Here is a 230686-nt window from a genome sequence, read left to right as displayed (position 1 = left end):
ATGGACAAAGACGGTTGGCCTGCCGAGCGAAAAATTGAACTGGCTACCGAAGCTTCAACCATTCTCTTCCATTTCAGGCGAAACGAGGTAGAAACCCGCTATTTCCCTACCATTAAATATCAAGGGATGCGCATTGATTTTATGTTTAAGGATGCGCAAGTCATTTGTAACCAACCCGCTTGGTTATTACTCAATGACGTGCTATACTTTTTTGAGCAGGATTTTGAAGGCAAAAAATTGACTCCTTTCCTCAACAAACGATACATTACCATTCCCAAGGCTACCGAGGAAACCTATTTTGAAAAATTTGTAGCGCCGCTCATTGAAAAATACCACGTGTATGCAGAGGGTTTTGAAATTAAAACCGAAAAGCACGAGGCAAAAGCAACCATTAAGGTGATTTATGTAGAGAACGGCGTTTCCCAAATACAGCTTTATTTCAAATACGGCAGTTATTCTTTTGCCATGGGCAATGAGCATAAAGTGACCGTTAGGCTGCAAAAGGACGGCGACAATTATACTTTCATCCGCATTAAGCGAAATATTGAGTGGGAAAAAGAGCAGTTCCATTTTTTAACCAATTTGGGCCTCAAAAAAGTGAGTGCGCTTTTCCACCATTTGGAGTTGCCCAATCTTAACGAAAACCATAATGCCTCATATGCCATCATTAGCTGGGTAAATGAGCATATCGACACTTTAAAGGAAAAAGGGTTTGAAATAGAACAGGCCAGCAGCGCCAAACGATTTGTATTGGGCAGTAACAAAATTGATTTCGAAATTAAAGAAGATAATGACTGGTTTGACATTAATGCCATTGTTTACTTTGGCATCCATCCTATTCCTTTCATTTCTTTAAAACAACATATCCTACATAAAAAAAGGGAGTTCATTTTGCCAGATGGCGATATAGCGATTATTCCAGAAAAGTGGTTTACGCAGTATAGCAGTTTGTTTAGCTTGGCTGATGGAAGTAAGCACCTAAAGCTTAAAAAATTCCATATTGGCCTGATCAACGATTTGGCTGAAGATAGCATTGCCAATGTAACGCTTGACCGCAAGCTGCAAAAACTGAACGATTTTGAGCAAATCGACGATTTTTCGATGCCTGAAAATTTCAAAGGCGATTTGCGTCATTACCAAAAAGCAGGCTACAATTGGTTCAGTTTTCTACGTGAATACAACTTTGGAGGCTGCTTGGCCGACGATATGGGTTTAGGTAAAACCATTCAAACCCTAGCCATGCTCCAAAAAATTAAAGAAGAAGATTTATTGGCAGAAAAGCATAGCACTTCGCTGATCATTATGCCCACTTCCTTAATTTATAACTGGCTTAATGAGGCAAAAAAATTTACGCCTTCGTTAAAGATATTGTCGCATACGGGCACTAATCGCAACAAGGACCTTGCCCATTTAGATAAATATGATGTGGTAGTCACCACTTACGGCGTTACCCGTGTGGATGTAGATTTATTACAGGGGTTTTATTTCAACTATATTATTTTAGATGAAAGCCAGAACATCAAAAACCCTTCTTCAAAGTCATTTAAAGCGGTGAGAATGTTGAAATCTAGGCATAAGTTGGTACTGAGCGGTACGCCAATAGAAAATTCGGTTAGCGATCTTTGGACACAACTTACGTTCTTGAACCCAGGTTTATTGGGCACGCAGTCTTTTTTTAATGAGGAGTATGTGCAGGCTATCGAAAAACGTAAGGATGAGGATAAAGCCAAGAAATTACAGGCCATTATCAAGCCTTTTGTTTTGCGCCGTACCAAGGAACAGGTAGCGGCAGAATTGCCTCCAAAAACGGAGCATATTTTCTATTGCGACATGAGTGAGGACCAGGCCACTTACTACGAAAAGACCAAGTCAGCCTACCGTAATGACTTGCTGAGCAACATGGACAATGGCACTTATGCCAAAAAGCAAATCCAAATTTTACAGGGCTTAACCGCATTACGCCAATTGGCCAATCACCCGGTGATGATTGATGATGCTTATACTTCTGACTCGGGCAAATTTGAAAATGTAATGCATACTTTAGATAATGTGCTTGTGGGTGGCCATAAAGTGCTTATTTTTTCTCAGTTTGTAAAACATCTGGAAATTTTCAGGAAACATCTGGACAAACAACAGATCAATTATAGCTATTTGGATGGAGGCACTAAAAACCGCGGGGAGATTGTAGCCGATTTCCAACAGAACGAAGACATAAGAGTATTCCTGATTTCCATTAAAGCAGGTGGTGTAGGGTTAAATCTTACTCAAGCTGATTATGTGTTTATTTTAGACCCTTGGTGGAATCCTGCTATTGAACAGCAAGCCATTGACCGTACGCACCGTATTGGGCAGGACAAAAAAGTGTTCATTTACAAGTTCATTTCTAAAGATACCGTGGAAGAAAAAATATTGGCCTTGCAGCAACGCAAAAAGTCATTGGCCAGTTCGTTAATCACTACAGAAGAGAGCTTCTTTAAATCGCTAAGCAAAGAAGATATTCAAGAACTTTTGGCCTAGCGGTAGCACTTAACTTATTTGTTTTTTACTTTTGACTTTAAACTTTTTATTTAAAAATGCAGCCTTTTGATTTAACATTCAACAATACCGATTACGCAGTTTTTCCAGAAGGAGATGAAACCTATACCATCTACAAAGACGGCAAAGAATACCTTCAAATCCAGAAAGATGATGGCGAGCAGTGGATCAAATTCGATAAAGAGACGGGCACTCCTGTATTTGAACCCGATGAAGAAGTGAATGCTTTGGGCAAACTTATCGCAATTTACAAAGAGAACCCCGAAGAGGAAGAAGATGAGGATAATGAAGAGGAATTTTAACGATGGAAGAATCTTTTCATTTTAAGCTCCGTGGTGCCATTTACGAGGTGATTCCAGAGGAAGAAAACACTTACACCATTTTTAAAATGGGCAGTGAGCATCTCCAGATTTTGAAGAATAGCAATCATAAATGGATGCGTATTGACTACAAAACAGACCTTCCTGTAGTTGAGGAAAATGATGAGGTAGAAGATATTGGCGCGGTAATAGATAGATATTTTTTGAAGTAATGGAGACGAGACCTTCCCTCAAGCTAACACATCATTTCAACTTGTGGAATTACCATTCCTGTCCCGTCATTTCGACGACCAAAGGAGGAGAAATCTAGCTCATTACTTTAAAAGAGATTCTTCGCTATGCTCAGAATGACAAGAAAGAAAACGACATTTTTTTAGAATAACGGAGCTATTATTCGTTAGATTTCTCCCACATATCCCAATTGCATATCCAAAGATTTCTCCACAAGGTCGAAATGACGACTGGGGCCTACCTGAGGATGGAAAAACTTATCCTGCCCAGCTTTCCCTATCCAAACTGCGGTAATGGATAGCTTCGGCCAGATGTTCTATTTCAATATGCTCACTGTCGGCCAGATCGGCAATGGTACGAGCCACCTTTAAAATCCGGTCATATGCCCTGGCAGATAAACCTAATTTCTCCATGGCCTGTTTGATTAACAAACGTCCTTGCTCGTCTATTGCACAAATTTGTCTCACCATATTGGCACTCATCTGCGCATTGGCATGCATTCCGTCCACTTCCGCGAAGCGAGCATCTTGTATGGACCTTGCTTTCATTACCCGCTCCCTAATCAAGTCGCTTTTTTCTGCTGTACGAGAGGATGATAGTTCCGAAAAATTTACTGGCGTAACTTCTACATGTAAGTCAATCCGGTCTAATAAGGGCCCCGATATTTTGCTTAGATATTTCTGCACTGCTCCTGGAGCACAAACACATTCCTTTTCTGGGTGATTATAAAAGCCACAAGGACATGGATTCATAGAAGCAACCAACATAAAACTAGCAGGATATTCTACTGAAAATTTTGCTCTGGAAATACCGACCTTCCTATCTTCCAAAGGTTGGCGCATCACTTCCAGTACCGTCCTTTTAAACTCGGGTAGTTCATCCAAAAACAACACGCCATTATGTGCCAACGAAATCTCCCCTGGCTGCGGATTAATCCCGCCACCAACCAAAGCGACATCTGAAATAGTATGATGGGGCGAACGAAAGGGCCTTTCTGTCATTAAAGCATTATTACTTAACAAACGGCCAGCCACCGAATAAATTTTAGTGCTTTCTAACGCTTCGTTTAAGTTTAAAGGAGGTAATATGGTAGGCAAGCGCTTAGCCAGCATGGTTTTTCCAGCTCCCGGTGGCCCAATCAAAATCACATTATGACCTCCTGCAGCAGCAATTTCCAAAGCCCTTTTAATGTTTTCCTGTCCTTTTACGTCAGCAAAGTCCTGTTCATAATTGTTGATTTGCTTAAAAAATTCTTTTCTGGTATCGATGAATACAGGTTTTGGCCTTTCTTTTCCGCTAAAGAAATGAATTACCTCCAACAAATTTGCCATCCCATACACTTCCATATCATTCACAATGGCAGCTTCGTTAGCATTCGCCGCGGGCAATATCAGACCTTTAAATCCTTCCTTTCTAGCTTGTATGGCAATGGGCAATGCTCCCTTAATGCTTTGTACTCCACCGTCAAGGGATAACTCGCCCATTACCACATATTGTTCCAATAAAGCAGTATCAATTTGCCCCGAAGCAGCCAAAATCCCAATGGCTATAGGTAAATCATAAGCTGAGCCTTCTTTTCTAATATCAGCTGGGGCTAAATTAACCAGTATTTTTTGACGCGGCATATGATAGCCTGCAACGCGAATGGCACTTTCGACCCTAAAAAGACTTTCTTTTACAGCATTATCAGGTAAGCCAACCATGTAGTATTTGCTTCCCGCACCTACATTTACTTCAATTGTGATGGTAATGGCATCTACGCCATATACAGCGCTTCCATAGGTTTTTATAAGCATAGATAAATGTTTTTCAAATGTAAGTTATAAAACCAAGTTCGTTTTTACAAATACCTATACGCTAAGACGTTACTCAAACGAAACAAAAAAGCCAGCTTTCGCTGGCTTTAAAATATTTCTTTAAAAGAACTATAGAGATAGAATTTCTGCCAATCGTAACCAGCCTGGTGTAATTTGAGCAGCATCAATATGCTTAATAGCTTTAGCAAATGGCGTAAATACAATTTCTTTATTGATCTGTCCTACCATTACTTTTGATTTGCCTTCAAGCAATCCTTCTACAGCAGCTACACCTAAACGACTTGCCAATACCCTATCCATACAACTAGGCTTACCGCCACGTTGAATATGGCCCAATACCGACACACGGATATCGTGGTGTGGGAATTTTTTCTTCAACGTTTCTCCAACATTATAAGCTCCACCAGCTTCATCGCCTTCGGCCACTACAATAATTTTAGAAGCTTTATCCTTACGCCCATGCTCTATACGATAAATCAAATCTGAAACCGTTGTTTTAGCTTCTGGAATTAAAATAGCTTCAGCACCTACACCAATACCGCTTCTTAATGCAATCAATCCAGAGTCACGGCCCATGACCTCAACAATAAACAATCTGTCGTGAGATTCGGCAGTATCTCTAATTTTATCTACCGCATTCACTACCGTATTAATGGCAGTATCATAACCAATGGTTAAATCTGTACCTTCTAAATCGTTGTCTATTGTTCCGGGTAAACCAATGATTGGAAAATCAAACTCCTGTGAGAAAACGTCTGCACCGGTAAAAGTACCATCACCTCCGATCACTACCAAGGCGTCGATCCCATTATCAACCAGGTTTTGGTGGGCCTTTGCCCTTCCTTCTACTGTTCTAAACTCATCGCAACGAGCAGTCTTTAAAATAGTACCACCTCGTTGTATAATATTGGCTACGGATTTACCATCCATCGGCATAAAATCGGCATTGATCAAACCATCATAACCTCTTAAAATACCGGTAACCTTTAACTTATAATATAAACTACCTCTAACTACGGCTCTAATTGCGGCATTCATTCCGGGAGCATCGCCACCAGAAGTCAGCACGCCTATATTTTGTATCTTGCTCATTTATTTTTTGTTAGCAAATTCCGACAATCCTTTATCAAGATAGCCCAAATAAGCATCTATTTTAAATTCTACCCCTATTGGTGGAGAAACCAATTCCTTTTCATTTGTATCTAATAGTACATAGTAAGGCTGGGCAACAGTACCAAATCTCTCCGCTTGCAAATGTTGGAATTTTTTTCCAACAGTGTTCACCTGAGTTTTCAAGATTTTCGAATAAAATTGTTCATTTTCTGGCAAAGCAGTTTTATCATCAGTATATAATGATACTACAATATAATCTTCTTTCAATCTTTTAAGCACCTGTTTATCAGACCAAACACGGGCCTCCATCTCTCTACAATTTACACATCCATGTCCGGTAAAATCTAAAAATAACGGTTTATTCACTTCTTTCGCATAAGCTAAAGCTTCTTCGTAATCGAAATAGCCATCTATCCCGTGAGGAATGTGAAGAAAATCTGCATATTTTTTCTTTTTGCCAGTAGTGTCAGCATGCGAAGCTGTTCCAGTCCCGCTACCTTCACCGATTACAAAATCTTGCGTTGATAATGGTGGAACCAATCCGCTTACCGCTTTTAATGGCGCACCCCATAAGCCCGGGATAAGGTAAACTGCAAAAGCAAAAGATACAACCGCCAAAAACAACCGTGGAATAGAAACGTAAGGTAAATCACTATCATGAGAAAACTTGATTTTCCCTAATAAGTAAAAACCTAATATAAAAGCCAAAACAATCCAAATGGCTAGGAAAACTTCCCTATCTAAAATACCCCAATGGTATGCTAAGTCTGCCGTAGATAAAAATTTCATAGCAAACCCGATTTCCAAAATACCTAGCACTACTTTTACTGCATTTAACCAACCTCCTGATTTTGGAAGAGAGGTCATCCAACCTGGGAAAATAGCAAAAACAGTAAATATCAAAGCCAAAGAAAGAGAGAATCCAAACATTGCTACTACTGGAGCCAACAAGCCTTTATCAATTGAAACTAGCACACTACCAATAATTGGACCTGTGCAAGAAAAGGAAACCACAGTTAAAGTAGCAGCCATAAAGAAAATTCCCATCAGTCCTTTTGAATCTGATTTAGCATCCAACTTATTTACAAACCTGCTAGGTAAAGTAATTTCAAAAGCACCTAAAAATGAGATACCAAAAATCAACAAGATTAGGAAAATAGCCACATTAAATACTCCACTTGTTGAAAGCTGGTTCATGGCACTTGCTCCCCAAATTAAAGTAATAATTACGCCAATAAGTACATAAATTGTGATGATTGATAATCCATAAAGAATTGCCCCTTGTATCCCTTTACCTTTGGTTTCTGCTCTTTTGGTAAAAAAACTTACCGTTAGCGGCACCATCGGATAAATACAAGGCATTATAAATGCGGCAAAACCTCCAAAGAAGCCTATCACAAAAATTATCCATAATGATTTTTCGCCAGTTTGCGCAGTTTTTACATCAACTTTAACCGAGTCGATTTTTTTGTCAACAGAGTCAGGCTTGATGTTGTTAGCTACACTATCTTCTTTCGAGCCGATAGTGGTAAATTCAAGATCGCCAATATCTGCACTGGCTGAAGTGGTGTCTTCCTGGGCTTGCAAAGCATAGCCATCATTGGCATAAAAGACTGAGAAAAGCGCTATAAAAAGCACCAATAATAAGTTAAGTTTTTTCATTTGTGTGTTTGTGTTACGAGCGTGAAGTTAGCGATAATTTTCTATTTATCAGATCTAGAACCAACTAGAAAGGGCCTAGCGAGAAACAACAATTTGAAAAGGAACTTCCTCGGCCGGGAGACAGCTTTTATCGCTACAAGCCATAAATTCCAAAATGCCCTTAACGGACACTTTAGGTTTAAGTAGTTTTATTTTTTGAGCAAAAACCACTTCCTTTTCAAAATAATAAAGGTTTTTTTTGAAAGTCTTATCGTATTTAGCTACAGATTTAGGTTCTTTAACTTTGCCAATTAAAGCGTAAGATGGCGATGGCGTAAAACGAAAACTTGTTCGCATTGGCGCTTCATTAAACTGCATGGCGTAGATATGCCATCCCGTCGAAATACTAGCCTTAAGATATATTTCGGCTTCATTGTTATTAAGCTTTTTTGACAGATAAGACCATTTAACCGGCTTGTGTAATTGCGCTTGGGCAAAAAAGCTGCTTAATAAAAGAAAGAATATTAACCTTACTTTCATAATAACGCTTAGATAAAAAATAAGGAACGCCGCTGGCGCTCCTTATTTCATTATTTTACAGGGATGCTGAAACTCACTTCGCTGGGTGGTAAACATTGCTTGTCGTCGCACACCATAAACTCTACCTTACCCTTTACAGTAGTTGTTCCTTTATTCAGTTTTATTTTTTGCTGAAAAACAACTTCATCCTCAAAGTAGCTCACATTCATTTTAAATACTTTTTCGTATTTGGTGATGGGCTTAGGTTCTGTTGTTTTCCCAACTAAAGTAAAATCTTTAGATGGAGTAAAAGTAAATTCAGTTTTGTTAGGCCCTCCAGGCTTAAGATTTTGAGAGTAAAGATGCCAATTTGGATCAATGGTGGCTTTAATATAAAGCACAGCTTCGCTTTTGTTAATCTTTTTCGCTGCATATTGCCAATTTACAGGATTCTCCAATTGAGCAAATGCACTAACGGTTGCCATTACAACCATCGCTAAAATTAAGGTGATTTTTTTCATTTGTTTTTTATAAGTTAGTTCGTTAAACTTTCAATATTACAATGTTTCTCTAGGATTTCTAAATAAAAGCAACCTCTTTAAATCCAAATTCAAGTATTTCTCCATTCATAGGCTTAATTCGTAGCAAACCCATTTCACTTACCCCTTCTATAACGCCTTCAAATTCCTTTCCATTTTGGCTATATCTTGCTACTTTATGGAGACGATAAAGTTTATTAACGTACAATTCCCTAAGGTTTGTACTTTTGCCAAACTTCAGTTTCAGGTAAAGTTGTTCAATCTGAGCACAAATCTCACTCAAAAGTACCATTAGATTCACATTTTGATGTAAAATTTGTGACAAAGACACTGGACGTCCTGCTAATTCTTCTTCAAATTCTCCCTGATTTACGTTTAAACCTATGCCAATAATGCTTTGTTTCAAATTACTGCCAGCAATAACATTCTCAATTAATACGCCACCTATTTTCCGATTATCTACATAAACATCATTTGGCCATTTAATGCTAAGATGATCACTTACATATTTCGATAAAACGTTATTAATGGCCACTGAAACCAACATATTCAATTCAAACTGCCGCTCGGCAGCAACAAAAGTTGGCCTTAACAACAAACTAAATGTAAGGCTTTTGCCAGCTTGTGCTAACCAAACGTTCCCCTGCATGCCCCTCCCGGCAAATTGATGGTCTGCCATTATTACAGTACCTTCCGGCAATGGCTCGGAATTTGAAGCTAATTTTTTTAAATAATTATTAGTAGAATCAACCGCTGATAATTTGATAAGATTTTGACCAACAAATAATGTTGAAAAAGTGTTATTTTGCAAGTGTTGATTTTATATTTTGTTGAAGACCAAAATTAATTTTTTTTAATGGTAAAAAAGAAAAATGCAAACCTTTCTACATACCTGTCTGAAATAGCCGTGCAAGGCATTCAAGAAAAAAAAGGGAGCGATATTGTGCGATTGGATTTAAGGGAGCTGAACAGTTCAGTTTCCGACTATTTTGTCATCTGTAATGCAGATTCTTCTACCCAAGTTAAAGCAATAGCCGATAGTGTGGAAGATGAAATCTATAAACTAACGCAATCCCACCCGTGGAGAAAAGAAGGATTAGACAATGCCGAATGGATTATTTTAGACTATCTCGACATTGTTGTTCATATATTTAGAACCGAAAAACGTGATTTTTACGGAATAGAAGATTTATGGGGCGATGCTGAAACAACCACATACAAAAGTGCATAACCCTAAAAAACATTTTGACTAGCATGAAACAAGAAAATAATTCAAACGATAAGCCTAACAAACCTGGAAAGCGAATGCCCAATATCCCTAAACGTCCTCAAAAAGCTCCAAAATTCAATATTTTTTGGGTTTATGCGGCTATTATCATTGGTCTTTTAGCTATTCAGTTTTTGTTTAGTTCAGACAATGCTCAACAGATTTCTTACAAGACTTTCGAGCAAGAAATGCTGATACCCGGAGATGTACAAAAGATTGTAACCTATAAAGCTGATGACATTGTAAAAGCTGAAGTTTATATCAAGGAGAGTAAAAAAGACGACCCTAAGTATAAAAAATACAAAAGCAGAAGCAGCTTTGGTCGTGATACAGGACCTATGGTGGTGTTCAATGCACCATCTGCCGAGATTTTAAGCAAGCAATTGGAAAAATCACAGGCAAACGTCCCTGCGGAAAATCAAATTCCGGTAGAAACGGTTTCTAAATCAAGTGCTTGGACCGGCATTTTTGTTCAGGTAATCCTCCCGTTACTATTGTTCGCTGGTTTATGGATTTTCATGATGCGCCGTATGAGCGGTGGTGGAGGTGGCGGAGGTGGCCAAATCTTCAATATTGGCAAATCAAAAGCAACTTTATTCGACAAGGAAAGCCAAGTAAATATCACTTTCAATGACGTTGCGGGATTAGAAGAAGCAAAAACAGAGGTGATGGAAATTGTTGATTTCCTTAAAAATCCTAAGAAATACACCAATTTGGGAGGTAAAATCCCCAAAGGAGCTTTACTGGTAGGTTCGCCAGGAACCGGAAAAACTTTATTAGCTAAAGCTGTAGCTGGTGAAGCACAAGTGCCGTTCTTCTCCCTGTCAGGTTCGGATTTTGTAGAAATGTTTGTTGGTGTGGGTGCTTCCCGTGTGCGTGATTTGTTTAAGCAGGCTAAAGATAAAGCTCCATGTATCATTTTCATCGATGAGATTGATGCCATCGGACGTGCCCGCGGTAAAGGAAGTGTGATGGGCGGTAACGACGAGCGTGAAAATACCCTTAACCAATTATTGGTAGAGATGGATGGTTTCGGTACCGATTCGGGAATCATCATCCTAGCTGCAACCAACCGTCCTGATGTATTAGACTCTGCTTTAATGCGTCCAGGTCGTTTTGACAGACAAATTTCTATCGACAAACCTGATTTGGTAGGTCGTGAGCAAATTTTCAAGGTACACTTAAAACCTATCAAAATTGCTGCTGACGTAGAAGCCAAGAAATTATCGGCACAAACTCCTGGTTTTGCTGGTGCAGAAATTGCCAACGTATGTAACGAAGCCGCATTAATTGCCGCTCGTCGTAATAAAGAGATGGTAGATATGCAAGATTTCCAAGACGCCATTGACCGTGTAATTGGAGGTCTAGAAAAGAAAAATAAAATCATATCTCCAGAGGAGAAAAAGATTGTTGCCTACCACGAAGCTGGCCACGCCATTGCAGGCTGGTTTTTGGAGCACGCCAATCCATTGGTAAAAGTTTCTATCGTTCCCCGTGGTGTTGCAGCTTTAGGCTATGCTCAATACCTGCCAAAAGAGCAGTTCTTATATACTACCGAACAGTTAATGGACGATATGTGCATGACCATGGGCGGTAGAGTTGCTGAAGATATTATCTTCAATAAAATCTCTACTGGTGCGTTAAGCGATTTGGAGCATATTACCCGTATTGCTTACGGCATGGTGAAAATTTACGGCATGAACAAAAATGTAGGTAACGTATCCTTCTACGATCCGCATAACGAATACAATTTTGACAAACCTTATTCTGATAGAACTGCAGAAATGATTGACATTGAAGTGCGTAACTTGACCAATGAAGTTTACGACCGCACTAAACAATTGTTAATTGCTAATCAGGAAGGTTTAGAGAAATTGGCTCAGAAACTATTGGAAAAAGAGATCTTATTCCAAACAGATTTAGAGGAGCTTTTAGGCAAACGTCCGTTTGACACTCGTACTACTTATGACGAATTTGTAAACGGTGCTACCGTGATTGAGCCTAAACCAGAGGAAATTGTAGTAAACCATACGGAGCAAGCCGATGAAAGCGCTACAAGCATTAATCCAACTGAAGAAAGTAAATAAGATTTATTTTTTAATAGGAAATAGGCAGGCTTTTATCATAAGCTTGCCTATTTTTGTTTTTAAATCAGCCCGTTGATGAAAGATAATATTACCCCAAAGGAACTCATGCTAAAAAAGATCAGGAAGGCATTGCTCGAGAAACGAGATAACCCCTATCCTCATCTAGAAGAGACTCCATTATACCAACAAAATGAAGAGGAACTGGAAATCTTGTTCGCTGAACAACTGGGGGCAGTTTCTGGCAATTTTATCTTTTGTGAAAATGGTGTTGATTTTATTGAAAACATCCTTGGTCTTGCCGACCAATACAAATGGCGAAAAATTTATTGCTGGGAACCTGAGCTACAGGCATTATTGAGCACTTATGAATTTCCGTTTTACCAAACCGATAAGGATTTTGGGCAAGCTGAAGTTGGCATTACCATGTGTGAAGCGCTTATTGCCAGAAACGGTTCGGTAATGGTAAGCAATCAAAATGCTGCAGGGCGTAGACTAAGCATTTTCCCACATCATCATATTGTAATTGCCAGAACAGGGCAATTGGTTTTAGATTTAAAAGATGCATTTCAGCTTTTGAAAACAAAATATGGGAATCAAATCCCATCTATGGTAAGCACTATTACAGGTCCTAGCCGTACAGCAGATATTGAAAAAACCTTAGTGCTTGGCGCACATGGTCCAAAAGAGCTTTTTGTATTCCTAATTGACGATTTCAATTAAAACAATTTTGTTAAATCGCTCAATAATATTAAATTTATACTAAATACCAAATCGGTTTAAAGTGTAAATTAATAACTATGAACAAAATTCGATCGGTGATTACCGGTACGGGCAGCTATATTCCTGAAAATACTATCTCTGGCAAACATTTCCTTGAGCATACCTTTTTTGATGGCGGAGTAAAAATTGACAAAGACAACGAGGAAATTATCCAAAAATTTAGTGACATCACCGAAATTAACGAACGACGTTACATTAATGATGACCAACTAAATCATGATATTGGCCTTATTGCCGCACAGCGAGCCATTGAAGACGCCAAAATTGATAAAGAAAGCTTAGACTACATCATATTCTGTCACAACTTTGGTGACGTAAAACATAATAGCAATCGAGTAGATATGTTGCCAGCATTGGCGGCAAAAGTGAAACTACAATTGGGCATTATCAATCCTGATTGTGTTGCCTTTGACTTGATTTTTGGTTGTCCAGGTTGGGTACAAGGTATGATACAGGCTGATTACCTTATCCGCTCCGGAGATGCCAAACATGTATTGGTAATTGGTTCTGAAACCTTATCCAGAATTGTAGACCCCCATGATAGAGACAGCATGATATTTGCAGATGGTGCAGGAGCTACCATTTTAAGTGCAGTAACAAATGATGATACTAAGGGCATTTTAGCCCATAAGGCCCAAACACACGCCAGCCATGCCGATATGCTGATCATGGGCGCTAGCAATGATCCGTCAGAACAAAATGGCAATGCTTATATTAAAATGAAAGGCCGTAAACTTTACGAATTTGCGGTAATTACCGTTCCACAATTAGTGAAGCAAGCGATAGACAAATCCGGTGTAGATGTTAAACAAATCAAAATGGTATTCATTCACCAAGCCAATGGTAAAATGGATCATGCCATCATGAAGCGTTTGTTTAAACTTTATGGAGAAGATACCATCCCTGAAAAATTGGTTCCCATGACCATTTCTTGGCTAGGTAATAGCTCGGTAGCCACTGTTCCTACTTTGATTGACCTCGTCTTAAAAAATAAAGTAGATGGCTATGAAATCAAAGAAGGTGATCATGCCGTTTTTGCTTCTGTAGGTGCAGGCATGCACATCAATGCCATAGTTTACAAATTTTAAGAGCAAGAAATGAGGAGCAAAGAATAAAGATTTTATACAGAGTTTGGAACTCTGACGAATCCTTGTTCTTTGCTCCTTTATCTTCAATCCTTATCCATCTATTCTTTTCAAAGCCTGTTTCGCTTCATTCTCAATGCTGTTTTCGTACTCATGGCCTTTCATATCTATCGCTAAACGAAAGCATGCCTTCGCTTTCGCGAAATTCTTTTTCCTTTCGTAGATATTTCCAGCAAGCACTGCAGATTTCGCGGCATAATAGTACTTCAACCCCTTACCCAAATTGATAGCGTTTTGGTATTGAACAAGCGCTACATCATCTTTTCCTAAATCATCATTTACACGGGCCAATCTATAGGCGTATTCTGTCCTATCCTTATTGCTGGTAAAGTCATCCGCCTTAGTCGCATTTAAAACGTCCAATGCCTTGTTTAAATAACCTCCATCATACAACAAACGAGCTTTTAACAAAACCATTTGAGGTTTAGGGGAGTTGGCTTCGTTAAGGGCCTGCTTATCCTTCTCAGCATAAGTATTTCCCTTACTCTTTACCTGAGTGATATAATTGTTAAAACCAGCCGTATCTTCTTTTAACAAAGAAATCCAAGCCATATGCAAATAGGTATCCTTAATATAATTAACACCTTGATTACGTTGCAAAAACTGGCTAAAATTCGACGCTGCTCCAAGATCTAATTTATTTAGGCGAGCCACTCCAAGTAAATAATCCAAATAAGCAAAAGGCTGATAAGCATTTCCTTTAGGTCTGCTTTCTAGTATTTCGATGGCCTGTTCGCTTTTCCCATTGCGGGCACACACATAAGCCTGCATGTAGCTTTTCAACAGGCTACTATCAGCAATACGAGCCGTATATTTCATGGTTTTAGCATAAGCTTGCGGGCTCTTGGCTACATCAGACAATAAATAGGCATAGTAAAAAATCACCTCCTCATAAAAAGGCTCATAGGTTGATTTTGGAAGGTTTTCCGCTAAACGATCTAATTGCGCCAATCCAGTTTGCACATCACCTTTCACACCAAAAGTAGACAAAGCAGATTTCATAAAGCCGTCGGGCAAGGCACCTATCACCACGTTGATTAACCCCAAACCTTTATCATTTAAATGGAAATTAGGAAATTTCTTTTGGTTATCCTTCAGCAAACCATTGGCTCGGTTAATTTCACGTGAGGCCGCGAAATAAGCGCCATATCGGCTTCTAATTAACGCCCACTGCAGATTGATCTCCGCTTGCGCATATAAGTAGTAGGGCGAATTCTTATCATCTCTACTAATTTGGTCCAAGCGGCTGGCTTTATTTGATTCCAGCTTTTCAAACTCCGCCTTGCTCTCGGTAGTAAGCAGATAAAAATAATCTACATAATTTTCTAACAGAGGAATAATGGAATTATTGGGTCTGGCTTTCTTTTCCGAAGCAATCAACTGCTTCGCCGTAGCAAGTTTCAGTTCAAAAATATTTTGGTAGGCTTTTACACAATTTGCATTGAAATCGAAATTGGCTGATGCCGCAAACGGTGATAACAGAAGGAAGAGAATCGAAAGACGGGAAATCAGTTTCAAGGGTGTTATGGTTATAGATGACAATTTAGTTAAACAAAGGTATATAACGTATTTATTTATTGGTTGTTTTTAAAAAACCACCAAATTTCATTAATACATTATTTTTCAAAACAATAAATTTTACTTGAATAATGTTTTTATCCAAGCAAAAGCACCTCTGTAATATCGAACCATTAGAAGCATTCTTTATAAAGTAGTCTTCGACAGGCTCAGACTGACAATTAAATGTTTAATAACATTCAGATTGTTTCAATATGGCTTTAAACAAAAAGCCCCGCAATTGCGGGGCTAATTTTATATTTGGTTGGTTGGATACTAAATTAAGCTTCTGCCAATTCGTGCGTTAAAGCCTCATCAACCAAGATACGACCACAGTGCTCGCAAACAATTACTTTTTTGCGCTGACGGATATCTAATTGACGTTGAGGTGGAATTTTGTTGAAGCAACCCGAGCAAGAATCCCTATCGATAGTTACTACAGCTAAACCATTTACCGCATTTTTTCTCAATCTGTTGTAAGCGAATAACAAACGTTCCTCGATATTTTCTTGAGCTTTCTCTGCTTTTTTCAATAAAGCTTGTTCTTCTTTTTCAGTCTCAGCAGTAATGGTGTCAAGCTCCGTTTTCTTTGCTTCTAAATCACCTTTTCTTAAATCAAGATTAGCTTTAGCTTTCTCGTAAATTTCAGTTTTATTGTTAATCTCGAAACCAAACTCTCTAATCTTTTTCTCGCTTACCTGAATATCTAAGTTTTGGATTTCAACCTCTTTAGTCAAGGCATCGTACTCACGGTTGTTTTTTACATCCTTAAGTTGTGCATCATATTTTTTAATCAAGTTTTGAGCTTCCTTGATCATATTTTTACGATTTACAATAGCATCTTCCGTATCATCCAACTCTGCTTTGATTTTTTGGATACGGGTTTCCAAACCAGCTACCTCATCTTCCAAATCGGCAACCTCAATTGGCAATTCACCTCTAATTTGGCGTATCTTATCAATCTTGGTATGTATGTTTTGTAATTCGTATAAAGCCTTTAGCTTCTGCTCTACTGTTTGTTCCATTAAATGAAATAATTTATGGGGTTTGTGTTATGCTCCGTTAAACGGATTGCAAAGTTAGGAAATTTTTCTTGAATATTATCTATCAACAAATTAGATGTAAATTGTTCACTTTCAAAATGTCCGATATCTACAATCACAATTTTATCTTCCGCATCGAAAAATTCATGGTATTTAAAATCAGCTGTTACAAAAGCATCGGCACCTGCAGCAATGGCATTTTTTAACAGAAAACTTCCAGAACCACCACACACGGCAACTTTTTTTATTTTTTTGGGCAACAGGTCGGTATGTCTCAGAACGCTTGCATCCATTTGCGTTTTTACCAAACGTAGAAAATCTGCACCGTCCATTTCTTCTGGTAATGTGCCTACCATGCCCGAGCCTACACTTTGCAGTTTATTTTCCAAAGCATAAATATCGTAAGCAACTTCTTCATAAGGATGATTTTCAAACAGAGTCGACAATAACCTACGTTCATCCTGTATTTTAAAAATGACCTCGATACGGGTTTCATTCGCATATTCCCTAACACCAGCTTTACCCAAAGTTGGGTTCGACTGCTCATCGCCCTTGAAAGTGCCCACGCCTTCTAGGTTAAAACTACAATCGCTGTAGTGACTAATATTCCCTGCGCCTGCAGCAAACAGTGCATTACGCAATTGTTCTGCATCTTTATGTTCGCAAAAAGTAACCAGTTTTTTTAAAATACCTGATTTGGGCACTAAAATCTGGGTGTTTTCGACTCCCAAACGCTCACAGATTTTCGCATTTACACCAGTCGCCACACTGTCTAAATTGGTATGGATGGCGTATAACGCAATGTTATTTTTGATGGCTTTCATTACCACCCGTTCTACGTAGTTTTTCCCGTTCAGCTTCTTGAGCCCCTTAAATACGATCGGATGATGAGAAATAATCAGATTGCAATGCTTTTCAATGGCTTCGTCAACAATCTGCTCCGTACAATCCAGCGAAACCAAAGCGGCATGGATTTCATCATCTGGGCTTCCCACAATCAGGCCAGCGTTGTCATAATCTTCCTGGTAATTGAGCGGTGCCCATTGTTCTAAACTTTCAATTAGCTTCTTTAATTTCATTGGTTAAAGTTAACCATAAGCTTTCAATTAAAATATATCGCAAAAAAATGTTTCGACAAGCTCAACATGACATCGCTATCATTTCAAAGTTTCCTGGCCTATTTCTTTTGTACAGGCAAATTGTATCTTTGACACTAAGGAGATAAGTTTTCACATGTTCCGCATGGTCACACTTATGCTCCCAAACCAAATTAATGAGAAATTCAATCTTGTTTCACTTCAAACTGTTTCTTTTACAAGCAGCCTTTTTCACTGCTTTTGGAAATGCTTTTGCCCAAAAAACAGTATGGATTACAGAGAACACGAAACAGCATATTTTCTCTTTTGAAGAAATTGAACAGCTCGAAGACCCTACTGGAAAGCTGACTTTCGAAGAAGTTTTATCACCGAAACGTTCCCCCTATTTTAAGCCAAGCATCTCCAGCACGCCTAAAAAACCCAACAAAGCAGCGGTACATTGGTACAGAATTTCCGTCAATCAGGCGAAGTCGCTTAACAAAAGTTTTTTATTAGAATTTTTCGACCAAACCATTGACGATATCGTTGCTTACGTCCCCAATCAGCATGGTGGCTATGACAGTTTGTTATTAGGCGACCGATATGTATTTGACCAACGTGAACTACAACATAAGAACTTTGAAATCCTTCTTGAAAATATCCCCAATCAAAATAGAGTATTTTACTTTAGGATACAATCACAACAAACTGCCGATGTGATACTCGTTTTACGTTCGGTCCATTGGTTTATACAATATGCTACCACTGAATATTTTTCATTTGGTGTGTTTTATGGGATGATTGCGATTTTCAGCTTTTACAACCTGTTGATGTTCATTTACATTAGGCAACGACAGTATTTGTATTACGTTTTCTACAACATCAGCATTGCCATTTATGAGATGAGCACCGACGGCATTGCCTATCAATACCTTTGGCCCAACAGCCCACAATGGAACCAAATTGCCTATGCCATTGCCTTATGTTCGGCCAGTGTTTTTGCGTTACTATTTTCGCAACGACTTCTGCAAGTAAAGGAGAAGGCACCTTCCTTATATCGTGTCATTAATCTGCTGATTATCCTAAGGATTGCCTTGTTTGTATTTTCATTCTTCTTTAACCAAGATTTGTTCAAATACAAGGTGCTTGAAATTATCCCTTTAACACTTGCCTACGCTACTGGAATTTACATCTATTCAAAAGGATATAAGCCCGCAAGGTACTTTGTATTGGGCTACAGTTTTCTTTTCTTGGGCTTCTTGCTCAAATTCCTGATTTCAATTGGTTTTGACTGGCTCAATGTAAGTGCAGTAAGTTATTATGGCCTAAGCATCAGTTTTGTGCTGGAAATGATATTTCTTTCTTTAGCTATTGGCGATAAGGTACGATGGCTGAAACAGCAAAAGGATTTTGCCCAGCAGGAAACCATTAAACAAATGACCATTAATGCCGAGCTCAAGGATACTCTCAACAGAGAACTGGAAGCCAAAGTAAAAGAGCGAACGAAAGAGGTATTTGAAAAATCAGCGGTAATTGAAGCTCAAAATATACAGCTTACGGAATCGAATCGTCGCTTGGCACAACAGGCAGAAGAAATCAGTAAGATGAATGCACTGCTTACCAACGACAACCAGGAGCTTAAAGTAGATATTGAAAAAGTGACCAGGGCAAGGGTCATGTCAACTGAAGTAGATTTTGAGGAGTTCAGTAAGATATATCCAGACAAAGAAAGCTGCTTTGAGTTTTTAGCCAACTTAAAATGGAGCAAGGGCTATCAATGCAAAAAATGTGGCACCAGCGATTATATTCCAGGGCATACCTCACATAGCCGACGTTGTAAAAAATGTAGCTACGAAGAATCGGTACTCATTGATACCATCTTCCAAAATAGCCGCATTTCCATTACCAAATCCTTCTACATGGTTTTCCTTATCTACTCTTCTCAAGGAAAAATCTCTTCGCACAAGCTTTCCGAGATTTTGGGCATTAGGCAAAACACTTGCCTAAACTATGGCAACAAAATCAAAAAAGTGATGGAAAGCAGGAAAAAAGAATTAAAAAATGCTGGAGATATGGGCTGGAGCAAGCTCGTCCTTAGCTAAAATTCGAAAAATTTCACGTTGGTACCAAAACGTATCAACCTCTTTGATCATTTCTGCTAAAAAACAGGCTTTTCGCTAGGTTTGGCAAGGAATTTCATCTTCTTGGCTTTCGGCATCAAAACGTATCAAATTCAACACAACAACCTGTATTACAGATATTTAATTAAAAATTTCAAACTAAAACGCTTGTTTTTTAGCAATAGTTTAATCTACTTTGCATACCGCAACGGCAAAAAAATTGCGCTCAAAAGCACTATTAATCTAACCAAATATAAACCCTAAACACGTCCTTGTGCGTAAAACTTAAATCATGACTTACGGGCACGGAGCAAAATCCGAAAACACCAAATATTCCCTTATTAATCATAATATGTATCAAACCAACCTATTTACCTTAGTGCTCGCTTTTCTATTGGTATCCACAGATAAGCCAAAAAATAGCACCAAACAAGCGGAGAAGTTCACCACCGCCGAGAATACCAATCTGCGTATCAGCAATGAGGGAAAACTCAATTTCACTCCTTACAGCCAGCCTTTAGAAACCGAGCCTACGGTTTTCATCAATACCCATAAAACCTTTCAAACCATGGTAGGTATAGGCGGAGCCATTACCGATGCATCCGCTGAAGTTTTTGCCAAACTGCCGGCAGAGCAACAAAAAGAATTTTTAACAGCTTACTATGACAAAGAAAAAGGCATTGGCTACAATTTACTACGTACCAATATCAATAGCTGCGATTTTTCTTCAGGCAGTTATACTTACGTAAAGGAAAACGATAAAGATTTGAAAACCTTCAACGTTGCTCCCGATGAGCAGTTCAAAATTCCTTTGATTAAAAAGGCAATTGCAGCAGCAGGTGGAAAACTAACCACCTATGTGAGCCCTTGGTCGCCACCAGCTTTTATGAAAACCAACAACAGCATGTTACAAGGAGGCAAGTTAAAAGCCGAATACCAACAAGCTTGGGCCAATTATTACATCAAATTCATCCAAGAATACGAGAAAAGAAATATTCCTATTTGGGGCTTAACCATGCAAAATGAACCCATGGCCAAGCAAAGATGGGAATCGTGCATTTATACTGCCGAAGAGGAGAGAGATTTCATTAAAAACTATTTAGGTCCAACTTTGCATAAATCTGGCATGGCCAATAAAAAGCTAATTGCTTGGGACCACAACCGCGATTTAATCTACCACAGAGCCAGCACCATTTTGAACGACCCACAGGCGGCAAAATATGTTTGGGGCATTGGTTTTCACTGGTATGAAACATGGACAGGTAGCAAAATGCAGTTCGACAACCTGAAAAAAGTGAACGAAAGCTTTCCAGACAAGCAATTGATTTTCACCGAAGGTTGTAAAGAAAAATTCAGCCTAGACAGCATCAATAATTGGTCTTTAGGGGAACGATACGGTCATTCGATGATCAATGATTTTAACAACGGAACCGCTGCATGGACAGACTGGAACATTCTTTTAGATGAAAAAGGAGGCCCTAACCATGTGCAGAATTATTGCTTTGCCCCCATCCATGCCGACACCCGCACAGGAAAGTTGATTTACACCAATGCTTATTACTACTTGGGGCATTTCTCTAAATTCATTAAGCCAGGTGCTAAACGTATCATCACTTCCTCTACAAGGGATATTTTACAAACTTCTGGCTTTCTTAATCCCGATGGTAAAATTGTGGTTGTGGTAATGAATACGAGCGATAAAAAACTCGACTATCAACTGTGGTTAAATGGAGAAGCAGCTAAAACACAAAGCCAGCCGCATTCTATCAGCACCTTTATTGTCAATTAATTAACGCACTATTTGAACACCCAGATGAAGAAGTACTTTATCTTGACCTTGAGCTGCCTTTGCTGGGGCAGCTTACAGGCTCAAAAGCAACCCCAAGTTTGGCTTACCGATGTAAAACAAAACATCCTGTTTGTACAGCAAAACAACAAATCTGAAAACCTAGCTACTGGCGAAAATACCATTAGCATAGACCCTAGCAAAAGCTACCAAAGCATTGATGGATTTGGTTATACGCTTACTGGCGGAAGTGCCCAGCATTTGCTTGCCATGGAAAAATCTGCCCGAAAAGCAATTTTAACTGAACTATTTGCTACCGATAAAAACAATATTGGCACCAGCTACCTTCGTTTGAGCATTGGCGCATCTGACCTTAATGACCACGTATTTTCGTATAATGATTTACCAGAAGGTGAAACCGATTTGTCAATGAGCAAGTTTGATTTGGGCCCCGATAAAAAGGAGATCATTCCGGTATTGAAAGAAATCCTTGCCATTAATCCAAAGGTTAAATTGATGGGTTCACCTTGGTCTCCACCAGCATGGATGAAAACCAACAACGCCACCAAAGGCGGCAGCATAAAACCCGAATTTTATGATGCCTACGCCTTGTATTTTGTCAAATACATTCAAACCATGAAAGCAAATGGCATTACCATTGATGCCATCACGGTACAAAACGAGCCTTTGCATCCCGGAAACAATCCAAGTTTGTTGATGCTTGCTGCAGACCAAGCCATTTTCGTTAAAAAACATTTAGGACCAATCTTCAAGCAGCATAAAATCAATACCAAAATCATCATTTATGATCACAATGCCGATAGACCCGACTATCCTATCAGTATTTTGGATGATAAAGAAGCAAAACCTTACATCGATGGTTCGGCATTTCACTTATACGGAGGTAGAATTGAGGCCTTAAGCAAAGTCCATGAAGCTCATCCCGATAAGAATATTTATTTCACCGAACAATGGGTAGGCGCCCCTGGAAACATGGCAGGCGATTTTCCATTTCATGTGAAGCACCTCATTATTGGCGCCACCAGAAATTGGGCGAGAACAGTATTGGAATGGAACTTGGCCGCAGATGGAAACTATAACCCACATACGCCTGGCGGCTGCGACAGATGCTTGGGAGCTATCACCATTGAGGGAAATAAAGTAACAAGAAACCCTGCCTATTATATTATTGCCCAAGCCGCAAAATTTGTAAGGCCTGGCTCGGTTAGAATTGCTTCGAACGAAGTTGATGGATTAGCCAATGTAGCTTTTAAAACTCCGGAAGGAAAAACAGTACTGATTGTGCTCAACACTGGAAAAGAGCAAAAGGCTTTTGCTATTGCACTTCAAAACAAAAACACTTCTTATTCTCTAGCACCTAATGCAACAGCTACCTTTGTTTGGTAGTGCCTAGAAAATAAAACTGCCCTGTATGTTGGAGAACATGCAGGGCAGTTTTTTACATTTGAGTATGTTTAAAAGTTGCTCATTCTAACCATTTGCATGCTTTCAAAAACCATACGTTGGTTGTGTTCAAAAGCTAAAGTTTTATGGTTAACAATATCGATGATTGAACCGATCAAACAAAGACCAGCAGTAAATAAGTAAAGAATACCCATCCCAATTTGGCCAATGATAAAACGCTGTAAACCTGGCACCAAAAACAAACCAATGATACAGAATAACAGCATATCGCTTGGATTTTTACGCTTTCCAGAGTAAATCATCAAGAAAGTACGTAGTTGTTGTTCATTTAAACCTTGGGTGGCAGATTGTAAATATGAATATTCTTGTGGGGTAATGCCTGGTAATGACATGAAATTTTGATCGAACATGGCTAGATCTCCTTATATTTTAATTGTTTGCTTTGTTTAATAATTAATTGTTTTCCTAACTGATAAATGCGGTAGAGGATAATTAGCAAAGCTGGAATACCGAACCAATGATGCCTAAAACTCGCTTCAAAATCAGCGTTAAAAATGGCCGTGATAGATCTTCCTAAACCACATCCCGGACACCACTCGAAACCTAGATTAGCCAAGGGGCATAAGGTGAAATGATGCTCGTGGGGATCAGCAGTGGCCAGTAACGTTAGTGCTAAAACCCAAAACACAAATTCTACATATTTTCCTTTATCGCCTATCATTTGTTTCGCGTTTTGTAATATTAAGAAACAATAATAAGCTTTATGTTACTTGTTATGAAACCAATTTCGACAAACTGGAAATAAATCCCGACCAAACATTTATTTACTCCTAACAAAAGTATACGCCCTTAAAGTTAAATTTGAAATTTAACCCTGTCACAACATTTCATTCCGTATCTTTGAATAGTGAACGTTAGAGATTTAATTAATAGATTTAAAACCGACCAACGAGTTCTTGCCATCGCGAAATCGCTGAACAACAGCAAGAGCAAAACCCAAATCAAGGGATTGGTGGGTTCTTCCGATGCCGTAATTGCGTTAACCACCTATTTTTTACAGCACAAACCACAACTTTTTGTATTACCCAATCGGGAAGAAGCCGCTTATTTTTCTGCTGATCTTGAAAGTATTTTGGGCAAGGAAGTTTTGCTGTTTCCCTCTTCGTTCCGCAAACCTTTTGAGTTTACACAGGTAGATACAGCCAACGTATTGGCCCGTGCCGAAGTGCTCAACGAGCTTAATCATCAGTCTGAATATGGGCAAATTGTGGTTACCTACCCCGAGGCTTTGGCCGAAAAGGTAATTGACCGCAGCGTTTTGGAGAAAAACACCTTGGAAATTACCGTAGGTGCAACACTTGGCATAGATTTCATTAACGAGTTTTTATTCGAGTATGATTTTGAGCGTGCGGAATTTGTTTATGAGCCCGGTCAATTTTCTATCCGTGGTGGTATTGTCGATATTTTCTCTTTTTCTCATGACCTTCCCTACCGTATTGAGTTTTTTGGTGATACCGTAGAAAGCATCAGAACTTTTGAGATCGAAAGCCAATTATCGGTAGACGATGTAAAAACCTTGACCATTGTACCTAATGTGCAGGCCAAGTTTCTTACCGAAAACAACATCAGCCTACTAGATTATATTGAAAAAGATACCCAGCTTTGGTTCAAAGATGTAGCTTTTGCACTTGACGTGGTAAAAACAGGCTACAAAAAAGCCAATGAACTTTGGAAAGCATTGCCTGCAACGGAGAAACAGCAAAATCCGAATTGGCTAGATCCTAAGTTTGCCTTTTCTGACGAAAAAATGCTGGCTGACCTCCTGCATGATTTCACCCTTGTGGAATTTGGAAAGCAGTTTTTCTACCAAACAGATAATGTCTTTAACTTCGACACCAAACCGCAGCCTTCTTTCAACAAAGATTTCAACCTGCTTATCCACAACTTTAAGGAAAACGAAAAGCAGGGCGTTAATAATTTCATTTTTGCAAGTTCAGCTAAACAGATAGAACGTTTATATGCCATTTTAGATGATATTGACAAAAGCGTAAAATTTATCCCTATTCATATTCCTTTACGTGAGGGTTTTGTTGACTTTATACAAAAGGTTGCTTTTTATACCGACCATCAGATTTTCGACCGTTTCTACAAGTACCAATTAAAGAAAGGTTATCAACGTAGCCAGGCCATTACCTTAAAAGAACTGAGGGATTTAAAACCTGGCGATTTTGTAACGCATATAGACCATGGTATCGGAAAATATGCCGGTTTAGAAAAAGTAGAAACCAATGGCAAAATGCAGGAAATGATTCGTTTGGTATATGCAGACAATGACCTGCTATATGTGAACATCAACTCTCTAAACCGTATTGCTAAATACAGTGGTAAGGATGGCACACCGCCAAAAATGAACAAACTAGGCACCGAAGCCTGGGATAAGCTAAAAAAAAGCACTAAAAAAAAAGTTAAGGACATAGCCCGCGACCTCATTAAGCTATATGCCATGCGTAAAGCTCAAGTGGGTACTGCTTTTGCTCCCGATAGTTATTTAGACACCGAGCTGGAGGCTTCTTTCATTTACGAAGACACTCCCGACCAAATGAAAGCTACTGCCGATGTAAAAAAGGACATGGAGGCCCCACACCCTATGGACCGCTTGGTTTGTGGCGATGTGGGCTTTGGTAAAACCGAAGTAGCGCTACGAGCAGCTTTCAAAGCGGTTGCCAATGGCAAACAAGTAGCAGTTTTGGTGCCTACCACCATTTTAGCTTTACAGCATTTCAAGACATTTTCTTCGAGGTTGAAAGATTTTCCTTGTACGGTAGATTACATCAATCGCTTTAAAACGAGCAAACAGATTAAAGAAAGTCTGGAAAAATTAGCTCAGGGCAAAATAGATATCATTATAGGTACACACCGCTTGTTGAGCAAAGACGTAAAGTTTAAAGACCTTGGCTTAATGGTGATTGATGAGGAGCAGAAATTCGGCGTAGCAGCTAAGGAAAAATTACGTGCCCTGCGTGTAAGCGTAGATACTTTGACCTTGACAGCAACACCAATTCCACGTACTCTTCACTTCTCATTAATGGGTGCCCGAGATTTGTCTATTATCAATACACCGCCGCCAAATAGACAGCCTGTAACTACCGAATTGCACGTTTTTAACGATAAACTATTACAAGAAGCCATACAGTTTGAACTTGACCGCGGTGGGCAGGTTTTCTTTGTACACAACCGGGTGCAGGATTTGCAGCAACTAGCTGGGCTTATTCAAACTTTAGTACCTACAGCGCGAATTGGTATTGCCCATGGCCAGTTGGATGGCGATGCTTTGGAAGACGTGATGCTTGATTTCATTAACGGGGAGAAAGATGTTTTAGTGGCGACTACCATTATCGAAACCGGATTGGATGTACCAAATGCCAACACGATCATCATTAACCATGCACACATGTTTGGACTAAGCGATTTGCACCAAATGCGTGGTCGCGTGGGCCGTTCCAACAAAAAAGCATTCTGTTATTTACTGAGTTTGCCTTTATCAACCTTAACCGATGAAGCCCGCAAACGCCTAAGTGCTATTGAAGAGTTTTCGGACCTAGGAAGCGGTTTCAACATCGCTATGCGTGATTTGGACATTCGCGGTAGCGGAAACTTGTTAGGTGGTGAGCAAAGTGGTTTTATTGCCGAAATAGGTTTTGAGATGTATAATAAAATTTTGGACGAGGCCATCCAAGAGTTAAAGGACGATGAGTTTAAGGAGTTGTTTAAAGACCAGCCAGAGCGCCCTTATGTAAGCTTCACCCAGGTAGATACCGATGTGGAAATGCATATCCCTGATAGCTACGTCACTAACATTACCGAACGTTATAACCTATATACAGAAATATCGAAACTGGAAACTGAGCAACAAATCAGCAATTTCGAAAAACGTTTACGGGATAGATTTGGCCCTGTGCCTTCACAGGTTTTGGCCATGCTAAAAGTAGTACGTTTGCAATGGATTGCCAAAACGTTAGGTTTTGAAAAAGTGAGCTATAAGAAAAACATCCTGCGTGGCTATTTTATAAGCGATAAGCAATCGAAGTTCTTCGATTCGGAAACCTTTAACCGCGTTCTGGCTTTCGCACAACTACATCCTCGTTTATGCAACCTCAAGGAAGTAAAAGACAGCTTACGTATTTCGTTTGACAACATTAACAATATTGATGAGGCCGTAGAGATGTTGGAATTGATTTAATTCTTACGTTCGAATTAAGAAAATATTCTCTACAAATTACCATTGTAGATGTGGTTTCCTATGTGGCTATATGTCTTTTTTATAAATACAAACACATAGATACATCGTGAGTCTCCTCTCCTTCTCAAGGAGCACTTTTTTTAATACATTGGGAAGGAATCTATTAGTCTAAAAATGGATTCTTCACTACGTTCAGAATGACAAAACCATCATAACTGCTGTCTTGCCTTGATGGCCAAATACCTATTTACCACACTTACCGTGAGGTTTTGTGGTGCTGTAAGCAAACTCAAAATACCATGCTTGGTCAACTCCTTTACCATTAATCTTTTTTCGTAAGCAAATTTTTCGGCAATGGTTTTAATATAAATACCTTCAACATCTTTGGCCTGTCCATCCCCCAAAGCTTTAAGCGTGGTATTTTCAAAAAACACCACTAATAAAAGATGGTATTTCGCGATCCTTTTGAGGTAAGGCAACTGTCTTTCCAATCCCGACATGCTTTCAAAGTTGGTGAAGAAAACCACCAAGCTACGTTGTTTCAATGCCGAACGTAAACTTACAAAAAGCGCTTCCATATCTGTTTCCAGATAACGGGTTTTCTCTTTGTACAGCACCTCCATTATTTTATTCAACTGTGTGGGGCGTCTATCTGCCAATACCACATTTTTGGTTTTCTCGGCAATGGTAATCAACCCCGCCTTATCTTGCTTTATTAAGGCTACACTTGATAAAATCAAACTAGCATTAATGGCATAGTCCAGTAAACTCATCCCCTCAAAAGGCATTTTCATTGCCCTTGATTTGTCGATTACACAATAGATGTGCTGGGAACGTTCTTCGGTGTAGGTGTTCACCATAAAATCAGACCTACGAGCAGTCGCTTTCCAGTTAATGGTCCTAAAGTCATCGCCTGCCACGTAATTTTTCACTTGGTCAAATTCCATACTATGCCCAACTCTTCTAATTTTCTTAATCCCCACATCAGTTAAACGGTTGGAAATTGCCATCAGTTCGTATTCTCTCAGTTTCAGGAAGGAAGGGTATACGGGCACCATCCCCGCTCCAGCGACATTAAATCTTCTACTTACCAAACCCAATGGCGATTTTACAAACAAGCGGGTAAAACCGAAATCGTATTGGCCACGTTTAGTTGGACGTAAAAAGTAGTTAATAATTTTTTGCTCCCGCGATTTCAAACTTGTGTTAAACCATAAATCGCGCTTCTGAAATTGGAAAGGAATTTCATCAATAATGCCTACAGAAACCTGAAAAGGATAAAAATTTTCGAGGTAGATTTTAAGTTCATTATCGTCACCATTACTTAATCTTTCTGGTACATCTCTTCTTAAAAACACTGCTTTTTTTGACGAGTGCAATAAATAAATATCAATGAAGACCAACAATAACAATACCCCAAAAGCGATGTAAGGCAAATCACCTAGGATAGGTAAAAAAAAGGCAAATAGAAACATGGCCGAGCAAATGCCCAGCGCAATGAAAAGCCTGTTTGCCAGAAACAGGTTGGTATAGAATTTTCTAAATAGTTTTTTCATTATTTACTGTCGCCGTCACTACAAGGAGCTATCTTGGTACTTCTATTTTTTTTATAATTTGTGCAATGATATCTGCCGTCGTTAAGCCTTCCATTTCTTTCTCGGGGCTTAACATCACCCTGTGTGCCAATACCGGGCTTGCTACCCTTACAATATCATCTGGGGTTACAAAATCTCTACCAGCCATTGCTGCCATTGCCTTGGCACTATTGATCAATGCCAACGAAGCTCTTGGTGACGCTCCCAAATACAAAGCCTTGTTCTCTCGGGTTTCGTGTACAATTTGTGCTGCGTAAGCCAACAACTTAGGCTCCACAAACAATGATTTGATTACTGCCCGTAAAGCAATGATCTGCTTTACATCTAGCACTGGTTTAACATCCTCTAGCTGATGCTGTGTATCTTGCTGATGCTGTTGGGTTAAAATCTCAATTTCCTCTTCTAATGTAGGATATTTGATTTCTATCTTAAATAAAAAGCGGTCTAGTTGCGCCTCCGGCAAACGGTAAGTTCCTTCTTGTTCCACTGGATTTTGCGTGGCCAGCACCATAAATGGTTCCGTTAGTTTATAGGTATGTCCATCTACCGTAACCTGACGCTCTTCCATCGCTTCGAACAATGCCGATTGAGTTTTTGCCGGCGCCCGATTGATTTCGTCTACCAAAATAATATTGCCAAATATTGGGCCTTGCCTGAACTGAAATTCTGCCGTTTTTGGACTAAACACTGCGGTGCCCAATACATCCGAAGGCATTAAATCTGGCGTAAACTGTATACGGGAAAAGGTAGCATCTATACTTTTTGCAACCAGTTTTGCACTTAAAGTTTTTGCCACTCCGGGTACCCCTTCCAGTAGCAAGTGTCCATTAGCTAGCAAACCAGCAATGAGCAAGTCAATGGTATTTTGCTGGCCTACAATTATTTTCGACAGTTGCTGCCTAATTTGTTCTACCGCTTGGCTCAATTGGCTTAAATCGGTACGATGGTTAAACATCTCTTGTTCCATGTATATTTATTTAATAAACCTCACTTCCAAACGAAATTAGTGGCAAGGCTTTATTTATCTAGTTTATAAAATTGTTCTATCAGTTGATTAAGCTCTATCAAGTACTGGTCATTAATCTTAGCCTTTTTATCTATTTCATTGAAAGCTAAAATGTAATCTACCAATTGCGACACTAAGGTTGAATCAACTCCTGTAATATGTGTTAAAGTTTCTACGAATTCTCGGTCCAGTTCAGTGGTTTTTATCCTATATTTATTCCTTAGGTACTCCAAGAAATAACTTATTTTCTTTTCGATAATGTCGTGATGATTTCGTTGTTGATAATATACCCTTCCTATGGTTTGGGCAAACTCCACTGAACTATTTTTAAGCGGTTCTAAAATTGGAATAATTCGCTGTCTGCGTTTCATCTCGTACAACACAAATATCACCAAACCAACTAGTGCCAAATAGTAGGACCAGCGAAGTTCATCATAGCTAAATAGTACGCGCAATACAGATTGACTATTGGCTGATGGTCTGGTATAGTGCTCATCCCAAATTAACATTTTAGGTTGTGGCAAATAAGAAAATACCTTAGCTACATAATTTGCCCCACTTTCGTTCAGCAGGCCATAATTGGTAAACAATTGTGGATTTGGACAAAGCAACAAAGTTCCTTTACCAAATCGATATTGTATCAAGTTAGGATGTTGGTCGTATTTTCTACCGAGCACCAAAGCCCCTGCAGTATCCATTCTACTGAAATACCGTGCTGCAATTCCCTTTTCAAAATAATAATCTACCTCACGTTTTAAATATGGTGATGTAAAGTTTACCGGGTATTTGGTCCTATTTTGCAAATTGAAATCGGAACTAATTTCAAGATTAAGGCTGTCGGCCAAGGCGCCCTCCATTTGAAAAGCTGCAATTAATATATGATTACCGGCCTCCATGTATTTTCGCATGGCCGTAAAATCTATTTCGGCAACGTCCAAATTTGATGCAATGATTAAGTAATTCGAGCCCTTTTGAGGGAGAGCTTTTAGGGTATTGTAAATATCCGTTCTATAAATCTTCTGCTCGGCCTTGGGGAATATCTCAACTGCATGTTGACGTAAAATATAGGTCCCAAATGGATTTTTGTCTTCGGGCAAATAGGAAGTGGCCCAATTAATCTCCGCGGGCTTAGTATATTGGGCAATGAGGTATAACACCAACAAAAGACCTCCAAAAATCATATATCTTTTCAAGCCATTCATCTTATACGCTCATTAAATTGTTGAAAAGATTGTTGGATATGGGCAAAAGTTGTTTTGTCTACACCAAAATCGCCATACCAGATGTATTCAAATTGATTAGTTAAACTGGCGAACTCTTCGTAACCTTTATCTTCTCTCTGTACTTCCCTTACATAGGCTAGGTTTGTTTTGTTTGGCAACCAATCAATGATTCCTTTATCGCTCAAGTGCTTTAATGTTTGCAAATAAAGTAAGCGAACCGCAAGTCGATAATTTCCACTTTGCACGGTATTCCCAATTTCATCATCAAAGCTAATTTCGTGGATATTTTCTAAGCTTTCATCGTATGGCACTTCAATAGCCTTAGCTTTACCAGCTAACCATTTAAAATCAACGCCAGCGAGTTTAAATATCACAAATATGATGACACCTATACAAACACCTATAGTCACATATTTTAAAACCGTAGGCCAAACAGTTGCCTTTGAACCTGTAATCTGTCTTTCTCCAAAAAGGCTATCTATCCAATCCCAAAAATTTCGCCATAACCTTTCCCACCAGTTCAGGTCTTTTGACGCTTCTTCATCATATTGGAACTCTTTTTCTGCCTTATATTTTTGAATGGTCTCATTGTCAAACTCCCGAATTTGAGTTTTACTACTGTCCAATTTCAAGGCAATAGTATCTTTCGTTGGCTTCCCAATTACAAATCTTGGGTTCTTTTGTGCGAACAAACCCATCGAAAAAAACAATAAAACAGCCAACAGCAATATGCGCATACTAATAATCCTCGTCGGGGTGTGACACTGGTGCTGCGGTATTTCCAAACTCTTCAATTCTACCCAATAAGCCTTGACTTTCTTTTCGTTCGGCCAAATTAGCGTAAATAAGTGCCATTGAAACCAATGGAATAATCATAAAAACTTGTGCCAGGCATTGTGAAATAGACGTAAAAATCTGATACCCTTTTAAAACCTGTAAATCGCCTCCAGAAAAAGCGCTGATCATCATTAAAATATAGGCTGGGGCGTAAACAACCGTCATAAATATAGAAGTGATGATCCCTATTACCAAAAGTGTTGCAAAAGTGATCCACCAGTTTTGTTTCACCAATGAAAAAGCTCGTCCAAATGTTGTCCCAAAATCTGCATTCTCTAAAACCATGATTGCAAAAAAGATAGAAAATGCTGGCGCTACAAAGATTCCTGGAATAAGACACGCCATCGCACAGATGATCCAAAGGATATAAATTAAAACGCCGCTCCACATTACCCTAAAGAAATAATACTTAAAGTAACTCCATACCTCTTCTACTGTTGGAGCTACATTGCCTTTGGCAATATATAATGCAATAAAACTGAGCACAGCGGTATACATGGCAGTATAGTTAAGTATCGAAAATACAATGACCATGAGGTAACGCCAACTTAGCATATAACTCCAAACCCCAAATCCATCGTAATTTCCAGCTTGGATATTTTCTCTTACATCTGTCATATGCAGTTGCATAAAAATGTTGGAAATCATTCCTCCCAAAATGAAAATCCCACAGAGAGAGAAGAATGTTTTTAATAAGGGCTTTATATTTTGTTTGATAAATAAGAGCGTTCCAGAAATTATTCCTTCAAACTCTCTTACTTTTCTAAATTCTATATTTTCTTTCATTATAAATTATTTGAATTTGCTTGAGTTTGTATCGTTAATTTTCTAACTAATTGATGTGGATAAATGATGATATACCAGACCATAAATGCTAATGAGGTTGCCAGTATCGAAACACTTAACCAAATGGGCATTCCTGTATGTCGTGTAACAAAACCTTCTACAAAGGCCGCCAATAAAATAATGGGGACAATACCTATGGCGATTTTAGTTGCATCTTTTCCACTTCTTTTAAAAGCTTCTAAACGGGTGTAAGTTTTAGGAAAAAGCAGTCCGTGCCCTAGCACCAAGCCCGCTCCGCCAACCACAACAATCGAAAGAATTTCCAAGGTACCGTGTATCCAAATGACCAAAATAGATTCTGCACCCAATCCCTTGCTGAAAAAGTAGTATTGAAAAGCGCCCAACATTACACCGTTACGCAATAAGTAAAACACTGGCCCAATAGAAAATAACACACCACTAACAAACATAACGAAGGACACAAAAATGTTATTCACCGCGATTTCAAAAAACATCCTGAATTCATTTGTTTGCTTATATACACCAAAAGGGTCTCCTTTCGCAATATTCTCATTGGTCATATCCACATAACTATCGCTGGTTACCAACCTTATCATCCTGTCATCATATTTAGCAGACAGTACGCCAATGCTTACCGCCAACACAAAAAAAATAAATGAGTAGAGAATTTGCTTACGATAGGTGTGAAAAAGCAAGGGCAATTCGAATTTCCAATAACTGAAAAACCTTCCTTTTTCTTCTTTTTTATTCTTGTAAATTGCCTGATGCAGCACAGATGCCAAACCGTTCAGGTATGCAGTAGTTTTAGACTTCGGATAAAAAGTCTTCGCATAGGCCAAATCGTTGGTAATATCAACAAAACGCTGGGCAAGTTCATCAGGGCTATCTGTAATCAGCGCCTCGTAATTTTTCCATTTTTCAGCATTTTGCTTAACAAAGAGCGCTTCTTTCATAGCTAATTTCTGGTCAGATAGATATTTGCTGTTAAAATAAAACAAAAAATATTGATAACCATATAGGCAATCGTTTTTTTACAACTTTAGCTTCCTTTCGCCACTTACAAAAGTGAGTATAATTTATTTTTACAGATTTTTTGGTTAAAAATTTATATTTGAGGCAATGGAAACCATCAAAATTAACACTAGCCAACACATCGAAATAGATTATCCCGTAGCAGGTTTAGGGGAACGGGTGGCAGCCTACCTCATAGATTTCGGAATGTTCCTAATCATCTATTTTTTTGCATTGATTGCCCTTGCCATTACAGGCTTAGAGGATAGCCTCAATAACAGCACTACAGTAGTCCTAATTATTATATTCGGAATTTGCTATGTGTTTTACGATTTGCTATGCGAAGTAGCATTTAACGGCCAAAGCTTAGGCAAAAAACTGCTAAAAATAAAGGTGGTGAGTTTAGATGGTGGCCAAGCCAGCATTGGGCAATATTTTATACGTTGGGTATTTAGAATTGTTGATTTTTCATTAACGGCTAATTTATTGGGCTTCATCAGCGTAGCTGTTTCCGACAAAAAGCAACGTGTTGGTGATATTGTAGCCGGAACAACGCTTATCAAAACAACTCCAGCAACAAAAATGCAGCATATCGCATTTCATCCGGTAGGAAATGAGGAATACGCCGTTACCTTTGAAAATGCTGCGATACTAAGCGATAGAGATATTGAGCTTATCCACGAAGTAGTTCAAACTTATTATACCACTCGCAACACGCAGTTAATTTATCAAATGGCGGCAAAAGCTTCTGGACATTTAGGAGTAAACATCCCAGAAGGAATGAATGAGCTCCAGTTCCTAAAAACCATTTCTGCTGATTATATTTACCTAACTTCTAGAGCCGTTTAAGTTAAAGGCAACCCCTTACAAAATGGAGGGTCTTATGTCTTACTGCTTCTCCAAAAGCTTTTCGGCAATTTGTTGCGCCCATTCGGCATACATTTTACCTGAGGGATGCAAACCATCAGATGCGATCAACGTTTGCTTTTTCAAGGCTTGTCTAGAGCCGGGCGTAATATCCACATAGACAATCTGCTGAGCTTCGGTTTCTTGCCTGTTGATTTCGTTAAAGGTATCTATTTCATTGCTAATACTTTTTAAGTCCCGACCACTTTGTTTAGCAAACTCCGTTACGCCCCAATCTGGGATGGAAACCACATACACGTTAGCTTTATTGCCTTCAGCAAAACCAATGGCCATTTCTAAGAGTTCAGCAAACTCCTTGCGATAAACATCCTGTGAGTAACCCCTATACTGATTATTCACCCCAACTAATAGCGTTACCAAATCAAAAGTATCGGTAATTTGCTCCTGCTGTATGGCATGGCGTAGTTCATCGGTAGTCCACCCTGTTTTCGCAACAATTTTGGGTGCTGAAAAATCAAGATATTTCGCTTTTAGAATTTCCACCAGTTGATAGGGAAAAGACTCATTTAACTCTACAGCTTCGCCTATGGTATATGAATCGCCAAGTGCCAAATAAGAAAGTGTTGCCATATTAATTGTTTAGTGAATATGCTGAAACAGCATCTTGTAAAGATAATTGAAGAAGATGAAAAAGCCCGTAACAAAATATATTACCTTAAGTGCCATCGCATTTTGGTTAAGCTTAAACAACCAAGTATAGGCTGCCGCCAAAAAACAAATCAATAAAGGTACTGTTGGCGGATAAAGTTTAAAGCTTAATTGGAAATCACCCCTTAACAACGCCAGCACAGAGCGTTGGAAGCCACAGCCAGGGCAATCAACACCAAACAGATACTTAAAAGGACATGGCAATAAAAAAAAGTCCGCCCTGCCTAAAAATAGCAACGCGGACTGATATAATTTTAAAGAAAACAAATTTCCTAAGGTTGGTTAAATGGAGGATTGTTTGGATTACCAAATTGATTATTGCCAAAGCCTCCCTGTTGTGCTTCAGCCGCCGAAGGACCAATGTATTTAGCGCTTCCAAATCCTAATATTGGCCAGAAGATGAAACTTAGTAAAATCAGGCCTACGGTAAATCCTTCATCTTTACCAAAGCTTTTGCTCATCAGGTTTGTTAACCAAATTAAGAAAATGATATTCACACAAGGAAGAATGCACCACAGTAACCAAATTGTTGGCTTACCCACAATTTCAATCATAATGTAGGTATTATAAATTGGGATAATGGCAGCCCAGCCTGGCTTGCCAGCTTTTTCAAAGGTCTTCCACATGCCTGCTATTATTATAACATGAATAATCAGAGCAATAAAAATAAAAGTAACACCAATACCTGCCAAGATACCAATGCCTTCTGACGAGTAATCAGATGAGTAGTCCATATTGTTAGTTTTTTAGTTTTAGTTAAGATAAAGATAGAACTTCAGCCTATAAATCAAAATCTTAACTAACATTTTTTTCTAACGCTATTTTATCTGCATTTCAAAAAGCTCGGCTATATGACCTTTTAGTTTATCTTTAACCTCATCCATATCTAACGCTCTTCCCAATTCACGTTGCATAGAAGTAACGTCCTTATCGTCGATTCCACAAGGCACAATATTTTTGAAATAATCCAGATTGGCATTCACATTAAAGGCAAAGCCGTGCATGGTTACCCAACGACTACAGCGAACACCCATTGCACATATCTTACGAGCCTTTTCATTATCTGCATCCAACCAAACACCAGTATAGCCTTCATAGCGGCCAGCAGTAATGCCATAATCTGCCAAAGTCAAAATAACAGCCTCTTCCAGGGTACGAAGGTAAAGGTGTATGTCTGTGAAGAAATTATCTAAATCTAATATGGGATAGCCCACTATTTGCCCCGGACCATGATACGTAATATCGCCTCCGCGGTTAATTTTATAATAAGTAGCCTGTTTTTCCTTTAAGCCCTGCTCATCAAGCAGTAAGTTTTCTGGGTGCCCGCTTTTTCCTAGCGTATATACATGCGGGTGTTCACAAAAAACGAGAAAATTTGGTGTAGCTTCCTGTGTGTTTTCGGTACGGTTCTTAACCTTTAGGGCTACTGTCTGCTCAAAAATCTGCTCCTGTTTATCCCATGCCTCCTGATAATCAATCAGCCCCAAATCAATAAATTTTACTTCCTTATTCATGTATCCTACCCAATCACATAGCCCAGCATATAGCCGTCATCTGTTTTAAAATAATTCACACTTAGCTCCCTTGGCCCTTTTGGCAAATCAACTACTGCGGTGAGTTCTCCCTCATCTCTTAATTTAAATGGTTTAATATGAATATCCCTTTTAAATTCCAGTTCTTTCCGCCCATGCCATTTATAGATAGCTTCCTTGGCACACCAGCACACATATAGCCCATTGATATTGTCGCCAATTTGCTTTTGTGCCAATTCTACGTCCGATAAGAATTTATGTCTTACCAGTTTTATTTTATGTTTGATAATTTCCATATCCAAGCCCACTTTCTTTTCACTATCCCTGCTGATCATTACTGCTGCGTAATCATAAGAATGGCTTAACGAGATATGATAATCGTAGTTAACCAAGTATGGTTTACCCTGGTCATCCATTTGACAATCGATATATTCTTTGGTATCCAACATGGTCCTGAGCAGCAAACGTGTACTCAGCCATTGTAGCGCCCTCTTGTCACTCTTAAACGAATCGATAATATCAAGTTCGTGCTGTTTAAGCTGTAAACCTGCCATCAACTGATCGTGGCTCTCCTCAATTTTCCATACTGCAAGTTCGGTATGGGCATCAATTTTTAAATCAAAAACTACGGGCATCCTCTATTTAGAAAATCAATACAAAAGTATCTTAAATTAATCATAATTTAGACCAAAAAACTTTAAAAATGATATTATCAGACAAACGGATACTTGAGGAGATAGACAAAGGAACCATTATTATAGAACCCTTTAAGCCAGAATGTTTGGGCACCAATTCGTACGACGTGCACTTGGGAAAGTATTTGGCAACTTACAAGGACCGTGTATTAGATGCAAAGGCTCACAATAAAATAGAACATTTTGAAATTCCAAAGGAAGGATTTGTGCTTCAACCGGGCACCCTGTACCTAGGCGTAACAGTAGAATATACGGAAACTTATGGTCATGTCCCCTTTTTAGAGGGTAAAAGCAGCACTGGCCGCTTGGGCATTGACATACATGCTACCGCCGGCAAGGGAGATGTTGGCTTTTGTAATACTTGGACGCTAGAAATTTCGTGTGTACAGCCCGTAAGAGTTTATGCAGGCATGCCTATTGGCCAATTAATATACTTTGTTGTTGAAGGACAAATAGAAAACATGTACAACACAAAAAACAATGCCAAATACAATAATAAAACCACTCGCCCAGTGGAAAGCATGATGTGGAAAAATAATTTCTAATAGCCTTTTGAACCTTATAACTAAAATAATAGTCTATAGTTTGTTATAAGGTTAGCTTTTTTGTATCTTGAGTTACGATAAACGCCAATAAATCAACCCAAAAGAAGAAGCCTTAACACAAATGAACCACGATATAGCGTAAAGATTCCCTTAAAGTTTCTTTACCATTAAAATGAAAACACTTCAATGAAAACTAAACTCATAACGCTAGGTGTGATACTTTTATGTATCATTAGCTCTTCTTCTCTTTGGGCTCAAGATGCCAATTTGAGCAACTTTCTTAAAAAATTAGACGAAACGACAAGCAAGCAAGCGCAAGAAAAAGTATACCTACATTTAGACAAACCTTACTATGCTGTAGGTGATGACATTTGGTTTAAGGCTTACACTATAAATGCCAAAACCGGAATACCTTCAACAATTAGTGGGCTGTTATACGTAGAATTGGTTAATGAAAAAGATTCGGTGACCAAGCAACTGAAACTTCCAATGAAAAGTGGCATCACTTGGGGCGATTTTAAACTCACTGATTCTTTAAGTGAAGGCAACTATCGCATAAGAGCATATACACAATGGATGAGAAATGCTGGGCCAGAATTCTTTTTCGACAAAACCATTAAAATTGGAAATTCATGGGCCAATAAGGTTTTTACCAAATCTAGCAATGTGCTCAGTACGGAAAACAACCAACAGAAAATAACGACCACCATTCAATTTACCGATAAACAAAATCTGCCTTATGCCAATTGCCAAGTAAATTACGAAGTAAAGCTTGGACAAAAAACAATTGAAAGAGGTAAAGGTGTAACTAGCGGTCAAGGAGAAATTACCATTGTGGCTACCAACAAGCAGCCAGATGTTTTAAAAAGTGGTTTTATAGTAGCCACCATTACATTACCGAACAAACAGGTCATCAGCAAGGACATCCCACTGAAAACCACTTCGAAGGATATTGATGTTCAATTTTTTCCGGAAGGTGGTAAGCTAGTAGAGAATTTACCTAATAAAATCGGTATCAAAGCCATTAATAGCAATGGTTTGGGAGAGCTTACAAAAGGAGTGATTATTTCCAATGATGGCACCGAAATATCTCAATTTGAAACCAATAAACTGGGCATGGGGTCTTTCTTCCTTAACCCCGTTGCCGGACAAGCTTATAAAGCAAACCTCATTTTCACAGACGGCACCAAAAAGACCGTTAATTTACCTACCGCAGAAAAAAGCGGCCTAGTGCTTTCTGTTTCAAATATCGACAGCACTAAAATGTCTATCAAAGTTTATATCTCAGAAGATTTAATCAACAAGGAAGAATACAATCTTATCGCTCAGCACAATGGCATTGCTTACTTTTCTACTAAAATAGCCTCAACTAAGCAAGTGGTTTCACTTACCGTGCCTAAGGATAGTCTTCCTTCTGGAATTATACAAATCTCGTTACTATCTTCTAATTATACTCCGCTAAACGAACGAATTGTTTTCGTTAATAACTTAAAAGATAAAATTGAGATAGCTCCAGAGAATTTAAAACCTAATTATGATAAACGAGCAAAAGTAGATTTATCTTTAGCAGCCACCAACAACAACCAACCAGTACAAGGGAGCTTTTCGGTTGCGGTTACGAATACTTCTGCCGTTAAGCCTGACCCGGAAAATGAGACCAATATTCTTACCAAACTTTTGCTTACTTCTGATTTAGCAGGTTATGTTGAGAAACCTAATCATTATTTCCTCAACAACGATAGAAATACCAGGTACGACTTGGACAATCTTTTACTTACCCAAGGCTGGAGAAAAATCAACTGGAAACAAGTCGCTGATGGCACAGTACTTCCTGCGAAATTCCCCGCAGAAAAAAGACTACAAATTAGTGGAACTGTTACCAAAGGTGGAAAACCAGTAGTTAAGGGCAAAGTTTCCCTGGTATCTTTCTCTGGTGGTTTCTTCATGACCGATACCCTTACTGACGAAAAAGGTCGCTTTAATTTTGACAAGATAGAATTTTTAGATAGCACTAAATTTGTAGTACAAGCTAGGACTGAAAAAGACAAAAAGTTTGTTGACATTGTAATGGATGTTGTACCTGGTCAGGTAACTACTAAAAACCCAAATACAGGAGATATTGAAGTAAACGTTAACCAATCACTAGCAGCTTATTTGCAGGAGAGCGGCAAATATTTCGACGACCAAACAAAAAGGGGCTTGTTAAACAGAACCATTCTACTGGATGAAGTAACTATCGTAGAAAAACGTAAACCAACCTACAACTCTTCTAATTTAGGTGGAGTGGGCAATGCCGACGCCGTGATTACCGCAAAAGAACTAGAAACTGCTATTTCGCTTTCCCAATATCTGCAAGGTAGAATTGCTGGTGTGCAAATCAGAAATGGGCAGGCATTTGCTCGAGGCAATCAATCGCCAATGGCAATCATTATTGATGGGATGAACTTAGGCGGAGAAGACTTTAATCTAGACGATGTTGTAGTACAAGATATTGAAACCGTAGAAATTTTAAAAAGCATTGCTACTACCGCAATTTATGGTATGCAAGGAGGGGCCGGAGTAATTATCATCAATACCAAACGTGGAGATGGTTTAAGGTCAGTAAATACCTATACACCCGGTCTAATTAACTACACCCCGAAAGGCTACGCCGTGGTTAGAGAATTCTACTCGCCGAAATATGACGTAAAACCAGATAGCAGACCGGATTTTAGAACTACCGTTTTCTGGGAACCACAAATGGTAAGCGATGCTAATGGAAAAGCCAAAATCTCCTATTTCAACACTGATGTGCCCGGTGTTTATCGTATTGTGATTGAAGGTATTGATGTAAATGGAAGTCTCGCTAGAAAAGTTCTTACATATGAGGTAAAATAATATTTAATTATGCTCAAAAAAGTCTTCTTCGCTTTCATGCTAATTGGCCTATGTAAGTCCGCCATTGCCCAGGACATTCCATTGACCAATTTTCTGCAGAAGCTTGATCAACAAAGCACTAAAGATGCCCAGGAGAAAATCTATTTACACCTAGACAAACCCTACTATGTGGCAGGAGAAGACATTTGGTTTAAAGCTTACGTCGTTAATACCAGAACGGGACAACTATCCACAATTAGCGGCCTATTATATGTAGAACTGATCGACCAGCAGGGCTCAACAACCCAACAATTAAAGCTACCCGTTAAGAACGGAATTACCTGGGGCGACTTCAAGCTCCCCTATTCGCTCCGGGAAGGTAGCTATAAAATAAGATCATATACCCAATGGATGCGCAACGCAGGAGAGGATTTCTTTTTTAACCAGAGAATTGAAATCATCAATCCCCAAGAAAATGTAATGCTCGGTAGCATTGAAAAGATTTCTATTTCTCCAGAGAACCCCTTAAAAACGCGTATCAAAATAAAATTTGCAGACTTAAAGAATAGCCCCTGCTCAGGCTGCGCAGTAGAATATGAGGTCAAACAAGGGGAGTCACAAATCCTCCGAGGAAAGGGCGTTACCGACTCGGAAGCGATATTGACTATTGATGTACCAACAAAATCACGTCAAGGGTTAACTAATGGGTTAATTTTAGCAAGTGTTACCCTTTCCGGCAAACAAGTTGCAAATGCCAAGATTCCTTTCCGATTCTCTGATGAAAAATTAGATATACAGTTTTTCCCTGAAGGGGGAACCTCGATGATAAACGTTCCCAACAGGATTGCGGTAAAGGCAATTGCAAACAACGGAAAAGGGCTATTTATTAGCGGCATTATAGAGAATGGTTTGGGCACCCAGGTTGCCGATTTCAAAACCAACCACCTGGGCATGGGGTCATTTTATATCACTCCAGCTAAGGGAGCAAGCTATAGGGCCATTATTAATCATGGGAATAGTACCGACACCCTATCCTTACCGGTAGCCTCTGAAAGCGGAACTACCCTAGCAGTAGATAATCTGGACAGCCTTAAGATGAGGATCAGGATTTACAGTTCAGCTGACCTCAGAGATGAAAACAAATACCTCTTGGTTCATCAAAATGGCCTAGTATACTATCAAATAAAAGTTCCTCCCCTTAATGGGACCCCGGCGATGTTGACTATTGCAAAAGATTCTCTCCCTAACGGTATTGTACAGGTTTCCTTGTTATCCCATCACTTCATTCCGCTAAATGAGCGCATTGTTTTTATTGACAACACGAAAGGGAAAAAAGTAGCGTTAAGCATAACGAACATAAACAACATTTATCATAAAAGGGAAAATGTAGATCTCTCGGTTTTAGCGACGAATCAGGAAAAACCTACGAATGGAAGCTTTTCAGTTTCTGTGGTTAACCTTTCAGCATCGAATGATCAAAATTTCGGAACCAGTATCCTGACAGACCTACTTCTCACTTCCGAGGTCGTTGGAAACGTGGAAACGCCAGGTTACTATTTTCAGAAAAACGACTCGAATACCAGATATGACCTCGACAATCTGCTCTTGTCACAAGGTTGGCGTAAAATAAATTGGAAAAAAATACAAACCGACACAAGCTCCCTAACCTACCTTCCCGAGAAAACACTACAGATTATCGGAAAAGCTACTAAATCAGGGAAACCATTAGCAAACTACAGGATTAATCTCATCTCGATCAATAATGGATTTTTTGCCACAGACACCTTGACTGACGCAAATGGAAAATTCACCTTTGACAATCTTGATTTTTGGGGCACTCAAAAATTTATGATACAGACCAGCGAGGAAAAAGACAGGGCATCTGTAGATATTATCATCGATCCTATCTTCGGTCAGGATAGAAAAATGGAAGCAGCATCTCATACAAACAATGTCCTACCATATGGGGACAGCGCTCTGGAAGATGCAGACCTCCAGAGAAACATTATAAAAAGGGACCTACGACCCGATGTTATTCAATTAAAGGAAGTAAAGATCGAAAAGAAACGCCAGCCCATTCCAAAATCCTCCAGAGCAACCTATGCCTCCTCTAACATCATTGGTCCCGGAAATGCCGATGCCGTATTTACCTCAGAAGACCTTAAACACTCTTCTTCTCTGATTCAGTTCTTACAAGGAAAAGTTGCAAGTGTCCATTTTAAGGAAGGCAAAGCTTATGCTAGAGGTAGCAAAGACCCAATGACCGTCATGCTGGACAATGTAGTTTTTAATGATAGTGAGCGTTTGCAAACCAGTTTAGACGATATCTTTATTGACAATATAGAAACCGTAGAAATCCTAAAAAGTATGGCCAATAGTTCGGTGTACGGCGCCTTAGGTGGAAATGGGGTCATAGTACTTACTTCAAAAAAGGGAGGCCCCGTCCATCGGGAAAGCCCACCCCTTCCTGGACTGGTTAACCATAGTACAGAGGGATATGCTATGAGCAGAGAATTCTACGTTCCAAAGTACGACGTGAAATCGGATAGCAGACCAGATGACAGAACCACCGTTTTCTGGGAACCAAACCTAGTTACCGATAAGGACGGAAAAGCAAAGATCAGCTATTTAAATACCGATATGCCGGGCACTTACCGCATCGTAATCGAGGGAATTGACGCTAACGGCAGTCTCGCTAGAAAAGTTCTTACATATGAGGTAAAATAATTTTATGCTTGCATAATAAATTCCAACCCCTTAGCTTTATGAAAATAAAAATATAGAGCTAAGAATGAATACGATCACAACCACCATAAAAGACAGACTTGCTATTATTACGCTAAACCGTGGCAAGTCCAATTCTTTAAACCGAGAAATGGTTACCGAATTGCAGGACATGTTACACAACATTGAAAATGATGATAACATTGGCGGTGTAATGATTACCGGTAGAGAGAACTTCTTTTCTGCAGGGTTGGATTTAATCGAACTTTATCATTATAACGAACAAGAAGCACTTAGTTTCTGGCATCTTTTCTTAAATTTTACTGCAAAAATTACAGCTTTTAAAAAACCATTGGTTGCGGCCATTAATGGCCATAGTCCTGCGGGTGGCTGTGTAATTGCTTTAGCCTGCGACGCCAGGGTAATGGCCGAAGGGAAATATATTATTGGCCTCAATGAAGTACCCGTGGGTATCATCGTCCCAAATAGCATTTTTAAATTGTACAATTTTTGGCTAGGAAACGCTAATGCTTATCGGAATTTGTTGGAAGGCAAATTATTTTCGCCTGAAGAGGCCCTATCCGTAGGCTTGATAGATGAAGTAGTAAAGCCCGAAAGCATTTTAACTGCCGCAGAAAGAAAAGCCAGAAAATACATGGCTTTTGAAGCCAATACTTGGCAACAAAGTAAACTAAACCTGCGTAAAGATTTAATAGCCGCAACCAGTGCCGACCAAAGTGCCGACCTAGAGGTTATGCTTAAACAATGGTGGTCGCCAGCTACCCGAGCAATCTTAAAATCATTGGTAGACAATTTACAGAAAAAGTAAATTCATTTTAAGTTAGCGCCATATCGTAAATATCAATATCTAACCACTAAATATTAGCAAATGTACAACCAACCCATGCTAAAAGATGATGCCCTAAAAGGCAAAACCATTGTTGTTACTGGTGGAGGCACAGGCCTCGGTAAAGCCATGGCTACCTATTTTTTAAAATTGGGCGCCAATTTGGTTATCACCAGCAGGAAGATCGAAGTATTGCAAAAAACCGCTCAGGAAATGGAAAACCAAACTGGAGGTAGAGTTTTGGCAGTGCAATGCGATGTTAGAGATTATGAACAAGTAGAAAATGTACTCGCAGAAACCGTTTCCACATTTGGCAATGCAGATGTATTAGTGAATAATGCGGCCGGAAATTTCATTTCTCCTACAGAGCGTTTATCTGCGAATGCTTTCTCTAGCATTATCGATATTGTATTAAAAGGTACTGTTAATTGCACTTTGGCTTTTGGCAAACACTGGATCAAGCAAAAACAGACAGCAAGTGTATTGAACATTGTAACCACCTATGCTTTTACAGGTTCAGCTTATGTTGTTCCTTCGGCATGCGCTAAAGGCGGCGTATTAGCACTTACCCGATCATTAGCGGTTGAATGGGGAAAATACGGCATCAGAAGCAATGCCATTGCACCAGGGCCTTTTCCAACCAAAGGCGCTTGGGACAGATTACTGCCAGGCGATTTAGCAGAAAAGTTCGATTTCAAAAATAGAGTGCCATTAAAACGTGTTGGCGACCATCAAGAGTTAGCTAACTTGGCAGCTTTTTTAGTGAGCGATTTCTCTAACTATATCAATGGCGAAGTAATTACCATTGATGGAGGCGAATGGCTACAGGGCGCAGGGCAGATGAATGGCTTGGAAGCCATCCCATCTGAAATGTGGGACATGCTAGAACAAATGACCAGATCCGCCAAAGGCAGTTAGTTAACCATCAGCTAATAAAAAAGCCATTAGGATTATTCTAATGGCTTTTTTTATGCGTTTTAGTTTCTAGGGGGTCCCTGTCTAAATTCTTTGTTTAATTCCCTGATCAATTTTATTTTAAAGAAAAGGAAAGCAGCCATTGCTGCCACCAAAAAAATGGCAACCAAAGGGCTTTTGTTATCGTAAGCCCAAAAAGCTCCGAAAATACAAAGGATTAATGCCAGGTTATAGAAAGCATTTAAGAAAATTCTTTTTTTCATAAAAATGATTGGATTTGAATTAGAAATGATTAAATGACATATCAATCATTTCAAAATTCAGTCACTCAAAATTAATACACTGGCATGCTAGGGTCAAAAGCTTCTTGCCAAGCCAAAATTCCACCTTTTAAGTTATAAAGGTTATCAAAACCGTGAACCTGCTCTAATTGCATAATGGCAGCAGCACTACGTTTTCCGCTACGGCATTGTACAATCACAGGTTTATCTCTATCAATTTTATCGGCCTCTATTAAAATACCTCCCAATGGGATATTCAAACCATCAAGGTTAGAGGTTTCATATTCAAAAGTCTCTCTAACATCAATCAGTTGGAAAGGCTCGTTGTTATCTATTTTTTGTTTTAAGTCTTGAACTGTAACTTCTTTCATTTTTTCGTGTTTTTATCAAAGATACGAATTACGTTATTAATTACTTCCATCGCAAAGTTCAAACGGTATTTTTACTTTTCTGCTACCTTGTGTTAAGTAGAAACAATTAATTCTCAAAAGAACTGTAACATTTGAGATTTCCAGTAGTTTAACTAATAGAATTTAATTTTGGTTAATATGAACCGCGTTTCCCGCTTCCTTTGGTTTTGCTCTGGAGCTCACATTGCTACGCTCGAAAAACATCCTACGGATCACAATAAATATATAGGCATTGGCGCTACCATCTTTTTTACTGGCCTTTTTGCAGCCCTTTCGGGCGGTTATGCCATGTACTTTGTTTTTAAGGGTGGCGATTTGGCCTGGCTATTCTCTATATTTTTTGGCCTGATTTGGGGATTGGCCATTTTTAATATGGACCGCTATATTGTAGGAAGTTTGGACAAGAATGCAAGCTCCAACAAGCAGCTTTTACAGGCTACGCCTCGTATTTTGCTGGCCATTATGATTGGCATTGTGATCTCTCGCCCATTGGAACTGAAGATTTTTGATAAAGAGATTAAAGAAAAACTGAAAGTGAGCTACCTGAATGGTCAGCGTTCAAAAATTGACACTTTAAATAAAGCTTTTGATAAAAAATACACCATTGAGATTGGCAAGCTGAATGAGCTAAAAGCGCAACGCGATTCACTGGCAGCAGCTATTAAAAGCGATAGGCAAAAACTCAACTATGAGATTTTCGGCAATAAAACCACCGAAACTTCAGGAGTAATGGGCTACGGTCCTTATGCCAAACGTAAGGAAGCCGAACTGAAACAGCGTGAGCAAAACCTTGATACGCTTAACGCTGATGTTAGACAAATGGAAAAGTTTGTTGATGGCCGTAAGCAGTTCGATGGATTGATGAGCGAGAAACTCTTCACTTCTAAACAGCTAGATAGCTTGGCAAACATTGCTGGCTTTGCGGATAGGAATTGGGCGTTGGGGCAATTGAGCTTTAATCCAGATGGGTCCAAAGATTTTAACACTTCACTTGCGGTAACGTTTATTGGGCTGCTTTTTATTTTCTTCGAATGCTTGCCAGTTTTTGTAAAGTTGATGAGCGCTCGAGGTTCTTATGATCATGCCATTGAAAATACAGAGAAGGTACAAACTCACCTTTCGGATAAAGACAGAGATGCAGATATTACTGTAGCCGACCAAATTCAGGACACCAAAATTAATATCAAGGCACGGCAGAAGATAGATGAACTAAATTCTGTTTAAACTATCTCAGTCTTCGAGAGTTTTTCATTCGAAACAAAGTTTAACGTATATTGTTAATCACAAGACAATCAACTAAATATTAAACTAATTTAAGTTCGGATGAAAAATTCAATGATGGCTACAGGCCTCATGTTATTGTTTGCTATCGCCTGCAATAGCGAGAAAAAAAGTAGCACTGTTGACAGTACTACTACCGATACTTCTACCGCCAAAAACAACGACACTTCTAAACCAGTCGACTCCGCTGAAATGATGAAAGCTTGGGAAGCGTACATGAAACCAGGGAACGAACACCAATGGATGGCTAAATCTGTGGGCACGTGGGAGGCCGAAAGCATTTTCTATAACCCAGATGGCTCTGTAATGTCTACCAGTCCTGGCATTAAAGTTGAAACCAAAATGGTTTTGGGAGGACGTTACTTACAATCTAGTTATAAAGGGATGATGGATAAGATGCCTTTTGAAGGGATGAATACCTTGGCGTATGACAATGCCAGAAAAGTTTATATCAGTACATGGATAGACAATATGGGCACGGGTTTAATGTATTCGGAAGGCACGTTTGATAAAGACCATAAGGTAATGACTTTTAAAGGTAATGCCACCGATGCCGCATCCGGAAAGCAAATACAAATTAGGGAAACTTTTACCATTGTTGATGACAACAACCAATTCATGGAAATGTATGACACTAAAGATGGCAAGGAAACCAAAACCATGTCGATTAAGTTGGTAAGAAAATAAACTTAGAGACTATACAAGAACCTAAAGCCTGTCGGAACAGACGATAGGCTTTTTTATTTTGCAATGCTTTTTAATGATAAACCCGATTGAAGTGGAAATACTTTTGCTCTCACTCAGGCCCGTTAAGTATCGGGCTGAGCTGACCGAAGCCCTTTCCACTATGAAAAAACCCCTTCAACAAGCTCAGGGCGACATGAGTTGGAGTAAAAAGATTATAACGGAAAGCGAGCCTATCGGGACCAGAGACCCCTACATTTGCTTTCAAATGACCGCTTTTATTTCCCGCTCACAATTCATCACTTATAACTCGCAACTTTTTTCGTTCCAAGTATTTGGTATTTAAAGTATTCTCCGTATCTTTGCAGTCCCTAAAAAACTGGGGAATAATAAATTTTTTAACAAATTAAATAAAAGCAAGTGAATACGTTAAGTTACAAAACTGTCTCTGCGAATGCTAAAACCGTTAACAAACAATGGGTTGTAGTTGATGCTGAAGGAGAGATTTTGGGGCGCTTGTCTTCTAAAATCGCAATGATTATTAGAGGTAAAAACAAGCCGGAGTATACCCCACACGTAGACTGTGGTGATAACGTTATTGTTATCAATGCAGACAAAATTAAGTTGACAGGAAGCAAAATGGTTGATAAAACCTATGTACGTTACACTGGTTATCCAGGTGGTCAACGTTTCATTTCTCCAAAAGAGTTATTGGCTAAACACCCAGAGCGTGTTGTAGAGAAAGCGGTTCGTGGTATGTTACCTAAAACCAAGTTAGGCAAAAAATTATACACTAATTTATTTGTTTACGCTGGTTCTGAGCATCCTCATGCTGCGCAAGCGCCTAAAACCATTAAACTTTAATTAAAAGAGAAAAGAAATGTCAACAACAAATACTTCTGGTAGAAGAAAAACAGCAGTTGCTCGTATCTATTTGAAAGACGGCAACGGTGCTATTACCGTAAACGGTAAAGATTATAAAGTATATTTCCCAACCCTACCTTTACAATACATTGTTAACCAATCTTTCGAAGTTGCGGAAGTTGCTGGTAAATATGATGTACAAGTAAACGTAGCTGGTGGTGGTGTTAAAGGACAAGCTGAGGCTGTTCGTTTAGCAATTGCTAAAGCTATTGTTGAATTAGATGCTGAGAAAAAATCTGCGCTACGTGCTAAAGGTTTAATGACCCGTGACATGCGTATGGTTGAACGTAAGAAACCAGGACGTGCGAAAGCTCGTAAGAGATTCCAATTCAGTAAACGTTAATCTTAAGGAGACAATACAATGGCAAGAACAACATATCAAGACTTATTGGATGCAGGTGTACACTTTGGTCACCTTACCCGCAAATGGAATCCAAAAATGGCTCCTTACATTTTCATGGAGCGCAATGGTATCCACATTATAGATTTAAACAAAACTTTAGCTAAAACTGAAGAAGCTGCTGCAGCGATCAAACAAATCGTAAAATCTGGTCGTAAGATCTTATTTGTAGCTACTAAGAAACAAGCTAAAGAAATTGTTGCAGAACAAGCTAAGAAAGTAAACATGCCTTTCGTAACCGAGCGTTGGTTAGGTGGTATGTTAACCAACTTCGCTACCGTACGCAAGTCAATCAAAAAGATGGCTAACATCGACAAAATGACTAAAGACGGTACTTACGCTATCCTTTCTAAAAAAGAGCGTTTGATGATTCAACGTGAGCGTATCAAATTAGAAAACCTTTTAGGTGGTATTGCTGATTTGAACCGTTTACCTGCGGCTATCTTCTTAATCGACGTGAAGAAAGAGCACATCGCTGTTGCTGAGGCTTTGAAATTAAACATTCCTACTTTTGCAATGGTTGATACTAACTCTGACCCTTCAAACATCGATTTCCCTATTCCAGCTAACGATGATGCTACAAAATCAATCTCTTTGATTACTGATATCATGGTTAAAGCTATCGAAGAAGGTTTAGATGAGCGTAAACGTGAGAAAGACGAAGAAGCTGAGAAAGAAGCTGTAGCGGCTAAAGCTGCTGCTGATGCTCCTGAGGCTCCAGCTAAAAAAGCTAAAAAAGAAACTGCTGAAGCAGAAACTTCATCAGAAGATAACACAGAAGCATAATTGAAGTTGTAAGTTGTGGGTTGTAAGTTATAGGTTCAAAGACTTATAACCTATAACTTACAACTTATAACATTTTATAGAAATTCTAAATATTTAAAAAAATGTCTACAGTACAAATTACTGCCGCAGATGTAAACAAATTACGCCAACAAACCGGTGCCGGTATGATGGATTGCAAAAAAGCATTAGTAGAAGCCAATGGCGATTTCGAAGCTGCTGTTGATTTATTGCGTAAAAAAGGCCAAAAAGTATCGGCTGCTCGTTCTGGCAATGCTACTTCTGAAGGTCTAGTATTGATCAATGTTTCAGCAGATGGTACCAATGGTAAATTAGTTGCTTTAGCTTGCGAAACTGAGCCAGTTTCTAAAGTTGAAGATTTCCGTAATTTAGCTCAAGCTGTTTTAACTGCAGCAGTTGCTAACAATCCTGCTTCAGCTGAAGAATTATCAGCGATTACTTTGGAAGATGGACGCACAGTTGCTGAAACCATCACTGAACTAACTGGTAAAATCGGAGAGAAAATCGTTATTCAAGAGTACGCAAATATATCTGGCGAAAAAATCGTTTCTTATATCCACTCTAATGGTAAAATGGGCGTTTTAGTAGTATTTGAAGGTGCTAATGGCGTAGATATTACTGAAGCTGGTAAAGATGTTGCAATGCAAATTGCTGCAATGAATCCGGTTGCTGTTGATAAAGACGGTGTTGATCCTGCTACTGTTGAGCGTGAAATTGAGATTGCTAAAGACGTTATCCGTCAAGAAGGCAAACCAGAAGAAATGGTTGAGAAAATTGCTGCTGGTAAATTGAACAAATTCTACAAAGACAGTACTTTATTAAACCAAGAGTTTGTTAAAGACGGTTCTATCGATGTTCGTAAATTCTTAGACAATACGGCTAAAGGATTAACAGTTACTGCTTTCAAACGCGTACAATTAGGCGCTTAATTTTTAAGCAAAACAATATAGAAAAGGGCTTCCAAATGGAGGCCCTTTTTTATTTTAGTTAATTATTTCTTAGTGGAATAACTGCCTACTTCTGTTCCATCATCCTTGATCAGCGTTAAAGTTAGTTCATTCTGGGTAACCTTAACCTTTGTTAACGTTCTGGTACCTTCTTTAGGCCCACCGCCAATAACTAAAGGATATTGATTTGATCCTTCACCCGGCTGATGAATTTTATAACGATGGGTGTGTCCGCTGAGCACTAAATCCACCTTTCCCTTATTTAACAAAGGCTCAAAAACCTCGGTGCAATGTAGCGGACCATGAGCGTCGCCAGAAAATCGTGGCGGAATATGCATCATTACCACTCTAAATTTAGCCTTCCTAAAAGCCCTGCTTTCGATTTCCTTTTTTAATAGCTCTGCTTGTTCTTTACGATATTCATCAAAATCCACAATATTTGCATAAACAGGGTGAGTGTCCTCTTTATCTTCCCCAGTATCTAAAATCACAAATCTTACTGGACCAAGTGTAAATGCATCGTAACCCACACTTGCAAAATATTGCGGAAGTTCACGACAATATTTACCACGAGTTTCATGGTTGCCACGAACATAAACAAAAGGTATATTTTTTGCGAAAGCACTGGCGCAAGGCTGCAAAAAATGATCTATAATCTGCGGCTCATTGGTCTGATAATCGAATATATCTCCATTGAAAAAGACAAAATCATACTTGGCCTCCTTATCTAGATCTAACAACGCTGGAATAGATTTGGGCCGGTCATGAATATCGTTCAACATTACAAAATTAATTTCGGCCTTGTTGATGTCTGTATTTACAAAAGACTGAACATCTGAATTCAAAACAGCACCATAGGTAAGCTTGTAAGGTTGAAAGTCTTTTATTTCCTTGGATACCACACGATAGTAATAGCTAACACCTGGCTGTAGATTGCTTAACTGCACCACATTAATGGTACCAATTGGCTTTAACCCCCATTCTGACTTGCCGTAGGCTTTTTTATCTAAATGATCAGCAGACGAACCATACTCTACCCAACTTGCAGCATTTTTATTCGTTATCCACAACACAGAGATGGCATTGTTAAACGAGGTTTGCAGGCACGGCTCCGCAATAATTTTAAATTCGTCTTCAATTTCACTTGCTACGGCTACTGATGTTACGGGAGCAACCATACTTACAGCCCCAAAAGCCAGGCTAGATTTTAGGAAGGCCCGCCTACTGCGTTCTGTAGTTTGCTTTTTCATCTTTATGTTGTTTTAAGTTTAATAAACACAATAATACCCTTTCTAAATGCTACCTTTAAAATTAAAACACTAAGAATTTCCATGCAAACGTTTGATGATATCGATGTTTTTACAAATGGCCAGATTTATGAACACCAATCTGTTGAAATACAAAATGGTAAGATACAGCGTATTACTGATGCGATAAATAAAGATTCTAAGAAGGCATTGTTATTACCTGGTTTTATCGATTTACAGATTTACGGAGCTGCTGGCAGACTTTTTTCTGCTGAACCCAGTTTGGAGAGCATCCGAATTATAGAAGATCAACTTTTAAGAGAAGGTACTACTAGTTTTCTAATCTGCCTAGCGACAAACACGCCAGAAGTATTCAATCAATGTATTTCGGTGATTAAGGAATATCGAAAAGATGCTAGAAATTGCTTAGGCTTACATTTAGAGGGGCCTTTTATCAATCCAGAAAAAAGGGGTGCTCATGTAAAAGAATACATCCGTAAGGCTAGCTTGGACGAGATTAAACAGCTGTTAGATTTTGGAGAGGGCACCATTAAGATGATGACACTTGCGCCCGAGCTACAAGATGATGAGGTTATTCAATATCTACTTGACCATGATGTCATCATATCGTTGGGGCATAGCAATGCCAATTTTGAGCAAGCTACCCAAGCTTATAACCAAGGCATACAAACCACCACACACTTATTTAACGCCATGTCACCAATCCAGCATCGCGCACCGGGCATTCCGTCTGCTGCATTTAACCATCCTAAAGCTATGGCCAGTATGATTACAGATGGATTACATGTGGACTTCGAAGTGGTGAAAATCGCCGCGAAAGTGATGAAAGAACGGCTATTTATCATTACCGATGCGGTAACGGAATGCAATTCGGGGCCATACCAACATCATGCGGTAGATGGTAAGTTTGTAATGCCTGATGGCACCTTGTCCGGATCGGCCATGACCATGCTACAATCGATTAAAAATTGTGTAGAGCACTGCGACATTTCATTGCCCGAAGCCATTAATATGGCTACCCTTAATCCAGCAAAATTAATCAAAAAAGAAAACGAAATTGGGCAACTTAATGTTAATGCTCAGGCAAACATGGTAATGGTAAACGAAAAATTAGAATTGCAACAGGTATTTTTCAAAGGGGAGGAAATTAAACTGAATTAAGCACCAGCAAATTAAAAAAACTTGATAATTTTGCCTTTTATGAAATATAAACGGATTTTACTTAAACTGAGCGGCGAATCGCTAATGGGCGAAAAGCAATACGGCATTGATAACGAAAGAGTTAAACAATACGCTGAGGATATCAAAGCAGTACACGACGAAGGGCTAGAAATAGCAATTGTAATAGGCGGAGGTAATATTTTTAGAGGTTTAAGTGCTGAAAAATCTGGAATGGATAGAGCCCAAGCTGATTATATGGGCATGTTAGCCACGGTAATTAATAGCATGGCGCTACAAGATGCGTTAGAAAAAGTAGGCTTAAAAACTCGTTTGCTTTCGGCCATTAAAATGGAGCAAATCTGTGAGCCTTTTGTAAGAAGAAGAGCCGTTAGGCATTTGGAAAAAGGCCGTATCGTAATTTTCGGTGCTGGTACCGGAAATCCATACTTTACCACTGATTCTGCAGCAGCACTAAGAGCTATTGAGATCAATGCAGACGTAGTACTTAAGGGTACACGTGTGGACGGTATTTACACCGCCGACCCTGAAAAAGATCCAACAGCAACCAAATATCAAACATTATCTTTCAAAGAAGTTTATGATAAAGAGCTTAATGTAATGGACATGACGGCCTTCACTTTATGTGAGGAAAACAATCTTCCAATCATTGTTTTCGATATGAACAAGGCCGGAAACTTCATGAAAATTGCAAAAGGCGAAGAAATTGGCACTTTGGTAAAAGGTTAATTTTTGACCTTTATTTTATATTTTTGCATATAAATCACTCAGAACAATGAATGACCTCATAAAGAAACAGATTACCGATGCGCAAGCTAATATGGAAAAGGCTATTGCACACTGCGAATCTGAACTGACGAAAATTAGAGCAGGAAAAGCTTCTGCTGGTATGTTAGATGGCATTATGGTAGATTATTATGGCAGTCCAACACCTTTAGCCCAGGTGGGCGCAATTAATACTCCAGATGCTCGTACTTTGATTATCCAACCTTGGGAAAAAAATATGCTCATTCCTATTGAAAGAGCAATTATGGAAGCGAACATTGGAATCAACCCTCAAAATGACGGAACCATTATCCGTTTGGTAGTTCCTCCTCTAACCGAAGAACGCAGAAAAGATTTGGTTAAAAAAGTAAAGGAAGAAGCTGAAAAGGGGAAAATCGCCATCCGTAATATTCGTAAAGATGCTAATGAGAAAATCAAGAAATTGAAGGCAGAAAGTGTATCTGATGACGAAATCAAAACTGGAGAGGCAGAAGTACAAAAGGTTACCGATAGCTATATTGTAAAGGTAGATAAACATGCCGAAGTGAAAGAAAAAGACATCATGACGGTTTAACAATATCGTTAAATTGTAATATAAAAGGGAATGTAACTCAGCTACATTCCCTTTTTTTATTTTTGCATCCAATCACAAAAAACAAAAATGAACTTATTACTCGAGTACCTCAAAGCACATAAGTGGGTGGTAGTACTTGCACTATTTTTAGCTGCAGTAAATATCGGTTTCTCTCTTATGGACCCATATTTTACAGGTCAAATTGTAGACCGATTCATTGAAAGGAAAGATAATCTCGAACGTTCGGAATACATCTGGGGCGTACTGGGCTTAGTTGGCTTGGCCATTGGTGCTGCCATGGTTTCCAGAATTGCCAAGAACTTTCAAGATTATTTCACCAACATTATCGTTCAAAAAGTTGGCGCCAAAATGTATGCTGATGGTTTAAAGCACTCCTTGGAACTACCCTATCAGGTTTTTGAAGATCAACGTAGTGGTGAAACGCTAGGTGTTTTACAAAAAGTGAGAATAGATTGCGAAAAATTCATTACCTCTTTCATTAGCATTCTTTTTGTTAGCTTAATTGGAATGGTTTTCGTTATTGTTTATTCCCTATCAGTGAGCTACAAAGTGACGCTAATTTATACCGCCTCTATTCCAGTTATTGCTTTTATTAGCTGGTTCTTAAGCAGAAAAATCAAAACTATACAACGCTCTATTGTGGCAGAAACAACGGCATTAGCAGGTTCCACCACCGAGTCACTTAGAAATATTGAGTTGGTAAAAAGTCTGGGACTGGCCAATCAGGAAATTGAAAGATTAAATAAAACTACCTACAAGATTTTGGGCTTAGAGCTTAAAAAAGTAAAATTTGTAAGGAGCATGAGCTTTGTACAGGGCACTACTGTGAATTTAGTGCGCAGTATCATGATTGTGGTGCTATTGATCTTAATTTTTGACAATACCATTTCTCCTGGACAATATTTCTCCTTCTTATTTTACTCGTTCTTCCTGTTTGGACCGCTTCAGGAGCTCGGCAATGTAATTTTAGCATGGAGAGAAGCCGAAGTGTCATTAGGCAGATTTAAAGCAATTCTGAGCACTCCTATTGACAAAAAACCAGACAATCCAAAACCGCTTCATAAAATTGAGCAGCTTACCTTTAACGATATTAGCTTTAAGCACCTTACAGGAAAGAACAATGCCTTAAATCATATCAACTTTAGCGTAAACAAAGGAGAAACCATCGCTTTTGTTGGGCCATCTGGTTCTGGTAAAACAACCTTGGTAAAATTATTGGTTGGTCTTTATCAACCAGTTGAAGGAAATGTATTTTACAATAGTATTTCTGGTAAGGAAATCAACCTTGACCAACTGAGAGAGAAAATTGGCTTTGTTACTCAAGACACACAACTGTTTTCTGGAACGATAAGGGAAAACTTACAGTTTGTAAAGCCTAATGCGAGCGATGAGGAGTGCTTAAAGGTCCTTAGACAAGCAGCTTGCCATACCTTATTAGCCAGAGCCGATAAAGGCTTAGACAGTGTGATTGGTGAAGGTGGCGTAAAGGTTTCCGGTGGTGAAAAGCAGCGACTGTCCATTGCTAGGGCTTTATTACGTAATCCAGATATTTTGGTGTTTGATGAAGCAACTTCTTCGCTAGACTCTATCACCGAAGAAGAAATTACGGCAACCATTAAAGACGTATCCAAACTTAGCGAGCAGATTACCATTTTAATTGCTCATCGTTTGTCTACCATCCGTCATGCAGATCGCATTTATGTTTTAGAGAAAGGGCAGATTACAGAGCAGGGCAAGCATGAAGATTTGCTAGAAGAAAAAGGGTTGTACTATGCCATGTGGAGACAGCAGGTTGGAGAGAGATAAACTACTGTCATTCAGAACGCAGCGAAGAATCTTCTTCTAGCCTATTAAAATTAGATTCTTCGCTACGCTCTGAATGACAAATAACAATTTTACTTTACAATTTTCAAGAGATACTCGCCGTAACCACTTTTCACTAAAGGTTTGGCTATTTCTCTTAATTGGTCTGCAGTGATATACCCCATTCGATAGGCGATTTCTTCAATACATCCAATTTTCAATCCTTGTCTTTCTTCTATAATTTGGACAAATTGACCAGCTTGCATTAACGAAGCAAAGGTCCCGGTATCTAGCCAAGCCGTACCACGACTTAAAACACCTACTTTTAATTTTCCTTTTTCTAGATAAACCTTGTTAACGTCCGTAATTTCATACTCTCCACGGGGAGAAGGTTTGATATTTTTGGCTATCTCCACCACGTCATTATCATAAAAGTATAAACCTGGCACTGCATAATCTGATTTTGGTTGAGCAGGTTTCTCTTCAATAGAAATCACTTTGTTGTTTTCATCAAATTCTACCACACCATATCGTTCTGGGTCCGACACCTGATACGCAAAGACAACACCGCCATCTGGGTCGGCGCTACCTTGTAACAGTTTAGCCATTCCATCACCATAAAAGATATTATCACCTAGCACTAAGGCTACTTTATCTTTACCAATAAACTCTTCTCCTATGACAAAAGCTTGAGCTAATCCATTAGGCTCAGGCTGTACCGCATAGCTAAATTTACAACCTAAAGAAGTGCCATCGCCAAGCAATTTCTGAAAGTTTGGTAAATCATGGGGTGTAGAAATGATTAGAATTTCATGAATACCAGCCAACATCAAAGTTGATAATGGATAGTAAATCATTGGTTTATCATAAACCGGCATCATTTGCTTGCTACAAGCCAAGGTCAATGGATGCAATCTGGTGCCGCTTCCTCCAGCTAATATTATGCCTTTCATATTGTCAGTTTTTTGGGGTTAATGATTAGATTTAAGCGCTTCAATGCAAACCTTTAGACTATCTAGCCAATAAGGCACTTGAACATCGTAGTCCGCTTTAATTTTAGTCTTATCCATTACGGAAAAATGAGGTCTTTTTGCCTTAGTTGGATATGCACTTGTTGGAATTGGATTTACTTTTACTTTTGTTCCGCTCAAATCAAATATAGCCTTTGCAAAATCGTACCACGAAGTTACGCCTTCGTTACTAAAGTGATAAGTACCATATTTTTTTTCAGGATGCTGAATGATATCAAATATCGCATTAGCCAAATCAATCGCGTAAGTAGGCGTACCTACTTGGTCGGCAATGATATTCAATTCGTCACGGTCAGCACCTAGCTTTAACATTGTTTTCACAAAATTATTGGCAAACTCTGAGTATAACCAACTGGTGCGGATAATGACGTATTGATCTAACTCATCGATGATTGCCAGCTCTCCATCCAATTTTGTAGCACCATAAACACTAATTGGATCTACCTCGTCGTCCTCTTTCAATAGCTTAACCTCTGCGCCTTCGAACACAAAGTCTGTAGAAATATGGAGGAGCATAGCTTGATGCTTCTTACAAAGTTGGGCTAAATTTCTAGCGCCTGTTTCATTTACGGCTTTGGCAATATCTGCTTCATCTTCTGCTTTGTCAACCGCGGTATATGCTGCGCAGTTGATTACATAAGTAGGTTTTGTTTGTTCAAACAGACGTTCTAAAGCAGGGACATCTAAAATATTGGCCATATTCTCCTCAGGAAACACTACATTTTCTATAGTTCTTAAATCAACTATTTTTTTGATGCATTGGCCTAATTGACCACCTGCTCCTATTACAACAATATTACCCATTATCTGTTCTTATACTGTTTTTCGTAATAAGATTGATAGTTACCAGACGTTACATTACTTAACCATTCGTCATTAGCTAAATACCAGTCTACCGTTTTCTCCAGTCCTTCTTCAAATTGTAGGCTTGGTACCCAATCGAGTTCCTTCTGCAACTTGGTCGAATCAATAGCGTAACGCAGGTCGTGACCCGCCCTATCAGTAACAAATGTGATCAGCTGAGCTGATTTCCCTTCTTTACGCTCAAGCTTTTTATCCATGATTTTACAGAGCAAATGAATAAGGTCAATATTTTTCCATTCGTTATGCCCGCCAATGTTATAGGTTTCGCCTGTTTTTGCTTGATGGAAAATCACATCAATTGCCCTGGCATGGTCTTCAACCCAAAGCCAATCTCTAACATTCTCGCCTTTACCATAAACAGGTACCGGTTTGTTGTTTTTGATATTATTAATAGCCAAAGGAATTAGCTTCTCCGGGAAATGGTGCGAGCCATAGTTATTTGAGCAGTTAGAAATTACACAATCCATTCCATAAGTATCGTGATATGCTCTTACAAAATGATCTGAGCTTGCTTTTGAAGCTGAATAAGGGCTATGAGGATCATAAGCAGTTGTTTCTGTGAACATGCCTATTTCTCCCAAAGCACCATATACTTCATCGGTGCTTACATGATAGAAACGTTTTTGCCCATAATCACCTTTCCAATACTCTCTAGCAGCGTTTAAAAGATTTACTGTACCAATAACATTGGTCATTACAAAAGCTGTGGGATCAACAATAGAGCGGTCTACATGGCTCTCAGCTGCCAAATGGATTACCGCATCAAAGTTCTCTTCAGCAAACAATTCATTAATGGCCTGCGCATCTACAATATCTATTTTCACAAACCGATAATTAGGCTTGTCTTCAACATCCTTAAGGTTTGCCAAATTACCGGCATAGGTTAATTTATCCAGATTTACAATTTGATAGTTTGGATAGGTATTTACAAACCTACGTACTACGTGGGAGCCAATAAAACCGGCACCACCTGTGATTAATATTTTTTTCAAAGCAATAATGTATGTTGTTCTTACAAAAATATAAGAATGTCTCTATTTATCTAAAATTAAAACAATTAGAGGAGTTAGCTATTATCTGCTAAAGTTTCTTCTAATTCAGTGTACCAATCCTCACCATATTTTCTGATTAAAGGGTCTTTAAGGAACTTATAAACTGGTACTTTCAATTCTCTTCCAAAAGTACAGGCATCTTTGCATATATGCCATCTGTCGTAGTTCAGCACATCAAATTCTGGGTATTGAGTAATTCTAATTGGATATAGGTGGCAAGAGATTGGCTTTTTCCAATCTACCAGACCTTGTTCATAAGCTTTCTCGATAGCACATTTAGTGATACCATTCTCAAAGGTCACATAGGCACATTCTTTATGTCCATCTACACAGGGCGTGGTTAAATCCCCATCTAGGTCCAATACCGAAGTTCCGTATTTTTCAATGGCTTCAATACCTTTTGGAGCTAACAAATGCTTTATTTTCGGATATATTTCTTCCAATATTTCCTTTTCTGCTTGTTCAAGTGGAGCACCTGCATCCCCTTCTACGCAACAAATTCCTTTACACTTGCTTAAATTACACACAAAATCTTCTTTGATAAGGTCTTCGTGTAATAAGGTACTTTGAACTTCAATCATTGTTATGGTTAACTGTTTAATTGTATAAATTGGTTAATCGTTTGTCCTGTACAGTTAAACAGTTCTAATAGTTAACCGTTATTATTTTCCTATCGGATATTTTAAGCCTTCGGCCGATTTAATTTCGAGTGTTACCGAACCTACCAATATCTCTACCTGCGCCTTTACAGGAACACGGTTCCCATCATCGGTAATCCAAAGGTACAACTTACTATCCTTTCTAAAAATACGCCCGGGCTTAATAGACGGACTAAATTTAAGACAGCTAATGTTTCCCAACTTAGATTTAATGGTTTCCTTACCAACGTACTGTATTTCAAGGGAAGAAATTTCATCGCCCAAAAAATAGTTGAGCTTAAAGGTATCGTTAATTTTGAGCTTAGAAATATCTAGGCTACGGGCAAAATAGTAGGCAGAAACCAAATCAAAAGTTTGTGTAGTAGGTGTATTAAAGGTTCCCCTATTAGCTACCACTTTTTTGGTATCCTGATAGAACCGAGCTTTATCTTGCCTGCGATAATTTGCCTCTCTAATATTCTCTTGATAGAAATATGGCGTTAATTCTGTTTTATCGATATACGAATCGTAGTGGTCTCTGATTTTATAAAAGATATCAAAAGTTCCTGACGTACGTGCATCAACCACCAGCTTATAGGTTGGTTTTCCATCAAACTTCATATCAGAGTCCTCCACTTTAATAGTGGCCTCGGCAGCTGTAATAAAACCGTACTTCAATTTATAGGTAAGCACTTCCCCCTCTTTAAAGGCAGCTTCTTTTTTGATGGGCAGCTCTTGGGCAAGGGCAAACTTTCCGCAAGCAACTATCGCTAATATTAACGCTAATCTTCTCATGCCCTAGTTAAAACAAAAAGTAATCCAATTTTCAAAATCTATAATAGAACAGATGTTAACATTTGTTAAAATGCAGGCAAATATACTTTTTAGTGGAAATTAAATCGCTAATCTTTCCTTTTGTAAAGAGGGACCGTAGAGCATGGCTCGCCATACATCAGGCTTTTTACTACTGGGGTTAATAAAGCCGTAATTTCTACGTACGCAGAAATTGGTATTTGCGGATTGGCGCAACCTTTAACCACCACTCTTTGGTTTGCATATTCTTCAAGATTAACTTTCGCCAGGGCCTTTGAAAACAATTGGGTTTCCAAAGTATCCAAATCACCAAAGATTACTTCATTTGCAAAAGGCTTCATTTTATTTGCCAGTAACATATAAGCCCAAGTAGGCACAATAGCATCTGCAGTACAGGTAATAGCGATATTCTTATCTTGATATTGTTGCCAGTCATGCTCTTTTACAAACTCACGAAAATCTTTTTCTCTCAACATTAATCCATGAAAAAGGTTGTCTTTGATATCGTAGAGCACACGTTCACCCTTCTCTAGGTAGTCTTCTAAATTAAAGGTGATCAATCCACTTGCTGCAACTTTATTAACGATGTTCTCTTGAATGTCCATAATTATCTTTAGTTAAAAGTCATGTAGAGGATACGAGACCTTTTTAGAGATTCTTCGCTATGCTCAAATGACAACTGCTCCCTTGGCAAAATCCTATTAAACAAAAACCGCCCAAGTTGGAAACTTGGACGGTTACAAAATTAAGTAAATAAGATTAATAGAATTTCACCCTATTGTCTTTTATATCTGCTTTTTCTTGCAATGCTTGGAATGCACCACCTAACGCACGTTGGCTGATGTTCATCAACATTCCTTCTTTTTGCTTGAATGTATTCGCTAAAGGAGCCGGATTAGTGAATCCTTCTACCACAAAAACGTACACGCCTCTATCACCAGTAACAGCCTTAGAAAGCTTACCTACTTGAGAGCCGAACACTGTTCCTATCACTTTATTCTCTTGTGACAAGCCCGGAATAATAGGGTTAGCAAACACCATGTTCTGAACTGGAGCAGCTGTTTTACCAACTTTTTGTGCCACCGCATCAATGTTAGAAGATCCCGCCAATGCTTTATCGAATTTCTCTGTTAGCATTTTCGCTTTTTTAGCATTTAACACTTGAGGTTCAATTTGTTTCTTTACATCCTCTAAAGATAATTGACCTTTTGGTTTAATACCTGTTAACTGGGCTACTACATAAGCATTGTCCATGGTATAAACCTGAGGCAATACATCACCTTTATCTGCTTCGTAACCTTCTCTGATCAATTGACGAGGATTGTCCAAACCTGGAGCATATCCTTGAGTAGCAGTGATTCCGTCAGCTACACCAACGGTATAACCTTGTTTTTGTGCTAAAGCGCTGAAGTTATCCGCTTTTACTTCGTTTAAGAAAGCAGTAGCTTTTTTGTAAGCTGCATCTCTTGTTTTTTGGCTAGGTGCCAAGTTTTTCTCGATGTAAGCTAGTTTCACCACTTTAGAAGAGCCTACTTGTTTTTCGATTTTGATAACATGAACACCAAATTGAGATTTTACCACCTTGATGTCACCAGCTTTACCATTGAAAGCGGCATTTTCAAACTCTGGTACCATTGCGCCACGAGCGAAAGTACCTAAATCGCCACCTTGGTCTTTTGAACCATCAACACTGTATTTTTTTGCTAATTCAGCAAAGTTGCTTCCACCTTGCGCTAATGATTTTAAAGAGTCCGCTAATTTCAAAGCTTTGTCTTCACCACCAGCTTGTGCAGGATTAATCAAAATATGAGCAGCTTTTACTGAATCTGGAGAGAAACGACTATCTACCACTTTAACCAACTTATAAGAATTTCCAGAGAATTTTGGTCCGTAGAAACTTCCCACTGGATAGTTGAAGATTACCGAATCAACTGCAGGATCTAATTTACCTTTTGAAAGATAAGTATAAGGAACTTTAACGTCCGAATTGTTAGCCGAGAACAATGAGTCATTAGGAGTTGTTTTGAAATCAGCCGCCAGTTTCTCGATTTGAGTTTTTACGATAGCGCTATCTGCAGCAGTAGGCAAAATACTGAAAGAAACATATTTGAAATCTCTTCTTTCTTGCGGATTGTCGAAACGTTTTTTGTTCTCGTCATAGTACTCTTTGTAATCTGCATCGGTCAATTTAACATTTGCATCTAAAATAGAGCTATAATCAAGGTTTACATATTTAAAGTTTACCAATTTGTTGCGATTGGTATACTCATCATTTGCTTCCAGGTTAGTTACGTAAACAGAATTACTTACCAACTTGTTGTATTTTGTTTGAAGTGCTTGTTTTTCAATTTCGTTCTCCAAAACCAACCATTGCTGAGCTAACTGCGGATTTTTCTCTCTACTTTTCAAAGAAGTCATTACCGCAGTCCTATCGAATTCGCCCGTTTGTGGGTTACCAAAATATTGTGTAATCAGCGGGCTTGGGCTTTTACCTTGAACCAAATCAAAAAGCTCGTCCGAAGAAACGGTCAAACCAACACGGTCAAACTCCTTGCCTAACACAACATTCGCAATTTCCGACTGCCAAGCTTGGTCTACTGCCATTGATTGCATTTGGGCATTCATAATGCCACCGTACTGTTGTTTAAATTGAGCAGAAGTTTGCTCTACTTTTGCATTGAACGCATCGTATTTTACGTCCTCGCCATCAATGCTCCCTACAACTGTTCTTGATGCCGCACCAAATATTGCTGTACCTTGTTGCAATAATGGTTCTAAAACAAATAACGCAAGCACCACTGCAATACCACCTACTAAAAAGTAGCCCATTTTGGTACGCATGAAAGTCATTAAACCCATATTATTCTTTATAAATCTTTATTTTGTTAGTAAATTTTAAGAGGGCGCAAGATACAAATTTGCGACAAATTAGAAAATATTAAATTTCAATTGTTTTTCGACTTGAAAACTAGACAGATATCCATCAAATTTTTGTGGTTTTATGGCAGTTTTCCGTTCTCGATATAGGCATCTGCAGAAGGCAGGGTAATGCTATAAGTACTAAAATCCTGAGGAGCCGAAAAACTGGTTCCTCTTAACACATTTCCATCTTTGGTGGTCACTGTTCCCGCTGGCGAATTGTACATTTTTGTATTTTCATTCCAAATAAGTTCTTCAGTGGTGAAGGTCATATTATCTGTTACCACTACTACATTTTTTCTGAAAATAGTAATCCGTTCGGTTTCCTTGTTAATGGCGTAACCCGATGTAATGCTGCCCTTACTTTTCATAAATTCGTCGTAAAAATCGATTTTTACGCCTTTGGGCATTTCACTGTAATTTGCTCCGGCAGATGGCGTTACCTTATCTAAAATAGGCGCGTATCCTTTGGCTTTTACCCTAGCCGAATCACTGTATATAATTTCCACTCCATAGGTCCGCTCTCTGCTCAGTGTAATTTTATTGGCCGCAATGGCAGAAACTTTTTTAAGGTCATCGCCTTCGCAAGCAGAAAGCAACAAGCAAATTGCACAAAGCGAAAGACGAAAAAAATTGCTCATGACCTATTTAAATAATGTAGTATTAGGCCCAAAAATTAATCGAACCTAAATCTTTGGAACCATTTATCGTTCAGCATGAAACCTAAATGCACGTTTACATAACGCTCTTGAATAAGACCGTTGCTCACTTTTCCTCTTCTTCCAATTTCAGCAGAAACGTTCATTTTATAGAATGATGACCTTGCATAAGAAGACAAAGGCAATCCTAAACCAACTGTTACGGCCATTTGTTTAACATCTTGGTTATTCATTTGAATGTAAGTCTTGTCGTAAGTAAACCCTAAACGATAGTCTACTCTTTTGAAATAACCATTGATGGAAGTAATATCAGGTGTAAATTGTCCTCCTACAGAAAACCCATAAGTGTCTTTTAGGTTCTGGTTCACGTTATCAATAGACATTTCCGACCATTTACCCATACGATAATCAGCACCAAACAACCACTTATTTTCTTTTACCAAAGTAAAACCAAAGTTATGTATCAAAGGTAATTTTAGATTGGTTTTTCCATTTTCCACTGAGTATAAAGTATCTAAAGCAGATAGTTCGTTACCCTGTGAGTCTTTGTTATAGATGGTGATGTATTGACTTTTTTCTGATTTTAGCTTCGAGGCTGAAGTGCCCGAATAGCCTAGCACCAATGAGGTTTTATTTCCTAAGCGGAAATCATACTGTGCGCCATAGGTAAAGTTAAAACCGTAAACACTGTTTTTTAACTGGTCACGTGAATTAATGGCACCCACTTCATTTACATATTCGGTTGAGCGGTTTTGTATCAAGTTACCAAAAAGATATTCTGCATTGGCACCAATCCTGAAATGGTCGCCAAACTGGATTCCGTAACCAATATACGCTTTAGACAAACCTCCCTCGCCGCTATACAAATAGTCTACGGTTTTGGTATTTTCGGTAGTGGTTCCCACGCTCATTCGGTTACTGAAGTTATAACCAAGCTCCGAATAAGGCAAAATACCTATACTCAATGCAGATTTCATGGTTACCGGGAAAGCCATTGCCAAATGACTTAATGAAGAATTGAAGCTATTTTCGCTCAGGCTGCTGGTTTTTAGGTTAGCAAAGCTTCCCGACATACCAATATCCAAAGTGGTTAAACTAATTCCAGCGTAAGAAGCTGGGTTTTGCATATTGATATTATTGATGTAGCTCGACCTAAAAACACCCGTAGAGATTCCTCCCATACCTCTCTGGTTAGGCAAAACCGAACCTTTAAGGTTTCCTAAACCAAATTTAGAATATGGCGACTGCACGGTTGATTGCGCATAAGCTCCAAAAGAAGCCATTAGCAGGCAAGCAACATAAACATGCTTCATTTTTTTGTTCATTTTATAATGTAATAACTTCATTCAATCCTTTTAAGACCAGATACGGTTCATGGCTAATATGAGCGGCAAATATGCTATTTTTTAATTGTTTGTTCAAAAAAAGCGAATCGCCTCCGGTCAATACCACTTTTAAATTGGAGTTTCTTTTTTGTTCCAGGGCAATAAAACCCTCTATTTCGTTCACCGCTCCCTGCAACACTCCTCGCTTAATGGCATTCTGCGTATTGTTTCCTTCTTCTATAACTTCTTGTGTTTTATCCCAAGCCACCAAGGGCAAACGTCCAGTATAATGGTTCAATGCTTTAAAACGCATATTCAAACCCAAGCTTATACTTCCTCCAAAGTATTCGTTGTTAGCCGTAAGTACGTCGTAGGTAATACAAGTTCCCGCATCAATCATTAATGTATTTTGACCTGCGTATAGGCAATGTGCAGCAATTACCTTTGCCCATCTGTCCAAACCTAAAGTTTGCGGGCTTTCATAATAGCTTTTTATACCGCCAACAATCTGTGTACTAAAGCGCACATAGGTAGTGTGCTGTTTTAGCAGTTTTTCCAAATCATCTATCTGATTTCCCACACTCGAAATCGTTGAACTTACAATCTCATATTCGGCAATTAGTTTTAAGAGGTTATCCTCTTCTATTTTTTCGAGCCGCTCGAAATAGAGGAGTTCTTTTTGCTTAAAGACTGCTAGTTTGCTATAGGTATTGCCAATATCTATGACTAGATTATTCATCAAATATTTACATTACCAACAACGAATTACGAATAGAAAGAAACATTGTCAACAGTTTCATGCCACAAAGCTAACCATCTTTGGCAAGTTTCGAGGTATCAATTTGTTAAAAAAGGTTAAACAAACAAAAAGTACTGGATACACGCCACCAAAATCACAAAAAGTGTTTCATAGAACCACCGCTTTTTTGCGTTTGAAAAATAATAGGCAAGCAAGATGGCTCCAGAGGGTACGCATAGCACAAAATGCGCTACCGTAACACCTCGTTTGGTATAAAAACTAACAATGCTGATAACGAACATAAAAAACAGCATTTGGAAAGCTTTACGGGTGCTGATAAAACTTCTAAAAAAATTATCCCGCAGCTGAATTACAGCCATTACCATAATTAAACCTACCGGAATAAGTACCAAATAATCGTTGTAGTTAATTTGAAGGTTACTTGGAAATTTATTGGTTAAAGGCTGCCAAATATCAAAAAAACGGTCAAGATTGTCATTCCAGTAATAAAAAACCGCCACGAACATAAAAATGGTCAGAAAACCAATGATGCCAGAAATCCATTCCCGCCAGTTAAAAGGCCTGTATAAAAGCAAACTGAGCCACAGCATGAGCAGCAGCATCATAAAAGGGAAATAAATCAGCGTGCCAATAGCGATCAGCATGCCCGAATCGAACATGATACTCATGGCGTTTGAGGTCTTGGAAAGCTTTAAAAACTTATCGATTACCACAATCATCAAGAAGTTGCAAACGAGAGCGGGACTGAGCACCAAAAATTGCAGGAATAGACTGGTTCCCGAAATATACATCAGCGCTGGCAGGTAGCTAGGCTTGTTTAAAAGACCATGGTTATTGATGATCCTATTGAAAATCAGTGCCTGCACTAGCACAATCACCGCCGCAAAAAACACATTTGCCTCAGGAGATAGTGCATTATTAGGGATATTGATGAAAAACCTGGTATATGATTCCAGTATTTCAAAATTAAGTTCAGAAGGTAAATTGAAAAAGATAACCAACCGCATTAAAACGGTATAGGCTACCAATAACAATAGGTTAATAGGATGTAAGCTTCTAAACTGATTAATCATGCCAAATTACGAAGGCAAAGTAAAGAAATTTATCTGGCAAAAGTGTTTACCGCATGTGCAATAATTGCAGCAGTCTCATCTGGAAAATCAAATTGGTGCTCTTGCGGATTGGCAACAAACTCTTTCAGAATAGGTACCCAATTGCGATTACTGCCCCAAATTACTGGCAATCCAAACTGTTTTAAGGCATAGGCATTGCACTGCTGCTCGTATTGAAAACGCATCGGCGCTACCAACAACTTCTTACCCAAATATAATGCTTCTGCTGGCCCTTCAAATCCACCACCTGTAAAAACACCCTCACAACTGGCCATGCTTGCATTAAATTTTTCGTTATTCACGGGTTCTACAAACACATTTGCATCGTGATAGGCTATCTTGGCATGTTTGGAGAAAACTTCCCAACGCACCTGAGGAATTTGCTTCAACACATTAACCAAGTCCTTGTCGTCAATAGCTGGCAAATAAACGGTATAATGTCCCTCATTAGAAGGAACCAGCTGTCTAATCTCACTTCTAATGACAGGTTTATAGATAAAATCATCGTACCTATCAAAATGAAAACCTATATGATGTGTAGTAGGTGCATACCTGCTCAAAATAAGCTTTCCCCAATCAATGGTTTTGGGACGCGGCACTTTTTTAGATTTGAACGATGCCTGATGGCTTAAGGAAACACTTTCAATTCCCTGCAACTTGCAAGCCCATGCAGAAATGGGTTCAAAATCATTTAAAATAAGGTTATAGTCACGCAGTGGGATGGCCTTCATGTCTCTCCTAAATTGAAAGAGATTCATGTTTTTCCAAGTTTTGTAATGGTCTACCCCACCTTTTTTCCCGAAGATAAAGCTGAAGCCATGAAACCTATATTTAATCTCATAGGCCAACTTCACATCAACCTGTGTGCCCGAAATCAATAAATCCACCTCACCATGTTGTTGTAACAGAGGGATAATTTCCCTTGCTCTGCTTACATGCCCATTGCCCGTTCCCTGTATCGCATAAAGTATCTTCATTGGCTCCTAATATCAATATTTTTTAGGCACTAGCCAATTCCGAGTTTAATTTTCTGCAATAAAATATTCACGTCAAGTTTCCCATGTAGGTCTTCTCCATCCGAAAGCTCGCCCAATTCCACTTCATCTTTCACAAAGTTTTTAGCTTCGTATTTAAAGATGTCCCATTGCCCGTGGTGATATTCCAAAGCCGTAAGATTCTCCACCCAATCGCCACTATTTAAGTACATCACCTCGCCTCCTTCGGCCAAAATATTTCTTTTTTCAGGCTGGTGGATATGTCCACAAACCACATAATGATAACCGTTTTCAATAGCTAGCTCCGCAGCCGTTTCTTCAAAACTGTTAATAAACTTCACGGCATCCTTAAACTTAGCTTTGATTTTTTTAGAGAAGCTCATTTTTTCCCTTCCAAACAAATTCAGGCCCCAATTCACCATACTGTTTAGCAAAATCAAGCTGTCGTAGCCAATCGCCCCAAGTTTAGCCAACCATTTCGAGTGCTGCATGGTCACATCAAAAATATCGCCATGAAAAAACCAGGCCTTCTTCCCATCTATTTCTAAAATAAGCTTGTTCTGCAGATAAAAAGAGCCTAAGCTCATATCAGCAAACTTGCGCAACAGCTCGTCATGGTTTCCTGTCAAATAATAGACATCCACACCTTCTACTACAAACTTCATCAGCTTGCGCAAAATTTTCATGTGTGTTTCGGGCCAATATCGCTTACTGAATTGCCAAATATCTATGATGTCACCATTTAAAATCAGTGTTTTTGGCTTAATGCTCTTTAGGTATTTTAGCAATTCTTTAGCGTGGCAGCCGTATGTACCCAAATGCACATCAGAAATAACCACAATTTCTACATTCCTTTTCTCCATAAATTATTTTGGGAACAGTAATTAATCTTCGTCTTCGCCAACAGTTAACTCGTACGGACTAAAGAAAAACGCCACAAAAACAATTAAGCATACCAATAGAAATAGTTCAAGCATCTTTTGAGAATATTATCTGATACAAAATTGCAGCACACTGATTAACTGATTGTTAAGACATCGTTATGTTTTCTCTAGTCAAAATCTCATAGGTTTATGATGCTCTAGACCAATAAACCTATGAGGTTTGCTAAAGTGGTGATCAGGTTATGTAACAACGTACATACACCAAAATTTTGCCCAAACCAGCAGGAATAGTTAATATTGGAATTCAACCGAACCAAAATGAACGAAAATTCTTCTAGCCTAACCTTTAAATCCAAAACACATTTCGAAATTTTAGATGGTCTGCGAGGCATTGCTGCCCTTGGTGTAGTGGTATTCCATTTTATTGAAATGTATACTCCCCATCCCAAGGATTTAATTGCCCATGCTTATCTAGCTGTAGATTTTTTCTTTTGTCTTTCAGGGTTCGTGGTTGCTTATGCCTATGACGACAGGCTGCCTCAAATGGGATTGAAAACGTTTTTCAAACAAAGGTTAATCAGGTTGCATCCGTTAGTTGTTTTAGGTACCGTATTAGGCGTGCTGGGATTTATTTTTGATCCTTTTGGCAACCAATGGGAAGCTTATAGTGGCTGGAAGATGGTATTGCTATTTTTTGCCTCTGTTTTAATGATTCCGTACCCTATTATTGGCGAAAGAGCTTTTAATAATTTTGGTTTAAATGCCCCAGCGTGGACACTTTTTTGGGAGTACGTAGCCAATATTGTTTATGCATTGGTATTGCAACGCCTTAAGAGAGTTTGGCTATTATTACTCGCCGTGTTAGCGGCAATTGGTATTTTCTACGTTGCAAATTCCGCTGGAAATATTAGCGGAGGCTGGTCAAAAGATAATTTTTGGCACGGAGGCGCTAGGGTTGCATTTTCCTTCTTAGCGGGCATGTGCATTTTCCGTTATCAAATGATCATTAAAAACAGGTTAGGTTTCCCTTTATTGGCCTTACTGCTAGCCCTTGCTTTTTTCGTGCCCTATAACGATAATTGGAATTGGCTTAGTGAACCCTTGATCATTATCCTTTACTTTCCATTTTTAGTCGCTTTGGGAGCAGGAGCCACATTAAATCCAGTCCAGCAGGGCATCTGCAGGTTTTCTGGGCAAATCTCCTATCCACTATATATTACCCATTATTTCATATTATGGTCGTTTGGCAACTACTATGGTCAAGTGCAGCCAAATGCACAAACATTGGCCTGGGTTATTCCATCTTTAATTGCAATGCAGCTGACCATCGCTTATTTAGCCATGAAATTTTACGATCTGCCTATTAGAAAGTGGCTATCTCCAAAGAGATAAAAATTTTATTTTCAATAATACTTGAAAGTTTAGAAAATAAAATTATCTTTGGATATGGAATTAGCAGAAGGTAAACAAAAATTCATTGAAGCTTGGGGCAGAATAGGCTCCGAATGGGGAATTAATAGAACCATGGCTCAGGTACATGCTTTGTTGCTTATTAGTCCAGAGGCCCTTACCACCGAAGAAGTAATGGAAGAGCTCAATATTTCAAGAGGTAATGCCAACATGACTTTGCGTGACCTGATCAATTGGGGACTGATTGAAAAACAGCACAAACCAGGTGAAAGAAAAGAGTATTTTGCTGCGGATAAAGATATTTGGAATGTAGCTAGACAGGTGGCCAAAGAACGTAAAAAACGTGAGCTGGAGCCCATGCTTAAGGTTTTAAAAGAACTTTCTACGGTTGAAGGCGATAAAAATGACAGGGCCTACGCCACCTTTAATAAGTCGGTGACGGATATTAATAAACTGGCTAACAATGCCGATCGCATGATTGACACCATGTTAAAAGCGGAAGAGAGCTGGTTTTGGAGCTCCGTGCTGAAGATATTCAAATAAGCAAAAAGCATTAGAGCCTTAATTGGCTTTATTTTTTAAGCATAACTTTCATTAATTATTGAAAATTCAAAAAATAAAATCATGAAAACATTAGCCAACCACCTTATTCTTTATGATGCTAATTGTCCAATGTGCAACATTTATACTTCTGCCTTTGTGAAAACAAAAATGTTGGATGCTAATGGTAGAAAACCTTATCAGGAAATTCCAACAGACATTTGTCCTTACGTTGACATGAAAAGAGCGGTGAATGAAATAGCCTTGGTAAATACGGAAACGGGGCAAGTTAGTTATGGTGTTGCCAGTATCTTTAAAATTTTGGGCAACACCATGCCAATATTCAAACCATTATTTGCGCTTCAGCCCTTTATTTGGCTAATGAGTAAAGTTTATGCTCTGGTTTCTTATAACCGCAAGGTTATTATCCCTGCCAAGGCAAAAGCAAATGAGCTTCTACCCGATTTCAAGTTACACTATAGGCTTATCTATTTGTTCTTGAGCTGGTTCGTCACGGCATATATCCTTACCAATTATGCGAAAGTGATCAGTCCAGAAATCCCCTTTGGTAATGACTATAGAGAATATTTCATTTGCGGCGGACAAATTCTTTTTCAAGGTTTAGTGTGTCTCCTTTATCGCCCTGCAAAAACTTGGGATTACCTCGCCAACATGATGACCATTTCATTAGCTGGAAGCTTTTTACTATTGCCCATGTTATGGGTCGGAAATGCCCTTAATTTAAATGCCTTACCCTATATCGCCTATTTTCTATTGGTTGCTGGTTTAATGTTTTTAGAACACCTCAGACGAAGTAAAATATTGGGATTGGGGCTGTTATTGAGTGCCAGCTGGGTAATTTATCGTTTGTTGGTTTTAGGTTTAATTATGGTCGATTAAGAAAATGAAAAAGTTCAAAAAAATAGTACTTGCAGGAGGTAGCGGATATTTGGGTCAAGTATTTGCGAAACATTATCGTGATATTGCCGATGAGGTAATTATCTTGGCTAGGAAAACACAACCAGACATAGGTAACATCAAATGTGTCATTTGGAACGGAGAAACTGCAGGCGACTGGTGCAGTCACTTGAAAAATGCGGATCTTTTAATCAATCTCTGCGGTAAGAACGTAAACTGTCGATATACCGATAAAAATCAAAAAGCAATCGTCGCATCTAGAGTAACTCCTACCCTATTATTGAATAAGGTGATTGCTGAAATGGCAAACCCTCCCAGTGTTTGGATCAACATTACATCTGCCACTATTTACCGACATGCTGAGGATAGGGCCCAAGACGAACTCACCGGAGAAATTGGGTATGGCTTCTCTATTGAGGTTTGCAAGCAATGGGAAGAAAGCTTTTTTAGTACCCAACTTGCCAAGACCAGAAAGGTTGCGCTTAGAATGGGAATTGTTTTCGGCAGGGCCGGTGGAGCTTTCCCTCGCTTACTTAATCTTGTTAAACTGGGTTTAGGTGGTCGTCAAGGTGATGGAGAACAATATGTAAGTTGGGTACATGAACAAGACGCCGCTTTAAGCACACAATGGATATTGGAAAATAAAGATATCAGCGGCGTTGTCAATTGCACCGCACCAAATGCCACTAAAAACACCACCTTAATGAAAACGATGAGGGATATTTATGGCGTGCCATTGGGTTTACCTTGCCCTACTTGGATGCTCACTTTTGGTGCTTGGCTAATTGGTACCGAAACGGAATTGATTTTAAAAAGCAGGTGGGTTTATCCCAAACAATTGGAAGACAGCGGTTTCAAATTCCAATATCCAACCGCCGCCATTGCCATTAGAGATTTATTGAGCTTACGAATGTAATGGTTACTTCACCTCCTCGTAGTCTACAAAGTCGCCTAATTTATCAGCATTGCCTTTTTTCTTCTCTTTTTGAGGCATGTAATCTATAGAAATTGTTCCTTCTGGACGACGTGGTCTTTGTTGTTGCTGTTGAGCTTGGTTTTGCATATTGCCAAAGGCATTTCTAATGACAGCAGGGAATATCATCCTTACCAGCAACCTGATTACCCATAAAACAATTATCGCTATTAATAGAAAATTTAATATATATCCCATTTTTTTACTCTTATTACAAATATAGACTTTGCCTATTGCTTTTTGTTTCAAATAACGTTTTTCATTGCAATTTCATTACAATTCGAACGGTTTATGGTGTATTTAGCGGCAAAACTGTTACAAAACAACGATCAATTATCTTCAACAATCTCGCAAACTCTGCCTATCTGTCCATCTTCCAAACGCACTTTTATACCTCTTGAATGGAAAGCGGCGGAAGTCAACAAGTTCTTCACCACACCATACGTGACAGTGCCTGTTCGCTGGTCTTTCTTTAAGATAATGCCAACTTCCAATCCTGGATAAATATCTTTTCTATTCTGTCCTTGCATCTCGTTATCGTTAAAATTCCAAGCTCTCGCTAAGGGAGTTTGCTAAAATCAATTTGAGGTTTTTTATTGTTTTGTTTTCTGTCAAACATCGTTTTGGCTGGTGTAAAATGATTAAAGAAACCCCCATTCATTAGGCAAAAACTATCGCCGTCCAGACCGCCAGCATAATCTTTACGGTAGTTTATGTTACCCGTATTATCGGTAGTAAAACGTGCAGTATTTAAAGAAATCCAATTGCCTTTGGTATCGCAAACCCATTGATTATTGAACAACACCTTTCGTGAATGGGCACCATAGGCCGGAATAAAATTCTCTAAAAAGGAATGGGGCCTTTTCAAATAGGTTTGGGTTTTTGGTCGCTTAAAAGAAGCAATCAATTGCCATTCGTTAAGCTCCGGCGCAAAAAAATAAGCGGTATAAGTTGTGGTGCTGTCTCTAATATTTGAATTTGGAGCAACTCGCAGCAAGAATTTATAAGTATTGCCAGCTTTCCAACTATACTTAAGATAGCTTTGTCCGCCAGAACCTTCATTGCCAAACTCGCCGGTGTGTACGTCTTTCCCTTTTTTCAGCATCAAAATTCTATGGCTATCGGGAATGTCTTTAGGATTGTCTGTAGTAAACGGACTCCAAACGGAAAACAACACTCTTCTTTCGGTAACAGAGTTCACTTGAATACCAAAATAACCTTCACCAAAGCCATTGGCCATAAAGTAAGAACCTATTACATCTTCATTTTTTGGCACCGTTAGCTCATTATAAAACCATTCTGCTTCGGTTTGTGCAGGTAATTGATAGTTCAAATGCACGGACGGACCTCTTCTTCCCCAATGAAAGAAATTACCTTCATTATTTTTTACATAAGATGTTTTTGTAGTGATTGCGCTTCCTGATAGCATCAATCCTCCGATATCAGGGAATTTTTCACCCGTTTTTTTTAAGCCCTTAATGGTGATGGCAACGTAGCCTGTATCCTTTATTTTCCATAAGCCTACTTGCTTTGGAAAATCTTTCCCTTCAATTAGTTCTACTGTTTGGAATTTATTGTTAATGCCCACACTTATTTGGTTATTACCAATCACATTTACGACTTTGTCTAAAGCTACTTTTAACTCTCCAGGTTGCGTTAAGCGAACATAAACTTTATAAACAATATCACTACTATTCCAGTTTACAATTCCATTTCGAGTAATAGTTTTGTCGTTACTTACACTAGTGTAAGCATTACCACCCATGGGGACGGCTATTTGATGTTCACTTTGTGCAAAAAGCAAATTACTCATGCAGATCAACACAATACTCAATAACCTTTTATTCATTTTATTTTCCAAATCTTTCTTCAAAAACTTTTTCAAGTGCAAACATTTCGTCGCGTAAGCGGGCTGCCAATAAGAAATCCATATCCTTGGCCGCCTTTTGCATTTCTTTACGAGATTTGTCGATAGCCTTTTGCATTTCTGGCTTGGTCATGTATTGCACTACAGGATCTGCAGCTACACTTACTTCATCCACTTCTACATAAGCTTTTGCTCTAGCTTTCTGCTTCTCCGAAACTTCCAACACAGAAGTCTGTTCCAAAATTTCTGATTTTGATTTACCTACTGTCTTTGGGGTAATGCCATGTTCCAAGTTGTAGGCAATCTGTTTTTCTCTGCGTCGATTGGTTTCCGTAATGGTGCGCTCCATAGAATCGGTTATATCATCGGCATACATAATTACTCTTCCTCTATCATTACGTGCCGCACGACCAATGGTTTGTATCAGTGCTCTATCTGAACGCAAAAAACCTTCTTTATCGGCATCTAAAATAGCCACTAAACTTACTTCTGGCAAATCTAATCCCTCTCTCAAAAGGTTGATTCCAACCAAAACATCAAACTCTCCCAAACGCAGTCCCCTTAAAATCTCTACCCTTTCCAAGGTTTTTACTTCGGAATGGATGTAGCGACATTTGATGTTCAATCTGTCCATGTATTTAGTCAACTCCTCGGCCATTCGTTTGGTCAGCGTTGTCACCAAAACCCTATCGCCTTGCTTGATGGTTTTATCGATTTCATCCAGCAAATCATCTACTTGGTTAATGGCTGGACGGATTTCAATTAACGGGTCTAACAAACCCGTTGGTCTAATTACCTGCTCGATCACTACACCATCAGATTTTTGGAGTTCGTAATCTGCTGGCGTAGCACTTACATAAATGGTTTGAGGGGCTAAACTTTCAAACTCCTCAAAATTTAAAGGACGGTTATCTAAGGCCGAAGGTAAACGAAAACCATATTCTACCAATGATAATTTACGGGACCTGTCGCCACCGTACATGGCCCTAATTTGCGGTACCGTTACGTGGCTTTCATCAATCACCATCAAATAATCGTCTGGGAAGTAGTCTAACAAACAGAAGGGGCGCATTCCAGGTGTACGACCATCAAAGAAACGAGAGTAATTCTCAATTCCGGAACAGTAGCCCAACTCTTTCATCATTTCAATATCGAAGTTTACCCTTTCTTCCAAACGTTTGGCTTCCAACAGCAGTCCATCGTTTAACAGCTGATTCTTACGAACTTCCAACTCTTCCTGTATTCCCCAAATAGACTGGTTAAATCTGTCTTTTGGAGTGACGAAAAGATTAGCTGGATAAATAGAGATATCATCCAGTTTTTCGATGGTTTTTCCCGTTACCGGATCAATAGCAGATAGTTCTTCGATATCATCGCCAAAGAAAGAAATACGATAGGCGTAATCCATGTAGGCAGGATAGATATCTACCGTATCTCCTTTTACACGAAAGGTTCCTCGTTTGAAGTCGTTGATGGTACGGGCATATAAAATTTCTACTAGATGGTGCAAAAAGGCATTTCTACTTACTCGGGTACCTACACCAAATCGATATACAGATTTTGAAAAGTCTTCGGGGTTTCCCATACCATAGATACAGGAAATAGAGGAAACGATGATTACATCTCTACGTCCAGAAATTAGCGAAGAGGTAGACCTTAGCCTTAGCTTTTCTATTTCTTCATTGATCTGCAAGTCTTTTTCAATATAAGTATTGGTGGTGGGCATATAAGCCTCTGGCTGATAATAGTCGTAATAGGAGACGAAATAGTTCACTGCATTTTCGGGAAAGAACTGCTTCATTTCGCCATATAGCTGAGCCGCCAAAGTCTTGTTATGACTAAGGATCAACGTTGGTCGCTGGGTTTGTTCAATCACATTGGCCACGGTAAATGTTTTGCCAGACCCCGTCACTCCCAAAAGGGTTTGATAGTGGTCGCCAGCATTTACGCCTTCAACCAGCTGGGCAATTGCTCCAGGCTGATCGCCAGTGGGTTTATAATCGGAAATTAATTTGAACTTCATGATATACAAAGATACGGTTTAGGGATTAACCTAAATATACACAGTAAGTTTTTGTATTCTCTCTTTTACCTTATTCTTGATGAAAAGGTAAGCAAAAACCGTTTAACCCCGAGTTCCTTTAGTTGCCGCTAGCATCCTGAATACAGGGTGCTCGTCATCTCGACCGCAGCGAAGCGAGCGGAGAAATCTTTCGATATGCAATTTGGATATATCGTTAGATTTCTCCTATCGTCGAAATGACGAGTTAGTTTGGTTATGGGTAAAACCTACGAGAATTAATCTCAGCATAACGTTGCGCTTAACTAGATGCGACCAAAGCAATCCTCAAAAACAATAATCCATTTCAGTTTTTAAAAAGAAAGCCTCGATAAATCGAGGCCTTCAGGTATGATCCGAGAATTATTATCTGCTTTTTTTCACTTCCAACTGCATAGGGTTCACACCTTCCGATTGCCCTCTGCCTGAAGCTCCTTGAGCGGCTTTGAACAACTGGAATTTAGAAGGAGCTGCTTCTACCGCGCCCCAAGTATTATTGCTTTCATTGATATCAGCAGTTTCGCGGAAAGGATCCACTTTAATGGCTGCCACTTCCTTATCCAAAGCATAGAATTTAGAAGTTTTGAGTTCGTTGAGCCTCCATATCTGTGCCGGTATTCTATCTACCGTTTTGGTGCCATCCTTAAAGGTAAATTCCACAATAATTGGCATTACCAAACCGCCTTTATTGCTAAAGTTAAGTTCATAAAAATGCTTATTGCTATATTTTGCTTTTTCTTCAGTCGTAAATTCTTCAGCGGGCAGCCTTATCTCCTTTGTTTTTACTTTACTGCTATCTACCTGCACCAAACCTCTGGCATATTTCCAATAAAAATCACGTGCTTCTAAATCCTGATCGGTATAGAACTTAATTCTTTTATCTTCCCTGTTTCTTTGCTTGCTAATGTCATCATCGGTTAACATTGGCTTGCCTACAGTTGGTTTATCTGTCCTAGTTTTTGCTGGCTGAGGGAAATCCGCTTTTGCATATTTCACTTCATCTAAAGAAATATCACAAACATCGGTACTGTAAAACCAGCCCCTCCAAAACCAATCTAGGTCTTCGCCACTGGCATCTTCCATGGTTCTAAAGAAATCGGCTGGTGTTGGATGTTTAAAGGCCCATCTTCTAGAGTATTCTTTGAAAGCGTAATCGAAAAGTTCACGTCCCATGATCGTTTCACGGAGAATATTTAAGCCTGTAGCAGGTTTGGCATAAGCATTTGGACCAAACTGTACAATATTTTCCGAATTGGACATAATAGGCTCTAGTTGGTCTTTTGGCAATTGCATATAAGGCACAATGGCATATGCTGGCCCGCGTTTACTTGGAAATTTATTGTCCCAAGATGATTCGGTCAAGAATTGCGTAAAAGTATTCAATCCTTCATCCATCCATGACCATTGACGCTCGTCGCTATTAATGATCATTGGAAAAAAATTATGCCCAACTTCGTGGATGACTACGCCAATCATTCCATTTTTTACCGTTTCGCTATAGGTACCATCTTCATTTGTTCTTCCGTAATTGAAACAGATCATTGGATATTCCATACCATTAGCTGCTTCGATACTTTGCGCCACTGGATATGGATAAGGAATGGTGAAATCTGAATAGGTTTTGATGCTATGCGCAACTACTCTGGTAGAAAATCTACTGTAGAGATTGTACGCTTCTTTTCCATAGAAACTCATGCAGAGTACATCTTTATTTGCGACTTTTTGGTTCATGGCATCCCAGATGTATTTACGAGATGAAGTCCAAGCGAAATCTCTCACATCCTTAGCGTGAAAAATCCAAGTTTTTTTAGCGGTCGATTTATTTGTTTCAGCGGCTTTGGCTTCGGCCAAGGTTACAATTTCTACAGGCGCCTTAGCTGTTTTTGCTGTATTAAATCTCGCCAGTTGAGCTGGCGTAAGTACTTGGGCATAGTTTTGACATTCGCCAGTTGAGCCCACCATATGGTCTGCTGGCACGGTCATTTGCACTTTGAAATCGCCAAAGGTTAAAGCAAACTCACCCCTACCTGTAAATTGGTGGTTTTGCCATCCCTGAAAATCGCTATAAACACAAAGACGAGGATACCATTGTGCCATGGTAAACAGATAATTACCATCACTAGGGAAATATTCATAGCCACCTCTGCCACCTTTTGCAATTCTATCGACAATTTTATAATTCCAATCGATATTGAAAACGAATTTATCTCCAGATTTTAAAACTGGCACTTCAATTCGCATCATGGTTTTATTGATGGTATATTCTAGGTTTTTACCTTGGGCATCGGTAATTTTCAGGATATTAAACCCAAAGCCATTATCATCTGTTTTAAGTGCAAAATTTTCCAACTGCTTGTCGGTAGCGCTTTGGGGCATTTTAGTGGCACTTTGATAATTGGCATTTTTAAGGTTATTATGCTGGTTCTCATCCAGCTGGATCCAAATATAGGTTAGCGGATCTGGCGAGTTGTTATGATAGGTAATGGTTTCACTTCCCTTCAAAGTTTGTGTGTTTTCATCCAATTCGCATTTGATATCGTAATCGGCACGCTGCTGCCAGTATTTTACCCCTGGTGCTCCACTTGCCGTACGTTGCTCGTTAGGGGTAGGTAGTATGGTTCCTAACTGCTCAAACTTGTTACCGTGGTTACTTCCGGGGTTGTTTTGGATATTTTGCGCCATAACTGCCGAAGCAAGTAATGTAGCGCTTAAACAAAAACCGTAAAATCTTTTCATCTAATATTTATTTTAAAAAGGTATTCGCTGCAAAGCCATCTGTAAAGCTAACGCAAAAACAGCGGAAGACACAAATATGATCCAATCTCGTTGCCTTACTTTGAAAAAATACAGAAAGATTCCTGATATCAACATGGTTAAAGCCACGAAAATAATTTGTCCTACTTCTAGCCCTAAATTGAAGCCAAATAAACCCCAACCTATATATTGGTCTTTTGCCAACATCATACGGACCGAATTTGCAAAGCCCATTCCGTGAATTAAGCCAAAAAACAATGCCAAGTAGTAATTTAGTTGTACACTTTTTTTTCTTTTTTCGTTCTTTAACAAATTGGCAACTGCCGTGATAAAAATGGTACATGGAATTAAAAACTCTACCCATTTGCTATCGAAACGAATAATATCCAAGGTGCTTAACGCTAAAGTAATGGAGTGTCCAACGGTAAATGCAGTAACCAATATTAATATTTGCTTGACCTGCTTGGAAGTGTAGACCGCAACAAGAGCCAAGATGAATAGCTGATGATCTAATGCATCTAAACTGATAATATGTGACCAACCTAGCTCAAAATAGAATAGGAAATCGGAAAAGGGCATGTAAGATTTTAATTTTAGCTAGTTAATTAAACCTAAGTTAGGTTCTTTCTGTTACTTTTAAGGCTTAGTTAAAAAAATGACCCCAATATTTTCAAAATTGTTACTTGTTTTAATGCTCTCTTTTAGCTTTTTCTCGAACGAAGAAGTTAAAAAGCATCCTTTCCACGTCAGTAACACCGAAGTTTCTTACAACACCAAAAGTAAATCCTTAGAAATTACTTGTAGAATTTTTACGGATGACTTTGAAAATGTACTGAATAAGCGATTTAAAAGTAAGATTGACCTGTATACCAAGAGCCAAGTAAAGGAAATGAACGCCTTTGTGAAAAGTTATTTAGAGGCCAACTTGAAATTTATGGTTGACGGGAAAGCGGTTAAGTATAATTATCTAGGATTCGAAAATGACCATGAAGCCACCAATGTTTATTTAGAGATTGGAAATTCTCCTTCTTTTAAAACACTGGGTGTGGACAATAGTATTTTGTATGATTTGTTTGAAGACCAGATGAATATTCTTCATGTAGAAAAAAATGGAAATAGAAAAAGCACCAAGGCAAGTTTTCCGGAAAGGAAAATGGGTATTTCTTTTTAGGGTTGTTTGGGCGGATTAGTTGTTTTACTTTAATACCCTAGTCTTCGACTACCATCTCTGGAATAGGGAAAAGAAGGTTGCAATTCCCCTATTCCAGGGGTGCTCAACGGGCGGAGTCTTTTTAAACCCCTAATTTCTGAACCTCCCCCTTTAATTCCCCCTCTCCGAGGGGGAATTAAAGGGGGAGGAAAAAATCCTTCCCATATTTGCACTTACACGACAGGATGCATCTTTGATATTAACAAGCCTAATCAAAAAAGTCCCGCAGGTGCGGGACTTCACAAACAATATTAATCATTAACGGGTGATTTTTCTATTGAAAAACCCTAACATAGTCTACAATATACTTCTGCGGGAAAACAGTGTTGGCATTTGGAGCGCCTGGCCAATTTCCGCCTACGGCAAGGTTAATGAGCAGAAAGTAAGAACGCCTAAACTCGTCTTTATTCGCACCAGTAGTATCAAACGTGTAAAATTCTACATTGTCTACATACCATTTTAAAGAGGTAGCGGTCCATACTAAGGAGAATACATGAAATTTATCATAAAAATCTCCAGAGGTTAAGGTAGTTGAGCCGCCAATATATTTATGTCCACCATCTTCATAATGTACCGTCCCGTGAACGGTATTGTCTTTTCCTGGGCCACCGCCTACCATTTCCATGATATCAATTTCTCCAGAGAATGGCCACGGTGAGGTACGGATATTTGCGCCTAAAGCCCAAAACGCTGGCCATATTCCTTGTCCTTTAGGGAGTTTTGCTCTAAAATCGATACGACCATAAAGGAATTCCTTTTTGTCTTGCGTGGTTAATCTCGAAGAGGTGTATTCTTTGCCTCCATACGATTCTTTTTTAGCGGTAATAGTCAAATAACCATTATGTACCCTAGTGTTCTCTTTACGGTAGTATTGTAACTCCCAGTTACCCCATCCTTCTACTCCATTACCTTCTTCAAAGTTCCAAAATTGGGCATCTAAGGCATCACCATTAAACTCATCTCGCCAAACAAGGGTCATCCCAGGGTAGGTTTCGGGAGAGATATAGCCAGTGTTATCAATTACTTCATCTATATCTACCGTAATCTTTTTGGTAAGCTCAATGGATTTATCACTTGATGAATATGCGGTTACTTTCACCGTGTAACTTCCTCCTTGAGTATAAATGGTAAAGGCTTTACCATCATTAGACCTGATGCTCTCATTACTGCCTTGACCAAAACTAAAGTAGTAACGATCTGCATTAGTTGCTGTTGCCACAAAATCAACCCTACCTGAACCATCAGTACTTACGTTGGCTACCAATTGAAGGTTGCTCGGTTCTACTGCCTTGGCCTCTTTCTTACAACTCAGGCTCATGGTCAACATTAATCCAATGAGCAACCAGTTTCTAAACAAATTTGTATCTACTTTCATCTTCTCGGTTTCTTTATATTAACAATTTAGGCAATTACTCTTTTACAAAAAATGGGATATTTGCCGTAGCTACTTTATTCTTTCCATCTTCTACATACACAAATAAGCGGTACGCCCCGCCAATTTTTGGAGCAGTAAGATTAATTTTTCCATTTCCTTTATTGGTGTGCACCATCTGTAAGGCTGCCGGCTTGTCTTCATGATCCCCACCCTCACCTACCTTGGTTGCTTCAGGTAATAATTCCCAACGGTAATTTAAGCGGTCATTGTCGGGATCGATAGCAACTACTTCTGCTTCATAACTACCCCCCGGTTTTAAGTACACACTTTGATTAGCTCTTTGATTGTTTAATAGAAAACCATATAAGTGTGGCGCTTTGTTTTTTGGGAAAGTTCCCTTCCAAAGATAATGCATCATATCAACCACTTCATTTTCTTCGCCTTTGGCAGTAAAAAGGCCATACCAAGTAGGCGTTCTTTCTTGCTTTTGGCCCCATAAAAACACGTAGGAGCCTAAACAATTAGCCTTATCTCTTTCGATACCATATTGATAACGGTTTTGATAAACTGCCGCTTTTTCGGCGCTGGTTTCTTCTATGGGAGCATTCCATTCAGTTTGCAAACCTTCCCAATGCCCTGTAGGTCCCCATTCAGTTACCAGGTAAGGGCCGTTCCAACCCGCGGCTTTAATTTTGGCAGGAAGTTCGGCTAAACCTCCATAAGTATTAATTGCCAAAAGTTCGATGGCAGGTGCACTAGCTTTAATGTGCTCTATTTCTTTTTTATTGATACCCGCTAATACGGTAGTGACCAAATGGTTGGGATCAACTTCCTTGATCATTTTAGCAATGTCGTTAACGGCTTCCCATACTTTTGGATTTTTGTAAGACAGGTTAAGTTCATTCCCAATGCCCCAAGTTAACAGCGCCGGATGGTCTTTGTATTTCAGTACTTCTGCTTTCACCCGCTCAAACTGCTTTTTAACAGCAATGGGGTCGTCGTAATTAAAACCATGGCGTTCTGGCGTAACGGGCAAGCCCATCATTACGGTTAATCCATTTTTTTGGGCCGAGTCGAGGACATTTTTCGCTCCATTGGTGCTCCATGTACGAACAGAATTTCCACCGTAAGCTGCCACTTTATGGTAATAGGAAGTGCCACCCGCACCTTTAATGAAATACGGGGCGCCATTTCTAAATAGCCCGAAACCCATATCAGTTTTCTTTACTTCAACTTTTATGGGCTGGGGTGATTCGTTACTTGGCAATTTTTCGGCAGCAAAAAGATTGCTACAGATTGTTGCACACATGACAATAGTGCTATAAAGTATTTTCTGCATATGATCAGGATTAAACCTGTACATTAAAATTTCCCCCAGCAGTGGAGGAAATTTTAATGTCATTTTCTATTAATTGTTATGGATTAGGGGTTAGCTTTCTGTTTCTCTCCATTTCTATTTGAGGAATAGGGAAAAGGTTATAACTTTCTTTATATACCCTGTTTTCTAATACAGCTTTGGTATAAGTGATGGAACCATCGGTATTTTTGATGACATTCATTCTGTAAACTGGGCCATTAAAATAGGTCATTCCAGTTTTCCAACGGCGCACATCATAAACACGCTGTTCTTCAAAGCAAAGTTCTACCCTACGTTCGTTACGGATTTTTTCACGTAAAGTGGCTTGCGAGAAATTTCTGGTCAGCAATGGCAGTCCACCTCTTGCACGAACTTTATCTAAGGCATCGTACACGGTACCGTCAGGTCCACTAAACTCATTTTTAGCTTCGGCGTAGTTTAACAACACTTCTGCGTAACGCATATAAATCCAATCGTTATCTCCTCCTTGATACACAGCATCGGCAGTCATATTTTTCTCGTCGATGAACTTGCGCAAACCGTAACCTGTTTTAGTCCTATCACCGTTGGTACGGCTATTGGCATTACCATCAGGGAAAACTGCAAGATCAGCACTTTGGAAAGTTTCTACCGTAATACCTTTAAATTGCGAACCGTTCATCAACATCGCTTTATCTAAACGGGTATCGCGATTTGCATAAGGATGTTGTGGATCATATCCAGAACCTGGTTCATCAGGGCGTAAGCCAGTAGTTCTCATTTCAAAAGCATCTACCAGGTTTTGTGTTGCGTGGAAAGCCCCCCAACCGCCCCAACCTGTTGGCGTAAAGCTCATGTGCAACATCCAAGCGCTTTGATGCGTACGATTTGGACGACCAAATTTCTTTGCAAAAATGACCTCTTTGTTGCCTGCTTTGGTCATGAATAATTGATAGTAATCTGGGTAAAGATCATAAGTTGCAGGAGCTAAAGCCATCACCTGTTGTGCCGCTTTTGCCGCGTCATCCCATCTAGAGGCAATATTGCCTGGGTTATTTAATGGACTAGCGTGGTAAAGCAACACCCTTGCTTTTAAGGCCAATGCTGCTCCTTTTGTAGCCCTGCCCAATTCTGCATCCGGATAACTTGGCAATAATACTGCAGCAGCCTCATCACATTCCTTAACGATAAACGCTACACACTCATCATAGCTGTTCCTAGGCACTTCCAAATCATCGTTCACATTTTGTTCTGTGGTAATTAATGGAACTCCTCCAAACGATTTTACTAGATCTGCATAAGCAAATGCTCTTAAAAATTTGGTTTCAGCCTTTAAACGATTTCTCAATGCGACGTTGGTGGTAGGTACACCGTCAACACGTGCAATGAGGGTATTTGCCTTTCTAATTAAACTATAGTTAACTGCCCACAATTGCGTGCCCTCTGAAAAATGGGAGTTTAAATCTCCTGCTTGCACTCTATTCATTGGCAAATCATTGTGACCTTCAATATCATCCGTCATCATATCCAAGTTAGAGAAACCACGTGCCCAATCTTGGTCATAACCGAAATCTCTACGTTCAAAGCCACTTAACAAGGATCCGTAGATATCGTTAACAAATTGATTGGTAAGAGTGATATCTTGAAAAACGGCGGCATCAGATACGAAATCGATTGGTTTAATATCCAATAGATCTTTTTTACATGAGAAAGTTGTAAACGTAATTATCATTACGCCGATCAACCATTTATATCTTTTGTTCATTTCTTTTCTTTTAATAGTAATCATATCGACGATTGGTAATTAGAACTGTATGTTAAGCCCAAAAGTGTAAGTCTTTTGTTGAGGATAGTACCTACCAATACCGTTGGTGTTCTCTGGATCGAGGTTGATCAAATCGGTAATGGTGAACAAGTTTTGGCCTTGTGCATAAATCCTTAGGCTATTTGCTCCAATTTTAGATAATAACCTGTTTTTAAGCGTATAAGCAAGCTCTACATTTTTTAACCTGATATAGCTTGAATTTTGTACCCAAAAACTGCTTACCAAATAGTTGTTGCCATTGGTATTTAAGGTTAAGCGAGGTAGTGGGGCATCCGGGCGAGCAGGTGTCCATCTGTCTAACCACTCCGCATTTACGCGACCACCGTTATGAAAAGCCCAAGCAGCATTTTGTGTAAACAATTGTTGCGATTGTGCTGCACCTTGGAACAAGAAGTTCAATTCAAAACCTTTGAAATTCACCCCACCATTAATACCATAAAGAATTTGTGGCAACGAGCCATTCCCTAAATAGGTGATGTCATCATCGTTGATGATACCATCGCCGCTAATATCTTGATATTTGATATCACCAGGGCCTGTAGAACTTAAATATGCGGTATGTTTTGGCGAAGCTGCGTAATCTGCCGCATCTTTAAAAATACCAATCGCTTTGTAACCGTAAATACCGCCGTTTGGTCTTCCTGTGATACGTCTATGAGCAGGAATGTTTGAAGCTTCTGCCGCTTCTACAATTTTATTTTTAGCATAGGTAAAATTACCTCCAATGAAATATGACAAATCATTGGTTAATTGTTTGTTGTGATTAAGCACTAACTCCAAACCTTTATTGTCAACAATCCCGAAGTTTTCAGCTGGCAAGGCAGCACCAAAACTCAATGGAACTGATAGTGATCTTGTCGCTAAAATATCCTTCCTTCTTTCTTTAAACACAGTGAAATCAACGCTTAATTGGCTTTTGAAGAATTTAGCTTCAACACCAGCGTCCATTTTAACGGAAGTTTCCCAAGTTAAATTTTCATTGGCGATAGCTCCAGGGGTTAAGCCAGTCACAAAATTACCACCAAATGGGTACACGTTAGGCACCAAGTTATAACGGTTATAGTAACCAAAACGGCTAGGGATACGGTCGCTACCCAAAGTACCATAAGAAGCTTTAAGCTTTAAAAAGTCGATGAACTTTACATTTTGCATGAAGTTTTCTCTGGTGATTAACCAACCTGCAGAAAATGCAGGGAAATAGCCTGTTCTTTCTTTCGGCGCAAAGTTCTCCGACTCATCTCGTCTTAAACTTGCTTGGAAAAGATATTTACCATCGTAATCGTAGTTTACACGTACCGCAGCACTACGCAATGCTGTTTTATCTTCACCATCACTCAATACCTCATTTAAAGCTGGACCGAAATTTAAAATCTGCAAAGCAGAACTTTCATAAGAGTTTCTAGCTCCATAAATTCCTGTACCTTGATTTTGCTTTTGCAATACTAAAGCCAAAGCAGAGATACCATGTTTACCAAATCTTCTGTCGTAATTGATGTGACCTTGCAATTCAGTACTTTGCCCTTCGCCATATCCTTTAGAAAGAGATGATTTTGATTGTGAGTTAACGGTATAAGTTCCATCGTTATTTCTCACATAAAGTGGCACCCATTGATTCCAAGTTTTATTTTGGTTAAAGTTTCTATCAAAAGCTAAAACTCCCTTGATTGAAAGACCTTCTACGCCCGGTATTTGTTGTACCACTTGAAGATTACTCATAAAATAACTTGCAGAATTTTTGTTATAGCCACTTTCCTCGCTGATCAATGCCAGTGGGTTTGGATATACACCTGGCGCTGCCAACAAGCCATTAGAAAATCTAGCAGGCTGCACTGGCGGATTACGCATGGTGTGCTCGAAAATGTTATCTATACTAGCTGGCGGAGACTGTTTGTTTTCCATTCTTCCCGATAAATCAACCGAAATTTTTGTGGTAGAAGTTGCTTGAATATCAATGTTGCTCCTTATGTTATATCTCTTATAATTTAAAGAGCTATACAAACCGTCTTCGTTTAAGTAACCGAAAGAAGTAAAATATTTGATTTTTTCGCTACCGCCCGCTAAAGATAAATTGTGCTGCATTCTTGGTGCAGTACCACCAAGCACTAAATCCATCCAATCGGTATTAGGATTTGCATCCGGGTCGGTTCCATTTTTAAAAGCCTCCAAACGCTCCAAAGAAAATTCTGGCGTTGCATTTGGGTTGTCATTTAATTTCGCTTCGTTGTACAAAACAGCATATTCATAAGAACCTAAAGCATCTGGCAATCTGGTTACCTTTGAGAAACCATAGTTAAATGAATAGTTGGTCGATAGTTGCCCCGCTTTACCACGTTTGGTAGTTACCAAAACAACACCATTTGCACCTTTTACCCCGAAAATTGCAGCAGAAGAAGCATCTTTCAAGATACTAACACTTTCAATTTCATTGGGATCCATTTGGCCAAAGTCACGGCCTGTACGCACTACTCCGTCTATCACAAACAATGGCTCCATGCTACCGCCACCAAAGGTTGAATTACCTCTGATGTAGATTTGGGTACCATCAGCTCCTGGCTCACCAGAAGGTTGCTTGGTAATTACACCAGGAGTACGTCCGGCAAGGGCATTACTTAAATCTCCAACAGGTGTTTGAACCAGTTGCTTATTGTTTACGGTGGACACCGAACCCGTTACATTACTTCTCTTTTGAGTACCAAAACCTACAATTACCACATCGTTAAGCGAGTTGGCAGTTTCGTCTAACACCACATTAATAGTTTCTGATTTGGTAATCAAAAACTCCTGAGTGGTCATTCCTATAAAAGAAAACACCAAGGTAGTGCCTGCCTTCGGGACAGTAATGGAATACTTGCCATCTGCTGTCGTAGAAACTCCGTTTGTAGTGCCTTTAATAATTACCGAAACACCTGGAACTTCTTTGCCCAATCTGTCCTTCACCACACCAGAAACAGTAAGGTTCTGTGCGAAGGCGCTCTGCAGCGCAAACGAACAAATTAGCAATACGATTAATAGTCGAATTTTTTTCATATTTATATTTGGTCTTTTAATTTCACAATACCGTTAACGGCTCACTATTTTTTCACGAAGCGCATTTGATGCACCGTTTCATTTGATTTTCCAGAACGTAATACCATTTCATTGGCTGAAATTGAAATGATGCGATAGTTGTTAGAAGAAACATCGGTTACACCAATAAATCTATCTGGAACATTGCCCGGAATAGTAATGGTAGCAATACCTGCCCCTTGAACTGTAGTGCTAAAAGTAAAAGCAGAATCATAAGACCTGTCTGTTGCACAACTATAGTTTGGAGCAATATTCCCAGCGTTAAAGGTTTGTCCGTTGGCTTTATAGCTCAACTTAAATGCATTGTTGGCAAAGCTAAAAGTATAATCATCATCAATTTGGCAATTTGCCAAAGCCCCACCACCGAAATACTCTGCTGGATTGTTTTCGGTACCCACAGTGATAGGTGCTGCCGATACTGGATCTAGTTTCCAAGCATGCGCCACCAATTGCTGAAAAATTGGATTGTTCAAGGTTGGCGTAAAATCATCTTGATCCACTACGACCGCCTGGGTAGCGATGTCGTAACCTCCTTCGCCATAGGCATACAACTTAATGTTATAAGTTCCTTTGGAGATGAAATAAGCTTCGGTAGAAGCCCCCGCAGTTTTGGGCCCTTCGTTCAAGCCAAAATCCCATTGGTAACGATAAGCGTTTTCAGAAGTACTTTCTAATAGATAGGTGTTTACTTTGCCCTGCACTTTGGTTACTTTGAAAGATGCCTTAGCAGGAGTTCCTAATTTACTGGCGTAGTCTTTGTCTTTACAACTGAAGTTTAAAAGAGTTAGAAAAGCCAACAACAAAAGACAATGATGCCTTACAAATGACTTGTAGTTCATACGATTTTTATTATTTGGTTATCGGGTTAATTAACACAAATGTATTACCGATGGCTAGCAAGCTCCAAATTTACAACCCCATCAAAACTACATCAAAACCGCTTAAAAAGCATCATTAAAAAGGTTTTCCCCTACATCATTTGAAGAAACACGGATTTTGCCTACTTTTATTTTGCTAATGAAACACCAAATATCATTTCTTGCATTTTTGTTAAGCAGCTTCTTGAGTTTTGCGCAAAACCCAATAGGCATGCCCGACATTGTGAACTACGACAATACCACTTATGGCGGGGGTACTCACAATTGGGACATTCAACAAGACAAAAATGGCGTTCTCTATTTTGCCAACGATGAGGGGCTACTCACTTTTGATGGTAGCCGATGGAAAATCTATCCTCTTCCTAACAAAACCATTGTAAGATCAATTAAGATAGCCGCCGACCATAAAATATATGCAGGTGGGCAGGGCGACTTTGGTTATTTTGCTCCAGATGACAATGGCAAGCTTACCTTCAACAGCTTAAAACCTAAAATTCCTAAAAGCTATAGCTCATTTGCTGACATTTGGAATATTCAATACGCTGGCAAAGCCGTATTCTTCAGAACCGAAAATGCTATTTTCAGATGGCTAAATAATAAGATTACTGTTTTTGGAACCAATTCTAAATGGTTGTACCTTGGTATGGCCAACAACGAAATTATAGCTCATGATAAAGCAAAAGGGCTACTGAGACTGGTTGGCGAAAATTGGCTCCCGCTACTCAAAGTACCTGTTTCTCCATCTTTCACCATTAGTTCCATGTGTCCGTATGGAAATGGCGACATCCTGATAAGTTCTCTAACGCACGGGCTACAAGTAATCAGTACCGATCAAATGAATCCCATTAAAGAAGCGGCACATATTCCTAACATTACCAATACCTGTAATGTAAATGAAAGCACCCTTGCCCTTGCAACTTTAAATAATGGATTTTTCCTTATAGAGAAAAATGGCAAAGAGTTGTACCATTTATCCAAGAACACCGGTCTTCAAAATAATTCGGTATTAAGCTTATTTAAGGACAACAATAATAACATATGGCTAGGCCTCGCCGATGGAATTAGTTTTATTGCTAGTGGCAATGCGCTTAAACACATTAACCCGCCCATTTTTGACAATGCAAGTGGTCATACCTCAATCATTTACCAAAACAATCTCTATGTAGGGCTTTCCAATGGAATTTATAAGCTTCCCCTAGCACACCGTGGCGATATTAGTTTAGCACAAGCCAACTTTACGCCTGTAGTCAATGCAAGTGGCCAAGCCTGGGGCATGAATGTGCTCAATGGCAAGTTACTTTTAGGTAGGCACGAAGGTGCTTTTGAAGAACTCAATAATCAAGCGGTTCCTATCGCTACTGGAAGAGGCTACTGGAATTTTGTTGAATTGCCTGCTGCCAATCCTTTAAATCATTCCATACTTTCTGGTAATTATAACGGCATCTCCATATTCAACTACCAAAACAATCAATTCAAGGTAGTAGGTAATATTGGAAATTTCAGTGAATCTGCCCGTTTTGTTATTCCAGATGGCAATAATATTTGGGTGTCACATCCTTACAAAGGTGTTTATAAAATTTCCCTATCAGGATTAAAAACCACTAACGTATCGCTTTACACCAACAAGAAAGGACTACCTTCTACCTTCAACAATCATATTTACCGTGTTAAAAATCGCATTGCCGTAGGTACAGAAAAAGGTGTTTACGAGTATAATGCAAAATCAGATCGATTTGAAATTTCTAGCTTTTTTACGCCAATTTTTGGGGAAAGATATGTACGCTACCTTAAAGAAGACGCCCAAGGTAATATTTGGTTTATTGAAGAAAAAAAACTGGGTGTAGCTCAATTTGATGGCAAAAGCTATAAACTCCTGTACATTCCCGAACTGAATGGAAAAACATTGGGCGGCTTCGAGCATATCAATTGTATAGACAAGAACAACATTATCATTGGTGCACAAAAAGGCTTTTACCATCTCAATTTCGAGAGGTATTTAGGTAGGTACGGGAAACAACAAGTGCGCATTAGCCTGGTCAAAGCATCGGGCAAAACCGACAGCTTACTGTTTGGTGGCTATTTTGGTGACGTAAACGAAAATGCTCCACAAAAGACTAAACATCGTATTAAGCACAGCCTTAACTCCTTCCATTTCGAATATTCATCAACTTTCACCAAAAACAAAGCAAATACCTTTTATACCTGCTATTTAAAAGGCTTTGAGGATAACTGGTCTGCATTGGATAAAAAAACCGAAAAGGATTATACCAATCTTCCTGCAGGCCATTACACTTTTATGGTCAAAACGCAGGACAATTTAGGGAACGAATCGCCTGTAGCTACTTATGAATTTACCATCCTGCCTCCTTGGTATCAAAGTATCGTTGCTTATGTTGTTTATGTCTTGATTTTCCTTGGCATCATTTACCTTGTTTACAAAAGACAGCAGCGTAAAATTACCAATCAACGCATTGCCTTCCAGAAAGAACAGGAGCATACCAAATACATGCACCAGTTGGAAATGGACAAATCGGACAAGGAAATCATCAAGTTAAAAAACGAAAAACTTGAACTGGAAATAGAAACCAAAAACTCAGAGCTGGCTTCTAACACCATGCACTTGGTGCAAAAGGCAGACCTTATGTCGAAGATCAAAACAGAGCTTTTTAAACTGAAAAAAGAGCTTAAGGACGATAGTCAGGCTGCAGACTTCAATAAAATCATTAGGCTACTCAATGCCGAAGAAAAATCGGACGAAAGCTGGGAACAATTTACCGTTCATTTTGATAAAGTACATGTTGATTTCCTTAAGCACTTGAAGGATGCCTATCCTACCATCAGTAGCAATGAACTACGCCTATCAGCCTATCTTAAAATGAACCTTTCGACCAAGGAAATAGCCAAACTGATGAAGATTTCACCACGTGGCGTGGAAATTGGACGATATCGATTAAGGAAAAAGCTGAACATCAATGGAAACGTAAACCTATTTGAGTTCTTCAATGCTTTTTAAAAACCATTCATGTTACCTGTCAGTCTGAGCCTGTCGAAGGCCTCTTCTGATGTTTCGACAAGCTCAGCATATTGTTAGTACTATTAACAGAAAAACTCAACCCGCTTTTAAAAAACCTATTAATTTTTCTGTTTAAAATTGCTAATTCGTTATCTTAGTAGATATGCAATTGCTCGTTTACTCTCCACAGGTTACGCCACGTATCAGATACATCTTCAATTTTATTTTCAGAGAGGTCTTGCGTTGCGATTTCGATTTCACTAGCGTAGCACAGCAATTTATCGACTACAACGGTCCGAAATTCACTTATGCGGACATCCCTTTGGCCGATGAGCTTTTTTTTAAGGCTGACGGACTGCTTTCCAAAAATAGCATTGAGCCGTTAAACATCAACATTGCTGATTTTGGGAATGACCGTGTTCCTTTTGCTGTTAAAGGAAGTGTTTTACCTTTCGACATCTTTGCAGCATCATTCTATTTCCTGAGCAGATATGAGGAATATCTTCCTTTTGAACCCGACGAACATCTGAGATTTCCAGCCAAATTGAGCTTACAGTCTCAACTAGGCCTTTTGAAATTTCCGGTGATTGACCAATGGGGAGTTATTTTAAAAAATCTATTGCTCAACAAGCTTTCCAACTTGCATTTCGGGAGCAGAAAATTTGAATTTGTGCCCACTATCGATATCGATAGGGCTTATCATTTCAAGTCGAGCGGAATTATTAAAAATGCTGCCCGTTTAGTAAGGGCATTGGCCAAAGGCGACACAGAAAAGCTCAGCAATATCATCCGAACGGGTTTAGGCAAAAGAAAAGATCCTTTTGATACTTACCAGTTTTTGCATCAAATACATCAACAATACGGCTTAAATGCCATTTTCTTTTTCTTGCTCTCCTACAAAGGGGACCGAACACATGACGTGAACATACATCCCAACGACGAGCTTTTGCAGCAGCTGATTAAAAACACGGCCAAAGATGCTAAAGTTGGCGTACATCCTTCTTACGCCTCAAACAACAATGTAATTAAGCTTAAAGAAGAAAAAGAGTTATTGGAATCCGTTCTGCATAAAAGCGTTGACAGTTCAAGGCAGCATTATCTTAAAATGCACCTGCCAAAAACATATCTGCAATTGATTAAGGTAGGCATTAACCACGATTACACCATGGGTTACGCTTCGCAGGTAGGCTTTAGAGCAGGTACTTGTACACCGTTTTTCTGGTACGACCTACAGCTCGATAAACAATCCCACCTTAAAGTCCATCCTTTTGCGGTAATGGATAGTACCTTACATAAATACCTCAAACTAAACCCTGGCCAAGCCACACTGCTCATTTATGAGTTGATGGAGAGCGTAAAAATAGTAGATGGCACTTTTTATAGCTTATGGCATAACGAAAGCCTATCAGAAACAGGTCACTGGAAAGACTGGAAACAGGTTTACGAAAAAATGCTTGCCTTCTCCAAAAACCCTTAACAATTTCGGGCGTATTTGGTTATATTTATAACATGATATACGACCTAAGCAAAAACAACTGCATTGCCAATACCTTTATTGCCGAGTTAAGAGACGAGCAAATTCAAAAAGATGCTATGCGTTTCCGTAAAAACATGGAACGCTTGGGAACTTTCTTTGCCTACGAAATCAGCAGAACCCTGAAATATAAAGAAATAGAAACCCAAACGCCATTAGGCACTGCCAAAAGTCAAGTGTTGGCCCAACAACCTGTTTTGGCTACTATTTTACGGGCGGGTATTCCCATGCACCAGGGCATGCTGAGTGTTTTTGACCAAGCCGAATCTGCCTTTATCACCGCTTATCGCAAGACCAAAAAAAACGGTGATTTTATTATTCAAATGGAACACATTTCCGCTCCCGATCTGGAAGGCAAAACCGTCATTCTAGTTGACCCCATGTTGGCCACAGGTTTAAGTATCGTTCTTTGCGCTAAAGAACTTATTAACTCCTACAAAATAGAAAAACTTCATATTGTGGCCGCTATTGCCAGTACTGAAGGCGTAGCTCATGTAAAAGCCAATTTGCCAAAAGCAAGTTTATGGTTGGGGGCTATCGATAGCGAAATGACCAGCAAAAGTTACATCGTACCTGGTTTAGGTGACGCTGGCGATTTAGCTTATGGAATAAAGCAGTAATTTAACCCCTCATGAATGTCCTTTTTGTATGCAGCAGAAATGAATGGAGAAGTCCAACTGCCGAAACCATTTATAGAAACCACCCTACTATTTTTGCCAAATCTGCCGGAACTTCTTCTTCGGCCAGAATAAAAATCAACCAAAAACATATCGATTGGGCCGAGGTGATTTTCGTCATGGAGAAAAAGCACCTACAGCTCATTGAACAGAAATTTGGAAATCATTTTAGGCAAAAAATCATTGTTTTGAATATCGAAGATGTGTATCAATATATGGATGAAGAACTCATAGACGAACTCAAAACCAAGGTAGCAGCTTATTTATAATTCGTAACTTTGCAGCCAAACTTCGATACATGATTAAGCACATTTTCTTCGACCTTGACCACACCATTTGGGACTTTGACCGTAATGCTAATGAAACATTATTAGAATTATACGACAGCTACAAACTCGAAGAACTTGGGCTAACCTCAGCAGAACATTTTATCAGTACCTATACGATAAACAATCATCAACTGTGGGCACAATATCATGTAGGCAAAATCTCAAAGCAAGCATTGCGAGAACAACGTTTTAGAAAAACGTTTATTGATTTAGGTGTAAGTGCCGACCTCGTCCCTGAAAATTTTGAGAAAGATTACGTGCGACTAGGGCCTACCAAAACCAATCTTTTTGAAAGCGCTGAAAAAGTACTCAGCTACCTACAACAGAAATATCCTTTACATATTATTTCCAATGGTTTTAAAGAGGCAGTGCTCACTAAAATGAGGGTCTCTAACCTCAATCCATATTTTAAAAATGTGGTAATTTCAGAAGATGTAGGCGTCAATAAGCCAGATCAAGCCATCTTTGAATATGCCCTAAATTTAGCCCAAGCCGAAAAGCACGAAAGCATCATGATTGGTGATAGTCTTGAAGCTGATGTTTATGGAGCTCAGAACTTCGGCATGAAGGCCATTTTCTTCAATCCGCTCAAAGCAGAGAAACCCAGTGATGTAGTGCAACAAATCCATCATTTAGAGGAACTATTGGACCATTTTTAACTTCCCTTAACATTTATTGGACTGATTTTGGCATTGCCCAAAGCACACACAAATGAATTCATATGAAGAAGTTAATCCTATTAATTTTATTGGCATTATTGTCCATTAATATTGCCTTCGCACAAAGGCCCCGTGGCAAAGCCGAAGTTTTTATTCAACTAGCTGAACACGGCAATTTCAAAGTTTATTTAGATGATGAATTGGTTGGTTCGGCCACCGGAAGATTTCGTTTTTACGAAGTTCACAACAACAAGCCCATACTCACCATTCTAGCCGGATCAGAAAAAGTTTTTTCGAGAGAAATTACCACCGTCCCTAACAAAAGGCTCGTCTTCAATTTTTCCAGAAGAGGCGGCCTAACTCTTTTGAAAGAACTCAACATGTATAGAAACAATGTATATGCTTTGGATGACTTTGACGGTTATGTAGGCGCCTATAACACAGGAATTGTACCTCCAAACAGACCAACATATCCCCAAAACCAAAACGATTTTGAAGATTTGGTTGCCCGTGTAAAACAAGAAGCTTTTGACGACCAAAAACTAAAGGTAATTAGTGCATATTCTAATTACACAATACTTAGCACCAAGCAAATTGGACAATTGTTACCGCTGTTTTTTAAGGATGAGAGTAAACTACTTCTCGCTAAGCAGGAATTTCAATATGTAGTGGACCCGCATCAATTTTATTTACTGAAGGACTCCTTTACTTTTATGGGCACCAAAGATGAGTTTATGAAGTTTTTAGAGGGCCAAAAAACAGAGCAGGTTAGAAACAGGCCCATGTCTGCAAGTGATTTTGATGTCTTTTACAAACGATTTAAAAGTGAAGCTTTTGACGACAATAAAACTGAATTGGCTAAAGTTGCGTTAATAAATATAAAACTTACCAGCGAGCAGGTGAAAGAACTGATTGCGTGCTATAGTTTTGAAGACAAGGGTCTGGATTTTGCCAAATGGGCATTCAGAATTACCTTTGACAAAGAGAATTATTATAGCCTTGCTGATAAATTTAAATTTCCAAGTAATAAACAGTCATTATTGGATTTCATTAGCAAGCAAAAATAGCATCGAATTAATGACATGAAAGTCGAAAAAGTATATCAATCTATCTTGAAAACTGTTGATGCCTATCAACAAATGCTCCACCGTTTTGGACCAGCCGATTTTCAGCAAGAGCCACCCATTGGCGGATGGAGCTATAGCGAGGTATATTCCCATATTTTCGACTCCAGTTTGCTATCGCTGTTCGCAATGAATAACTGTATTAAAGGAGATGGCCAAATAAAACCCACTGCCTTAGCGGTAAAATTTATTTTATGGTTGGGGATGTTGCCTCCAGGTCGAAAATACAAAGCACCACCTAAAATGGCCGAGAGGGTGAAGAAGATAAGTCCTGCAGCAGCACAGCAATTCATTACCGATTTTGAGTTACAACTGGCTTTGGCTTATCCAAAAATAAAGAATGCCAATCCAAAAATTAAGGCTAAACACCCTGTAATAGGCTATCTAAACGCTAAACATTGGCTTCGTTTTATCGAAATACACCTCAAGCATCACCTGGCACAGTTGAAACGTATCGAAAATAGTTTTAAGCAACAAAGCTAATTTTGCATCTTTGAGCCAATGAAGCTGCCCCACATTAAAGGTTTTGATCAAGATGCCCTACACAAGTATTTTAAGAATACAGGTTGGCTGATACTTGCTCGTGTTGGCAGTTTGTTGATCAAAGTTTTAGTTGGATTTGCGATTGCCAATTATCTAGGTAAAGATCAAAATGGCTTATTAAATTATCCTCAAGCATTCATATCATTCTTCATAGCGGCGGCGGCCTTAGGCCTAGATGGCTTTACAACAAGAGAACTGCTAAAACATCCCGACAAAAAGAATGAACTTTTAGGGACTGCATTAAGGCTAAAATTAGTTGGTGGTCTAATGGCAATGCCCTTGATCTATATTGGCTACCTCGTTAAACAAAACTTTTTTACACCTACACAAACACCATTAAGCTATATTTTGATTATTGGTTTAAGTGGTATCACACAAGCTTTTTACATTACCGATAGTTATTTCCAAGCTACGGTACAAGCCAAATATGTTACGTTTACACAAATATTTGGGAATATTATCTCCGCACTAATCAAATTGCTGTTGATTTTAAATCATGCAGAATTGATTTGGTTCATTTGGGCAATATTTTTCGATACCGTCATTTTGGCTTTTGGCTATTTCTATTTTTATCATAAAAAGGCTGGCAGTTTGTTCAAATGGAAGTACAAAACAAGTACTGCCAAACATCTACTCTCTAACTCTTGGCCTTTAGCATTTTCCGCTATCCTTGTTTCATTGTACATGAAAATAGACCAGCTCATGGTGGATAACTATTTAGGTTCAGGGCAGTTGGGCATATACTCCACTGTTGTGCAACTAAGCGAGAGCTGGTATTTTATCCCCGTGGCCATTGTTACATCGGTTTTCCCCGCAATCATGAACGCCAAGCGTGATGATCAAGAAAGGTACCAAAAGAGGTTACAAAATATGTATGATCTAATGGTTTGGATGAGCTTAAGTATCGCCATAGTCACCACCTTTATATCACCTTTGGCTTATAGGATAATTTATAAGGAAGAATTTTGGAGTGGCGCACACGTGCTCTCTGTACATGTATGGGCTGGAATTTTTGTTTTTCTGGGCTCTGCAAGTGGTCAATATCTTATTGCAGAAGGCTATACCAAAATTTCGCTAGTTAGAACTGCCGTTGGAGCTGCCGTAAACATTATATTAAATATCTATCTTATTCCAAAATTCGGAATCATGGGCGCAGCAATTGCTACGCTCGCTGCCTATTTTGTGGCAACATTCTTCATCCTTGCTATCCCAAAAACACATCGACAAGGTTTAATGATGTTAAAATCATTATTTTTGGTCTCTTTATTTCAGAAAATTTTTAAACGTTGAACAAACTACAAGCATTAGCAACACTTCTATCCAAACCAAAACGTTTGGCTGCCCTTTTATCATATGGCCATAAAGGCTATTTGGCTAGCACTGGATGGTTTACGGCTTTTGACAACCGCCAAGCAGTAGATGCGCACAATCAGCCTATTCCTTGGGTAACTTATTCCTTCATCGATTTTATTAAAGACAGATTGAACAAAAACCTTTCTGTATTTGAATATGGTTCAGGAAATTCTACTTTATTCTATGCAAAACATGTGAAAAGAGTAGTTTCAGTGGAACATGACCAAGCTTGGTACAATAAAATTGTAGACCAAAAAGCACCAAATGCCGAAATGATTTTCACCAAACTAGAAACCAATGGAGAGTATAGCCAAAAGGCAAAATTGTTAGGGGAAAAATTCGATGTGATCATTGTTGACGGCAGAGATCGTGTAAATTGCTGCAAGCACAGCATTAGTGCCCTAACCGAAAACGGCGTATTAGTTTTAGACGATTCGGAACGTGAGGTTTACCAAGAAGCCAGAACATTTTTGAAAGCAGAAGGCTTTAAGGAACTATCTTTTTCAGGCATCTCCCCAGGGTTATTTTACAACAAAGCAACCTCTGTTTTTTACAAGGTCACCAACTGCCTAGACATATAAGCCTAAAAGTAGAATTAACTTGATTTATGCAAAATCTGGCACCTATAGCTCTATTCGTTTACAATCGTCCGCAGCATACAGAGCGCACAGTGAAGTTTTTACAACAGAACAAGCTTGCTGCCGATAGTCGTTTGTATATCTTCTCTGATGGAGCGAAAACACCAAACGATGAGGAAAAGGTAAACGAGGTGAGAAGTTTCATTAAAACCATAGAAGGTTTTAAGTCGGTGAAGATTGTGGAAAGCAAAACCAACAAAGGCTTGGCTAACTCCATCATAGAAGGCGTTACCTACCTTAACCAAAATTACGGACAGGTGATTGTTTTTGAGGATGACCTGATTACCTCACCGCATACCCTCACTTATTTTAATGAAGCGCTAAACATTTACAGAAACGAAGACAAAGTGATGCATATTGGTGCTTACATGTATCATTTAAAGGAAGAAAACCTACCCGAAAGTTTTTTCTATAGGGCAGCTACCAGTTGGGGATGGGCAACTTGGCAAAGGGCGTGGCAACATTTCGAACCTAATATTGATACTTTGCTAGCGCAATTTAACACCCGCAAAATTCATGAGTTTTCGATAGAAGGCACCATGAATTTCTGGAAACAGATGCAGGATTTTAAACGTGGCAGAAATAACTCGTGGGCCATTCGTTGGTACGCTTCAATTTTCCTAAAAGGAGGATTAACCCTAAACCCATCTCAGTCCCTAGTCAACAATATTGGTCATGACGGTACTGGCGTGCATTCGGGTATTAACGACATCTATAACGTGATCATCAACCCTAAACCGATCACCAATTTTCCAAAACAAATTGAGGAAGATAAAAAAGCCTACGCTGCCATTAAAAACTTCTTAGCTGGCAGGAAAGGCAGTTTGTGGACCAGAATAAAACGCTACGTTAAGGAAAAGCTGATCAAATAGTCTAAGAACCAACCCCACAATCCTCTTTCCAACAAAGATGCCCAAGATTTCTTTCTTTATGTTATCTTAGTAACAACATAAGCTGCCGTTACTCTTATCTTCTTAAGTCACCAATTCGTTTTTCATAAATTGAGTTCAATAACTATTTGATTATTTTTAAGCTTCAATGATGCTTTGAGCTCCGTCGATCCTCACCCTGAATTTATTTCAGGGTCTTTCATTCCAAAAAGATGCTGAAATAAATTCAGCATGACGTTGAGCTTAGACTGGACGAAACCAAAGCAGCATTTTCAAAAAATAATGATTGAACTAAGATTACTAACTAAAAAATTACTATGACACGGTATGCCCTATGCTTTTTGTTAAATCTGATGTGTTGCTGCACTTTATTTGCGCAAAACACAGCCCCAAAACCTTATGGAGCAACGCCTTCTGAAAGACAATTGGCATGGCACAATGTTGAACTTTATGGACTAATACACTTTACACCCACTACTTTTGAAGACAAAGAATGGGGGTATGGAGATGCTGATCCTGCAAAATTTAATCCAACAGCATTTAATGCGGAGCAGATTGTGCTAGCCGCAAAAGCAGGAGGCTTAAGAGCCATTATTTTAGTGGCAAAACATCATGATGGGTTTGCACTATGGCCTACCAAAACCACCGCTTACAACATTTCTAAAAGCCCCTACAAAAATGGCAAAGCCGATATGGTAAAGGAATTTGAAACCGCAGCTAGAAAACATGGACTTAAATTTGGTATTTACTGCTCACCTTGGGATAGAAACAATCAATATTACGGTACGGAAAAATATCTTCCTATTTATCAGGAACAGTTAAGAGAGCTCTATACCAATTATGGGCCACTGTTTATGAGTTGGCACGATGGAGCCAATGGCGGCGACGGCTATTATGGTGGCGCCAATGAAAAACGTTCTATTGATAATACCACCTATTACGATTGGAGTAATACTTGGAAAATCACCAGGAAATTACAGCCTACGGCAAATATTTTTAGCGATGTTGGTCTTGATGTACGTTGGGTAGGCAATGAAAAAGGTACTGCCGCAGTAACCAGTTGGGCCACATTTACGCCCATGCCACCACAGGGCAAAAATGTCGCAGTACCTGGTCAAGCCAATTATCCAGAAAGTCCAGGCGGAATTAGAAATGGAAAGTTTTGGATGCCTGCCGAGTGCGATGTTCCTTTAAGAAAAGGTTGGTTTTATCATGCCAAGGAACAACCCAAAACGCCCGAAGAATTATTTGAACTTTATTTAAAAAGTGTTGGTAGAGGTGCCGCATTGGATTTAGGTCTTGCTCCCGATAAAAGAGGTCTTTTGCATGACGATGACGTAGATGCCCTGAATAAATTCGGAGCTATACTCACCAAAACCTTTTCGAACAACTTAGCTTCCCAAGCAACGATAGTAGCTAGTAATACCAGAGGTTCAAAGTTTAAAACCAGCTATCTAAAGGATAATAATAAAAACACCTACTGGGCAACAAACGACAGTGTAAAAAGTGCAAGCATTTCCCTAAGTTTTAAAACACCTATCACGTTTGATATGATTAGCCTCCAAGAATATATTCCACTAGGTCAAAGAATTGAGCAATATCATATAGAAGCCTTGATAGATGGTAAATGGCAGCAAATAGCAAAGGGAGAAAGCATTGGTGCCAAACGTTTAATCAAATTGGAGCAACCCATCTCCTCAAGGTTGATACGGATAAATATAACCAAGTGTCCCGTAGCAATTACACTGAGTGAAATAGGTCTCTTTTTATTGAGGTAAAGGTGAAGAGATCCGCCCTAAACTATCCCGAAACTTAGCCTGCATTTTCATGAGGTTGGCAATCTTTTCAGATACCTGTTTTTTGTATTGATGATCGCTTTTAACATCTTTCATCAAAAGTTCTGCTGCTGCATAGGTCTCCTTGGCTATTGCAGTTCTTAGTTTTCTATCTAGGGTAAGATGATCATTCAATTTTAGCTTACCCATTTTTTCTACCACCGTTAAATTTGCTTTGCTTGGCCTAATACCAAAGGAATAAACATGCTGAATTTTTTGATCTTTAGAATAGTCTGCCTTCATCCACAATACTCGATTAAAAATGAAAGCATTGATGTCAAATTGCTTTTTTAACTTAAAAAATTCCTCATGCTGATAAACGGTAGTAAAAGCCAAAACGACATAGCTAAACACACCAAACAGCACAACCACTAAAGCGTATTTTATGGCAGGATAAACTTTCTTGATTCCCCATCGATGGTCGAAAACCAAGAGGTAAGTAATGATAAAGCCGGAAACTAACCCGCCCAAATGACAGGCATTATCTACCCTAGTACTTATACTACCATTGATCAGCATAATGGCCAACACAAAAACAGTGCTCACCAATAGAGCCTTGTTAGCATTCTTTTCAAAAAATTTATTCAACAGCAAAGCCATCATTGCACCAAAAAGCCCCATAATAGCCCCTGATGCACCTACGGTATAAATATTCTCATGGTATGCAATACTCGTTAAACCAGCACAAACACCACTTAATACATAGATCAGTAAAAAGTTTTTCCAGCCAATCTTGTTCTCCAACATTAAGCCTAAGTAAACAAAGGCGTACATATTAAAGAATAGATGTCTAAACGAGCCATGCAGAAATTGATAACTAAGTAAACGCCAGTAATCACCTTCTAGCACTAGTTTTCTATTGAGTGAGCCCATTACATTAAGCTCCGTAAAAATTTTCGTGATTTCCTCAGGAGGCACTTGTCGGGCAACCAAAAACATGGGCGTAACAATCAATAAGCCAATCCATGCGATGAAACAAAATATATTTAGCCATAAAAGAATTGGAGCCGCAGTGTATCCCTTTCTGGGTGCAAACAGATAAAAGATATTCTTGATTTTATCTTTTACTGCTAAAGGGGCCTTTTCGAAATAGTGGTCATCTTGCCTCGCCGCAAAGTCATGAAAAGCACGCACTTGTTCATCCCATTGCTCACTTAAGTGGTACTGCACATAATCAAATTCATGAAACAGTTTCTCTAAATTGGCTTCGTTTTTCCCGTAATCGTTAAAGAGCAATTGCATGCCTACGCATTCACTTTTCACCACTGCAAAGTTCCCGTGAATACGCACCGTTACTTCTTCGCTGTAAGATTGAAATGAAAGTGGCGTGTAGGCTATAATTCCTGATTCGGAAACATGGCTCAACTTCCAACCCAGGTTTTCAAAGGCCTGCCTAACAATGATCAAATACTTGTCTGAAGGAAAATCAGATAAGGGAATAAATTTTTCAACCTTGGGAGAATATCCCCAACTGATACTCATGAGCGTTAATTATTTTTAGTCTGTTCTTTTAGCTTCAATCACGATATAAGGCGATAACTGTTTGGAGTTAAAAGGAAATACTTTTGTAAAAACCTTTCCAACTAACCAAGTGGCTTTCTTAAATAGCCTCACTCCTGCCGATTTCTCCCTTTCGTTCTCTAACCAAACACTAAATTTACCAAAATAATTGGCACTTAAAACTTTAAGTCCTGCATTTTCAACAATCTGCTTTAATAGCTGAGGGTCCATACAGTTAATGTTATGCTTGTCGTAATTTTCCCTATCAAAGTTTTTCTGGAACCAACCGTTAATCGCCTTAAAATTTGGAAGGGTGATAAACAAAGTCCCTCCTGGCTTTAAAAATGAAATATGCCTACGAATGATATCTTCGGTATCGTTAAAATGCTCAATTAATCCACAGCTTAGCACCAAATCATACTGCTGCACGGGCTCATAATTAAATAAATCCGTTTCAATAATATGTATATCATCTTTCGCCAATCCATTAGCCTGTAGGAGCTGATGAGTGATGGGCTCATGTACAAAATAATCAAGCAGTGTTACATCCAGTTTTAAGTACTTCTTTAAAAAAACGGCATAATATCCCGGGAAACCGCCCAATTCAATGGCTGTTTTAATATTATCGCGTTTTACAATTTCCTTTAACTGTTGGTGGAATAAATAATTTGCAGGTATAGTTACGGAAAGACCTGTCTTGCTTTCCCAATATTTCACCCAAAAATCTCTGTCAGTAAGTAAGTTTGCCATGTTGTAGCAGTAAACTTACGAAGTTTAACTTTAATTGCTTGTAGTTTTCAAACGCTTTACCATTAAAAACTTCGTAAGTTTCTGTAGTGCTTTAGTTGGATTGCTCGCATCGAAGCAATCCAACAATTGAACCTTTTATTTTAAATCTTTCATAATCTCGGCCACAGCTCTTTCCAATTGTGGGTCTCTACCGGCCAATCTATCTTCGAAAGTATTTTTCACCATAATGTCTGGCGCAACACCTTCTTTCTCTAAATTTTTACCATCCATGGTATAGCAGCCCCACGATGGCAGGCGATAAGAAGAACCATCAACCAAGCCTTTGGCAGAAGTAAATATGATCCAACGGTAGGTTTCTGTACCGATAATTTTGCCCAGCTTCAATTGCTTAAATCCGGCGGCGGTCATTTCGGCGTCACTTAACGATTGCTCATTAATCAACAACACAATTGGTTTTACGGCAGGACCAAAGTTACTTTGGGTAGTAAGCTTACCGCCACGATATTTCCATTTCAAATAAGGACGTTGTGACAAGAAGCGCAATACTTCGTCGTGAACATTTCCACCAGTATTATACCTCAAATCCAAAATAATCGCATCCTTGTTATTCTCCTGTTCTACCATGTCCAACAAGAAAGTTTGCAATTCGCCAGTTCCCATGTTTTTCATATGCGAATAAGCGATTCGATTTTTGCCCCAATTATCTACGTTTTTACGATTATTGGCAATCCATTCGTCATACAGATTTGCTTTTAGATTTACTGTATTTTGCGGGTGTACGTTCACATTTACGGATTTGCCGTTACGGGAGAACGTTAAATTCATTTCCCTATCAATAGACGGTTTGCTGAAATAGTAATCCCTATCCATTGTTTCATCTACTTTTACACCATTCACATGCGTTAAAACATCGCCGCTAACCACTTTACCGCCTAATAAAGCAGCACTGCTTTTGGCTACGATTCTATCTACCTGATAAGGTTTTTCATTGTTGAAAATGATACCTGTTTCATTGGTATAATAGTTCATGCTTTTACGTTCTTCGGCACCAAAACTGTTAAAGCCCATATGTGAAGAATTTAGCTCGCCCAACATATCATTTAGTAAAATGCGCAAGTCAGAACGGTTGTTCACATATGGCAAATAAGCCGCGTAACGAGTTTTCATTTTCGGCCAATCTACGCCATGGAAATCGTCATCGTAGAAGTTCTCATCTAAACCTACCCATGTTTCATAAAACATCTGATTAAACTCGGCATTTAGGTTTTTGCTGAATTTGTAGCTATAATCCATCGCATCCAGCTTATTCATGTCAATATTATACTTGTTAAGTACTCCCCTAGCCAATACAAAATGCTTGCCCGCAGCTTCGGCGATACCAAAACCACCAGGTGCTACCTTTTCTGTTTTGTTACTTTCAAAGGGTTCAATTACGGTTCTATAGGTACTCATTGGCACACCCTCATGGCTCGAAGTATAAAACACATAGGTTTTGTCGCCTTTGGCCAAAACATCAGTTAAATATTGAGTGCCAAAAGCAGGGCTTACCAACTCTATTCTGTCTAAAATACGGTCAGTGTTAATGGTAATCAGTTTTGCCGCTGGCTTAGTCTCTGCTTTCTTCTTCGCAGTATCTGCAGGCTTTTTAGCATCTTTTACTGGTGCAGTTTCTTTTGGGGCTGCTGGCGGATTTTCCTTAAACAACTCGTCAAACTTATCTGCACGGTAAGGAGTATCATAATAATCCAATGCCATACGATACACATGTGCATCCTGCATCCCAAAAGGATAAGAGGGCTTGGTGCGGTTACTGGTAAAATAGATGTATTTTCCGTCTGGCGACCAAATTGGACTTGATTCTGTTACTCCAGTATTGGTTAAATTAGTGGTTTGGTTAGCTTTAAGGTCATGCACCAAAATATCCTGCTCAAAATTACGGTAAACTGTAAAAAGTAAGTATTGGTCGTTTGGCGAGAAACTAGGTGACGACTCTTGGATAGCCCAAAACTCATCCTTTAGGACAGTTTTGCTCTGGAAAGTTTTCAAGTCCATCAAACGTAACTCGTTTCTACCGCTTAAATAAACCGCTTGGGTTTTGGCTTTGTTAAAAGCAATGGCCCTATTATTGGCCTTATCATTGGTTAGCTGTTTGGGAGCCGATTTACCATCGCCAATTACCGTAAACCAGTTTTGATAACCATTAACCGTTTGGTTGAAAAGAATGGTTTTATTATCAGCCAACCATTTCAATTCCAAAGAACGTTCACCGCTATTACTGATTTGGCGAATGAACTTTCCATCAACATCACTTACAAACAATTCGCCCCTAGAAATAAAGGCCATTTTTTTGCCATCGGGCGAAACATCAAAGTTGAAGATGTTTGCTTTTACTTCGTATTCTTGTTCCTTGGTCAAGACCTGATTTCTAAAAGAACTGATATTGATTTTTTCAGCCTTTTTAGAAGCTACATCATATACATATAGCTGGTAATCTTTTTCAAAAACAACAGTACTACCATTGGCGGCCACAAAAGGACGTTTAATAGAAGTATCAAATTTGGTAAGTGCTGTTTTTTTGCCGCCCACAAAAGTGTAAAGGTTATACTCCTCATTCCCTTCATCTGAAACAAAGTAGATGTTTCCTTTTTGGTCAACACTAGTCCAAAAATCCTTACCTATATAATCGGTATAACGTTTATATGCTTTGGTTTTAGGATTATACGACTGGATGTCTGGATTGAAAGCACCTTTGTAGCGCTTGCGGTTGGCAAAGTTCCTGCTTTCCCAAGTATCGCTAAAAAACAAGCTGCCATCAGGAGCCTCGGCAATATTGTGCGTAGTATTAAAATAGTTTTCAAACAAGCGTACCGCCGTACCACCATTGATGCCTACTTTATAGCTCGAAAAATTATTATAACGGCTCGAAGTAAAATAAATAGTTTTTGAATCCCAGCTCCAGTTATCCACTTCATCCGTACCATCGTTAAAGGTTAACTGTTTAATCTCGCCTCCCGTCATAGGCATTACATAAACGTCAAAATTGCCATATTGATTGGACGAAAATGCCAACCACTTGCCATCTGGCGAAATTTTCGGATTGATTTCATCGCCTTGCATCGCTGTAATTCTAGAGGCCAAACCTCCCTTAACAGGCACTTTCCAAATGTCGCCATCGTAACTAAATACTACGGTCTGCGCATCTGGAGATAAGGCCGGACAACTGGCAAAATAAGTTTGGTTCTGAGCATTTACCATTAACGGCAACGACAAAAATGCGAACGCAAGCTTGCTGAATAGGTTTTTATTCTTCATTTTTATAATGATAAGTTTAGTTAATTTGATTAACGGTTTTACAAACCTAAACAATAAAATGTATTTTTGATTGCTTTGAAAGTAGTACACCTCAACACATATGATGGCAACGGCGGCGCTGGTAGAGCGTGTTTACGTTTAAGCGATGCGCTGAACCAAGCGGGCATCGATTCTAAGGTATTGGTATATTATCAATTCGGTAATGATCCAAGCATCCACAACTTAAGCAAAAGTCCATTTGCCAAAGCAAAGGCGATTTTTAACATCATGGCCGAGCGGTATTTGGCTAAATTGTTTTCAAAAAAATCAATAAAAACACCTTTCTCCCTACAATGGTTTGGTAAAAGCGTGCTCAAAAATAAGTTGGTAAAAGAGGCTGATGTCATTCACATTCATTGGATCAATCATGGCTTTTTGAGTCCTAAGTTTTTAGCCCAGCTTGATGAATTGGAAAAGCCCATTGTTTGGACTTTTCATGATAGCAATGCATTTACAGGGGGCTGCCATGTTCGTTATAGCTGTGAAAATTTCCACAGACAATGTGGAAATTGTCCGTTACTAAAAATGAGTGGTCCCAAAGACATTTCCTATCGAACTTGGAAACGTAAACAGAAAGCTTATTCCGAAGTAAACTTCCATGTGGTGGCCCCAAGTAGATGGATGGCACAATCGGTTAAAGAAAGTAGCTTGTTAGGGTTAAGGCATACTTCCGTTATTCCAAACACTATTGAGATAGATGTTTTTAAACCTTACGTAAAAGCCGAAGCCAAAAAAATTCTCAAGATAGCACCCGAAAAATTTGTGCTAATGAGTGGCTTTATGCCTTCTAAAAATGACAAACACAAGGGCACACAATATCTTATCGATGCACTTTTTGAACTGTCCCGTCGACCAGAAATTCCTAACGAAGAAATAGAACTGGTTATTTTTGGCAATAAGAATGAAGAGAACATTCCCAAATTCCCTTTCAAAACAACCTTTTTAGGAACCATTAATAAAGATGAGCACTTGGCCAAATGCTATGCCGCGGCTGATGCTTTCATCACGCCTTCTCTGGAAGACAATCTGCCCAACACCGTGATGGAAAGCTTGGCCTGCGCCACGCCGGTAATTGCTTTTACCACTGGTGGTATTCCTGATATGGTAAAACACCTCCAAAATGGCTATTTGGCAAAATACGAAGATGCCTCTGACTTAGCAGATGGCATCGAATGGTTGTTTCTGCATGAACAAAAGGAAGAAATCCAAAAAGAAGCCCGCAGAACGGTATTAAGTACTTTCGCCCCTCCTGTAATTGCCGAACAACATGCTTTGCTTTATTTAAAACTGCTAGATGACATGCCTAAATAAGTTGAAAGTAAGAAGTAGAAAGTTAAAAGTGAATACGGCACTTATTCTGTCATTTCGAACGTCGGTGAGAAATCTTAACGGATTATAGCTAGTCGTCATCTTGATGAGTGCAACGAAGAGAAATCTCACTGCCCTGCCCTCCTACGTCATTTCGATGAAGAATGAGGAGAAATCTAGCAACTTGAACAAGCCCCAGTTCAAAAACATTGTTTTTAGATTTCTCCTATAGTCGAAATGACGTAAATATTATTGGTACTGCCAAGTGCAACCTGCCCTAACTTTTCAAAGAAACAACCTCTAACTAAAAATCATTAGATTCTCTATCCGCACCCAAAATGACGGACTAAATCCTTAAACTTGTACCATGCATCCCAAACTGTCTGTCATTACCATCGTTTATAATAATGTAAAGGATATTGAACGCACCATGCTTTCAGTACTCAACCAAAGTTATCCCAACATTGAATACGTGGTAGTGGATGGAGCCTCCAATGATGGCACCTTAGAAGTCATCAAGAAATATGAAAACCGTATCGCAAAACTGATTTCGGAAAAAGACAACGGCATTTACGATGCGATGAACAAAGGTTTGGAACTAGCGACTGGCGACTACGTGTTGTTCATGAACTCAGGCGATGAAATATATGAGCTCGAAACCGTTGAAAAGATTTTTGCTACTGCTCCCAACGCTGATATTTATTACGGCGAGACAGAAATGTACGACGAAAATTGGCAAAACTTGGGCAGACGCAGACACCAGGCACCCGAACATTTCACTTGGGAAAGCTTCAAATACGGCATGAGCATCAGCCATCAGGCCATTTACATCAAGCGCAGTTTAACAGAACCCTACAACTTACAGTACAGGTACAGTTCAGATATTGACTGGATCATTAAAATTGCCAAAAAGGCTTCCAGTATCGTCAACACACATTTATATGTAGCTAAGTACTTAGTGGGTGGCATGAGCAAGAAAAAACATCGTGAAAGCTTAAAAGAGCGCTTCCAAATTCTTAGTCACTACTATGGTTTAGTTTCAAACATCATTAACCATATCGTGATTGCCTTCAACTTGGCCTTCTATTTTTTAAAGCATAAACGGACGAATGATTGAGCAATACCTACAGAGTTTTGATCTCTTTTCAAATGAAGAAATCAATCGGCTCATTCAATTATTTGAAGTCAGGTATTTAAACAAGAATGATATTTTTATTAACGAAGGTAAAATCAGTAACGAAGTAGCCTTTGTGATTGATGGCCTATTTCGCTCCTTTTATATTTCTGAAGAAGGAAAAGATATTACCTATTGTTTTAGGTTCCCTAATGAGTTCATTGCGGCCTATTCTTCTTTTATTACGGGGAATCCAAGCGTAGAAAATATTCAAGCGATTACCAAAGCCCAAATACTCGTCATAAAAAAAGAGGTGATACAAAAACTTAGTAGCCATAACCTCAAATGGACTACTTTTTTGAAAATCGTGGCGGAACAACAATATCTGGAACTTGAAAATCGGATATTTCAACTTCAAAGAGATAGTGCATCAAAGCGCTACAAATCTTTAATGGAAAATCAACCCACGTACATTCAAAAGTTACCGCTACAACACCTCGCCTCTTTCTTAGGTATTACCCAACGTCATTTGAGCCGTATCAGAAGCGAGGTTTCTTTTTAGACATTTGTCCTAAAATTCAATCATACTCTCCATCTATCTTTGCTTCAAGAAGATATTTATGAGCAAGAAAATCGTCATCATCAATGGCCACCCCAATCCAAACTCATTCAATTTTGGAATCGCGGCAGCCTATCAAGAAGGAGCAAAACTAAGTGGTGCCGAAGTACGGAAAATTACCATTGCCGATTTAGTGTTTGACCCCAACTTAAAATTTGGCTACCAAAAACGTATGGAACTGGAACCTGATTTATTACAAGCTTGGAAGGATATCAAATGGGCCGATCACCTAGTTTGGGTTCATCCCGTTTGGTGGGGTGGTTTACCTGCCATTACTAAAGGTTTTATCGACAGGCTGTTTCTGCCTGGCATGGCATTTAGCTATCGCGAAAATTCCGTTTTTTGGGACAAATTACTGAAAGGCAAAACAGCAAGGATTATCACCACCTTAGACCAACCGGGCTGGTATTATTGGTTATTTTTTGGTAAACCGAGCGTGAATCAACTGAAAAAGTCTACGTTACAATTTTGCGGAATAAGTCCCGTAAAAACCACGTACCTAGGAATCATCAAAACTTCTGATAAAAAACAAAGAGAAAAATGGCTCCACAAAATCAATAGTTTAGGAAGAAATTTGGCTTAAGCGCAATTTCCATACATTTCATACTGATTTGGTTTTTATCTAAACAATCCCTACAAATTTCTTGTATTAAATAAGATTGTTTTATTAAAAAAATAAAGAAAATGGGAAAGTTGAGCAATAAAAACATCGCCATCCTGTCAGAAAGTGGTTTCGAAGAATCCGAGTTATTTGAACCGCTAAATAGGCTAAAAGAAGAAGGAGCCAACGTGCGTATCATTTCCAGCAAAAAAGGTTCTATACAGGGCATGAAAGACCATCAATGGAGCAGGAAAATCGAAGTGGACAATGTTGTTGAAGAGGTAAATGTAAACGACTTTGATGGGCTAATGCTACCCGGCGGGGTCATTAACCCAGATGCGCTAAGAACCAATGACAATGCCGTAGCCTTTGTGAAAGATTTTTTCAAGAAGGGGAAACCCGTTGCTGCGATATGCCATGGCCCACAAACACTCATTAACGCAGAAGTAGTAGAAGGCAGAAAAATGACCTCCTACAAAGCCATCAAAAAAGATTTGGTAAATGCCGGAGCCAATTGGGTTGACGAAGAAGTAGTGGTTGATCAGGGTTTGGTTACTAGCCGTAGCCCTCAAGACCTTCCCGCCTTTAACGATAAAATGGTAGAGGAATTTGCAGAGGGCGTACATGAAAAGCAACACGCTTAATACCTGGATTTGGTTTTGGGCTAATTTACCCAAAACCAAATTTTACATTCGGCTGAACTGTGGCTAGCAAATAATCCTAACTTTGTAAACATGGATATTCAGTTTATCTTAATGATTGCCCTTTTTGTTGCCGCCATATTTTATGTAGGCAGGGTAATTTACCGTAGCATTGCTCCTAAAAATGGTTCGTGCGCAACAGGCTGTGGCAAATGTGGGGCCGATTTCAGCAAAATTCCTGACACCAACACCAAGTAGATGTTAGAAAAGTTCCAGTCCTATCTAAAAGAGCGTCTTGCCATTACCGATGAGCAAGCGAAGGAAGCAACGAGTTGCCTCAAAAGTAAAACCATTAAAAAGGGTGCTGTATTATTAAGTCCTGGCGACTTAAGATCAGACAACTATTTCATTAATGAAGGCCTTCTACGCTATTTCTCTATTGATGAAAAAGGTAAGGAACATATTATACAATTTGCCCCGGAGAACTGGATGATTTCAGACCGTAACAGTTCAGTGTTTAACGAAGCTTCTGTTTTTTATATTGATGCGATAGAAAATACCGAAGCACTCATCGTACCTAGTCATTTCTTCGTTGATATTCAAAAACTGCTTCCCCATATCTTAGAGCTAAATATCCTGATGCTACACAACTCTATCAGGTTCATGCAAAAGCGCATCAATATGTTGCTAAGCGCCACCGCCGAAGAACGCTATCTCGATTTCATTAAGCTTTACCCTAACTTAACGTTAAGAGTTCCCCAATGGATGATTGCCTCCTATTTGGGCATCACTCCTGAGTCGTTGAGCCGCGTGCGCAAAGACCTCGCTAAAAAACACTTCAAATAAAATTGGTTAATTGTCGAATCGATTATTGGTTAATCGTTTTTACTTGTAAACCAATAAACTATTGAGCTAATGAACTAAATTCATTACTTAACATACATCAATGTCCAGCTAATATTGTCGCCGTAAATTTGTTGCATAAAATTTAACAATCTAAAAATTAAAATATTATGGCAACAACAAAATGGGCTTTAGACCCAACCCACAGCGAATTACAGTTCAAAGTAAAACACTTGATGATCACTACTGTAACCGGAAGCATCAAATCTTTCAGTGCAGAATTAAATGCCGAAGGCGATGATTTTACCAATGCTACAATCTCTTTCTCTGGCGACATCAGCTCTATAGATACTGGCAATACTGATAGAGATAACCATTTAAAAAGTGGTGATTTCTTTGAAGCAGAAAAATATCCATCCATCAGCTTTACCTCTAACAGCGTTGAAAAAGACGGTGACGATTACATTGTAAAAGGCGATTTAACCATTAAAGATGTAACCAAACCCGTAAAATTAAATGCTGAATTTGGCGGTATTGCAACCGATCCTTGGGGAAATACCAAAGCCGGATTTACCTTAAGCGGAAAAATTAACCGTACAGAATTTGGTCTTACCTGGAACGCGGCCTTAGAAACCGGTGGAGTAATGGTGAGCGAAGAAGTAAAAATCTTAGGCGAGCTACAGTTCGTAAAACAAGCTTAATTATAGAAAGGAGGCAAACATGCCTACAACATTCAAAAAAGTTGCTGCTATTCTGAACCCGTTAGCCCCTCACATGGTTGGCGACGGGTTTAGGGTGCACAATTTCTTCCCCGGCGGATACAAAATTAAAATGGATCCGTTCTATCTACTCGATTACAATGCAAAGATCGAGTTTTCCCCCAGCAATAGCCCAAGAGGTGTAGGTGTACACCCACATCGTGGATTTGAAACAGTAACCATCGCCTATCATGGAGCTGTAGCACATCACGACAGTGCAGGCAATAGCGGTGTCATTTATCCAGGCGATGTACAATGGATGACCGCCGCCAGTGGCATATTGCATAAGGAATACCATGAAGAAAGCTACAGCAAAAAGGGTGGACCTTTTCAAATGGTACAATTATGGGTTAATCTGCCAGCAAAATATAAAATGACTACGCCCAAATATCAATCCATTACCCATGCAAAAATGGCCAACTTTGAACTTCCTAATCATGAGGGAAAAATTGAAGTTATTGCAGGAAATTATAATGGTGTAAAAGGAAGTGCTTCAACATTTACTGAAATAGAGCTATACAACTTAAGGCTTAAGGCAGGCGCAAAAACTATTTTAGAAACACCTGCGCATTTTAATACCGCACTGCTGGTTATTGAAGGAAGCATCATCGTAAACGGCACTGAAAAAGCAACGACCAATCAAATGGTGCATTTTGCTCATGAAGGTAATTCCATTGAAGTAGAAGCGAATGAGGATGCTGTAATATTGTATCTGTCAGGAGACCCAATCAATGAACCTATTGCTCAATACGGTCCCTTTCTGATGAACAAACCAGAAGAATTACAACAAGCCATTGAGGATTACAATACAGGGAAATTTGGCTACTTGGAAGAGTAGAAGATATGTTGTGTTATGAGTTACGTGTTATGGGCTTGAGACGCACGCAACCTATACACCAATACCTCGGTCGCGAAGACCTTGGAGCTTTATCTTATCTTTTTTCAAGACCTCAAAGAGGTCCAATCTCTATAAAAACGACCGACTAACACAGATGCGACTCCGTAGGAGTCGTATGCTTTTGGAACCTTTATATTATAAACTTCGGATTTTTGTTCAGATCTCGCCGAGTGCTTCCATATCGTCATTTCGACTAAAGCATAAAAAGAGAAATCTAATATCATAGATTTCTCTTTTTTATCTATAACGTGTTATAAAATTAGTCTCATAACTTGCACCTCACAACCTGTAACTCCTAAACTTTCTCTATCAAACAAACGGCATAAGCAACTACGCCCTCTTCCCTACCAACAAAGCCCATTTGTTCGTTAGTAGTTGCCTTAATAGAAATATCGTCAACAGAAATACCCATTGCATTTGCAATATTCTCCTGCATTTGCGGAATATGCGGATTAATCTTAGGCGCTTCCAAGCACAACATCGCGTCGATGTTCCCCACCTCGAAGCCTTTTCCTTTTAGCAACTTCACAGTTTCCTGCAACAAGATCAGGCTGCTAATTCCTTTCCACCTAGGATCAGTATTTTTAAAATGGAAACCAATGTCTCTCAAGTTGGCGGCACCAAGCAAAGCATCGCAAATCGCATGCAATAATACGTCCGCATCAGAATGCCCAAATGCACCTCTGTGATGCTCTAAGTTTACACCTCCTACCACAAACGGATGATTGTCCTTTAATTGGTGGACATCAAACCCAAAACCTACCTTAATACGCATTATTTACCTACTTTATCGACATTCCATGACAAGCTAAACCTTAAGGTATTAGCCAAAGGACTGTTTTGTGCATTGGCAACCAGATATGAGAAATCCAGATTAAACATATTGTATTTCAAACCAGCGCCTAGGGTAAAATACCTTCTATCGCCTTTTTGAGGGTTTTCGTAGAAATACCCGGCCCTCACCGCAAATTGTTGGTTATAGGTATATTCAAGACCTGTAGAAATAGCCACTTCCTTAAGTTCCTCTTTAAATCCTCCTGGTGCATCAGCAAAAGAGCCAATGATTCCGGAAGGTACCGAGCGATATGGATCTTTACCTGAGATAATATTTCCATCATTATCTCTAATTGGGTCGGTAGGAACCATTAATTTATTAAAATCAAGGGCTATCGTAAACTGATTATAATCATCGATAATGAAAGTTGAAGCACCGCCCAACTTCATATTGGCAGGTAAAAACCTTCTATTTTGCGTTTCGGCAAAGCTCATTTTCGTACCAATATTGGAAAGATTTAAACCTGCAGACAAAATAGCGTCTTTACCAAAAAGCACGGTAGGCTTTTTGAAGAATGCCGAAACATCAACCGCTACTGCGCTTCCAGCTTTTTGCTGACTTCCGCCAATTTGCCCAGTAGTTAGGTTTGAGCGAATATAGCGAGCGGTGGTTCCCAAAGAGAAATTATCACCAAAGCGACGAGAATAAGTTGCGTCAATAGCAAATTCATTAGGACTAAAAGTACCCTGGTTATTCCTAAATTCGTCTACCAAGGTAATTTCTCCCAACGAAAAATATCTTAGTGATGCGCCAACTACGGTGCGTTCATCCACTTGATAGTATCCACTTAAATAAGCCAAGTTAATATCGGGGACCAAGTTTTTAAGCCAAGGGCTATAAGATAAACTCACACCATAAGGCTTTTCCAAAAAGGCAAGTTTAGCCGGGTTAATGCTCATCGAGTTACCATCTGGCATTACCGCAACACCAGCTTCACCCATAGCACCTGCGCGTGCATCGGGCGTAATCAATAAAAACGGAACATCGGGATAAACACCATTGGTTTGGGTCACACTGCTTCCAGTAGATTGCTGAGCAAGCGCATTTTTTCCCATTAACAACGACAAAAGCAATAAGGCGCTACTTAGGCGGTTTAATCTCATTTTACAATATTAATATGCGCAATTTAGTATAGAGTTCGTTAATTTCAAAGCTTAATCGCTACGCCAATTGCATTCTTACTCCTAAACGTTTTGTAACGGGTAATATTGTTCACAAATCAACAAGATAAAAAAATAGAAGGCCCACTTCCAATTAATGGTCTTCAATAGCTCCCAAAGTACCCGAAAACCAGTAGAAGAATTAAACTAAAAACTAAAAACACCTCAATTTGGGGAAAATTTTCCTTAATTTGTTTCCTCAAAAAGATACTAACAATATACCGCGATTTTTAACGTTTAGTAGCTAAAAAAGAGATTGTTCCATTTGCATTTCTGCATTTTTGGCAACAATATTTTCGACAGAAAAAAGGCAAATAAAAAAGATTTTTTATTTCTAGCTCTTTTTTTGTGTATTTTTAACAACTAAAGTGCAATTTGCGATATATGAATAGAATTTACTTTTACGCAGTAGTATCATTATTCGGTGTAGGAGCATTAAGTTCCTGCGGCGGATCGAAGAGTGGATCTGCAGTATCTGAAAAAACTGGCTACGCTTACAACAAGCGTGAAAACGGCGGTTTTGAAGTAAAAAAGAACTATAAAAGAGGACCAGGACCAGGCCTAATGGAGATTGAAGGCGGTGAGTTTATTATGGGGGGCAGTGCCATTGAAATTCCTGGCCAGGATATGACTTCCTATAACTACAAACGCCAAGTAACGGTAAGTTCATTCTACATGGATGAAACCGAAGTTTCTAATACCGATTGGCTGGAGTACTTACACTGGATCAGAACTACATTTAGGGGCAAACCAGAACTTGCGGAATACTATTACACCGCCCTGCCCGACACTTTAGTCTGGAGAAGACCGTTATCATACAATGAACCTTATGTCAACAATTACTTAAGACACCCGGCTTATGGAGATTATCCGGTAGTAGGGGTAACATGGCAGCAGGCTGCTGACTATTGTGTTTGGCGTACAGATAGGGTTAACGAATTAATCTTAAGAGAAAAAGGGTTTATGACCACTTTTAAAGATTTGGGCAAACCAGCATCTGGCAAAGGCGCAACTGCCAATGCCACCACAACCTCAGCTTCTGGTAAAGGGGCAACCGCCAACACAGGTACAGCTTCAGCTGCTGGATCAGGTACTCCTTTTAACACGGATCTTTATTTAAATGGCCAAAACGGCGACATTGGTAAAAAAGCTCCTCTTGATTTGAGTGCTGGAGCTCAAACAACTGGTAAAGGCAAGGCTCCTCAAAGAAATGTTAGACTGGAAGATGGAGAAATTTTCCAACCATACCGCTTACCTACAGAAGCTGAATGGGAATATGCCGCAATGGGCTTAATAGGAAATACCCAGTACGCTAACATCAACGAAAAGAAAATCTATCCATGGAATGGCTTAGGCATTACTTCTCCTAAAAAATCTACCAGGGGTATGATTCTAGCCAACTTTAAACGTGGAAAAGGAGATTACATGGGTGTTGGTGGATCACTGAACGATAAAGGTAGTATCACTCAATCTGTACACAGCTTTACTCCAAATGATTTCGGACTTTACAACATGGCTGGAAACGTGAACGAATGGGTACAAGATGTTTATCGTCCTAACACTTTTGAAGCTACAGAAGGCTTAAACCCTTTTAGAGGTAACGTTTATTCCGACAAGGAGAGAGACCCACAAAGCAGCGCTATCAAAAGCGATGGCAAAGGCCGCCCCGTGATGAAACCTGCGGTTACTGGTGTAAAACAAAGTTGGGCACAACTACAATCTCAATATGTAGATTCTACCTATAAAGCTGATCAACGTGGCTTTAAAGATGCGGAGAAAAACCTGCCAAATGGCGAATTACTAACTTTGTACAACGACAAATCAAGAGTTTACAAAGGTGGTTCTTGGAATGACCAAGCCATGTGGTTAAACCCTGCCGCTAGAAGATTTTTACAGGAAGACGAGTCCACTGCAGATATTGGTTTCCGTTGTGCTATGACCATGCTTGGTGCACCAGAAGTAAAATCAGCTGGCAAGCCTCAATTCAAAAACAAAGCGGCCAAACCATTTAAGGTTAAGTAATAAGCGTTTCGCTTCATAAAAAAAGTCCCGTAAGCATCATGCCTACGGGACTTTTCACTTATATATCAATCCTTAAAAAAGGTATTCTATCTCTTCATAGGGATAAGCAAATGCAATGATTGATTAACTAAAAACCACCAATAATTCATTCTTCTCGACCTTGTCGCCCTGTTTAACTTCTATTTTTTTAATGATACCATCAGTTGGCGATTTGATCATGTTTTCCATTTTCATGGCCTCAAGTACCAAAAGATTATCACCTTTTTTGACCTCTGTTCCTTCGCTTACCAATACATTGAGTACCAACCCGGGCATTGGGGCTTTAATTTGCAGTATCTTGTTGCTTGAAAGATTATCCATTCCCAGTTGTTTCAAAAGCAAATCTAATTGGGTGGTTACCTGTACCTGATAAACATTACCATTTACTTTGATATGAGCTAATTTTTCGGCTTTGTCAAAATCTACTACTTCAACAGTATAAGATTTATTGTCGTGAATGATATGGCTAGATTGCGGTCCTGTCTTCAATAAATCGAAATCAATAGGTTGATTGTTTACCTGCAAAACCTCTTGGACAAAATCCATATCAAACTGAAAATGGTCGTTTACGGTTACTTTATTCATAAGTTAGTTGGTTAACGCGTATTGAATTAAATTTGCGCCCATTTTTAAGGCATTATTTCTACTTTCTTGAGTATCGGAAGGATAAGTCCCATAATCCTCCCATCCATTGCCTAAATCGCACTCATACGTATAAAAGCAAACTACCCTACCTTTATAAACAAGCGCAAATCCTTGTGGGCGTTTGTTGTCATGCTCATGGATTTTCGGCAAGCCGCTTGGGAATTTAAATTTCTGATTATATATTTTGTGGTTTGCGGGTAGCTCAACAAAATCAAGTTCAGGGAAAACCTTCTTCATTTGTGGCCTGATGAACTTATCCAAACCATAATTATCATCTATATGCAAAAAGCCACCCCCTATCAGATACTTTCTCAAATTGGCAATTTCTTGTGAATTAAAAGCAACGTTACCGTGGCCCGTCATATACACAAAAGGGTAATTGAATAATTCGGCACTACCAACTTCCACAATACCCTCATCTGGAGCGAAATTAGTAGAGATGTTTTTATTACAAAAAGCAATCAGATTGGGAAGTGCGGTTCTGTTGGCATACCAATCGCCGCCACCGGCATATTTAAGTTTGCCTATTTTATAGGTTGGTGGAAAAGTAGAAGCAGTGAAAAGTAGAAAGGTAAAAGATAAAAGAATAGGGATGAAGGAATAGGGACGAACTTTTATTCTTCGCCCAAAAGATTGTATAGTCTTTAATCCTCGTTCTTTGCTCATTAATCCCTATTTAAAAAATTGATTTCAAAGCAAGCGGCCAAACCAGCAGTTTCGGTACGCAAGCGGGTGTTGCCTAAAGTTACTGGTTTATATCCGTTTTGCAAAGCAAGCTCAATTTCTTTGGGCGTAAAGTCCCCTTCAGGACCAATTAAAATCAGGTATTTTTGATGAGGTTTGATGATTTGCGAAATGGCCTGTTTACTACTTTCATCAATACAATGCGCAATCATTTTAACCTCGGCATCACTTTGTTTAATGAAATCCTTTAAGCCAATTGCTGTATTTATTTTGGGATGATATGCGGTAAGCGATTGTTTAACTGCCGAAGTAACTACTTTTTCTAAGCGCTCCTCTTTTACAATTTTACGTTCAGAGCGTTCGCAAATAATAGGCGTGATTTCGTCAATCCCGATCTCTGTAGCCTTTTCTAAAAACCACTCAATCCTATCAATGTTCTTGGTAGGTGCAATGGCTATGTGCAAGTGGTGATTTCTTTTACCAAAACCTTGTTGCTTGTCAATGATGCTTAACAATACAGCCTTTTTGGTGGTTTCGGCAATTTGCGCCACATACAATCCACCAACACCATCAATCAAATGAACGGTATCTCCTTGCTTTAGGCGCAAAACCTTATTACAATGATTGCTTTCTTCTTCGTTTAGGGTATAAATATCGGATGTGATATCTGGGGTGTAGAATAAATGCATCTTTAAAGTTAAAAGTCAAAAGCCAAAAGTAAAAATGCATTGAGCTAAAAGCATAGATTCTAAATATGCGAAACAGTCAACGATTAAACAGTTAAACAGTGTTAGTGCAGATCTACCATATCGCTTTTATTGATCACAATTTCCAGCTTTACGGTTTCAATGTTCTGTTCTGTCTTTTTAAGGATGGTAAACAGGTATCCATAACATTCCTCACTATCTCCCACTTCTGGGATTTTACCGAAAGCATGCGAAACCAAGCCCCCTACCGTGTCAAAGTCTTCATCTTCTGGTAAATCATGTGGCAAATGCTCATTGACATCATAAACTGTTGCATAGGCGTTTACCACAAATTCTGTATCGCTGATTTTCTCTACAATCGGTTTTTCCTCGTCGTACTCATCCTGGATTTCACCAACAATTTCTTCTACGATGTCTTCTAGCGTTACCATACCCGCTGTACCGCCAAACTCGTCCAATACAATGGCAATTTGGATACGCTTCTGTTGTAGTTCACTTAAAAGATCGTTGATTTTTTTGGTCTCCGGAACGAAATAAGGCTTTCTGATAATATCGGCAAGCGTCCAGTCCTTTTTACTTGCCAATAATGGCAAAACATCCTTGGCATGGATAATACCGATAATTTTATCGATAATATCATCATACACGGGCATACGAGAATAGCCTTCTGAAATGATTTTTTCTACCACCTCATCCTTTGAAGTTTCCAGCTCAATACCCGATATTTTGGTACGAGGCACCATGATATTCTTTACCACACGCTCGTTAAAATCAAACACATTCTTAATCAGCTCATGCTCGTTATCTTCTAACGCACCACTCTCTTTTCCCTGGTCTAACAGATATTGTAACTCTTCGTTACTATGTATCGAATCATGTCCCCCAGAGGTATTAATTCCAAAAGGTTTTAGGATAATGGTTGCTAATCCGTTCAATGCCCAAATAAATGGCCTGAAAAGGATGTAAAAACCCTGCAATGGAGCGGAAACAAACAAGGTGGTAGCCACTGGTCTTTGGATAGCCAACGATTTTGGCGCTAGCTCTCCAAACACAATGTGCATCACCGTAATGATTGAAAAAGCAACCACAGTAGCTGCTGAGTGTAGGAATGCATCGCTAACAGCAATATCCAAACTGTTAAACATATTCAGGAAAATGGTGTGCATTACGCCTTCACCTACCCAACCCAAGCCCAGAGAGGCCAAGGTAATTCCCAGCTGTGTAGCCGCTAAATATCCGTCTAAATTGTGAACAATATTTTTAGCCATTTTGCCCAATCTGCTACCAGATTTGGCTTTGATTTCAATTTGAGAGGCCCTTACTTTTACAATTGCAAATTCGGCGGCCACAAAAAAACCATTTAAAAAAACTAAAAACAAAGCAAACAATAGGCGCCACCCTATTGACCCACCATCCGAATCGGCAGGAGTTACCACTGCCAGTAATGATGTTGGAATATTTGTTAAAAAAGCCACTAAGGGCGTACAGACGGAGTAAATCATTAAGAATTATCTAAATGTATTATTATAGAGCTCAATACTCTCATTGATGACTTTATGAGCGTATCTTACACCTAATAAATGTTCAATGGTAACTTGTTTGTTCTCTAATGCTTTATAATCTTGAAAGAACTTTACAATTTCTTTCATGGTATGCGGAGGTAATTCGCCCAAATCATTGATGTGATTTACTGATGGGTCATTCTTAGCTACCGCAATAATTTTATCATCCTGTTCACCATTATCAATCATGTGCATTACACCAATTACTTTAGCTTCGATAATGGTCATTGGATAAACGTCTACCGAGCATAGTACCAAAATGTCCAATGGATCTTTATCATCGCAATAAGTTTGCGGAATAAAGCCATAATTGGCCGGGTACATTACTGAAGAGAATAATACTCTATCTAACTTTATTAAGTTCGAATCTTTATCTATTTCGTATTTTGCTTTTGATCCTTTAGGAATCTCGATAATTGCATTTACTGTTTCTGGCAAATTTTCACCAGGAGATACGCTGTGCCACGGATGGTTTTCGTCTTTAATCATCTTTTTCTTTAAATCTCTGTGTCTTCTAAATTACTAGTATTCTTTGATATTTTATTTTTAACAAAGGTAATCACTAGGGGAATTGTTGTTATCAAAATAAACCCAAATATGATATAACCTAAATATTCTTCTACTTGTTTGGAAAAACTTTTGCCCAAAAAATAGCCCAACAAAGTTAAGGAACAAATCCATAAAAGTGCACCTGAAACATTGTAGAGTACAAACTTCTTAAAGTCCATACGGATAATGCCAGCTACAATTGGCGCAAACGTTCTTACAATGGGAACAAATCGGCCCATGATCAAAGCAAAAGCCCCTTGTTTTCTATAATATTCTTCGGCAGTTTTTAGGAACTTCTTCTTAAAGAAGAAAGTGTCTTTTCTGGTATGAAGTACCGGTCCAGTTTTTCTGCCAAACCAATATCCTGTAAAATTTCCCGAAATGGCTGCAATAATGAGCGAAAAAACCAAAACGTAAATATTTACATCTAATTTACCGGTAGCCACAAACATTCCCGCTAGGAAAAGAAGATAATCGCCAGGTAAAAAGAACCCGAAGAAAAGGCCCGTCTCAGCAAAAATAACGAAAACAACCAAGTAGAAACCACCTTCGCGCAGCAGTTTTTCAGGATCTATCAGATGCTGTAGGTGGTTCCAAAATTGCTCCATAGTTACAATTATTTGTAAAACTACAAATAATATTCTACATCGCTAGCTATATGAGGTTTAAAATAAGCGACGGATAAACACCTAAAAGTAAGATTACTATCGTAGAAACGACTAAAACTACTTTGTACTGCATTGGTGTATCTAACTCTATTTCTTTGCCTTCTTTAAAGTAAACAGCGATGATTACTCTGAAATAATAATAGAAACCAACTAGAGCGTTTAATATCGCTATAACCACTAGGATAATCTGATAGTTTTCTAATACATTTAGGAACATTACATACTTACCAATAAAGCCGGCCGTCAACGGGATACCTGCCAACGATAGCATGGCAATAGTTAACGCTAGCGCCGCCAATGGATTGCGTTTTGCTAAGCCATTAAAGCTTTCGATGTCGTCGCTACCTGTTTTTTGTTTTACGTTAATAAGCACCGCAAAAGCTACAATGCTGGCAAAGGTATAAGCCGCTGCATAAACCAAAACATTGCTTGCTGAGTGAGGGGTCAATACCACCAACGAAAACAACAAATAACCTGCATGGGAGATACTAGAATAAGCTAGCATTCTTTTGAAGTTCTTTTGATACAATGCGGTGATGTTACCTAAACAAAGGGTGATAATGACAATCACCATTAATGCTGGCATCCAGAAATCGTGCAATGGCTCAAAAGCCCCAGCAAACAATCTTAGGAAAGCCGCAAAACCAGCAGTTTTAACTACGGTTGACATGAATGCGGTAATCAATGAAGGTGCTCCTTCGTATACATCTGGGGTCCAGAAGTGGAAAGGTGCTGCACCAACTTTGAAACAAAGTCCAACCATCATCAAAATAATACCTGGATAAAATAATGGAGATACATTGCTCACACTATTCACCAATACATTTTGAATAACGTCAATATCGAAAGAGCCGGTAGCTCCATAAATCAAAGCGATACCAAATAGTAGAAAGCCTGTAGAGAATGCTCCCATTAGGAAATACTTCAACGAAGCCTCGTTAGAAGCAAAATTGAGCTTTCTAATTCCTGCTAGGATATACAAACATACCGACATGATTTCGACTCCGATAAACAACATCGAGAGGTTCTTGTAAGAAACCATGATGACAATACCGCATAACGCAAATAGGATAAGGGTAAAGTATTCGGCCACGTTAGGACTATTTTCAGCGAAATAACGTTGCGTAAGTAGAAAAATCAAAAAAGTACCAATAATGGAAATGCCCGCAAAGGCCAGTGCAAAATTGTCAACCTGCATCATCCCAAAATGAACAGTTGGTTGGTTCCATGAACAAATGGTAAAGCCCAAAGAAACCAATAGGCCAAGCAAAGTTAAAGGCAGCAATGCTTTTTTCGCCTTAAACAATCCTGCATAAAGTACTACTAAAGCCGTTACGGCAATGGTGATAATAATATTCATTTGCTTAGTTAACCCCTGTTAATTTATGATTAATCTGTTCCAATAAATGCTGTACCGAAGCATCTGATATTTGCAATACAGGCTTTGGATAAACCCCAATCACGATAATCAAAGCACAAATGGTGTACAACACTACTTTTTCCGTTCCGTTAATGTCTTTAAAACTTGCTGTAAGCGAGTTCGTTTCGCCCAGCATAATTTTTTGGTAGCTTCTGAACATATATACTGCTCCAAAAATGATGGTTAAGCCAGCTACCGCTCCCAACCATGCATTGTAGTTGTAAACGCTCATCAACAATAAAAACTCGCCGATAAAGCCGTTGGTACCCGGTAAAGCTACCGTTCCCAATAAAATGATGAGGAAAGTGATGGCCAATTGAGGTGCTACTTTTGCCAAGCCTCCCAATTCATCAACTTTGTTGGTTCCCAAACGTGATTGGATAATATCCAACACGAAAAACAAACCAATTACATTGATACCGTGGCTCAACATTTGAACCATACTTCCTTGTAAACCTTGGTGACTTAAGGTGAAAATACCTGCCGCAATTAAGCCAACGTGGCTAATAGAAGAATATGCCACTAAACGCTTTGCATCTTTTTGCATAAAGGCAATGATGGCCGCGTAAACTACACCAATAACCGCCAATAGCATTACCACACAGCTCCAATCTTGTACGCCATGAGGTACCACAGGCAATAGCCACCTGATGACACCATAAATACCCATTTTAAGCATGATACCCGAAAGTAGCATGGTTCCTGGAGTTGGGGCGGTGGTATAAGTATCTGGCTGCCAAGTGTGGAATGGGAAAATTGGCATCTTAATGGCAAAAGCAATAAAGAAAGCCCAGAAAATCCATCCCTGCTGTGCAGAATCTAATTCCAATTTATAAAATTCAGCTAATTCGAAATTGTGTGCTGGATTTTGTAGGTACAGGTAAATAATTCCCAAAAGCATAAACAATGAACCTGCAATGGTATACACAAAGAACTTCATGTTTACTTTGATACGGTCTTTACCACCCCAAGTAGCACAAATGAAGTAAATTGGAATTAGGGCTGCTTCCCATCCTATGTAGAACAAGAATGCATCCAAAGCAGTGAATACTAAAAGTAGACCAGCCTGCATGAATAAAATTAGCGCATAAAAGGCATTGGCATTTTTATATTCGTGTTTGTAGCTAGCTAAAATAATTAATGGCGTGAGTACGTTGGTCAACAATACCGTAATCATACTGATACCGTCAATACCAACATGAAAGTTAATTCCCAGCTGTTTAATCCATTGATAGTTAACGGTAAACTGTGTGCTCGCATCTGGAGTAAACTTGCACAATAAACCAATGGCCACTGCCAATGAGAGAATTGAAAATGCTAATGCTACTACCTTAGCTGTGTTTTGCTTGGCAAATAAAGCGGTGGCAATTGCGCCAACTAAGGGTAGAAATATGAGTATTAAAAGTTCCATTTATAACGTTTGAACAATTTAAGCGATAGACAAATAAGTGTATAGTAATAGTGCTACAATACCAATAACCATCATCATGATATAGTAACCCACGTTACCCGACTGCAATAAGCGCAAACTTTTACTTCCTTCGTTGGCAGTCCAGCCTAGACCGTTTACCAAACCATCTATTACTTTGTTGTCGATAATTTTATAGAAGAAGGTAGAAAAAGCATCCAAGGGTTTTCTGATGATGGTATCGTAAATCTCATCCAAATAGAATTTGTGATAAGACAATTTCTCCAAAGCAGTTCTAGGTGCTTCATCAGCCACAGGCACTTCGCCTTTTTTCACGTATTTGCTGTAAGCCAACAAAATTGCGACTACTGCTGCCAATACCGATACGCCCATTAAAGTAAACTCTGTACTATGGCTTAACTCCAAATGATTTTGGGTCACCTTTGCTCCAGTTAACCAATGTGCCAACCACTCATTACCACCAAAGGCATGTGGGATGTTTAACAAACCTCCAACTGCTGCTAAAATGGCCAATACTACCAATGGAATAGTCATGGCTTTTGGCGATTCGTGGATATGCTCCTCGGCATGATGTGAACCTCTGAACTTTCCATAGAAAGTTAGGAACATCATACGGAACATATAGAACGCCGTTAAAAATGCGGTCAATACACCTATTCCCCAAAGTACTGGGCTATGTTGATAAGCGTGTGCTAAAATTTCATCTTTAGAGAAGAAACCAGAAAATGGTGGGATACCTGCAATAGCAATGGTACCAATCATCATGGTTGCAAAAGTGGTTTTCAGTTTAGCTTTTAATCCACCCATATGACGCATATCTTGCTCGTGGTGTAAAGAATGGATTACGGCACCAGCTCCCAAGAATAATAAAGCTTTAAAGAAAGCATGGGTAAGTACATGGAAGAATGAACCAGTATAAGCACCCACACCTAAACCTAAAAACATGTAACCCAATTGCGATACCGTTGAATAAGCCAATACTTTTTTGATATCGGTTTGGGTCAACGCAATTAATGCTGCGATTAATGCCGTAGCGGCACCAACAATGGCAATGATATTTTGTGTAATTGGCGCCAGATCAAACACTACGCTCGAACGGGCAATCATATAAATACCCGCAGTTACCATGGTCGCTGCGTGGATTAATGCCGAAACTGGCGTTGGACCCGCCATCGCATCAGGTAACCAGGTAAACAAAGGCAATTGCGCCGATTTACCACAGGCTCCGATGAACAATAATAGACCGATGATAGCCATGGTGTTATTGCCTGGCACCATGTTAGCTGCCTGAGGGAATACTTTAGCAAACTCCAAACTTCCGAAAACTTGGAACATTAAAAACACGCCCAAAAGGAAGCCCAAGTCACCAATACGGTTCATTACAAATGCTTTTTTAGCAGCACTTGCATAGCTGCTGTTAGTGAACCAAAAGCCAATTAATAGGTATGAGCACAATCCTACACCTTCCCATCCAATAAACATCACGATATAGTTTGAACCTAATACCAATATCAACATAAAGAAGATGAAGAGGTTCAAATAAGCGAAGAACTTGCCAAAGCCTGCATCTTCGTGCATATAAGCAGTAGAGTAAATATGGATGAGGAAGCCAATTCCTGTAATGATCAGGAGCATAATAGCACTCAAAGGATCATATAAAAACGACAAAGGAATTTTTAAATCGCCAACGCTGATCCAGTCGAAAAAGTTAACGGTAAATTGTTTTTCTACACTTGAGCTTAACTCAAAGAAGAAACAAACGCTAAGAATAAATGAAGCTAAAACCACCCCGCTTCCAATGAAGCCCACAGCACCTTTGCTCAATGTATTACGACCTAAGCCGTTAATCACGAAGCCTAAAAGCGGAAGAACAGGTATTAACCAAAGTAAACTTGTAATCATCTTATTTTATTAGAATTACCACTTAAGGCGATTTAATACATTAATATCTATTGATTGTGTGTTGCGATAAACCATCACGATGATACTCAGTCCAACAGCTACTTCGGCAGCTGCCAAAGCCATAATGAAGAATACGAATACCTGACCCGAAGGATCATTGTGATGTACTGAAAATGCAGCCAAAAGCAAATTCACCGCATTTAACATCAACTCTACCGACATAAAAATCACGATGGCATTTCTACGTGTCAATACGCCTACCACGCCAATGGTGAAGATAATGGCACAGAACCAAATGTAATGGTTCAATGGCACCGATTGCATATTTTCGAATAAACTACCCATTTGCTTTTTCCTCCTTTTTGGTTAAAAGTACGGCTCCAACCATTGCACTTAATAATAGTAATGACGATAATTCAAATGGCAACATGAATGGCCCAAACAACTCCTTACCTAGGTTTTCTACCAATCCTAAATTTGGGTTTCTAAGCACCAAAGGATTAGCAATGGCCACCGATTTTAAAGAACCGATTAAAGTAACCACCAAACATCCGCCAGCAATAATGCCTACGATTTTTAAAAGCGCCGATTTATTAGGCTCATTATCCTTATTTAGATTGAGAAGCATGAGCACAAAAAGGAAAAGTACCATGATTGCTCCCATGTAAACAATAAAGTTAACCACCGCCAAAAACTGTGCATTTAATAGCACATAGTGAACTGTAAACGTAAAGAACGTAAGGATTAAGTATAGCACACTGTGGATGGGGTTTTTCGCAAAAACCACCATCAGCGCAAAGATTACGCTTAATGTTGCTACAAAATAGAATACCGATGTACCCATTAATTTTTATTTAGTTGTTAGTGTCTTCGTCATCCTGAACTCGTTTCAGGATTTTTTCTAGCTGATGCTGAAATAAATCCAGCATGACGGCTTTTTTAAAACTATTTTACCTCCAAAGGAGCTTCTACCAATTTATCTTTCCCGTAAATAAAGTCTTTACGTAAATAATCTGCTGGAACAATTGGTCCATCTAGATAGATTGCCTCCTTAGGACAAGCTTCTTCGCATAAACCGCAGAAAATGCAACGCAACATGTTGATTTCGTAAACCGATGCATATTTTTCCTCACGATACAAGTGCTTCTCGTCATTCTTACGCTCTGCAGCAATCATGGTGATGGCCTCTGCAGGACAAGATAAAGCACATAGACCGCATGCGGTGCAACGCTCTCTACCTTGCTCATCTCTTTTCAAAGAATGCATCCCTCTCCAGTTGATAGAGAACTCGCGCTCTTGTTCTGGATATTTTACTGTAGCTGGTTTCTTAAAAAAGTGACCAATAGTAGTACTTAAACCACTCGCGATAGCTGGAAGGTACATTCTCTCCGCCAAATTCAATGGCTTCGAAACCAATACTTTTTTCTTATTGCTTAATGATTCCATGACCCCAAACCCCTAAAGGGGCTATTAATTTCTTAATCAATTTACTTATCTCTATTTCCCATCCCCCTCAAGGGGCAAGGGGGTTAAAATTTATTTACAATAGCAATAACAATTCCTGTAATCACAATATTTGCAATGGCTAAAGGAATTAAAGCCTTCCAACCTAAGCGCATCAATTGGTCATAACGGAAACGAGGAATAGTCCAACGTACCCACATGAAGAAAAAGATGAATGCAAATATTTTAAGGAAGAATATAAATGTTCCAAACAATGGTGCCCAAGTTGGCCCCAAAATAGTAGCCATGTAATCCATCCCTGGATAGTTGTAACCTCCGAAGTATAATGCCGCCATTACCGTTGAAGACACAAACATATTGATATACTCTGCAAATAGGTAAAATCCTAATTTCATGGAAGAATATTCCATGTGATAACCTCCATTTAATTCGGCTTCACACTCTGGCAAATCGAATGGCGCACGGTTAGTTTCGGCAAAAGCACAAACCATAAATATTAAAAACCCAAGCGGCTGATAAATCACATTCCAATGCCAGCCATGCTGCTGAGCCACAATTTCTCTTAAGCTAAGCGAATTGGTCACCAAAAGCAAAGCAATGATAGAAAGTCCCATTGCAATTTCGTAACTGATGTTTTGGGAAGCCGCACGAATTGAACTCAACAAAGAATATTTGTTGTTAGAAGCCCAACCGCCAATCATCACTCCATAAACACCCAATGAAATAACACCGAAGATATACAATAAGCCTACATTGATATCAGTTACCTGGAGTTTTACCAATCTATCACCAATCACCATATCCTGTCCCCAGGGAATAACCGCTGTACCAATACAAGCACATAGCATTGCTAAACCCGGACCAATCATGAATAACCATTTATTGGCATTGGCAGGAATGATTTCTTCTTTCATGAACATCTTAACCCCATCAGCCAAAGGTTGAAGAATACCAAAAGGTCCAGCTCTATCTGGTCCAAGTCTGTCTTGTAAAAAGGCTGCAACCTTACGTTCTGCGTAAGTAGAATACATCGCTATTAACAAACTAATTGCAAATAGTGCGATAACCAATATAAACTTCTCTATAACGAAATCGATTCCCATTAGATTTTAAAGGTTTTTTCTAGTTCTCGTTTGTTTGCTTCTTGTAATGCCAAGTTTTCTTTAACTACCGGAAGCGGTTTAAATGTCTCGTAGTGGTTTGATGAAATCACTGAAGTATCAGGGATGTGCGTTGGATGCTCCAAAGTCCAATCCGAAGTTTTCTTTTTATCAAAACGACATTCGTTGCAGATAAACTCCTCTACTTCTCCAAATTGATCTTTTCTTGCGGTAACACGTAATACATCATCACCTTTATACCAAAGCGTTACTTTACCATTACATTTTTCGTGTGAGCAGTTTCTGTGGGCATCCACAGGTTTGGTAAACCATACACGATTTTTAAAACGGAAGGTTTTATCGGTTAAAGCTCCCACTGGGCAAACGTCAATCACGTTACCAGAAAAATCATTGTCTACTGCATTTTGAATGTAGGTAGAGATTTCCGAATGATCGCCACGATTTAAAATTCCATGAACGCGTTTGTCGGTAATTTGGTCGGCAGTAAACACACAGCGGTAGCACAAAATGCAACGGTTCATGTGCAACTGGATTTTATCTCCAATATCTATTCTGTCGAAAGTACGACGCTCAAACTCGTATCTGGTTTTTTGTAGGCCATGCTCGTAGCCCAAATTCTGCAAATCACATTCACCAGCTTGGTCACAAACAGGACAATCTAAAGGGTGGTTAATCAGCAAAATTTCCACTACACCTGCTCGGGCTTCCAAAACTTCGGGAGAAGTAATGTTCAACACTTCCATACCATCCATTACGGTAGTACGGCAAGAAGCTACCAATTTAGGCATTGGTCGAGGGTCCTTTTCAGAACCTTTGCTCACCTTCACAATGCAGGTGCGGCATTTACCTCCACTTCCCTTCAATTTGGAATAATAGCACATGGCAGGAGGTACAATTTCTCCACCAATTTGGCGGGCAGCATTTAAAATAGTAGTGCCTGGCTCTACCTCTACTGTTATTCCGTCTATGGTTACTTTAACTAAATCACTCATAATTGATGATTTCTATTTTTATACTTCATGCCATTATTAGTAGGCACAGTTTATCCCGATTATTCGGGAAAGCAATCTTTTTATTCTCTTTGTCATTCTGAGTGCAACGAAGAATCTATTCAACTAGATTCCTCCTAGCGTCGGAATGACAAAATGCTTTAATTTTGACTTTTCACTTCCTCCGGAGCTTTTTCAATTGGAGTAGCATAATTCGCTAAACCATAATTAGTGCTTTGGCTCTTCATTGGCTCCTTCACGTGCCATTCAAACTCATCTCTGAAGTGTCTGATTGCACTTGCTACTGGCCAAGCTGCCGCATCACCTAACGGACAAATGGTATTTCCTTCAATTTTACGTTGAACATCCCATAATAGGTCAATATCTTCCATTGTACCATGTCCGTGCTCAATTTTGTGCAAAATTTTCTCCATCCATCCAGTTCCCTCTCTACAAGGAGAACATTGTCCGCAACTTTCGTGGTGATAGAAACGAGAGAAGTTCCAAGTGTTACGAACGATACATTGGTCTTCATCAAAAGCGATGAAACCACCTGAACCTAACATCGTTCCAGTAGCAAAGCCACCTTCAGATAATGACTCGTAACTCATTAAACGAGGCTCGCCATTGGCGTATTTTAAAGTCAAGTTAGCTGGCAAAATTGGCACCGAAGAACCGCCAGCAACTGTTGCTTTCAATCTTTTTCCATTAGCGATACCACCGCAATATTCATCTGAATAGATAAATTCTTCTACTGGTATGCCTAACTCAATTTCATAAACTCCCGGTTTTACCAAGTTTCCAGAAGCTGAAATTAATTTTGTGCCTGTACTTCTTCCAATACCGATTTTGGCGTATTCATCGCCACCATCATTTACAATTGGGACTACAGCTGCTATTGATTCTACATTGTTTACTACCGTTGGACAACCATACAAACCTGCAATCGCTGGGAATGGTGGTTTAATACGAGGATTACCTCTTTTTCCTTCTAGAGACTCTAAAAGTGCGGTTTCCTCACCACAGATATAAGCACCACCACCTGGTTGAACGTAAAGTTCTAAATCATATCCTGTTCCCAAGATATTTCTACCTAACCAACCCGCTGCTTTCGCTTCTTCAATGGCTCTTTCTAATATCCTGATTTGAGGCATCATCTCCCCTCTTAAATAGATATAAGAGGTATTTGCGCCCAAAGCATAACTTGAAACAATCATTCCTTCAATTAATGCATGAGGAATGTGTGTCATTAAATATCTATCCTTAAACGTACCTGGTTCAGATTCGTCACCATTACAAACCAAATAACGAGGCACTCCTTCTGGCTTGGCCAAAAAGCTCCACTTCATTCCCGTAGGGAAACCTGCACCTCCACGACCTCTCAAACCCGATTTCTTAACTTCTTCAACTACATCATCAGGAGTTAGGGTCTTTAATGCTTTTTCAACCGCACGGTAACCGCCTTTTTGACGATAAACCTCTAGCGTGTTGATGCCAGGCACATTGATATGTTCTAATAATAGTTTACGTCCCATTATTTCTTACGTAAATCGTCAATTAATTGATCTACCGATTGCTCGGTTAAGTTCTCATAGAAAGTATATTCTGGACCAATTTGTAAAACTGGACCAAAACCACAAGCCGCCAAACATTCAACGCCTCTCCAGCTGAATAAACCGTCAGCCGTAACTTCCCCTTCTTTAACCCCTAACTTTTGTTCGATATGATTCATGATTTTTTCGGCGCCAACTAGGCAACAAGGCCCAGTACGACAAACCTCCAAAACATATTTTCCTTTTGGTTGCAAGAAGTACATGGTGTAAAAACTAGCCACTTCATATACTTCGATAGGCTGAATTTTCAAGAATTCAGCAACTTTATCCATTGCAGGAACACTTGTCCATCCATACTCGGCTTGCACCAAATGTAATAATGGCAGCAAAGCCGATTTTTGCTTTCCTTCTGGATAACGCTTCACTATTTCATCAAACTTAGCTAGCAAAGCTGATGAAAATTCTACAGGCTGTGTTTCTTCTACTTTAAGCATCTAATTCTCCTGCAATAATGTTCATACTACTCATGTTGATAATAGCATCGGACAATAACATGCCTTCACTCATTTTCGCGTACATTTGGTAGTTAATAAAACTTGGTCTTCTAAAGTGCAAACGATAAGGGCTTCTACCACCATCATTGATCAAATAGAAACCAAGCTCTCCGTTTCCACCTTCCACAGCATGGTAAACCTCAGCTTTCGGAGCATCAATTTCTCCCATCACAATTTTAAAGTGATAAATCAATGCTTCCATATTATTGTACACTTGTTCTTTCCCAGGCAAATAAAAATCAGGAACATCGGCATGAAAAATGCCTTTAGGCTCTGATTTTAACTTCTCCATAGCCTGCTCAATGATGCGTACGCTTTGCCACATTTCCTCGTTACGTACCAAATACCTATCAAAAATATCGCCGCTGGTACCCACTGGGATTTCAAAATCAAAATCTTGATATGACGAATAAGGCTCACTTACACGCACATCGTAGTCTATACCTGTAGCACGCAACAAAGGACCCGTCCAGCTATAGCTTAATGCAGTATCCGCGGTTACTTCGGCCACGCCTTTGGTACGGTCAATAAAAATACGGTTACGATTAAGTAAGCTTTCAAACTCTTTTAATGCTGCCGGAAACTCTTTTAGGAATTTATTGATTTTCGCAAATGCTACATCATTAAAATCTCTTTCCAGGCCACCTATACGTCCAATATTGGTGGTTAAACGGGCGCCGCATATTTCCTCAAAAATTTCGTAGATATGTTCTCTGTATTGAAAAAGATAAAGGAAAGTGGTGGTTGCCCCAGTATCCTGGGCAATGATGGTATTACAGATGATATGATCGGCAATACGCGAAAGTTCCATGATAATTACCCTCAAATAATCCACTCTTTTTGGAATTTGGATATTTAAGAGCTTTTCTACCGTCATGTGCCAGCCCATATTGTTAATAGGCGACGAACAGTAGTTCAAGCGGTCGGTTAGTGGCGTAATTTGATAAAAAGGGCGGTGTTCCGCGATTTTTTCAAAAGCTCTGTGGATATAGCCAATGGTAGAAACTCCACTTACTATACGCTCCCCGTCCATTTGCAACACGTTTTGAAAAACGCCGTGTGTAGCTGGGTGAGTAGGCCCTAAATTTAGGGTTACCAACTCACTTTGAGGATCGTTATCTGTATATACTGGTTGATTGTAACTCATAACTATCTACCAAAAAATTCGTCTTTTTTATCTACCCTGTTAGGATCTTCCAATGGATATTGTTTAAGCATTGGGTGTACCGTCATTTCGTCTACGTTCAAAATCCTTCTCAAATCAGGATGTCCTTCGAACTTTACACCAAAGAAATCGTAAGTTTCTCTTTCCATCCAATTGGCACCATTCCACAACACGGTAGCACTGGCGATTTTTGGATCTTTTTCATTTAAAAAAACTTTCAATCTAGCCCTAATACCACTTACCATGCTGTGCAAATGATAAACCACAGCTATCTGTTCTTTTTCGGGGTAATGTACCGCAGTAATATCGGTAAGGAAGTTGAAATTGATGCGACCATTTTCTTTTAGAAAAGACAGCACTTCAACCACTTTATCCTTAGTCGTGGAAAAGGTCAACAAGCCATAAGGCTCGGAAACATCAAAAAGCTGCTCGCCAAATTTTTCACCTAGCAGATCAACTAATTCAGTATTTGTTGCTTTAGCCATTATTGTATTCCGTAACTCGCTAACAGTTCTTTATATTCAGGAGAGTGTCTTCTTCTACCCGATTCATTCTTTACCAAATCCTGGATGCGCTGAAAGCCATCCAAAATAGCCTCTGGTCTTGGAGGGCATCCCGGCACATAAACATCCACAGGGATAATCTCGTCAATACCTTGCAGCACTGAATAAGTATCAAAAATACCACCGCTCGAAGCGCAGGCACCAACGGCCATCACCCAACGAGGCTCAGCCATTTGAAGATAAACCTGTTTCAATACCGGCCCCATTTTTTTGGCAATAGTGCCCATCACCATTAAAACATCTGCTTGGCGAGGCGAGAAACTTAACCTTTCGGAACCAAAACGTCCAAAATCATAATGCGAGCCCATGGTTGCCATAAACTCGATACCACAGCATGAAGTTGCAAATGGCAAAGGCCATAACGAATGTGAACGGGCTAAACCTATCGCCTTGTCTAAAGACGTAGCAAAAAAGCCGTTTCCTTCGATGCCGGGAGGCGCTTCTACTATTTTGATTTCACTCATGTTTATAAACAAAAAAGCTTGTCCATTATTAACAATGGACAAGCAGCAAATTTACAATATTTAGTAGGATTTGGGCCGTATCATCATCATTTAGAAACAATCTAAATAACTTGATTGCAAGCTTCTAATGCCAATCTAATGCTTTCTTTTTTAGGATATAGATAAAGCCCAGCAGAAGTGTTCCCATAAAGATAAACATCTCTATTACCCCATTCCAGCCTAACTCTCTAAAGTTAACAGCCCAAGGGTACATAAAAATTACCTCCACATCAAATAGCACAAATAAAATGGCTACCAAAAAATATTTGATAGAAAAGGGCTGACGAGCATTTCCAATCACCTTAATACCCGACTCGAAGGTGGTCAACTTATCATTAGTTTTTCTTTTAGGGCCTAAAAGGTGTGTAGCAAACAAGGTTACTACCACAAAACCTAAAGCAACAATAACCTGAAATATAATAGGAATGAAATCTTGTGCTGTACTTTGTGCTTGCATAATAACAATGGATTTGGTGGCAAAATTAAAATAAAAAGGCAGGATTACAAATTCTATCCATTCATCCTATAAGTTCAACGAACATTTTGCCTGCAATTTATCATTATATCATTTCAACTCCTAAAATGATGAAAGAACACCGTTCGTATATCAATAATATAAGCTGGAGAGCTTCCAGCTTATATTATTAATTATGAAACAGCACAAAGGCCGGGCTTATTTCCGTCTTGCCCCTTACACACTAGACCCTCGCAACAAGTCTCTTCGGTAATTGTCGAGCACAGACCCCTAGAGCATTCATCTACTCCACCGACCTGTTCGTCATTAAATGTCCCACCCATTACACTTTTCAACTGTCCCCTTGTAAGTACTTCACCTCGATTAAAGGCATTTGATGTCAGTTGTAACTTTTTCATTTGATTTAGATTAAGTTTATAATATTTGAAAGCAAATACTCGCTCTCTTCACTATCTAATTTAAGAATGCAGACATATATAACCCCTCTATTTCACGCATAAGATTATGCATAGAACGCGACGAAAAATTCCTATTTTAGTTATTTAACAAGTTTACTATGCTTTCAGGTTTTTTTAAGAAGAGGGAATTAACCCGAAATGAATTAAAAAAAATTGGTTTAGGCGACGAGATTCGTAGATATAGGAATGAACGATGTTATTCTCAAGAATATTTAGCCAGTCAGCTTGGCGTTACACAAAGCACTTACCAAAGAATAGAATCTGGGGCAATTAATATTACGTCTGACAGATTAGAACAAATTGCCAAGATTTTCAACTTACCACTCGAAGCTTTCCTAAAAGAGAATGAAAAATTGAAGGGAGAGCTTTTTCTCATTGAAAAAAAGGAATTGGATAGTCTAAAGCAGACCATTTTATCTCAAAAAGAAAAAATTGAACAACTAGAAAAGCTTTTGACCATAAAGAAAATTTCATATAAATAAAAAGGCAGGATTTGTAATCCTGCCTTTTCTTTATGACATTAAAAATTACTTTTTAATTGGTGTTTTTTTTGCTGGTGTAGCTGGCGCTGTTAAAAATTTCAAATTGTCCAATGCCAAAGCATTTTGTGGATCAAGTGCCAATACTTTGTTAAAGTATTCTTTAGCTTTTTCTTTATCTGTAGCAGATGCAACAGCACCTAAATAGTTATAAGCTTCTATTAATTGGGTCTTACTAGCTGCCGCTTTCTCTGGCTTAGTTACAGTTACCAATTCAATGTACTTCTCATAATATGGAACCGCCAATTTTTTAGAGCTTTCAGCATCATCTAGATTTTTACCAATACGAGCTCTAAATAAGTAAGCTACTTCATAATCTGGAGCAAGTTTAACCAACCCTGCAAAAGCTGTATCAGCTTTAACTAAGATGTCTTTGCTTGGGTTTTTGCCATCTCTACTTGCAAACGCATAAGTAAAATAGTTAGCAGCACCTAGATAGTAGTAAGCCATCGCTAAGTTAGGGTTCTTTGAATTCGCTTTAACTACTTTGCTATATACTTCTGCAGCTTTAGGAAAGTTTTGAGCTTGGTAATACTTAGCTCCAATGTTGGCTAACTCCTCTACTTTAGTAGAATCTAATTCTACACCTTTAGCAATATTGATAAATGCAAGACTATCTTGTCCTGTTGCTTGTTGAGCTCTTCCTAAATAAAGGTAATCTGAACCAATGATACGAGAAGCATCTTGTGTTCTTCCAAAAAGTTCGTTCATGTATTTAATACCTTGCTCAAAGTTTTTGTTCTCTACTGCTGAATAACCTCTCATCCTAATTACCACAAAGGTTTTAGGGTTTTTAGGATCTGGAGAATTTAATGTCGCTACCTCTTTCTCAAGTGTAGCAAAATCACCAGCATAAACTAAGAACTGCGCATAACGTAAACGAGAATCAAAAGATTTATCGGTTAAATCTAGATATTTTCTCATGTTTTCCAAAGCCTCAGCTTTTTTCGCTGCTCCATTTTTAGGATCAGCATCGGACCATCTCATTTGTGCCTCTGCTAACTCTCTGTATGCTGGACCATAATTAGGGTCCGCTGCAATTGCTTTTTTAATTTCAGTCTCAGCCTCAGGGAAAGCATATGCATCTTTGTACATTTTACCAATCTGTACATTAGCTCTATACAAATTTGGGTTAATGTCTAAAGCTCTCAAATATTGAGGATAGGCTTCGGTATTCTTTCTTTGCATCGCATAGTAATCCGCTAAAGCCAAGAAAGTTTCTGGATCTTTATCCTTAGAATCTAACTCATCTGCTTTTTGCAAGTTAGGCAAGGCCTGTGCATAATCTACATTCTTTTGATCAATATATGCTCTACCAATTGCCAAATAAGTCGAATAATCTTTCGCTTTTAAGCCAATTGCCTTATCGAAATTGGTTTTTGCATTGGTCGCGTTATTTTGTGCTAAATCCGCTTGACCTAAACCTACATAGTTTAACGCATTTTTAGGATCCGCAGTAGTACCATTTGTAAAAGCAGCTCTTGCTGAATCGATATCGTCAGTCAATAAATATACTTTTCCTAAGTTAAAGTAGTTATCGCCCTCTTTAGGCTGGTTTGCCACTAAAGTCTTTAGCATAGCAGTTGCCTTCTGATACTGCTCGGCATCGATCGCCTTCTTAGCATCGGCTAAACTTTGAGCAAATGAGGCAGTGCTACCCATCAATAATAAGCCCGTGGCCAAGGCTATGTTCTTCTTAATCATTTTCATTGTCTCCATTTGTTAAAATTAGAAATAACTGTTAACTGCTTATTTACAGTGTTCTCTATTTCTCTAAGTTGATTAAAATAAATTATTTTTTGTTACTAGTTTTAAAGTTAAATTCTCTTTCTGCTACTTTATGAGGTCCTAGACCCGATTTAAGTACTATTAATTGTCCACGGGGGCTTGATAACCAAGTTGCAAATCCCGTGCCTAAACCATTTGTTCCCTCTGCATTTATCAGGTAAACATTTCTCAAAAAGGGATATTTTCCGTTGATCAAATTTTCTTGGGTAGGCTTGTAATAGCCATCTGAACCATTTTTACCAGGCAGGTTTTTCACGCCTAGTGTTTTAACATCCGATAAAAACGGCGATGAAACTTTAACATCTTTTAACAACCAATTTACACCAATTACGCCGATGTAACCTTTATTTTCGGCCACATATTTAATGACATCATTTGTTGTCTTTAATGTGTAAACCCCTTCTTTAGGTAATTGAGTTATTCCTGCAGAGTCAATAAAGTACCTTATCGTGCTTGAATAAGCATTATCAAAAACCAATTTTTTGCCAGTTTTTGAGGTTCCTTTCATGATGCCATAAGCTTCTTCGGCTGTAATAGTGCTATCAGCATCATTTTTATTCACAATTAAAGCCAAACCATCTATCGCAAATCTATCTGTATAGATACGACTTTGTTTCTGTTTATAGAAACTATCTTCTCCTGGCTTTAGCATTCTAGAAAGTACAAGCATCTTCACTTCGCCCTTTCTAAACTTAGGCATAATCTCGTTTTCATTTCCGGCAACAACATTAACTGTTGCGGAAGGATAATCAGATTTGAAAACAGCGATTTGATCATCTAAGATCTGAGCATAGGTTTCATCAACCAATATCGTTGTTTTTCCAGAAGTACGTGACTCGCTAACGGCATCTTTGTTTGTTTTCCTTTTACACGAAAAACAGGCAAATATTAAAAGTATTGCGAGCGTTAAAGCCGATGCTTTTCTCATTCTGTTTTATTATCTCTAATTATTCTAAAAAATCTAATAGTTGCGTAAACAATCAATACGATGCCGAAGGCTATACGATATTTTTGAGGAAATTTTTGAGGATCTAAATTCAAAATTTCACCCCAAAACATTACCACTACCGCCAAAGCACAAAAAATGAAAATCATCGCAACCCCTAAAATAAACAGAAATCGCTGTTGAGGCGATTTCTGTTTGAAAGTATCTGAATTAAACATGCTTAACTATTGTTGCAAGCTAAATTTAATTGGGATGTTATATTTAACACGCACCGGTTTACCATTTTGCATCCCTGGATTCCAACGTTTACTCAACTTCAATACACGAACTGCCTCTTCATCGGTACCATATCCAAGTTTTCTATCAATCTTGATATCGGTTAAAGAACCATCTTTCTCTACTGTAAATGAAACGAATACGTTACCTTGAATATTGTTCTCAGCAGCCATTGGAGGATATTTAATGTTATCGCCCAAGAATTTATAGAACTTTTCAATACCACCAGGGAACATTGGAGGATTTTCCATACTTACGAAACTGTAAACGGTATTATCTTCAACTACCACCGCTTGTTTCGGACCTTCTCCAGCTGCAGTAATTTGAACCACTTCAGCAGTAGGGTCACCTTCAATCGTTTTCTGTCCTGGATCAGCTTTTTTCAAATCCTCAACGGTTGGCGGTTTCTCATCACGCACTTCGTTATCTGGTTTAACGATGGGTGGTGGGAATTTCACCTGATCTTGTTTTGGAGGAGGTGGCTCTACCGGTGGCGGAGTTTTCACCTCTGGGTTAATTGGTGGTGGCGGTTGCATTACCACCTCGGTTACCTTCTCCTGTGGAGGTTCAGGAACCATCCCTTTCAACAAAGCATACAGCTTTGGAGCTAGGAAAAGGAATATGAATATTGCTGAAGCAATAAACAATGATTTAGTGGTGTTCCAAGAGTTGGTCTGACGAAGCTCATAAGCTCCATAGGCTTTGTTCTTTTTAGCGAACACAACGTCAATCCATTCCTTATTAAATAAATCTATTTTAGACATTGCTCAATTTTTTATTTGTTATCAACTCGTTATAAAATCCCTTTGGATTTCATAAAATCTCTTTCGCTATCTAACAGATGCTTAGGATCGTCGTCAACAGCTGGAGCGTTGATATTTGTTTTAGTGATATTGATTTCGTCCATGATGTCCACAAAGTTTTTGTAAGTAGCACCATCTGTAGGCTTAACAATAATCACAATATCTCTACCACTCGCATCTTTCACATCCTTCTTGTTCTTTAACAATGAAGCTCTAATATCATTAAAACCTTCAATTGTTGGAGCCGATTTTCCTGCTTCTCCCATATACCAAGCAATTCTATCATTTTTGCCTAATAAAATGGTCATGGTTTGCGACTCTCTAAGCTCAAGCCTGTTCTCATCCTTCGCATCCTTATCAGGCTTTGCAATATCCATTGCCTGAGGTTTTGACAAAGACGTGGTTAACATGAAGAAGGTAATTAAAAGGAACGCCAAGTCTACCATCGCCGTCAAATCGACCTTAGTAGAGGCTTTCTTACTTCTTACCTTTCCACCTTTACCGCCGTCCTTACCGGAGGTATCTAATTCTGCCATTGCTTAATTTCTATTGTGCACCGCCTTCTGACGATGTAATTAAACTAAATTTGTTAATTTTTTGCTTTTGCAGTAAGTCAACTACTTTTCTAACTGTAGGATACTCTTCATTGGCATTTCCTTTAATGCTCAAGCGCATATCTATACCGTGTAGTTCTGAAGTAGCATATCTGGCTTCCTTGATCCAATTGAATAACTCGTTGTTAGTGGTTGAATCCATCGGGATACCTGATTGTATTCCTGACTTTGTACGTTGCTCACCATTCATCGCCAAAAACTGCTTCATATTCCCCATTGGTACACCAAAGGCAGAAACTACTGCAAATTTTTTAGCTTCCTCTTCCGAAAAAGTTTGACCATAAAGATTTCCCATTCTCGCAAGTGTAGCTTTTTTCACATCCTGACCGATAATCTCTAGGAAAACTTTTCCTTTACCGATACTCACGATAGAGATGTCTTTATCAGGCATTTTAAACTGCACTGAAGACGATGGTGTAGTAATCTCTAGCGGGTCTGGCTGACGAGCGGTGGCTGTTAAGATAAAGAAAGTAAGTAACAAGAACGAAACGTCGCACATGGCGGTCATATCGATCGAGGTACTACTCCTTTTAACTTTTGCTTTACCCATAATCTAAAATTATTAAATATTCTAACTAATGATGCTATTTGTTCCGGTTTTCCATAAAGCCCGGCAAAATAAAATAAAAATAATTTTATTTATGTGTACTTGCGTAAGTCTGGATGATGCTGAAACCAGCTTCATCAATAGCATAAGTTAATTTATCAATTTTAGAAGTAAGGATGTTATACATGATAATCGCAAGGGTAGAAGTACCGATACCTGTTGCAGTATTGATAAGTGCCTCAGAGATACCTGTTGCAAGAGCCGCTTGGTCAGGAGCACCTGAGTTAGCTAAACCACCAAACGCCTTGATCATACCTGTTACTGTACCCAATAGACCTGTTAATGTACCTACAGAAACCAAAGTAGCAATAATTGTTAGGTTTTGTTCTAACATTGGCATCTCTAAAGCTGTTGCTTCTTCGATATCTTTTTGAATAGCTACAATCGATTGCTCAACATCTAAGTTGGTATCTACTTCTACTTCACTATATTTTTTAAGACCTGATTTAATTACGTTAGCTACAGAACCTTGTTGTTTGTCGCACTCTGCAACTGCTGCTTGGATGTTTCCTGTGCTTAAGAATGATTGGATTTTTTTGATAAATGCCTCTAAGCTTCCTTTACCAGTTGCTTTGCCAATAACGATCAAACGCTCGATAGAGAAAACGAATACCATTAAAAGCATACCCATTAAGATAGGCACGATAAAACCACCTTTAAAAGCCATACCGCCATAGTTTCCAGGATGAGGAAGATAAGCGTGAGTATCATCATTGTAGAAAGCTAAAGATAATTGGCTATTAGCTTTAGCCACTTCTTCTGGAACGTTAAAGTTAGATGGTTTACCTAATACGAAGATAAAAAGCGTTACACCAATGAGAATACAAATTGGGATAACTAGGGTAGCAAATAAGTTAGACGCTGTTGCGCTGCTCTCTTTTTTAGCTGGTGTAGGTTTTGGTGCGTTTGCCATTTTTTTAATTTTTAGTTTTAGTACTTGTTTTTATAAATTTCTAATTAAATAAATAAGTTAATACACTCAACGCGGCATAGGCCGAATTGTTGCGGAAGCAAATTTATAATTTTGATTTAAATTACAAATTAAATATTCATTCCACAATTAATTCGTTACTTACGCCGCAGCAAATGCGCATAACTAAAAAAGATTGCCGCTGAGGCAATCTTTTCGCAATTAAAACTAAAAATTTAATCAAATGCAAATTTTTGCAAGAAAAAAAAGCATTAAGCTATAATTTCCGCAAGTTTCGGCATTCCTTTTTTCATCTCTTCATCAGCATATTCTTCAAAGTCTTTGAAATTGTCCAAAAATGCCTGTGCAAGTTCATTTGCTTTTGAATCATAATGTTGTGGGTTGCTCCAGGTGTTTCTTGGGTTCAAAACCTCCACGGGCACATCGCCACAAGCACTTGGCATTGCTAGTCCGAAAATAGGATGCTGGTTAAATTCTACATTTTCCAAGGCGCCATTAAGCGCAGCGGTAATCATGGCCCTGGTATATGAAAGCTTCATCCTATTTCCTACGCCAAAAGGCCCTCCGCTCCAGCCTGTATTAACCAGCCATACATTCACTTGATGTTTTTTCATTTTTTCGCCCAGCAACTTTGCATAGGCTGTTGGATGTAGGGGCAAGAAAGCTTTACCAAAACAAGCTGAGAAAGTTAGTTGTGGTTCAGTTACACCTGTTTCAGTTCCAGCAACCTTAGCGGTATAACCTGAAATAAAATGGAACATGGCTTGTCCTGGTGTTAATTTAGATATGGGAGGCAGCACTCCAAAGGCATCAGCCGTTAAAAAAAAGATGTTTTTGGGAATTGGAGCTATTGATGGTTCCAAGGCATTATCTATATGGTGCATTGGATAGGCCACCCTTGTATTCTCGGTTTTTTCAATATTAGAAAAATCAACTGTCCGCGTACCTGGAAAGTAATTGATATTTTCTAATAATGCGCCAAATTTGATGGCATTGAAAATCTGAGGTTCCTTTTCAGCAGTTAAATCAACGCATTTTGCATAACATCCGCCCTCAAAATTGAAAATGCTATCCTCTCCCCAGCCATGTTCATCGTCACCTACCAGCGCACGGTTTGGATCAGCAGAAAGTGTTGTTTTTCCAGTTCCCGACAGACCAAAGAAAACGGCTGAATCACCATCTTTACCAACATTTGCCGAACAGTGCATCGACAGGGTATTCCTTTGTTGGGGCAGCACAAAATTCAATACGGAAAATATTCCTTTTTTAATTTCTCCAGTATAGGCTGTACCTCCTATTAGAATGATTTTTTTTGAAAAATTCAGGATGGAGAAGTTTTCCTGCCTTGTTCCATCTGTTTGTGGGTTGGCCAAGAAAGATGGAATAGCAATAATGGTCCATTCTGGTTGCGCTGGCAATTCCTCATTTCCATATCTAAGAAATAGGTTATTCGCAAATATATTTTGGAAAGCATATTCAGTAATCACCCTAATACTAGTGCTATAATCTTTATCTGCACAAGCATAGGCATCTCTTATATATACTTCTTTATCCTTTAAATAGGCAAGCATTTTTTGATAAAGCGCATCAAAATGCTGAGTGCTTATTTTAATGTTGATGTCGCCCCACCATACGGTGCCATTGGTAACCTCATCACTAACAACAAATCTGTCTTTTGGTGAACGGCCTTTAAATTTACCGGTATCAATGGCTAAAGCGCCAGAATCTGCAAGGGTTCCTTCCCCGTTCTTGATTGCCTCTTCAATTAATTCTGGCACGCTCAACTGATATTTAAACTGAAGCGAAGCCAAACCCAGATAATCTAACTGAGGCTTTTGGATACTATATTTGGTCATATTTTTGGTTTAAATATCCCGCAAAGCTAAGGAGATATTTATGCAAAGAATGCCATATTTAGATAATTTTTTTACTTATTGTGGCAATTACACTAAGAATTAAATATCTGTTTTTCAGAAAGTTAAAAACAAAATCTACCCTCCAGACTTCTTTACTTTATACCCCTCTTTTTGGAGGTATAAAAATGCCTTTTCCTTAAAATCTCCTTGCAGAATGATTTCTCCGTCTTTGGCACCTCCACCTACACCGCATTTTGTTTTAAGCGTTTTGGCTAATTTTTCCAGATCAGCGTCGCTACCAACAAAACCAGTAACCAAAGTCACGGTTTTACCGCCCCTGTTTTTTCGATCTAGCAGTACCCTCAAATCCTGTTGGGCATTGGGCAAAGTTTCCTGCTCTTCCTGCTGATTGCTTTCATAAACAAAATCCGGATCGGTAGAAAACATGATACCGCTAAAATCATTAAAGGTATTTTTCTTCTGCTTGCTCATATTTAGGGACTAGTAGCTAATGGTTAGGAATTAGTAATAAAATTAATTGCTTAATATCTTTAACGACGCAGGAATTATTTTTATTTCCAGCTCTTCGCCAAGTTTCAAAGGTTCTCCGTCTAAATGCACAGCATCGGCAGCTGTACGTTTTATTTTAATATGCTTACCTCTAATGATCTTCACCAAACTTGATTGGTGGGTTTTTGCCGTAATCATTTGAAAAGCTAAAAGGGGTAGTTTCACCAAAGAGATAGGATGTATGATACATACATCAAGATAGCCATCCGTTAAAGAAGATTTTGGGGATATATATACGTTGTTACCGTATTGCGATGAATTGGCTATGCTAATGGCAAAAGCTGGATTATCGTACTCTTTCCCATCAATTTCAATGTGGTAGGGCTGCGCTTTATAAGTTGTAATTTCTTTAAATCCCAACTCTACATAGCTTTTTAACCCCCGTTTTTTGTTCCCCGCAAAAACGGAACTTAGGTGGGCGTCAAACCCCATTCCGGCCATGTTAAAAAATTTCCTCCCATTTAGCTCAGCGGTATCTATCAGCTGGGGTTTCGCCGTATTAATTAACGTGATGGCCTTTTTGGCATTCAGCGGTATATTTAAAAAGCGGGCCAATCCATTGCCCGATCCAAATGGAATAATGGCCAATGTTTTATCGCTATATACCAATTTACTGGCCACTTCGTTAATGGTACCATCCCCGCCCACGGCAACAATAACATCGTAGTTTTTCTTTTCGGCTTCTTCGGCCAACTCCGCTGCATGGCCAATGTATTCTGTAAAAGCATATATTGGTGCATACTTCTCCTTATCAAGAAATTGATCAATTAAAGCAGGTAGATCTGATTTCTTTTTACCACCCGAAATAGGGTTGATAATAAAGAGAATATTAGACTTGTTTTCCGACATAAATAATTAGCGCACAAAATAATCGATAATTTTTGAGTATTAAAATTTATTGTAGTAGTTTTGCGGCGTTAAAGTGGATTGATTTGCTAATCTATTAGAGAATAGACTGATTGCAACCACGTAAAAAAAAGTGCTAATTTTATTTCTACACTTCTCTTTTACAACCGATCGGGTATCAACACTTTAATTTTATTGTTTGGTTTACATTATAAACAAAAAATTAGATGTCGTATTTATTTACATCAGAATCTGTATCTGAAGGTCACCCAGATAAAATTGCTGACCAAATTTCAGACGCGTTAATCGATAATTTCTTAGCTTTTGATGCGGAATCAAAAGTAGCTTGTGAAACACTTGTAACTACAGGACAGGTGATTTTGGCAGGTGAGGTGAAATCTAAAACCTATTTAGACGTACAGCAGATTGCAAGAGATGTAATCAAAAAAATTGGTTACACTAAAAGCGAGTATATGTTTGAAGCTAATTCATGTGGTGTACTTTCAGCTATCCATGAGCAATCTCAAGATATTAACCAAGGTGTTGACAGGAATACCAAGGAAGAACAAGGTGCAGGGGACCAAGGGATGATGTTTGGTTACGCAACCAACGAAACCGAGAATTACATGCCATTGGCTCTTGATTTATCACATGCCCTATTAAGAGAGTTGGCGAATTTAAGAAGAGAGAACTCTGAAATTACTTATTTGCGCCCTGATGCAAAATCACAAGTAACCTTAGAATATTCTGATGATAACCAACCACAAAGAATTGACGCAATTGTAATCTCTACACAACACGATGACTTTGTTCAGCCTAAATCTGACTCGAAAGAGGACAAGAATGCCGCAAATGAGGAAATGTTGGTTAAAATCAAAAACGATTTGATTTCGATCTTGATTCCGAGAATTAAAGCTAAATATCCTCAATATGCCCATTTGTTTAACGACGATATTACTTACCATATTAACCCAACAGGTGTTTTTGTTATTGGTGGGCCACATGGCGATACAGGTTTAACAGGAAGAAAAATTATTGTAGACACTTACGGTGGTAAAGGTGCCCATGGTGGTGGTGCTTTCTCCGGAAAAGACCCAAGCAAAGTAGATAGAAGTGCTGCTTATGCCACTCGTCACATTGCTAAAAACCTAGTTGCTGCTGGTTTATGTGATGAGGTTTTAGTTCAAGTTTCTTACGCTATTGGTGTTGCAAAGCCCACCTCTATCAACGTGGTGACCTATGGAACTTCTAAAGTAGCCTTAACAGACGGAGAGATTGGCAAGAAGGTAGAAGCTATTTTCGATATGCGCCCTTACTTCATCGAGCAACGTTTGAAATTAAGAAACCCTATTTATAGTGAAACTGCTGCTTACGGACACATGGGCCGTCAGCCAGAAACGGTTACAAAAACTTTCAAATCACCAAATGGTGAAGAAAAAACAGTGAGCGTTGAGTTGTTTACTTGGGAAAAACTAGATTACGTTGACCAAGTAAAAGCTGCTTTCGGCTTATAATTTTTTTAACCACATAGAGACATAGACGTATTAAAGAAAAATTAATCTATGTTTCTATGTGGTTTTTAATTTAGCTATATCCCCTTACCTTTCATAAAGCTGGCTTCCTCTGCTAGCACATATTTGTCATCAATAGCGTAAGTGTTAACCTTATTGATGTGCATCTCATCAACCAAGTCTACAAAGTTGCGGAAAACAGAAGTAGCAGTAGGTTTAATGATTACGTACATTTCCTTGTCTTTTGCTTCTCGATGCGTATTCGCAACGAATTGCCTATTCTCCAAAATTGCTTTTCTAATTTGGGAAACGTTTGCCACATGCATTTGACCATCCGTAGCTCTACCAAGGTAATAAACCGCTTTATTATCCTTACCTAACAAAATGGTTAAAGTTTTTGAAGCAGGCCAGGGCGCTAATTGCCCAGGATCGGTTACTGGTATGGGCTTGGCAATATCCATTACATTCATTTTACTTAAGGAGGTAGTGAGCATAAAGAAGGTAATCAGCAAAAATGCTAAATCAACCATCGCCGTTAAATCTACCCCTGGAATAGGTTTGCGAGTGCTTCCCTTCACGGCCTTGCCGCTTTGAGGAACGTTAAGTGTTGCCATCTTCTGTTTAGTTTTTAACATGATGACGGCTTTGCGGTAATTACATAAAAAGGCGACTAAAATTTAATCGCCTTTTTTGATTACTTAACTGCAGCTATTACTCCGCAGCCTATTCTTGGACCAGAGTTGCCTGTGGGCTGTGTCTGGTAGTCGTCGGTACCGCCGTGCACAATGATTCCCCGTCCAATGATGTTCTTAACGTCGCCATCATCAACACTCCACCTTGAAGTGCTTACGGTAATTTTTGCATGTCCTTTCCCGTCAAGGGCAATGTTACCTATATCTCCAGAGTGATAGGCGTCAGAATCCCATTTGCCATGTGGTTCGTTGGTGGGGTTCCAGTGCCCATGTGTATTTTCGCCCATATTTCCGCAGTCCCCATGTTCATGAAAATGAACTGCTACCGTACTGTCGGCTCTTTGGGGCATGTTGATTTCCAGATCCATTTTAATCTTTCCATCATTCATTTGATAAAATTTGGCAGAGCCTATAGATTGGTTATCGGCTGTTGAATTTAAATTGGCCGAAGCGACTTCTCTTTCCTTGTTGGCACATCCCATAAATACAGCAGATACTGCAAATGCAACGCCTAAAAAATAATGTTTCATAATACTGGTTTAAGTTGTTATTATTTATTTGCCTGATGGTTAAGCATTTTTAAAGACTTTAGCACAACAACTGCGCAAGCTTTTGGTTTGTATTGATGTTGCTTTTCTGCGAAATAAAAAGCAAAACTATTCCATGTTTAGGATGTTTTTAAGGTATATCAATTTTAAAAGTTATGGAACAGCCAATAGAGATGAATACTCTTAGCCAAATCCTTGAAAAATTAAGGACAAAGGGTATAGACAACGAGCTTAAGATGACCGACCACGGGAAAATGCAATCGAAAACACTCAACAAAATATATACTCCTGACGATCTTACTATTGTAAAGACCTACAGATTTGAGGGAATGTCGGATCCTGGTGACAACTCCGTTCTATATATGGTTGAGGATAGTGACAAGAGCATGGGCTACATTTTGGATGCTTATGGCGCCTACTCTGATAATGATGGTGCGGCATTTGCCGACTTCCTGAAACGCATTAACACTGCCGACAGAGATGAACAAGAGCTTTTTCACTAGAAAAAGCTCTTTTCGTATCTATAAAAACCTTAACGCAAACGCTTGATATTACTTATACTGGAAAAACATATATTTGCGTTAAAGGGCAGTGATCAATGAAGAAACCAGTAACTATTAAAGAAATTGCGAAAAAGCTAGACTTATCGTTCTCAACGGTTTCAAGGGCATTGCATGCGCATCCGAGTATTAGCCTGGCCACTCAGCAAAGAGTTAAACAAATGGCTTCTGAAATGGGCTACGAACCCAACCAAACGGCCATTTTCTTTCAAAAAGGGAAAACTTTTACCATTGGCGTTATTTTACCGGAATTGGCCGAGGCATTTTTTGCTGTAGCGATGAGCGCTATTGAAGATATCGCCTACAAAAGGAATTACACCATTTTATTGGCGCAATCTCATGACGACGAGGAACGAGAGAAGCTTTTGGTAGAAAAACTAAAAACGCATCGTATTGACGGACTTTTAGTTTCTGTAGCTAAAAATACTTCCAATTTTGAGCATTTTGAGCAATTGAAGAAGTACCGTATTCCGACCGTTTTTTTCGACCGTATTCCGCCGTTAAAAAACATCCACTATGTAGCCTGTAATATAGAAAACGGCAGTATCGAAGCGGTTAATTTTCTATTGAAACGTGGACATCGAAACATCGGACTGATCAATGGACCTACGTCTTTATTGGCCAGTGGACAACGAAAAGAAGGCTATATTAAAGCGCTGCAAAAAAACAGGCTGAAATTTGACCCTAGCCTTGTGGTAAATTGCGACCTCACCGAAGAAGGTACTACAGCTGCATTGGAAATTTTGTTGAACCACAAACGTAAACCTACGGCCATTGTAACTTTTAACGATTATGTTTCGGCCTTTGCCGTTAAACACTCGTTGCAAAAAGGGGTAAAGGTAAATGAAGATATAGAGTTTGTAAGTTTTGCCAATGCTCCAATCACCGACTACATGGCTTTTCCTCCATTGGCTTCGGTAGAGCAGTTTCCAGCAATACAGGGCCAAAAAGCCATCGATACATTGCTTGACCTTATTGCCAATAAAGAGGAAGAAGAAGAGCAGGCTTTCTACAAAACGGTTATCGAAGCAGAACTTATTGAGAGAACAAAGGGCTAAATTAACTTTGACAACCTTTGCTATAAGCTCAGATTGCCAAAGTTAAATTGGTATTTTTAATACCCGCTATCATCAAGCGCAAAAGTATTTTTGCGAGTTGACCATTTTCCTTTGGTAAAATCAGGGAAGGCTTGCGGTTTGTTACCTTCTTTAAGCGACTTGGTTGAAAGTGGCGTAATTACGCTCATCGTTACCGAATCATACACATCAATAGGAGTTTGTTTTTTGTCTTTAACCGCAGTGATAAAGGCATTAAACACAAACCAGTCCATACCGCCATGGCCTGCGCCCATTGCTTTGTCTTCGTATTTTTTCCAAAGTGGGTGGTCGTATTTTTTAAACCATTCTTCGGCTTTGTCCCAACTATGCGGTTTTGAAACGCCTTCAATATGAACAGATTTATTCACGTCCATCCATAAACCATTGGTTCCTTGAATTCTGAAACCTAACGAATATGGTCTTGGCAAATGTGTATCATGGGTCAACATTACTGTTTCGCCATTGGCGCAGTTAAGCAAGGTAGTGGTTACGTCGCCATTTTTGTATTTGATTTTAGCATTTGGATGTCCTGGCGATTTCTTCTCTACATAATCTGCCAAGCCCAAAGCTTTTGAGCTAAAAGAAACCAAATTGGTAAAGCGGTTGCCTCGGTTAATATCAATGCACTGCATAATAGGTCCTACCCCGTGGGTTGGATACAAATCGCCATCAACATCAATATTAAATTGCGTACGCCATTGTGCTTCACTTAGTGCGTTAGGGCCAAACTCTACACCGCCACCATAATATTGCTTTCCATTATTGAACAATACCTCTCTCAAATCGTGTTGGTAGCCACCTTCCAAATGTACCAGTTCGCCAAACACTTTATTCCTAACCATGTTCAAAGCTGCCAAAACATCTCTACGATAGCATACGTTTTCCAAGGTCATGTAAGGCATTCCTGTCTTTTCAGAAGTTTTTACAATGTCCCAGTGGTCATTAACAGTTAATCCAGCAATTACTTCACAGCCTACATATTTACCCGCGTTCATGGAATAAATAGCTTGCTCGTGGTGAAATTGCCAAGGGGTAGAAATAATGATGGCATCAATATCTTTTCTGTCGGCAAGGGCTTTGTAGGCATCCAAACCGCCGGTATATTCTTTTGCTGCAGTTCTGCCTGCTTTGGCAATGGCGGCTCTGCATATTTTCAGAGAGCTTTCTTGCGTATCGCAAATGGCAACAATTTCTACATCATCCCTTAATAGTCCTTCTTTGATGTGGTTCATACCGCGGGCACCTACGCCAATGTAGCCTAAACGTACTCTTCCAGTATCTTTTGCAAATAATGAACCTGTAGGCAGTATGGTCATCCCTGCGGTAGCCAAAGCGCCGCTTTTGATAAAATCTCTTCTTTCCATTTAAATCGGTTTATTTGTATTGGTTGTATGAGGTTTAATATGTATTTGGTGAAATTTCAGGCTCAAGTTAGGAAAAAACTGAGGCTAAATAGAAATATTGACAACCAATAATGATGCGCAAACGTTTGATACCATACCATCATTTGTTTTTAATTTGAATGAACGAGCTACTGATCAAAACATACTCTATTGATGCTTTACCGCTTGAAGTAAGCTTTAGGCCAAAGGTAATTAGCATTGATTTTAGACCATATACGCAAAAACAACAGCTTAACTTGCTGTATGAACATAGCGGAGGGCTAATAAATGAAATCATGCATGACTACCAACAACATTACGGGCATCCGCTGAAAATAAGTAAGCGTTCCTTAATGGCCGAAATATGGGGGCATTTGTTGGCCTATCGCATCTCCTTGGGCCTTAAAAAGCACCTTAAAGTTTGGCCGGTGCAAAAACTGGCCAAATTTGCCGCTTTTAGGAGCGCCATTATTGACTGCGGAGAGGCTAAAGTAGACACCAACCGTTGGTTTTGGGACGCTACAGCTTGGGCATTTTTCCGTAAATATCGTTAGCTATTTAACGACAAAGCTATCTTTTAACCTAATGTTCTCAGATGAGCTACCCAACATTACCGTAAATTTCCCTGGCTCAACCACTTGTTTCATTTCCCTGTTCCAAAGTGCCAGTTCGTGGGCTGGAACGCTAAAGTTAAGGGTCTTGCTTTCGTTGGGCTTTAAGGTAACCCTTTCAAAACCACGCAGTATTTTTTCGTAGGTGGTTACCGAACTTACCTCATCCCTGATATAAAGCTGTACTACCTCATCTCCCTGCCTAGCGCCAATGTTTTTAACCGTTAGGCTTAGCTGAACCGATCCATTGACATTAATTTCAGGAGTAATAACCTTTAAGTCGCTGTATTGAAAATTAGTATAACTAAGACCATGGCCAAAGGGATAAAGCAATCCTTTAGCTTTGGCGTGTTCTCCGGCATCGCTTTGCGCATTGGGCTTGGTTGGAAAGTTCATTGGGATTTGCCCTACCGAGCGGGGAAAGGTCAGCGTAATTTTTCCACCTGGGTTATAGTCGCCAAACAGTACATCGGCCACGGCAATACCTCCTTTAACACCCGGATAGCCCGCATAAACAATCCCTTTCACGTTTTTATCTATCCAATTAAAACTAATGGGCTGTGCGCCTATGAATACCACCACTACGGGCTTCCCTATTTTCACGATTTCTTTGGCCAACAGTAGCTGATGTCCGGTAAGGTCCAAGCTGATACGGCTCTTATTTTCGCCAGCGGTTTTTGTATTTCCTCCAAGCACCAAAATGACCTGCTCGCTTTGCTTGGCAATGGTTACAGCGCTATCAATTTGTTTCCTTTCTGCTGCATTGGGCTCTTCTGGCAAGAGCTCCGATTCGGGCCATTTTTGATCTACCAAATCGCAGCCTTTGCTGTATTGTACATTAGCTGCGCCCAATTTTTGCACAATGCCCTGCAATATATTTACGCTTGGTGAGTGTAAAGGCCCATAATGGGTATGCGCATAATCTGCATCGGTAGCATTTGGACCAATTACCGCAACCTTTTTCCCTTTTTGTAAGGGCAAAACACCATCCTTATTTTTTAAAAGTACAATGCTCTCTCTTGATGCCTGTAAGGCCACTTCCTGGTGGGCTTCGTTGTTTACCAATTTACGGGTAGCCTTGGCATCCTTCACATAGGGCTGATCAAAAAGGCCCATTTTAAACTTCACCTTCAATACCGATCTTACCCTATTATTTAAGGTATCTATAGGCATGCGGCCTTCGTTTACAAGCTCCCTTAAATAAAGGATAATGCTGTCGGGCTTGTCAAAAGTAGTACGCACATTTAGCCCCGCCATAAAAGCTTGGTAGACGGCTTCTTTTAAATTGCCGGCAATGCGGTGTTTGCTATATAAATACTCTAGGGCGTCGCTATCACTTACGACATACCCCGTAAAGCCAAAATCTGTTCTCAGCCTATCGGTTAACCAATATTTACTACCGGTAACGGGTATTCCATCATAATCATTATAAGAACTCATCACCCCTTGCAGGTCGGCTTCCTTAATGACCTTCTTAAAAGGATATAGCAAAACATCTTCCACTTCTCTTGGTGCAACTTGTGGATCAGTGCGTGCTAAGCCCTCTCTGGCTCCTTTGTTGGCACTGTACACAGCAAAATGCTTTGCTGTAGCGGCCACAGTGTTATTTTGTTGCAGCCCTTTGGCCATTTGCACGCCCAAAGTACCTACTAAGAAAGGATCTTCGCCGTAAACCTCCTCTAAACGTCCCCAACGTTGATCACGAGCGACATCTAAAATAGGGGCATAAACGTTAGTATAGCCTAGAGCCCTTGCCTCTAGTCCGGTAATCTTACCCATCTCATAAATGAGAGATTTGTTCCAGGTCATGCCCATGTTTAGCTGGGTTGGAAAACCCGTGGCTTCGTAGGCTTCAATGCCCCTAATCCCTTCATTGGTGAAATCGACAGGAATACCCAAACGGGTTTGCTCAATAAAAAAGCGTTGTGTTTCGTTCATGGCCCAAACGTGATAGTTCATGTCCGCAGCAAATTTAGACTCGTCTCTTTTAGTCCAACCCACAAAGCCATTCAAATGCTCGTCGATGTTGGCAATACCATCTTTCCAGATTTTATTTTTCCAATCTGGAGTGGGCAATGAATCCTTCAAGATCCTTTTCCAACCGTATAAAGTAGCCATCTGACAGGTTTTTTCATTCAAATTCATTTGGCTCAATAAATCATTAACCCTCGCTTCGATGGACTGCGTAGGATCCTCATAAATATCTTTCTTATTATTCTTATTCAGGTCTATCCAACCTTTGCGGTAAATAGATGGAGGAGTAGTAAATGAAGTGAGTGTTAAAATGAATATAATTACGACAATTGATTGGAAACGCATTACAAGTTGTTTTTGGTTTTAGCTTTTTTAAAGATAGTAGATCAGGTCAAAAATCAGCAATATCAAGGTCAGTTACCGAAATTATCTTAGGCTCAACCAGAAACCTGACCTTTTCAACAAAACAAATTTGAACTTTTTAACAAAGCTACATTTATTTTTTATGCTGACTTTTGTAGCGTACATTTATTATACACAGAAAAAACAGTTTAGAAGGTACCGATTCACATTGCTAAAAAAGTCATACTCAAAGGAGTTACCAATTAGCATACAATTATTAATGAAAAAAACACTCAAAATATTTAAATACACTATGATTGTATTATTAAGCTTAGCCCTAGTACTGGCCATAAGTACTTATTTTTATATGCGTTCGCCTAAATTTGGCAAAGCTCCCAGTGGTAAACGTTTAGAGCGCATGCTACAATCGCCAAATTATAAGGATGGTAAATTCCAAAACCTGCACCATACCCCCAGTTTAACAAAGGGTTATTCTATGTTGGGCGTCGTGCTCGACATGCTATTCAAAAACCATCCACGCCGCTCACCTATTGATAGCCTTCCATCGGTAAAAACAGATCTGTTGAACCTACCAGTTAATGAAAACGTATTGGTATGGTTTGGTCACTCTTCTTATTTTATGCAAATCAATGGTAAGCGTTTTTTGGTAGACCCAGTGTTTAGTGGCAATGCTTCGCCGCTACCAGGAACTACCAAATCATTTAAGGGGGCTGATATTTACAGCGTAGCTGATTTGCCTCCTATTGATTATTTAGTAATCAGCCACGACCATTACGATCACTTGGATTATGAAACGATCATTGCACTAAGGCCAAAAGTAAACACGGTAATTTGTGGACTTGGCGTAGGTGAACATTTTGAACACTGGGGCTATTCGCCAAACCAGCTTATTGAAAGGGATTGGAACGAGGAAATTAATTTAGGTGATGGCATGAAGTTGCACACAGTTCCTGGCAGGCACTTCTCCGGTCGTGGCTTTACACGCAACAACACCCTTTGGACAGCCTATATTTTAGAAACGCCGCAAGCTAAAATTTATATTGGTGGCGACAGTGGCTATGACACACACTTTAAGCAAATTGGGGAGAAGTTTGGCCCTATGGATCTTGCTATTTTGGAAAACGGCCAGTACAATGTAGCTTGGCAGGCTATCCATACCCTACCGCACGAAACCTTACAGGCCGCCAAAGACCTAAAGGCCAAAAGACTATTCCCTGTACATTCTTCAAAATTTACCTTGGCCATGCACCAATGGGACGAGCCGCTTAACGATATTAGCCGATTGGCAGATGGAAATTTACCTTTGGTAACGCCAATGATCGGAGAAAAGGTTGAACTTGACAACAATACGCAGGTATTTAAACAATGGTGGAAAGGAGTTCAATAATGGCTAATGTAGAAATTACTTCATGTTATATGGGGCCCGAGATTTCGCCAGAGCAGTTTATTCCGGAACATATCTTTTTGTTTTTGGCAAAAGGCAATGCCACGGCTTACGATGGCGACAAGAAATACTCCATTAAGAGTGGCGAGTATTGCTTGATTAGAAAGAACTATTTGGCCCGCTACACCAAAACAGAGGACAATGGTGCTTTTGAAAAAGTGGTGGTGGTGTTTGATGAGGCTTTCCTTAAACAGTTTCAACAAAAGTATGGCATTAAAAAAACGGATACAGTAGCTAAAGGTGCTTTTTACGAATTGCAGAAAACGCCACTAGTACCATATTTTGTAAGTTCGCTAATGCCTTATTACCAAAGTGGACACCAAATAGAGGGTGCTTTTGATTTGGTAAAAAGAGAGGAGCTGCTGCTCATTTTGCTGCAAACTAATCCAGATTTGGCTAACGTCCTGTTTGATTTTGGTATCCCCGCTAAAATAGACTTGGAGGCTTTTATGAACAAAAACTACAAATTTAATGTAGGGATTGAGCGCTTTGCTTACCTCACGGGACGGAGTCTTTCTTCATTTAAAAGAGATTTTTTGAAAATCTTTGCTGAAACTCCAAGCCGATGGCTCATTCAAAAGCGTTTAAAGGAGGCTCATTTTCTGATGAGTAAAAAACAACAGAAACCATCGGATATTTATTTGGATTTGGGTTTTGAGGATTTGTCGCATTTTTCCTTTGCTTTCAAGAAACTATTTGGCTACGCGCCTACTAAATTGGTGGAGGGGTAGTGGATCGAATCTCTACTTTCGTTCCTATTGTCGTCATTTCGACCGTAGGAGAACTGAAAGAAAGCAAAGCTAAATCTAGCACATGTTGTTTTTAAAAACCTCCCCCAGGCCCTTCCAAAGCGGGATATATGCATGATGCAGAAAAATTACCCATGCCCTAAGGAATACGGCTTTACATAAAAGGAGAAACCAACCGCAGCACTCTTTCCAGACCTTTGATCCATAAAGAACGCTTGATCCAACGGGTGTAAAGTAATTGTTCGCTATATTTCAGGTCCTCATAAAATGCGGTACGCAACTGTTCGGCAATTTGGGTATCGTAAATCAGGGTCGACACCTCAAAGTTGAGGTCGAAGCTCCTTAGGTCAAGGTTTGCCGTACCTACCGAAGCCAGCACCCCATCTACCACAAAGGTTTTGGCGTGGATAAAACCCTTTTTATAGAGATAAATTTTTACGCCTGCCTGCAATAGCTCTTCAAAGTAGATTCTCGACACGCTATCTACAATCCTCGAATCTCCTTTTTCGGGCACCAAAAGCTTTACATCTATTCCGCCCATGGCCGCCATGAGCAAACTCTGCTGCAAAGTTTCATCGGGAATGAAGTATGGGGTGGTAAGTAATATTTCCGACTTGGCGGTATGAACGGCCTGTAGGGTAGCAAAGAGGATATTGGGCAGGTCGGAATCGGGACCACTTGAAATGACCTGCAATTTTCCCTGTCCATGCATTTCCATGTTTTTAAAGGGGAAGTAACGATCTCCGGTAACAGGCAGGTATTCTTCACTACAAAAATTCCAATCGGAAACAAAGACTTGTTGCAAGGCCATGGCTCCAGTACCCTTAATGCGGAGATGGGTATCTCGCCAATACACTTCGTTATTAGGGCCGTTAATATATTTGTCGCTCACATTAATACCTCCAGTGTAGGCCACAATGCCATCAACGATTACAATTTTACGGTGATTACGATAGTTGAGCCTATTGGCCAAAAACAGTAACCGTACTTTGTTAAAAGGAAAGGCTTCTACCCCGTGCTTCTTCAGCTCACGGGCAATGTTCCTCCTAATGCTCTTGCTCCCAAAATCATCGTAAATTACCCGTACCTTAACCCCCTGTTTGGCCTTCTCCTTGAGAATTTCCTTAATGACATTGCCTATTTCATCGTTTTCGTAAATGTAGTACTCAATATGGATGTGATGCTGGGCCTGTTGCAGATCGGTGATGAGGGCAGGGAATTTTTCTTCGCCATTAAACAACAAGCGGATATCATTATTGGGCAACAAAAAGGCCCGATTAGATTTTCTATTGGCCAGCAATTTGATCAAGCGTTCTGATTTGAGCAGCACCTCGTCGCTATGGATGGCCTCTTCTAAATTATGCGCCTGAAATAGGTGGTGCACTTCTTTCTTAAACTGTTCATCTACGTTCAGTTTCTTGTCGTACATTTTCCGCTTACGGTAATTTACCCCAAAGGAGAAATAGAATGCAATGCCTATGATGGGTACGAAAATAGCAAACAAGAGGTAGGCCAGGGTTTTGCTACCAGAACGGGTGTCTAACACAATGCGAAGACAGGTGATGCCCAAAATGAGAAGGTAGGCTATTTCGGCAATTAAAATCCAGATGGTCTGTTGCTGCAGCATGTAAGCGCTTGTTTAATCAAATATAGGATAAAACAATTTACAGCCTTTTAGTTTTGTGGAGAAATGAATTTTCGAAGATTGCAAGATTATTAAGGCTATCTAAGCGCAAAGGTGGTTAAGTCTCGCAAAGGCCTAGCTGTCATTCCGAATATAGTTAGGAATCTGAAGAAGTTACGGATTCCATTTAACGGTTGGCTGTAATGCCTTAGGCTTTATTTTGTCTCTATTGATATTTGCCAACCATATGAACGAGACAGTAGCTGCTATAAATATTAGGGCAACAAGCAGATTTTTTCTCAGGGCGAATCTAACTTCATGATCAATGATGGCTTCAATATTTCTTTTTGCATAGGCATTGATCAAAAAATAGAGCACCACCGCAATAGCCAAATACAAATACTTATTGGAAATTAATGGCTCTGGTTGGAAAGCATAAACCAATAGACGAAAGCTAGCTCCTATTAAGATCAATAGTATCACCATTAACATTATTGCGCCATGCAATGGAGCTGGGTTATTTACCTTTGTTAAAAAATAAAATAATCGATTTAAAATGATGGTCATTTGTGTTTTTGGCACGTTAATTTAAAGCCCTCGGCTTATTGAAAGCACTCTTTCTACTAAAATACTGATAAGTAGATTAAAAAGAAAGTAAATTCAAGTTGGGCAGGCAATCTATTCTAACTTTATTTGATGAACTATCGGGCTTCCATTTATAATTATTCTCAAACGCCTTCTGATTTTCTATTCCCATGCCAATTTACGGTTGTTATATTCCTCTTTTGCGTAGATGTTTTTAAGGTTCACAACTGCATGTTGTAAATGAAATTTCTTACCTTAAAGCATTGCAAATAAACATTTTGATCAATAATTTAGTCTTGAAAATTTAAACAGATCTACCATGAAAACTTTCTTAAAACAAGCTAGCCTCCGGGCATTTCGTCCCGCTAAGAAGATGCCTTACCACCGGCTAAATATTTGGCCAGTGGTCATCTTATTCCATCTAATTTGTTCACCCTTTAACGTTATGCCTATGGAGAAAGAAAAGATTTGAGCGATACGTATTTTAAAACCTGTACAGGATGCCAGGTTTTGATAAAAAAGGTCGAATGACAATGAAAAGTCCCGCACTACTGAGGAGACAAATCATGAGGGTCATGAAACCTTCCCACGCTAGTGCGGCAACAAATCATGAGTATCATTATAGCCTCTTCCAATGGTAGAAGCAAATCATGAGTATCATGAAAGCTTGCCACAATCAGCAGGAGCAAATCATTATAAAACCAATTTATTTTAATCATCAAATACCGCTATGATCAACAACATCGCCTTACAACCACTTAGGAACAGTGAATACATCCAGTTCCTAACTGACACGCTTAGCATTGTGTTGGGCAACAATCCCGAAACTTTAATGGTGAAAACTCAATATGATGCCTTACGAAATAAAACGGATGAAATTGAAAAGCTCTTCAAAATCAACCAAGGTAGCTTGGTAACCAAGGAAATTGAAGTGCTTGATACCCGCAGGGATAAAGCTATTAATGGGGCTACGTTGGTAATACAAGGCCTTACTTATAGTACCGACCTTGCAGTAAGTAATCATGCCAAAACTTTAGAGGCCCATCTTAATTTGTTTGGAACGGGCATCGCTAGGGAGAACTACCAAAGTGAAACTACTTTGCTTCGTAACATCATTAACGATTGGAAGACTAAACCGGAATTGCAACAGGCCATCACCGCGCTGCAGCTTACTACTTGGCAAACGGAAATAGAACAAGCCAACCATGAATTTAGTGAGGCCTACAGCAAAAGAAATGATGAGCTTGCTGCTGCTCCTACGGAAAAACTTAAAGCTTTACGCTTGGAAGGAAACGAGGCCTACTACAAGTTGAGAAACAGGTTAAATTCTTTTTTGGACATTAACGAGGGTGCTGAGCCTTGGGCCGGTACGGTTAATAAGCTGAACCAGAACATTAACAATTACCTTGCGCTGTTAAACCGCCGCAGCGCCGGTGGGGATCATGGGCAGGAGGAATTGCCATTGGAATAACGAATGGACTCGGGGTGTTAGCGCACCCCGAGTTTTTTGCATCGTTACCGGCATGTAGCCAAAGATCCTTGGGATTCCTCGTTACTCTCGGAATGACAAGCAGGGGCAATGACATATACAAGTTTCCTTCAATTAAATCTCTCACGCAAGACTTGCGTTAAGCTGGGGTTTCCCTTTTTCCGGACTATACAATTTATTTTTGTCCTTTAAACATTATATTATCTGTAGAGACGCTCCCTAAACTTTGGATAATAAAAACAGAATCCCTTTTATGCTTTATGATAATTGGAGAAAAATTACCTGATTTATCTTTATATGTAATATTTACAATTCTTTTATTGTTTTTCTCTTCCAAATAATCAGTAACAATCATAATCCTTTCCCCATTATTGGTAATGTCCAGCGAATGAAGAGTTAATTTATACCTTTCGACACGAGAAAAGTAAATCTCATTATTATAAGTATATTTTTTTGGATCTATTTTCTTATTTCTAATGCTATAAAAGTCTTTATCAGCATTAGCCACTTCATATTGTAAATGGAAATCTTTATTGTGTATAGTAGGATTGAAATACCAATAAATGATCATACTCATCATCATCAACAATATAATTGCTACACTATATTTTATATTCTTTTTTTTCATTACGACCTTCTATTAAATTATTTAATCTACCTGTTTATTATCGTTTGTAGAATAAAGAATTTTCAATGCCTTGAATGGTATTCCCTATTTAGTGCAAGTCCTAATACGGAGGAAAGAGCAAAGACTCGGCTTGGGCTTTGGTTACGCCAACTCAAAATAACTGCTAATAGCCACAAGTCACCCAAAACAAAACTACAAGCACAAGACTTGCACCAAGTTGGGGGCCTGCGTAGATTGGCTAGAGGGAGTTTATAGATTTTTAGTTAGATTTCTCAGAAAAACTAATATGCTTGGTCTTAAGTTATCATCATTTTTCTTAGTACCAACCAATTCCATTTTTTCAAATCTAACCTCCTTCAAAATATCGATTTTACTATTATATATCAATGTGTCCCTTAATTTAATTGGCTTTATTTTCTCAGTTGGATAGGCCGTAAACTCCTTAACGGTGTCCTTCTCAAACTTCCAAATATTTGAAGATTCAATTGCAAAATTAGGATATCTCCAAGGTAGATAGGTATCATAAATGATTTTCTTCTTTATTTCAACGGTGTATATACTATACGGGTGGCTCAATACAGAATCATGAATGCTAACTGAGTCATCAATACCTTCATATAAAAAGAAAGTAAATGTATCTTTATTAGCTAAAAAAAATTAGGTTCTTGGCCATAAAAAAATATGAATCCCAAAACTTGGTCTCCTTGCAAGAGATAATATACCTCACTTTCTTTGCTCCTTTTTTTATCAACCTTCTTCTTTAGCTCTGAAAAATACTTTACCCTATAACACTTAAAATTTTGCTGGGCGAACGCCTTAATTAATGGTAAATCCTGACCTTTTGTATAAGAAATTTTGAGTAAAAGAAATATGGTTAATAGATATTTCATAATATAATTAAGGCTTTTCTCTTTTTCATTTTTATTTTCTAAAGGTATAAATTCAAATGGCTTGCTCCCAATGCCATTTAACTTAAGATTTTTTACTGTGCCCCCTAGTGCAGCTCTTAGCGCCAGAGGAAAGAGCCAAGGCCCGACTTGGGGTTTGTTTTCCAACAGATTAAACAAAGTAATTGCTAAAAGGCACAAATAGGAGCAATGAAAAACATCTTCATGATAATGGTTTGCAGATATTTATAGAAGTATTTCTAAAATTCTTATTGAATATATACGATGTAAACCGTCAATGTTTTAAAAATCCCCAATCTTTATCAGATTGAGGATTTATAGCCGTTTAGTTCTTTTTTGTCAACGCAGCTTTTCGGTAATCTTTATAGGTTTGTTCGCCCAACAAAACCCTTAAAGAGCTATCTCTGGTGTTTTTCAATTTTTCTATCTGCTTTCTTCTCTCTCTATGATCCTGTACAGGCTGTTGTAGCAAGGTTTTCATTTCCTGACCATACTGTTTGTGTATTGCCGTTACTTTAGCTTGTTGTTCTGTGCTAAGCATGGCAAAAGCAGCGGGAGTAGTTCCGTTTTCGTTTTTCTTCTTTTTTTGAGCCTGAATCCCTAGGCTAACTAGGGCAAGTAAGATGATCAATAGTTGCTTTTTCATTTCTCGTTGCTTTTTTGGTTTATGAGCTTCTCTAATTGCTCTGCTAATTTGTCTACTTTCTGGTTAGTTTCGGTCAACTGTTTATCTTTCTCTATGAGGTGCAGGGTAAGTTCTTCTATTTTTTTCAATAGCAGCTTATTCATTTCGCCCAGTTCCAAACCGTTCTGTGCCACTTCCTTTGCCGAAGGCACTTCGGGAAGGTGTTTGTGCTGTTTCACAAAGGTCGAGATTTCGGCTAGGGACATGGGCTTATAGCTTTCCTCAAAAACATAATCGGGCCAGTTGGCAGTTGGCTCTACCTTCACTTCCCTTGCCCTAATCTTTCCGTTTACGGAGAGTTTCTCTTTGGGTATAAGGGTGCCTATACCTACATTGCCATCCGTACGTAGGGTCATTACATCATTCCAATAACCAGCAGTAAGGATTAAATCGTGTTGACTCTCGGTACCAATTTTACCCGCGTAACTTGTATGAGCAAACATCCCTACTTTAATGCCAGAGCTTTCAGTTACCAACAATTTTGCATGTTGATTTCCATGTACCTGTAATACCTTGTTCCAACCTTGAATATTATCTACTACCGTGGTTCCAATACCCACATTACCATCTGGATTGATCTTTACACTGTTATTTGCAGCGTTATTTAAATCGAGAACCTGTCCCAAGGTGGTAAACTCGTTATTATTTATAGCATTAACCCCTTTTACTGGTGTATAAAAAGTGACACTTGCACTTGGCTTATCAATAATAAAAACCCTTCTAAAATCATTTGGGTTAACGATCGCCCTCATGTCCAAAGTATTGGTATCAAACGCTGTTAACATGAAGTCGAGATAAAAGGTACTTTGCGGATGCACTATTCCTAAGTCTTTAGCATAAATCCTTGGGGTTTGCATAAAAGTAGCCCCACGTATAGCACCATTTACATCTAATTTAAACATGTTTTCAGTAAAATCATTCCAATAACCCAATTTCATATTTCCATTGTTGCCAATAAAAAAACGCGAATTACCACTTCCGTCAGCCATTAGAATACTATTATTTAATGTCGCATTTAGAGAATTATATTGTCTACCAATTACCACATTTCCAGAACCTGTAGTAATGCCGTTACCAGCGCTATTGCCAATAAAGAGGTTATTATCTCCTGTGGTAATGGTATTACCAGCCAAATAGCCAATACCTATGTTGCTATTGCCTGTAGCATTTTTTAACACTTGATGTCCTAATGCCGTGTTTTCTCTTCCGTCAGCATTGCTATATAACGCCTGATAGCCTATAGCAGTGTTTTGTCCATTAACTACCGTTCCATCAAGTATGGCTAATGCTGTGGCTCCTCCAAAAGAAACGTTGACGGTAGGGGGTGTGCCATAGACGTTCCGCTTATAATTATCTGAATAATAAATATTTAGCTGGTTATTCTCATCAATGTATGATTGGATATAAACGTTAGTTGATGATGTCATTGGACTTAATGTAGTTGCTGGTGCATAACCTGAGCCACTTTGATCGCTATAAACCTCATACAGGTATTTCCCATCATTGTCTATAGCAAAGAAATATAATTGCAATGTTGCTCCGCTACCATGCCCACCAATTATTGAAGGCATAAATCCATTTAAATCAACTGAACTTCTAAATAACCCATCTATTGAAAGGCCATTATCTCCAACCCACATATATAAATAATCCCAAGTGCCTTGGTAACTACCAAAGTCAATAGTAGGCCTACTGTAGCTCCCTTGGGTTATAATATTAATTTCCTTGATGGTGTATTTAGGTTCGATACTACTTGACAAAGCACCTGTGCCAAGCACAGTATTTTCCTGTGCCCATAGCGAACTGCTGCCCAATAGGCATAGCAGCAGAGCGATAATTTTTTTCATGAAAAGAGATTAGTTTAAATGGTTTAAGCAACGAAGATAATCAACGTATTAAACTTTAACAACACGTTTTTAACATTCAAAAAAACAGGATTTTACAGCATCCCAAAGCATCAAGAAAGACCAGTTAACTGAAACCATCTAACTCATTCTAATCATAGAAATGCTTCAAATTAGAAATAGCTTACTGCTTTTACTCGATTAAACCTTAATTGCTAGGTTTAACCTTTTTCGAATGCTGTTGCTTCAGTTCGGCCATCATCTTTTTAATTAGTTCATCCTGTTCCTCGTTCTTCTTATTCTGGTCAATTAACAATAAGGTGAGTTCTTCTATCTTTTTCAACAAAATCTTGTTCATCTCACCCAGTTCCAAACCATTCTGTGCTACCTCTTTCGCCGAAGGCACTTCGGGCAGATGCTTATATTGCCTTACAAAGGCCGAAATCTCCGCTAAGGACATGGGCTTATAGCTTTCTTCAAAAACATAATCGGGCCAGTTGGCAGTTGGTTCTACCTTCACTTCTCTTGCCCTGATCTTTCCATTTACGGCCAATTTCTCCTGTGGGTCCGTTATTCCAATGCCTACATTGCCGCCATTCTTAATTACAAGTAAATCTACCGTACTAGAACCCTGGAAACGATGAATAGGAACATCGCCCCATGTAATAAATGATCTGTAAAGGGTACCAAGGCCGCTAGCATCTGCTCCAATTGTCTGATATGTACTGCCATCCGCATATCTGACACCAAATGATTGCGCAATAATTTGATCTGTGGTTACTCTGTTAATTTCACGTGCTTGTCCCAACGTCACAAACTCGTTATTGTTTACCGCATTAACCCCTTTTACCGGAGCGTAAAAAGTCATGCTTGCGCTTGGTTTGTCTACGCTAAAAACATGGGGATAGTTATTTGCATCAACTACGGCTCTTAACTGTAAGGTGTTAGGATCAGCTGAAGCAAACAAAAAATCATGATAAAAACCACTTTGTGGGTGTACAAACGACAAGTCTTTAGCATATACTCTTCCCGTGCGAATAGCCCCACTGACATCTAATTTAATATTATTAGCAGGAATGGTAAAATTAGTTCCATAACCTACTTTCATAGTTCCATTGTCTCCTACAAAAATTTTCGGATTACCACTTCCGTCAGCTATTAGGACGCTACCATTGAAGTCGCTGTTTAATGGCGTATACGGGTTTCCTCCAATCACTACATTTGCAGAACCAGTAGTAATACCTCTCCCGGCATTATTACCAATGAATATATTACTACTGCCTGTTGTTAAAGTACTCCCAGCCAAATAACCCAAACCTATATTGTTATTTCCTGTGGCCGTTTGTAGCGCTTGATGCCCCAAAGCGGTATTTTCTCTTCCCTTAACGCTGCTATATAAAGCCCGATAACCTATGGCGGTGTTTTGTGAATTGACAGCCGTACCTTCTAATACAGCCATAGCTATAGCTCCTCCAAAGGAAATATTAACCGTGGGTGGTGCGCTGTAGATATTGGACTTAATATAATCTACATAGTAAATTTTCAGCAAGCTATTTTCATCAATAACAGTGACGAGATAAATACTACTTGATGTTAGTGGACTAATAGTGGTAATGGGTGCATATCCTGAACCTCCGTTATCAAAAACAACGCCATATACATAGTTGCCATCATCGTCAATGCCATAATAATATAATTGCACAGTAGCGCCAGTGCCGTGCCCTCCTACTACTGTAGGCACAAACCCTGCAAGGTCGTCTGCTGTTCTAATTTCTCCCTCCATCCAAAGTTGGTCACCAACTTCAAAGGTCAAATAGTTCCATTCCACTTGGTGGCCCCCAAAATTGATAGTAGGCCTGCTGTAGCTTCCCGGATTGGTAATTGCAATTTCTTTGATGGCATATTTAGGTGCTTCAATCTGTGATAAGGCACCTGTGCCGAGCACCGTATTTTCCTGTGCCCATAGCAAACTGCTACCCAATAGACATAGCAGCAGAGCGATCATTTTTTTCATGAAAAGAGATTAGTTTAAATGGTTTTAAGTAGTGAATAAATTATAATGTTAAACTTTAACAAGTTGATTTCTATATTTAAAATAGGTTTTGATGGTCAATAAAGGCTTTCTTTAATGCAAGTCTTAGTGTCTGCATAGATCATGGTTTGAGTTTAGTTTAATTGCACCAGCTTTAAACAAAGTTATTCTACGTCCAATACGCCAATCATTTCTTTAGATCCATTAATGGCATAAAGGGCTAATTTATGGTCGCTCAGCTTTATAGAGGCATTAATAGCAGCTAAAAACTCGCTTTGTTTTTTATCCAACAAGGTTATTCTTGATAAATTACCTTGTGAGTCTATCACGGCCATGGTCAAATTTGCGTCCACCCTCCCAAAAATTTTTCTACCACCTACTCCCAATTTGGTCTTTTTAGGCTTACTTCTTATCTCCTGTTTTAAATTGTCATCATTATCATTATAAAAAACAAGCAACTTATCTTTGTAAACTAGAGTATTAAAACTCGACAAATGCTCTAGATCTGCAACATTCTGCAGTTTCGGAATTCTGGTGATGATTTTTGTACCATTGGCCTTAAGGTTAATATCTATAATATCCCCATGATAAATATCACTATAAAATCTTACAGTCCCCTTATTAGTAGAAAGACCCGCAGAAGGGCCGATAGAAGAAACCATAGAAGGGCCTGTAGGGGTACTTGCGCTCTGGTAAAATTCTAACAAAAAATCCTGGTCTCCGTTTGCTCTTGTCTCCATCTTCACAAACTTGAAGAAAGGGCTCAAACCACCTTCTTTTTTACTTTTACTACCTTGTTCGTCCCTTTCCAAAGTTTCAAGCAGGCCGCTTTCAAACTCGCCCGTTATGGTGGTGGTTGCTTTAAAATTACTCGTATTTACTTGAACCGTAAAATAACCGTTGATGTTTCCTTCGGGCTTTTGTTGATACAATCCAAACAATGTTGATTCGTCGTTTTGCTGTTTAGCAAAGGCTAAGGAATGAATAAATTTATCGCCAGTATTTAGGGACAGTTCTTTGGGCGTGTCCCCATCCTTGGCATACCATAATAGTTTTGTACTGTAGGTTGGTACTTTCTTGCCATCTTTTGTCGTCTGCTCCTTATCTGTTCCCTGATCAAAGTGTTTGATCAAAAGCATCACTTTTCCATCGTTGGTTACTTTCTGATCTAACAGCACAGCTTTACCTTTTTGTTGTAGGTCTATGGTTTTGTCCCAAAGCTTTTTCATGTTTTCATCATAAACACCCAGGTAACATTTTCCCGTTTCGGATTTACTGGCAAAACTTGTTAACAAAATCTTTGTGGAGTCTTCAGATAGCTGATAGCTCAGCGTAGGCCTTTCCGACTTCTTTTCAACGATAAGTGTGGTCAACTGAGCATTCTCGCCCCTATTTTTTAAAGACTGTATTTCTACAGGCTGGCAATAATAAGTAAGGCCTTTAGCTGCCTTGTTGTAGGTATTGGTAAAAAAATAGAGGTTGCCTTTAACCTGAATTTGTCCATCTAGCTCAACACCTTTCCCTGCGGCACTGAAGGTTTCTTTGCCCATTTCTTTAAGTTGCTTATTGTAACGGGCAAACACGTGTTTAAAAGCAATATCATTTCCAAATATAAGATCTGATTGCGGAACGAGGCTTAGCTTTAAGAGTTGGTTTTCGCTGCCACTAAACAAAGTATTATGAGCAGCATCAATCCTATATGCTGCACTCCAAGATAGCGTTACCTTTTGGGCATAAGTAAACGAGATTACCGCAGAGGCAAGTAATGAAAACGTAATTTTTTTGAGCATGATGGTTTTTAAAAGATTTAAAATAAAATTACCTAAAAAGCAAAAGCATTGTTACACTCATGCTTGCGCTAGAAGGAGCTTCAAAACAAAGTAATTATTCACAGGCACAAGTCGCCCAACGCTAAACCACACGCACAAGACTGTGCGCCAAGGTTGGACAATTTTACGTTACTTTAAACAAGTTTTCCAAAGAGAAGATGGTGAAATAAAATAGGGTCTTGGCTTTTCAATTATTAAATTGTCAATATCTTCTTTATTGGGAAGTAATAATAAAGCTTTCTCGAAAAGCAATTCTTTCTTACTTGATTGTATTAAGGAAATGCCAGACTTATCATCATCACATTCTTCAACTAAAAATAGTCTCTCTTTATCTATCAAGAGCCATTGATATGAGTCATCACTTTCATCATCTATTAGAACTTCGTCATCTACGTATAATGAAACCTGCTTCCCGAATAATAAATTATTATACATTTTTAATTCTAATATACTCTCTTTGTCCTGTACATAAACATTCAGTTCAAAATCAAATTCTGAAATAGTATTAAAATCTCTACTTTCAAATCGTAATTTTAAAAGCCCGGGGCTCAATAAGGAACCTATATTTTCGCTCGTAACATCGAAAAGAACACTTAACATTTCTTTTATATAAGACGGTTTTTTTTTTCTCTTTAGAAAACATACAAAATGGAACATATCAATGGCTTTTAATAAAATCTCTTGCAAATTGAGCATCTTGAGAAGAAATTCCTGCTCCCTTTAGAGCATCATTTTGCTTATTTAAAGGTACCGTTTTAATTAATTGGATGGCTTTTATTTGCCCCCTTGTAATATCGGTAAATTCAGGAGCGCCCCCACTTAAAGGATATAGAGTAGCGCCTTCATTTTTCAAACCGTATAGACGCCCATTAATAGAAACACTACCTTCGCTTGTCCTTGTAAAATTGCCAGAATTATAAGCCGCTACGTCGGCGTCTAAAATAGTTTTTGGAGCCAATGTAGAAGGTTTAGTGATGCCAGACGCAATGTGATCAGAGTTCATATAGTGTCGTGAATTTATCTGTGCCTGTTGTTCTGGAATTGTATTAGGTTTGGATGAAAGGCGCCTACCTCTGAACCCTCTTGAAAAAAGGCTTCCAGCAAGCCCTTGAATAAATGCAGTTTTACCTTTTGAGATTTCAATTTCACTGCTCATATCATCAACAATTGTATTTACACTAGGTAGTTTATCATATGAAACATTATAGGTTGCTTGAACCTCAGCTGAAATTGGAGGTATGAGTACATGTTCCGTAGTATTGAAACTTACGATATGCTCTTTGTAAGGGTTTTTAACTTTTTCCCAAAACTGAAATCCAAAAGCAGTATTACCTAATTCGGGCTTCCAAGTCCATTCAGAGAAATTTTCTATCGAAGTTAGTTTTACAAGTGGCAAACCTTCTTTATTAAAACTCAACGTATAGTGGTACTTTTCCAACCCATCCAAATCAATTGCTTGTATAGGTGTATTACTTGCGAACTGATATGGGGTAAGTTCTGGATAACTACTCGTTATCGGATCCACACTCAAGAACCTTCCAATTCTAGGATCATAAATACGCATGCCATAATCCTGTTGGTTGCCTTCCCCTTTTACCTCATTATCATTCTCCTTACCGTTAAATCCATAACGGTAATTACCAAAGTTAACATTACGGCCTGGCATTTGGCTACCAAAAGCATAGTAATCATTTGCATTTATTATTTCAGCTTCATACCCTCCCCCTGCAACAGGCACTCGTTTATCGGTAATTACAGCCATTACATTGCCTAAATGGTTGCTCAGTTCATAATTTTTACCCCCAATATTGTTCCATAACTCACTAGCGCTAGTACTAGCACCCATCAACATGTTTGGTCGCCATAGCCCTAAACGGCTACTGCCATAAAGCTGCTGTTCTTTCCAATGCAGGGTATTGGCTTCCGAATCCTTATCATAAACCGCCAAGGTATTACCTTGTGCGTCTCGCACATAATAAGTGGTTAAAAGCCCAACATTTTTACTTGCTCTATTACCTGTAGCATCATATTGGTAACTGATGTTACCTGTGGCTTTGGATATTTGTTTGATCTTGCCATAAACATTCCAATCAATATTGCTAATGCCTGCTTTGCTGTCGCCTGTTAAATTTCCAATGGCATCATAAGTATAATTGGTTCCGCCTCTAAACTCGCCAGTTTCCACACTACTAACATTGTCATCGGTTACATTGTTCAATCTGTTGTTTAACTTGCGTCCATTAGCATCAAGGCTATAGCTATAGGTTAAATTGTCCATATTGCTGCCACCTTGCTTATTACGGCTTAATGCCAAAATATTGCCATTCGCATCGTAACTAAAATCTTCGCTATAGGCCGTACCAAGGCTAATGGCATTCCAATTACCCGTACTGCTACCTAATGCATGTTGGCGGAAACGTTTCAATCGGTTTAAATGATCATAAGCATAGGTATAGCCTACCGGCGCACCAAGCTGATCAATGGCGTACATAGCATTACTAATATTACCGTTAAACAAATCTTTACCGCTAACATCGCTAGTGGTTGGTGTGTAACTTCGTACAAAAGCATTGGTAGATGAGCCAATAGCTGTATAATCGCCATTATAATAGCCCAAAGAGAAAGCAAAAGCATCTCTACCTATATTGGCCCCATCGCTACCCATATCAGTAGGAGCAGAAAGCGCCTGTCCGTTCACGCCCTTTAGCCAGCCTTGTAGGGTATAGGCATAATCAATACCCTGCACTTTACCTTCATCACTACCCAGCTCTAACCTGGCCAATGGCCCATGCAGGTAATAAAAATATTCGGCATCTTTACGGCCATGATCGGCAGAAGTGATGGCACTTCCAAAACCTATAGGCCTTATAGATGCCCTAATACCACTCCAAGCTTCGGTCAGGCGGTTTTCGGCATCGTACTTGTATTGGTAAAAGAACTGATCAGCTTTATCTTTTTGGTAAGCTAAAAAGTTTACCTTTCCACTGATCAGATCATATTCATAATCGAGGGTTTTGGTTTCGCCCAATCCATTAAGACTTTGATAAAGCCTTTTAACATTTCCAGCAATATCGTAGCTATAATAAGTACCATTTACGTTGGCACTTGGTGTTTCTTTATAAACGCTTGCCGTTACCCTGGTACGCGGGTTTTCCTGATCGCCAGGGCTTCCAGACGGAGCTTCGTCATAGTAGGTGCTGGTAATTTCTGTTTTGGTACTAGCTCCTGTATTATCGGCCACCAAGATTGCCAAACTGCTCATTTGGGTATCATTTAAGAAACCACCTGTAGCAGGTAGGGCATTGGTATTGGTCAATTGTCCAACTTCTACAATTCTGCCAAGCTTGTCATAATCAGTATAACTTAATTTATTATTGGATGCTTGTTTGGCATTTCTTGAAGCCAATAGCCTGCTTAAAGGATCATACCAGAACAAGCTCTCACCTGCGTCGGGAGTTTGTTGTTTAATTACCTGCCCTGTACTGTTGTAGGCATAATAGGTTACCATTTGGTGCTTAGGATAAAGCTCCTTAAACGGGTTTTCTTGGGTACTATTAGGATCAATAGTGGTTGGCCCACCAGCAGCAGGAATATTGAAACGGTACCAAGAAGCATAGTCGGTGGCTGAGGTATGCGGCATTAGACAGCTACTGCCGGCATTAGCCTTAATTTCGGCAGCACTAAGCATACGGCTGTAGGTACGCAGGTGCTTCAGTTTGCTAATGTCTTCGTTAAGTGTTGGCGGATTGCCGGCAATTTCCCAGCCACAAGTTGGGGCGGTGTTATCTAAAGTCAGCAGCGAACCATTAAACCATAGCTGCATACCTGTTTGTGCCTGCATGTTACTGCCTTGTAGCACCACGTGGTTCCATGGCATAATGTTTCCAATACTTCCCGAGTAATACTTGGTATTGGTAATGACAATATTGCCACTGCCGCTATTTGGATCTAGGGTAGATAGGGCTACGCTCAGTTTACCTTCAGAAATACAGTAATTTAAGATATAATGCTTGTTCACTTGGATGAGCGTTTGCGCTCCATTGGCATTGGCTTGGTACATCCATAGCTCGGTAGCACCAGCAGTGCCTCCCAGTACACTTTGCAAACTATTTTTAACGTTGGCTAAAGGCAATTCTGTAGTTGGCCCAGTATAGGTGCAATTAGGGTTTTTATTGTGACGGCTAGCAGCCACTTGTTGGGTTTCGCCAGCGCTTAGCACGCGTACACCCTCAGGCGGCACGGTACGTACCAGGTTGTCGGCCTGATCGTAATAGTATAGGGTATAGTGATATATTTTTTGCTGAGTTTTTAAGGTCACCTCTATTTCAGGGGCTGCGCAATTGCTTACATAGGCCTGTAAAAACAGTTTGCGCTCTTCGGCAACAAGCATACGGTATTCTTCCAGGGCATTGTATACCAATGGCGATAATCTAGAAGTAATGCATTGTGCCACATCTGGATAAAGGGTATCAAACGGACGCTTATTGATGAGCAGTTTATCGGCATCGTCAACAACCTCATTTTCATAATTCCTATAATCGGCAAAACCCATGGTGAAACCCCACTTATGGTTCAAATAGGTACTTAAAGCTTCTTCATAACGCTCTCTATCTGCTTCGCTTAAAGTGGTTAGATCATTAGGTAGGCCAACTATTTCAGCTTTAAAGGCATTTACTGCATTCTGATATTCCTGATGGGTTACATAACCTTTTGGCTCGAAAAAAACAGGAAGGGCAACGTCAAACTTAAGTACCCCGTAACAATTACTGCTATTGCAATTGTCAACCAAGTCTGTAAGTTCGGCCAAATCAAGGGTCATGGCATTTCCAAACTTAGTTTTAAGCGCTTGGTAGAAAGCCATGGTGGTGGTTGGATTGCCTACCAATTGTCTAATTTGCGTTATCCGTGCACAAAGGTTATCACTGGCATCATTGGTTCGGCTAACCGTGGCGGCAGTATGCCTAGGCTGCATGTCATAAGGATAAGGTGAACTTGCCAACCAAGGATTAAAACCTAGGGTAAATTGATTATTTGGGGCAACGGCCTTTAATGCGCCGTAAAATGAATTGCTTGCATTAAGCCCATTAGCGGCATCGGCCGTAGTATTGGCACCTTCTGGGTGTTTAAAATCAAAAGCTGCCATGCCAATGGTAAGTAATTGGCTACGCAATGCGCTAGGGTTATCAGGAGCGGGACTCAGCTTAGCAATAAACCCGTCAATTTGCTGTCCCAAGGTTTCCTGTGCATTGGCATAGGCCTTACCTTGTGTTTCTGCAGAAAGGTTATCAGAATATTGGGTTGCATTTCCGGTAATCTCATCTATTCTTGGAAACACTGGTGTTTTTTTGGCCAACAAAGGGTTACAAGGCGATGTACTTGGCACCCAATATGGTTTCACGGTCGTTTCTACATGAAACTGATGTATTCCGCGTCTAACATTATAAGTCTGATCTTCAAGGAAGAATACTCCCGTATTGGTCACAGGATTCATCATCACTTCTACTTCTTCAGTGGTATAACCTGTAGGAGGAGTATAATAAGTCATGATCACTTTCACTATGTAGGGACTACTTTCTCCAAATTTTACACCCACGTTAGGCCTAACCAAATAATTTACGCCCGTATACACAGGAGGGTCATTTGGATTGTAATTGAATTCTAAATACGGGGTAATGTGAAAATGGGTTTCTGCAGCCGTTGGTTGAGAAATGTTGTACGGTTTCTCGATATCCATTTTCAACTTAGTATTGGTATAATGTTGGCGATCATTTTTGGTAACGGCCCAAAAATTCACATAAGGTGGTGGTGTTGCCGTATAATAGTCGGGATCACCAAGCTGAGTAACAACGCGGTACTTATCATAACTATAAGGAAATCTATCAAAGATGTAGGAAATCCCAAAATCTCCCCGATCATCCACTCGTTCTACATATTTATGATCACCCAAAGCCCCCGTAAAAAAGCTGTAATAAACTTCTTCATATTCTCCATCCACGAAATGGCTTAAAATTAGAACATTATCGGAAATACTCTCAATATGGAAACTTTCTCCTTCAACAGTCAGCATATCGGTATCTTCATCAAAAGACCAAGTACCACTGGCTACATCATTTTCAACAAAACTACCATCGGTATTAAATTTACTTCTAAAGGGCAACCAACCATACCTCGAAGTGCTTTGGAAATACCAAGTACCTGCAGTAAGCAAGGCTCTGTAATTTGGCTGCGGAGTAATACACGCAGATTTTATACTCACCGCCTCTACTGGAATATCAGCAGGCAAACACAAATATTGGCTGCCATTTTGCAAATCCAACAACAGGTGCCTATTACCTGTATACTCATATTCAGATGCTATTTGTAAATACACGTTTCGCTGCCCTGTTTGTGCACCTTTATAGCTGATCTTGATGATATTTTCACTGCAATTAATAGGAGGGCTAACCAATGGGTCTATTTGATATTTTTCGATCAAAAACTCCGAAGCAGGCAAACAACCATCGGCTTGATTTAATTTTGGAGCCATGGGTGGTACACCTATAGGACAGGCATTACCACAAAGCATTTCGTAATACTTTTGGTAATATTTTTCCTTCAGGCTAAAATAGAACTCTTTATAGTTTTGCCACTCGCGTTCATCTACCCTACAGTTGTTGGGCACGGTACAGGTTGTATTCCAAAGGGTAACATTCTCAGCTCCTGTTTGGTTGCAATAGGTAACATAATCTACATATTCCGTTAAGTTACGGTGTATTAATGGTACCTGGTTAACCTCCTCTGGAAATTTAAGGGTAATATGGCTATAGTCTTGCAATTCTTCTATCATTTCTGGATACAATCCAAAAACAAAAAATGGGTCGATCTGCATTAACCAGCCCGGGTTGCTACGGTCATAGCCCGTTCCGTTGTTCAGTAATTTAATATCATCATTTGTGAGGATGTTTTCCTGAATACGTCGGTCCCATTTAAGATAAGGCTGCATGACACTTTCGCACTGTTGTAATTTGCAATATTCTGGGTGGTATACCAGGAAAAGATTCGCCCATTCGGGCTTCCAATATTTCACCAGGTAGGCAAGACTAAAAGCCTTATGATAAGGCGCAATAGCCTCTCCTATTTCTGCTACATAAACCTTATTTTTTTCATATTCCTCATCGCCTGGAACTTTTCCATCTTTTGGAAAAACTTTTCTCCAAGCTTCTTCATAATCTACAGTTTTAGCCAATGCGTTGAGTGATATTTCAAGGGCCGTATAATCTGTTTTAAAAAGTGCATATTGTCCGCCTGGGCTAACATCTACCAGCATTTTGTTCTTATAGGTTTCACAAGGGGAAACTGCTACGGAATCTTTACATTGCTGCTTTAAATTATTGCAGGCTGTCTTAAGTGCGTTGTATTTGGTGGTTAGTAGGCTATTTAAATCTGCTAGTTCCGCTACATTCAATGAATCGGCATTAAATCCTAATTCGGCCAGCGATTTTTTAACGGTGGCAATAAACTCAAAGCTTTCTCCTAGTAATTGATCACAGGTATTACATTCATTGTAGCAATTACGCAGATCTACCGTTTCCAAATACTTTTTAACAATTTTAAACCTACTTTCGATAGCGCCTGCATCCTGCGCTTTTTGAATAAAGTCATCAGCAAACTTCAAAATAACCCCTCTATCCATAGCTAAGGTAAAAGTAATGAAGTACTCGCCTTCTGCTAAAGAAATAGAAGGTGTTATGCTTCCCCTTTTACGACCATTATTAAGGGGTAAAAACTGATCAGAACCAATGGTGACAAGATTATTTGCATTGTCGTAAACAGACCGACCACAGTTATCGGTAATATTGATATGTAATTTGTAATAGGCGTTGCTTTGTAAAGAATAGTTCTTTCTTTGGTACTGGGATATCAATTGTTCAATATCATATTCCATTAAGCCTTGGCCTACAATAGATGATACATAAGTAGTACTGCCAATGATCTTGAGCGAGCTTTGATCAAGGTTAAACATGGCTGTATTAAGCAATACCGCAGCGGGTGAAGATACGGCTGGAACTGCCGAAAGCGTATCCTGAGAAGTTGGTGCGTCACCCGTAAGAGCAGTTGCAACGGTTTTTCCTGCGGCATTTACATAGCTAATGCTTAAGCTTCCGTTGGGGTCCACTACCATGTTTTTAAGATAGCGTTCGGCCAAACCTGCATCGCTACCAAAAATGCGGTCAAGCTCCCACTGTTCTGGCTTGCCGTAAAAGTATTTGGTAGTTTTACTTTGGTTTGTACCTGCTGGTTGAAACATACTACCTACCCCCCCTTGCAATCTGATCCTGCCGGTAGGATCATTGGTATACTGGGTAACTGCAAATGGGTAACCATCTGCGTTAGGGATATATCGATGTTTACCCACATTGGCCAGTTCATTGGCCGCCGAAAAATAACGTGAAGCCCCAGCTCCCGTACTCATTGCCGAAGGAAGCGGTTCGCAGTTGGTAAAGTTTAGATCAGCATCACTATAAATAGCATTGCTGCTGTTCTTATTTAGGGCCGGAAAATATTTTAACGTTTTATCAACGGCGTTTGAAGAAACAATAGGAGCAGGTAAAATACTTGCTGTGGTACGCCCATAGGCATCGTAAATGCTCTCCTGTACAACAGCAGTCTCGTCCGAATTGTTCACGGTAACTGTTTGTCTATTGCGTAGGGAACCATCAAAATAACTGATTACCTCTTTTTTCTTCCCTTCCTCTGCATAAGTTGAATTGTACTGCCAATTCAATTTGGGCTCATGCCAGGTACTCCCGATGTTCCATATGGCATATTGGGCACTTGAACCTGAACCAGTCTTATAGCTCCAAGCTCCCGTTTCATTGCGTATTCCCGTAGTGGCATCATAGTTTATTGCCCTGATCCTAATAAGGATATATTTAGCATTATAAATAAGCGGTATACTATAACTATTCCCCTGAATAGTTATCCTAGCGGCATTATTTCTAAAAATATCGGCTAATTCACCACTAACCGGCTCTCCATGAACAGCAATTTCGTTAATGAGCACGCTTAGTTCTGCACCTTCGTCTAAAACCGCCCATTCAACATCATATTCTTCTGAAGGCTCAACAACACTCCACTGCAAATTCAGGGTAGAAGTAATAGAGCCTGTCGTTGGCGTAGTTCCTACACTACCTCGCATTTCATTAAATGCCTGTATAGTACCAGACAGAACAAAAGGAAAAGTAGTACTTTGTATATAAAATCTGTCCACTACTACTGTGGCGCCCAACTCCAATTTATAAGGAAGCTGGCTACCAAATTGTGGGCTGCTAATGCCATTAATGGTTACTTTTACTTCGTAGGCACCCTCTGCACCAGTCATGTAATATACGTCTTCTGCTTTGTAGGTTGCACCTACTCCCGGAACATAGCTGATCTGAAGTTTTTTTGAGGGAATGATATGGGGCGAGCTCTCTGTTGGGCTTTGATAATATTCTATTCTAACATCTACTTCACAAGAAAAAGCTTGAGACATGGCCTCATCGCCAACTAAGCGCAGGTAAACACTATTTTTAACACTTTTATTTTGAATGCTGGACCAAACAAAATTGGGGTTTTTAAACTTTTCATCCTTTACCTCAACAATGTCGCCAGTGGCCAACATCCCCTTTTTTTGGTTAACAGTGGTTTCAATCCCGGCATAAGCTACGTTTGAAGCCAGTATTCCAAAGCAAATAAATATGAAAAAGCGCTGTAAAAATTTACTCATATTAAAATATCTTGTAAAGCTTAAGTAAGATGGAATAGTATTGTTATTTTAAAAAATCAATGTCCTACATAGAAATTAATTCGTATCCTTTAAAGCGTTGCTGTAGTTGCCATTGCCCCTCTTTTTGCTTAACTACTTCAAAAGGATCATATTTTTTGAGGTCGGCCTCATTAGCTAGCTTGCTAAAACTTACATAAATAAGTTTCCCCCTCCCTTGGCTCTCTGGGCTGGTTTCATTAGCGGTTTTGGTAAAAATCTCCGTCACCTTATGGGTAACCGTATCATAGCTAAGCGAATACTCTTTGTAAATAAGGTGGGCAGGATTAACTAACCTAATTTGGCGTTTGCCGCCTTTTATAAAGCTCGAAAGCTGATAACCTTCATCCTGAAACCTTTTTGGAAATTTGGTCAAATTAAAGCTAGTGCCCGCCATTTGCTTTTGCTTGGATAGCATTACCTTTTTGGTGCTATGGTTAACGTATACATATACGCCCTGCAAGTTATAGGTTTCTGTAGCACCCAAACGGTAGTAGCAATCGTTGTTTTTACGGGCCACAACAAAAGACATTTCTGGCGACAGAACGGTAGAATCCTTTTCCTGCAAAACTTTAACACTTCCCATTTGGAAATACTCTGTTCTCGAGGGATCTATGCTCGACAATAGTTGAGCATATTGCTTTAGAAGTTGCTTATCTGTAGCCTTTTCTATTATCGGAGCATGATTCAGCATCTGACTTTCAGCTTTTTTTGCCGAAAATTTCATTACACCAGTCATTGCCACTACCGCTAATGCCGTAAGCGTTATGGCCATAACAACAACCAATTGGGTAAACCTTTTATTATGATTAATTTTCATATAAGTGCCTATTATAAATTTAGCTCTTGTACATTAGTTCTGCTGACGACGCACGTTAGATTGTCGGCTCTCTTTCACCATTACAATTCCTCTCTCGGTTTCCTTTTTTACGCGAGATAAAATTCCCTCATCATCATATTCGTAAAATGTAGCCAGGTTATTGGCATCCAATTCGGCCATTAATTTGAAGTTAAAAGGGCTATAAGTGTAGGTTTTCATGTGCGAATCTTTTGGATGAATCCTTAAGTCATCTACATAAATGGTTTCACCACTATTAGGTGTTATTTTAATTTGAAGTGCGGCATTATTGGCTAAGTCGCCAAGATCCATTACCCCTACTATCAATTTCCATCCTTCTACAATAGCTTTACAAGTTAGGCTTACTTCAGAAGTATTTTTATGTAGCTTAAAAAACACGCCCTTATCCAGTGGGTGCCCATCCTTTACCCAAGCATTAAATACATATTTATTTGCCCCATATTTTGGTTGAAATCCTGCTGGCAACGGATTGTTTTCAAACGGCTTGATCGTATATATTTTACGGATGGCATCTATATCAAAATATGGTGCGGCTTTATTTTCCTTATCATGTACCGCCGTAGATAAAATAACTCCATCACTAGGTAATTTGAGAGATCTATGTCCCGTATGCGCATTATTGATGGTAATAAATGTTGTTAGTGATGCCGGCGTAGTACTTCCAATGCGCTTTAGGTCGATAGCATTTTCTGAACTAGAAAGCACATCTTCAAAAGTATTTACGTAAATCTCTCTATGGCGGGCATTTGAAGCAACAGCCACTGGCAATTGACCCCCAAAAGCAAAATTTGCTGCACTATATATACCCAGGGCGTTTTTATTTTCCAGCTCCTGCCCTTGTTTGCTGTATTGAGTTATGGTATTGGCCGTTACCCATTTATCTTTATAGGTATTGCTAATTACTGCCCAACCGTTACTAGTATTGCCATTATTGTTCCAGTAGTTGTATAGTTCTGTAAAATGCCCGCTATTTTTAAGTTGTGGAGCATTTGCTTGAATAGTATTGGTCCTATTGGCTTGATAAATTTTTGTTTCCGATGGTTTCCAATTACCAAGATAGCCATGATGATATGGATTAAAAGGAGCCTCAATAGTTTCATAAACGGTATCTATTTTGTGTTCTATTGGTGCGTAATTGTCATAGTAAACCCTATACCTATTCCAATCAGATGTTAAAGGTGAAGGATATACTGGTTGTGGACCACTAATAGAAACACCCCAATCATTCCTATATAAATAAGGTCTATGATCTTCATAACCATTCGAGAAAGCTGATCTTGAATACCATACATATGAATACACTTGTCCGTTTATAATTTTAGTTTCATTGTTCTGGAGAGCCGTTTGATTTTGGTTATTAAAGTCTCGATAAAAAGGATTCTTACCATTTATGAACCACAGCCGCCCTGTCCAATTAACCATATTTTCGGGAATAAAAGCAGGCTTACCAAAAGAATTACTCTTATAAAATTTTATCTCTAAAAGGGCATGGGTTTGTCTCTTATATGACCCCAATCCTCCTCCATAGCCATATTCCTGAGGGTCGCTCTCCGTAATATGCGCCCATATAGATGTTTTGTTTATCTCTTTTATTTTCTGTTCATATTTTTTCTCTATAAAGGCAGGCGCCCATTTTTCATCAAAGGTTGTAACAGCAGTTTGCAAAACTTCATAATCTTTCAAGTTGCCGATATCACTTAATACCAACTTGTTATAGGCTCCCGCATTTACAATGGGGTTAGCCATGCAAATTAGGGAAGATGTGCCTGCGTTAAGCATGTTCCTAAAGCCAGAACGCACAACTTTTACAAATTCAATTGGATCTCCTTCTATTCTTGTTTCTCCATTTTCATCTATCAGCCTCTTTACGCCACCTGTTTCAATAATCCAATATTTTTTATTTTCAGTTTTTCCAATGGCTAGTATTTCATCTCCTGGCATAAACAACGAAGAGAACCTGTTATCTAATGCTCCATTAATACCTGTCGAGAAGTCTTTAATGATGATACCTGTACTCTGATAGGCACCTCCCATTCCTTTATATACCCAATAGGCAGGCAGGTTCACACTATAAATGTCCTGGTTGTGTTCATTTTTTGTACGGCTTATCAGCACTTCACCCGTCAAGGAGTCATAAGCAATATTTTCGCTACTTACCGACGACCCATTTTCTGTCTTCACCACCTCCTTTATAATCCCATAACTTTGAATCACTTTTACAGCACAGGCAGATCTAAATAATTTGTAATCATCGTTTTGGTACTCTGGAAAATGGGGCAAAGGAATAGGGATAATAAAACCCGTCACAATATCAACACCAGTAGCAATCATGGTTCCGTTATTTCGCGATTCCTGTTCCCGCATATCAACAAAAAAATCCGTTTCTACCCCTATGGTTTGATTATTTTTTACCTTTCCATCAGGCATTACAACAGACACCTTGTTATTAAGCTCTAAACCGTCTAAACCACTCTTGCTAGCATGGTAATGGTAAACGGTAGAGGCTATTTCAGCACCTTTGCTATTGAAGGTTCTAAGGGCTTTCGGTTTGCCGTGCATATCGTTAAGCTCAATATTGTAACCTTGTGAAAAGCTCATTTTATCTATACTTGATGCCGATACAAGGCTAAATAACAGATCTGGTGTATCACGGTAAGAATCTATAGTGCTGTATTTTACTTTTACAGGGAAGTCTCTTGCCGTGTAAAATTCATGAACCGTACTACCGGTGGCAGGTGTGCTGCCAAATAAGCTGCCAGGCGCTAAATCCTTTACGGTAACTTTGCTGTATACAATTGAAGGTGCTGGGTAATAAGATTCTCCAAATGGTTCCTCCACCGCAAAAAAGTTACTGGATGCGCCGCTAATTTGCTCAATATAGGGTACGGGCTGTCTTAATGGGTTTTCATCAGCTCCAAGTGTAGGTTCGTTTGCAGCCACCCCACTACTGATCATTTTCCCATCTCGTTCAGTGGTATATTCATAGCGCTGTCCATAAATCTTGTTTTGATTACTGTTTCCGGCCATATCTCCCCAACTATCATCAATCCTAATTTCCTTAACCCTGCTGCCCCCTCCTTTTTTTATACCATTTGTTTTTACCAAACGAACAAAACTACTACTGGCATCATACTCACTAGCAAATCTATTCTCGCTCCACTGGGCCCTGGTGTTAAATTTAACACCTAGTTCGCTAAGATTTTTAAAAGAGCTAATCACTGCCTTTATAGCCTTACCTGCGTCCACATTGGCATCTGGCATATCACTAAAACCTCTATAAGCGTATCGAGGATATTCATTTTTGATTTTTTGCCATGCAGCAACTACAATGGGGTTTACTCCCTCCCTTTTCTCTAATTTTATAATTACAGAGGAATCCCCTTCGTTGCGTACTACCGTATCTATTTTGCTATGTACGGCAATATAATCATGCTCTTTCCCCGTTTCGCTTGGTGCAAAGCGAGTCTTCATTTTAACCAGTAATTTGGCGTAGATATAATCGGCGCCATTTAAATAAGTTTCTTTAAACCATGGGGTAATGTCTCCTTTTTGTTCAGCAGGTAAATCATCAAGTGCAATTTTCATCCCTATGGCCTTAATCAAATCGGTTTCGTCATTCCCTTCTTCATTCACCATTGTTGTCAACGGCATCATCACCATAGCACGTTTGTCCTGTACAAAGGCATAGTCATCCGACTCATAGTCTACACTGATCTTTCCTCCGGTAGGCAAAGTAATCGTTTTCAAATTCCAGGCACTGGCATTCTCATCGGCAGTTTGATTTTGCAAAGAATACGGATAGTATTCATTGGATAAAGCCCCACTTGGGTGTCCTTTATAGGAACCCCATCGGTCAGATGCAGATGAGCTATAAGAAGGATTTTTATCTGCATAATCAAAGGCATAAAAATTGTGCTGCCCTTTGGTAATATTCCCATATTCAAACCATACCTTTTTCAAGGTAAGTTTACCCTGCCCATTCTCTTCCTGGTTAAGAACATTTGGACAGAGCGAATAATCATAAGAAAATCTTACTACTTTGATAGGCTTACTTCTATCTGCCTTGGCATAAAGTTTAATTGCCATTAGCTTCTTTTGTTTAACCGTAGTATTCTTGCCGCCATGCACATCCTCTACACCTAATCCATCGGTACGATCTTCCAAAATAAAATAGGCAATATGTGTTTTTGATTCAATGGAGTGCGTATACCATAGCTCCTTCTCACCATAAACAATAGAACCTTTATCGTCAAAAGGATCGGCTAACAACCCTTTATTTAAAATTGCTTTATTTGCAGTATATGGACTTCGCCATTTATATAGTTTATCTTCTTTGGTATAGTTAAATTTAATTGCATGTCCCTGGTCATTATCCGAAATTCCATCTACACCATCATTATCTTCATAGTCAGGCGACAGTATTCCGGTAAGTAAGTAACTTGTAGCATAAGCGGGCTGTTCCTCTTCATGGTAATAGTAATCAAATCCCTTTTTATGGTTAATATTTGTTCCATTCTTGGTATAAGCTACTTGGTTTTCGTTTGGTGTATAGCCTATACTGCCCAATGCAAAAGAATACTCAACTTGTTTCGTATTATAAACAGGAATCCCATACACTTGCCTTCCTCCATCAGCGGCAGTTACACTAATCTCAGAAATATGATCATTTTTTCGATAGCTAGCGTTAATTTCTTTGATCTTGCCTGGCCCGGTAAAGTTTGCGTCTTTTGAAAGATTGGTGAAAACCCCGCTTGGATACGACCAAAGCTTCTTATCCAATGCAGCTACTCGAGCTTCTTTCGCTGTCAGGTGACTGATAACGCTCCGCTTAGGCTCCATTTTGTTTTTCTTAATTTCATTGGTCTCAGTTCTACCTTTAAAGGGCTCTTGGGCAACTATCCCATTAACACCAATAGAGAGCAAATCTTTTCCCGACAGCATCTTCTGATCAACCAAAGCTTCATCTTCCAATGTTTTTTCACCAACCATTTTAAAATAAACATGATCTTTTGCTGGATTGGCTTCTTCCCTACCTCGGAATTTTCCTCTCGCGAAGTAATTATTTTGATCTTTCCATAATCTTGAGGTAGTTGTTCCACTTTGGTTAAATAAACTTACGCCAGCATGAACACCGCCAAACGGAGGAACTCCAAATCCAACATCAGCTCCAATAGAAGTGGTACTTGCGCGATCTGTGGCCTCATTATCTCCAAAAATACCTGTTGCACGATACAGTCGAAACTGTCCTCCCCCTAATTGATTATTATAAGAAAACAAATCTGGCAAGGGTACCGGAATAGCCATATTAGGCAAGGTAGGAGTTACGGGATTATCTTTCTCCCTCACAAAATCCATAACGGCCAAAGGATTATTTTCAGCCCTATCGGCATATAAGAAACCAAATGCCTGATTGCTAAAAGTACGATTAGTAACTTCTTTTACACTTTTATAGCCTGTAAAACCTCCTCCAAAAAACCAAACAGCAGCAGCAGCCCCAACGTCTAAACTTACCGATGTATATTTTGTTTTAAAGGGTACTTGTATGCTCGGATATATTGGTTCGGTATTATAGCTTATTGAAGATGATAGACCTTGTCGAAAATCAGTATATGCTTTACGGCCTTCTTTTTGTCGAGCCAACATATTACTGGAAAAACTAAGTCCCAAACTCAAGTCTTTTATACCAGATCTTGAATTATAACCTAAACTCGTACTAAGTCCAGCAGAACTTAGCATATTTGTTTTGGCATTTTCACTAATGCGCATATTCATATATGGCGACACATTGGCACTTACGCCGCTTACTGTACTGGACATTAAACCAATACCCAAACCAGCCGTCATTTGGCCATCATTCATCATTGAAAGCGAAATACCGGCATTAGCACCAAGTTCGGCTCCCATTCCGGTATAATTATCATAAAATAAGCCTATTGATAAAGAAGCGCTTGGTTTTGCTTTTTGAGTATTACCCCTACCTCTTAGCTCAGTTTTTCCGGTAATTCTGCCCCCAATGGTTACTTTGGGTTTTACATCATGCGTAATTTTTACTTCATCGCCAGAAGCATCATCCGGCAAGCCCCTAAGCTGTCGGGTAATAGATCCTATATTTAAATTCCACCCTAACCCTACCCAACTGGCTTCTTCTTCCATACTAGCACCCGATTGATAACTCAAATTAATCGGATAACCATCCACTTCCATTAATGGTATGTTATATTTAAAATCCCCAGAACTTACATCTACCAATTCAGTAGTCCCCGCTGGCTGAAAATTAGCCATTTCAGGTTGCGAAGGTCCCGAAGTTAGGGCCCAACCAGTTAGAGGGGCACATATGTTTAAGATCCAAATGGTTAATAGTATAAATGCGATTTTCTTTTCGTAGCGTTTTCTCATTATCAAGATTGAAGAGCTTATAACCTATAAAAATTGTTAGTTTTTGTTTAATTGAATTTTGTATTCCTGTTGCGTAAGATAGCGGTCGTTAAAAACAAAATTGGAGACAGATTGGTGACCCTGATGAAAATACACCATATACTCAAAGCATCCGCTAACACCACTTGCCACAAACTCCACCTGTTCGGCATATTGCTTGATGCCATTGTATGAAAGATAAAAAAGGCTATCGGGAGCAAACAACATCTTGTTATTTTGTGTTGAATTTACTTGCAGCTCCTTATCTATAAACACCCTCACTTTATAAGGGTCGCTAACCTTTTTTGGCTCAAAAAGTTTTACACTAACGGCACCCCGCTCAATTTCATTGTATCCATTTGTCTTTCCCTTACAGCCAAGCAATACAAGAAGTATCATAACTATTCCAAAACGTCTCATTCCTTGTAAATAAACCTTAACTGTTTTACATTTCCATTGGGCAACCAAACCTTTAAAATATAGGTATAGTTATCTTTTAATGCCTTTTCTTCTGATAGATCTATCGCTATCATATTTTTACCTTCCACAAGCTGTATAACAGGTAGCTTTTTAAAGCTTAGCAACGGAGAGGTTACGCAAGTAATTTCATATCGGAGCTGTTGTGATGCATAAGCATTTGCAATGGTTATTTTCAATATTCCTGATGTAATATAATTGTTCCCTCTTGCAAGATCTTCTATCAAACGGTAACCTAAATCTCTGTTTGTAACCTTAGCTACGCTATCTTCGCACTTCATACTAAAAGTCCATACCTCTGATCGGTTAAGTACCGTATTGCCCTTGTAAGCGGTCACCTGCCAAGCATAGCTTTTCCCTTTTTCCAGATCACGGGCTACCGCCGGGTACATCATTAAGTTGGCCGAAATACCTTTTTGGTTAATTAAAGGAAGATTATATTGCAGGGCCTCTATGCCATTTTGTTTATCCTTAATTTCGGTAAGCACCAACTGGTATTGGGCACCTGGTGTCATTGGAAAATGAGGCTGCCAACTTAAAAGAGGTCTTAACTCGCAAATCTCATCTTTGTCATAAGGTTCAACCAAGTTAAGCGGCGCAGCTGGAGTAAGCTCATGCATAAAGCTTTGTTCCAATAGTGTTTCCCGTGTAGAAGCAACCATAACCTTATAATCATAAACATATTGCCCGGAAGGGAAATAGCCATTTTGCTGTAAAAACCGGGCCGCAGCGCCATTGCCAATTTTTACCTGTGCAGTTCTAACTATGGTAGGTGGTACCGTGTTCACCCCTGCATGTATATCAAATGGCTCTGTAATGATGTGTACAACCTCTTCGGTAACCACCTCAAAATCCTGTACAACCATAATTTCAAGCCTAATGTTTCTTTTGGGACCAACGTTAACAATACGCACATTCATTAAGCCATCCAATGTAGATCCAGATATGGCTGGGATAAAATCAATGCTTACTTGCGCCGAAACCATCGAAGAAGTAAAAAGCAGTAACAAAAGAGCGATAAACGCTTTGTAATATCTCATTTTATCTGAAGTAGTATTTAAGTGAAACCTCTGCCCTATTGCTGGCAAAAAGATCTGGGTACAAAGGCGTAATCATATTTTTGCGCACATCGGCATAAAGATTAACCTCCATGTGCTTCCACAAAGAAAACTGTGCATTTTGTTTAATCCCAAATTGCTTGGCCTGGCCAGTATTGTTAAGATAGGTCAATGCTGTAGAAGCCGTTACCTTTTCTAATAGTTTGTACTGCACTGCGGCATCTGCATTCACCATGTCACCCAATATCGACTGACTTCGCAGCTCTTTATTATAGAAAACATTGCCCATTAAGGTAATTTCCCCTAATGAAAGGCTCTGGGTGTAAATGCTTGTTAAAAACTGGCTGGCAGAATTTGCAATAGGATTACTCATATCCTGCAGGCCTAGCACCAAATGGCTAAAGCCCGACTTCTTGAATAGCCTATAGCTGCTACTGGCATCAAACTGATATTTTCTTGAACCATAAACAGACTGCTGCTGTTCAGCACCTACCCCGCTCTTTTGCACACCATTGTCCATATATTTTACTGCAAAATTGAACTTCCTCGAAAACCTGAACCTAGCTTCCATATTAAGGTTATGGTTTTGCCAATGGGCACCGCTAGTTCCGCTTACTGGGGTATTTTTAAAATCACCTCGCAAATTCAGCACTACCTTATTCTTCAAAAAGCCCTTCTTAACCGCTCCACCCATACGCATCCCCATATTACCAAAACCCTGTTGTGCTGGATTTTGGAAACCGATGCCAGAGTAGTTAAAAAAAACATTGGTATTTAATCTTGATTTTTGGTCATTCAAATCATATTTCACACCAAAAGCCATGGTCTCAAAAAGATCGTCCTTAAAATAATTACCAAAAGTATTACGCTCTAAAAGCAGGTGTTCTGAACCAATTTGACCTACATTCCTAAAAGAAGCGGCAGATTTAGAAACCTCCAAAGTAAACTTGCCCATTTTCTCAGAACCCAGTTCCTGGCTAAGCGTCAATGCGGAACCAGACCTGGGGCTAATCCCCGCCGATTCATTCAAACGATAAGATTGTTTTTCGATACTGCCAGTCCAGCTAATACGACTTTTGGCATAACCATTGCCAATTACCGGAACACTTACAAACGTAACCAGCTTGGGAATATTAAAATTAGAATGGGTAAAACCCGCGTCTTTGCTAAAACCAATATCTTGGCTCGACGCCAAGCCCAACTGTAGTGGTCCCTTACTAGTTTGCAGAGAAATAGAGCCCCCTTCTAGAAACAGATCCTTATTCATAAAACTGCCAGGCAATTGCTGCCCAAAGCTACCCATCTCCACATCACCCAGCCTATTCAAAAGACCCTGCCAACCCTTTTGCCTAATATCGTTAATGCCATACTTGGAAGCATAGGCATTTAAATCTGGTTTTAAAGACAGCACTTGTTTTTCAATATCACCAATCCTTTCAGGAGCAATCCCATTAGTTTGCAACAATTGTTTCATCGCCCAAACTTGCTGACTTAGGCTATCCAGCAAACCTTCATCTAATTGCTTACCTTCCTCCAGTTTTACTTTTGCCGCTGCCATTCCCCTGTTCTTCAAACTATCGCCTCGTTGTGTGGCCATGGTTTTCATTTTGGTCCTAAGGGTAGCCTCATCCAATTTCAATAATTCCTCTACACTCCCATATTGGTTAATATATTGGTATACATTAGCATATTGTTGTTGCTTCTCCTTACTCGTTTTCTGAATTTGCAACATCATTTGCTCACGTAAGGTGGTCGAAACCGGTCGCCCATTAAATACACTTTCCTTTAATTGCTGATATTGGTCCAGCTCTGGCACCAACGATTTCAAAAAGGCCTCCCTATTGAATCCTGCTTTAAAGAGATTTCCCCTTAAGGGATTATCCATTAAATTAATCGTTTGATTATTGCTTAACTGTAGATCAATAGGTATTTTAAAAAGCATGAGCTTACCTTCTACCGAATACACAGCCCTATAAGAATTACCAATGCGCTGCATCCCAGTACCCAGAGAAATATCGCTCATCTTAACAGGTGCTGATGATTTTAACGAATCAGACAAAAAAGACAAGGGACTTGCCGAAAACAGTTTACCTTTTTGCTCCTTAAACTCTCGGGATACCTTTTGGGGAATTTTACCAGCAACGCCGCTAACACTATCCAATAGCTTTGCGGACACTGGTTGCTGGGAATTAGCAGCATCCATTACAAGCAGCACCAATAAGGTAGCAGCTCCTAATCGAAAGAGAGCATTCATAGATGAACGTTGATAAATTAAATAGCCTAGTACAAAGGGGGCTTTGTACTTGTTGTTGTTTGGTTTCGACCACCGATGGAATGGTCGGTCCTAAATTATAAATTAGATTATAAAAAAACAAAAACTTAAAATAAATAAAGCAAAATAACGCTGCAGTATCTTTTTCAAAAGCAAATAGTTACAATCCAAATAAACCACAAAGGAGTAAACAAAGTACGAATACCCTTAAAAAGAGCACATCACGCCCCGTATTTCTCCCCTATCTTTCTTAAATTAGACATTTCTTATCAATTTACCCCCATATAAATCCTCAAAAGTCCGTAAAACTCCGTAAAAGTGCGTACAAGTCCTTAGATATGGTCTTAAGCTTTCATCTAGCTTCTCTTCAGCCTGTATTCAGCCAGTATATTTTCAGCACCCCGAAAAAGGTTAACCTCGTTAAAGTAATTTCCTAAACCACTAGTAGCATGGAATATAACCCCAAGTTAAGGCAAGCAAAAACAGCATAAGACACATTACAGGTATCTATCTATATTTTCATCAATACCACATCAAAACATCCTCGAAATTTTTGCGAGGAGAATAGTACCTCAAAAAAGCTTTTTATGACATTAAAACGCTAAGCCTGCCTTTTGTCTATCACAACCCTTTTAGCCGCTCATACTACAGGAAGAAAAAAATCGAAATATTTAAAATTCATATAGGACCTTTTGAGAATCCCATTGTCTTGTAAGCAGAAATTTCAGTAAAAAATGTTGAAAAGCCTGTTTAAAAAGCGAAAAAAAAATCAATTCGGATGGTTCGGGGATTATTCCTCTTGGAGCGAAGTGAGTGCTAAATCGGGAGGTTATGATGCAGATGTTATACTTGAGCGCACCAAAAATGCCTTACTCAAGGTAAAAAATGGTGAGGCGGTTTATGAGCGTGATTCTGTAATTTTTGAAAAAAAAGAATACCCTCACGCACTAATTGCTTTTCTGCTACTTAGTGCTAAGCTAAAAAAACAACCATTAAATATCCTTGATTTTGGCGGTTCATTGGGAAGCACCTACTACCAGCTGAAAGAATTTCTAACGCCAGAGGTTTGCTCAAGCTGGAATATTGTTGAACAAGAACATTATGTAGCCTGTGGCAAAGCCAATTTTGAAAATGAGCAACTCAAATTTTATCATGGAATTGAGGTTTGCCTATCAGTGCAAAAAATTGACCTGATACTATTGTCCAGTTCGGTCCAGTACCTAGAAAAACCACACGAGTTTCTTCAACAGTTAGCAGCCTATAACTTTGATTTCATTCTTTTCGACAGAACCGCTTTCAACCATAAGCCTCAAGACCGCTTGACCCTACAGACAGTACCCGATGAAATTTACCCCGCATCCTACCCTTCTTGGTTTTTTAATGAAACACTCTTTCTAAACCATTTTTCTAACCAATACAAAGTGGTCTCTTCTTTCCCTTCCTATGTACCTGGCGAAGCAGATATGTACATAGATGGCAAACAGGTGGCTAGCAACAAAGGATTTTACCTTATTAATTCATTAAAACATGCTTAATTTCTGTACTTTATTTAACTCCAATTATTTGTCGCGAGGTATGGCAATGTATTATTCTTTGGAGCAGCATTGCACTCATTTCCATCTGTATATCTTTGCATTTGACGACCATTGTTATAACACCCTGAGAGCGCTTAACCTTAAACATGCAACCATCGTTAGTTTAAAGGAATTTGAAAATGAGCAACTACTTGCAGTAAAATCAGAAAGAACGCCTAGAGAGTATTGCTGGACTTGCGCCTCATCAACCATAAAGCATTGTATAGAAACCTACAGATTAGACCATTGTAGCTATGTAGATGCAGATCTGTTGTTTTTTAGCGACCCAAGAGTACTCTATAATGAAATGGGTGATAAGTCAGTAATGATCACGGAGCACCGATTTACACCGCATCATGATCAATCCGCTACAAGTGGGATTTATTGTGTACAGTTTATGACCTTTAAAAATACTGAAGCTGGCATGGAAGTATTGAACTGGTGGGTAAACGCATGTATAGAGTGGTGCTATTGCCGTTTTGAAGACGGAAAATTTGGAGATCAAAAATACCTAGATAACTGGGCTGAAAGATTTGATACTGTTCATGTGCTTCAGCACCTTGGCGGTGGCGTTGCACCATGGAATGTGGAACAATATACCTTCAGTAAAAAATCAGGAAAAATTAAGGGTGAAGAGCTTGCCACAGGGAAAAGCTTCGACTTGGTTTTTTACCACTATCATGCTTTTCAATATACCCGGAATAATACTTATAAATTAACTTTTGAGAATTACTTCCTATCCAAACAACTAATATATAAGGTTTATAAGCCGTATGTTAAGGCATTAACAGCAGCCCAAAAGAAAATAAAACAAGCAAATACTACTGCTATTTCTTACGAAGTAACGAATGATATTGAATGGATAAACCGTGTGATAGGACGATCAATCACACTTACCTTACTTGGTTATTATAAAAATTTTTATAAAGAAAGATTCACAAGCTATGGCCTCTTTAATTAATTTAAAAACTTTTACAGACGAACGCGGCAACCTCACGGTAATTGAAAAGGTGGTACCTTTTGACATTAAAAGAATATTTTACATCTACGGTGTTGATGGTTCAGTACGTGGCGGACATCGCCATGTTAAGACCGTACAAGCAGCCATTTGTATTCGTGGTGCCTGTGTAATTTATAACAACAATGGCACAGACGAGTCAACTTATTTACTCGACTCCCCTGATAAGTGCCTGATTATTCAGCCAGAAGACTGGCATAGCATGTACAGTTTTAGTGAAGATGCTATTTTGATGGTGCTTGCGTCTGAATTTTATGATGCCCAAGACTATATCGAAACCCCTTACCCAGAATATCTGAATATTGCCGTGTAACATGATCGAGTACGAAAATCTTTATTTGCTAAACAAGCCCTTTATGGACCAATATCGCCAAAGTTTCGACGATAGCTTGGACAAGGGATGGTTTATCCTTGGCGATAAAGTAAAAACCTTTGAGAAGCAATTTGCCGAATATTGTGGTGCCGGGCATTGTGCTGGTTTAGCCTCCGGACTGGATGCCCTGATACTGGCACTAAGATATTTTGATTTTCCCGAAGGTGCAGAAGTCATTGTTCCCTCAAATACTTATATCGCAACCATCCTCGCCATTCTAAATAATGGATTGGTTCCCGTATTGGTAGAACCTGATATCAATACATACAATATCGACCCTTCAAAAATAGAAGCAAGTATTACACCTAAAACCAAGGCCATCATCGTTGTACACCTTTACGGCAAGTGTTGTGAGATGGAAACAATCATGAAGGTTGCAACGCAATATCGTCTTAAAGTAATTGAAGATTGTGCACAGGCACATGGAGCTACTTTTAAAACAAAACAAGTGGGCACTTTTGGCGATTTCGGGGCCTTTAGCTTTTACCCTACAAAAAACTTGGGCGCACTGGGAGACGGAGGAGCACTGATTTCGAATGACAGCTTGGCTATTGATAAAATAAAAGCATTACGGAACTATGGGTGCCATGAAAAATATTACAACAATTACATTGGCATCAATTCCAGGTTAGACGAAATCCAAGCTGGCTTTCTATCGGTTAAACTACCTTTCCTTGAGGAGATAAATACACATAAACAAAAGCTGGCTACGCTTTATCAAGAAGGATTAAAAACCGATTTCATCAAACCTGTGTTACAGCAAGATTTTAAGGATGTGTACCATATTTATACCGTAAGGCATCCTGAAAGAGACCGTTTAAGGGCACACTTACTAAAGCACAACATTAAAACAGAGATACATTATCCGGTTCCACCACACCAACAAAAAGCATTAAAAAACAAGTTAAAAGGAAGCTATCCAATTGCAGAGCTGATTCATCAAACAACTTTGAGCTTACCAGCTTCCTATTGCCATACAGTAACTGAAATTGAAAAAGTAATCGATGTAATGAATGAATTTTAAACCTAAACTGTAATATACTATAATTTAGTATTTTAGCAACCGTTTAAAATGCTATAATGAGGGATAATTTACATAGGCATCTACTGATTAAAATTAGTGTCTTTTTTATTTTGGTTTTTATAACTGGCTGTAAGAAAAAAGAGGATGTAACGGAAGAGGCTAAAGTAAAGCCACCGTTAAGAACTTACATTGTTACGGCCAGAATTGATAAAAAAGGAACCAATAGTAATTCCGATGGCACAGCAGTGCTGAAAGGTAATTATGATGAAAGCACAAAAATACTGAGTTATGCTGTGGAATTTAAAAATATAGATCCAACGCTAATTACACTCAGAAACGGACCAAAAGGCTCTACAGGTTCTTTGGTTAAGGAAATTTATAAGCAGACGGCGGGAAAAGTGACCACCATGGCGCTAAAAGGTAGTTTAGAACTAAGCCCGCTTAATGAACGAAATCTGCAGAAAGGGAATTGGTTTGTAGCTATAAACACTTTAGCGTTGAGCCCTGAGATTTCAGGGATCCTTACTTTAAAGCAACAATAGGATGGCGATGAGCGGAGTGGATACAAACCTTACAATAGATAATGACCTGCAATTGATAAAAGCGATTGCACAACATGATAAACGAGGATTTGAGGCCCTTTATAAAAAATATTATCAACAACTGTTTGCCGTAGCGTACAGATATGTTGGTCAAACACAAATTGCAGAAGAAATCGTTCACGATGTATTTATAACCATTTGGAATAAAGCAGAACAGTTAAATATTCAGTATTCAATGAAAAGCTATTTATTTAAGTCAGTAGTGAACACCTCGCTAAATTTTCTAAAAAAAGAAAAGATAGCGCATGCAAAACAGGAGGCGTATGTTGCTGTCCAGGAGGAAGCTATAGTAAACGACGACATCATTGAAGCCGATGAAATATTACTTAAGAATTTGGAGCATGCGCTGGAAATGCTACCAGAAAAATGTCGACAGGTAATGTACCTCAGTCGATTTGGCAAATTAAAGCAGCAAGAAATTGCTACACAAATGGATATTTCCGTTAAAACGGTGAAAAACCACTTAACCTATGGCTTTCAAAAGCTACGGGAACATCTGCAAAAACATAAACAAGTGATCATATCATTATTAATGTTCACAAATATTTTTTACGCTCTAATTTTATCATGATGAAAGATTTTGAAGCAAGCGAAGAATTTTTACACAGCCTGATCATCGATGACCTTGACCAGACCATTACTTCAGAAAATAAGGAGCTGCTTGACCAATGGCGGGCAAATAATGAAGCTAATGAAAAAACTTATCAGGAGTTTGTCAATATTCAACTGGGAATGGATAAACTACTCACAAGGAATAGCCAAGATGTAGAATTGTCCTGGAAAACGTTAGATCGCAAAATTAGCGGCCAAACCAATAACCTGAATATAGACAGACCCAATAGAAAAATCGGTTTATGGTATAAAGTTGCTGCAGCCGTGTTGGTTATCGTATCTGTAGGCTATTATTTTATGCTACAGAACAGATACATTGTGGTGAACACTGCCAAAAATGCTGCCATTACACGCCTGAAACTACCCGATGGTACTGAGTTGAGCCTGAATGCTTCTACGGTAGTAAAATATGATAAAGATTTCATCAACAACAGGAGACTGGAGCTGCTGGAAGGCGAGGTATTTATTCATGTGGTTGAACACAATGGGCCACAATTTATTTTGGGGCTTGGAGAATTAGAGGCCCAGGATATTGGTACAAGTTTTAATGTGGTCAGAAATCCCAATAAAATAGCGGTTATTGTTGAAGATGGAGAAGTCGCACTGAAACATACTTCCCTAAATATGGAAGTACGACTTACCGAAGGCAAAACTGGAACCTATAACATAGCCACCAAAAAGCTTAGTTCGGCAGACAATACCAATCAAAATTATAAATCCTGGGTAGACAAGAAATTCATTTTTCAAGATGTTCCTATTGGAGAGGCCATTCAACAGCTTAGTCAGGTTTATCAAACACCTGTTCATATCAACAATGAATCGTTAAAAAATAGAAGATTAACAGCAAGGTTACATTATCAAACTTTAGATAGTGCACTTAATGTTATTTCCGCATCTTTACAATGCAAAGTAACAAGGGAAAAGGATACCTATGTTTTATCGAACAACTAAGCCATTTCATTTTTTAATTATTCTTTTTCTACTGTTACTGAATTTTCAGGAAAAGCTTTTTGCACAACAGAAAAATCCGTTAAAAAACTACGTTACGATAACACTACCTCCAGATTCCCTAATCACCTCATTAAAAAAACTGGAGCTAAAAGCAAAATGCAGTTTTGCTTTTGACCCCGATCAACTTAGAAAGTTAAAAAATAAAGAGTTCAGATTTACACAGACCCCATTAAGCACTATTCTGGAAAGATTGCTTTTTGGCACAGCACTGGAGTTTAATCTGATAGGCAACGATATTGTAATTACGCCTGGTAAACAGACTACATGGACTATTCATGGTTACGTAAGAGATAGCTATAACGGCGAAGAACTGATTGGCGCCGCAGTTCAGATTCCTGCGCTACAGGTAGGTGTTACAACTAATCAATATGGGTTTTATTCTATCAGTATTCCCCAAGGGGATTACGAAATTCTGATATCCAATACAGGCTATCAACCGCAACGAAAGCAGGTCCATTTAGACAGAAACAAACAGGAGCAGGTTGAATTGTCGCTCAAAGAACGTCCGCTGGAAGAAGTAGTCATCACGAAAGCCGCAACTGCACCTAATCCCGTATTGCTAAATGAACAGAACTTTGCAGCTAAGCAGCTAAACAATGCCTCCTATTATTTAGGGGAGACAGATCCAATGAAACGACTACAAATGGAGAATGGGATTAAAGCCATAACCGAGGGTAGCTCTGGTCTGTTTATACGAGGCGGTAATGCAGACCAGAATCTGATCTTACTGGACGAAGCCATCATATACAATCCCTCACATCTATACGGGCTGGTTTCTGTATTTAATTCGGATGTGGTAAACAACATTCAGGTTTATAAGGATTATATGCCTGCGAATTATGGCGGAAGGCTATCTTCCGTAATTGTAAACAGGATGACAGAAGGGAATAGTAAAGAGTTTCACCTGAGCGGTGGGGTCAATTTGATGTCACTCCGCTTTTCAGCCGAAGGGCCTATTGTTAAAGATAAGGGTTCGTTTATTGTAGCCTACAGGCGGAGCTTGCTCGATGTCTTTCATCGCAAATTCAAATTGTTTAATCCCAATTCGGTATATGATGATATCAATGCAAAAGCAAACTACAAACTGAATAAAAACAACAGTGTTTTTTATTCGGTTTACATCGGAAAAGACAATCTGTTATCTGAAAACTCCTATACCAACAAATGGGGAAACTTAACCTCTACCTTGCGCTGGAACCATATTTTCAACTCAAAAGTATTCCTCAATGTATCCGCCATTTACAGCAATTACAGTAACCTACTGGATCTTAATGCCGATACGCTGTCTCAAAAAAGTCAGTGGAGCACAGGTGTTAAGGAAGTTACGTTAAAGGCAGATTATACCTATTACAGGAGTCCCAAAAGCCAGATCAAGTTTGGAATATCCAACATTTATCACCAGTTTATGCCTGGTGAAATGTATAAACAACAAGCATTTGAATTTAACATTTCAAGAGAAAAATCTCTAGAGTCTGCCCTTTATTATTCACAACAGATCAGTTTAAACAAATCATTTGAATTAGATTATGGCCTCCGGATATCTATGTTCAGAGATGCACAGGAGCAACAAAATCTTTTTGATGATCGGGGAAACAGAATTAAAAAAGATCTTGTAAAAACTTTTATAAATCCAGAGCCAAGGATCAACATCAGCTATTTACCGCAGCCAAACCAGCGTATTTTTATCACTTACAACCGTAATTATCAATACCTACAACTGGTACAAAACAGCGCACTGGCCTTCTCCTCCCTCGAACCCTATATTCCGGCTTCTGTAAATATTAAGCCACAACATTCCAATCATTTTTCACTCGGCTATCGCTATACACCGCTAAACTATGTGTTTTCGGCAAATGCCTACTATAAAAAATTAAGCAATCAGCTTGATCTTATTGGCCATACCCAGATCATTAGCAACCCTAGTATCAGGAACCAGCTCAGGTCCGGAAACTCTGAGGCTTATGGATTAGAACTAGAGGTGAATAAAACAGAAGGAAGGTTTTCTGGTACGCTGGCCTATACCTATTCCCGAGCATTTCGTAAAATTGAGGACATCAATTTTGGGAACCGCTTTGTCGCCAATTACGACATTCCAAATGAACTTAAACTAACGGCAAGGTTTGAGCTCAACAAGCGAATTTCTTTCCAGTCATTTTTCACTTATACCACCGGTCGACCACTCACGCTTCCTGTTGGCTATTATCAACATGATGGTTTAAATGTGCCAATATTTGAAGGTCGAAACACATCCAGATTTCCAGATTACACCCGGCTCGATGTCTCCGCACAATATCGTTTACAATCGAGGATAAGTAGCAAACGTGCCATGGGACATCTCATCTCTATAGGAATATATAATTTATATAATCGAAAAAACCCATTATATTACCATCTAAGTTCATCATCATTTGAACCTAGGAGCAGCACTACGGAGTATGGGTTTGGTTTTTACCCGTGGATTGCCTACAGTTTTAAAATATAGCTATGAAACGTATTCATGTTTATTTATTGGTATTTTTCATGATAGCAGCAATGACTGGCTGTAAGAAAAGCGCTTTAGACAACAATGGCTTTTTAAAACCTGGACGAGCTTACGATTTAGCAGTAGAGGGTGGTTTTAACACTTATACCGCTGCGCAATATATTAGACTTACCAAACCGGCCCTGTATCCAGATTCGGCACCCACACCCATCAGTAAAGCTTCTGTAGTCGTAAACAATGGCAGAGTAGATCTGGTTTACAAAGAGACAAAAACTCCAGGGGTTTATATGGCAACGAACAATGATGATCCAAACTACAACAATGCTTATACGCTGACTATCAAATACAATGGGAAAACCTATACTGCAGTAGATACACTGAGACAGGTCGTTAACATTGTAGACGACTTCCTTCCCTTGTCTACACGAGCTATAGATAGCAAAACCGTAGAAGTTACCGTTCCCAAACACACTTTCGGATACTTAAATTCAAACAAATGGTATATCTCCTATAAAGATCTCCCAACTTGGCATCCCTCCAGGTTTGATCAGACGAAATATTACAGTTATACGCATTTATTAGGATCACCAAATTCCTTATATCCGCTGAATAATCTGAAAAGAAAATTTTCGCTTGCTAAGGAAGATGGTGTTTTCATTTATAAAATCTCACTTTCCGAGAACTATGCTAAATACCTATATGGGGTATTCATGGAAACGGATTGGAGCGGTCTTTTTTCAAGCGTACCCGTTAATGTACAGGGAAATGTTTCCGGAAATACACAAGGGTACTTCTCCGCAAATGATATAGATTATAAGAGATACCCAGCAAAAGATCTATAGGCAAAAAACCACTTGTTAACATTCGGCGATAAACTTTCAGAATTATATAGGGAGCTCTAGAAACAGAGCTGACCTAAAGATAACCTTCTGAGCATAAAACCCCTCGGGCATAAAACAATATCCTCGAATTTTTTTTGTGACAAGCGTAAAAAAACGCCATAAAAGCAAAAAGCTCCAACATCTCTGTTGAAGCTTTCTTGCGGTCCGGACGGGACTCGAACCCGCGACCTCCGCCGTGACAGGGCGGCATTCTAACCAGCTGAACTACCGAACCGTTCGCAACGTCAAACAAGTGTTTTCCGTTTTGGTGATGCAAATATAGAGTGAATATTTCATTTATTCAACAAAATTTAAAAATAATTTAACACCGAACAAAAAGCACCTCATTTACAATTATTTATTTTTTTAAAGCAACCTAACAACAAACAAAAAGCCCCGACACAAATGTCGAGGCCTTGTATAAATTAACAGAAGTAGTTCTTAATTCACGGCGCCTTCCTTCATTTTCTCTGCATTTTCAGCAAATTGAAGCTTGTCGATTAGCTCCTGAATATCGCCATCTACAATAGCAGGCAAGTTGTATAACGTTAAACCAATACGGTGATCGGTTACACGGCCCTGAGGATAATTGTACGTTCTGATCTTGGCCGACCTGTCACCTGTAGATACCATTGTTTTACGTTTTGCTGCAATATCTCCATGTTTCTTCTGTACTTCCAAGTCATACAACTTCGAACGCAACATTTCCATTGCCAGCTCACGGTTGGCCAACTGCGAGCGTTCCACCTGGCACACTACTACAATGCCCGAAGGTCTGTGCGTTAATTGCACCTTCGTTTCTACCTTATTTACGTTCTGTCCACCAGCACCACCTGAGCGTGAAGTCTGCAAATCCACATCCGCAGGATTAATGTATACATCCACCTCCTCGGCTTCTGGCAATACCGCCACCGAAGCTGCCGAAGTATGTACCCTGCCCTGAGTTTCCGTATCAGGTACGCGTTGCACACGGTGTACCCCGCTCTCATATTTCAGCGTACCGTAAACATCATCGCCACTTACCTTCAAAATTACCTCTTTGTAACCACCAGCAGTACCCTCTGTTACATCCATCACTTCAACCTTCCAACCTTTGGTGTCAAAATAACGCGTGTACATGCGGTACAGATCACCAGCAAAAAGTGCTGCCTCATCACCACCTGTACCACCACGAATTTCAAATACCGCATTTTTAGCATCCTCGGGATCTTTAGGGATTAGCATCAACCTGATGCGCTCCTCCATTTCCTCCTGTTGCACCAATAGCAAATCCTGCTCCTCTTTCGCCATTTCCCTCATCTCCGGATCCTTCTCGTTGCTTAAAATATCTTTGTTTGCCTCAATATTGCTCATCACGTTTTTGTACACTTTGTACTCTTCCACAATTTTGGTGAGGTCTTTATACTCCTTATTCAACGCAGCAAAACGTTTCATGTCCTGTATCACATCAGGATTGCTCAACTGCTCTTCCACATCTTCCCAGCGCAACTTAATGGCTTCTAACTTATCTAACATATATTTTTAAGAAAATCAATATCCAACAATAATCAAAGCAAGCCCCGCTTTACGCTCTTGTCTTTTTACGCCCCAGCACAAACCTCATAGGTTTCCCTCGCCATGTGCCCAGCAAACCTATGAGGTTTATCTAAGCTAAAAGTACAACCGCTTCAATCGGGTTTATTCAACCAAAAACAATGCAATAAATCACATGCTTTAATTATCGGACAGCAAAAATACGGCTTTTTCGGTTAACACCGCAATTAATTTGTTGCCCACCGTCACTTGCTTAATAGGGCCATTAACAGGCAGTTGCTGTTTCGATTGTTCAAAAGAGACCGGATGGTATTTCACCAACGTATGACCATTCACGTAAGCGATTACGTTACTCGTGATGTTAAAATCGGTCAAACTATCTATAGGTAACTCCCTTACATATCCGCCAAACCTATCAAACTGCAGAATACCATTATTGCGACGTTGCAAAAACACATACTGGTCAGAAGCGGCCAATTTCTTCGCATCAATCACCTCATCAAACAATTGGAATAGGTTTGCCGAACGAACATCCTCTGTAAAATTACTGCTCAACTTGACCAACACATTGCTAGCTCGATCAAAAATCCACAGACTATTATTGTTCCCAGATGCTACTGCCGACACCAACAAATTACCATTCTTGGCAAAAGAATAACTCGTGATCTCGTTCAGATTATTGTTCAGTACTACCACCTGTTGAAAATCGGCATAAAAAAGTACTACTCTCAACGGGTCGGAAACATCTACACTGTACAATTTCCCAAAACGGTTATTGCTATAGCGCCATTTCAATACCCCTTTGGCATCATATTTCAAAAGTTCGTCTCTTGCGGAAAGTAGGTAGACATTATCTAAGTTATCGGCGTAAACTGCTTTGGCAACGGTATCTATTTTAGCAACCTGTTTCAATTGCGCTTGTGTTGATCCGCTATCCAGCAGCAGAACAATCAAACAATTAAGCAATAAAACAATTAACCTTTTCATTTCTCAAAATATTCCAGCTTCAGTTGTTCTCCATCAAATACCCCATACGATTGGTAGTTTAACCATTCGCCAATATTGATATAAGTACTCCTGTCGCTTAGCTTTATTTCCAAGGGCAAGTGTCGGTGCCCAAACACAAAATAATCAAAATGTTGCTTCAGCAATTGCTCTTTAGCATACACGGCCAACCACTCCTTCTCTTCCCCTAAAAAAACCTCTTCAGCTTTACTGGCCGCCCTGCTATGTGCCGACCAACGATTAGCAATGCCCATACCTATGCTAGCTGGCAAAATACCAAACAACCATTGACAAACAGGATTTCTAAAAACCTTTCTTAAAAACTTATATTTCTTATCTCCCGGGCCTAAGCCGTCGCCATGATGCAGGTAAAATTTCTTGCCATTACGTTCAATCACCTGTTCATCGCTCACAATCTGCATCCCTATTTCCTTGGTGAAATAATCCCTTACCCACATGTCATGATTACCCTTAAAAAAGTAGATTTTAATGCCGCTATCAGCCATTTGCGCCAACTTGCCCTGCAACCTCACAAAACCCTTGGGCACTACATATTTATATTCAAACCAAAAGTCAAACACATCGCCCATCAAAAACAGTTCGCTGCAAGCAGGCGTAATCCAATCCAACCATCTTACAATACGGTCCTCACGCTGCCTACTCTCCTCGTAATTAGGAGACCCCAAATGGAAATCTGATGCGAAATATATGTTCTTGGTCATCTAAATTTCAAAGATAGCGTAGTTTTAAGTAATAATTAAGTTTTGCCGATAATACTTCGTTTCTTTGAAAAAACTAAATATAAATGGCCATTACAATGCAATACCGATAGATTTAGTAGATTTTTTCACTTTCTATCTAGAATTCATCTAAATAAGTGCCATTATTTAAAACTTAATTTTGTACTTTTGCACAAATTTTTAAGAATATGATCTCTACTGATATAGCTATTATAGGCGCTGGGCCAGTTGGTTTGTTTGCAATTTTTGAAGCGGGTTTGTTAAAGATGCGTTGTCATTTAATTGACTACTTACCACAGGTTGGCGGTCAGCTATCAGAAATATACCCTAAAAAACCTATTTACGATATTCCAGGCTTCCCATCTGTATTAGCCCAAGAACTAATCGATAATTTGATGGAACAAGCCAAGCCTTTCCACCCAGGTTTTACCCTTGGTGAGCGCATTGAAGGCTTGGAAAAAAGAGGCGAAGCAGACTTTGTTTTAACTACTAACATGGGCACCGTAATTGAAGCCAAAGTTGTAGTAATTGCCGGTGGTTTAGGATGTTTCGAGCCCCGCAAGCCTGCTGTTGCCGGATTAGAAAAATTTGAAAATGGCCGTGGGGTAAACTATATGATTTTAGACCCTGAGAAATATCGCGACCAAAAAATGGTAATTGCTGGCGGTGGCGACTCGGCTTTGGACTGGACAATTTTCTTAGCAGAGGTTTGTAGCGAATTGACCTTGGTACACCGTAGCGAAGCGTTTAGAGGTGCTCCTGACTCTGTTGCTAAAGTAATGGAACTTGCCGAAAAAGGTAAAATCAACTTGATATTGAACAGCAACTTAAATGCTGTGCATGGCGAAGGCAAATTGGAACAAGTAGAAATTATCCACAACAAAACCATGGAAACCATTAGTATTGAGGCCGACCACTTAATTCCATTATTTGGTTTAAGCCCTAAATTGGGACCAATTGAGCAATGGGGACTTAACATTAGCAAAAGCGCTATTGAGGTAAATGTTGACGACTATTCTACCAATGTTCCGGGAGTTTATGCTATTGGCGACATCAACACCTATACGAATAAGTTAAAATTGATTTTATGTGGTTTCCATGAAGCTGCATTGATGAGTCACAGCGCTTACCAGTACATGAACCCAGGCGTGAAATACACGATGAAATATACCACCGTAAATGGGGTGAGTGAGTTTTAAAAATTATATTGAGCAATAAGATGAGCGATATCAATATTACCGTTGAAGACAGGGAAGGGAACGTAACTGATCTGATGGCCCCTACAGACATGGGCCTTAGTTTAATGGAATTTTTAAAAGCCAGCGAATACGATGTATTGGCTACCTGTGGGGGTATGGCGCTATGTGCTACCTGCTGTGTCGATGTGCTTGAGGGAGAGGAAAAGCTAAATGAAATGAGTGATGACGAATATGCTATGCTAGATACGCTACCTGATCTTTTGCCTAACTCGAGACTAGCTTGCCAAATTCAACTAAAACCTGAAATGGAAGGCTTAAAAGTAAGATTACATGCTATGGATTACTAGTTAATTCCAGTAACTATAAAAAAGGGGCATACAGATTGTATGCCCCTTTTTGTTGGAACTATCGCCTTAAACGCTAATTTTCTTCGTTTCCGGATAGTTTAGCGCTACCTATAGTTTTATAAGCACCGTCGCCTTTTAAAATAGCCAGCATTTGGTTTTGGTTACCAAACAGTGATTTGGCCTTGGCAATCTCATTATCATATTGGAATGATTGTTCAATCCTTCCCTTTTCGTGAAAATAGCGGCTAATGATCTGTGTTTCCAAGGCTCTTTTAATCTCGGACTTATGATTGATCAAATCGTTCTTTTTTGCTCCAGTCATTTTTACCTTTAATGCCTCTAGGTCTGCTTTAACTGCCGCAGTTTTGTTCTCCCTTTCTGCTTCGGCCTTCAAATCATTTAACAGGCGCTCTGATTTTGAAGTATAACTATAATCCTTATTGGCCAAAGAGGCTACAAATTGGCTATACTGAGCATCGCTGATCTGGAAGTCCTTTGCTGTAACTACCTTATTTGCCTTTTTAAACTCATTGGCATAATCAAAAAACAAGTTTCTGTTAAACAACGTTAGGGTAACAGGGCTATATTTCACGGGATCTACCACTACATCTGGAAAAATACCATTTCCATCGTATACCGTTCTCCCTGCTTTTGTACCAAAAGCTTTTAAGGTACTATCGGCAAATTTACCAGCTGTACCATCTTGTTTTTTATGGGCATAATCCAATGCCTGTATGCATCGTCCCGACGGTGTATAGTACTTTGCTACAGTAACCTTTACTAAGCTGTTATAAGGCAAATTAAAGGTTTGTTGAACCAAACCCTTACCGTAACTGCGCTGGCCCACCACAATAGCTCTATCTAGGTCCTGCAGGGCACCCGCAACAATCTCTGATGCTGATGCTGAAGTTGCGTTAATTAGAACCACTACGGGAAGGTTTGGCGCAATGGCTGGAGCGATGGTTTTATAGGTTGCGCTTTTCTCTGGATTACGGCCTTTTTGGCTCACCACCAGCACATTTTTGTCGACAAAAAGATTCACGATTTTAACCGCTTCCTGTAAGATGCCTCCCCCATTATTACGCAAATCTAAAATAAGCCCCTTAGGCTTTTGTTTCATGATGTTTTCCAGTGCGTCCTTTACTTCCTGTCCAGAGTTCTCCAAAAACTTATCTAAACGGATATAACCCAACTGCTCATCTAACATACCAGAATAGGAAACATTGGGCTGTTTAATTTCTTCTCTTACCAACGATTTATTAATAACGGCACCATCTCTCAGCAAAGTAAGGCTAACAGGTGTTCCTTTTGGTCCTCTTAACAGCTGGCTAATTTGCGCTCGTTGTTTACCGGTAGTTTCTACCCCATTAATCTTTACAATCTGATCGCCCGGGCGTATATCTGCCTTTTGAGAAGGGTAACCTTCGCTCACTTCATTCACGAAAAGCTTGCCATCAATGGTTAATGTACCAGCACCAATACCACCATACTGCGTACTCACATATTTTAATTTGTAGTCTTCAATTTCCGATTCGGGCACATATTCTGTATAAGGATCCAAGCTGCCCAACATGGCGTCGATACCGTTCTTCATCAGTTCTCCTGCGTTCGTTTCCTCTACATAGTTAATATTGATTTCCTTATATAGGGATGCGAAAACATCCAAGTTTTTAGAGACTTGGAATAAATCTTCCTTAAAGGCTAAGGTAAGCGAGGTAACGGCTAGGACGGTGCACAAAAGTGCTATTTTTACTTTTTTCATATCGCCAATGTTTAAACAGCGCTCTTTTTAAAACCGGTTGTTTTAAAGAATGCGAAAAGTAAATTTACTAAAAAAGAATAAAATAGAAATGATTATAGCCTGTTTCCGTCTGGATCAGCCAAAGCTTTACGAATGGTAAACTCGATATAGGCATTATCCCTGTTTACTAACTTGGCCAATTGTTGTACCAGTTGGTCTTCCTGCCCAGGAGTAAATGGAATTTCTACTGCGGCCAACTCGCGATATTTCCTTAAAAACTTAGTTTTTACTTTGTTCCAGCTCTCAGTTGTAAGGGTAAAACTTGCCATAATTAGAATTTTGCGTAAAGTTAGGGAATTTATTTGTTTTTACACATTTGAAGGGAACAACAGCATTGCGAGTGAAGCAATCCACAATATAACTACTTGTCTTTTAAATAAATATTTACTAATTTGATATTAATCGTTAACTAAATTAAACATCATGAAAAATTTAATCATTAAAGTATTTCTGATTACGCTCCTGTTTTCGGCGACATCTTTTAAAAACAAAATGAGTACCGGCTATGTTACGTTAGAAGTTAGCTACATGACCGTGATGGGTGGACAGGCTACCGTTTATAACACGGATACCAACACCTACTATTACATCAATGCCGTAGATACCTATGGATCAGAAGAGGTTCCTTATGGCAATTACCAACTTGTTTCTGCTGGCACCAACTCATGCAACCCGCCACTTATCCACAGTGTCACCACTTCTACAGGATATACGAGTTTTACCATTGACGACACCAATCCTTCGTTCACCATTTTTGCGAGTTGTTATTAAGCATATTCTAAAAAAGCAAAAAGCCCCGAAAATTCGGGGCTTTTTGCTTGTATGACCATTATATTCCAAAGTTACTTCAAATAACCTTCATATTCCTGATCTGTCGCACAATCCCACCACACTGGCAAAGACCATATAAACAACTGATTTACATTTGGATTTACAGCAAGCGCGTTTGCTGAGTTATACTGTAATTCTAAAGTAGCTGGCAGCCTCCAACGACGCATCCAATATTTTGGGTCTGTTTTGGCACCTCCAGTTAATTCTGCCGTACCTGTAAATAGCGGACCTCTATCATATCCTGGATACACCACGCCAAAACCACCAATATTACCTGCACTATAATTAAAACGACGCATATCGTTCCAATTCTCTAGACTACATCCCATTGCAATATATTTTTGCAACATGATATCACGCATGGTTAAATCGCCAGCATTTTGGGCCACCGCAGCACTCGCTAAATAACTTGTGATATCGGCCTGGTTCATTGGTTTCATATCAGGATTGGTAGTTCCATAAACACTTTGCCATTCATTCAATTTAGCTTGCATCATATTGAGATGAGCTTCAATTCCCTTTTTATAAGCTAATTGAGCGGCCCCTGTAGCTCCTTTACGCATTTGAACCTCTGCTTCAATAAAACACATCTCATGATAGGTTAAAACTTCAAAATCAGAAACTGGACGTGTTTGAAATGATCCCGTTGAACCAACAACACCTGCGGTATATGCTTGCGTATTAACATACCAATTGACGTCAGTTTGAGGTTGTGCCGGATTTCCTGAAGTAGCAATCGCGTTACTTCTCAAATTTACATAGGCGGTGTCTCCTGCCAATATATAGTTGGTACTATTGATATACATTGACCCCGCTCGATAAGTTACTGTAACATTGTTTCCTGAAACCGTGTAAGTTTTTCCTTTTGCCGCAAGATCCGCGATGAAAGTTGCGCGATCAGTAGCATTAGCAATTGGATAGGTAATATTGGTATTTGCAGTTGCAAAAGAAGGTAAAGCAATTGAAGTTGCCGTAGATTTTAACAACCGGGTAGCTGGACCGTATGAATCAACCCCAATAGAACGGGTCCAATCATAGCTTTGAACCCTTCCGTTACCGTCTAATTTCACATTGGTCATCATTGCGGGTACAATTTTAGTCATTCTAGGATCTACAATGCCCGTACCGCGCATATTTGTCAACAAGTTATAGTAGAATTGGGAAACACGTTGATTGTTTCCATATGCTGCATAATTAAAATTCCCATTGGTAACCACTGGGTCACCAATTAAATAATCAGTAACCATACTATTGTTAAGACCTGGCAAGATAGCATTGTCGGCATTAGATTGTGGCCCTTTTGACAAGCAATATAAGATTGAATCGGCATTATACAAATCCGATTTCTTCGACAGCTTAAGCATATATCTAGCTTTTAGGCCCCAGCACAATTTAATCCATTTATCTACATTTCCTTTGTGCATCATATCGCCGGGCGTTAAAGCTGGCGCTCCCACTTCCTGCGTTTTACTAAATAAGCTAATCGCCTCATTTAGCTTAGCCATACACCCGTTATAAATGGTTTTACCTTTATCGTATTTCGGGCTAGGATTGCCATAAGTCGCATCAGTATAAGGCATTTCCCCATAAAGATCTAACATTTGCATAAATCCCAAAGCATGAAACACATTGGCTGCAGCCATATAATGATACGCCCCTTTGCTTTTAGCAACGTCATACATATCAATAAGATTTGAAGAAACACCTACAAAAAATGTCTGGTATGGTGTTGTGGTAAGGCCGGCTACAGGCTTCCATGTAGTTGTTACCGAATTCGTATTGGCACTGTTACTATAATATACACCGGCCTGAGCTGCTGTACGGAAATTGGTAACCCCAGCAGAATACATGTAAAAATGCTGTATCCAAGGCAATCTATTTTCCAATAACACACTTTTGTTATTTGGGTTATCTTTATCATCATTAACATCCAACCATTTTTTACAAGATGTTAAACCAGCTACCAGCGCCAAGGCTAGCATTATATTTTTGATATATTTATTCTTTTTCATGAGCTGTCCTAATTAAAATTTAACATTTAATCCAAATGTAAAGGTAGCTACGGCCGGAACCCCAAGATAATCTATACCTGTTGAGCCCGAACCTCCAGTTCCACCAGCAGCACTTACTTCTGGGTCCATGCCTTTATAGTTTGTCCAAGTTAGCAAATTGGTACCTACCGCTGTAGCAGACAACCCTTTAATAAATTTAACTTGTTTAACCAAACTGCTAAAATCATAAGACAACGTTACGGACCTTAATTTTAACCAGTTAACATCTGTTATGAAATTATACGAATTAGCTGCATAATTTGCCCAATAACGTTGAATCATTGCTGTTCCAGCAACAGTGGTGGCACCTATGGTATAGTTCTTGCCAGCTTCATAAGTTTGTGAAAAGTCTGCACCTGTTGTGCTATTTACACCTGTTACTGTTACCGACTGCCTATCATTGAGCAAAGTCTTCTTACTTAAACCATTTGAAACTAAAGCATACTCAGTACCGTTAAATATTGCGCCACCTTTTCTGATATCTAACAATACCGATAGTGATAATTTTTTATAACGAAAAGTATTATTAATACCTCCGATAAAACTTGGTTCACGATTACCTACAATTGGATTATTGTTATTTACCCTATATAAGCCGGTAGTTGGATCAACTTGGTAACGTCCGCCAGGAATTTCTTTACCATTACCATCTAATTCACGATAATAAGATTGGCCTGTCATCCCAAGGAAAAAACCACCATTGGGAATAGAAGCCGCCTTTACCGTTCCAAATTGGGCATCTGTTGGATAGAAGTAAGATACTCCCGGCAAGAACTCCCCTAATCGACCTTTATTATATGAAAAATTCAGCATTACATCCCACGTAAAATCTTTTTGATCGATTGGCTTACCACTTAGGGCAACTTCCATACCTTTATTAATTACAGAACCGGTATTAAGCGAACTCAAGATAAAACCTCCTGCATTTGACAAGCGTGGTTGCGCAATTTGATTTTTAGTTTGACTATGGTAATAGGTATAATCCAAACCAATTCTCCCTTTAAGGAACCTAAATTCACCCCCAATTTCCCAAGACCTTTGAATTTCTGGCTTAATTACAGGATTACCTGCGGTATATTGATTTCCAACCGCAGTATATGAACCAATAATATAAGGTGGATTTACATAAGTTAATGTAGAATAAACATTCGCGTCCTTACCTACTTGTGCCCAACTTGCCCTGATTTTACCATAAGAAAGAATATCATTTTTAGGCATCAACTCTGTAAATACTACCGAACCACTTACAGAAGGATAAAAATACGATCTATTTTCAATTGGCAATGTCGATGACCAATCGTTACGCCCCGTAACTGTTAAATAAGCAAAGCCTTTGTAAGAAACACCTGCTTCTCCAAAAGCACCCAACAAACGTCTTTGTGTTGACCTATCGGTAAAGAACTTATTGGTATTGGCGATGTTATTTAAACTAATTGTTCCTGCAGTAACAAAACCGTATCCCCAGTGGTTTTGAGTTTGGGTTTCCGTATTCTCAGTAGTAGCTCCCAACATCAAATGGGTCTCGAAGTCGCCAAATTTTTTGTGAAAGTTATTCATTACTGTAGTTGTCAAAAACGAATAACCTACATCATTTTTACTTAAACGTCCATTTTGATATAGGGGTGCAAGAGCCGATCCTGGTGCGATATAGGTATAATCATCTGTTGTATGTTGATCATAACCTAAACGAGCAGTTAAATCCCACCATTTTGCTATATTATAGTTAGCACTAATGCCTCCGGTAATACGTTTAGTCCTGGAAGTTAATTCGTTTTGATTGACAATCCAATATGGATTATCCATATCACTTTGCAAATCTAATGTTGCCGCATACGGTCGGTATTGACTTCCATCAATATTGATATAATTTCTAACATCAAAAATGGTTGGCCAATTATACAGGGCTCCCATACTTCCTACGCCACCTCCACCGTACAATCCCGCAGTGGTTAAAGTTCTATCCATATCAGCGATGGAATAAGCAATATTAGCGTCTACCGTTAATCTTCCAAATTTCTGTTGACCATTTAAACGAAAAGTTGTTTTGTTATAACCAGTATTAGGAACAATTCCAGACTGATCAAAATTAGATGCGGATAAAAAGAATGTTCCATTTTTTGATCCTCCAGAAACATTGATGTTATTATCAAAAACACCTGCATTTTTAAAAAATGTCCCTATGTTGTCATAAACAGTATTGGCAGAGGTCAGTTTTTTCCCCCATGAGGTATATGAATTCAAATCATCAAAAACCCCATTTGTGGCATAAGAGCCAACCCCGAATTCAGTTTGAACTTCTGGCAATTTATTAGCCCAAGATGTACTTAACCTGGTACTATAATTAACATTTGTAGAGCCTTCGGAGCCTTTTTTAGTAGTAATAATAATTACACCATCAGCTGCTCTTGAACCATACAATGCTGCTGCTGCTGCACCCTTTAACACTGATAAATTTTCAATATCTTCAGGATTGATATCCATCACCCTATTAGAGTAAGTGGTATTGCTACGAGATAATCCATCAGTTCCTGTATTGCCCGTACTTGAAGTTGAGTTATCGTAGATAATGCCATCTACTACAAACAACGGTTGATTTTGCCTTCCTTCAGAAGTAGAATTACCCCCTCGAATAGTAATAGAAGCTCCAGCTCCAGCGGATCCTCCAAATTGCGTTACATTAACCCCAGGAACTTTTCCCACTAATGAATTGACAACGTTGGTGTTCTTGTTCTTCATCAATTCTTCCGCATTTACTTCAGATACCGAATATCCAACCGCCCTTCTCTCTTTTTTGATACCTAATGCCGTGACAACCACTTCTCCTAAAGCTTGGCTATCAGAGGCCAAGGCAATATCTATAACGTTCGAAGTGCCCACTACCTTTTCAGCAGTTTTCATACCCAGATAGATGAACTGTAGCACATCGCCTTGATTTGCCACAATGGAATAAGTTCCACTGGTGCTTGTTTGAGTTCCATTGTTTGTTCCTTTGATTTTCACAGATGCACCTGGTATTGGCATCCCGTCATCTGCAGAAGTTACTTTTCCTGTAATCGTCTTTTGCTGAGCCATTGCTTGAATGGCTAAAAAGAATGAACACAGAAATAGCGTGAGTAATCCTTTTTTCATGAACTGTTTAGTTAAGTTAATAGTTGGTTGATAATGTCAAGGCAAAACTGCATTTACACGCATCTTAACCTTATAGTAAATATATGCATTGTTTTTTTATCAAAAGAAAAAAGCTATAAATCGCAAATTCACGCATATACACAAAAGCCTCATCAATTTTGAGGTGAAAATAATTTTCTGGAAAAAAATACGATAAAACGACAAAACCCCTGCTAGAAATAGCGGGGTTTTGTCGTTAATCCTCTTATTTGAAGTATCAAATTCAGTAAAAAGGCATGATATAAAAACGCCAAGTTTTAAGGCTTGGCGTTTTTAATCTTATTTACTTAATACAAAGGCTAAACCATTTGCTACCAATCTTTCGGCTGGTGGCGAGTTTCGGACAGACCAGGTATTTGTGCCTGCATTTTTTATAGCCAATGTTGATGAGGTAGCTCCATCGAGACTAATTCCATCAACCACCCCAAGAGAAAACAGCACGTCTCTTGTATCATTTAGGGTTAGGCCATTAGAATACTTGGCTTGCCTGCCATCAACAACCAGGGCATAAAGAATTTTCCCAGAAGTATAACCAACAGCCGTCCTTGCATCAACGCTAACATCGGTACTTACTGTTTTCACTCCATTATCCACCAGCCAATTATTGCCTCCAACAGCTTGAGCTACTTGAGTATAATCGATATTACGCAAAGCGTTAGTTCTATCTTTGCCTCCTATTTTTAACGATCTGTCTTTATAATAAGCTAAAAACACCTTTCCGCTACTCGTAAGCGTTGCATTGGTTACCGTTTTTCTAGCTGTTCCATTTACATAGAATACTGTAGTTGGTTCTCCTGTTGAGGTATTAAAAACATCTCCGTTTATTGCAGCAACGATATCAGTTCCTGCGGCCTGATTATCTCTACACATTTCAGACACTCGCTGAACTCCCCAAATCAAATCGTTGTATGCAGACATTGCTTGCAAAGACAACTTTGGGTTGTTCATATCAGCTTTTAAAATAAACATCTTTACAGGCAATCCATCTTTTCTATTAAAAACAATCTGAGTTTGTGTAACTCCTTCGGCTACTGTACTTGTTTCGTCAGACACGAATTTGTCTATTACTGTTGAACCAGCCTGTATTGCCTTGGTTATTTCGGTAAGATCATTATCTACTACCACCGGCGGGTTACCTGTAGTATCTCCGCCAGGATTTTCGTTCTTTGACTTTTTGCATGAAAATAGCAATGCAAATATCAATATGCCAACGATGCTTCTTGCACCCGGTAATGGCATTTTTATTTCGAAAAATTTCATCATTTTGCTAATGCTTTAAAGCTATCTAATATGGAAGAAAGAGACATAGGGTTTTTCCGTTGCTGAGGTCAACCCGGCATAACCATGTGCATACACTGTATAAGTCCTTTGATTCAGCAGTGTACTTGCACTAGTGTAATTTGCTAGTACAGTAGCAGCAGTTACCGGGTCCCCGGCTTTCCTTATTTTCCAAGTACGTGCAGAATACCTATTGAGTGTAAAATATGCTCCGGCACTTAAGTAACCTACATTTGGTGCAACCAGTACATCTTGAGTATGTACCGTAGCACTTTGTCCATAGTACAAATCTACAGCAGGCACATTAGGCATAAGATTAACGAAACGGTACGTAGCATAGCCAGAATCAGGCATCAAGAAATTTTCTTCCGTAAGCAAATGTTTGGTACTTGCCGAAGTATCCGCAAAATGAATAACATAACGTTTTCCTTTTCCTATGTTTACATTAGCAGCATATAATTCAACAGAATCCATACCATTTTCTTTTTTAAATGGCACTGCTATGGATATCCTCACCAGTCCCGGATCTATGGTCAGATAGTCTGCACGAACGTCACCTCTGGTATTATATCCTCCTCCTGGAAATGGGGTTCTATTTTGAATTTTTGAGGTTACTCTTTTTCCATTAAATCTAACAATTACAAATTTGTCGTCCCTATAAGGACAAGCATAGTTTATTTTAATTATTGGTTGGTCTTCTGTCACTTTAACAACATCACCGTAGTCTATAAGATTTTTCTCACACCCTGTAATTAATAAGGCGAAGAAACAAAATGCGACTATTATTGAAATTCCATTTTTCATGATTTCTTATTAAAAAGTTATTCTCCAGGTTTACTAAACCAAGTTTCCTTTGTCATATAATCTCCATCTAAAGCTCCCCAACGATTAAGCTCTGCTTCATTCCAGATATATTCTGAATTATATCGAGGTCTTATTCTGTAGGCATACTTACCATTATTAACGGCGGCCAACTCAGTTGAGGACATTTGATAGTAGGTTTTAAATACTGCAGGATCGTAATGATACTTGCGCAGATCGCACCATTGTTCTACACCTGCCCAACCCCATTGCGCAATGTATTTTTGCTGCATAATGTCGGCAATTGTTAAATCATTCGGGGTTTGAGCAACTTCTGATGAGCCCATATAAGCGGTTATTTCAGCAGCTGTTATTACTGGTGCCGGTGAAGAACTAGCTCTACCATAAGTATTGATAAAATCCATATGGGCTCTAATTGCATTAAGATATGTAGTATGTGCGGAACTCTTATCTCCTTTTTTGAAATAAGCCTCGGCCTTAGCAAACTGTAATTGAGAGTAGCTCATTAGTGGATATCTGGCTTTATCTGCAAAGATGTACCAACCTGGATAGGTAGCACCCGCGCCACTTGGCAAAGTTCCTAATGCGTGTGGAGCATTATAGGCAGAGTTGGCTTTTCCAGCTACTTTTCCTCTGTAAATACCGCTGGCACCTGCTATAGGAACAATCATCCGGGTTAACCTAGGATCTATTGAACTTGTAGCGTCTGGTGTAGCTGTACCCCTAACACCTCCTGTTAACAAATCAACTATAGGTTGACCTATCCTACCATATGCTGTTGAGGTAATGATGCTGTATTGCGTGCCAAAAGGATTCCCATCGGATGAATTACTCGCCGTAAAAAATATCGTTGGATCTTCTGAAGTATTTGCGAAAGCTAAATCTGTGTACTTGATTACGCTATCTGCATAGTGGGTAACAAATTTATCTTTATTAACCAAGTGGCTATACTGCAATGCCAAGTTTGCATATACAAACTTCTTCCACTTGTTCATATCACCACCATAAATACCGTCGCCCGTAACACCTCTTAAAAATGTACTTTGATTGGTTGGGCTTTCCATATTCAGATATTTAATTGCCAAATTGCTCCATTCTCTTACCTTAGCATAAACATCAGGTTGATCTTGATATTTATAAAAAAGTGTATTTGGTTTAAAAGCCTCGTCCAATATAATCGGTCCATGATAATCTGTAGTGATTTGATAAGCCCAAGCTTTAATTGCATATCCAATTCCCACGAACTCGTATTTCTGCTTTGCTAGGCCGTCCTTGATCATCTCTTCTAAGTTTAGGCCAAGGTTAACATAAGTCATTCTCCAAATAACCCCACCTACATCACTAGAAGCGGCATAAGTATGACGCTCCCACACATCTGAGGCTTCTTGGTTCCCCCAGTTTTGCGTAATTTTAAATAAAACCCTGTAGTCTTGACTTGTACCATTTGCCATTTGGAAAATAATTGGCGCCATCAGAAACTCGGCCTTGGGCTCTTGAGGGTTTGTTGGATTGGTATTGATGTCTAAAAATTTCTTACAGCCTGTCGCAAAAACACACGCTATAATCAATAACATCCATTTATATCTTAATATCGTTTTCATAACCATTATAATTTTAAAGCTAATCCGAAATTCATTCTAAGTGGTCTACCCATATTTCCGAAATCTATACCGAAACCACCAATACCTCCCAATGATGGGTTGTTAGAATTACTCTCTGGATCCATACCTGAGTAATTTGTGAAAAGAACAACATCTGTAAATGTTACGAAAGCTGAAATTGATTGAAATGGCAACCTACTTACAAATTTTTTAGGCAACATATATCCCAACCTAATATCTCTCAATCTCAACGTGTTGATACTTCTTTCTACAAACATTTCTGCCGCAACGGTGCTTGAATAAAATAATGAGTTAAAATAAGGAGTAACTGCAATAGAGTTCGGTGTAGGAGTCGCTGTGTTCTGCATTCCATCATTCAATACTCCCACAACAATTCGAGGTTGCTCTCTATCTAAAGTTTTAGTGCTAATGCCTCTGGTGTAATTCACATATTCTGTCATATTGAATACATCTCCGCCAACACGTAAATCCCATAGGAATGACAAGCTAAAGTCTTTGTAAGTAAAATTATTTACAAAACCTAAAGTAAATTTAGGGGTTCTATCTCCAATCGGGCTATATCTTTCAGCCGCTGTGGTATAAGGTAACCCAGTAGCTGGATTGATCAATACTTGCCCTGCATTATTTCTTGCTAACTTTCTTCCTCCAATAGATCCGGTACTAGATCCAGGAAATGCAGAGGTTCTAATATCAGAATACCAAGCGTCAGAATCATAAAGCTCTGGTAATTCTTCAGCTAATGAAAGTACTTTTCCTCTATTGAGTGTATAATTCAAAGTAGATCTCCAGGTAAAATCCTTTTTCTTAATAGGTGTACCAGTAAGCTGAATTTCAATTCCTTTATTCTCGATTTCTCCACCGTTCATCAGCTTAAGCACAAATCCACCTCCATAGCTCAATCTAGGATTAATGATTTGGTCTTTACTTCTTAAACGATATACTGTAAAGTCAAAGCTCAACCTGTCTTTAAGAAAGCCCATTTCTAAACCCGCTTCCATATTTGTTGTCGTTTCTGGCTTCAAATCGGGATTTCCCCCATAATAGCCATAAGCAAAACCTCCACCAGTTGCCGAAGAGCCTTCGAAATTAGATTTCGTAGCATAGGTTCTCCAAGGTTCTTTACCGGTAAGTGCAATTGAACCTCTTAATTTACCAGAGCTTATCCATTTATATTTTTTAAACGCTTCTAAATCTGTAAAATTGAAGGCGAAACTACCTGAAGGGTACATAAAATAAGGATCATTAGGCATTAACCTAGAGGCCCCATCTGCCCTGCCCGATAAGGTTAGGTACAAAATAGATTTATAGCCCAATACCGCTTGGGCAAACATACCCACCCCTCTATATCTATTGCTCCTGGTTGCAGCCCTTTGAGTAGTTAACAAAGTATTATTGATGCTATAGAAATTCGGCTCATAAAAATTTTGTCCATACTGGGAGTTTGTTTCTATGTTAACATCGGAAACTGTAGCCCCTATGATGTAAGTATTGTTAAAATCACCAAAATTATGTTTAGCACTTGCAGTTAAAGAGCCATTAAATGTTTTTGATAATCTTTCATATATTGTCGCTTCACCGCCAGTAGGTGCTGTGGCAGAACCAGAACCAGCATAAGACTGAGGATGGAAGAATGACGTTCCAGTAGTGGATGAAATATCTGCACCGAAAATCCCTTTAATGGTTAGCCACTTGGTAGGGTTTAACTGCAAATCGGAGTTTAAAATCACCCTGTCAGTTTTATCATTTTTAAGATTTTTGTAAACTTCCCAAAATGGGTTGTCAAACTCTGAATAAATTGTACCTACACGCAGTTTACGATTGCCCTGCTCATCAATCCAGTTGTTGATATCAAATCTCGACGGGAATCTCAATAACGACATCAAAAATCCAGATTCGCCTTTTGTTACCTTATCGTTATCTGTGTTGGTATAATTAATTGATGTAGTGACCTTGAATATTTGGCTAATATTTGCAGTACTTGTTAATCTTGATGAAATTCTACGATATCTTGTATTTGGAATAGTTCCTTTATTGTCAGAAAACTCATTAGACCAACGATAAGTATATTTATCACTACCACCTTCTAAAACAACGTTGTGTCTTTGCGTAAAACCAGTTTGAAAAAATTGATCAATATTGTTATAAATTTTTGTGCCTTCTGGATATCTTGGACCATGGTATAACGTAGTTAATCCATCATAAACACCATTTTGCCCCGAATTATATACTTGCTGAATTTCCGGAAAATTCAATTGTTTTTCGATGCCAAAATTATTATTGTATGAGATAGAACCCTTTCCAGCTTTAGCTTTCTTAGTTGTAATCAATATCGCTCCGTTAGCTCCTAAGTTTCCGAACATCGCCGTCGCTTCCGGTCCCTTCATAATTACATAGCTCTCAATATCAGCAGGGTTAATATCAGCTCCCCTATTGGTATAATCAGATTCCCTGTTTGGCGTATTTGTTACTAAATCGCCTTCATTCAAAATAGAGTTGTCTATTGGCAACCCATCAACTACAAATAGTGGGCTATTATTCCCGCTAATTGATACAAAGCCCCTTAATACGACTTGCGAAGAAGCTCCTGGATTTCCAGAGGTAGGATTTACAGAAAGTCCAGGCACCCTCCCTTGAAGTCCATTAAAAAAGGCTTCCCTTTGGGTATCATTCACTTCATTTCCATCTACCTTAGGTGTTGAATAGCCTAATGACTTTGCGCTACGCTCTACACCATAGGCGGTTACAACCACCTCGTTTAAAGCCTTACTGTCTGGGTTCAATACGATATTAATCGTTGTGACCGCTTCCACCTGCTGTTCTTTAGTGACCATTCCTAAATAGGCAAACTGCAAAACATCGCCTTTATTTGCCTTAATAGAGTAGATTCCTGCAACGCTTGTCTGTACCGCAGTGGAGGTACCTTTGAGTCTTACCGTTGCTCCCGGTATAGGTTGTCCATCCTCTGCCGAAGTTACCCTACCGGAAATGGTAACTTGCTGTGCAACTACTGGCAGAACGAATAGAAAAGCCCCCATGAACAACATGAGTAGTTTTAGTTTCATAAATTTGTTTGGTTAATAGTTAATTGTTGTTTGTTTGGACTTGTTAAAAAAACGCATGTTTACGCATTTTAAACAAAGCTTAAGTAAATATAAACAAATGTTACCCGTTAAAAAAAGAACATTTTAACAAATTTTAACAAAAACCAATTTTTTTCTTGTAAAACCCCGCAATAATGCGCAAAATCGAAAGACAAAAACTAACTCCCTATGTTTCAATCTAAAATAAAACATAGACAAGGCTCAAAAAAGCCCTGATATCTACGTGATCAGTGGGCTTTTCCACCATATTACGAATACGTACCCTAAAAAAGTAATTGGTATCGGATTGGATGAGGGCTTAAAGTGGTTGTTAAAATTCAATTGCAAAAAAAAGCAGCCATGAACTTGGCTGCTTTTCTTATATCGTATCCCTCAAGAGGGCAAAAATTAAACTATTTTATTTCTTTTCAACTAAATCAGATGGCTTACTCTCTTGATTATCAGTATTTATAGTTGAAACTGAATAATGTCCATTTGTACTAGCCGAAATAGTATTTGCTTTAGTGATAGCTAATACTTTTCCCTCTTTCTTTAAATCAGCAAAATAATAAACCACTGACCTTACGTTTCCGGAAGTATTCCATTTCAGCTCTCCGTTTTCTATTCTAACGTTAGTGGCGGCGGCCGGGGCTGGAGCTACAGCACGGCCTATAAATGGCATAACAGCTGGATCTTTGTAAATAGATGCCAGTTTATCAGTAATACCAACTTTATTAGAGTTAAAGTACTTAGCGCTATATTGGGCGTTTCCAACAACCTTTTGGTTGAGCTTAGTCAAATCAAACTGCCTTTGTAACTCTCCAGATGATTGGAAAGCAGCCGGCATAGTTGCATCACCAAACTTATAAAAACCGTGGCCCACCATTAACGCTGCTTTATAGCTATTATTGGTCCATTCGGCTAGGCGTAATTGGAAATCATTATATTGATTGCCAATTTCTTGATATAATTGAGGAATTACCACGTCTACCCAACCTTGTTGGTTCCATTTCTTAACATCGGCATACAAGGAGTTGTAGTTTTTATTGATATCTGGAGCTGGCGAAACCGAAAATATAACCCCTGGCTTAGTTGCCACAATTTCGTCGTACACCCCCTTAATTGCTTTATTAACGTTTTCTCTCCTAAACTCTTGAATTGAACTTATCCCTGCTCCGTATTTTTGATAGTCGGCCTGATCACTAAAAGTTTCTCCTTCCGGATAAAAATAATCGTCGAAATGTATACCATCCACATCATATCTGGTTATCATTTCTTTGACGATATCTACCAATCGCTGCCTAACTTCGGGCAACGCGGGGTTATATATCTGAATTGTCGGAAAATCCAACACCCAGCTAGCATTAACTGTTGAATGAAGTGCAGGGAATGTGCCGCCAGCAGCACGAGTTGCTATTCGATAGGGATTCATCCAAGCATGAAACTCAATATCCCTAGCATGTGCCTCATCAATCATAAATTTAAGTACATCATATCCTGGGTTTACACCTCTAGTACCAGTAATGGCCGCACTCCAAGGCTCATAACTCGAGCTGTAAAACGCATCGCCCATTCCCTTTACTTGAAAATATATGGTATTGATGTTTAGCGCTTTGAATTTCTCTAAATAGTCTATATACTGTTGCTTCTGATTTTGCACATTATACACGGTTTGTGGCCAGTCTAAACCCCAAACCGTAGCTACCCAAACTGCTCGCACTTCTTTTTTAGGGAAAATAGGAGTCCCGCCGCCCGTTACTGGCGGATCAACGGGCTCTGGTGTTGGCCCGTCACTTTTCTTACAGGCATTTAAAAATACTCCCAATGCCAGCACCATTATGAGGTGCACTCGGATTTTTTTCATTGAACTTAATTTTATACTATCTAATTTGGCTAACGAACCCACTATTCGAGTGAGTTCGTTTAGCCGCTATACAATCGCTTATTTTACAATAGTCTAAATATCCGAAGCTACCTTTTTGCCAAATTCAAAAAACACAAACCCTGCATCACTTGCACCTGAGTAAAGCACTAAAGTTTCATCTTTACCTTGTCCATCTTTCTTCACATAAAATCCTGTCTGCGATGCTGGCGAAGTATTTACAGGCCCCATCAATGAATAATTGAAAACAGGTGTTGCTGTAGGAAGGTTATTCAAGTTAGTTAATGCGTCTTTTACCGTTGCGCCTTTCGTGATATCATAAACCATAAAATTAGTGGCCTCTGATCCAGTTCTTGCCGCAGTAGTCACAATCAAATAGCGCTCGCTATTAAAGTTTACGATACGAGCATCTGAGCCTCTTACTGGAATAATAGTTCTGCTCATAGTAAATGACGCTGTTCCTCCATCTGATACTAAAGCCACAGGCGCATCATGACCAGTAAATAAATATTCAGCAGTATTACCAATCCGGTTGTATGACGTCCAAGATCCGGCACCAGCAACAGGAATATTAAAAACGGTTGGGTTTGTTACGGCGGTATAGTTTGCCACGTCAAATCTTAAGATTTTAGTACCGGCATTATCACCAAAGAAGAAGAAACCATTTCCTTGATCATCTAAGCTAGCCGAGAAATTATCTCCATGCCTAACACCTGCGTTGGTAATAGTTCCCACGTTTATATTTGCAATTACATCAGGGGCAGCACTTGGATTAGTCCAATGATAAATTTTTAAAGGACTAGCTGCAGTGTTACCAGAAAGATTTACAACATAGGTATGTCCATTTACCTGAGCTCCCATGTTGGTGATAAAAGTTCCCTGAGAAACTCCGGTCATGTTTAACATAATTTTATTAATTACACCAGCTTTTAAATCATCCACCTTGAGTAAGTGAGGAGCCTCTCTTCTCACTACCAGTACATGTTGTCCATCAAATCCGCTACCTCTGGTTAATGCACCCGTAAAGGCATCGTAAATTGGATTTCCCAATGGATTACTAGTAAAGTCATAAGTTGTCCCTTTTTCAAAATCAGCTCCAAACACTGGCACTTTTAATCGCAACTTCACCAAATACTCGCGAAAGCGAGGTGAGTTCATCACTTTCACCACAATTACTTTTTCTGTTTGTCCCTCCTCGAACGTTACTGGATAAACTTCTTGCTCTAATTTAGCTCCACCGGATACCGCGGCTTCAAATTTTAGCTTTGAGAAATCAGTCTCAGGCTCTATTCTTGGGAAAGATACTGTTTTCTCATCTTCATTAACCACTCCTTGTAGTACGGTTGTACCGTTTGCCCCAGCGTTCACTATTTTAATAGAATTTAAAACAGTAGCATTTGAAGAGGTATCACGTGGCCCTGGCAAATCGTCTTTACAAGAGGTTATGGCTAGCAACCCAATGAAAGTTGCCAACAACCTTACTTTTGATATTTTATATAATAGTTTCATATTATAATTACCTAATATTTTGAATATATAAATTTTAATTCTGTGGCCAACCCTGAGTTTGTTGAAGCTTGTAACCTCTTGCCTTATAATCATCCATTTGAACGGTGCCAATTGGCGTTAGATACGGGTTGATATTAGCCTGATTGATAAATGGTAAACGGCCAACATTTGCCAAGTTCTTGTAAAAACCAGTCATGGCCGCGGCATTGGTTCCGTTATAAACCGTTTCAGTACCATTTGTACTCACTACAGCAATTTTGCCTACGTTTGCAGCAGTCAAAACAGCCGGCAGTTGTGTTTGGAAATTAACCCAGCCCCCAGTAATTAAATCAGTGTTCAGGTTATTATCCATATATTCCAATTTAGACCATCTTCTTAAATCTGCTAAGCGGAAAATTTCAAAGGCAAACTCCATTCTACGCTCTCTTCTAACTTCCCATAACAAAGCTGAAACCTGTGGATCTCTATCTGGATCAGCCGGAAGCGCTGCCAAACTCAATGGAGCAGTTTTTACCACCCCTTTAGCTACAGCTTCAGGTGCCAAAGGTCTATTTCTAATTTTATTGATGGATTTATCGATATCAGCTTGTACAACTACAGCGCCACCCAAATTATCCAACTCAACCTTAGCTTCTATCCAATTCAATAGCACCTCTGCATAGCGCAACACTGGAGCGTCCGTTTCATTTTTATCGCCAGTAAATTCAGGGGGCATACCCAATAAATCTACCTGAGTACGCTTTTCTACTTCACGAGGTAAAAACTTGGTAATGTAATAATATGAACCTGTATTTAACAAACTAGGCTTACTATAAAAAGTTGCTTCAAATCTAGAGTCACGTGTTACGATCATATTATCTAGATTAAAGGACGCAGCTGCAGGAGTTGCATTCTGCCATACCTGGCCGTTGCTAAGAATGTACGACTTTAGTAAATCTGAAGTAGGGCCATTAAGCGTAGATTCTGCCAAATTGCCATAAGATGCAATAGCGTGGGTAACGCCGGCCGCCGGGTCGTAGTTTCTATATAACACGCACTCTTTGTTTCCTTTTAGCTCTTTTGAAGTAAAAATGGTTTTGTAGTCGGTATTAATATCATATTTACCACTAGAAATTACCAAATCAGCCGCCTCAACAGCTAATTCTAAGAATTTTTTAGCTTGAACATCATTTTTATAATAATATTTTTGCCAAGTACCTTCGGTTAAGGCAATTCTGGAAATGAAACCGGCTACCACATACCTATTTACATTTTGGTCGCCATCGTCCAAACGAACGTTTTGCATGGCAAATTTCATGTCATCATAAACGGCATTCATTACCTCGTTACGGGGCGTCCTAGGTTTGTATAACTCGTCAAGTTCTGTATCATATACTTCTCGTGCATAATAGGGTACGTCTCCATAGCTTTGAACAAGTTGTGAGTACCTAAAAGCTCTAAAGAAACGTCCAATTCCTGTCCAATGGTTTTTTGCAGCAGGCGTTAGCACACCAGACATTTTGGTTTCTATCCTGTCTAACATGATATTGATAGAGCGAATGGTAGAATAGCTCCAAATACCGCTGTTAGGTACGGCACGAGTAAAATTCGGCTGATTTCCTCGAACCACCATATCGTCTGTATTGGTAAAACCTACCAATGGCGCACCAGTAGTTGTATAGCCGTCACCGTATCCTGTAAAAAAATCTGTATAGTATTTATTAGCGTAAAGACGTAATTTCTCTTCACTCGTCCAAGCTGTTTCGTCTGTTTCGCTAGTCAAAGGCGGGCGATCTAAAAACTTTTTACAGCCTGCAGAAACAATCACGATAAAAACGAATATTATTTTAAATGTTATTTTCATTTCTTTCTTCCATTAAATTAAAAACCAACTTGAATACCTGCTGAGGCCGACTTAAATGCAGGATTTGAAGTACCCGTACGACCCAAGTTATAATTTCCACCAGTACGCAACATAGAGACACCAGAAATTGCTTCCGGATCTATTGGCAAACCTCTCAAATTATCAAAGGTTATGAAATTTTCTAACGAAACGTATACCCGTGCATTTGCCACTTTTATTCTTTTAAGTATAGAAGCTGGCAGTTCATAGCCCAAAGTAATGTTCTTTATTTTTAGATAAGACATATCCAGCATGTATTTACTTTGAGTTCTCATTACATAACCTTCATCTGCTCCATTCATATTCCAAGCTCTTGGATAGAAGGCATCGGTACGATCTGGTTTCCAATAATTTTCAGCAATAGCTTGTGGCATAGCTCCTTCTTTTGCAAAATAACCTGGTATCGCTAATTGTCCACTACCCCAGATCTTTCTTTCGCCCACACCTTGGAAGAACAATGACAAACTAAATCCTTTATAATCTGCACCTACACGGAAACCATATTGATATCTCGGTGTTGTATTTCCAATTACTACTCGATCCCCTGGATTACCATTAGTTCCATTTCCAGCATCAATATAACCATCACCATTCACATCCAGGAACTTTACATCACCAGGACTAATCAACATGGTCTGGTTACCATCCTCGAAATACGTTTGGTAAACAGGATTACTTCCAACGAGTTTATTGGTTCTCTTGCTAGTTCCATTCCAAACAATATTAGTTTGTACAAAATTGCCATTGCTGTCATAAACGAAATCGTCTTTCTGATATAAACGATCAGTAACAAAGCCATAAACATCGCCATATCTTCTACCTGTAGAGAAAGCATTACTCAACAATCTATTTTCCCATGGCATTTGATAGTCGGCACCTTTTGTAATGAAAGTTACCGCATCTGATAAATTTGCATCAAAGCTCAAACGCAGTCCATTCCCAAATTGATGGTTAAAATCTAAATTCAGCTCCCATCCGCGAGTTCTTAAGTCTCCAAAATTACCTTGAGGAGCGGTGGCACCATAAGTTGCAGGTAAAGCATCACCAGCAATAATCATATCCCTGGTATAACGTTGAAACACCTCTGCTGTAAGACCCAGTTTATTATTAAAGAATCTAAAATCAGCTCCTATATTAATATGCTCTATATTCTGCCAAGAAATATCACGGGAAACTGGAGTTGGGGTTCCCAATTGATAAAAAGGAATACCGCCAGTGTTTAACCATGAATTTTTAACGATACCCATTTGCGGTATATATAGAGAATTAGACACTGATTGATCTCCAATGAAACCCCACGAAGCACGAAGTTTTGCAAAACTCATCACTGGGTTCAACTTCGTCATAAAATTCTCGTTAGAGATTACCCAACCCCCAGAAACCGAAGGATAAGTTCTCCATCTTAAATCCGCCGGAAATTTTGAAGTCGCATCACGTCTTACACTTGCTTCAAAGAGGTACTTGTTATCAAATGAATAATTAACCCTTCCAAAAAAACCAACCTGAGCATCCCAATTAGCTGTTCCTCCAGAAGTTTCTGTTCCTACAGCAAAGTTAAATTGAGGATTTTCATTGTTTAATAGATTATTTCTTGTAGAGTATTGGCTAGAGAAATCATAACCAACAATATTGCTACCTACCATGAACTTAAACTGATGCTTATTCAGTGCCAGATTATAATTAGATAGGATATTAAATGTATTTCTAATTGACCTAAAATTCTCCTGAGAGAAATAGGTGTTTGCCTTTACAGTATGATCGGTTAAAGGAAACTGGTAAGCAGGCATACCGCCAGTAGTGGTTGGATTACCGTTCTCATCCACATATACTTGAGCACCATTGGAGTCCCTAAGCGCCTCTACACCATACCAATGTGTACGGCCTTGCACATAAGGAACAGATGCTGTAGACAAATTATTCTGTGTACTGTAGGCATAGTCTGCTTGAATATCCCAAGCTTTAGTTAAGTTAAGAGTTGCTCCTACATTCAAGTTCAAGAACTTTTCATCGCGAATTTGGTCATTAGACATTCGAGCAGAAAACGCAGGATCTATAATATCGTTGCCATTCTCTTTCACTCCTATTGGAAACAAACGACTCCAACGATATAGGTACAACCACGGGTCAGCAGCAAAAGCATCGGCATTTAATGAATTGGGATTTCTTTTTGTTCCTGCTGCATATCTTACACCTCCACGAAGCGTAAAATAATCCGTCACCTTAGTAGATAGGTTTAATGATGGCGTAAACCTTCTATAATCATCATGCTTTGCAGGCTTCATCATACCCTCTTGCCCTAAATACCCTATACTTAAATTGTAATTTGTATTTCCGCTCTTCCCATTTAAGCCAAGGTTGTGCATATGCGACATCGCATTATCCTTTATCATGGCCGCTACAGGGTCATAAATTCTATAGCCAAACTTTTGCGCTCCATCCCAATACCAGTCACGCCCGTAAACCACAGGGTCATCGTTACCTATTGTACCACCGTATTTTGCTTGCCATTCTTTAATTTTTTGGAAGCTTGTTCTATCGATACGCCAAAAACCACCAGCTGGTCCTGGCTGCCTCATGTTTTCATGAGCATCCAAAGTATACTCTAAACCATCTATTCCAGCGATATCAAGTTCTTTAAAAGGGGATTGCAACACTAAATTGTTAGAATAAGTAACTTTAGTTCCAACTGCATTGGCGCCCTTTTTCGTAGTAATTAAAACCACACCGAAGGCGGCTTTTGAACCATAAATTGAAGTTGAGGCCGCGTCTTTCAACACACTAATCGTCTCTATATCGTTCGGATTCACATATTGCATGCTTGGTATCTCAACATTATCAACCAAAATTAAAGGTTGTGAAGAACCTAATACCGAACCTACTTGACCACGGATTCTAATAATAGGATCCGAGCCCACTTCACCACTAGGCACCACAACCGAAAGTCCAGGAACGGCACCTTGCAAACCTCTGGCTGCATCAGGAATTGGACGATTACCAAATACCTTCTCTACATTAACAGAAGTTACAGCCCCAGTCAAGCTTTCTTTCTTTTGTGTACCAAAACCGACTACCACCACCTCATTAAGACCTTCGGAGTCTTCAACTAAGGCAATATTTATTGTAGTACTACTTCCAACTACACGTTCTTGTGTAGTCATACCGATATAGGCAAACTGAAGCACATCTCCCTGATTAGCTTTGATGGTATAGACACCGTCGTTGTTAGTTTGGGTAGCGCTAGCACCTCCCTTCACTCTAATTGTTGCACCCGGAATAGGCAAACCATCTCCTGATGAAGTTATTTTCCCCGTTACTGTCACCTGCTGGGCTACAGCATTTACCGCGACAAAAATAACACTCAACAAAAGCATGAGTAGTTGTCTTTTCATAAATTTTAATTTGGTTTATCGTAAAATTAGTTGCAAACTAAAAAACGCATATTAACGCATTTTTTATAAACATACAGTAAATATCATATTTTTATTTAAACAAACCAACACATTGTAACAAAAATTTAACATAAAAGAAGTATTTTCAGACCAAACTCCGCAAAAATCCGCATTTTTTTCTTGTTCAAATCTGCAACAATTAACAATTAAAAATATTTTTTACTACCTTGAACCTATCAAACATCTGATAATAAGAAATGTTAAAAAAGGAAAGACATAACATCATCATGCGCCAAATCAACTTGCACAACCGTGTATTAAGCTCCGATTTGGTGGAATTATTAAATGTATCAGAAGATACCATCAGGAGAGATTTACAAGAGCTCGCCGATGACAATTTATTGAACAAAGTACATGGAGGAGCGCTCTCTAAATCTTATCAATCGTCTTTTGACGACAGCAAGGTTTACGCCAAGGATGCCAAAATCAGTATTGCTAAAAAAACGGCATCGCTAATTAAGGACGGCATGGTGGTTTTAACTGGAGGGGGTACTACTGTAATTGAATTAGCTAAGCAATTGCCACAGCACTTGCATGCCACTTTCATTACCATTAGCCCTTTGGTTGCTGTTGAATTGGCCAAATACGAAAAAATAGAGGTCATCTTAATTGGCGGCTTATTTGCAAAAAACTCGCAGATCAGCTATGGAGGCCATGTGATTAGTCAATTGGCCGACATTAGGGCCGATCTTTGTTTAATGGGGACCAGCGCCTTACACCCTGCCGATGGAGTTACCGATACTGATTGGGAAATCAATCAGCTGAAAAAGGCGATGATTGCCTCTTCTAAGAAAACCGCTATCCTATGTATCTCAGAAAAATTAGGGATTACGTTACGTTTAAAAGTAGCTGGTCTAGAAAACATTAGCTATCTGGTAACTGAATTAGACCCTAACGATGATATGCTAAAAGCTTACCAGGCGAAAAACCTACAGATTATATAATCACTAGCAATAAAAAAGGAGGCAGAAGCCTCCTTTTTTATTTTAGAATGCCGGGTTAGGCGGCGTATTCGTGTTATTATCTCTCTCTTGGAAAGGATACGGCATAAAGCTACGTTTCATTTCCGCAACCGGCCTTCCAAACCTACGCATATCCTCTAGTTTCAATCCAGAAGCAAACAACTCGATACAGCGATGCTTGTAAATTAGCTCTAACAATTGTGGCTGAGTGTAAGTACCTGTTAAAGCTGGCAGGTTTGCATTCACCCCAAAGACGTCATTATTTTTTGTTACTACTTTATTAAGCTCAGTAAGCGCACTGTTTAGATCTGGTGTGGTTTGACGTGCATAAGCTTCTGCCTTTATCAAGATGATTTCTCCCGGCAAGAATACAGGGATAGAAGTAATCGTTGTTTGAGAAAACCCCTTCATTCTCAACGTCGGCGGATTAGTACCAGTAGCCTTCCATTCCGTATAAAAAGGAATCCGTTTATCCGCTGGGTCTGGCAATAATGCTCCACTCAACCCTAGATTTTCATCAGTAGGCTGAAAAACATTATTTGAAGAAATAATGGTGTTAAGCACATTTGGATTCGCATTGTCAAAAGCAAAAGACACGCCAGTACTAAGCGAAACAGCATTTGCCTCTGTTAATGCCAAAGCATATTGTCCGCTAAACAATGCGTACCTTGCTTTTAACGCATGTAGTGTATTTACAATATTCAAGTCCGGAACCGTACTACTAAATTGTGCAGAAATAGGATTAGCTGCAATTTTAGCTAATGCATTGTCTATCGCAGCGATCGCAGCCTTATAGCCATCAACCCTATCTACAAATGGCACATTTTTACCTATCGTTACTGGTACTTTTTGCCAAAAAGAAGAAACATTCCCCAAAGCTAGCGCCTTAAATATGGTCACATACCCTATCAAACCAGATGCATAGCCTTTATCGCCCAGTTTTTCGGCACCTGAAATCACTTTGTTACTCTCGTCGACTACCTTATAGGCTGTTGCCCACATATTGAATAAAATCGTATTAGTTGCGTCAACGGCACTACCACCCGTACTTAATTGTAGCTCTGGAATATTTCCGGCATTTAACAACTTAAGTTCATTACTAGAGAAACCAGATGCGGCGATTGAATTAAATATCACACCCGTTCTAGCCAAGGTATAAGTACGCTGCACGCCCACCGCAACAGCAGAAAGTGCCTGGCTCCCATTTAGTGCATCATCGATTTTCACTCTAGAGGGGTCTTCGAAATCTTTCTTGCAAGCAGTAATACTTGCGAAAGCTAACAGGCCAAAAGCGA

The 230686-nt window shown here is 39.2% G+C and carries 192 protein-coding genes and 1 tRNA gene (2 of these 193 running past the window's edge); 74 read left to right on the top strand and 119 right to left on the bottom strand.

The window, feature by feature from the left end; all coding sequences use genetic code 11:
• The 3 genes in view from ABDV71_RS04015 to ABDV71_RS04005 are tightly spaced (at most 56 nt apart) and all read left to right on the top strand, a layout consistent with a single transcriptional unit that may run on beyond the window.
• A protein-coding gene (locus ABDV71_RS04015) for an SNF2-related protein (RefSeq protein ID WP_343531135.1) crosses the window boundary here: on the top strand, positions 1 to 2517 show its 3' portion. Its footprint begins 381 nt before the window's first position; 2517 of the gene's 2898 nt are visible here — the last part of the coding sequence; the start codon falls outside the window, past its left edge; its stop codon occupies positions 2515 to 2517.
• 56 nt (positions 2518 to 2573) lie between these two features.
• The gene (locus ABDV71_RS04010) at positions 2574 to 2837 is read left to right on the top strand and encodes a hypothetical protein (protein WP_343531134.1); all 264 of its coding nucleotides are present in this window, start codon (positions 2574 to 2576) and stop codon (positions 2835 to 2837) included.
• A 2-nt stretch (positions 2838 to 2839) separates the two neighbouring features.
• The gene (locus tag ABDV71_RS04005; protein WP_343531133.1) at positions 2840 to 3067 is read left to right on the top strand and encodes a hypothetical protein; all 228 of its coding nucleotides are present in this window, start codon (positions 2840 to 2842) and stop codon (positions 3065 to 3067) included.
• A gap of 276 nt (positions 3068 to 3343) precedes the next feature.
• On the opposite strand, the gene ABDV71_RS04000 is transcribed toward ABDV71_RS04005, so the two are convergent.
• The 6 genes from ABDV71_RS04000 to ABDV71_RS03975 all read right to left on the bottom strand — a co-directional run bounded on the left by ABDV71_RS04000 (position 3344) and on the right by ABDV71_RS03975 (position 9526).
• A complete protein-coding gene (locus ABDV71_RS04000; protein ID WP_343531132.1) occupies positions 3344 to 4882 on the bottom strand; it encodes a YifB family Mg chelatase-like AAA ATPase in 1539 nt (512 codons plus the stop codon).
• Between the two features lie 129 nt (positions 4883 to 5011).
• Positions 5012 to 5995, bottom strand: a complete 984-nt coding sequence (gene pfkA, locus ABDV71_RS03995; RefSeq protein ID WP_343531131.1) for a 6-phosphofructokinase — start codon at positions 5993 to 5995, stop codon at positions 5012 to 5014.
• On the bottom strand, positions 5996 to 7678 hold the full coding sequence (locus ABDV71_RS03990; protein ID WP_343531130.1) for a cytochrome c biogenesis protein CcdA: 1683 nt from the start codon (positions 7676 to 7678) through the stop codon (positions 5996 to 5998).
• A gap of 75 nt (positions 7679 to 7753) precedes the next feature.
• On the bottom strand, positions 7754 to 8197 hold the full coding sequence (locus ABDV71_RS03985) for a protein-disulfide reductase DsbD domain-containing protein (RefSeq protein WP_343531129.1): 444 nt from the start codon (positions 8195 to 8197) through the stop codon (positions 7754 to 7756).
• A 50-nt stretch (positions 8198 to 8247) separates the two neighbouring features.
• Positions 8248 to 8697, bottom strand: coding sequence for a protein-disulfide reductase DsbD N-terminal domain-containing protein (locus tag ABDV71_RS03980; protein WP_343531128.1), 450 nt, complete (start codon positions 8695 to 8697; stop codon positions 8248 to 8250).
• 58 nt (positions 8698 to 8755) lie between these two features.
• Positions 8756 to 9526 (bottom strand): biotin--[acetyl-CoA-carboxylase] ligase, encoded by a 771-nt coding sequence (locus tag ABDV71_RS03975; protein ID WP_343531127.1) that lies wholly within the window; start codon positions 9524 to 9526, stop codon positions 8756 to 8758.
• Positions 9527 to 9571: 45 nt separating this feature from the next.
• Between ABDV71_RS03975 and rsfS the strand changes: the two genes are divergently transcribed.
• The 4 genes from rsfS (at position 9572) to ABDV71_RS03955 (ending at position 13937) form a co-directional block, all read left to right on the top strand.
• Complete coding sequence (gene rsfS, locus ABDV71_RS03970; protein ID WP_343531126.1) at positions 9572 to 9946, top strand: ribosome silencing factor; 375 nt, start codon at positions 9572 to 9574, stop codon at positions 9944 to 9946.
• A 23-nt stretch (positions 9947 to 9969) separates the two neighbouring features.
• Positions 9970 to 12069: an ATP-dependent zinc metalloprotease FtsH gene (ftsH, locus tag ABDV71_RS03965; protein ID WP_343531125.1), complete on the top strand. Its 2100-nt coding sequence runs from the start codon at positions 9970 to 9972 to the stop codon at positions 12067 to 12069.
• A gap of 75 nt (positions 12070 to 12144) precedes the next feature.
• Complete coding sequence (locus tag ABDV71_RS03960; RefSeq protein ID WP_343531124.1) at positions 12145 to 12789, top strand: lactate utilization protein; 645 nt, start codon at positions 12145 to 12147, stop codon at positions 12787 to 12789.
• Between the two features lie 77 nt (positions 12790 to 12866).
• Positions 12867 to 13937 carry a ketoacyl-ACP synthase III gene (locus ABDV71_RS03955; RefSeq protein ID WP_343531123.1) on the top strand — a complete coding sequence of 357 codons (1071 nt, stop codon included), beginning with the start codon at positions 12867 to 12869 and terminating at the stop codon, positions 13935 to 13937.
• A gap of 90 nt (positions 13938 to 14027) precedes the next feature.
• Here ABDV71_RS03955 and ABDV71_RS03950 read toward each other — a convergent pair whose 3' ends face one another.
• From ABDV71_RS03950 to ABDV71_RS03940, 3 genes are all read right to left on the bottom strand, one after another.
• Entirely contained in the window at positions 14028 to 15512 is a 1485-nt protein-coding gene (locus tag ABDV71_RS03950) for a tetratricopeptide repeat protein (RefSeq protein ID WP_343531122.1), read from the bottom strand.
• A 320-nt stretch (positions 15513 to 15832) separates the two neighbouring features.
• Entirely contained in the window at positions 15833 to 16576 is a 744-nt protein-coding gene (locus ABDV71_RS03945; RefSeq protein WP_343531121.1) for a C4-type zinc ribbon domain-containing protein, read from the bottom strand.
• Positions 16576 to 17673 carry a Nif3-like dinuclear metal center hexameric protein gene (locus ABDV71_RS03940; RefSeq protein ID WP_343531120.1) on the bottom strand — a complete coding sequence of 366 codons (1098 nt, stop codon included), beginning with the start codon at positions 17671 to 17673 and terminating at the stop codon, positions 16576 to 16578. Before ABDV71_RS03940 ends, ABDV71_RS03945 begins: the two co-directional genes overlap by 1 nt.
• Positions 17674 to 17867: 194 nt before the next feature.
• Here ABDV71_RS03940 and ABDV71_RS03935 point away from each other — a divergent pair, with 194 nt between their 5' ends.
• The 3 genes from ABDV71_RS03935 to ABDV71_RS03925 all read left to right on the top strand — a co-directional run bounded on the left by ABDV71_RS03935 (position 17868) and on the right by ABDV71_RS03925 (position 22983).
• On the top strand, positions 17868 to 19772 hold the full coding sequence (locus ABDV71_RS03935) for a 7TM diverse intracellular signaling domain-containing protein (RefSeq protein ID WP_343531119.1): 1905 nt from the start codon (positions 17868 to 17870) through the stop codon (positions 19770 to 19772).
• Between the two features lie 310 nt (positions 19773 to 20082).
• Positions 20083 to 21579 (top strand): glycoside hydrolase family 30 protein, encoded by a 1497-nt coding sequence (locus ABDV71_RS03930; protein WP_343531118.1) that lies wholly within the window; start codon positions 20083 to 20085, stop codon positions 21577 to 21579.
• Between the two features lie 24 nt (positions 21580 to 21603).
• Positions 21604 to 22983, top strand: a complete 1380-nt coding sequence (locus ABDV71_RS03925; protein ID WP_343531117.1) for a glycoside hydrolase family 30 beta sandwich domain-containing protein — start codon at positions 21604 to 21606, stop codon at positions 22981 to 22983.
• A gap of 68 nt (positions 22984 to 23051) precedes the next feature.
• On the opposite strand, the gene ABDV71_RS03920 is transcribed toward ABDV71_RS03925, so the two are convergent.
• Positions 23052 to 23393, bottom strand: a complete 342-nt coding sequence (locus ABDV71_RS03920) for a TM2 domain-containing protein (RefSeq protein WP_343531116.1) — start codon at positions 23391 to 23393, stop codon at positions 23052 to 23054.
• Positions 23394 to 23413: 20 nt separating this feature from the next.
• Positions 23414 to 23722, bottom strand: coding sequence for a DUF2752 domain-containing protein (locus tag ABDV71_RS03915; protein ID WP_343531115.1), 309 nt, complete (start codon positions 23720 to 23722; stop codon positions 23414 to 23416).
• 186 nt (positions 23723 to 23908) lie between these two features.
• On the opposite strand from ABDV71_RS03915, the gene mfd reads away from it, so the two are divergent.
• On the top strand, positions 23909 to 27241 hold the full coding sequence (gene mfd, locus ABDV71_RS03910) for a transcription-repair coupling factor (RefSeq protein WP_343531114.1): 3333 nt from the start codon (positions 23909 to 23911) through the stop codon (positions 27239 to 27241).
• A 209-nt stretch (positions 27242 to 27450) separates the two neighbouring features.
• Here the strand turns inward: mfd and ABDV71_RS03905 are convergent, their stop codons facing one another.
• From ABDV71_RS03905 to ABDV71_RS03880, 6 genes are read right to left on the bottom strand one after another with little or no spacing between them, the layout of a single operon-like run.
• Positions 27451 to 28797, bottom strand: coding sequence for a DUF58 domain-containing protein (locus tag ABDV71_RS03905; protein WP_343531113.1), 1347 nt, complete (start codon positions 28795 to 28797; stop codon positions 27451 to 27453).
• Positions 28798 to 28825: 28 nt separating this feature from the next.
• Positions 28826 to 29803 (bottom strand): MoxR family ATPase, encoded by a 978-nt coding sequence (locus tag ABDV71_RS03900; protein ID WP_343531112.1) that lies wholly within the window; start codon positions 29801 to 29803, stop codon positions 28826 to 28828.
• 50 nt (positions 29804 to 29853) lie between these two features.
• Positions 29854 to 31044: a DUF4350 domain-containing protein gene (locus tag ABDV71_RS03895; RefSeq protein WP_343531111.1), complete on the bottom strand. Its 1191-nt coding sequence runs from the start codon at positions 31042 to 31044 to the stop codon at positions 29854 to 29856.
• Positions 31041 to 31802: a DUF4129 domain-containing protein gene (locus ABDV71_RS03890; RefSeq protein WP_343531110.1), complete on the bottom strand. Its 762-nt coding sequence runs from the start codon at positions 31800 to 31802 to the stop codon at positions 31041 to 31043. The genes ABDV71_RS03895 and ABDV71_RS03890 overlap by 4 nt, the downstream gene beginning before the upstream one ends.
• Position 31803: 1 nt before the next feature.
• The gene (locus tag ABDV71_RS03885; protein WP_343531109.1) at positions 31804 to 32688 is read right to left on the bottom strand and encodes a hypothetical protein; all 885 of its coding nucleotides are present in this window, start codon (positions 32686 to 32688) and stop codon (positions 31804 to 31806) included.
• Complete coding sequence (locus ABDV71_RS03880) at positions 32688 to 33662, bottom strand: stage II sporulation protein M (RefSeq protein ID WP_343531108.1); 975 nt, start codon at positions 33660 to 33662, stop codon at positions 32688 to 32690. Before ABDV71_RS03880 ends, ABDV71_RS03885 begins: the two co-directional genes overlap by 1 nt.
• A gap of 166 nt (positions 33663 to 33828) precedes the next feature.
• On the opposite strand from ABDV71_RS03880, the gene ABDV71_RS03875 reads away from it, so the two are divergent.
• A complete protein-coding gene (locus ABDV71_RS03875) occupies positions 33829 to 34569 on the top strand; it encodes an RDD family protein (RefSeq protein WP_343531107.1) in 741 nt (246 codons plus the stop codon).
• Between the two features lie 39 nt (positions 34570 to 34608).
• Here ABDV71_RS03875 and ABDV71_RS03870 read toward each other — a convergent pair whose 3' ends face one another.
• From ABDV71_RS03870 to ABDV71_RS03850, 5 genes are all read right to left on the bottom strand, one after another.
• Positions 34609 to 35217, bottom strand: coding sequence for an SGNH/GDSL hydrolase family protein (locus ABDV71_RS03870; RefSeq protein WP_343531106.1), 609 nt, complete (start codon positions 35215 to 35217; stop codon positions 34609 to 34611).
• Positions 35218 to 35226: 9 nt separating this feature from the next.
• On the bottom strand, positions 35227 to 35499 hold the full coding sequence (locus ABDV71_RS03865; protein ID WP_343531561.1) for a DUF2752 domain-containing protein: 273 nt from the start codon (positions 35497 to 35499) through the stop codon (positions 35227 to 35229).
• Positions 35500 to 35567: 68 nt separating this feature from the next.
• The gene (locus ABDV71_RS03860; RefSeq protein WP_343531105.1) at positions 35568 to 36029 is read right to left on the bottom strand and encodes a DUF5684 domain-containing protein; all 462 of its coding nucleotides are present in this window, start codon (positions 36027 to 36029) and stop codon (positions 35568 to 35570) included.
• Between the two features lie 84 nt (positions 36030 to 36113).
• Complete coding sequence (lipB, locus tag ABDV71_RS03855) at positions 36114 to 36809, bottom strand: lipoyl(octanoyl) transferase LipB (protein ID WP_343531104.1); 696 nt, start codon at positions 36807 to 36809, stop codon at positions 36114 to 36116.
• Between the two features lie 5 nt (positions 36810 to 36814).
• Positions 36815 to 37462, bottom strand: coding sequence for a 4'-phosphopantetheinyl transferase superfamily protein (locus ABDV71_RS03850; protein WP_343531103.1), 648 nt, complete (start codon positions 37460 to 37462; stop codon positions 36815 to 36817).
• Positions 37463 to 37530: 68 nt separating this feature from the next.
• Here ABDV71_RS03850 and dcd point away from each other — a divergent pair, with 68 nt between their 5' ends.
• The 5 genes from dcd (at position 37531) to ABDV71_RS03825 (ending at position 45412) form a co-directional block, all read left to right on the top strand.
• Positions 37531 to 38067: a dCTP deaminase gene (gene dcd, locus ABDV71_RS03845; RefSeq protein WP_343531102.1), complete on the top strand. Its 537-nt coding sequence runs from the start codon at positions 37531 to 37533 to the stop codon at positions 38065 to 38067.
• 186 nt (positions 38068 to 38253) lie between these two features.
• Complete coding sequence (locus tag ABDV71_RS03840; protein WP_343531101.1) at positions 38254 to 40944, top strand: TonB-dependent receptor plug domain-containing protein; 2691 nt, start codon at positions 38254 to 38256, stop codon at positions 40942 to 40944.
• Positions 40945 to 40953: 9 nt separating this feature from the next.
• Entirely contained in the window at positions 40954 to 43650 is a 2697-nt protein-coding gene (locus ABDV71_RS03835; protein ID WP_343531100.1) for a TonB-dependent receptor plug domain-containing protein, read from the top strand.
• Positions 43651 to 43714: 64 nt separating this feature from the next.
• Positions 43715 to 44476 carry an enoyl-CoA hydratase/isomerase family protein gene (locus ABDV71_RS03830; protein WP_343531099.1) on the top strand — a complete coding sequence of 254 codons (762 nt, stop codon included), beginning with the start codon at positions 43715 to 43717 and terminating at the stop codon, positions 44474 to 44476.
• A 60-nt stretch (positions 44477 to 44536) separates the two neighbouring features.
• A complete protein-coding gene (locus ABDV71_RS03825; RefSeq protein WP_343531098.1) occupies positions 44537 to 45412 on the top strand; it encodes an SDR family oxidoreductase in 876 nt (291 codons plus the stop codon).
• Positions 45413 to 45471: 59 nt separating this feature from the next.
• Here ABDV71_RS03825 and ABDV71_RS03820 read toward each other — a convergent pair whose 3' ends face one another.
• Both ABDV71_RS03820 and ABDV71_RS03815 read right to left on the bottom strand, forming a co-directional pair.
• The gene (locus ABDV71_RS03820; protein WP_343531097.1) at positions 45472 to 45672 is read right to left on the bottom strand and encodes a DUF6358 family protein; all 201 of its coding nucleotides are present in this window, start codon (positions 45670 to 45672) and stop codon (positions 45472 to 45474) included.
• A 71-nt stretch (positions 45673 to 45743) separates the two neighbouring features.
• Positions 45744 to 46061 carry a rhodanese-like domain-containing protein gene (locus ABDV71_RS03815; protein ID WP_343531096.1) on the bottom strand — a complete coding sequence of 106 codons (318 nt, stop codon included), beginning with the start codon at positions 46059 to 46061 and terminating at the stop codon, positions 45744 to 45746.
• A gap of 177 nt (positions 46062 to 46238) precedes the next feature.
• Between ABDV71_RS03815 and ABDV71_RS03810 the strand changes: the two genes are divergently transcribed.
• The 6 genes from ABDV71_RS03810 (at position 46239) to tsf (ending at position 51122) form a co-directional block, all read left to right on the top strand.
• Positions 46239 to 47324, top strand: coding sequence for a DUF4407 domain-containing protein (locus tag ABDV71_RS03810; RefSeq protein WP_343531095.1), 1086 nt, complete (start codon positions 46239 to 46241; stop codon positions 47322 to 47324).
• Between the two features lie 99 nt (positions 47325 to 47423).
• Positions 47424 to 48068, top strand: coding sequence for a DUF1579 domain-containing protein (locus ABDV71_RS03805; protein ID WP_343531094.1), 645 nt, complete (start codon positions 47424 to 47426; stop codon positions 48066 to 48068).
• Between the two features lie 417 nt (positions 48069 to 48485).
• Entirely contained in the window at positions 48486 to 48929 is a 444-nt protein-coding gene (rplM, locus tag ABDV71_RS03800) for a 50S ribosomal protein L13 (RefSeq protein ID WP_343531093.1), read from the top strand.
• 16 nt (positions 48930 to 48945) lie between these two features.
• Positions 48946 to 49332 carry a 30S ribosomal protein S9 gene (gene rpsI, locus ABDV71_RS03795; protein ID WP_113663541.1) on the top strand — a complete coding sequence of 129 codons (387 nt, stop codon included), beginning with the start codon at positions 48946 to 48948 and terminating at the stop codon, positions 49330 to 49332.
• Positions 49333 to 49350: 18 nt separating this feature from the next.
• Positions 49351 to 50175 (top strand): 30S ribosomal protein S2, encoded by an 825-nt coding sequence (gene rpsB, locus ABDV71_RS03790; protein ID WP_343531092.1) that lies wholly within the window; start codon positions 49351 to 49353, stop codon positions 50173 to 50175.
• Positions 50176 to 50276: 101 nt separating this feature from the next.
• A complete protein-coding gene (tsf, locus tag ABDV71_RS03785) occupies positions 50277 to 51122 on the top strand; it encodes a translation elongation factor Ts (protein ID WP_343531091.1) in 846 nt (281 codons plus the stop codon).
• 62 nt (positions 51123 to 51184) lie between these two features.
• On the opposite strand, the gene ABDV71_RS03780 is transcribed toward tsf, so the two are convergent.
• Complete coding sequence (locus ABDV71_RS03780) at positions 51185 to 52390, bottom strand: FN3 domain-containing metallophosphoesterase family protein (RefSeq protein ID WP_343531090.1); 1206 nt, start codon at positions 52388 to 52390, stop codon at positions 51185 to 51187.
• Positions 52391 to 52471: 81 nt separating this feature from the next.
• On the opposite strand from ABDV71_RS03780, the gene nagA reads away from it, so the two are divergent.
• The 4 genes from nagA to ABDV71_RS03760 all read left to right on the top strand — a co-directional run bounded on the left by nagA (position 52472) and on the right by ABDV71_RS03760 (position 56753).
• Positions 52472 to 53569, top strand: a complete 1098-nt coding sequence (gene nagA, locus ABDV71_RS03775) for an N-acetylglucosamine-6-phosphate deacetylase (protein ID WP_343531089.1) — start codon at positions 52472 to 52474, stop codon at positions 53567 to 53569.
• A gap of 39 nt (positions 53570 to 53608) precedes the next feature.
• Positions 53609 to 54316, top strand: a complete 708-nt coding sequence (gene pyrH / locus ABDV71_RS03770) for a UMP kinase (RefSeq protein WP_343531088.1) — start codon at positions 53609 to 53611, stop codon at positions 54314 to 54316.
• 46 nt (positions 54317 to 54362) lie between these two features.
• Entirely contained in the window at positions 54363 to 54926 is a 564-nt protein-coding gene (frr, locus tag ABDV71_RS03765) for a ribosome recycling factor (protein ID WP_343531087.1), read from the top strand.
• A gap of 87 nt (positions 54927 to 55013) precedes the next feature.
• Positions 55014 to 56753, top strand: a complete 1740-nt coding sequence (locus ABDV71_RS03760; RefSeq protein WP_343531086.1) for an ABC transporter ATP-binding protein — start codon at positions 55014 to 55016, stop codon at positions 56751 to 56753.
• 89 nt (positions 56754 to 56842) lie between these two features.
• Here the strand turns inward: ABDV71_RS03760 and rfbA are convergent, their stop codons facing one another.
• From rfbA to ABDV71_RS03695, 13 genes are all read right to left on the bottom strand, one after another.
• Complete coding sequence (gene rfbA / locus ABDV71_RS03755) at positions 56843 to 57703, bottom strand: glucose-1-phosphate thymidylyltransferase RfbA (protein ID WP_343531085.1); 861 nt, start codon at positions 57701 to 57703, stop codon at positions 56843 to 56845.
• An 18-nt stretch (positions 57704 to 57721) separates the two neighbouring features.
• Complete coding sequence (gene rfbD / locus ABDV71_RS03750; RefSeq protein WP_343531084.1) at positions 57722 to 58585, bottom strand: dTDP-4-dehydrorhamnose reductase; 864 nt, start codon at positions 58583 to 58585, stop codon at positions 57722 to 57724.
• Complete coding sequence (gene rfbB / locus ABDV71_RS03745; RefSeq protein ID WP_343531083.1) at positions 58585 to 59637, bottom strand: dTDP-glucose 4,6-dehydratase; 1053 nt, start codon at positions 59635 to 59637, stop codon at positions 58585 to 58587. The genes rfbD and rfbB overlap by 1 nt, the downstream gene beginning before the upstream one ends.
• 74 nt (positions 59638 to 59711) lie before the next feature.
• A complete protein-coding gene (locus ABDV71_RS03740) occupies positions 59712 to 60278 on the bottom strand; it encodes a DUF3109 family protein (protein ID WP_343531082.1) in 567 nt (188 codons plus the stop codon).
• A gap of 81 nt (positions 60279 to 60359) precedes the next feature.
• Entirely contained in the window at positions 60360 to 61130 is a 771-nt protein-coding gene (locus ABDV71_RS03735) for a DUF3108 domain-containing protein (protein WP_343531081.1), read from the bottom strand.
• Between the two features lie 107 nt (positions 61131 to 61237).
• A complete protein-coding gene (locus ABDV71_RS03730; RefSeq protein ID WP_343531080.1) occupies positions 61238 to 61753 on the bottom strand; it encodes a DUF2480 family protein in 516 nt (171 codons plus the stop codon).
• Between the two features lie 154 nt (positions 61754 to 61907).
• Complete coding sequence (locus ABDV71_RS03725) at positions 61908 to 63989, bottom strand: SurA N-terminal domain-containing protein (protein WP_343531079.1); 2082 nt, start codon at positions 63987 to 63989, stop codon at positions 61908 to 61910.
• Between the two features lie 158 nt (positions 63990 to 64147).
• Complete coding sequence (locus tag ABDV71_RS03720) at positions 64148 to 64708, bottom strand: hypothetical protein (protein WP_343531078.1); 561 nt, start codon at positions 64706 to 64708, stop codon at positions 64148 to 64150.
• Between the two features lie 35 nt (positions 64709 to 64743).
• A complete protein-coding gene (locus ABDV71_RS03715) occupies positions 64744 to 66072 on the bottom strand; it encodes a hypothetical protein (RefSeq protein ID WP_343531077.1) in 1329 nt (442 codons plus the stop codon).
• Positions 66053 to 66790: a type III pantothenate kinase gene (locus ABDV71_RS03710; protein WP_343531076.1), complete on the bottom strand. Its 738-nt coding sequence runs from the start codon at positions 66788 to 66790 to the stop codon at positions 66053 to 66055. The genes ABDV71_RS03715 and ABDV71_RS03710 overlap by 20 nt, the downstream gene beginning before the upstream one ends.
• Positions 66791 to 66906: 116 nt before the next feature.
• Entirely contained in the window at positions 66907 to 67884 is a 978-nt protein-coding gene (locus ABDV71_RS03705; RefSeq protein WP_343531075.1) for a DUF6427 family protein, read from the bottom strand.
• Positions 67885 to 67913: 29 nt separating this feature from the next.
• Positions 67914 to 68900, bottom strand: coding sequence for a glycosyltransferase family protein (locus tag ABDV71_RS03700; RefSeq protein WP_343531074.1), 987 nt, complete (start codon positions 68898 to 68900; stop codon positions 67914 to 67916).
• 29 nt (positions 68901 to 68929) lie between these two features.
• Complete coding sequence (locus ABDV71_RS03695; protein WP_343531073.1) at positions 68930 to 69781, bottom strand: UDP-2,3-diacylglucosamine diphosphatase; 852 nt, start codon at positions 69779 to 69781, stop codon at positions 68930 to 68932.
• A 339-nt stretch (positions 69782 to 70120) separates the two neighbouring features.
• Here ABDV71_RS03695 and ABDV71_RS03690 point away from each other — a divergent pair, with 339 nt between their 5' ends.
• From ABDV71_RS03690 to ABDV71_RS03675, 4 genes are all read left to right on the top strand, one after another.
• Positions 70121 to 71194: an acyltransferase gene (locus ABDV71_RS03690; RefSeq protein WP_343531072.1), complete on the top strand. Its 1074-nt coding sequence runs from the start codon at positions 70121 to 70123 to the stop codon at positions 71192 to 71194.
• A 54-nt stretch (positions 71195 to 71248) separates the two neighbouring features.
• On the top strand, positions 71249 to 71755 hold the full coding sequence (locus ABDV71_RS03685; RefSeq protein WP_343531071.1) for a helix-turn-helix domain-containing protein: 507 nt from the start codon (positions 71249 to 71251) through the stop codon (positions 71753 to 71755).
• 81 nt (positions 71756 to 71836) lie between these two features.
• Positions 71837 to 72652: a DUF393 domain-containing protein gene (locus tag ABDV71_RS03680; protein WP_343531070.1), complete on the top strand. Its 816-nt coding sequence runs from the start codon at positions 71837 to 71839 to the stop codon at positions 72650 to 72652.
• A 4-nt stretch (positions 72653 to 72656) separates the two neighbouring features.
• Positions 72657 to 73586 carry a TIGR01777 family oxidoreductase gene (locus tag ABDV71_RS03675; RefSeq protein WP_343531069.1) on the top strand — a complete coding sequence of 310 codons (930 nt, stop codon included), beginning with the start codon at positions 72657 to 72659 and terminating at the stop codon, positions 73584 to 73586.
• Between the two features lie 3 nt (positions 73587 to 73589).
• Here the strand turns inward: ABDV71_RS03675 and ABDV71_RS03670 are convergent, their stop codons facing one another.
• The 6 genes from ABDV71_RS03670 to ABDV71_RS03645 all read right to left on the bottom strand — a co-directional run bounded on the left by ABDV71_RS03670 (position 73590) and on the right by ABDV71_RS03645 (position 80902).
• Complete coding sequence (locus ABDV71_RS03670) at positions 73590 to 73841, bottom strand: DUF4834 family protein (protein WP_343531068.1); 252 nt, start codon at positions 73839 to 73841, stop codon at positions 73590 to 73592.
• 131 nt (positions 73842 to 73972) lie between these two features.
• Positions 73973 to 74173: a YwbE family protein gene (locus tag ABDV71_RS03665; RefSeq protein ID WP_343531067.1), complete on the bottom strand. Its 201-nt coding sequence runs from the start codon at positions 74171 to 74173 to the stop codon at positions 73973 to 73975.
• A 29-nt stretch (positions 74174 to 74202) separates the two neighbouring features.
• Positions 74203 to 75492, bottom strand: coding sequence for a DUF3472 domain-containing protein (locus tag ABDV71_RS03660; RefSeq protein WP_343531066.1), 1290 nt, complete (start codon positions 75490 to 75492; stop codon positions 74203 to 74205).
• A gap of 1 nt (position 75493) precedes the next feature.
• A complete protein-coding gene (gene uvrB / locus ABDV71_RS03655) occupies positions 75494 to 77533 on the bottom strand; it encodes an excinuclease ABC subunit UvrB (RefSeq protein ID WP_343531065.1) in 2040 nt (679 codons plus the stop codon).
• A gap of 402 nt (positions 77534 to 77935) precedes the next feature.
• On the bottom strand, positions 77936 to 80305 hold the full coding sequence (locus ABDV71_RS03650; protein ID WP_343531064.1) for a M1 family metallopeptidase: 2370 nt from the start codon (positions 80303 to 80305) through the stop codon (positions 77936 to 77938).
• A 12-nt stretch (positions 80306 to 80317) separates the two neighbouring features.
• Positions 80318 to 80902, bottom strand: a complete 585-nt coding sequence (locus tag ABDV71_RS03645) for a HupE/UreJ family protein (protein ID WP_343531063.1) — start codon at positions 80900 to 80902, stop codon at positions 80318 to 80320.
• A 76-nt stretch (positions 80903 to 80978) separates the two neighbouring features.
• Between ABDV71_RS03645 and ABDV71_RS03640 the strand changes: the two genes are divergently transcribed.
• Entirely contained in the window at positions 80979 to 81494 is a 516-nt protein-coding gene (locus ABDV71_RS03640) for a DUF6702 family protein (protein WP_343531062.1), read from the top strand.
• 313 nt (positions 81495 to 81807) lie between these two features.
• Here ABDV71_RS03640 and ABDV71_RS03635 read toward each other — a convergent pair whose 3' ends face one another.
• The 5 genes from ABDV71_RS03635 to ABDV71_RS03615 all read right to left on the bottom strand — a co-directional run bounded on the left by ABDV71_RS03635 (position 81808) and on the right by ABDV71_RS03615 (position 89974).
• Positions 81808 to 82908, bottom strand: coding sequence for a glycoside hydrolase family 16 protein (locus ABDV71_RS03635; RefSeq protein WP_343531061.1), 1101 nt, complete (start codon positions 82906 to 82908; stop codon positions 81808 to 81810).
• Between the two features lie 34 nt (positions 82909 to 82942).
• Positions 82943 to 84247 (bottom strand): glycoside hydrolase family 2 TIM barrel-domain containing protein, encoded by a 1305-nt coding sequence (locus ABDV71_RS03630; RefSeq protein ID WP_343531060.1) that lies wholly within the window; start codon positions 84245 to 84247, stop codon positions 82943 to 82945.
• 76 nt (positions 84248 to 84323) lie between these two features.
• Positions 84324 to 86009, bottom strand: a complete 1686-nt coding sequence (locus tag ABDV71_RS03625; protein WP_343531059.1) for a RagB/SusD family nutrient uptake outer membrane protein — start codon at positions 86007 to 86009, stop codon at positions 84324 to 84326.
• Positions 86010 to 86048: 39 nt separating this feature from the next.
• Positions 86049 to 89096, bottom strand: coding sequence for a TonB-dependent receptor (locus ABDV71_RS03620; RefSeq protein ID WP_343531058.1), 3048 nt, complete (start codon positions 89094 to 89096; stop codon positions 86049 to 86051).
• A gap of 44 nt (positions 89097 to 89140) precedes the next feature.
• Positions 89141 to 89974: a hypothetical protein gene (locus tag ABDV71_RS03615; protein ID WP_343531057.1), complete on the bottom strand. Its 834-nt coding sequence runs from the start codon at positions 89972 to 89974 to the stop codon at positions 89141 to 89143.
• 178 nt (positions 89975 to 90152) lie between these two features.
• Between ABDV71_RS03615 and ABDV71_RS03610 the strand changes: the two genes are divergently transcribed.
• From ABDV71_RS03610 to ABDV71_RS03560, 11 genes are all read left to right on the top strand, one after another.
• Positions 90153 to 93026, top strand: coding sequence for a triple tyrosine motif-containing protein (locus ABDV71_RS03610; protein ID WP_343531056.1), 2874 nt, complete (start codon positions 90153 to 90155; stop codon positions 93024 to 93026).
• Between the two features lie 163 nt (positions 93027 to 93189).
• Positions 93190 to 94503 (top strand): polysaccharide deacetylase family protein, encoded by a 1314-nt coding sequence (locus ABDV71_RS03605; RefSeq protein WP_343531055.1) that lies wholly within the window; start codon positions 93190 to 93192, stop codon positions 94501 to 94503.
• 32 nt (positions 94504 to 94535) lie between these two features.
• Entirely contained in the window at positions 94536 to 95180 is a 645-nt protein-coding gene (gene upp, locus ABDV71_RS03600) for a uracil phosphoribosyltransferase (protein WP_343531054.1), read from the top strand.
• Between the two features lie 11 nt (positions 95181 to 95191).
• Positions 95192 to 95506: a protein tyrosine phosphatase gene (locus tag ABDV71_RS03595; RefSeq protein WP_343531053.1), complete on the top strand. Its 315-nt coding sequence runs from the start codon at positions 95192 to 95194 to the stop codon at positions 95504 to 95506.
• A gap of 29 nt (positions 95507 to 95535) precedes the next feature.
• On the top strand, positions 95536 to 96225 hold the full coding sequence (locus tag ABDV71_RS03590) for a YjjG family noncanonical pyrimidine nucleotidase (RefSeq protein ID WP_343531052.1): 690 nt from the start codon (positions 95536 to 95538) through the stop codon (positions 96223 to 96225).
• 62 nt (positions 96226 to 96287) lie between these two features.
• On the top strand, positions 96288 to 97292 hold the full coding sequence (locus ABDV71_RS03585) for a DUF4476 domain-containing protein (RefSeq protein ID WP_343531051.1): 1005 nt from the start codon (positions 96288 to 96290) through the stop codon (positions 97290 to 97292).
• A 15-nt stretch (positions 97293 to 97307) separates the two neighbouring features.
• Positions 97308 to 97832 carry a DinB family protein gene (locus ABDV71_RS03580; protein WP_343531050.1) on the top strand — a complete coding sequence of 175 codons (525 nt, stop codon included), beginning with the start codon at positions 97308 to 97310 and terminating at the stop codon, positions 97830 to 97832.
• 18 nt (positions 97833 to 97850) lie between these two features.
• On the top strand, positions 97851 to 99182 hold the full coding sequence (locus ABDV71_RS03575; RefSeq protein WP_343531049.1) for a flippase: 1332 nt from the start codon (positions 97851 to 97853) through the stop codon (positions 99180 to 99182).
• The gene (locus tag ABDV71_RS03570; RefSeq protein ID WP_343531048.1) at positions 99179 to 99826 is read left to right on the top strand and encodes an FkbM family methyltransferase; all 648 of its coding nucleotides are present in this window, start codon (positions 99179 to 99181) and stop codon (positions 99824 to 99826) included. Before ABDV71_RS03575 ends, ABDV71_RS03570 begins: the two co-directional genes overlap by 4 nt.
• A gap of 26 nt (positions 99827 to 99852) precedes the next feature.
• Positions 99853 to 100755, top strand: coding sequence for a glycosyltransferase (locus tag ABDV71_RS03565; protein WP_343531047.1), 903 nt, complete (start codon positions 99853 to 99855; stop codon positions 100753 to 100755).
• A gap of 335 nt (positions 100756 to 101090) precedes the next feature.
• Complete coding sequence (locus tag ABDV71_RS03560; protein ID WP_343531046.1) at positions 101091 to 102551, top strand: alpha-L-fucosidase; 1461 nt, start codon at positions 101091 to 101093, stop codon at positions 102549 to 102551.
• On the opposite strand, the gene ABDV71_RS03555 is transcribed toward ABDV71_RS03560, so the two are convergent.
• The 3 genes from ABDV71_RS03555 to ABDV71_RS03545 all read right to left on the bottom strand — a co-directional run bounded on the left by ABDV71_RS03555 (position 102540) and on the right by ABDV71_RS03545 (position 108170).
• Positions 102540 to 104090 (bottom strand): rhomboid family intramembrane serine protease, encoded by a 1551-nt coding sequence (locus ABDV71_RS03555; RefSeq protein ID WP_343531045.1) that lies wholly within the window; start codon positions 104088 to 104090, stop codon positions 102540 to 102542. The genes ABDV71_RS03560 and ABDV71_RS03555 overlap by 12 nt on opposite strands.
• Before the next feature lie 15 nt (positions 104091 to 104105).
• Positions 104106 to 104858 (bottom strand): methyltransferase domain-containing protein, encoded by a 753-nt coding sequence (locus ABDV71_RS03550; protein WP_343531044.1) that lies wholly within the window; start codon positions 104856 to 104858, stop codon positions 104106 to 104108.
• 135 nt (positions 104859 to 104993) lie between these two features.
• Positions 104994 to 108170: a S41 family peptidase gene (locus tag ABDV71_RS03545; protein ID WP_343531043.1), complete on the bottom strand. Its 3177-nt coding sequence runs from the start codon at positions 108168 to 108170 to the stop codon at positions 104994 to 104996.
• A 66-nt stretch (positions 108171 to 108236) separates the two neighbouring features.
• Here ABDV71_RS03545 and ABDV71_RS03540 point away from each other — a divergent pair, with 66 nt between their 5' ends.
• From ABDV71_RS03540 to ABDV71_RS03500, 9 genes are all read left to right on the top strand, one after another.
• Positions 108237 to 109520 (top strand): glycosyltransferase, encoded by a 1284-nt coding sequence (locus tag ABDV71_RS03540; protein WP_343531042.1) that lies wholly within the window; start codon positions 108237 to 108239, stop codon positions 109518 to 109520.
• Between the two features lie 364 nt (positions 109521 to 109884).
• Positions 109885 to 110634, top strand: a complete 750-nt coding sequence (locus ABDV71_RS03535) for a glycosyltransferase family 2 protein (RefSeq protein ID WP_343531041.1) — start codon at positions 109885 to 109887, stop codon at positions 110632 to 110634.
• On the top strand, positions 110627 to 111193 hold the full coding sequence (locus ABDV71_RS03530; protein ID WP_343531040.1) for a Crp/Fnr family transcriptional regulator: 567 nt from the start codon (positions 110627 to 110629) through the stop codon (positions 111191 to 111193). The genes ABDV71_RS03535 and ABDV71_RS03530 overlap by 8 nt, the downstream gene beginning before the upstream one ends.
• 58 nt (positions 111194 to 111251) lie before the next feature.
• Entirely contained in the window at positions 111252 to 111833 is a 582-nt protein-coding gene (locus tag ABDV71_RS03525; RefSeq protein ID WP_343531039.1) for an NAD(P)H-dependent oxidoreductase, read from the top strand.
• A gap of 101 nt (positions 111834 to 111934) precedes the next feature.
• The gene (locus tag ABDV71_RS03520) at positions 111935 to 112495 is read left to right on the top strand and encodes a type 1 glutamine amidotransferase domain-containing protein (protein WP_343531038.1); all 561 of its coding nucleotides are present in this window, start codon (positions 111935 to 111937) and stop codon (positions 112493 to 112495) included.
• Positions 112496 to 112585: 90 nt separating this feature from the next.
• Positions 112586 to 112750: a FeoB-associated Cys-rich membrane protein gene (locus tag ABDV71_RS03515; RefSeq protein WP_343531037.1), complete on the top strand. Its 165-nt coding sequence runs from the start codon at positions 112586 to 112588 to the stop codon at positions 112748 to 112750.
• Positions 112751 to 113338 (top strand): Crp/Fnr family transcriptional regulator, encoded by a 588-nt coding sequence (locus tag ABDV71_RS03510; RefSeq protein WP_343531036.1) that lies wholly within the window; start codon positions 112751 to 112753, stop codon positions 113336 to 113338.
• 167 nt (positions 113339 to 113505) lie between these two features.
• Positions 113506 to 114036, top strand: a complete 531-nt coding sequence (locus ABDV71_RS03505; protein WP_343531035.1) for a YceI family protein — start codon at positions 113506 to 113508, stop codon at positions 114034 to 114036.
• A gap of 19 nt (positions 114037 to 114055) precedes the next feature.
• Complete coding sequence (locus ABDV71_RS03500) at positions 114056 to 114931, top strand: pirin family protein (protein ID WP_343531034.1); 876 nt, start codon at positions 114056 to 114058, stop codon at positions 114929 to 114931.
• Positions 114932 to 115286: 355 nt separating this feature from the next.
• Here ABDV71_RS03500 and ispF read toward each other — a convergent pair whose 3' ends face one another.
• Positions 115287 to 115766: a 2-C-methyl-D-erythritol 2,4-cyclodiphosphate synthase gene (gene ispF / locus ABDV71_RS03495; protein WP_343531033.1), complete on the bottom strand. Its 480-nt coding sequence runs from the start codon at positions 115764 to 115766 to the stop codon at positions 115287 to 115289.
• The gene (porV, locus tag ABDV71_RS03490) at positions 115766 to 116929 is read right to left on the bottom strand and encodes a type IX secretion system outer membrane channel protein PorV (RefSeq protein ID WP_343531032.1); all 1164 of its coding nucleotides are present in this window, start codon (positions 116927 to 116929) and stop codon (positions 115766 to 115768) included. The genes ispF and porV overlap by 1 nt, the downstream gene beginning before the upstream one ends.
• A 441-nt stretch (positions 116930 to 117370) precedes the next feature.
• Between porV and ABDV71_RS03485 the strand changes: the two genes are divergently transcribed.
• A complete protein-coding gene (locus ABDV71_RS03485; RefSeq protein WP_343531031.1) occupies positions 117371 to 119008 on the top strand; it encodes an SUMF1/EgtB/PvdO family nonheme iron enzyme in 1638 nt (545 codons plus the stop codon).
• A gap of 123 nt (positions 119009 to 119131) precedes the next feature.
• On the opposite strand, the gene ABDV71_RS03480 is transcribed toward ABDV71_RS03485, so the two are convergent.
• The 20 genes from ABDV71_RS03480 to ABDV71_RS03385 all read right to left on the bottom strand — a co-directional run bounded on the left by ABDV71_RS03480 (position 119132) and on the right by ABDV71_RS03385 (position 136982).
• Positions 119132 to 119632, bottom strand: coding sequence for an acetyl-CoA carboxylase biotin carboxyl carrier protein subunit (locus ABDV71_RS03480; protein ID WP_343531030.1), 501 nt, complete (start codon positions 119630 to 119632; stop codon positions 119132 to 119134).
• 3 nt (positions 119633 to 119635) lie between these two features.
• The gene (locus tag ABDV71_RS03475; protein ID WP_343531029.1) at positions 119636 to 120358 is read right to left on the bottom strand and encodes a DUF4159 domain-containing protein; all 723 of its coding nucleotides are present in this window, start codon (positions 120356 to 120358) and stop codon (positions 119636 to 119638) included.
• Positions 120358 to 121065 carry a 16S rRNA (uracil(1498)-N(3))-methyltransferase gene (locus tag ABDV71_RS03470; RefSeq protein WP_343531028.1) on the bottom strand — a complete coding sequence of 236 codons (708 nt, stop codon included), beginning with the start codon at positions 121063 to 121065 and terminating at the stop codon, positions 120358 to 120360. The genes ABDV71_RS03475 and ABDV71_RS03470 overlap by 1 nt, the downstream gene beginning before the upstream one ends.
• A gap of 101 nt (positions 121066 to 121166) precedes the next feature.
• Positions 121167 to 122486, bottom strand: a complete 1320-nt coding sequence (locus ABDV71_RS03465) for a hemolysin family protein (protein WP_343531560.1) — start codon at positions 122484 to 122486, stop codon at positions 121167 to 121169.
• Between the two features lie 105 nt (positions 122487 to 122591).
• The gene (locus ABDV71_RS03460) at positions 122592 to 123134 is read right to left on the bottom strand and encodes an inorganic diphosphatase (RefSeq protein WP_343531027.1); all 543 of its coding nucleotides are present in this window, start codon (positions 123132 to 123134) and stop codon (positions 122592 to 122594) included.
• An 8-nt stretch (positions 123135 to 123142) separates the two neighbouring features.
• On the bottom strand, positions 123143 to 123802 hold the full coding sequence (locus ABDV71_RS03455; protein ID WP_343531026.1) for a VTT domain-containing protein: 660 nt from the start codon (positions 123800 to 123802) through the stop codon (positions 123143 to 123145).
• A 46-nt stretch (positions 123803 to 123848) separates the two neighbouring features.
• The gene (locus ABDV71_RS03450) at positions 123849 to 125222 is read right to left on the bottom strand and encodes an NADH-quinone oxidoreductase subunit N (protein ID WP_343531025.1); all 1374 of its coding nucleotides are present in this window, start codon (positions 125220 to 125222) and stop codon (positions 123849 to 123851) included.
• Positions 125223 to 125226: 4 nt separating this feature from the next.
• On the bottom strand, positions 125227 to 126693 hold the full coding sequence (locus ABDV71_RS03445; RefSeq protein WP_343531024.1) for an NADH-quinone oxidoreductase subunit M: 1467 nt from the start codon (positions 126691 to 126693) through the stop codon (positions 125227 to 125229).
• A gap of 18 nt (positions 126694 to 126711) precedes the next feature.
• Positions 126712 to 128610: an NADH-quinone oxidoreductase subunit L gene (nuoL, locus tag ABDV71_RS03440; RefSeq protein ID WP_343531558.1), complete on the bottom strand. Its 1899-nt coding sequence runs from the start codon at positions 128608 to 128610 to the stop codon at positions 126712 to 126714.
• Between the two features lie 18 nt (positions 128611 to 128628).
• Complete coding sequence (gene nuoK, locus ABDV71_RS03435) at positions 128629 to 128958, bottom strand: NADH-quinone oxidoreductase subunit NuoK (RefSeq protein ID WP_113638474.1); 330 nt, start codon at positions 128956 to 128958, stop codon at positions 128629 to 128631.
• Entirely contained in the window at positions 128951 to 129457 is a 507-nt protein-coding gene (locus ABDV71_RS03430) for an NADH-quinone oxidoreductase subunit J (protein WP_343531023.1), read from the bottom strand. The genes nuoK and ABDV71_RS03430 overlap by 8 nt, the downstream gene beginning before the upstream one ends.
• A 101-nt stretch (positions 129458 to 129558) precedes the next feature.
• Positions 129559 to 130059: an NADH-quinone oxidoreductase subunit I gene (locus tag ABDV71_RS03425; RefSeq protein ID WP_343531022.1), complete on the bottom strand. Its 501-nt coding sequence runs from the start codon at positions 130057 to 130059 to the stop codon at positions 129559 to 129561.
• 83 nt (positions 130060 to 130142) lie between these two features.
• Complete coding sequence (gene nuoH, locus ABDV71_RS03420) at positions 130143 to 131180, bottom strand: NADH-quinone oxidoreductase subunit NuoH (protein WP_343531021.1); 1038 nt, start codon at positions 131178 to 131180, stop codon at positions 130143 to 130145.
• Positions 131180 to 132190: a 2Fe-2S iron-sulfur cluster-binding protein gene (locus ABDV71_RS03415; RefSeq protein ID WP_343531019.1), complete on the bottom strand. Its 1011-nt coding sequence runs from the start codon at positions 132188 to 132190 to the stop codon at positions 131180 to 131182. The genes nuoH and ABDV71_RS03415 overlap by 1 nt, the downstream gene beginning before the upstream one ends.
• A gap of 158 nt (positions 132191 to 132348) precedes the next feature.
• Positions 132349 to 133722 (bottom strand): NADH-quinone oxidoreductase subunit NuoF, encoded by a 1374-nt coding sequence (gene nuoF, locus ABDV71_RS03410; RefSeq protein WP_343531018.1) that lies wholly within the window; start codon positions 133720 to 133722, stop codon positions 132349 to 132351.
• Positions 133722 to 134234, bottom strand: a complete 513-nt coding sequence (locus ABDV71_RS03405) for an NAD(P)H-dependent oxidoreductase subunit E (RefSeq protein WP_343531017.1) — start codon at positions 134232 to 134234, stop codon at positions 133722 to 133724. The genes nuoF and ABDV71_RS03405 overlap by 1 nt, the downstream gene beginning before the upstream one ends.
• Positions 134227 to 135441 (bottom strand): NADH-quinone oxidoreductase subunit D, encoded by a 1215-nt coding sequence (locus tag ABDV71_RS03400; protein WP_343531016.1) that lies wholly within the window; start codon positions 135439 to 135441, stop codon positions 134227 to 134229. The genes ABDV71_RS03405 and ABDV71_RS03400 overlap by 8 nt, the downstream gene beginning before the upstream one ends.
• Positions 135442 to 135443: 2 nt before the next feature.
• Positions 135444 to 135944 (bottom strand): NADH-quinone oxidoreductase subunit C, encoded by a 501-nt coding sequence (locus ABDV71_RS03395; protein WP_343531015.1) that lies wholly within the window; start codon positions 135942 to 135944, stop codon positions 135444 to 135446.
• Positions 135944 to 136486, bottom strand: a complete 543-nt coding sequence (locus tag ABDV71_RS03390; RefSeq protein ID WP_097133603.1) for an NADH-quinone oxidoreductase subunit B — start codon at positions 136484 to 136486, stop codon at positions 135944 to 135946. The genes ABDV71_RS03395 and ABDV71_RS03390 overlap by 1 nt, the downstream gene beginning before the upstream one ends.
• Positions 136487 to 136610: 124 nt before the next feature.
• The gene (locus ABDV71_RS03385) at positions 136611 to 136982 is read right to left on the bottom strand and encodes an NADH-quinone oxidoreductase subunit A (protein ID WP_343531014.1); all 372 of its coding nucleotides are present in this window, start codon (positions 136980 to 136982) and stop codon (positions 136611 to 136613) included.
• Positions 136983 to 137556: 574 nt separating this feature from the next.
• Between ABDV71_RS03385 and ABDV71_RS03380 the strand changes: the two genes are divergently transcribed.
• Entirely contained in the window at positions 137557 to 137940 is a 384-nt protein-coding gene (locus ABDV71_RS03380; protein ID WP_343531013.1) for a helix-turn-helix transcriptional regulator, read from the top strand.
• A 45-nt stretch (positions 137941 to 137985) separates the two neighbouring features.
• Here the strand turns inward: ABDV71_RS03380 and ABDV71_RS03375 are convergent, their stop codons facing one another.
• The 9 genes from ABDV71_RS03375 to ABDV71_RS03335 all read right to left on the bottom strand — a co-directional run bounded on the left by ABDV71_RS03375 (position 137986) and on the right by ABDV71_RS03335 (position 147237).
• Complete coding sequence (locus tag ABDV71_RS03375; protein WP_343531012.1) at positions 137986 to 139707, bottom strand: tetratricopeptide repeat protein; 1722 nt, start codon at positions 139705 to 139707, stop codon at positions 137986 to 137988.
• A gap of 82 nt (positions 139708 to 139789) precedes the next feature.
• Positions 139790 to 140713 carry a substrate-binding domain-containing protein gene (locus ABDV71_RS03370; protein ID WP_343531011.1) on the bottom strand — a complete coding sequence of 308 codons (924 nt, stop codon included), beginning with the start codon at positions 140711 to 140713 and terminating at the stop codon, positions 139790 to 139792.
• A 242-nt stretch (positions 140714 to 140955) separates the two neighbouring features.
• Positions 140956 to 141771 carry a TonB family protein gene (locus tag ABDV71_RS03365; RefSeq protein ID WP_343531010.1) on the bottom strand — a complete coding sequence of 272 codons (816 nt, stop codon included), beginning with the start codon at positions 141769 to 141771 and terminating at the stop codon, positions 140956 to 140958.
• 29 nt (positions 141772 to 141800) lie between these two features.
• Positions 141801 to 142346: a biopolymer transporter ExbD gene (locus ABDV71_RS03360; protein WP_113647786.1), complete on the bottom strand. Its 546-nt coding sequence runs from the start codon at positions 142344 to 142346 to the stop codon at positions 141801 to 141803.
• A gap of 10 nt (positions 142347 to 142356) precedes the next feature.
• Complete coding sequence (locus ABDV71_RS03355; protein WP_113647785.1) at positions 142357 to 142974, bottom strand: biopolymer transporter ExbD; 618 nt, start codon at positions 142972 to 142974, stop codon at positions 142357 to 142359.
• 85 nt (positions 142975 to 143059) lie between these two features.
• Positions 143060 to 143944: a MotA/TolQ/ExbB proton channel family protein gene (locus ABDV71_RS03350; protein WP_343531009.1), complete on the bottom strand. Its 885-nt coding sequence runs from the start codon at positions 143942 to 143944 to the stop codon at positions 143060 to 143062.
• A 269-nt stretch (positions 143945 to 144213) separates the two neighbouring features.
• On the bottom strand, positions 144214 to 145818 hold the full coding sequence (gene pckA / locus ABDV71_RS03345; RefSeq protein WP_343531008.1) for a phosphoenolpyruvate carboxykinase (ATP): 1605 nt from the start codon (positions 145816 to 145818) through the stop codon (positions 144214 to 144216).
• Positions 145819 to 145953: 135 nt separating this feature from the next.
• On the bottom strand, positions 145954 to 146310 hold the full coding sequence (locus ABDV71_RS03340; RefSeq protein ID WP_343531007.1) for a translation initiation factor: 357 nt from the start codon (positions 146308 to 146310) through the stop codon (positions 145954 to 145956).
• Positions 146311 to 146352: 42 nt separating this feature from the next.
• Positions 146353 to 147237, bottom strand: coding sequence for a diacylglycerol kinase family protein (locus ABDV71_RS03335; RefSeq protein WP_343531006.1), 885 nt, complete (start codon positions 147235 to 147237; stop codon positions 146353 to 146355).
• A 224-nt stretch (positions 147238 to 147461) separates the two neighbouring features.
• Between ABDV71_RS03335 and metK the strand changes: the two genes are divergently transcribed.
• On the top strand, positions 147462 to 148748 hold the full coding sequence (metK, locus tag ABDV71_RS03330; RefSeq protein ID WP_343531005.1) for a methionine adenosyltransferase: 1287 nt from the start codon (positions 147462 to 147464) through the stop codon (positions 148746 to 148748).
• 74 nt (positions 148749 to 148822) lie between these two features.
• Here metK and ABDV71_RS03325 read toward each other — a convergent pair whose 3' ends face one another.
• Both ABDV71_RS03325 and ABDV71_RS03320 read right to left on the bottom strand, forming a co-directional pair.
• Positions 148823 to 149359, bottom strand: coding sequence for a biopolymer transporter ExbD (locus ABDV71_RS03325; RefSeq protein ID WP_343531004.1), 537 nt, complete (start codon positions 149357 to 149359; stop codon positions 148823 to 148825).
• Positions 149360 to 149439: 80 nt separating this feature from the next.
• Positions 149440 to 149967, bottom strand: coding sequence for a superoxide dismutase family protein (locus tag ABDV71_RS03320; protein WP_343531003.1), 528 nt, complete (start codon positions 149965 to 149967; stop codon positions 149440 to 149442).
• Between the two features lie 173 nt (positions 149968 to 150140).
• Here ABDV71_RS03320 and ABDV71_RS03315 point away from each other — a divergent pair, with 173 nt between their 5' ends.
• Both ABDV71_RS03315 and ABDV71_RS03310 read left to right on the top strand, forming a co-directional pair.
• Entirely contained in the window at positions 150141 to 150488 is a 348-nt protein-coding gene (locus tag ABDV71_RS03315) for a hypothetical protein (protein ID WP_343531002.1), read from the top strand.
• A 95-nt stretch (positions 150489 to 150583) separates the two neighbouring features.
• On the top strand, positions 150584 to 151603 hold the full coding sequence (locus tag ABDV71_RS03310; protein WP_343531001.1) for a LacI family DNA-binding transcriptional regulator: 1020 nt from the start codon (positions 150584 to 150586) through the stop codon (positions 151601 to 151603).
• A 56-nt stretch (positions 151604 to 151659) separates the two neighbouring features.
• Here the strand turns inward: ABDV71_RS03310 and ABDV71_RS03305 are convergent, their stop codons facing one another.
• Positions 151660 to 153006, bottom strand: a complete 1347-nt coding sequence (locus ABDV71_RS03305) for a Gfo/Idh/MocA family oxidoreductase (protein ID WP_343531000.1) — start codon at positions 153004 to 153006, stop codon at positions 151660 to 151662.
• Between the two features lie 158 nt (positions 153007 to 153164).
• Here ABDV71_RS03305 and ABDV71_RS03300 point away from each other — a divergent pair, with 158 nt between their 5' ends.
• Positions 153165 to 153578, top strand: a complete 414-nt coding sequence (locus ABDV71_RS03300) for a hypothetical protein (protein WP_343530999.1) — start codon at positions 153165 to 153167, stop codon at positions 153576 to 153578.
• Here ABDV71_RS03300 and ABDV71_RS03295 read toward each other — a convergent pair whose 3' ends face one another.
• Positions 153579 to 155954, bottom strand: coding sequence for a glycoside hydrolase family 3 N-terminal domain-containing protein (locus ABDV71_RS03295; RefSeq protein ID WP_343530998.1), 2376 nt, complete (start codon positions 155952 to 155954; stop codon positions 153579 to 153581).
• 277 nt (positions 155955 to 156231) lie between these two features.
• Here ABDV71_RS03295 and ABDV71_RS03290 point away from each other — a divergent pair, with 277 nt between their 5' ends.
• Together ABDV71_RS03290 and ABDV71_RS03285 are read left to right on the top strand one after the other, a co-directional pair.
• Positions 156232 to 157359, top strand: a complete 1128-nt coding sequence (locus ABDV71_RS03290) for an MBL fold metallo-hydrolase (protein WP_343530997.1) — start codon at positions 156232 to 156234, stop codon at positions 157357 to 157359.
• Positions 157359 to 158147 carry an AraC family transcriptional regulator gene (locus ABDV71_RS03285; protein ID WP_343530996.1) on the top strand — a complete coding sequence of 263 codons (789 nt, stop codon included), beginning with the start codon at positions 157359 to 157361 and terminating at the stop codon, positions 158145 to 158147. Before ABDV71_RS03290 ends, ABDV71_RS03285 begins: the two co-directional genes overlap by 1 nt.
• A gap of 172 nt (positions 158148 to 158319) precedes the next feature.
• Here the strand turns inward: ABDV71_RS03285 and cls are convergent, their stop codons facing one another.
• Together cls and ABDV71_RS03275 are read right to left on the bottom strand one after the other, a co-directional pair.
• The gene (gene cls, locus ABDV71_RS03280) at positions 158320 to 159792 is read right to left on the bottom strand and encodes a cardiolipin synthase (RefSeq protein WP_343530995.1); all 1473 of its coding nucleotides are present in this window, start codon (positions 159790 to 159792) and stop codon (positions 158320 to 158322) included.
• A gap of 171 nt (positions 159793 to 159963) precedes the next feature.
• Positions 159964 to 160356, bottom strand: coding sequence for a hypothetical protein (locus ABDV71_RS03275; RefSeq protein ID WP_343530994.1), 393 nt, complete (start codon positions 160354 to 160356; stop codon positions 159964 to 159966).
• A 748-nt stretch (positions 160357 to 161104) separates the two neighbouring features.
• On the opposite strand from ABDV71_RS03275, the gene ABDV71_RS03270 reads away from it, so the two are divergent.
• The gene (locus ABDV71_RS03270) at positions 161105 to 161845 is read left to right on the top strand and encodes a DUF6261 family protein (protein ID WP_343530993.1); all 741 of its coding nucleotides are present in this window, start codon (positions 161105 to 161107) and stop codon (positions 161843 to 161845) included.
• A gap of 193 nt (positions 161846 to 162038) precedes the next feature.
• Here ABDV71_RS03270 and ABDV71_RS03265 read toward each other — a convergent pair whose 3' ends face one another.
• The 13 genes from ABDV71_RS03265 to ABDV71_RS03205 all read right to left on the bottom strand — a co-directional run bounded on the left by ABDV71_RS03265 (position 162039) and on the right by ABDV71_RS03205 (position 190635).
• Positions 162039 to 162491, bottom strand: coding sequence for a hypothetical protein (locus tag ABDV71_RS03265; protein WP_343530992.1), 453 nt, complete (start codon positions 162489 to 162491; stop codon positions 162039 to 162041).
• A 647-nt stretch (positions 162492 to 163138) separates the two neighbouring features.
• A complete protein-coding gene (locus ABDV71_RS03260) occupies positions 163139 to 163546 on the bottom strand; it encodes a hypothetical protein (RefSeq protein WP_343530991.1) in 408 nt (135 codons plus the stop codon).
• A 178-nt stretch (positions 163547 to 163724) separates the two neighbouring features.
• On the bottom strand, positions 163725 to 164045 hold the full coding sequence (locus ABDV71_RS03255) for a hypothetical protein (protein WP_343530990.1): 321 nt from the start codon (positions 164043 to 164045) through the stop codon (positions 163725 to 163727).
• Entirely contained in the window at positions 164042 to 165931 is a 1890-nt protein-coding gene (locus ABDV71_RS03250) for a hypothetical protein (RefSeq protein WP_343530989.1), read from the bottom strand. The genes ABDV71_RS03255 and ABDV71_RS03250 overlap by 4 nt, the downstream gene beginning before the upstream one ends.
• A gap of 205 nt (positions 165932 to 166136) precedes the next feature.
• Complete coding sequence (locus ABDV71_RS03245; protein WP_343530988.1) at positions 166137 to 167942, bottom strand: hypothetical protein; 1806 nt, start codon at positions 167940 to 167942, stop codon at positions 166137 to 166139.
• 182 nt (positions 167943 to 168124) lie between these two features.
• Positions 168125 to 169750 (bottom strand): hypothetical protein, encoded by a 1626-nt coding sequence (locus ABDV71_RS03240; RefSeq protein ID WP_343530987.1) that lies wholly within the window; start codon positions 169748 to 169750, stop codon positions 168125 to 168127.
• 168 nt (positions 169751 to 169918) lie between these two features.
• A complete protein-coding gene (locus ABDV71_RS03235) occupies positions 169919 to 170476 on the bottom strand; it encodes a hypothetical protein (protein ID WP_343530986.1) in 558 nt (185 codons plus the stop codon).
• The gene (locus ABDV71_RS03230) at positions 170448 to 179537 is read right to left on the bottom strand and encodes an RHS repeat-associated core domain-containing protein (RefSeq protein ID WP_343530985.1); all 9090 of its coding nucleotides are present in this window, start codon (positions 179535 to 179537) and stop codon (positions 170448 to 170450) included. The genes ABDV71_RS03235 and ABDV71_RS03230 overlap by 29 nt, the downstream gene beginning before the upstream one ends.
• A gap of 64 nt (positions 179538 to 179601) precedes the next feature.
• Entirely contained in the window at positions 179602 to 180393 is a 792-nt protein-coding gene (locus tag ABDV71_RS03225) for a hypothetical protein (RefSeq protein ID WP_343530984.1), read from the bottom strand.
• Between the two features lie 33 nt (positions 180394 to 180426).
• Complete coding sequence (locus ABDV71_RS03220; RefSeq protein WP_343530983.1) at positions 180427 to 186828, bottom strand: hypothetical protein; 6402 nt, start codon at positions 186826 to 186828, stop codon at positions 180427 to 180429.
• Between the two features lie 36 nt (positions 186829 to 186864).
• Positions 186865 to 187245, bottom strand: coding sequence for a hypothetical protein (locus ABDV71_RS03215; protein ID WP_343530982.1), 381 nt, complete (start codon positions 187243 to 187245; stop codon positions 186865 to 186867).
• Between the two features lie 17 nt (positions 187246 to 187262).
• Positions 187263 to 188363: a DUF928 domain-containing protein gene (locus tag ABDV71_RS03210; RefSeq protein ID WP_343530981.1), complete on the bottom strand. Its 1101-nt coding sequence runs from the start codon at positions 188361 to 188363 to the stop codon at positions 187263 to 187265.
• 1 nt (position 188364) lies between these two features.
• On the bottom strand, positions 188365 to 190635 hold the full coding sequence (locus ABDV71_RS03205; protein WP_343530980.1) for a hypothetical protein: 2271 nt from the start codon (positions 190633 to 190635) through the stop codon (positions 188365 to 188367).
• Between the two features lie 752 nt (positions 190636 to 191387).
• On the opposite strand from ABDV71_RS03205, the gene ABDV71_RS03200 reads away from it, so the two are divergent.
• The 9 genes from ABDV71_RS03200 to ABDV71_RS03160 are packed head-to-tail and all read left to right on the top strand — an operon-like array spanning position 191388 to position 200191.
• Positions 191388 to 192188 (top strand): TIGR04325 family methyltransferase, encoded by an 801-nt coding sequence (locus ABDV71_RS03200; protein ID WP_343530979.1) that lies wholly within the window; start codon positions 191388 to 191390, stop codon positions 192186 to 192188.
• A complete protein-coding gene (locus tag ABDV71_RS03195; protein ID WP_343530978.1) occupies positions 192181 to 193188 on the top strand; it encodes a glycosyl transferase in 1008 nt (335 codons plus the stop codon). The genes ABDV71_RS03200 and ABDV71_RS03195 overlap by 8 nt, the downstream gene beginning before the upstream one ends.
• Positions 193172 to 193558: an FdtA/QdtA family cupin domain-containing protein gene (locus ABDV71_RS03190; protein WP_343530977.1), complete on the top strand. Its 387-nt coding sequence runs from the start codon at positions 193172 to 193174 to the stop codon at positions 193556 to 193558. Before ABDV71_RS03195 ends, ABDV71_RS03190 begins: the two co-directional genes overlap by 17 nt.
• Positions 193559 to 193601: 43 nt before the next feature.
• On the top strand, positions 193602 to 194642 hold the full coding sequence (locus ABDV71_RS03185) for a DegT/DnrJ/EryC1/StrS family aminotransferase (protein ID WP_343530976.1): 1041 nt from the start codon (positions 193602 to 193604) through the stop codon (positions 194640 to 194642).
• A gap of 56 nt (positions 194643 to 194698) precedes the next feature.
• Positions 194699 to 195184: a CHRD domain-containing protein gene (locus ABDV71_RS03180; protein ID WP_343530975.1), complete on the top strand. Its 486-nt coding sequence runs from the start codon at positions 194699 to 194701 to the stop codon at positions 195182 to 195184.
• 7 nt (positions 195185 to 195191) lie between these two features.
• Positions 195192 to 195815 carry an RNA polymerase sigma-70 factor gene (locus tag ABDV71_RS03175; RefSeq protein ID WP_343530974.1) on the top strand — a complete coding sequence of 208 codons (624 nt, stop codon included), beginning with the start codon at positions 195192 to 195194 and terminating at the stop codon, positions 195813 to 195815.
• The gene (locus tag ABDV71_RS03170; RefSeq protein ID WP_343530973.1) at positions 195812 to 196807 is read left to right on the top strand and encodes a FecR domain-containing protein; all 996 of its coding nucleotides are present in this window, start codon (positions 195812 to 195814) and stop codon (positions 196805 to 196807) included. The genes ABDV71_RS03175 and ABDV71_RS03170 overlap by 4 nt, the downstream gene beginning before the upstream one ends.
• The gene (locus tag ABDV71_RS03165; RefSeq protein ID WP_343530972.1) at positions 196788 to 199349 is read left to right on the top strand and encodes a TonB-dependent receptor; all 2562 of its coding nucleotides are present in this window, start codon (positions 196788 to 196790) and stop codon (positions 199347 to 199349) included. The genes ABDV71_RS03170 and ABDV71_RS03165 overlap by 20 nt, the downstream gene beginning before the upstream one ends.
• A 2-nt stretch (positions 199350 to 199351) precedes the next feature.
• Entirely contained in the window at positions 199352 to 200191 is an 840-nt protein-coding gene (locus ABDV71_RS03160) for a hypothetical protein (RefSeq protein WP_343530971.1), read from the top strand.
• A gap of 200 nt (positions 200192 to 200391) precedes the next feature.
• Here ABDV71_RS03160 and ABDV71_RS03155 read toward each other — a convergent pair.
• The 4 genes from ABDV71_RS03155 to ABDV71_RS03140 form a co-directional block, all read right to left on the bottom strand.
• Positions 200392 to 200465, bottom strand: a tRNA-Asp gene (locus ABDV71_RS03155).
• 206 nt (positions 200466 to 200671) lie between these two features.
• Positions 200672 to 201745, bottom strand: a complete 1074-nt coding sequence (gene prfA / locus ABDV71_RS03150; protein WP_343530970.1) for a peptide chain release factor 1 — start codon at positions 201743 to 201745, stop codon at positions 200672 to 200674.
• Between the two features lie 198 nt (positions 201746 to 201943).
• Positions 201944 to 202750 (bottom strand): hypothetical protein, encoded by an 807-nt coding sequence (locus ABDV71_RS03145; protein WP_343530969.1) that lies wholly within the window; start codon positions 202748 to 202750, stop codon positions 201944 to 201946.
• Complete coding sequence (locus ABDV71_RS03140; RefSeq protein ID WP_343530968.1) at positions 202747 to 203490, bottom strand: UDP-2,3-diacylglucosamine diphosphatase; 744 nt, start codon at positions 203488 to 203490, stop codon at positions 202747 to 202749. Before ABDV71_RS03140 ends, ABDV71_RS03145 begins: the two co-directional genes overlap by 4 nt.
• Before the next feature lie 206 nt (positions 203491 to 203696).
• Between ABDV71_RS03140 and ABDV71_RS03135 the strand changes: the two genes are divergently transcribed.
• Positions 203697 to 204707: an NAD(P)/FAD-dependent oxidoreductase gene (locus ABDV71_RS03135; protein ID WP_343530967.1), complete on the top strand. Its 1011-nt coding sequence runs from the start codon at positions 203697 to 203699 to the stop codon at positions 204705 to 204707.
• A 20-nt stretch (positions 204708 to 204727) separates the two neighbouring features.
• The gene (locus ABDV71_RS03130) at positions 204728 to 205054 is read left to right on the top strand and encodes a 2Fe-2S iron-sulfur cluster-binding protein (RefSeq protein ID WP_343530966.1); all 327 of its coding nucleotides are present in this window, start codon (positions 204728 to 204730) and stop codon (positions 205052 to 205054) included.
• A gap of 73 nt (positions 205055 to 205127) precedes the next feature.
• On the opposite strand, the gene ABDV71_RS03125 is transcribed toward ABDV71_RS03130, so the two are convergent.
• On the bottom strand, positions 205128 to 206816 hold the full coding sequence (locus ABDV71_RS03125; protein ID WP_343530965.1) for a S41 family peptidase: 1689 nt from the start codon (positions 206814 to 206816) through the stop codon (positions 205128 to 205130).
• Between the two features lie 92 nt (positions 206817 to 206908).
• Positions 206909 to 207124 carry a hypothetical protein gene (locus ABDV71_RS03120; RefSeq protein WP_113647703.1) on the bottom strand — a complete coding sequence of 72 codons (216 nt, stop codon included), beginning with the start codon at positions 207122 to 207124 and terminating at the stop codon, positions 206909 to 206911.
• Positions 207125 to 207278: 154 nt separating this feature from the next.
• Here ABDV71_RS03120 and ABDV71_RS03115 point away from each other — a divergent pair, with 154 nt between their 5' ends.
• Positions 207279 to 207626, top strand: a complete 348-nt coding sequence (locus ABDV71_RS03115; RefSeq protein ID WP_343530964.1) for a hypothetical protein — start codon at positions 207279 to 207281, stop codon at positions 207624 to 207626.
• Positions 207627 to 207697: 71 nt separating this feature from the next.
• Here the strand turns inward: ABDV71_RS03115 and ABDV71_RS03110 are convergent, their stop codons facing one another.
• The 10 genes from ABDV71_RS03110 to ABDV71_RS03065 form a co-directional block, all read right to left on the bottom strand.
• Complete coding sequence (locus tag ABDV71_RS03110) at positions 207698 to 209698, bottom strand: SusD/RagB family nutrient-binding outer membrane lipoprotein (RefSeq protein WP_343530963.1); 2001 nt, start codon at positions 209696 to 209698, stop codon at positions 207698 to 207700.
• Positions 209699 to 209710: 12 nt separating this feature from the next.
• The gene (locus ABDV71_RS03105) at positions 209711 to 212866 is read right to left on the bottom strand and encodes a SusC/RagA family TonB-linked outer membrane protein (protein WP_343530962.1); all 3156 of its coding nucleotides are present in this window, start codon (positions 212864 to 212866) and stop codon (positions 209711 to 209713) included.
• A 318-nt stretch (positions 212867 to 213184) separates the two neighbouring features.
• Positions 213185 to 214168 (bottom strand): phosphodiester glycosidase family protein, encoded by a 984-nt coding sequence (locus ABDV71_RS03100; RefSeq protein WP_343530961.1) that lies wholly within the window; start codon positions 214166 to 214168, stop codon positions 213185 to 213187.
• 18 nt (positions 214169 to 214186) lie between these two features.
• Positions 214187 to 214987: a DUF4397 domain-containing protein gene (locus ABDV71_RS03095; RefSeq protein WP_343530960.1), complete on the bottom strand. Its 801-nt coding sequence runs from the start codon at positions 214985 to 214987 to the stop codon at positions 214187 to 214189.
• Positions 214988 to 215004: 17 nt separating this feature from the next.
• Positions 215005 to 216606 carry a SusD/RagB family nutrient-binding outer membrane lipoprotein gene (locus ABDV71_RS03090; protein ID WP_343530959.1) on the bottom strand — a complete coding sequence of 534 codons (1602 nt, stop codon included), beginning with the start codon at positions 216604 to 216606 and terminating at the stop codon, positions 215005 to 215007.
• 5 nt (positions 216607 to 216611) lie between these two features.
• The gene (locus ABDV71_RS03085) at positions 216612 to 219689 is read right to left on the bottom strand and encodes a SusC/RagA family TonB-linked outer membrane protein (protein ID WP_343530958.1); all 3078 of its coding nucleotides are present in this window, start codon (positions 219687 to 219689) and stop codon (positions 216612 to 216614) included.
• Positions 219690 to 220125: 436 nt separating this feature from the next.
• On the bottom strand, positions 220126 to 221571 hold the full coding sequence (locus ABDV71_RS03080) for a family 10 glycosylhydrolase (RefSeq protein ID WP_343530957.1): 1446 nt from the start codon (positions 221569 to 221571) through the stop codon (positions 220126 to 220128).
• 93 nt (positions 221572 to 221664) lie between these two features.
• Positions 221665 to 223098 carry a DUF4623 domain-containing protein gene (locus ABDV71_RS03075; protein WP_343530956.1) on the bottom strand — a complete coding sequence of 478 codons (1434 nt, stop codon included), beginning with the start codon at positions 223096 to 223098 and terminating at the stop codon, positions 221665 to 221667.
• A gap of 34 nt (positions 223099 to 223132) precedes the next feature.
• A complete protein-coding gene (locus tag ABDV71_RS03070) occupies positions 223133 to 224941 on the bottom strand; it encodes a RagB/SusD family nutrient uptake outer membrane protein (RefSeq protein ID WP_343530955.1) in 1809 nt (602 codons plus the stop codon).
• 17 nt (positions 224942 to 224958) lie between these two features.
• Positions 224959 to 228369, bottom strand: a complete 3411-nt coding sequence (locus ABDV71_RS03065; protein WP_343530954.1) for a TonB-dependent receptor — start codon at positions 228367 to 228369, stop codon at positions 224959 to 224961.
• A gap of 257 nt (positions 228370 to 228626) precedes the next feature.
• Here ABDV71_RS03065 and ABDV71_RS03060 point away from each other — a divergent pair, with 257 nt between their 5' ends.
• Positions 228627 to 229373, top strand: coding sequence for a DeoR/GlpR family DNA-binding transcription regulator (locus tag ABDV71_RS03060; RefSeq protein ID WP_343530953.1), 747 nt, complete (start codon positions 228627 to 228629; stop codon positions 229371 to 229373).
• Positions 229374 to 229415: 42 nt separating this feature from the next.
• On the opposite strand, the gene ABDV71_RS03055 is transcribed toward ABDV71_RS03060, so the two are convergent.
• On the bottom strand, positions 229416 to 230686 hold the 3' portion of the coding sequence (locus ABDV71_RS03055; RefSeq protein ID WP_343530952.1) for a RagB/SusD family nutrient uptake outer membrane protein. It continues 31 nt past the right edge of the window; 1271 of the gene's 1302 nt are visible here — the last part of the coding sequence; its start codon lies off the right edge, out of view — the gene reads right to left on this strand; its stop codon occupies positions 229416 to 229418.

Origin of the sequence: Pedobacter sp., assembly GCF_039594775.1 — a bacterium.
In the GTDB taxonomy this organism is placed as follows: Bacteria; Bacteroidota; Bacteroidia; order Sphingobacteriales; family Sphingobacteriaceae; genus Pedobacter.
The sequence above is the reverse complement of the archived record's forward strand: the minus strand, read 5'-3'. Positions and strand labels throughout refer to the sequence as shown.

What these genes read in the sequence shown, in the direction of transcription:
- ABDV71_RS04010 (WP_343531134.1), top strand. Translation starts at nt 2,574, where the DNA reads ATGCAGCCTTTTGATTTAACATTCAACAATACCGATTACGCAGTTTTT.
- ABDV71_RS04005 (WP_343531133.1), top strand. Translation starts at nt 2,840, where the DNA reads ATGGAAGAATCTTTTCATTTTAAGCTCCGTGGTGCCATTTACGAGGTG.
- ABDV71_RS04000 (WP_343531132.1), bottom strand. Translation starts at nt 4,882, where the DNA reads ATGCTTATAAAAACCTATGGAAGCGCTGTATATGGCGTAGATGCCATT.
- pfkA (WP_343531131.1), bottom strand. Translation starts at nt 5,995, where the DNA reads ATGAGCAAGATACAAAATATAGGCGTGCTGACTTCTGGTGGCGATGCT.
- ABDV71_RS03990 (WP_343531130.1), bottom strand. Translation starts at nt 7,678, where the DNA reads ATGAAAAAACTTAACTTATTATTGGTGCTTTTTATAGCGCTTTTCTCA.
- ABDV71_RS03985 (WP_343531129.1), bottom strand. Translation starts at nt 8,197, where the DNA reads ATGAAAGTAAGGTTAATATTCTTTCTTTTATTAAGCAGCTTTTTTGCC.
- ABDV71_RS03980 (WP_343531128.1), bottom strand. Translation starts at nt 8,697, where the DNA reads ATGAAAAAAATCACCTTAATTTTAGCGATGGTTGTAATGGCAACCGTT.
- rsfS (WP_343531126.1), top strand. Translation starts at nt 9,572, where the DNA reads ATGGTAAAAAAGAAAAATGCAAACCTTTCTACATACCTGTCTGAAATA.
- ftsH (WP_343531125.1), top strand. Translation starts at nt 9,970, where the DNA reads ATGAAACAAGAAAATAATTCAAACGATAAGCCTAACAAACCTGGAAAG.
- ABDV71_RS03960 (WP_343531124.1), top strand. Translation starts at nt 12,145, where the DNA reads ATGAAAGATAATATTACCCCAAAGGAACTCATGCTAAAAAAGATCAGG.
- ABDV71_RS03955 (WP_343531123.1), top strand. Translation starts at nt 12,867, where the DNA reads ATGAACAAAATTCGATCGGTGATTACCGGTACGGGCAGCTATATTCCT.
- ABDV71_RS03945 (WP_343531121.1), bottom strand. Translation starts at nt 16,576, where the DNA reads ATGGAACAAACAGTAGAGCAGAAGCTAAAGGCTTTATACGAATTACAA.
- ABDV71_RS03940 (WP_343531120.1), bottom strand. Translation starts at nt 17,673, where the DNA reads ATGAAATTAAAGAAGCTAATTGAAAGTTTAGAACAATGGGCACCGCTC.
- ABDV71_RS03935 (WP_343531119.1), top strand. Translation starts at nt 17,868, where the DNA reads ATGAGAAATTCAATCTTGTTTCACTTCAAACTGTTTCTTTTACAAGCA.
- ABDV71_RS03930 (WP_343531118.1), top strand. Translation starts at nt 20,083, where the DNA reads ATGACTTACGGGCACGGAGCAAAATCCGAAAACACCAAATATTCCCTT.
- ABDV71_RS03925 (WP_343531117.1), top strand. Translation starts at nt 21,604, where the DNA reads ATGAAGAAGTACTTTATCTTGACCTTGAGCTGCCTTTGCTGGGGCAGC.
- ABDV71_RS03920 (WP_343531116.1), bottom strand. Translation starts at nt 23,393, where the DNA reads ATGTCATTACCAGGCATTACCCCACAAGAATATTCATATTTACAATCT.
- ABDV71_RS03915 (WP_343531115.1), bottom strand. Translation starts at nt 23,722, where the DNA reads ATGATAGGCGATAAAGGAAAATATGTAGAATTTGTGTTTTGGGTTTTA.
- ABDV71_RS03905 (WP_343531113.1), bottom strand. Translation starts at nt 28,797, where the DNA reads ATGAAAAAACTATTTAGAAAATTCTATACCAACCTGTTTCTGGCAAAC.
- ABDV71_RS03900 (WP_343531112.1), bottom strand. Translation starts at nt 29,803, where the DNA reads ATGGAACAAGAGATGTTTAACCATCGTACCGATTTAAGCCAATTGAGC.
- ABDV71_RS03895 (WP_343531111.1), bottom strand. Translation starts at nt 31,044, where the DNA reads ATGAATGGCTTGAAAAGATATATGATTTTTGGAGGTCTTTTGTTGGTG.
- ABDV71_RS03890 (WP_343531110.1), bottom strand. Translation starts at nt 31,802, where the DNA reads ATGCGCATATTGCTGTTGGCTGTTTTATTGTTTTTTTCGATGGGTTTG.
- ABDV71_RS03885 (WP_343531109.1), bottom strand. Translation starts at nt 32,688, where the DNA reads ATGAAAGAAAATATAGAATTTAGAAAAGTAAGAGAGTTTGAAGGAATA.
- ABDV71_RS03880 (WP_343531108.1), bottom strand. Translation starts at nt 33,662, where the DNA reads ATGAAAGAAGCGCTCTTTGTTAAGCAAAATGCTGAAAAATGGAAAAAT.
- ABDV71_RS03875 (WP_343531107.1), top strand. Translation starts at nt 33,829, where the DNA reads ATGGAAACCATCAAAATTAACACTAGCCAACACATCGAAATAGATTAT.
- ABDV71_RS03870 (WP_343531106.1), bottom strand. Translation starts at nt 35,217, where the DNA reads ATGGCAACACTTTCTTATTTGGCACTTGGCGATTCATATACCATAGGC.
- ABDV71_RS03860 (WP_343531105.1), bottom strand. Translation starts at nt 36,029, where the DNA reads ATGGACTACTCATCTGATTACTCGTCAGAAGGCATTGGTATCTTGGCA.
- lipB (WP_343531104.1), bottom strand. Translation starts at nt 36,809, where the DNA reads ATGAATAAGGAAGTAAAATTTATTGATTTGGGGCTGATTGATTATCAG.
- ABDV71_RS03850 (WP_343531103.1), bottom strand. Translation starts at nt 37,462, where the DNA reads ATGCCCGTAGTTTTTGATTTAAAAATTGATGCCCATACCGAACTTGCA.
- dcd (WP_343531102.1), top strand. Translation starts at nt 37,531, where the DNA reads ATGATATTATCAGACAAACGGATACTTGAGGAGATAGACAAAGGAACC.
- ABDV71_RS03840 (WP_343531101.1), top strand. Translation starts at nt 38,254, where the DNA reads ATGAAAACTAAACTCATAACGCTAGGTGTGATACTTTTATGTATCATT.
- ABDV71_RS03835 (WP_343531100.1), top strand. Translation starts at nt 40,954, where the DNA reads ATGCTCAAAAAAGTCTTCTTCGCTTTCATGCTAATTGGCCTATGTAAG.
- ABDV71_RS03830 (WP_343531099.1), top strand. Translation starts at nt 43,715, where the DNA reads ATGAATACGATCACAACCACCATAAAAGACAGACTTGCTATTATTACG.
- ABDV71_RS03825 (WP_343531098.1), top strand. Translation starts at nt 44,537, where the DNA reads ATGTACAACCAACCCATGCTAAAAGATGATGCCCTAAAAGGCAAAACC.
- ABDV71_RS03820 (WP_343531097.1), bottom strand. Translation starts at nt 45,672, where the DNA reads ATGAAAAAAAGAATTTTCTTAAATGCTTTCTATAACCTGGCATTAATC.
- ABDV71_RS03815 (WP_343531096.1), bottom strand. Translation starts at nt 46,061, where the DNA reads ATGAAAGAAGTTACAGTTCAAGACTTAAAACAAAAAATAGATAACAAC.
- ABDV71_RS03810 (WP_343531095.1), top strand. Translation starts at nt 46,239, where the DNA reads ATGAACCGCGTTTCCCGCTTCCTTTGGTTTTGCTCTGGAGCTCACATT.
- ABDV71_RS03805 (WP_343531094.1), top strand. Translation starts at nt 47,424, where the DNA reads ATGAAAAATTCAATGATGGCTACAGGCCTCATGTTATTGTTTGCTATC.
- rpsI (WP_113663541.1), top strand. Translation starts at nt 48,946, where the DNA reads ATGTCAACAACAAATACTTCTGGTAGAAGAAAAACAGCAGTTGCTCGT.
- rpsB (WP_343531092.1), top strand. Translation starts at nt 49,351, where the DNA reads ATGGCAAGAACAACATATCAAGACTTATTGGATGCAGGTGTACACTTT.
- tsf (WP_343531091.1), top strand. Translation starts at nt 50,277, where the DNA reads ATGTCTACAGTACAAATTACTGCCGCAGATGTAAACAAATTACGCCAA.
- ABDV71_RS03780 (WP_343531090.1), bottom strand. Translation starts at nt 52,390, where the DNA reads ATGAAAAAGCAAACTACAGAACGCAGTAGGCGGGCCTTCCTAAAATCT.
- nagA (WP_343531089.1), top strand. Translation starts at nt 52,472, where the DNA reads ATGCAAACGTTTGATGATATCGATGTTTTTACAAATGGCCAGATTTAT.
- pyrH (WP_343531088.1), top strand. Translation starts at nt 53,609, where the DNA reads ATGAAATATAAACGGATTTTACTTAAACTGAGCGGCGAATCGCTAATG.
- frr (WP_343531087.1), top strand. Translation starts at nt 54,363, where the DNA reads ATGAATGACCTCATAAAGAAACAGATTACCGATGCGCAAGCTAATATG.
- ABDV71_RS03760 (WP_343531086.1), top strand. Translation starts at nt 55,014, where the DNA reads ATGAACTTATTACTCGAGTACCTCAAAGCACATAAGTGGGTGGTAGTA.
- rfbA (WP_343531085.1), bottom strand. Translation starts at nt 57,703, where the DNA reads ATGAAAGGCATAATATTAGCTGGAGGAAGCGGCACCAGATTGCATCCA.
- rfbD (WP_343531084.1), bottom strand. Translation starts at nt 58,585, where the DNA reads ATGGGTAATATTGTTGTAATAGGAGCAGGTGGTCAATTAGGCCAATGC.
- ABDV71_RS03740 (WP_343531082.1), bottom strand. Translation starts at nt 60,278, where the DNA reads ATGATTGAAGTTCAAAGTACCTTATTACACGAAGACCTTATCAAAGAA.
- ABDV71_RS03735 (WP_343531081.1), bottom strand. Translation starts at nt 61,130, where the DNA reads ATGAGAAGATTAGCGTTAATATTAGCGATAGTTGCTTGCGGAAAGTTT.
- ABDV71_RS03730 (WP_343531080.1), bottom strand. Translation starts at nt 61,753, where the DNA reads ATGGACATTCAAGAGAACATCGTTAATAAAGTTGCAGCAAGTGGATTG.
- ABDV71_RS03725 (WP_343531079.1), bottom strand. Translation starts at nt 63,989, where the DNA reads ATGCGTACCAAAATGGGCTACTTTTTAGTAGGTGGTATTGCAGTGGTG.
- ABDV71_RS03720 (WP_343531078.1), bottom strand. Translation starts at nt 64,708, where the DNA reads ATGAGCAATTTTTTTCGTCTTTCGCTTTGTGCAATTTGCTTGTTGCTT.
- ABDV71_RS03715 (WP_343531077.1), bottom strand. Translation starts at nt 66,072, where the DNA reads ATGAAGTTATTACATTATAAAATGAACAAAAAAATGAAGCATGTTTAT.
- ABDV71_RS03710 (WP_343531076.1), bottom strand. Translation starts at nt 66,790, where the DNA reads ATGAATAATCTAGTCATAGATATTGGCAATACCTATAGCAAACTAGCA.
- ABDV71_RS03705 (WP_343531075.1), bottom strand. Translation starts at nt 67,884, where the DNA reads ATGATTAATCAGTTTAGAAGCTTACATCCTATTAACCTATTGTTATTG.
- ABDV71_RS03700 (WP_343531074.1), bottom strand. Translation starts at nt 68,900, where the DNA reads ATGAAGATACTTTATGCGATACAGGGAACGGGCAATGGGCATGTAAGC.
- ABDV71_RS03695 (WP_343531073.1), bottom strand. Translation starts at nt 69,781, where the DNA reads ATGGAGAAAAGGAATGTAGAAATTGTGGTTATTTCTGATGTGCATTTG.
- ABDV71_RS03690 (WP_343531072.1), top strand. Translation starts at nt 70,121, where the DNA reads ATGAACGAAAATTCTTCTAGCCTAACCTTTAAATCCAAAACACATTTC.
- ABDV71_RS03685 (WP_343531071.1), top strand. Translation starts at nt 71,249, where the DNA reads ATGGAATTAGCAGAAGGTAAACAAAAATTCATTGAAGCTTGGGGCAGA.
- ABDV71_RS03680 (WP_343531070.1), top strand. Translation starts at nt 71,837, where the DNA reads ATGAAAACATTAGCCAACCACCTTATTCTTTATGATGCTAATTGTCCA.
- ABDV71_RS03675 (WP_343531069.1), top strand. Translation starts at nt 72,657, where the DNA reads ATGAAAAAGTTCAAAAAAATAGTACTTGCAGGAGGTAGCGGATATTTG.
- ABDV71_RS03670 (WP_343531068.1), bottom strand. Translation starts at nt 73,841, where the DNA reads ATGGGATATATATTAAATTTTCTATTAATAGCGATAATTGTTTTATGG.
- ABDV71_RS03665 (WP_343531067.1), bottom strand. Translation starts at nt 74,173, where the DNA reads ATGCAAGGACAGAATAGAAAAGATATTTATCCAGGATTGGAAGTTGGC.
- ABDV71_RS03660 (WP_343531066.1), bottom strand. Translation starts at nt 75,492, where the DNA reads ATGAATAAAAGGTTATTGAGTATTGTGTTGATCTGCATGAGTAATTTG.
- uvrB (WP_343531065.1), bottom strand. Translation starts at nt 77,533, where the DNA reads ATGAAGTTCAAATTAATTTCCGATTATAAACCCACTGGCGATCAGCCT.
- ABDV71_RS03650 (WP_343531064.1), bottom strand. Translation starts at nt 80,305, where the DNA reads ATGAAAAGATTTTACGGTTTTTGTTTAAGCGCTACATTACTTGCTTCG.
- ABDV71_RS03645 (WP_343531063.1), bottom strand. Translation starts at nt 80,902, where the DNA reads ATGCCCTTTTCCGATTTCCTATTCTATTTTGAGCTAGGTTGGTCACAT.
- ABDV71_RS03640 (WP_343531062.1), top strand. Translation starts at nt 80,979, where the DNA reads ATGACCCCAATATTTTCAAAATTGTTACTTGTTTTAATGCTCTCTTTT.
- ABDV71_RS03635 (WP_343531061.1), bottom strand. Translation starts at nt 82,908, where the DNA reads ATGAAAGTAGATACAAATTTGTTTAGAAACTGGTTGCTCATTGGATTA.
- ABDV71_RS03630 (WP_343531060.1), bottom strand. Translation starts at nt 84,247, where the DNA reads ATGCAGAAAATACTTTATAGCACTATTGTCATGTGTGCAACAATCTGT.
- ABDV71_RS03625 (WP_343531059.1), bottom strand. Translation starts at nt 86,009, where the DNA reads ATGAACAAAAGATATAAATGGTTGATCGGCGTAATGATAATTACGTTT.
- ABDV71_RS03620 (WP_343531058.1), bottom strand. Translation starts at nt 89,096, where the DNA reads ATGAAAAAAATTCGACTATTAATCGTATTGCTAATTTGTTCGTTTGCG.
- ABDV71_RS03615 (WP_343531057.1), bottom strand. Translation starts at nt 89,974, where the DNA reads ATGAACTACAAGTCATTTGTAAGGCATCATTGTCTTTTGTTGTTGGCT.
- ABDV71_RS03610 (WP_343531056.1), top strand. Translation starts at nt 90,153, where the DNA reads ATGAAACACCAAATATCATTTCTTGCATTTTTGTTAAGCAGCTTCTTG.
- ABDV71_RS03605 (WP_343531055.1), top strand. Translation starts at nt 93,190, where the DNA reads ATGCAATTGCTCGTTTACTCTCCACAGGTTACGCCACGTATCAGATAC.
- upp (WP_343531054.1), top strand. Translation starts at nt 94,536, where the DNA reads ATGATATACGACCTAAGCAAAAACAACTGCATTGCCAATACCTTTATT.
- ABDV71_RS03595 (WP_343531053.1), top strand. Translation starts at nt 95,192, where the DNA reads ATGAATGTCCTTTTTGTATGCAGCAGAAATGAATGGAGAAGTCCAACT.
- ABDV71_RS03590 (WP_343531052.1), top strand. Translation starts at nt 95,536, where the DNA reads ATGATTAAGCACATTTTCTTCGACCTTGACCACACCATTTGGGACTTT.
- ABDV71_RS03585 (WP_343531051.1), top strand. Translation starts at nt 96,288, where the DNA reads ATGAAGAAGTTAATCCTATTAATTTTATTGGCATTATTGTCCATTAAT.
- ABDV71_RS03580 (WP_343531050.1), top strand. Translation starts at nt 97,308, where the DNA reads ATGAAAGTCGAAAAAGTATATCAATCTATCTTGAAAACTGTTGATGCC.
- ABDV71_RS03575 (WP_343531049.1), top strand. Translation starts at nt 97,851, where the DNA reads ATGAAGCTGCCCCACATTAAAGGTTTTGATCAAGATGCCCTACACAAG.
- ABDV71_RS03565 (WP_343531047.1), top strand. Translation starts at nt 99,853, where the DNA reads ATGCAAAATCTGGCACCTATAGCTCTATTCGTTTACAATCGTCCGCAG.
- ABDV71_RS03560 (WP_343531046.1), top strand. Translation starts at nt 101,091, where the DNA reads ATGACACGGTATGCCCTATGCTTTTTGTTAAATCTGATGTGTTGCTGC.
- ABDV71_RS03555 (WP_343531045.1), bottom strand. Translation starts at nt 104,090, where the DNA reads ATGAGTATCAGTTGGGGATATTCTCCCAAGGTTGAAAAATTTATTCCC.
- ABDV71_RS03550 (WP_343531044.1), bottom strand. Translation starts at nt 104,858, where the DNA reads ATGGCAAACTTACTTACTGACAGAGATTTTTGGGTGAAATATTGGGAA.
- ABDV71_RS03545 (WP_343531043.1), bottom strand. Translation starts at nt 108,170, where the DNA reads ATGAAGAATAAAAACCTATTCAGCAAGCTTGCGTTCGCATTTTTGTCG.
- ABDV71_RS03535 (WP_343531041.1), top strand. Translation starts at nt 109,885, where the DNA reads ATGCATCCCAAACTGTCTGTCATTACCATCGTTTATAATAATGTAAAG.
- ABDV71_RS03530 (WP_343531040.1), top strand. Translation starts at nt 110,627, where the DNA reads ATGATTGAGCAATACCTACAGAGTTTTGATCTCTTTTCAAATGAAGAA.
- ABDV71_RS03525 (WP_343531039.1), top strand. Translation starts at nt 111,252, where the DNA reads ATGAGCAAGAAAATCGTCATCATCAATGGCCACCCCAATCCAAACTCA.
- ABDV71_RS03520 (WP_343531038.1), top strand. Translation starts at nt 111,935, where the DNA reads ATGGGAAAGTTGAGCAATAAAAACATCGCCATCCTGTCAGAAAGTGGT.
- ABDV71_RS03515 (WP_343531037.1), top strand. Translation starts at nt 112,586, where the DNA reads ATGGATATTCAGTTTATCTTAATGATTGCCCTTTTTGTTGCCGCCATA.
- ABDV71_RS03510 (WP_343531036.1), top strand. Translation starts at nt 112,751, where the DNA reads ATGTTAGAAAAGTTCCAGTCCTATCTAAAAGAGCGTCTTGCCATTACC.
- ABDV71_RS03505 (WP_343531035.1), top strand. Translation starts at nt 113,506, where the DNA reads ATGGCAACAACAAAATGGGCTTTAGACCCAACCCACAGCGAATTACAG.
- ABDV71_RS03500 (WP_343531034.1), top strand. Translation starts at nt 114,056, where the DNA reads ATGCCTACAACATTCAAAAAAGTTGCTGCTATTCTGAACCCGTTAGCC.
- ispF (WP_343531033.1), bottom strand. Translation starts at nt 115,766, where the DNA reads ATGCGTATTAAGGTAGGTTTTGGGTTTGATGTCCACCAATTAAAGGAC.
- porV (WP_343531032.1), bottom strand. Translation starts at nt 116,929, where the DNA reads ATGAGATTAAACCGCCTAAGTAGCGCCTTATTGCTTTTGTCGTTGTTA.
- ABDV71_RS03485 (WP_343531031.1), top strand. Translation starts at nt 117,371, where the DNA reads ATGAATAGAATTTACTTTTACGCAGTAGTATCATTATTCGGTGTAGGA.
- ABDV71_RS03480 (WP_343531030.1), bottom strand. Translation starts at nt 119,632, where the DNA reads ATGAATAAAGTAACCGTAAACGACCATTTTCAGTTTGATATGGATTTT.
- ABDV71_RS03475 (WP_343531029.1), bottom strand. Translation starts at nt 120,358, where the DNA reads ATGAGCAAAGAACGAGGATTAAAGACTATACAATCTTTTGGGCGAAGA.
- ABDV71_RS03470 (WP_343531028.1), bottom strand. Translation starts at nt 121,065, where the DNA reads ATGCATTTATTCTACACCCCAGATATCACATCCGATATTTATACCCTA.
- ABDV71_RS03460 (WP_343531027.1), bottom strand. Translation starts at nt 123,134, where the DNA reads ATGATTAAAGACGAAAACCATCCGTGGCACAGCGTATCTCCTGGTGAA.
- ABDV71_RS03455 (WP_343531026.1), bottom strand. Translation starts at nt 123,802, where the DNA reads ATGGAGCAATTTTGGAACCACCTACAGCATCTGATAGATCCTGAAAAA.
- ABDV71_RS03450 (WP_343531025.1), bottom strand. Translation starts at nt 125,222, where the DNA reads ATGAATATTATTATCACCATTGCCGTAACGGCTTTAGTAGTACTTTAT.
- ABDV71_RS03445 (WP_343531024.1), bottom strand. Translation starts at nt 126,693, where the DNA reads ATGGAACTTTTAATACTCATATTTCTACCCTTAGTTGGCGCAATTGCC.
- nuoK (WP_113638474.1), bottom strand. Translation starts at nt 128,958, where the DNA reads ATGGGTAGTTTATTCGAAAATATGCAATCGGTGCCATTGAACCATTAC.
- ABDV71_RS03430 (WP_343531023.1), bottom strand. Translation starts at nt 129,457, where the DNA reads ATGGGTACATCGGTATTCTATTTTGTAGCAACATTAAGCGTAATCTTT.
- ABDV71_RS03425 (WP_343531022.1), bottom strand. Translation starts at nt 130,059, where the DNA reads ATGGAATCATTAAGCAATAAGAAAAAAGTATTGGTTTCGAAGCCATTG.
- nuoH (WP_343531021.1), bottom strand. Translation starts at nt 131,180, where the DNA reads ATGGGAATCGATTTCGTTATAGAGAAGTTTATATTGGTTATCGCACTA.
- ABDV71_RS03415 (WP_343531019.1), bottom strand. Translation starts at nt 132,190, where the DNA reads ATGAGTGATTTAGTTAAAGTAACCATAGACGGAATAACAGTAGAGGTA.
- nuoF (WP_343531018.1), bottom strand. Translation starts at nt 133,722, where the DNA reads ATGGGACGTAAACTATTATTAGAACATATCAATGTGCCTGGCATCAAC.
- ABDV71_RS03405 (WP_343531017.1), bottom strand. Translation starts at nt 134,234, where the DNA reads ATGCTTAAAGTAGAAGAAACACAGCCTGTAGAATTTTCATCAGCTTTG.
- ABDV71_RS03400 (WP_343531016.1), bottom strand. Translation starts at nt 135,441, where the DNA reads ATGAGTTACAATCAACCAGTATATACAGATAACGATCCTCAAAGTGAG.
- ABDV71_RS03395 (WP_343531015.1), bottom strand. Translation starts at nt 135,944, where the DNA reads ATGGCTAAAGCAACAAATACTGAATTAGTTGATCTGCTAGGTGAAAAA.
- ABDV71_RS03390 (WP_097133603.1), bottom strand. Translation starts at nt 136,486, where the DNA reads ATGAGTGAAATCAAAATAGTAGAAGCGCCTCCCGGCATCGAAGGAAAC.
- ABDV71_RS03385 (WP_343531014.1), bottom strand. Translation starts at nt 136,982, where the DNA reads ATGCAAGCACAAAGTACAGCACAAGATTTCATTCCTATTATATTTCAG.
- ABDV71_RS03380 (WP_343531013.1), top strand. Translation starts at nt 137,557, where the DNA reads ATGCTTTCAGGTTTTTTTAAGAAGAGGGAATTAACCCGAAATGAATTA.
- ABDV71_RS03375 (WP_343531012.1), bottom strand. Translation starts at nt 139,707, where the DNA reads ATGAAAATGATTAAGAAGAACATAGCCTTGGCCACGGGCTTATTATTG.
- ABDV71_RS03370 (WP_343531011.1), bottom strand. Translation starts at nt 140,713, where the DNA reads ATGAGAAAAGCATCGGCTTTAACGCTCGCAATACTTTTAATATTTGCC.
- ABDV71_RS03365 (WP_343531010.1), bottom strand. Translation starts at nt 141,771, where the DNA reads ATGTCTAAAATAGATTTATTTAATAAGGAATGGATTGACGTTGTGTTC.
- ABDV71_RS03360 (WP_113647786.1), bottom strand. Translation starts at nt 142,346, where the DNA reads ATGGCAGAATTAGATACCTCCGGTAAGGACGGCGGTAAAGGTGGAAAG.
- ABDV71_RS03355 (WP_113647785.1), bottom strand. Translation starts at nt 142,974, where the DNA reads ATGGGTAAAGCAAAAGTTAAAAGGAGTAGTACCTCGATCGATATGACC.
- ABDV71_RS03350 (WP_343531009.1), bottom strand. Translation starts at nt 143,944, where the DNA reads ATGGCAAACGCACCAAAACCTACACCAGCTAAAAAAGAGAGCAGCGCA.
- pckA (WP_343531008.1), bottom strand. Translation starts at nt 145,818, where the DNA reads ATGACCAAATATAGTATCCAAAAGCCTCAGTTAGATTATCTGGGTTTG.
- ABDV71_RS03340 (WP_343531007.1), bottom strand. Translation starts at nt 146,310, where the DNA reads ATGAGCAAGCAGAAGAAAAATACCTTTAATGATTTTAGCGGTATCATG.
- ABDV71_RS03335 (WP_343531006.1), bottom strand. Translation starts at nt 147,237, where the DNA reads ATGTCGGAAAACAAGTCTAATATTCTCTTTATTATCAACCCTATTTCG.
- metK (WP_343531005.1), top strand. Translation starts at nt 147,462, where the DNA reads ATGTCGTATTTATTTACATCAGAATCTGTATCTGAAGGTCACCCAGAT.
- ABDV71_RS03325 (WP_343531004.1), bottom strand. Translation starts at nt 149,359, where the DNA reads ATGGCAACACTTAACGTTCCTCAAAGCGGCAAGGCCGTGAAGGGAAGC.
- ABDV71_RS03320 (WP_343531003.1), bottom strand. Translation starts at nt 149,967, where the DNA reads ATGAAACATTATTTTTTAGGCGTTGCATTTGCAGTATCTGCTGTATTT.
- ABDV71_RS03315 (WP_343531002.1), top strand. Translation starts at nt 150,141, where the DNA reads ATGGAACAGCCAATAGAGATGAATACTCTTAGCCAAATCCTTGAAAAA.
- ABDV71_RS03310 (WP_343531001.1), top strand. Translation starts at nt 150,584, where the DNA reads ATGAAGAAACCAGTAACTATTAAAGAAATTGCGAAAAAGCTAGACTTA.
- ABDV71_RS03305 (WP_343531000.1), bottom strand. Translation starts at nt 153,006, where the DNA reads ATGGAAAGAAGAGATTTTATCAAAAGCGGCGCTTTGGCTACCGCAGGG.
- ABDV71_RS03300 (WP_343530999.1), top strand. Translation starts at nt 153,165, where the DNA reads ATGAACGAGCTACTGATCAAAACATACTCTATTGATGCTTTACCGCTT.
- ABDV71_RS03295 (WP_343530998.1), bottom strand. Translation starts at nt 155,954, where the DNA reads ATGCGTTTCCAATCAATTGTCGTAATTATATTCATTTTAACACTCACT.
- ABDV71_RS03290 (WP_343530997.1), top strand. Translation starts at nt 156,232, where the DNA reads ATGAAAAAAACACTCAAAATATTTAAATACACTATGATTGTATTATTA.
- ABDV71_RS03285 (WP_343530996.1), top strand. Translation starts at nt 157,359, where the DNA reads ATGGCTAATGTAGAAATTACTTCATGTTATATGGGGCCCGAGATTTCG.
- cls (WP_343530995.1), bottom strand. Translation starts at nt 159,792, where the DNA reads ATGCTGCAGCAACAGACCATCTGGATTTTAATTGCCGAAATAGCCTAC.
- ABDV71_RS03275 (WP_343530994.1), bottom strand. Translation starts at nt 160,356, where the DNA reads ATGACCATCATTTTAAATCGATTATTTTATTTTTTAACAAAGGTAAAT.
- ABDV71_RS03270 (WP_343530993.1), top strand. Translation starts at nt 161,105, where the DNA reads ATGATCAACAACATCGCCTTACAACCACTTAGGAACAGTGAATACATC.
- ABDV71_RS03265 (WP_343530992.1), bottom strand. Translation starts at nt 162,491, where the DNA reads ATGAAAAAAAAGAATATAAAATATAGTGTAGCAATTATATTGTTGATG.
- ABDV71_RS03255 (WP_343530990.1), bottom strand. Translation starts at nt 164,045, where the DNA reads ATGAAAAAGCAACTATTGATCATCTTACTTGCCCTAGTTAGCCTAGGG.
- ABDV71_RS03250 (WP_343530989.1), bottom strand. Translation starts at nt 165,931, where the DNA reads ATGAAAAAAATTATCGCTCTGCTGCTATGCCTATTGGGCAGCAGTTCG.
- ABDV71_RS03245 (WP_343530988.1), bottom strand. Translation starts at nt 167,942, where the DNA reads ATGAAAAAAATGATCGCTCTGCTGCTATGTCTATTGGGTAGCAGTTTG.
- ABDV71_RS03240 (WP_343530987.1), bottom strand. Translation starts at nt 169,750, where the DNA reads ATGCTCAAAAAAATTACGTTTTCATTACTTGCCTCTGCGGTAATCTCG.
- ABDV71_RS03230 (WP_343530985.1), bottom strand. Translation starts at nt 179,537, where the DNA reads ATGAGTAAATTTTTACAGCGCTTTTTCATATTTATTTGCTTTGGAATA.
- ABDV71_RS03225 (WP_343530984.1), bottom strand. Translation starts at nt 180,393, where the DNA reads ATGAAAATTAATCATAATAAAAGGTTTACCCAATTGGTTGTTGTTATG.
- ABDV71_RS03220 (WP_343530983.1), bottom strand. Translation starts at nt 186,828, where the DNA reads ATGAGAAAACGCTACGAAAAGAAAATCGCATTTATACTATTAACCATT.
- ABDV71_RS03215 (WP_343530982.1), bottom strand. Translation starts at nt 187,245, where the DNA reads ATGATACTTCTTGTATTGCTTGGCTGTAAGGGAAAGACAAATGGATAC.
- ABDV71_RS03210 (WP_343530981.1), bottom strand. Translation starts at nt 188,363, where the DNA reads ATGAGATATTACAAAGCGTTTATCGCTCTTTTGTTACTGCTTTTTACT.
- ABDV71_RS03205 (WP_343530980.1), bottom strand. Translation starts at nt 190,635, where the DNA reads ATGAATGCTCTCTTTCGATTAGGAGCTGCTACCTTATTGGTGCTGCTT.
- ABDV71_RS03200 (WP_343530979.1), top strand. Translation starts at nt 191,388, where the DNA reads ATGTTGAAAAGCCTGTTTAAAAAGCGAAAAAAAAATCAATTCGGATGG.
- ABDV71_RS03195 (WP_343530978.1), top strand. Translation starts at nt 192,181, where the DNA reads ATGCTTAATTTCTGTACTTTATTTAACTCCAATTATTTGTCGCGAGGT.
- ABDV71_RS03190 (WP_343530977.1), top strand. Translation starts at nt 193,172, where the DNA reads ATGGCCTCTTTAATTAATTTAAAAACTTTTACAGACGAACGCGGCAAC.
- ABDV71_RS03185 (WP_343530976.1), top strand. Translation starts at nt 193,602, where the DNA reads ATGGACCAATATCGCCAAAGTTTCGACGATAGCTTGGACAAGGGATGG.
- ABDV71_RS03180 (WP_343530975.1), top strand. Translation starts at nt 194,699, where the DNA reads ATGAGGGATAATTTACATAGGCATCTACTGATTAAAATTAGTGTCTTT.
- ABDV71_RS03175 (WP_343530974.1), top strand. Translation starts at nt 195,192, where the DNA reads ATGAGCGGAGTGGATACAAACCTTACAATAGATAATGACCTGCAATTG.
- ABDV71_RS03170 (WP_343530973.1), top strand. Translation starts at nt 195,812, where the DNA reads ATGATGAAAGATTTTGAAGCAAGCGAAGAATTTTTACACAGCCTGATC.
- ABDV71_RS03165 (WP_343530972.1), top strand. Translation starts at nt 196,788, where the DNA reads ATGTTTTATCGAACAACTAAGCCATTTCATTTTTTAATTATTCTTTTT.
- ABDV71_RS03160 (WP_343530971.1), top strand. Translation starts at nt 199,352, where the DNA reads ATGAAACGTATTCATGTTTATTTATTGGTATTTTTCATGATAGCAGCA.
- prfA (WP_343530970.1), bottom strand. Translation starts at nt 201,745, where the DNA reads ATGTTAGATAAGTTAGAAGCCATTAAGTTGCGCTGGGAAGATGTGGAA.
- ABDV71_RS03145 (WP_343530969.1), bottom strand. Translation starts at nt 202,750, where the DNA reads ATGAAAAGGTTAATTGTTTTATTGCTTAATTGTTTGATTGTTCTGCTG.
- ABDV71_RS03140 (WP_343530968.1), bottom strand. Translation starts at nt 203,490, where the DNA reads ATGACCAAGAACATATATTTCGCATCAGATTTCCATTTGGGGTCTCCT.
- ABDV71_RS03135 (WP_343530967.1), top strand. Translation starts at nt 203,697, where the DNA reads ATGATCTCTACTGATATAGCTATTATAGGCGCTGGGCCAGTTGGTTTG.
- ABDV71_RS03130 (WP_343530966.1), top strand. Translation starts at nt 204,728, where the DNA reads ATGAGCGATATCAATATTACCGTTGAAGACAGGGAAGGGAACGTAACT.
- ABDV71_RS03125 (WP_343530965.1), bottom strand. Translation starts at nt 206,816, where the DNA reads ATGAAAAAAGTAAAAATAGCACTTTTGTGCACCGTCCTAGCCGTTACC.
- ABDV71_RS03120 (WP_113647703.1), bottom strand. Translation starts at nt 207,124, where the DNA reads ATGGCAAGTTTTACCCTTACAACTGAGAGCTGGAACAAAGTAAAAACT.
- ABDV71_RS03115 (WP_343530964.1), top strand. Translation starts at nt 207,279, where the DNA reads ATGAAAAATTTAATCATTAAAGTATTTCTGATTACGCTCCTGTTTTCG.
- ABDV71_RS03110 (WP_343530963.1), bottom strand. Translation starts at nt 209,698, where the DNA reads ATGAAAAAGAATAAATATATCAAAAATATAATGCTAGCCTTGGCGCTG.
- ABDV71_RS03105 (WP_343530962.1), bottom strand. Translation starts at nt 212,866, where the DNA reads ATGAAAAAAGGATTACTCACGCTATTTCTGTGTTCATTCTTTTTAGCC.
- ABDV71_RS03100 (WP_343530961.1), bottom strand. Translation starts at nt 214,168, where the DNA reads ATGATGAAATTTTTCGAAATAAAAATGCCATTACCGGGTGCAAGAAGC.
- ABDV71_RS03095 (WP_343530960.1), bottom strand. Translation starts at nt 214,987, where the DNA reads ATGAAAAATGGAATTTCAATAATAGTCGCATTTTGTTTCTTCGCCTTA.
- ABDV71_RS03090 (WP_343530959.1), bottom strand. Translation starts at nt 216,606, where the DNA reads ATGAAAACGATATTAAGATATAAATGGATGTTATTGATTATAGCGTGT.
- ABDV71_RS03085 (WP_343530958.1), bottom strand. Translation starts at nt 219,689, where the DNA reads ATGAAACTAAAACTACTCATGTTGTTCATGGGGGCTTTTCTATTCGTT.
- ABDV71_RS03080 (WP_343530957.1), bottom strand. Translation starts at nt 221,571, where the DNA reads ATGAAAAAAATCCGAGTGCACCTCATAATGGTGCTGGCATTGGGAGTA.
- ABDV71_RS03075 (WP_343530956.1), bottom strand. Translation starts at nt 223,098, where the DNA reads ATGAAACTATTATATAAAATATCAAAAGTAAGGTTGTTGGCAACTTTC.
- ABDV71_RS03070 (WP_343530955.1), bottom strand. Translation starts at nt 224,941, where the DNA reads ATGAAAATAACATTTAAAATAATATTCGTTTTTATCGTGATTGTTTCT.
- ABDV71_RS03065 (WP_343530954.1), bottom strand. Translation starts at nt 228,369, where the DNA reads ATGAAAAGACAACTACTCATGCTTTTGTTGAGTGTTATTTTTGTCGCG.
- ABDV71_RS03060 (WP_343530953.1), top strand. Translation starts at nt 228,627, where the DNA reads ATGTTAAAAAAGGAAAGACATAACATCATCATGCGCCAAATCAACTTG.